Origin of the sequence: Leeuwenhoekiella sp. H156, from assembly GCF_052218455.1 — a bacterium.
In the GTDB taxonomy this organism is placed as follows: Bacteria; Bacteroidota; Bacteroidia; order Flavobacteriales; family Flavobacteriaceae; genus Leeuwenhoekiella; species Leeuwenhoekiella parthenopeia.
This window is the reverse complement of the sequence record NZ_CP197499.1, coordinates 1,368,530-1,599,215: the sequence shown is the minus strand read 5'-3', so window position 1 is coordinate 1,599,215 and position 230,686 is coordinate 1,368,530. Positions and strand designations below refer to the sequence as shown.

The following is a 230,686-nucleotide window of genomic DNA, read 5'->3' as shown; positions in this document are numbered from 1 at the left end:
ACAATCAGATTTTACTAGATGCAACTTTTGACAATGTGTTTTATGATTTTCCGTTTGAGGAAGCCAATTTGAATTTTGGAAATGTCACGGGCTCAGCCGGCTTAAACTGGCAGACTAATGAAACCCTGAATTTACGCCTTAATCTGGGTACCGCTTTTCGCGCACCCAATATTGACGATATCGGGAAAATCTTTGACAGCGAGCCCGGTTCAGTCGTTGTGCCTAACCCCGATTTAAAAGCGGAGTATGCCTATAATGCCGAGATTGGCGCCGGTTTACGTCTGGGCGAAAAATTGCGTTTAGACTTTGCAACCTATTACACCAAATTGAATAATGCGCTGGTACGTCGTGATTTTAATCTGAATGGCGAAACCACCATCGATTATCAGGGTGAGCCCAGCACCGTGCAAGCCATACAAAATGCGGCAAATACAGAAGTTTACGGTCTTGAAGCCGGTCTGGAATATCTGTTTACCAAAAATCTGAAGCTTACCTCACAAATAAATATTACCGATGGCAGTCAGGAGGAAGATGATGGCAGCGAGGCTCCTTTGCGTCACGCCGCGCCTACTTTTGGCAACACCCATCTCATTTACCGCATGAAGCGCTGGAAGTTTGATGCTTCTGCCGTTTACAACGGGCAGTTTGATTTTGATGAACTCGCCCCGTCTCAGGTAGGCAATGCTTATTTGTATGCCCTTGACGCCAATGGCAACCCCTATTCGCCACGTTGGTATACCTTAAATCTGTATAGCGAATACCAGATCGCCAAAAACTGGAAAGCCACTGCTGCTCTAGAAAATATTACCGACCAGCGTTACCGTCCCTATTCTTCAGGCATCTCAGCACCCGGAAGGAATTTTATCCTGGCGCTGAAGTATGGTTTTTAGTAAAAAGTAACCCTCATTTTATTTGAACCAGTTGAGCGCGCTTCAGCAGTCGTTTTCTAACCAAAATTCCCTAATTTTGCACACTTATTAGAAAACGCAGATCATGAGCACAAAGTTTCCTGAATATAAAGGACTTGACCTCCCTAAAGTAGCCGAAGAAATCCTGAGCTACTGGCAGGAGAACCACATCTTTGAAAAGAGTATCTCAACCCGCGAAGGTAATGAGCCGTATATCTTTTTTGAAGGTCCGCCTTCAGCAAACGGGATGCCCGGTATCCACCATGTGATGGCGCGTGCGATTAAAGATATTTTCTGTCGTTTTCAAACCCAAAAAGGAAAGCAGGTAAAACGTAAGGCAGGTTGGGATACCCACGGACTTCCGGTAGAGCTGGGTGTTGAAAAAGAATTGGGTATCACCAAAGAAGACATCGGTAAAAAAATAAGCGTTTCCGAATACAACGAAGCCTGTAAAAATGCGGTTATGCGCTACACCGATGTGTGGAACAACCTCACCGAGCAGATGGGCTATTGGGTAGATATGGAAGATCCCTACATCACCTACAAACCCAAGTATATGGAAACGGTGTGGTGGCTGCTTAAAAATATTTACGATAAAGGCCTTATTTATAAAGGCTACACTATACAACCCTATTCTCCTAAAGCCGGTACCGGCTTAAGTTCGCACGAACTCAACCAGCCCGGCACCTATCAGGATGTGACCGATACTACGGTAACCGCTCAGTTTAAAGTGGTTGAGGACGAGACATATAAAGCCTCTCCTTTAGCAGCCTTTGAAGGAACAAAATACCTGATGGCGTGGACGACCACTCCGTGGACCTTGCCTTCTAACACGGCTTTGACGGTTGGTAAGAAAATTGATTATGTTTTAGTCAATACCTTTAATCAGTATACTTTCGAGCCTATTCAGGTGGTGATTGCCAAAGCTTTGGTAAATAAACAGTTTGATAAGAAGTTTGCTAAAGTCGAATCTGATGAGGAATTCAAATGGTCAGGGATAAAATTTATTGCTGAACAAGAAATTGAAAAAATCAGGTGGAACAATTTATCTGAGGATAAAAAAGATAGAATTGAGAAAATATCCAAAGAGCCAATAGGCGAGTGGAATTTGATTAAAGATGGAAAATTCCAACACCCTGAACTTGATAAGTACGTTGGAATTATACCCGACAAAAAAATCCCCTATCAAATCCTTGCCGAATTTAAGGGAAGCGAACTGCTCGAATTGCGTTACGAGCCGGTAATTGATTATGTAAAACCGCACGACAATCCGCAGGATGCGTTTAGGGTGATTGCCGGAGACTTTGTAACTACCGAAGACGGTACCGGTATCGTACACACCTCACCTACCTTTGGTGCAGATGATGCGTTGGTTGCCAAGCAGGCTGAACCGCCCGTGCCTCCTATGTTGGTAAAAGATGAGAACGGCAATTTAGTACCGCTTGTTGATTTGCAGGGTCGTTTCCGTCCTGAGTTGAAGGAATTTGGTGGCAAATATGTTAAAAACGAGTATTACGATGAAGGCGAAGCTCCCGAAAAGAGCGTGGATGTCGAAATCGCGATCAAGCTCAAAGAAGAAAACAAAGCTTTTAAGGTGGAGAAGTACGTGCACAGTTATCCCAACTGCTGGCGTACCGATAAACCTATTTTGTACTATCCGTTAGATTCCTGGTTTATCAAAGTGACTGATGTGCGTGATCGTATGCACGAACTCAACCTGGGCATTAACTGGAAACCCAAAGCCACCGGAGAAGGGCGTTTTGGCAATTGGCTGGCTAATGCCAACGACTGGAACTTATCGCGCTCAAGGTATTGGGGGATTCCGTTGCCCATCTGGAGAACCGAGGATGGCAAAGAGGAAATTATCATTGGTTCGGTTGCCGAACTAAAAGAAAAAATCACCGAATCCGTAAAAGCTGGTGTGATGGACAGCGACCCGTTTGCAGATTTTGTGCCGGGCGATATGAGCGATGCCAATTATGATTTGATTGACCTGCATAAAAATGTGGTGGATGAAATCAAACTGGTTTCGCAAAGCGGAAAACCTATGCGTCGCGAGGCAGATTTGATTGACGTATGGTTTGACAGCGGAAGCATGCCATATGCACAATGGCATTATCCGTTTGAAAACAAAGAGAAGGTTGAAGAAACCTGGCGCAAGGCCGATTTTATCGCGGAAGGTGTTGACCAGACCCGCGGTTGGTTCTACACGCTCCATGCCATAGCCACGATGACTTTTGACGATGTGGCGTATAAAAATGTGGTTTCAAACGGACTGGTACTGGACAAAAACGGACAGAAAATGTCGAAGCGCTTGGGTAATGCGGTAGATCCGTTTACCACGCTTAATACCTTTGGTCCTGATGCAACCCGCTGGTATATGATCAGCAATGCAAACCCCTGGGATAACCTCAAGTTTGATTTAGACGGAATAACTGAGGTGCAGCGCAAATTCTTCGGTACGCTCTACAATACCTATTCGTTCTTTGCGCTTTATGCCAATCTGGATCAATTCAGCTTTGCTGAAAAAGAAATCGACTGGAACGAAAGACCGGAAATTGACCGCTGGATCCTTTCGGAACTCAATACGCTTATCGCTGAGGTTGACGCGTTTTATGCCGATTATGAGCCTACCAAAGCAACCCGTGCCATTTCAGACTTTGTACAGGAAAACCTGAGTAACTGGTTTGTGCGCCTAAGCCGTCGCCGTTATTGGAAAGGCGATTATGCTCACGATAAAATTTCGGCATATCAAACCTTATACAACTGCCTGATCACGGTTGCAAAACTGGGTGCTCCGGTAGCTCCGTTTTATATGGATCGTTTGTATAAAGACCTAAATGGTCTTACCGGGCGTGAAGCTTCAGAAAGTGTGCACCTGGCTGATTTTCCGGTGAGTGATGCGTCGCAAATAGACCGCAGTCTGGAGCGTAAAATGCAAAAAGCACAGACGATTTCGTCCTTGACGCTTTCGCTTCGCGCAAAAGAAAAAATAAAAGTAAGACAACCGCTGCAACGTATTATGATACCGGTGCTTGATGAAGGGCAGCGTGCAGAAATACTTTCGGTACAGGATTTGATTAAATCTGAGGTAAATGTGAAGCAAATTGAGCTGATTGACGATGCTTCAGGTATCCTGGTAAAGAATATTAAACCCAATTTTAAGGTTCTGGGACCTCGGTTTGGAAAAGACATGAAGCTGGTAGCAAATGCTATTACTGCAATGAGTGCCGCCGATATCTCAAAGCTTGAAAATGAGGGTAAAATCGAGGTGCAGATTAATGGAAAAAGTGTTACTTTGGCGCCCGAAGATGTGGAAATCACCTCTCAGGATATTGAAGGTTGGCTGGTTGCAAGCAGTGGTGGATTAACCGTTGCCCTTGATGTAACCCTAAACGAAGAATTGAAGAATGAGGGCATTGCCCGCGAACTGGTTAACCGTATTCAAAACCTGCGAAAAGACAGTGGTTTTGAGGTTACAGACAAGATTGAAGTACAATTACAGCGTGACGGAAAGGTCGAGAAAGCCGTTAACGAGAATTTAGACTATATAAAAATGGAAACGCTCACCGCAAAACTCGACGTTGCAGAGCAGGTTACTAACGGAATAGCCATTGCTTTTGATGATGTAGAAACAATATTGGCTATTAAAAAACAGTAAACAATTATGGCGGCAGACATTAAAGAACGTTACAGCGATGCCGAACTTGAAGAGTTCAGAGTGTTGATTCAACAAAAGATTGATAAGGCCCAAAAAGATCTTGACCTTATTAAGAGTGCTTATATGAATGACGGTAATAACGGTACAGATGATACCTCACCTACATTTAAAGCTTTTGAAGAAGGTAGCGAGACTATGAGTAAAGAAGCAAACTCTGCTTTGGCCATCCGTCAGGAGAAATTTATACGCGATCTTAAAAACGCACTGACGCGTATTCAAAACAAGACTTACGGAATTTGCCGCGTAACCGGTAAACTGATCAATAAAGAACGTCTAAAGTTAGTACCTCACGCTACCTTGAGTATCGAGGCCAAGAATATGCAGAAATAATACGCTGTACAGGCTTAAAACAAAACGCTTCAGATTGTTCTGGAGCGTTTTTTGTTAGATTAAAGCGCTATGCGATTTAAAGGGATTTTTTGGGTATTCATTTTTCTGCAAAGCCTTAGCGGTTTTGCCCAGAAACGTATGCTCAATACGCTCGATTCCCAGGCTGTTAAAGGTGTTTTTATAGATTCTGATCAGGTTTTTGAGGTGTTTGTCAGGGCTGTTGAGGGTTCCGGATTTAGCGTAAATGCCGAAGTTGAAGGTGAAACTTTTGAAACGCTTAAACTAGATACCACAGTAGAAAACGGATTATGGCATATTGAAACCGGCCGTACCTTTGGGTTTAAAAATATAGACGACAAGCTGGCGGCTCACAAAGTGCTTTCTGTGGTGTTGTATATTGAAATGCCGCAGGATAAGGAAGTCTGGGTAGATTCAGACCTGGCTTCGGTACAGTTGACGGGTGCTTTTGATCAAATCAATCTTAATTTATCCGGAGGAGGTTGCATGCTGAATAATTTTCGCGGAAGCGGAATTGTCAATACGCTGCGCGGAAGCATCACAGCAGCAGTGAGCGATACCCGTGTGCTGGCCGAAAGTCGCAACGGTATTGTAAATACTCAAGAAACCAGTGCCGGAAGCCATCTGCTTAGCCTGAAAACTATTGACGGCGATATAAGCGTAAGTCAATCTGAATAATTTGAGTATTTTTACCCGCCTTTACCACTTCAGCAACTTAGTTGAAACGCGGTCGGGGGTATTAAAAATTAAAGAGCCTGTGATCTCAAATCCGGTTCAGCTATTAAAAAAAGCACATGTCATTAAAAAAAGCTATAGGGATTATCGTCCTGATCCTGCTGGTAGACCAAATCAGTAAATTATATATCAAAACCCATTTTCAGCTTCAGGATGAAATAGTCGTTTTTGACTGGTTCCGTATTTTATTTGTAGAAAATGAGGGCATGGCCTGGGGAGCTAAAATCCCGGGTAATTATGGTAAAATCATCCTTACTCTTTTCAGAATAGGAATCCTGCCGCTTATAGGCTACTGGTTGTATGATAGTGTAAAGAAGGGAGCTTCCAGAATCTTAATCACCGGGATCGCGCTCATATTTGCAGGAGCTTTTGGTAATATTATAGACTCGGTATTTTACGGAGTAATCTTCGACAGCAGCGCAGGTCAGCTCGCAACTTTTATGCCCGAAGACGGTGGCTACGCACCCTTATTCTATGGAAGGGTGGTAGATATGTTGTATTTCCCGATGTGGGAAGGGTATTTGCCCGAGTGGTTACCCATCTGGGGTGGAAAGTACTTCACCTTTTTTAACGCGGTTTTTAATGTTGCCGATATGGCTATAAGTACCGGTGTTGGCTTGCTTTTAGTATTTAATAAGCGTGCTTTTGCTAAAGATAAGCACGAAGAGGAGGAGACTACAGCATAATGATAAACTTGGTGCCATAACCCGGCTTGCTGGTGACGTCAATTTTTCCGCCTAAGGCTTCAACTTCATTCTTCACAATAAACAATCCTACATTCTGACTGGTGTCTGAATTGCTGGTCTCGCTGGATGACATTTGAAAAATCTTATCTGTATTGCCTTGCAAATCATAACCTTTGCCGTTATCTTCTATAATTAAGGACAATTTCTTTTTATTTTCGAGGCAATAGGCCTTGATCTCGGGTTTGCGATCCGGACTTTTATTTACGATTCCGTTTTTAATAAGCGTACAGAATATATTATGCAAAAACTCAGGATTGTACCTGATAATCGGGGTCTCTGAGAAATCGGAATACAGGTAGGCTTCCTCCAGTTCTATAAGTGGTCTCAGTTCTTCCCGGGCTTTTTCAAAAGCTTCCTCCAGACTTACTGATACCAGCGGATCTGAAGCTTTATTTTGAATGGAAACTACTTCTTTAAGTCTTGAAACCGTTCGGTTAAGGCTGGCTGCGATCTCTTTATAATTAACAAATAATTCTTTCTGATCTTGCGGAAGCTTATTGGTATCAACTAACTGGCTGGTAAGTTCCAGATTGTTTACGTGCGATTTGATGTTGTGCGACACATAATTGGCAAAAGTAAACAGGCGCGAATTGTTGGCCTCTACAACCTCAATGGCTTTTTGAAGCATGAGTTCACGCTCTTTCTTCTCATTGATGTTAATCACAATCCCTTTAATCCCGATTACGCGACCTCTGGAGTTTACAATGGGTTTGGCAATACAATGCGCCCAGAAAGCTTTATTGGTATAAGTAACCATCTTTAAAACCCCGTCAAAGTCAGCCCCGCCTTCTCCCAGCTCCTGAAAGGTTTTGATCACGAGGCTGTGATACTCCATGTCAAAGAAGTGCAGCGCATGTCTTAAGGAAGGTCTGTAGTTTTCGGGCGTTTCCAGTATGGCCTGAAGTTCTTTATCGAAATAAGTTTTCTTTTCGGTAAAATTAATATTCCATCCCCCGGCCTGGGTAACTTTTGCTATCTGCTCGTAATAAAAGCTGTCTGCTTTTGCATCTGGAGATTGAATCGCAGACCTCGAGAAAATCGAAAGGAAACCGTTGTTAGACATGCTTTGGTTAGTTAAATAAGGTTGAAGATAACAAAAATAGCGTTGATCTGTTAAAATCGAAAGGTTTTAGAAGGCGTGATACAATGGCTTAGCTTTATATCGTCAGAGTTATGGGGAATTGCTTTTTCAGCATCAAAATAACTGAGGCCTATTTTTAAAATATCGGGACGGCAGTCAGCCAGAAAGCGATCGTAAAAGCCCTTGCCGTATCCCAGACGATTACCGCTTTCATCGTAAGCCAGAAGAGGTATAAAAACAACATCCAGTTGTTTGGGATCTACCTGTATTCCGTTTTGAGGCTCCGGTATTCCCCATTCATTGGGTTTTATGACCAGATTATCGGTTAGCAGGTAATGTGTCATCCTTAGTTCTTCAAAATCGCTTTTGGATAAGACTACATTTTTGTCTTTTCCGCTTAAGATGTTGAGAATATACTCGGTGTTGATTTCTCCCAGCTTCACGATAGGCAAAAAAATATGGTAAAATTCGTGCTGCCAGATATCCAGCGAAAGCAACCTGTTTGCGATTTGTAAACTGGCTTCCTCCCGTTCTTCAAGAGTAAGTTGTTTTCGCAATTCCTTATATTTTTTTCGGTATTCGGCCTTACTCGTCATCTTTTACCAATGCTGTTGATAGGTGAAAGATGGCATCACCCTGATAGACCAGGGAGGCTTCATTGGTATTGATGATATAGCCGTCGTTTGGCGCTTTGACCTTGTGCCTGAAACTTCCGTAAGGGTCTGTAATGGTTGCTATAACTTCGTTTTTTTCCACAAAATCCCCGCAGGTTATCTTGAGATGCAGCAGGCCGCTGTATTTGGCCCGCAGCCAGGTGCTGGATTTAATAGTTACCACCTTGCCGGAAATTTCGGGTGCGATGTGCTCTTTATCGAGCATTTTAAAGTGATTTAAAATGCGCATCACTCCATGCACTCCTGCCCGTGCAATGTCTTTATCGCTTATTTGAGACTTTCCGCCCTCAAAAAGAAGAATAGGGATATTCATCTTCTCACAGGTTGATCGGTACGATTTTGTTATATTTTTAGAATAGACCACAAACGGAGCACCAAAAATATCAGCATACCTGAGCAGCTCTTCTTTTTCGGGATCTACCCGAATCTGGGCTACATTAAAACGGCTCCCGCCCCCGGTATGAAAGTCGAGGCAGAAATCAGCGATGGGCAATATTTTATTTGTAAACTGGTAGGCAAAGCGGCTGGCCAGAGAACCGTTACGCGTTCCGGGAAATACCCGGTTGAGGTCCCGCCCATCGGGAAATGCCCGGTCCATATTGAGAAACCCAAAAACATTGATGACCGGAATGCACACGATAGTACCGCGTGCGGGTTTGTTTATTTTCTTCGAAATAACCTGGCGTACGATTTCTACTCCGTTGATTTCATCACCATGAATTCCGGCAGTAATCAGGATGCAGGGTCCCGGTTTTTTAGACCGCTGAATGATTATTGGTACCTCAACAGAGGTGGTTGTATAGAGTTTGGCCAGATTAAAATTGAGCGTACGTTTAGCGCCGGGCGGAATTTTTTCGCCCAAAATGTGCAACACGTTTTTCTCATCAAATCCCGTCATAGGCTATACTCCGCGTTCGATGTAACGAATGACACTTTTGGCAATATCCTTACCGGTGGCTTTTTCAATACCTTCAAGTCCGGGTGAAGAATTTACTTCCAGAATAAGGGGTCCGCGCGCACTTTGAAGCATATCAACTCCGGCAACACCCAGCCCCATAGCTTTGGCGGCCTTAATCGCTGCGTTTTCCTCGTCGTCTGTAAGCTGAATCACTTCTGCTGTACCCCCGCGGTGCAAATTAGAACGGAACTCGCCTTCTTTACCCTGGCGTTTCATTGCGCCCACAACCTGACCGTCAATAATAAATGCGCGTATATCTGCACCTCCGGCTTCCTTTATAAACTCCTGAACAATCACCCGGGCCTGTAAGCCGTTAAAAGCTTCGATAACAGACTCGGCTGCATTTTTAGTTTCGGCTAAAACCACACCCAGTCCCTGAGTACCTTCGAGCAATTTAATGATAAGCGGAGCACCACCTACATGGTCTATGATTTCGGCCACATCGCGGCTGTAGTTGGTGAATACGGTTTTGGGAAGACCCAATCGCGCACGGGAAAGAATTTGCAAACTGCGCAATTTATCGCGGCTGCGTACCAATGCCTGAGATTCGGTTGTGGTAAAACAACCCATCATTTCAAACTGGCGTACCACAGCAGTACCGTAATAGGTGATAGATGCACCTATACGGGGTACAATGGCGTCTGTTTCTGACAAATAACGTCCCTTATAATACACCGAAGGTTTTTTCTTCTCGATGATCAAATCGCATTTAAGCGGGTCTATTACCTCAACGTTATGTTTGCGCTTCTTTGCAGCCTCGACCAGTCGGGCTGTAGAATATAATCCAGAGTTTCTGGAAAGGATTTTTATGTTCATAGTTGTTTTTGTGAGTAGGAAACATCGGTAAGCTCGGTGTCTACTACAAATTTTTTGGTCAGAAATTTACGACCTATCAAAACCGGAAAACGCATGTCTTCACGGGAGCTCAGTGTGAGCGAGATCTTGTGGACTTTATTGAAAAGCCTGATGTTGCTTTGTACCACATACCGGTATTGAATCTCGCCGTTACTGCTTTTTACAGCCGTAATGTCATAGGCTTCAAAGCGCATTTCTTTCCCGTTATACTCCGGGTGCTTGGGATCCAGAAAGGTGCAGCACAAAATATTGTCTTCTTCACGTATGTGATTGCAGTGTATAGAAGAGGTATAGGCACCGGTATCTATTTTAATATCGATATCTGATAATCCCAGCGCGGGGAAATCTGCCTGATCGGTGCGACCTATAACCTTCTTTTCCATGGCTTGCAAAATACGAAAAGCATGTTTGATTTACATGAAACCTGATCTTAAAACAATTCAAAATTCTCAGAAGTGGTTTTAGGAAAGGTATCTCTAAAATTTGGTTTCCGGCTGGCCGGTATTTCTTTTTTTAGCGAGCAATAAGCCGTAATTTTGAGAGGTATGGAAACCCCCGAACTAGAAATACAACTCAGGACACTACCCTCAAGCCCGGGGGTGTATCAATATTACGATAAGAAAGGCAAGCTTTTATATGTTGGCAAAGCCAAAAACCTAAAGAAGCGTGTCTCATCGTACTTTTCTAAAAATCATGACAATGCGCGTACCCGTATGCTGGTGCGCAAGATTGTGCAGATCAAACATATTGTGGTAGAAAGCGAGACCGATGCCTTGCTGCTCGAAAACAATATGATCAAAAATTACCAGCCGCGCTACAACGTCATGCTTAAGGATGACAAAAGTTATCCGTGGATTTGCATAAAAAACGAGCGCTTCCCAAGGGTGTTTCCTACGAGACGGTTGATCAAAGACGGCAGTGAGTATTACGGCCCCTACACGAGTATGAAAACCGTACATACCCTGCTCGATCTCATCAAAGGGCTGTATCCCCTTCGCACCTGTAACTACGATCTTTCAAAAGAAAAAATAGAGTCGGGTAAATATAAAGTCTGCCTCGAGTATCACTTGGGCAATTGCCTGGGCCCTTGTGAGGATAAGATTTCTGCGGAAACCTATCACGATAATATTGAAGCCATTCGGGATATTGTTAAAGGGAATTTTAAAGACTCGCTGCACCGCTTTCGCTCTAAAATGAAAGAACACGCAGATGCGATGGAGTTTGAAGATGCCCAGCGCATCAAAGACAAAATCGATATTCTGGAAGGCTACCAGGCTAAGAGCACCGTGGTCAACCCCTCTATAAATAACGTAGATGTGTTTAGTATCGTGTCTGATGAAGGTTACGGTTATGTCAACTTTTTACAGCTTTCACACGGGGCGATCATACGCTCACACACGCTCGAACTCAAGAAAAAACTCGATGAATCTGATCAGGAGTTGCTCGAGATCGGTATCATTGAGATCAGGCAGCGCTTCAATTCGCAGTCTCCGGAGATTTACACACCTTTTGAGGTTGATTTGGGCGAAAAGTTTAAAGTTACCGTACCAAAATTGGGCGATAAGAAGCGTATTGTAGAACTCTCTGAGCGCAATGCCAAATACTTCAGGATGGAGCGCTTTAAGCAAACCAAAATAGTAGATCCTGATCGTCACGTTAACCGGCTGATGGCGCAGATGAAGGCAGATTTGAGGCTTTCTGCAGAACCGAGGCACATAGAGTGTTTTGATAACTCCAATATTCAGGGAACCAATCCGGTTGCGGCCTGCGTGGTTTTTAAAGATGGAAAACCCAGCAAGAAAGATTATCGTAAATTTAATATCAAGACTGTAACGGGACCTGATGATTTTGCGTCTATGGAAGAGGTGGTTTTTAGACGGTATCGCCGCCTGCTCAATGAAGATGAACCCCTGCCGCAGCTCATTATTGTCGATGGTGGTAAAGGGCAGCTTTCATCTGGGGTTAAGGCTTTAGAAAGCTTAGGCCTTCGCGGAAAGATCGCAATCATTGGTATTGCAAAACGTCTGGAAGAATTGTTTTATCCGGGAGATTCGATTCCGCTTTATCTGGATAAAAAGAGTGAAACCTTAAAAGTGATTCAGCAGTTGCGGAATGAAGCCCACCGTTTTGGGATTACCTTTCATAGAAACAAACGCAGCAGCAGTGCCTTAAATACCGAGCTGGAAACCATTAGCGGTATTGGTGAAAAAACCGTGGTTGAGTTGCTGAGGCACTTTAGATCGGTAAGTAAAGTCAAGGCCGCTTCAGAAAAAGCCCTTGCAGAAGTCATAGGCCCGGCAAAGGCCAAAATTATTTACGAGCATTATCAACAAACAGAATGAGAAAATACACTGCCTTACTCCTGCTTCTTTTAACACTGGCTTCCTACGCTCAGGACACGACAGGTGTGGATTTCAGTAATGTGCCGCAGGGAGAAAACTTAAAAGTTGGCCTGGTGCTTAGTGGAGGCGGTGCCAAAGGTCTCGCGCACATTGGCGTCCTTAAAGAACTGGAAGAAGCTGGTATCAAAATAGACTATATTGGTGGTACCAGTATGGGAGCCATCGTTGGCGGACTCTATGCTGCCGGGTACAACGCACATCAGCTCGATTCTATTTTTGCGGTCGTAAATTTTGAGAAACTCATTCAGGATGATATTCCGCGTGATGCCAAATCCTTTCAGGAGCGCAGCGATGCCGAAAAATTTGCATTAAGCCTTCCTTTTGATCATTTTAAAATTTCATTTCCCTCGGCGCTTTCCAAGGGTCAAAACATATACAACCTGTTTACACAGCTTACCCATCACGTAGAAGAAACCAGTGATTTTACGCAATTGAGTACACCGTTTTTCTGCGTCGCCACTAATGCTGAAAAAGGAGAAGCTATCATTCTCGATAAGGGCTGTCTTTCTGAAGCCATTACCGCCAGTGGAGCCTTGCCGTCGCTGTTTAGTCCGGTTATTTTAGACGGTCAGTTGCTTATTGACGGCGGGGTTGTAAACAATTATCCGGTAGAAGAGTTGCGTAAACGCGGAGCTAATTTTATCATAGGCGTAGACGTGCAGGATGATTTACGGGATAAGGATGAACTTAAAAGTGCGCCCGAAATGCTGATGCAGATCAACAACTACCGCACCATTGAGGCGATGAAGCAAAAGGCAGTGCTTACAGATATCTACATCAAACCCGATATTGAAGCCTACACCGTGATGGATTTTGAAAAAGGTGCCGAAATCATCGCGGGTGGAGAAGAGCGGGCCAAAGAATTTGCCGACGATTTTAAAAAGTTGGCCGAATTACAGGGAAAATTTTATCAAAAACCGCCTTTAAAGATTGAGCGGGAAGATACCTTAAGCATTCGCAGTGTGGCCATAAATGGCAATACCTATTATACCCGAAGCTATATACTGGGGAAGCTAAAAATAAAAATGCCGGCCGAGATTACCTATCAACAGCTTTTTGAAGGCATTAATAATCTGGCTGCAAGCAATAATTTTGAGCGCATAAACCACCGTTTGGAAAAATACGAAAGCGGGCAATATCATCTGGTGTTAAACCTTACCGAAAGCGAGTCAACCACTTACCTGAAAGCAGGATTGCATTATGACGATATTTATAAAAGTGCCGCACTCATTAACATCACCAAAAAGCGCGCACTTTTTAAAAACGATATCGCTTCCCTGAGTGTGGCGTTAGGCGATAACATTCGCTATAATTTTGATTACTACAGCGACAATGGTTTTTATCTGGGCTTTGGTCTTAATTCGTCCTACAACAGTTTTGAAACCCGCGTAGACGCTCGTTTTATAGAGCAATTGAGTGATCTGCCGCTTGAAAGTTTCAACAGCCTTACAGTTGATTATCTGGATATAACCAATCAAATCTACCTGCAAACCCTGTTTCAAAAGCAGTTTGCCTTACGAATAGGTCTGGAGCATAAATTTTTGGAAATAGATACCGAAAGCGTGCGCTTAGAAGAAAATCCCGATAGTAAAGTCTATTTTGATAACAGCCATTATTTTAGCGCATACGGCAATTTATTGCTCGACACCTTTGATGATAAATATTTCCCCACCAGCGGCTGGTATTTTAACGGAGACTTTAATTTATACCTGTTTTCATCAGATTATAACAACAATTTTGAAGAGTTTTCACTGGGTAGTGCGCAGCTTAAATACGCAGCAAGCCTGAGCTCGCGTTTTGCTATGGTGCTGGGCGTTGAAGGTGGTTTTAAGATTGGAGGTAGTAGTGTAAGTTCGCTGGACTTTGTGCTTGGGGGCTGGGGTAATGACTTTATTAATAATATCGTGAGTTTCTACGGGTATGATTACATCAGCCTTATTGGAGATGGTCTGGTAAAGTCTGAAGTTACCTTTGATTACAATTTTTATAGAAAACACCATCTTAATTTTGGGGCCAATATTGCCAATATAGAAAACGACCTCTTTACCACCGGTAACTGGCTGTCTGCTCCCAACAATACCGGTTATTTCCTGGGTTATGGTCTGGAGACTTTGGTAGGACCTCTGCAAACCAAGCTTTCCTATTCCCCCGAAGTAGATCGCGTGTTTTGGAACTTCAGTTTAGGTTTTTGGTTTTAAGAAAAAATTAGCCCAAAACGCTTTCGGTTTTACGATATTTGTAAATAACGATAACGTTTTCGAAGAAAAATATAAACTATGCCTTTTTATCATCAACTCGGTAAAATTCCGCATAAGCGGCATACCCAATTTAGAAAACCCGATGGCAGCCTGTATTACGAGCAGCTTTTTGGCACCATTGGTTTTGACGGGATGTACTGCAATATGTATCACGAGCAGCGCCCCACTCAGGTTAAGGAGATTAAGGGAAGCAAAAATGTAAAGCCTAAAATTGCTAAAGCAAATCACATACAATCCTATCGCTTCAGAGGTTTTGAGATCAAACCCGAAGCTGATTATCTGGATAGCCGTAAACCCGTTTTGACCAATAGCGACTGTACCATCATTCTGGCAGCTCCGCAAAATAAAACCCAGGACTATTTTTACAAAAACAGCGATGCAGACGAACTCCTGTTTGTGCATCGCGGCAGTGGAAAATTTCGCAGTCATCTGGGAAATCTCGATTTTAAATACGGGGATTATATCGTGGTACCGCGCGGCACGATTTACAAGATGGATTTTGATGACAGCGACAACCGCCTATTTATTGTAGAATCACGCCACCCCATTTATACCCCAAAACGCTACCGCAACTGGTTTGGTCAACTGCTCGAGCATTCTCCCTTTTGTGAGCGCGATCTGAGAAGGCCCTACGAATTGGAAACCAACAATGAGACCGGCGATTTTCTGATGAAAATCAAGAAACAGGACGATCTGTTTGAGATGATTTATGCCACGCATCCGTTTGATGTGGTGGGTTATGACGGCTATAATTATCCTTACGCATTCTCCATTCACGATTTTGAGCCCATTACCGGGCGCATTCACCAGCCGCCACCGGTACACCAGACTTTCGAGACCAGTGCTTTTGTGGTCTGTAGTTTCTGTCCGCGTAAATACGATTACCATCCGCAGAGTATTCCGGCGCCGTACAACCACAGCAATATTGACAGCGATGAGGTTTTGTATTATGTGGACGGCGATTTTATGAGCCGTAATGATATTGAGGCCGGGCATATTTCGCTGCATCCTGCGGGTATTCCGCACGGGCCGCACCCGGGAGCGACCGAGCGCAGCATTGGCAAGACCGAGACCGAAGAGTTGGCCGTCATGGTAGACACGTTTAAGCCTTTGCAGATTTGTGAAGACGCGATGCCTATAGCAGACGAAAGCTATTATAAATCCTGGCTTCCACACGCTCCCCAACCCCCAAAAGGGGAATTAGGCTAAGCCAGATTGAACGATTTTGAGGAGGAGCTGTTTCCTGCTTTCCGCTGTATCTTTTTCCCGGTGCTTCGATACAATTTTCCGCTGGCAAATAACTCAGCAACCGGTAAAAAGGATGCCGCTGCAATCAGGGCTAGTTTAATTAGTCAATTCGGGAATTAGCGAATTTGTTGAAATACCAGATGTTATGGAATATACATTTAGCGATAAATACAAAAACAACATCATTCTTGAAAAGACTTTCAAATTTTCAATGGATATCATTTTATACGCAGAGGAACTTGAAAAAGAACGAAAATTTGTTCTTGCAAATCAAATTCTTAAGTCAGGGACTTCAATTGGTGCCAATGTGAAAGAAGCTCAGAATGCCGAGAGCAATGCTGATTTCATTCACAAAATGAAAGTTGCTTTAAAAGAGGCTGATGAGACAGAATACCGGCTATTTCTCTGTAAGGCGATAAAGCACTATCCAGATACGGGTAACCTTCTTGGTGATTTAAATGAGATATTGAAAATTTTAAACAAAATTATAAGTTCAAGTAAGCGAAGGTAAGAGAACATGCTAATTCGCTACTTGATACATTAACTAATTAATATTATGGGTAAGGAACTAAAATCAGTAGACTACGGTCTCGAAAAAATATTTGAAGGAGCACAGGACTTTTTACCGCTTCTGGGCACCGACTATGTAGAATTTTATGTGGGTAATGCCAAGCAGGCTGCGCACTTTTACAAAACCGCTTTTGGTTTTCAGTCTTTTGCCTACAGCGGGTTAGAAACCGGCCAAAAAGATCGTGTGAGTTATGTATTGAAGCAGGATAAAATTCGTCTTGTGTTGACTTCGCCGCTTAACAGCGACTCGCCGATTAATGATCATATCGTAAAGCACGGTGACGGCGTAAAAGTAGTTGCACTTTGGGTGGAAGATGCGCGCAGCGCTTTCGAAGAAACCACAAAACGCGGAGCTAAACCCTTTATGGAACCCAAAGTAGAAACCGACGAACACGGCGAAGTCGTACGCTCGGGGATTTACACCTATGGAGAAACCGTGCACATGTTTGTAGAGCGTAAAAACTATAAGGGTCAGTTTATGCCCGGGTATAGAAAATGGGAATCCGCTTACAATCCTGAACCTACCGGTTTAAAATACATTGACCACATGGTAGGTAATGTAGGCTGGGGCGAGATGAACACCTGGGTTAAATGGTATGAAGACGTGATGGGCTTTGTTAACTTCCTAACCTTCGACGATAAGCAAATCACCACCGAATATTCGGCTTTAATGAGCAAGGTGATGAGCAACGGCAATGGCCGCATCAAATTTCCCATCAACGAACCTGCCGAGGGCATTAAAAAATCACAGATTGAAGAGTATTTGGATTTTTACGAAGGTCCCGGTGTACAGCATCTTGCCGTCGCAACAGATAATATTGTAAGTACCGTTTCGGCCTTAAGAGCCAGAGGGGTCGAGTTTCTGCCACCACCACCAGAAGCCTATTATGATGACATCCCGCGCAGACTCGGCGCGCATATGGATACGATGAAGGAAGATCTCTCTAAACTTCAGGAACTTTCCATTCTGGTAGATGCTGATGAAGAAGGTTATTTACTTCAGATATTCACCAAGCCGCTACAGGATCGCCCAACCTTATTTTTTGAAATCATACAGCGTATGGGCGCAAAAGGTTTTGGAGCCGGTAACTTTAAAGCCCTTTTTGAGTCTATTGAGCGCGAGCAGGCGCAACGCGGAACACTTTAAGCGTTTTAGATATACTATTGAAGCTAAATCCCTGTTGTACAAACGGGGATTTTTCATTTTAATGAAAGCATAACCTGGGAATAATACACTTTTGGCTACTTTTGGAACAACTCTTGTAAAAGCATAGGTATAGGCTTCAAATCAAAGACTATAAAAGCCCATTACGGGCATTTAATAATCAATTTCTACCCAAATAGCTATTGATTGTTTTTGGATAACAAAATTTTAAAAAATGAAAAGGATTTTGACACTTATTATACTGCTCGGTTTTGGCGTTTCTACCTATGCACAGGAGCCGGCATTTCAGGATGGGGAATGGTTTCAATTCCGTATCAGTTACAGCGGCTGGTGGAAGGCAGGAGAGGCAACACTTGCAGTCGTGAATGATACGTACAAAGGTAAGCCGGTCTATCACGTTAAGGGAAAAGGTGTTACCACCGGGATGACCAAATTATTTTTTAGCGTTGAAGATTACTACGAAACCTATATAGACAAGCAAAGTACCATGCCTTATCGTTTTATACGTAAAATTGATGAAGGTGGGCATACCAAAGATAAAATCATCGACTTTGACCAGCAGGCACGCGTGGCTACCGTAAACGATAAAAAGCACAACAGCATTACCACGTATAAAACAGAGCCTTCCATTCACGATATGGTGAGCAGTTTTTATTACCTGCGCAATTCAATTGACACTAAAACTTTGAAAGAAGGTGACGAGACCGTGATCAATATGTTTTTTGATCAGGAGAACTTTAAGTTTAAGCTCAAGTTTTTGGGGCGTGAGGTAATTAAAACCAAATTTGGCAAGGTAAACAGCCTAATTTTTAGACCCTATGTGCAGGCAGGACGTGTTTTTAAAGAGAAAGAAAGTCTTACGGTTTGGATAAGTGATGATCAAAATAAAATACCTTTGCAAATCAAAGCAGATTTAGCAGTAGGCTCTTTAAAAGCAGATATTGAAGCGTATAAAGGTCTAAAGCATCCATTCTACATTATACAAGATTAATGACGCATACAGGCAGTCCTGAAACTCAAGAACAATTAGAAGCGCTACAAAACAAGTTTGACGCGATGGGTCTGAATCTGGGGCATCAGCTTGAAGGTTTTGTTCACAGTAAGCCTATAAACTATTGGGATTACATTCAGGTTGATACGCTGCTTAGTTTGCAAAACCAGCGTACGCTTGTTCCTGATGAGATGGTATTTATTATGTACCATCAGATCAACGAACTGCTTTTTAAAATGATCCTGTGGGAAATGGAGCAGGTTGCCTATACTCAGGAATTAACCACCGCTTATTTCAGTGAAAAGCTTCAGCGCATTAGCCGGTATTTTGATATGCTTACGACTTCGTTTAACATTATGCGTGAAGGGATGCAGATGGAGCAGTATCTTAAATTCAGAAGAACGCTAAGTCCGGCAAGTGGCTTTCAGAGTGCCCAGTACCGCCTGATAGAATTTGCTTCCACAGAATTTATAAATCTTATCGATGCCCGCTTTCGCGAAAGCTTTAAAACCAAAGATGAGCAGGATCCCCTGTATTATGATGAGGTTGTAGAGCACCTGTACTGGCAGGCTGCCGGTAAAGATTACACTACCGGAGAGAAAACGTACACCTTAAAAGACTTCGAATTGAAATATAAGGAAGACTTTATACGTTTCTTAAAAGCTTACAAAAACTTAAATTTGTGGTCAAAGTTTAAAATGTTGCCCGCCGAAGATCAAAAGGATGCAACGCTGGTAGCTGCGATGCGTCATTATGACCATACGGTAAATATAAAATGGGTGATGTCTCATTATCATACTGCGGTGCATTATTTAAATCAGGGTAAAGAACCCCTGGAAGCCACAGGTGGTAGTGACTGGGTCAAATACATGCATCCCAAATATCAAAAACGTATATTTTTTCCTGATTTGTGGTCTGAACAAGAACGCGCAGATTGGGGTAAAGACAATTAATCGTAATCCTTAACTTATCAAAAGCCCAAAATTGAAAAAATTAAGTCTCATACTTATGGCTATGCTTACCCTAATAGGCTGCGCCGACGATGAAACAAAAGAAAAAAAACCTGTTGTAAAGGAGGTCAAAAAACCGAAGACTAAAAAGTTTGGTTATATACTTGACGATTATGAGGTTATTTCAGACACCATCCAACCCGGTGATAGTTTTGGGCAAATTCTCTTCGAAAACGGTATTGATTACGGGACTATTCAGCAGATTACAGATTCGGTCGCTTCGGTATTTGATACCCGTAAGATTGTTGCGGGTAAACCCTACACGCTGCTAAAAAGCAAAGATTCAACCGGCCAGGCACAGGTATTTATCTACGAAGAAAATAAAATTGACTATGTGGTGCTCGACTTTAAGGATGAGGTTGTGCAGGCTTTGGCCAAAAAGAGACCGGTTACCGTAAAAGAGCGTATCGCCTATGGGGTGATTGAAGATAATCTTTCAACAACCTTTGATGATTTAGGCCTTAATATTCTGGTTGCCTACGGGATGGCAGATATTTATGCCTGGACTATTGACTTCTTCAAGCTTCAGCCCGGTGATAAGTTTAAAGTCATTTATACCGAAAAATACATTAATGATACGATACCGGCAGGTTTTGGCAAGATAAAAGCCAGCTGGTTTGAACATAAAGGAAAACCCATTTATGCTTTTGCTTTCGTTAGTGACAGCATCAAGGGTAAACCCGATTATTACGACGAGAATGCAGAAAATTTAAGACGTGCTTTTTTAAAGAGTCCGCTTAAATTTGGTCGTATTTCTTCCCGCTATAACCTAAAGCGCAGAATCGCCTATTACGGTAACCGCATACGTCCACATAAAGGAACCGATTTTGCTGCGCCTGTAGGCACCCCGATTATGGCGACATCAGACGGTACCGTCATCGCTTCAGAATATCGCGGTGGTAATGGGAATTATGTGAAATTACGCCATAACGGCACTTACGACACCCAATATTTGCATATGAGCAAGCGCGCTGTAAGTCGCGGGGATTATGTGCGTCAGGGAGAAGTAATTGGTTATATTGGTATGACCGGAAACACTAGCGGACCTCACGTGTGCTACCGTTTTTGGAAAAATGGAAAGCAGGTAGATCCGTTTAACATTGATCTGCCTACTTCAGAACCTCTGGCTGAAGAACTGCAGCCCGAATATTACGAACTTATCGCTCCATTAAGAGCGCAACTAGATGAAATAACCTTCGATAAATCAACTTAGAAATGAAAAAAATCAATCCCACACAGACCAAAGCCTGGACGGCACTTCAAGCTCACTTTGAAAAAGTAAAAGATCTTCAAATGAAAGAATTATTTGAGGATACCGGCCGTGCGGAGGCGTTTACTTTAAAATGGGATGATTTTTTAGTTGACTACAGTAAAAACCGAATGACTGCAGAAACCAAATCTTTACTTCTTGATTTGGCCGAAGAAATGAATCTGGAGGAAGCACGCGCAGCGTATTTTGGCGGAGCCGAAATTAATGAGACCGAAGGCCGTGCGGTGATGCACACCGCTTTGCGTCAGCCAAAAGATGCGCACGTAAGTATTGATGGTGCAGATGTGATTCCTGAGGTTAATGAAGTAAAAGAAAAAATAAAAGGATTTTGCGATACAGTTATCAGCGGAAGCCATAAAGGCTATACCGGTAAGGCAATTACCGATGTGGTGAATATTGGGATTGGAGGTTCAGATCTGGGCCCCGTAATGGTTGCCGAAGCCTTGGCCTATTATCACAATCATCTCAATGTGCATTTTATCTCTAACGTAGATGGCGATCACGTGCACGAATCATTGAAATCTTTGAACCCGGAGACTACTCTTTTTGTAATCGTTTCAAAAACGTTTACCACGCAGGAAACCCTTTCAAACGCCAATACAGCGCGTAAATGGTTTTTAGCTAAGGTTGCGGGCGCAGCAAGTGAAGGGGAAGCGGTGGCTAAACATTTCGTTGCGGTTTCTACTAATGAGGAAGCTGTGAAAGATTTTGGCATAGATCCTAACAACGTGTTCACAATGTGGGACTGGGTTGGTGGTCGTTTTTCGCTTTGGAGTTCTGTTGGCCTTTCTATAGCACTGGCTGTAGGATACAGCAATTTTGAAAGTATGCTCGCAGGCGCTCACAAAGCCGATGAACATTTTAAAAATGCTGATTTGGGCGAAAACATTCCGGTAATGATGGCGCTTACGACGGTTTGGTACAACAACTTCTTTGGTGCCGAAAGTGAAGCGATCATTCCCTATACACAGTATTTGCATCGTTTTCCCGCTTATTTACAGCAAGCGATTATGGAAAGCAACGGGAAAAGCGTAGACCGTAACGGGAAACACGTAGATTATCAAACCGGTCAAATCGTTTGGGGCGAGCCGGGGACCAACTCACAACACGCCTTTTTCCAACTCATACACCAGGGGACCAAAATTATCCCGACCCATTTTATTGGGTATAAACATTCCCTTCACGGCGATACCGATCATCATAATAAATTGATGGCAAACTTTTTTGCACAGACCGAAGCGTTGATGAATGGTAAAACCGAAGCCGAGGCCCGCGAAGAACTTCAATCTTCGGGGATGGACTCAGGTGCGATTGACAAGCTGGTTCCGTTTAAAGTATTTGATGGAAACAAGCCTACAACCACACTTCTTATAGATAAGCTAACGCCTGAAAGTTTAGGGGCTTTAATCGCTTTATATGAACACAAAATCTTCACAGAAGGTATCCTTTGGAATATCTACAGTTATGATCAGTGGGGTGTGGAGCTTGGTAAACAGCTTGCCAAAAATGTATTGAACGATCTTAATTCAGACCAGATTGCGGTTCACGATGCTTCAACCACGCAGTTGATTAAAGCTTTTAAGAGTTAATTAACGAGTGTTGATAAGTTTTAGATTTAATTCAACGAACTGGCTTTTAGCGAGTTCTTTGTTGCGTTATTTTTAGCAGAAGTTAAAAAAGAGAAAATAATCCTTAACGTTCTCTTAATATTTAAATAAGTCTTTTATAAGACTTTTGCGCAAAATCTAAACTTAAACAAGCACAATGAAAAAAATTACAAGTTTACTTACACTTGTGTTTCTTTTGCTTACTGCTGCGGCACAGGCTCAAGGGACTATTCGTGGAACTGTAGTAGATGGTGAGAATGGCACACCCCTACCCGGAGTTAACGTAGTTGTTGAAGGTACTACCAATGGAGTTTCTACAGACTTTGATGGTATGTTTACCATTCAGGTCGTAGAAAACACGGGTTCGGTACGTGTTTCTTATGTGGGCTTCGCTCCTAAGGTTATTCCATTTGATCTCTCGGGTCAAAAAGTCATTGATTTAGGAACCATCAAGTTGGAAATGGATTCTGATGCTCTTGACGAGGTTATCGTTAAAGCGTATTCATTGGCAATAGACCGTAAAACTCCTGTTGCTGTTTCTACAATTAAGGCAGAGACTATTGAGAATGAATTGGGTTCTCAGGAATTTCCTGAAATTCTTAAAACAACCCCTGGTGTTTATGTAACCCGTGGTGGTGGTGGTTTTGGAGATGCTGAACTGCGTATACGTGGTTTTAACTCTCAAAACGTTGCGGTTATGATCAATGGTATTCCGGTTAACGACATGGAAAATGGTAACGTTTACTGGAGTAACTGGGCTGGACTTTCTGATGTAACCAGCTCGATGCAGGTTCAAAGAGGTCTGGGTGCTGCTATGATTGGTCTTCCTTCAATTGGTGGTACTGTAAACATTGTAACAAAATCTACTGATATTGCTAAAGGCGGTAATGTTATGATGGCAACCGGAAATGATGGATATACCAAATATGGGTTTACTCTTTCTACGGGAATGTTGGAAAATGACTGGGCAGCTACGATTAGTCTTTCAAGAACTACCGGTGAGCAATTTGTAGATGCTACGACTATCGATGCATATTCGTATTTTATAAATGTAGCTAAGAAGTTAGGTGAAAACCACGAATTATCATTCACCGCATTTGGTGCTCCCCAACGTCACGGGCAGCGTCAAAACAGATTGTTGATAGACGACTTTAGAAGAAGTCCACGAGGTATACGGACTAATACAGATTATGGTTATAAAAATGGTCAGTTAGTTAATTATGAAGATAACTTCTATCATAAGCCACAGATTTCTTTGAATCATTACTGGACTATAAATGAAATTTCCTCGCTTACCACTTCGGTATACGCTTCATTCGGTACCGGTGGCGGTGGTGGTATTGCTGGGGTTAATAAGTTTGGTAAATACAATACAGACTATAGAGACGAAGAATTTGCGCCTGTAAACTTTGATCAGATTGTTGCCGAGAATAAAGCTCTAGGTGCAGCCACAAGTGCAGAAACAGTTTTGAGAGCCTCACGTAATAATCACCAGTGGTACGGAGCTTTGTCAACTTACAATACCGAACTTTCTGAATATATCGATTTGACTGCAGGTGTAGATGTACGTATTTACAAAGGAGATCACTATACAGAACTTACAGATTTATTAGGTGGAGCCTTCTTCTTAGATAATAATGATGAAAACAATCCTAATAAGGTTGTTAGAGAAGGAGATAAGTATAATTACTATGATACAGGCTATACAAACTGGGCTGGTGTTTTTGCACAGGCTGAATATAATAAAGACGCACTTTCTGCAGTTGTTTCTGCTGCTGCAAATACAACATATTATAAACGAAAAGATTACTTCAACTATTTAGACTCAGACCCTGCTCGTGAGACAGATTGGATTGATTTTCCTGCTTTTAGTACTAAAGGGGGTGTGAATTATAGATTAGATGACGTAAATAACGTATTTGCTAATGTTGGTTATTTTGAAAGAGCTCCTTTCAATGACGCTGTATTCCTTAATTTCCAAAACGATGTAAACGCTGACGCTAAAAACCAAAAGATTTTTAGTGCAGAAGTAGGTTATGGTTTTAGAGGTGACAATTTTAGAGCTGATTTAAACGTGTACCGTACCAAATGGAGTGATAGAACATATACAATTGCTAGAACTGACCAAAATGGGAATCAGCAAATTGCTAATATTTTAGGTTTGAATCAGTTGCACCAGGGTATTGAACTGGAAATGTCATACCGCCCTATAGAAACACTTACTTTGACAGGTATGGCTTCTGTTGGGGACTGGAAGTTTGCAAATGACATTAATAATGTTCAGGTTTTTGATGATCAGCAAAATCCGATTGGAGATCCTATTGACGTATATTTAGATGGAGTTAAAGTTGGTAACTCTGCACAAACTACATTTGCATTAGGAGCAGACTATTTAGTTTTGGCTTCAACAACTGTAAGAGCTTCATTTAACTACGCGGCAGATTACTTTGCAAGTTATGATCCTACAGGTCGTTTACAGCCAAACCTTCCACAAACCTGGGAAATGCCGGCATTTGGGTTATTAGATTTAGGTTTAACACATCGTTTTGAGTTTGGTGGCTTTAATGCGCAAATCAATGCAAACGTGTTTAATGTATTGGATACAGAATATATTTCTGATGCTCAGGATGGTAATAATTCTGTTGCAGAGACAGCTTTGGTTTATTATGGAGCTGGCAGAACCTACACAGTAGGAGCTAAGATTAATTTTTAATAAAAATTGAAATGAAAAAATTACTTTATTTATTCACAGCAGCTGTTTTAGGCTATGCAGCTACGGGTTGTGATCCTGTAGAGGAGATCAATGCTGAGTTAGCAGCAAATGAAGAAGGAATAGTTGATGTATTTGATTATACATTGACTGAGGATGACTATCTTGATGTGTTAGGACTTGATTTCCCAAATTTTAACAATGTTGATGCAGCAAAAGAATTGGTGCCATTAGTATTAAAAGAAAACTTTCCGGTATTGGGTGCTAATTCATTGGCCACAGTTACATTTGATTTATATCAACCGGTTTCGACTGAGAGATCTTTAATTGTTTATACCGTTACGACTGCAGATTATGATGCATATCCTGATACTGAAGAGTTTAATAACTTTGATGATGAAGATCAGATTTATACATTTTTAGATGACAAATTTGGAGCAGTTGCTAATAGAACACTGGTTTCGTTAACATATAAATTCTACAATGGCTCTACAAATACCCTGAATAATGGTTTTTTAAGAGTTAATGGGACTTGGCAATTTGCACTTGGCCTTACAAATGCTGAATATACGGCTGTAGGTCAAGGTTTTAATAACTTTAATTCTGAAGATGAAGCGTTACGCAAACTTCCTATTTTCTTAAAAGAGAAATTCAAATATGACGATATCGAAGAGGGTACTGTTAAGTCTGCAATGTATAAATTGTATACTACAGATGTTGACGATGTTGACAATGATGGTAGTACTACAGATCGTACGACTTATAGTTATATAGCAAACTTTACATTTTTAGGTTCAGAGTGGGTTGAGTATAATAATGTGGTTTCGCAAACTTTACAGTTTGGAAATGATGGGTCAAATTGGATTCCAGATAACACTATTGCATATAGTCTTACATCTGCAGATTACACATATATAGCAGGTGAGTTAGATGAAAAATACCCAAGTCAAACCGCCAGCATGCTTCGATATGGAAATATGGATCGACGTACAGGTAATGATGCATTCTGGTCAGATGAGATGATTCTTGAAGCTTTCAATTTACTTTTAGATGATTTGGATCCTAATGCTGAAGAAGGTCAAAAGTATGCTGTTACATTTGATGTTTATAATGGGTCAAATACCACAGAAACTTTCTTGCTGATTAAAACAGATGGAAGTTGGGTAAAACAATAAATTACTGAAATCTAAGTTTAAACCTCCTGTTCTCCAGTAGACAGGAGGTTTTTAGTTTAAAATTTAAATGAGATAATGAAAAAGTGGTTAGTTAGTTTTTTAACAGTTGTACTTTTTTCCTGTAGTGGGTCTGATGACGGAACAGTTAACCCTGCGCCAGAACCAGAACCCGAGCTAGAAGCACCGGTTGCGAACGATGATGCTGTTTCAGGAACGGAAAATGAGGAATTGATTATTGAAAATCTCACAGCAAATGATGATACTTCCCAAGGCGCCCGTATAACATCCGTTACTTCTGCTACAACTCAAGGTGGTACGATTAGAGATAATCGCAATGGCACCTATACCTACGTAGCTCCTCAAAATTTCACTGGTCAAGACAGCTTCAATTATGAGCTTTGTTTAAATGCGGATACTAGTATCTGCTCGACTGGAACTGTGGTAATCACAGTGGCTGATGCTGGTACTCCACTAGCCAATGATGACGAAATAGGTACTGCAAAAAATCAAAGTATCACTGTTGATTACTTGGTTGATAATGATGTACTGCTGGATGGTGCTGTACTTACTGAAGTAAACGGTAGCTCATCTCAAGGTCAGGTAATTCTCAATTCAAATGGAACGGTAACTTATACTCCCGCAACAGATTTTGTAGGTGAAGATACTTTCACTTACAGCCTTTGTGATAACGATACTCCGGCAACTTGTGTAACGGCTACGGTTACAGTCACCGTGCTTAATCCGCTAAGTTTTAACATTCCTGCAGAACTTCAGGCATACTACGGGGGAACTAGTTTCTTTCAGAATTCTGATTTGACATTTGATGCGGTTTCAGATCTAACACAAGACAAGCACACTACTATTTTGACCTATTTTCAGCGTCACGATTACCTTTACGATGCAGACGAAGACCCGTCAAACTCTGCTAATGTAATCCTGATGTATACGGGTGAAAGTCGCGATCGCAGAGAGTGGACCTCAGGTAGTAATCCACATTCGCCACAGACCTTTAATACCGAACATATTTTCCCACAATCCCTGTTATCTACTGAAGATGCAGTGACTGATCTGCACCATTTACGTTCTACAGATGACGCGATAAATTCGTTGCGTCTTAATTATCCTTTTGTAGATGGAAGCGGTATTTACAAGTTGGTTAATGACAATTCCTGGTATCCCGGCGATGAGTGGAAGGGCGATGTAGCGCGTATGGTGCTCTACCTGAATATTCGTTATGGAGAAGACTATAAAAAAGTAGGAACTTTAGATCTATTCCTTAAATGGAACCGCGAAGATCCGGTGTCTGAATTCGAAAAGCAACGCAATAATGTAATTCAAGGTGCTCAGGGCAATCGTAACCCATTTATTGACAATCCGTATCTGATAACCTTGATATGGGGCGGCACACCTGCTGAGAATACCTGGCAGTAATTGATGTCTGAAAAGTTTAAAAACCCTTCCGTTTCAGGAAGGGTTTTTTAGTTTCCGCTGTTTTTAAAAGCATGGGTTTCACCTCAAAAAGTTATCTTTGAAAACCAAAAACTAAATCATGTATAACACCATACAATTTGTACACTCCTATTGGGCATATCTTGTACTCATCGTACTTACCATAACGACTATAAATGTGATCGTTTCCTATTTTGGAAATAAAGAATTTGGCGCCCGTGATTTTCGTCTTGCACTTTTTACACTGATAGTAACGCACATTCAGTTGCTGATAGGAATCGTGCTTTACTTCGTTTCACCATTAGGCGCTAAAGCCATCGCTTCTGAAGGGATGAGTGCTGCAATGAAAGATCCTAATCTGAGGTTGTACGTTGTGGAGCATCCGCTCGCGATGATTGTAACCGTAGTATTCATAACGATTGGCTACAGCAAACACAAAAAGAAACTGACATCAAAGCCCAAGTTTAAATTACTGGCTATTTTTTATACCCTTGCATTGATCGTAATGCTAACACGCATTCCGTGGGCTAATTGGTTTTAAATCCTAGCAAAAGGTCAAAAGTTTTGTAGAAAAAATAAAGCTCCGTGATCTAATTGATTGCGGAGCTTTTATAATTTTTGCGAACTGCGACTGCAAACTACGAACTGAACTTAACGATTCATCCAGTCTTCGATTTCTTCAACCTCAAGTGGTATGTTGCGCATCAGGTTAAATGGTTCGCCGCTTTCCTGAATCACTACATCATCTTCCAGACGAATACCAAAACCTTCATCGGGTATGTAAATACCGGGTTCTACGGTCCAAACATTATTAGATTGCATCGGTTCGTGCAGCAATCCATAATCGTGGGTGTCCAGACCAATATGGTGTGAAGTGCCGTGCATAAAATACTTTTTGTAAGCCGGCCAGTCTTTGTTTTCGTTTTGAACATCAGCTTTATCAAGAAGACCAAGACCTAGTAATTCCGAAGTCATGAGTTTACCTACTTCTTCGTGATAGGGCCCCCAAAGATTTCCGGGTACCAACATTTTGGTTGCTTCCTTTTTCACGCGCAGCACTGCGTTGTAAACTTCTTTTTGACGCTCTGTAAACCTTCCGCTTACCGGTATGGTTCGGGTCATATCGCTGCTGTAATTGGCATATTCTGCACCTATATCGAGCAATATCAAATCTCCCGCTTTGCATTCCGCATTATTAACTATATAATGCAACACATTTGCGTTGTTTCCGCTTGCGACAATAGGCGTATAGGCAAAACCTCTGGAGCGATTTCTAAGGAATTCGTGCATAAATTCGGCTTCAATCTCATACTCCATCACGCCGGGTTTTACAAACTGCAGCACGCGTTTAAATCCTTTTTCGGTGATGTTGCAGGCCTGCTGCATAATGTCGAGTTCGATAGGATCTTTAACCGAGCGTAAGCGCTGCAAAATAGGATTGCTTTTTGCCACGCGGTGAGCGGGATACTGTTCTTTTACGGCTTTGTTGAAACGCGCCTCGCGGGTTTCGGTTTCAACGTTAGCACGGTAGTGCTCGTTAGTGTTGATGTAAAGCGTTTCGGCCTGAGTCATCAGTTCGTAGAAGATTTTATCCCATTCCTTCAGCCAGTAAACTGTTTTTACACCGCTTACTTCATACGCGCGTTCTTTGGTAAGTTTTTCACCTTCCCAAACAGCGATATGATCATTGGTTTCCTTTAAAAACAGGATTTCACGGTGCTTTTCTTTTGGGCAATCAGGGAATAACACCAGTATGCTTTCCTCCTGATCTACTCCGCTTAAAAAGAACAAATCGCGGTTCTGCTGAAAAGGCATCGTGCTATCTGCACCTATGGGGTAAATATCGTTACTGTTAAACACCGCAAGACTATTTGGCTGCATAGCCTCCATAAAATTTTTACGGTTTTTGATAAATAAGTTACGGTCTATAGGGTCGTATTTCATGGTAGTAATTTGAATTTTTCCAAAGGTACAGGAAATTCGAGGAACATCCCCTCCAACCTCCCTCCCGATCCTTCGGGGCAAAGGGGAGACTTTAAGTTTTCGAGCCCTCCCTTTGAAGGGAGGGTTGGGAGGGATGTAAAAGCAATTTTCCTAAATTTAATTATGTCGAATAAAATCATCCCATACCGATCAGATTTAAAAGAGCTTGCCAGGGTTTTGAGGAAGAGTCAGACCGAAGCTGAAAAGCTACTGTGGGATGCGATTAGGCGAAAAAAGCTGGGGGTGGAATTTCACAGACAAATCCCTTTACTGGATTTTATTGTTGATTTCTATTGTCACGAGCTTGGGTTTGCAATTGAGGTAGACGGTTCTATTCACGACACTCAATTTTTGGAGGATGCTCATCGTGCTGGTCAGATAGAGCAGTATGGCATTAAAATTTTACGGTTTACAAATGATCAGGTCTTTAAGGATATAAATAGTGTGATAGCAGCCATCAAGTCGGAAATTGAAGAGCGTAGCTAACATCCCCTCCAACCTCCCCTTCGAAGGGGAGGCTTTCTATTACATTCCCTTCCTTTGAAGGGAGGGTTGGGAGGGATGTTTTAATTTAGGTCAATCCTCATAAAAAGGGTATTTTAGGGCTTCTTAATTTTACACACTTTAATATGCGTCCGTTTTTTCTTGTTCTCATTTTACTAACTTCCTTTATCGGCTTTGCTCAGGAATCTATCGTAAAAAATATTCCGTTAAAAAATGTAGGTCCTACGATTATGAGTGGCCGGGTGGTTGACATTGATGTCAATCCACAAAACAGCGCCGAGTTTTACGTAGGCTATGCCACCGGCGGAGTCTGGCACACCGTAAATAATGGAATTACGTTTGAGTCGGTTTTTGATGCAGCGCCCACCCAAAATGTGGGAGATATTGCCATAAACTGGGATGAAAACATCATTTGGGTAGGAACCGGTGAGACCATTTCTTCCCGCTCTTCCTATGCCGGGATCGGAATTTTAAAAAGTACCGATGATGGGAAAACCTGGGAACAAAAAGGACTTATCGATTCGCATCACATCAGCGATATTATTTTAGAGGAAAGCAATCCGGACGTGGTAGTCGTAGCGGCTTTGGGGCATTTGTATTCCCCTAACGAAGAGCGCGGCGTATTTAAAACCACCAATGGTGGCGAAACCTGGACCAAAACACTATTCGTAAGCGATCAGGCAGGGATTATCAGTCTCGTTGCTGCGCCCGATAACCCGAGTGTGATGTACGCGGCATCCTGGGATCGCGAGCGCGCTGCTTGGAATTTCAGAGGTGCCGGGGTTAATTCAGGCATTTATAAATCTACAGACGCCGGTGATACCTGGCAATTGGTAACCGCAGATACTGCATTTCCGCAGGGAGAAGGCACCGGGCGTATAGGTCTTGCTGTAGTGGATGCCAATACCGTTTATGCGGTTCACGATAACCAGAATTATAGGGATGCGGACGAAAAGAAAGAAGATAAGAAGAAAGACGAGTTGGAACCTGAGCAATTTCAGGAAATGACCAAAGCCGAATTTTTGGCAATTGAAGAAATAAAGCTGAAAGATTACCTGCAAACCAAACGTTTCCCCAGAGAATACGATGTACAGAAGGTTAAAGATCTGGTTAAAAGCGACGAACTCAAACCAATCGATTTCTTTAAATACACCTACGATCGCAATGCGACTGAAGAAGCCGGTGAGGTGATAGGGGCTGAAGTATTTAAAACTACAGACGGCGGTACAACCTGGAACCGAACCCATGAAGGCTATATTGATGACTTTTTCTTTTCGTACGGTTATGTTTTCGCAGAAATGACGGTAAACCCACAAAATCCTGATGAATTTTATATGGTGGGTGTGCCTATTGTAAAATCTACAGACGGCGGAAAAACATTCAGCTATATTGATGAGCCCAATCTACACGTAGATCATCATGTGGTGTGGATTGACCCTAAAATACCGAATCACCTCATTAACGGAAATGATGGAGGTCTCAATATGTCTTACGACGGCGGCAAAACCTGGTCTAAGCTGAATTCGATGCCCTTGGGTCAGTTTTATGCGATTAATGTAGATTATGAAAAACCTTACAATGTGTACGGCGGTCTTCAGGATAACGGTACCTGGAAAGGCCCCAGCACCTATGAAGCTTCAAAAGAATGGGAGGCAGAAGGTAAATATCCCTACGAGCGGGTTGGTGGTGGCGACGGCATGCAGGTGCAGATAGACCGTAGAAACAGCGATATCATTTACGTGGGTTCCCAGTTTGGCTACTACAACCGCATCAATCTGGAAACCGGCGACCGTGAGTTCATTCGACCCAGTCATACGGTGGGCGAAGAGCCCTATCGCTTCAATTGGGAGACGCCTATCTTGCTTTCCTCGCACAATCAGGATATTTTGTATATGGGCGGAAACAAACTGATGCGTTCTATGAATCAGGGGAAAGACTGGACGGCCATTTCGCCCGATCTGACCACGGGCGGTAAAAAAGGCAATGTGCCTTATGGAACACTAACCACCATAAGTGAATCTCCTTTTCAGTTTGGACTTTTGTACACCGGTAGTGATGACGGACTCATTCAGGTTACTCAGGATGGCGGTGGAAGCTGGGATGTCATCTCTGAAACGCTTCCGCAGGAATTGTGGATCAGTACGGTTTTGGCTTCCAAACATAAAAAGAGCCGCGTATATGCAAGCCTGAACGGTTACCGTTACGACGATTTTAAACCTTATGTTTATGTGAGTGAAGATTTTGGTGAAACCTGGAAAGACATTAGTGCTAACCTGCCTGATTCACCGGTAAATGTGATTATTGAAGATCCTGTAAAAGAGAATATCCTGTATTTAGGTACTGATGAAGCTTCCTATGTTTCGTTTGATAGCGGAAAATCATGGGCGTTATTTAAAGGAAGTATGCCTGCCGTGGCGGTACACGATATGGTGGTGCAGACCGAAGCCAACGATCTTGTGGTTGGGACACACGGCCGCTCAATTTTTATTTCCAGTTTAAATGATATTCAAAGTTTTGATCCCGCCAAGACCGAAGCTTTACAGCTTTTCAAAATAGAGGATGTAGATTTTTCGACCAATTGGGGCCGAAGCTGGAGCGCCTGGAGTGAGGCCTATACGCCTGAAATTCAAATCGGTTTTTATGCGCCGGTTACCGGAACTGCAATGCTAAACATTCAGTCTGAAGCAGGAAAAACACTTAAGTCCTGGGAAGCCAAGGTAGATAAAGGTTTTAATTATGTGCCTTACGATCTTAGTATTACCGAAAGTGGTAAAGACCAACTCGAGAAAGCAACTAAAGATCTAAAAATCAAGAAAGCTGATAACGGCTTGTATTACCTGCCCGCAGGGAAATACACCTTAGAGGTTAAGTTGGACGGAAATACAAAAACCACCAGTCTGGAAGTGAAAGAAGGCAACCGCCGCAGAGATGCTGCGCAGGCTGCCGCTAACAGTCCGGAAGAGGACTAATTTAAACACGATGGAATTAAATCTGAGCATCCCGGCTTTATTGTTTCCGGCCATTTCTTTAACGATGTTAGCCTACAATGCACGCTATCTGGCTATTGCAGCGCTTATTCGCGATTTGCATAAGCAGTATCAAAATCATTCTTCAAGTCCGGTAAAAAAGCAAATCAAGCAACTACGTAAACGTTTGGGAATTATTAAGGCGATGCAGGCTATGGCGATCATCAGCTTTATTTTGGCTGTAGTGACGATGTTTTTGATCTATATCCAAATGAAAATAGTAGCCAATCTGGTATTCGGGATAAGTCTGGTTGCTTTGATGATTTCATTAAGCCTTTCGTTTATAGAAGTTCAATTAAGCACTAAAGCTTTAGCGATACAATTAAACGACATGGAAGACTGATATTCGATGCGTGAAAATTTAGGGGTAGATTTTTCGGCTAAATGGATCTCAATAGGTTGAGCTTCAGCATTTATTTTTAGAATTTTTTAAGATTTTGTGTTTAACAAGAAGCCCATATTTCAAAGGTTTTCGGAAGAAATCTTAAACAATTTTCAGGTTATTTAAAACCATTCCAAAAGCGGGCTCAAAGTTTGTGAAAACAAGCGCTGAGCCGTATTTTTGCTTCACTAAATTAAAAACGCAAATAAATGGGAATCATTTCCTCTTCTATCGCCCGAAAAGTAGCTATGGCACTTTCAGGTTTGTTCCTGGTATTGTTTTTAGGTCAGCATTTTACGATTAATGTAACCTCGACTTTTAGTCCTGAAACATTTAACTCCTGGTCTCATTTTATGGGCACCAACTTTTTGGTACAGGCTATCTTACAGCCCGTACTGATTTTTGGAGTTATTTTCCACTTTGTGATGGGCTTTATTCTTGAAGCCCGCAACCGTTCGGCTCGCAGCATCAGCTATGTGAGTTACAAAGGCAATACAAACTCCAGCTGGGTAAGTCGCAATATGATTTATACCGGTCTTGTGGTGCTTGCATTTTTAGGATTACACTTCTATGATTTCTGGTTCCCGGAAATGGTTCACAAGTATGTAGAATCGAATCCGGAAGATGCTACCCGATATTATGGGGAGTTGGTAGAGAAATTCCACGATCCGCTTCGTACCGGTTTTTACGTGATTTCATTTGTGTTTCTGGCTTTGCACCTGTTTCACGGCTTTGCATCTTCGTTTCAATCCGTGGGCTTTAATAACAAATACGCGACCGGCTTAAAGAAGTTTGCCAAGGTTTATGCAATCGCCATTCCTGCAGGTTTTATTTTCATCGCGTTGTTTCACCATTTTAATCACTAGACCATGTCAGAATTAAAATCAAATATACCAGACGGACCACTTGCTCAAAAGTGGACTAAACATAAAAACGATATTAATCTCGTTAACCCGGCAAACAAGCGTAACATTGATGTTATCGTAGTTGGGACGGGTCTTGCGGGAGGTAGTGCTGCTGCTACACTGGCAGAATTGGGCTACAACGTTAAAACATTTTGCTATCAGGATTCTCCACGTCGTGCGCACTCTATTGCGGCACAGGGAGGTATCAATGCGGCAAAAAACTATCAGGGAGACGGGGATTCAAACTACCGTTTATTCTACGATACGATAAAAGGGGGTGACTACCGTTCGCGCGAAGCAAACGTGTATCGCCTTGCTGAAGTTTCTTCAAATATTATTGACCAGTGCGTGGCACAGGGTGTCCCTTTTGCCCGCGAATACGGTGGGTTGCTTGACAACCGTTCTTTTGGTGGGGTTTTGGTTTCCAGAACTTTTTATGCGAAAGGACAAACCGGTCAGCAGTTGCTTTTAGGAGCCTATTCTGCGATGAACCGTCAGATTAACCGGGGTAAGATTCAGCCGTTTAACCGTCACGAGATGTTAGATTTAGTGCTGGTAGATGGCAAGGCGCGTGGGATAATTGCCCGCGACCTGGTAACCGGTGCGATCGAAAGGCATTCGGCTCACGCCGTGGTTTTGGCCAGCGGTGGTTACGGTAACGTATTTTTCCTTTCTACCAATGCGATGGGAAGTAACGTGATGGCTGCGTGGAGAGCGCACCGTCGTGGTGCATACTTTGCAAACCCCTGCTATACGCAGATTCACCCTACCTGTATTCCGGTCTCGGGAGATCATCAGTCTAAACTGACCTTGATGTCTGAGTCGCTGCGTAACGATGGGCGTATCTGGGTTCCGGCTAAAAAAGAAGATGCCGAAGCAATACGTGCCGGTAAATTAAAACCTACCGAAATCAAGGAGGAAGACCGCGATTACTACCTGGAGCGTCGTTATCCTGCGTTTGGTAACCTGGTGCCTCGTGATGTGGCTTCCAGAGCTGCAAAAGAGCGTTGCGATGCCGGTTTTGGTGTAAATAAAACGGGAGAAGCTGTATATCTTGATTTCAAGAGTGCGATCATCCGCTACGGAAAAGAAGAAGCTTTAATCCACGGGAACCAAAATCCTACCGATCAGGAAATCTATAACTACGGTAAAGCTGTGGTTGAAAATAAATATGGAAACCTTTTCCAGATGTACGAGAAGATCGTTGATGAAGATCCGTACAAAACCCCAATGATGATTTACCCTGCGGTGCATTACACTATGGGAGGTCTTTGGGTAGATTATAACTTACAAACTACCATCCCCGGTTGTTATGCCGCCGGTGAGGCCAATTTCTCCGATCACGGAGCTAACCGTCTGGGAGCTTCGGCTTTGATGCAAGGTTTGGCTGATGGGTATTTCGTATTGCCATACACGATAGGAGATTACCTTTCAAAAGACATTCGTACCGGTAAAATCCCAACAGATTCTCCCGAGTTTGATCAGGCTGAGAAAGATGTGCGTGATCGTATGACGAAGTTGATGAGCGGTAAAGGCACCCATTCCGTTGATTATTACCACAAAAAATTGGGTAAAATCATGTGGAATAAATGTGGAATGTCTCGTAATGCCAAAGAATTACAGGAGGCGATGGATGAGATTGCAGAGTTGCGCAAGGATTTCTGGGAAAATGTAAAAGTACCCGGAACGATGGATTCTAAAAATGCGGAGCTTGAGAAAGCCGGAAGAGTGGCAGACTTCCTTGAATTAGGAGAATTGTTTGCTAAAGACGCATTAACGCGTAACGAGTCTTGCGGAGGTCACTTTAGAGAAGAATATCAAACTCCGGAAGGGGAAGCATTGCGTGATGATGAGAATTTCAGTTTTGTTTCTGCCTGGGAGTACAATGAAAACCCTAGAGAAGCTAAACTTCATAAGGAGGAATTGGTTTTTGAAAACATTGAAGTTAAGACTCGTTCGTACAAATAAATTATTGAGTTATAAGGTTATTTGAAATCAAGTTATTTTGAGTAATTACAAGTCATTTGAAGAGTTGGCTTGCTGGCAGGAAGCGCGCAAATTAAGAAATCACGTTAGCAAGAATGTGATAATAAAGTTTCCTGTTTCTGAAAAATACAACTTGAGGGATCAGATACTGAGATCTTCGAGATCTATTGGAGGAAATATAGCTGAAGGCTTTGGGAGATTTCATTATCAAGAGAATATCCAGTTTTGTAGAATAGCAAGAGGCTCGCTCTATGAAACCTTAGACCATATGATTGTTGCTATAGACGAGAATTATATTAAGGAAAATGATTTGCAGGATTTTAAAGAGCGTTTTAATAAGTGCCTGTTAATTTTAAACGGATACATAAAGTATTTAAAGGATAAAAAAGGCTCAAATAACTGAATAATTAATAACTATATAACCTTGATTTCGTAAGGTTTGATACTTGAAAATAAAGAATTAAATAGCTAAAAATATGAAGCTAACACTCAAAATATGGCGTCAGGAAAGCGCTAAGGCAAAAGGAGCGATGAAAACCTATCAGATTGATGGGATTGACGGAGATATGTCTTTTCTTGAAATGCTTGATGTGCTTAATGAAGATTTGATTAATAAAGGTGAAGTGCCGGTTGAATTTGATCACGATTGCCGTGAGGGAATTTGTGGTAGCTGTTCGCTGCAAATCAACGGGGAGCCACACGGTCCGGATCGTTTGGTTACGACCTGCCAGTTGCATATGCGCAAGTTTAATGATGGAGACACCATTACTATCGAGCCTTTTAGAGCAACGGCATTTCCGGTGATCCAGGATTTGATTGTAGATCGTTCTGCTTTTGACCGTATACAGCAGGCGGGTGGTTATATTTCTGTAAATACTTCAGGAAACACCGTTGATGCAAACGCAATACCCATCGAAAAACAAAATGCAGACGACTCGTTCTATGCTGCAACCTGTATAGGTTGTGGAGCTTGTGTGGCGGCTTGTAAGAATGCTTCGGCTATGTTGTTTACATCGGCTAAGGTATCTCAGTTTGCCTTATTACCACAAGGAGAAGTTGAGGCAACCGAGCGTGTACAAAATATGGTACGTCAGATGGATTTGGAAGGTTTTGGTAACTGTACTAACACCGGGGCCTGCGAGGTGGAATGTCCTAAAGGGATTTCTTTAGAAAACATCGCCCGTATGAACCGCGAGTACTTAAGCGCAGTAAGCAAAGGATAATTTTTTTTCGCAAAGCGGAAATTATAGAATTAGACCTCACAGGTTTTTAAAACCTGTGAGGTCTTTTGTTTTACTTAAACTTACCCAAACAACCACTCCACCACATCATTCATCTTCGCGACTTTCACGATGTTGATGCCGTAGTTGTTTTTCGGGATTTTGCAGTATTTAGAAATCATAATCGTACCGAAGCCTAATTTTTCAGCTTCCAGAATACGTTGCTCTACGCGGGTGACGGGTCTTATTTCTCCGGCAAGTCCGATTTCTGCCGCAAAACAGATGTCTTTTGCAACAGCAATATCTTCATTGCTAGAGAGAATTGCAGCCACTACTGCCAGATCAATAGCGGTATCGTCAACCGATATTCCACCGGTGATATTTAAAAAGACATCTTTCGCCCCAAGTCTGAATCCCGCACGTTTTTCAAGCACCGCAAGGATCATATTGAGCCGCTTGGCATTATAACCCGTTGCGCTGCGCTGCGGCGTGCCGTAGACCGCGGTACTCACCAAAGCCTGTATCTCAATCATCAGCGGGCGCATGCCCTCTAAGGTGGCAGCTATGGCCGTCCCGCTTAATTCCTCATCATTTTTGGAGATTAAAATCTCAGATGGATTGGAGACTTCCCGTAAGCCGCTGCCCTGCATCTCATAAATACCCAATTCATTGGTTGACCCAAAACGGTTTTTATGCGCTCTTAAAATGCGGTACACGTGATTGCGGTCGCCTTCAAACTGCAGTACGGTATCCACCATATGCTCCAGGATTTTGGGTCCGGCGATGTTTCCGTCTTTGGTAATATGACCGATTAAAATAACCGGAGTAGCGGTTTCTTTGGCAAATTTGATGAGTTCGGTAGTGGTTTCGCGTATTTGCGAAATGCTTCCGGCACCGCTCTCAATATAATCGCTGTGCAGGGTTTGAATGGAATCGATAATGACAATATCAGGCTCTACGGCTTCGATCTGTTTAAAGATATTCTGGGTTTTGGTTTCCGTAAGGATAAAACAATTTTCGGCTTCAGCATTGATGCGTTCGGCTCGCATTTTAATCTGCTGGGCACTTTCTTCCCCTGAAACATAAAGCGTTTTATAGGGCAGCATCAACGCAATCTGAAGCATCAGCGTGCTTTTACCAATGCCCGGTTCTCCGCCCAGCAAGGTTAGCGAACCCGGCACGAGGCCGCCGCCGAGTACCCGGTTGAGCTCATTGTTTTTAGTATTGAGCCTGGCGTCCCGTGTGGTGTCAATCTCCTGAATACGCTGGGGTTTGGCTACGCGTTTCGCTGTAGGTGTTTCGGCTTTCCAGCCTGTTTTTTCTGCTTTTTGAACGACTTCTTCTGCTATGGTGTTCCATTCCTTACAGGAGTTGCACTGCCCCTGCCATTTGGCATATTGGGCACCGCAGTTTTGACAGAAAAAGGTAGTTTTTACTTTAGCCATTAATATCCAAAATCATCTTTTATGCGCTGGGCACGCATCATGAGTAAATCTTTATTAATATTCCCCACCTCTTTAAGCACCAGGGCACTCTCATAGGTACGCATCGCTTTTTTGGGTTCGCCCTGACCTTCAAGTGCTCTTCCCAGATAATACGCGCCCAAAATGGTTTCGGGGTATTCCTTACGGGCCAGTTTGCCCAGGTTTTCAAAGCCTTCCCAGTCTGCATTTTTCTCCAGAGCGGCCGCAATAGCGATAAAGTCATTTACCCGAATCTGATCATTGAGACCAAAGAGATTTTGTACGGTCTCATATTTTTTTATCAGGTATTCATAAGGCGACTCGGTCTTTAAGATTACTTCATTAAACTCCTTTTTGCTTATGGGGCGGTAAACCGAAAACACCTTTTCCAGAGCATTGGGTATGGCTCGTCCTGCGAGCGAATAATGCGAGGCGTTTTCAAAATTGTCAAAATAATAATGAAATTTATCATTCTGTACAGCTTTTAATTCCTGATCAAAGGCCAAAATACGCTCCCGTAAATCTTCGATATCCTCACTGCCGGTGGCCTGGTAATAAAAGAGCTGACTTTCGGTATTCTGAAAAACAGGCAAAAGGCGGTTAGTCATTTCGGGTGTAAAATCGGGGCTTAATGAAATGTAGGCGTTAAACAGCGGCGGACTTTTCATTAAATAGTAATTGCTGAATGCTGCCGTCACGTCATGGCCCACGACCACATTAAAAGGAGCCAGGCGGTATTTTTTACTCAGCCACGGAAAAAGATCCATTCCTAGAAATTCAAAAAAAGCGGCTCCGGTCTCTGCGGGCAAAAAGTTTTCGTCGCTGTAATAGGTGTCGGCCATACGGTCGGGCTGCATCACGCCCACCACAATGGCCTGAGGCATATCTTCCCAGTAACCGTAATAATCTGCACTGCCGGCAACGGGCTCAAATAGATAGTCGCCGTCAAGTACCAGAATTACGGGATAACTTTTGTCTTTGTTTTGCTCATAATTACGCGGAAGCTGAATTTTTACATTTCGCGGTTCCCGAAGGGAAGAAGAAGGCACGCTTTCATAAAGCACCTGTGCCTGACTGCTGAATGCCAGAAACAGCAGGAAGTAGGTAATAGTTTTCATTTGAGGTAGATTTTAGGTAGCGTGAATTTAGCGATAAAAACCGAAGCTACCTCTAAAGTTTTGTGGCCGCAGAATTAGCGGTTGCGATTGAGCAAAGGCAAAAGTAAAAAGGACAGGGCGCCAAGAACCACAACCAGCAGGGTCTGAGATCCCCAGATGATCCAGCCAAAGGCCTCTCCGCCTTCTTTGCTGAAACCAAAAAATACAAACAGGGCACCTATGGCAATAGGGTAAACCCCAATCCCGCCGTTGGTCACCGAAATGGAAAACGAACCGATGATAAATGCCGCGAGGATCACGCTAAAAGGTGCCGCTGCGATCTCGGGGATGGTAAATTTAATGATCCAGAACATGGCGACATACATCACCCAGATAAATAGCGTATGCGCTATAAAAGCCCATTTCTGCTTCATTTTTAAAATACTCAGCATGCCTTCAACCAGACCGGCAGCAATGTTTTTTATCCTGAGCAGGATTCCGCTTTTTGCACGTTTGATAAGTCTGAAACCAATGAAAATCATAGCCACGAGAGCGACCAGAACAATTAAGGTGTAGAGTGGGTTTATATTCCGCTCTGCGAAATACTGAAGAAGCAGATCGGTTTGAGATATCAAGGCAATGGCGACTAACGAAAGCAACATAATAAAGTCTGCCAGACGCTCTGAAATGATGGTGCCAAATGCCTTTTCAAAAGGAACTTCTTCGTAAGTGGTCATCAAAGCGCCTCTTAAAAACTCCCCACTACGTGGAATACCCAGATTTGCAAGGTAGGCGGACATCACGGCCATAAATCTATTGGCAAGTCCTGTCTGGTATCCCATAGGTTCGAGCAGGTATTTCCAGCGGTAGGCGCGTGATAAATGGCTCAAAACCCCAAAAAACAGAGAGAGCAAAACATACCAGGGATTGGCCAGTTTAATATTTTCCCAGAGCGTAGCCCGTTCCTGAGGAGTGGCAGAACTTAAGGAGTAGTAAATAAGAAAAATCCCAATCCCAAGCGGGAGTATGATTTTTAAAAGTTTAATCAGGGATTTTTTACTCAATTTTAAAAGGAAGTCAGGTTATTTAAGCAGGTTTGTTTCTTCGTCAGGAAAAACCAGAGAAGGTTTAAATGCTTTGGCTTCTTCAAGTTCCATGAAAGCGTAAACTATAAGAATAAGCGTGTCCCCTTTTGCTACTTTGCGGGCTGCAGCCCCATTGAGGGTAACCTCGCCGCTTTTACGGGGTCCAGGGATGGCGTAGGTTTCCAGACGCTCGCCGTTGGTGACATTTACGATTTGAACGCGTTCCCCTTCAATAATACCGGCAGCATCCATTAAATCTTCGTCAATGGTAATGCTTCCTATATAATGGAGTTCAGCGCCGGTTACTTTGACGCGGTGAATTTTTGACTTTACAACGTTAACTAACATGATGTAAAAATAGGGTTTTTAATTTAGGGCGATATTATCAATAAGGCGTACCTCATCTGCAAAGGCAGCTATAAAAGCGCGGTATTGCTCATCTGCTTTCTTTTCGCTCGCGTGAGCCAGGCTATTGGCATTGGCGATCTCAAAATATTCCAGATTTAAAAGTGCGTGTCCCTTAAATTCATTTTCAACAAAAGCTTCTACTTCGGTCGTGCTTTTGTCGTTAAAAAGGGATTTAGCTTGCATCAGGGTTTTATAGATGAAAGGGGCGGCTTCCCGATGCTGTTTTGAGAGTCTTTGGTTGCGTGAACTTTCGGCCAGGCCGTCATCATGCCTGCTTATGGGACAACCTATGATTTCTACCGGAATTTGTTCCAGCTCCACAAGCTTTTTAATGATTTGTAATTGCTGATAATCTTTTTCGCCAAAAAAAGCCATATCGGGATTTACAATCTCAAAAAGGTATTTCAGGACGGTTGCCACGCCTTCAAAATGACCGGGTCTAAAAGCACCTTCCATAACCGCGTCAAGACCGTCAAAATCAAAATCCAATGCACTCACATTTTCGCCGTATATCGTTGTAGTGCTCGGCGCAAAAACAAGAATGTTGGGATTTATACCTTCTAAAAACGCTAAATCAGCCTGTAAATCGCGCGGATAAGTTTCTAAATCTTTCGGATTATTAAATTGTGTGGGGTTTACAAAGATGCTTACCACGACAAGATCACAGTTTTTCTGGGCGAAATCAAAAAGGCTCGCATGTCCCCGGTGCAGGGCTCCCATGGTAGGTACAAAACCTACTTTGGCTCCTTTTTTTTTGTGATTTGCAACAGCCGCAGAAATTTGCGGTCTATGAGTGTATACGTGCATCCGGACTAATTTAACAGGCGGCAAAATTACTATATTACTGGCAATCTGCATAAATTTTCGTAATTTTGCGTGTTTTTTAGCCGTAACAGAAACTTAGAAGCACATTTATGAAAGATAAGAGGATATTGTACGTATCATCTGAAGTTATACCGTATTTACCAGAGACTGAAATCGCATCCATGTCTTTCGAAGTACCTCAAATGGTAAATAGCAAAGGAGGTCAAATCAGGATTTTTATGCCCAGATACGGCAATATCAATGAGAGACGTCACCAACTTCACGAAGTGATACGTTTATCTGGAATGAATCTTGTCATAAATGACTTTGACATGCCGCTTATCATTAAAGTCGCCTCAATACCTAAAGAGCGTATTCAGGTTTATTTTATTGATAATGAGGAGTATTTTAAGCGAAAGGCTACGTTTACAGATGAGGATGGAAATTTATTTCCTGATAATGATGAGCGGGCGATATTTTTTGCAAAAGGAGTGGTCGAAACGGTGAAAAAACTAAACTGGGCTCCAGATATCATTCATGTTCACGGCTGGCTGGCATCTTTGCTTCCGTTATACCTGAAGCAGTACTATGCAAGTGAGCCCCTCTTTAAACAAAGCAAGATTGTAACATCGGTTTACAATACAGGTTTTGATGACACGTTAAATGAGCAGCTTATAGATAAGATTGCTTTTGATGGGATCGACAAAGGCGATATTTCAGAATTAGAAAAACCTACCTACGTTAATTTGATGAAAGTAGCGGTTAAAAATTCGGATGCTGCGATTATTGGTTCGGCAAATCTTGATGAGGAGTTGGCCAAGTATTTAAATGTGACAAAAATCCCTGTGCTACCCTTCAAGAAAAAAGAGGAATTTGCCCAGGCTTATGAAGAATTCTACACGACTAAAGTGCTAGATTAAAACAAAAAACGAATGAAATTGAATACCGTGCTGTCGAGAACATTGGGTTCTCTAATGTTTCTTTTTATACTGGTATCTTGTCAGGATGATTTTCAGGAAGTGGGTAATGGCCTTGTAAATGCCTCCAATTTTACCTCCGAAAGTTCAGAATTAGATGTAGTCGCCTATAACCGTCCTTTCTTTAACGGAAGCGGTGTTCAGACTAACGGACTTTCTGCCGGAGCTCTTGGTTTTTATCAGGACACCATTTATGGTAATACCACGGCATCTTATCTTACGCAGGTAGGTTTAACCAGCTATAACCCCAGTTTTGGTGAAAATCCCGTTATAGATACGGTATTAATAGATATAACGTATTACAGTACCTCAAGCATAAATGCAGAAAACGAAACTGAGTATAGCTTAGATTCGGTTTATGGCAACAACCCGATTAAGCTTACGGCTTATCGTTCTAAGTATTTTTTAAGCGAAACAGCTCCGCCGGACTTTACAGAAAGTGCGGTCTATTATTCGAATGACTTACAGCAATTTTCAGGCATTGAAGACAGAATCCTTTTTGAAGTTAATAGTTTAGTTCCTTCTGATGAGGCTGTACCTAATGTTGCTGAAGGATCAACGGGTACTGTAGACACCACTTTGGTGAGTCCGCGCTTGCGCCTCAAATTAACCGATCAGAATACAAAGGATTTTTGGAAACAGGCAATTTTTGATCAGGAGGGAAGTGATGCGCTTTTTAATTCAAACAGTTTCCGAAATTACTTTAGAGGAATTTATCTGAAAGCGGAATCTATAGGAGGTACCGGAAACTACTTTTTGTTTGACCGCGCTAATTCGGGCATTACCATAAAGTATAAATCGGGACCTGATACCGATCGCGAGGAATCTTCAGTTCGAATAAATTTTGAAGGGAATTCGGTTATCGGTTATCAAAATGATTTTAAAGCAGAAGTTGAAGCAGAGGTTGGCACCATTAATACAACCGAAGGCGATGACAACCTCTTGCTAAAAGGAGGTCAGGGCAGTATGGCGGTGATTGAATTGTTTGGGGGTCCTGATTCTGATGACGACGGGATTTCAGACGTATTGGAAACCGAGCGTTCAAAACAGCGCATTATCAGGGAGGCCAATCTCGAATTCTTTGTGAATGACGATTTGATAAACGCGTTTACAAATAATGTCGCAGTACAAATTGCTCCCCGTATTTATATCTATAATCTGGAGACCAATCAGCCATTGGCAGACTATAACGCTGATGCTTCTGTAAGCTCACAGGGAGTAGTTGCGGCAGTAGGCACTTCACATTTGGGCCCCTTGAGAGAACGCGATAATGGCGATAGAAGTTACAGAATACGTATTACCGAACACGTTAAGGGATTACTCAATCCTGATAACGAAAATCCGGCAACCAAACTGGGAATTGTAGTAAGTCAAAATCTGATTTTTACAGGAACCGGAATGATTGAGAATACTACTGATGAAGACCGGCCTAACCGCTTGCCTTTTACTTCAATCATCTCTCAGCAAGGTACAGTGTTGTACGGTACGGGAGCTAATGTGCCTGAGTCACAAAAGCTCAAGCTTAGAATTTTTTATGCTGAAGTTTCAAATCAATAGTTTATGTGTGGTATTGTAGGTTACATAGGTCACAGACAGGCGTATCCCATTGTTCTCAAAGGCTTACAGCGTTTAGAGTACCGGGGTTATGATAGTGCAGGTATTGCGATTTATGATGGAGAGCAGATTTCGCTTTGCAAAACCAAAGGTAAAGTTGAAGATCTTAGGAAAAAAGCGGAGCAGGCAGGCATTACCAAAGGGACTTTAGGAATAGGTCACACACGCTGGGCAACTCACGGTGTGCCTAACGACATAAATTCACATCCCCATTATTCAAATTCCGGTGATCTGGTGATTATTCACAACGGAATCATTGAGAATTATGATGCGATTAAAAAAGAACTTACCAAGCGCGGTTACACCTTTACATCAGAAACGGATACCGAAGTTTTAGTAAACCTTATTGAAGACGTTCAGATCAAACAAAACGTAAAGCTGGGCAAGGCGGTACAAATCGCATTAAATGAAACCGTAGGAGCTTACGCCATCGCTGTTTTTGATAAGAAAAAGCCTAACGAAATTGTGGTCGCCCGTTTAGGGAGTCCGCTTGCTATTGGCATTGGCGAAGACGAGTTTTTCATCGCCTCAGATGCCTCTCCTTTCATTGAATATACCCAAAATGCGCTGTATCTTGAAGATGGCGAGATGGCTGTTGTGCGCCGGGGTCGTGAGGTTAAGGTATTTAATATTCAGGATGATGCGTTGGTGAGCCAGCCGTATATTCAGGAGCTAAAACTCAATCTGGAGCAGATAGAAAAAGGCGGTTATCCGCATTTCATGCTCAAGGAAATTTACGAGCAGCCGCAGGCCATACGCGATACCTTTAGAGGGCGTATGCGCGAGCACAAAGGCATTATCAAAATGGCCGGTGTTGACGATCATATCGATAAATTTTTAAATGCAAAACGTCTGGTTATTCTGGCTTGTGGTACATCCTGGCATGCCGGTCTGGTTGCAGAATACATTATTGAAGAGCTGGTGCGTGTTCCGGTTGAGGTAGAATATGCTTCAGAGTTTAGATACCGCAATCCGGTAATTGAAAAAGACGATGTGGTCATAGCAATCTCTCAGAGCGGAGAAACTGCAGACACCATGGCAGCAATGAAACTGGCCAAAGAACATGGGGCTTTTGTGTTTGGAGTGTGTAATGTTGTGGGATCTTCGATTTCCAGAGAAGCACACGCGGGCGCTTATACCCACGCAGGGCCTGAAATTGGTGTGGCTTCGACCAAAGCTTTCACCACTCAGATTACAGTTTTAACCCTTTTGGGACTGAAAATCGCTAAAGCAAAAGGCAAGATTTCTACTTCCGACTTTCATATGCATCTCGAAGAATTGCGTTTGATTCCTGAAAAGGTAGAAGAAGCGCTGAAGAATAACGAGCACGTCAGGAAGATAGCCGAGGTTTACAAAGATGCCTCCAACTGCCTGTATCTGGGACGTGGATTTAATTTCCCGGTGGCACTGGAAGGAGCGTTGAAGCTTAAAGAAATTTCCTATATACACGCAGAAGGTTACCCGGCTGCCGAAATGAAGCACGGTCCTATTGCGCTTATTGACGAACAGATGCCGGTTGTGGTGATTGCAACCCGTCGCGGGCATTACGATAAGATTGTAAGTAACATTCAGGAGATCAAAAGCCGAAAAGGTAAAATTATCGCGATTGTGACCAAGGGAGACGTGACGGTAAAGGAACTGGCAGATCATGTGATCGAAGTTCCCGAAGTGATGGACTCGATGTCACCGCTGCTTACCACAATACCATTGCAGTTACTGTCTTATCACATTGCAGTAATGCTGGGCAAAAATGTTGACCAGCCACGTAACCTGGCCAAGTCGGTCACGGTTGAGTAAAAGGCCTCATTTAGAATACGGAAGACCATCAATGATGGTCTTTTTTTAGTTTGGGAGGCAGGTTTTGAGGGTAAACATTTTTGGCTTATAAATTCACTAAAAGTCTTTTAGGTTTTTAAAGATTAAAAACTATCTTTGCACGACGAAAAAAAGCAGATTAATTTTTATGAATTTCATTTTTTTCGGCTACATATTTCGCTAAACATTAAATAGTTAAGAATGTCAAAAGTTACAGGTAAAGTTGCCCAAATTATAGGCCCTGTTGTAGATGTAGAGTTTGCAAATAATGCAGATCTCCCTAAAATTTATGATTCGCTTGAAATTACTAAAGCAGACGGAAGCCTTTTGGTTCTTGAAGTACAGTCTCACGTGGGTGAAAGCACAGTAAGAACCATCGCGATGGATTCTGCTGATGGTTTGAGCAGAGGTACAGAGGTTGTTTCTACCGGATCGCCTATTCAAATGCCTATTGGTGATGAGGTTTACGGTCGTCTATTTAATGTAATTGGTGATGCTATTGACGGTATAGGTAACCTTCCTAAAACAGGAAAAAATGGTCTTCCTATTCACCGCGAGGCTCCAAAATTTGAAGATTTATCGACTTCTACAGAAGTTTTATTTACAGGTATCAAAGTAATCGACCTGATTGAGCCTTACGCAAAAGGGGGTAAAATTGGTCTGTTTGGTGGTGCTGGTGTTGGTAAAACCGTATTGATCCAGGAGTTAATTAACAATATTGCAAAAGGTCACGGAGGTCTTTCTGTATTTGCCGGTGTAGGTGAGCGTACCCGTGAGGGTAACGACCTGCTTCGTGAGATGCTAGAGTCTGGTATTATCAAATACGGTAAAGACTTTATGCATTCTATGGAAGAAGGCGGATGGGATCTTTCTAAAGTAGATAAAGCGGTTATGAAAGAGTCTAAGGCTACTTTCGTATTCGGTCAGATGAACGAACCACCCGGAGCACGTGCTCGTGTGGCGCTTTCCGGTCTTACTATTGCTGAGTACTTCCGTGATGGGGCAGGAGATGCTCAAGGTAAAGACGTACTGTTCTTCGTAGATAACATTTTCCGTTTTACTCAGGCAGGTTCTGAGGTATCGGCACTTCTAGGTCGTATGCCTTCTGCTGTAGGTTATCAGCCTACACTTGCAACCGAAATGGGTGCGATGCAGGAACGTATTACATCAACTAAAAAAGGTTCTATTACATCGGTACAGGCAGTTTATGTACCTGCGGATGACCTTACTGACCCGGCACCGGCTACAACCTTTGCCCACCTTGATGCGACTACCGTACTTTCACGTAAGATTGCTGAGCTTGGTATTTATCCTGCGGTAGATCCGCTGGATTCTACTTCACGTATTCTTACAGCAGATATTTTAGGTAAAGAACATTACGATTGTGCTCAGCGCGTAAAAGAGCTGTTACAGCGTTATAAAGAATTACAGGATATCATCGCGATTCTTGGTATGGAAGAACTTTCTGAGGAAGATAAGCTTGCGGTAAGCCGTGCACGTCGTGTACAACGTTTCTTATCTCAGCCGTTCCACGTAGCAGAGCAGTTTACCGGTATCCCCGGAGTTTTGGTTGATATTAAAGAAACCATCAAAGGTTTTAATATGATTATGGATGGTGAGCTTGATCATCTTCCTGAAGCTGCCTTCAACCTCAAAGGTACCATTGAAGAAGCTATCGAAGCCGGAGAGAAAATGCTTGCGGAAGCGTAAATCGAACTATTGTTTTCATTTCCGCGAAGGCGGAAATCTCATCAGTTATTTTGAATAGTTTTCCGCCTGCGCGGAAAAGAAAAAGAAGGATAATTTTATGCATTTAGAAATAGTAAGTCCCGAAGCAACTTTGTACAGTGGTGAGGCTACTTCAGTAACCGTTCCCGGTACTGACGGAGCGTTTCAACTCCTCGACAATCACGCAGCCATCGTATCGCTTTTAGAAGAAGGTATTGTGAGAGTAAAAGGAGCCAAGCTTTCTGATAAGGCGAGAAAACACTTTTCTGCCGGAAAGGAAGCCGATGAAATCACCTTAGCGATCAAATCGGGTACTGTAGAAATGAAAGATAATAAAGTAATTGTTTTGGCAGATTAAGCTGAAATAATCTAAAAATAGAAAAGCGCTTAGTTCATTTGAATTAAGCGCTTTTTTTTAGGCTATTTTTGAAACATATAATTTGCTAACTTGAAAGAATAAAGTAGTTGGAAGATTTTCCAATGTAGCATTATGGTTAGTTAAAAGTGATTCATAAAATGACAAGTACAGAAAAGAATAAAAAGTTAGCAACCTTTAAGAATGAAAGAGAGTTTAGAGAATTTCTAATAGACTTTCTAAAAAAAATAGGATTTCAAGAAGTGATGCATACTCACAGATATGGCAATCCTGAACAAGGTAAAGATATTATCGGTAAAATTCATCATCCAATTACAGGTAGTGACTGGTTTGCATTTGTAGTTAAAAAGGGGCGAATTTCCGGTGGAACCAACGAGATTGAAACAATTAAGAATCAAATCCTACAATCTTTCGAATATCCATACAATGGGATAAATGGAGTGTCAATTAATATTAATAAGGTAGTAGTCGTAACAAATGAAAACTTTACAAATGGTGCCCAAAGCCAGATTAGTGAAAGTCCCAAATTGAAACTTTATAATAATTTTTCTTTCTGGTGGAACGAAACTTTGGTGCCCTTGATTGATGACAAATATTCTGATTTTTGGCTCCCTGGAGATGCTTTTGCTAAGGAATTCTCCAAAAATTTCACCCATTTGTTGCAAGAGGAAATAAGTATAAGAGATTTAAGTATTAGAAAGGTTGATGACAAAAAAATTCAAAAATTACTTGATATTTTTATTGAGCCGGTGATTACTACAGAAGTTGTTGAAGAAAACAAAGTAACACATATAAAGAAGAAGAAAACTTTAAAAATAAGTTTAAATAATATCGATAAAATTGAAGAGAATATCCTAATAGCCGGAGATCAAGGGTCTGGTAAGACGAAAGTCCTAAATACCTTAGCCAAAAAACTTTCTTCGGCAGAATTGATATTCAAGAATAAAGAGTTACCAGTAAAATTAAAAGCCACAGATCTAAGAGATTCAAATTTTGATCTTGACATTTCTATTAAGGAATTTATTAAAAAGTTTTCAGATCAATTCTTTAAAGAGGATTCACTGAGGGAATATAAAATATTACTTTTTATAGACGATTTTGATTTATTAAATAAAACTGATAAAGATAAATTGCTTGATATTTTGCAAGCATATTGTACTGAGAATGATACTCACTTTGTAATTACTTACCAGAAAAGCGATATTAATTACGATGAATCTATTACCACGTATCGCATACATAATTTTAATTCAAAGCAAATAGAATCTTTTATTGATAAATTTTTTGAAGGTTCTGATAGAGCTGAGAAGTTTATCCGAATTTTGAGGGATAGTGATATTTTATCAAAGTTGCCAACAACTCCACTAACTATTTCTCTTTTGTCACTTTTATACGATGAGAATAATTTTGAAATACCTGCGACTTTAAGCGATATATATGAGGATTTTACAAATGCCCTATTGGGCAAACTCGAGATATACAATAGGACGGAACTACTTATTTATAATATTAAAAAAAGGATTTTCACGTCTTTAGCATTAAAGATGATGGATGAAAGGGAGTTTGAAATTGGATTAGAGAACTTTATAGAGTTTGTAAACGAATTTTTGTTGGCAAGAGGATATCAAAAACAAACTCAAGATGAAATTCAAGAGATCATCGAAAAATCTGGCTTATTATATATTACTGATAAAAAGGAAATAGGATTTAAACAACAAGCGTTTGTTGAGTTTTTAAGTTCCATCGAAATATACCATCATAAAAGAGAAACTCATTATCGAAAATTAATAGAAAATTTTAATGATGTTGCTTGGCAGAATACAGCCATATTCTATGCTGGTCATTCTAAAGAATTGGAGGGCATGATTGATGATGTTGTACAAAATTCTCCCAATAGTACTCTAAGAGATTGGTTTATCAATACTAGTGGAATGGGTTACTTAGCTCAAGCTTTATATCAAGCAAAACCTGTAGAAAGACAAAAGCTTGTAATTAAAGCTCTTAATAACTTAATGTTAGCATATTATAAGATGCAAGAATTAACTGCTGATGAAAAGACAGTGTTTTATAATATGCCGCTACCAATGTTGGCTGGTTCAATAAATTATTGGTTCAATGAAAATTTTAAATCAATAACATTGAAGCAAACTTTAGAAATTAGTTTCGATGATATCCTTATTGATAACAATGACTTTGAAAACAATTTTAAACTGCTTATGATCGCAACAACTCTTCACACTCCTTACATAAATGACGAGTTAAAACTGACTAGACTTTTGGAAAGAGAAGAATTTATGAATCATCCGATTTTACCACTTGTCGCAGATTTAGCAATAGAAATTGGGATGATTCAGAAAAAAGATGTAAAACCAGAACTTAAGGAAAAGATAGAAAAGCAAATCAAGAAAAAGCGAGATTATATTAAGGCAGTATTAAAAGAGCCTGCTTATAGGTTTAATGATTCATTTGCTCTTATTTCTAGAAAATAATATTTACAACTAAATTTCTAATCGTAGAGTACTGCCACAGCTCTCACAGGAGACCCGGTACCGCCTCGTATTTTCAAAGGAAATGCAATAAACTGAAACCTTCCACGATCAATCAGTTGGTATAGGTTGATCATATTTTCATAATGGGTAAAACCCAGTTCGCCACAAATTTTATGAACTTCAGTATTTGAAATTTTTGGAACTCCGGGCGACATCGTCTCTACACCAAAAGCAGCAATTTTTAAGTTTCCTAAATATCTGGCTGCTTCGGCGGTGAGTCCGGGGCCTTTGGGCCAGTTTTCGGTATTAAAATGTTTCCGGTAGTGGTCTGTATAAATCAGTACAGTATCATTCTCTTTGATGCTAACATTATCCTTTTCACAAGCTTGTATGAGTTCTTCGGTTGTAATCAATTCCTGCAAGCCTTTATGCGAAAAATCCAGACAGATTCCTTCGGTATAAAACATGGATAAAGGCATCGTGTCGATAGACTCTCCAGCGTTCTTTCGATCCATATGGTTGAGGGCATCTACGTGCGTGCCGGTATGCTCACTCATTGTGATTTGATGCACACTTGGGGTTTGCGTTGTTGGGTTCTCATCGCCATCCCATTCTTCGTGGGTAGCATAAACGCGCATGGAAACCGGTGACAGACTTTTATACACCGGCATCCCGTCATAGATTTCCTGACTAAGGTCTATTATTTCTTTGCCAGCCACGCTTCGCGAGATTTTGCAGCTTCTTTGCTGGCTTTTTCATCTAGACTTATAGAATAGGTAGGGTCAGCGCTGAGTCGTACGGTGGTCTTAAATTCCTCACCAAAACGCATAAAGGTAACTTCTAGCATTTCATCAATCTTTTTGGTGCTTAAAAGTGAGTCAAAGACTTCTTTAGAGGTAGTTGCAATACCATCAACAGCAGTAATCACATCGCCTTTATCGAGCTCCGCTTCATAAGCCGGACTGCCCTTAAAGGTGTTTCTTGCGATCTCGAGGCCATTAGAAGTTTCAGCAAATGTAGCGCCGAAATAGGGCTTCTCTGTTGCTCTAGAAAGTTTAAGCCCTACAGAAGCAAGCAGGTTTTCATAATCGGGCATCTTGCTGTTGTAGATGTAGTTGCTGAAAAAGTTTTGGGCGAAAGTGTTTCCGGCATAATCAGCCAGGGTATTCTCGATATCTTCAACCGTATAGGCTACTTCGGTTTTACCGAAACGCTTCCACATCAATTGCATAAAGTCATCCAGGTTCAGATCATTTTCGCGTAAGCTTAGATCTAAAGCCAGGCCTAAAACACTTCCGTAGGAATAATACGAGATAAACATATTCTCCCGGTTAACCGGATCTACCGAGGTTGCCGCATCTACAAACGGCGCCTGATTGCTCATTTCAATAGGATTGAAGTATTGAAGCGCAGGCGAATTCCACACGTAATTAAAGGTGCCGTTAAGGCTTTTCACGTAGTCTTCGGCACTGATGATTCCGGCACGCTCCAAAATCAAATTGGTATAATAACTTGTAAAACCTTCAGCAAACCAAAGACTGTTGCTCATATTGGCCTTATCAAAATGAAAAGGCTCTAAGTCTGCGGGGCGAATGCGCTCCACATTCCAGCTGTGGAAATATTCGTGCGAAACGGTACCGATATTTCCGGTCATCCCTCCATTAGCAAGAGTTTCGGTGTCGGTTAGAATGGTGCTGTTGCGATGCTCCATCCCGTCACCGGAAACATTCGGCATATAGCAGGCGAGAAATGTATAAATCCCATAATCGTAGTTAGGCAATTCGCCAAAAACGGCTTCTTCCTGCAACACAATTTTCTGAACCTTATCCCAGTACTCATCAAACTCGGCTTCAGTACCCGGGTCGTGCAATACGAATTTTACCGTTTGGCCGTCCACCTCAAATTCCCGCTCTTTAAAGTTGCTTATTTCGGTGGGGCTGTCCATAAAATAATACAGATTGGGCGCGTAAAACGTAGTGCCTTCCTCGTGTTTAAGCTGGGTGGCCACCTTCCAGTCCAGATCCTCGCGGGCGTTGAATGTGATTTTGATGGGACGTTCCTGTAAATCTTCGGCATACATAAAAGTTGCCGGCATATTCAGGTGGGCGTGGGTACCGTCTACCTGTGAATAGGTGCCGCCGCCGCGGTTTGCAAACAGCGTATATTCCACATTGATAGTTCCGTCCGTATTATTGATGATCCAGCTGTAGGGATTGTCGCGTTTGACTTCAAGCGGTTCTCCGGTTCCGTTTGTGGCTTTTAGACCGTAAACATTTTTGGCGAACTCGTGAATCGCATAGCGCCCCGGAGAAGACCGGCTCATCCTCACGCGCAGGGTTTTGGACTTGATGTGCGGAAATGTGGCTTTTACCACCGCCTCGTGATGCACGGCGTTGTCAAAAGAGATTTCGTAAAAATTGGTTTGGGCCTGAAGAGCAAGGCTTAAAAACAGGAAGGCAATCCAGAGTTTCATAAAAATGTATTTGCGCTAAAAATACTCAAACAAATGCAAATCGCTGCTGAAACCCGGGCTGTTTCTATTCCCCTTCTTCGGAGGAATTAGGGGAGGAAAAAGCCAAAATATCTCCCGGCTGACAGTCTAAAGCTTCACAAATCGCTTCCAGCGTTGAAAATCGTACCGCTTTGGCTTTGCCCGATTTTAGGATCGAAAGATTGGCTTCGGTGATGCCTACAATTTCCGCCAGCTCTTTGCTTTTCATATTTCGGTCAGCCAATACCTGATCTAAATTGATGATGATGGGCATAGCTAAACGGTTAAATCATTTTCTTCCTTTAAAACTTCGGCCTTCGCAGATATTGTACTCAAAATAAGAATCACTTTTCCAAGCAGAAAAAACACAAGGGCATAAGGAAGGGTTTTATAAAAAGAGGTCAAATCACTGAAAAAGAAAGCTCCGAAAATAAGATGGGTGGCATACCACAAGAAACTATAATAATCAAAGCCTTTACCTACTTTTTCTAAATCTTTTGATTGTCCAAGAGTCAATAATTTACCTACCTGATACCTTCTTACAATTCGGGAAGCTAAACGCAGCCTGAAAATCAGAAATATATTAAGCACAATTATCAGAAGTAGAAATACAGCTGCCATCCAAACGGAAGGGGTGTCGTTGCTTTTTGAAAAGAAATCGCTTTTAAGAATATCTATTAAGACATTATCACCCGAATAGAGGCCTGATATTGCTAAGATCAGAAGGCTTACTGTTTTAAAGATAAAATAGAGTTGTGCAAGGCTCAGAACAATTGAGATAGATCGTAAATGGGGACGAATATTTTTCATACTAAACAGTTAAATCATTTTCTTCCTTCAGCTTTAAAGCTCTTGCAAAAGCATCGCTCAGCAGCAAAAACAATACGCCTACAATGAGTAAGAACAGGAGTAAACTAAAATTCGACGTTCCAAAAGTCACGCTGATTTTACCCTCATAGGAAAATAGCGCATTCAGACCTAGAAAAATTAAAGAGCCCAGAGCGCAGGCCGTAAAGAAGGTTCCGGTTTTGTGGGTGCGTTTGACCACTTCCTGTGAAAACAACTTGTTTTTAAGCAACAAACCGGCAAACTTGCGCAGTTGATAAAGTCCGGCAAAAAATAACAGGAACAGGGCGAAGAATCCCATACTAAACAACAAGGCCTTACCGCTAAATCCATTTTCGGCGTAGGGTATGTTTAGGTTAATTATCGTCTGTTCCGGGAACATCAACACATACAGGATGGTTCCCGGAAAGAATACCACAATCGGTACCATCAGGTAAAATACCAGATCGATAAGGCGCTTAAAGAAGGTGTTTAGGTTCATAGTTTTAATAATGGGTTACACCAATGCTGATTTCATCTGCAATAAAAGCCATCGCTCCCAAAATAATCACTAGCGAAACAGCGAGAACAAGTAATAGTTTTTTCGTTTTCATAATTTAAATATTATCGTTTTGCGATAACAAATATAAACTAATTATTGAAAAACAATAATTTTTTATAAAAAATTCGTGGGGTTTTGAACATCCCCTCCAAAAGAGCCCGACTAAAAAAGCAATATCCAAGATGTCAAACTGCCCCGAAGTTTCGGGGTCGAAGTTTTAAAATACCGGTAACTAAATAGTCTTCGACAGGCTCAGACTGACAATGAATAACTAATCAGCTTTTTCAACAACTTCATATAGACCTCACAGGTTTCAAAAACCTGTGAGGTCTATAGTGAGGTCTACAAAAGAGCTGTCGAGCGCATTTTCTCCCCTCCTTTGGAGGGGCCGGGGGAGGAATGTATCTTTGTGCGATGCTACCCAAAAAACTACAGGATAAACTCAAGCTGCGAAGTGAAGCGAATGCTTTACGCAGTTTAAGCTCCCCTCCATTGGAGGGGTTGGGGGAGGCCATAGATTTTTCTTCAAACGACTATCTGGGCTTCGCTAAAAACGAAGCGATTTTCGCACGCGCCGGCGAAATTCTTAACGAACATAACCTGGAGTACAACGGGGCAACCGGATCGCGTTTGCTTTCGGGGAATCATAAACTCTACGAACTGACCGAAAACTGTATTGCTCAAACGCATCAGGTTGAGGCGGCTTTGATTTTTAATTCGGGGTACGATGCCAATGTGGGTTTTTTCAGCAGCGTGCCCCAGCGGGGTGATGTGATTTTTTATGACGAATTTATTCACGCCAGCATCCGCGACGGTATTCAAATGAGTCACGCAAAAGCTTATAAATTCAGACACAACGATCTCGCGGATTTGGAGTCAAAACTGTCCCTTCGAGTGTGTCACACTGAGCCTGTCGAAGTGCAGTCGAGAAGTCGAGTGTGTGACACTGAGCCGCTCGAAGTGGAGTCTGTATTGCAATCAGGTCAGCATAACGCGGAAACTATCTACATCGTCACCGAATCGGTTTTTTCTATGGATGGGGATAGTCCCGATCTTAAAGGAATGAACGATCTATGCGAAAAATACGGAGCTTATTTTGTAGTTGATGAAGCTCACGCCCTCGGCGTGTTTGGAATGGGATTGGTTGATCATTTGGCACTCGGGCACCGAGTTGCGAGGCTGGTAACCTTTGGAAAAGCGATGGGTTGCCACGGGGCGGCGATTTTGGGCTCTGCTCAACTCAAATCCTACCTGGTCAATTTCGCCCGAAGTCTGATTTACACTACAGGCCTTCCGCCACATTCGGTTGCGACTATTTTAGCAGCTTACCAACACGCGGCGTATGAGGCAGAAAAATCGAATTCCGCTTTAAAAAACCTGCGTAAAAACATCGAATACTTCCGGGAGGAGATCAAAAAGCAGCACCTTCAGGCCTATTTTATCACTAGTGATTCGGCTATTCAGTCGGCAATTATTGCAGGGAATAATCGGGTTAAGGCCATTTCGCGAAAGCTTAAAGAAGAAGGTTTTGATGTGAAAGCCATTCTTTCGCCCACAGTTCCTTTAGGGCAGGAGCGCTTGCGTTTTTGCCTGCATAGCTACAATTCGCAAAGCGAAATACAAACCGTGCTTGAGCTTCTGGCAAATTTCCTTAAAAACTTACCTGCTGCCGATGCCGATTGAAGTCGTTGCATTGTACTTTTTGATTTATAATAACCAAGGCTAGAATTTAGTAAATGTCATTCCTAGATAAAATAAAACTCTCGAAAAAATTAGAAAGGAACATCGAATCTGACTTGGAGGAGTTTTACATTGCTTTTTCAGAAAAAGTAAGTAATAGGACTATGTTTTTCAAATTTGAGCAAGCTGATATTATATTCAACTCAGACAAAGATTTGATAGGATTTGTTGAAAAAGACAGTTTTATGGTAAGATTAAATCATAAGAATAGGTGGTTTAAAATAAGTGGTTTTCCAACTATAGCAAAAGGAAGTATTGAGCAGAAAGGAAATGGGATTAATCTTGTGTGTAAGATCTCACCGATAAATTTTCATTTCAAACTATATTATGCGATTTTGATTCTATTCTTACTATTTACATTTCTAGGACTTTTGACAAGTGAAGGAACTATTAAAGAAATATTGATTGGAGTAGGAATTATTTTATTTTTTGTAGTTTTTGGATTATTTATTCCATTTTTTACGATGCAAAAGGATGTTGAAAATCTTTATGAATATATGAATACGAGGCTGTAGTTATGTTTAGAGAGGTAAGTTCAATTAAAAATAAATTCTTGAATTTGCTGTCAAGGCCATTCTTTCACCCACAGTTCCTTTAGGGCAGGAGCGCCTGCGTTTTTGTTTACACAGCTACAATTCGCAAAGCGAAATACAAACCGTGCTCGAGCTTCTGGCAAATTTCCTTAAAAACTTACCGGCTGCCGATGCCGATTGAAGCCGTTGCATTGTACTTTTGCAACTATGAAATCGGAACTCAAAGTAATCGCGCAGTTTACCTATTCTACCGAAGCGCAAATCATCAAAGGCAGATTAGAGGCAGACGGGATCGAAGCTTTTTTACAGGATGAGTACACCATTGATACCGACCCTTTGATCAGCAATGCGATAGGCGGGGTTAAACTGGCCGTCTGGACCGAAGATGTGATGCGGGCCAAAACCATTTTAGAAAGCGTTGCCGAATATTCTGTTGATGATGAAGGTAAAGCCCTGCATTGCCCGGAGTGTAACAGTACGCAGGTGAAGTATTACACCACGGTCAACAGTTTTAAGGCTTTTGCCTCGTTTTTAGTGACTTTGCTTTTTTCGGTTTTACCATTTTATACCAAACACGAATACCGTTGTGAAAACTGTAAAAATCAATTCAATTTAAATGGCTAAACACACGTATTTTATCACCGGAATTTCGACCGAAGTAGGCAAAACAGTAGCCTCGGCCATTGTAACTGAAGCTTTGGAAGCTGATTACTGGAAACCCATTCAGGCAGGTGATCTGGAGCATTCAGATACGCATAAGGTTAAAGATTTCGTTTCTAACACAAAGACGCAGTTCCATCCGAATGCCTTTAGTTTGAACACGCCTATGAGTCCGCACGCTGCGGCCGAAATTGACGAAGTGCACATCAAAGCCGCGGAAATCAAAAGGCCAAAAACCAAAAATCATCTGGTAATAGAAGGAGCAGGCGGTTTGTTGGTTCCCATAAACGATACAGAAACCATTCTCGATTTAATCGATGCCGAAGACCGCGTGATTGTGGTTTCGCGGCATTATTTGGGCAGTATTAACCATACCCTGCTCACGATTGATAAGCTGAAACAGGCCGGGAAAACAGTATTTGGAATCCTTTTTAGCGGAGCTGAACATCCCACCACCGAGGCAGTCATCAAAAAGATGAGCGGCGTTCCGGTTCTGGGTCGCATTGATGAAGAGCCTTATTTTGACCGGATGGTGGTTAAAGAATATGCTGATTCTTTGAAAGACAGTTTGCAGTAGGCAATAGCCGTGTGCAGGCTTGTACAAATTTTTAAATTTTAAACTTTGAGTTTTGAATCTAACTAAACGCGACCAAAAACACATTTGGCACCCGCTTACCCAGCATAAATTGCACCCGGAAGCTAAGCCTATTGTACGTGCAGAAGGTGCTTTATTGTACGATGAGGAGGGGAAAGATTATGTAGATGCGATTTCTTCCTGGTACACGGCGATGTACGGGCACTGCAATGATTTTATCATTGCGCGCGCACACAAGCAAATGCAGCAGCTCGACCAGATTATTTTTAGCGGATTTACGCACGAGCCGGCGGTTGAACTGTCTGAAAAACTGATGGCCATTTTGCCGGTAAATCAGCAAAAGCTGATGTTTAACGACAACGGCTCTACGGCTACCGAGATCGGGATTAAAATGGCTTTGCAATACCATCACAACAAGGGGCAGAATCGCAAAACGCTTTTAGCATTTGAAGAAGGTTTTCACGGCGATACACTGGGTGCGATGTCTGTGAGCGGACTCTCGGTTTATAATGGTCCGTTTGAGGAGTTTTTTATTGACGTAAAGCGCATTCCATTGCCTGACGGCGAAAACATTCCGCAAATTTTGAAAGCTATTGAAGACTTTCATGAGGAAAGTCCGCTGGCGGGATTTATCTATGAGCCTTTGGTACAGGGAGCCGCCGGAATGAAAATGTATCAGGCTCGACATCTGGAGCTTATACTTGAAAAATGTAAAGAGCTTGGCATCATTACGATTGCCGATGAGGTGATGACCGGCTTTGGGAAAACCGGAAGCTTTTTTGCGTCAGATCATATCTCTACTAAACCTGATGTGATGTGTCTTTCCAAAGCGCTTACTGCCGGACTTGTTCCTATGGGAATTACTACCTGCACGCAGGAGATTTACGATGCGTTTTATGATGATGATTTGGGTAAAGGCTTGTTTCATGCGCATACCTATTCGGCAAATCCCATCGCCTGCGCAACGGCCATTGCGGGTATCGAATTGTTACAATCAGACGAAATACAGAAAAATATCAAGGCGATAGCCGGTTGGCATCAGGAATTTGCCCGTGAACTCGAAGTTCATCCCAAAGTGCGGGTTACGCGTCAGCAGGGTATCATTTTCGCTTTAGAATTAAATGTGGAAATGGAGCGGTATGGCAATCTGCGCTACCAGATTTATGAGTTTTGTATGGCCGAAGGTGTGTATTTACGCCCTTTGGGTGCGACCATTTATATTTTGGCACCTTATGTCACCACCCGAGAGCAGATGGATCGGGTTTATGCTGCGATTAGGAAGGTGTTGGATAGGTTTTAAACCTATGCACAAATTTCCAGGATTTTTGTGTATAGCCTTTAACCTATGCACAAATTTCTTGATTTTTTGTGCATAGATTGCTGTCTATGCACAAATTTTTGATTATTTTGTGCATAGATATAAACTAATTATGGAATCTGAAAACCTAAATTTTCTACCACCTGCTACAAATTGTGAGACCAAAGCGATTTTAAAAGTTTCTATTAAAGCGAGCAGAGCTTTAGCAGAATTAAAAGGGGAAGTAAAGAAGATTCCTAATTCACAAATCCTTTTGGATACAATTTCCTTACAAGAAGCAAAAGACAGTAATGAGATCGAAAACATCGTTACGACTGATGATGAATTATATCAGGCTTCTGTTGATGTCAGTCCTACTTCTCAAGCGGCGAAGGAAGCCACAAAATATGCGGAAGCGCTAAAATTAGGATTGAGTTTGGTTAGAGAAAAGGGTATAATCACAACAAATGACATTCAAAAAATTCAGGAAATTGTTTCTGAAAACCATCCCATTCGTAAAATTCCGGGGACGGTATTAAAAAACCCCGCTACCGGTGAAATTATTTATACGCCACCACAGGAGTACAACACTATAGTTAAGCTCCTGCAAAACTTGGAAGCTTATATGAATATCGATGAATTGCACGACATAGATGCATTGATTAAAATGCCCATCATCCATTACCAGTTTGAAAGCATTCACCCTTTTTATGATGGCAATGGCAGAACGGGACGTATAATTAATATTCTCTATTTAATACAGCAAAATCTACTTGATATTCCAGTGCTTTATTTGAGTAGTTATATAATCAAGAATAAGACAGACTATTATAACCTTTTACAAAAAGTGCGCACCGAAGCAGTCTGGGAAGAATGGATATTATGGATGCTGCGCGGTGTTGAACAAACTGCCCGTGAAACGATTATCGTAGTCAACAAAATCAAAGTCCTAATGGATAAAATTAAAAAGGACATCAAGGCGAATTTCAGTTTCTACAGCCACGATTTAATCAATATCCTTTTTAAACATCCTTACAGCCGGATCGACTTTCTATCCCGCGAATTGGATATTCACCGAAATACGGCAAGTTCCTATTTAAATGCTTTAGTAGATTTTGGTATTCTTGAAAAAGTACGTGTTGGTAATAGTAATTATTATCTTAACACCGAATTAATGCGGATTCTAAAAACAAGATAGTACTTATCTATTCAAGACTATCTTTCAAATCAATAAGCTCCCCGGTTTCTTCAATATAAATTTCAAAAACTTCATAAACGCGATTATAATCAGATCCCGAACTTTTGACTTTTAAAGTTGCTTCACTCTTAGGCCCTTTTATGGGTAAGCTTACTTCGCTGGTTTTTTCGCCGTTATTGATTTTAATCGAGTAATTTCCGAAGCCATCTTTTTCTATAGGCTCTCCCAGAAGTTCAATAACTCTAGGATTATTCTGTGCCATAATCAATATCTCATCAGCGCCTGTACTGGATTTTACAGAGCTGAAAAACCCAAAAATAGCGGTGCCTAAAAGTAGTATTCCCAATACAATTATCGTAAAACAACCGCCCACTGGCACCACCCATTTCCAGTTTTTAGACCACCAGCTGCGGGGTTCATTTTCAAGTTCGTTCATGATTTTTTGATTTTTTATTGGCGCCGCCAATGGGTTTAATATTCTGAGGCTTGCCTTGAAAGTGAAAATTTGTTTTCAACGAACTCCTGGTCGCCTTACCCCAGATCATCATTGATACTGCTAAACTAATGGTTTTAATTGAAAAGTACATTTTCAATGCGCTCCGATGTGTAAATACTATTTTTGCACTCTAAATTTTGTCGTGATGCAACCTATTGCAATTACCGGTAGCGCTTCTGTTTCCGCCTTTGGCGAAAACAATTCAGAGGTATTCAATCAAAAACATGCGTTGTCTTTTGATCAGGATCTCCATGCCTGGGTGGGTCGCCTTCCGGAAAGCTTAAAAACTAAAATCGAATCCTTACGTAACGAAAACCGAAATTTTCAGGCATTAGACGCCTCAGTTCTCTATGCGATTTACGTTTCGCGATTAGCAGCCCGCCAGGCCGGATGGGAAAAAGGTGATGCTTTCGGGATCAATATCGGTTCGTCTCGCGGTGCCACCCAACTTTTTGAGCAGTATTACGATGCTTTTGTTAAAACCGGTAAAGCCGAAACTTTAGCATCGCCTTCTACGACTTTAGGCAATATTGCATCCTGGGTTGCCCAGGATTTACAAAATGAGGGACCTGAAATTTCCCATTCCATTACCTGCTCAACCGCCTTACATGCCTTGCTAAATGGTGTCGCCTGGTTGCAGGCCGGGATGTGCGATAAATTTTTGGTAGGCGGCAGCGAGGCGGCCTTAACGCCTTTTACGATTGCACAAATGCAAGCGCTCAAAACCTACAGCCGTGCCGGAGAGGATGCTGATTTTCCGTGTCTGTCTTTTGATTTGGAAAAGACCGAAAACACTATGGTTTTAGGGGAAGGAGCGGCTTCTATTTGTATGGAAAAAGGAACCCACGAGAATGCTCTGGCTTATATAACCGGCGTGGGTTATGCTACCGAAGCTTTGCAACATGCGGTTTCGGTTTCTGCCGAAGCCACCTGCTTTCAAAAGTCCATGAGAATGGCGGTTGAAAGCGCGTTTGGGCGAGCTGAGAATGATGGGATTTCCGCCTTCGCGGAAATGAAAAAAAATAGTCAGATTTCGACCTTCGCGGAAATGACTAAGAATATAGATGCGGTTGTGATGCACGCGCCGGGGACCATTCTTGGCGATCAATCGGAATATAAAGCGATTCAAAAACTATTTGGTGACAAGCTTCCGTTATTAACAACTAATAAATGGAAAATAGGGCACACTTTCGGCGCAAGTGGGCTACTCAGTTTAGACACTGCAATTCAGATGCTTCAGACCCAAAAATGGGAGGAAGCACCGTTTTTTTCGCCGCAGGCTAAACCCAAAGAATTGAAAAACATACTCGTGAATGCCGTAGGATTTGGCGGCAATGCCGTGAGTATTTTGATAACGAGGGCTTAGTTTTTCAACTTTATAAACAACAGATTTAGTATTTTTGAGCCATCTCCTACTGCCCGAAAAATTACCAGGACTTTTTAAGGCATTAAAGATTTAAAAACAGACCCATGAAACACGATTGGACCCGAGAGGAAATCCTCGATATTTACAACAAACCTTTGATGGAGCTGCTTTATGAAGCGGCAACGGTACACCGTCAACATCATGACCCCAACACCGTTCAGGTTTCTACTCTGCTCTCTATAAAAACAGGGGGTTGTCCCGAGGATTGTGGGTATTGCCCGCAGGCTGCCCGTTACCACACTAATATTGAAGGCAATGATTTGATGGGTGTGCAGCAGGTAAAAGCTCAGGCTTTGCGCGCAAAAGCTGCCGGCAGTTCACGCGTATGTATGGGTGCGGCCTGGCGTAATGTAAAAGATGGGGAGGAGTTTGATCAGGTCTTGGAAATGGTGCGTACCATTAATAAGCTCGATATGGAAGTGTGCTGTACACTGGGTATGATTACCGAAAATCAGGCGCAGCGTCTTGCTGAGGCCGGTTTGTATGCCTATAACCACAACCTCGATACTTCTGAAGATTACTATAAAGATGTGATTTCTACCCGTGCGTTTCAGGATCGTCTCGACACGATAGGCAATGTGCGTAAGACCAACGTTACCGTGTGTAGCGGCGGGATTATTGGTATGGGCGAAAAGGTTGAAGATCGCGCAGGTATGCTCGTTGCTTTGGCAACTTTAGATCCTCAGCCTGAGAGTGTGCCCATTAATGCCCTGGTTGCGGTTGAAGGTACACCTATGGAAGATATTGAACCCATCTCAATCTGGGAGATGGTGCGTATGGTGGCTACCACACGTATTGTAATGCCACAGACACAGGTACGACTAAGTGCCGGTCGTACACAAATGAGCAGAGAAGGACAGGCGATGTGTTTCTTTGCCGGGGCAAATTCCATTTTTGCCGGGGATAAATTGTTAACCACACCTAATCCCGATGTGAACGAGGATATGGAAATGTTTAAACTGCTGGGGCTTAATCCACAGGCGCCTTTTGTAAAGAAAGCAAAGCCTGAGACCGTTGAAGCAGCAGATTCTAAGCATTTGCCAAAAGGCGAAAAACCAAAATGGTCAAGACCCGGGCATACCATTCCACGAAATGAAGAGGCTAAGGCAAAAGCCAAGGCTTAATTTAATTTATTTTTATACTTGAAGCTTAAACAGATACATAGGGTAAAAACCATCACCAAAGCCGAATTCGTGCGGGACTACTTGAAGCCGCAAAAACCGGTGGTTATTGAGAATCTTATTGAAGATTGGCCGGCCTATGATAAATGGCATCTGGATTATATTAAGGAGGTTGCCGGTGACCGTGAAGTGCCTTTGTATGATGATCGCCCGGTGACTCACGAAGACGGTTTTAATCAGGCGCATGCCAAAATGAAAATGGCAGATTATATTGATCTGCTTAAGCGCGAGCCTACCAATTACCGCATCTTTCTGTATAATATTATGAAGGAAGTTCCTTCGTTAAAGAAGGATTTTAAGTTTCCGAAAATAGGTTTGCGTTTGTTGAAGCAAATCCCGATGGTGTTCTTTGGGGGTGAAAACTCTAAAGTATTTATGCACCATGACATCGACTGGGCAAATATTTTGCACTTTCATTTCCACGGAAAAAAGCAGTGTATCCTTTTTGCTCCGGACCAGACCGAAAATCTCTATAAAGTACCGCATTCGCTAATTACCCGTGAGGATATTGACTTTGATCATCCCGATTACGAGAAATTCCCGATACTGAAAAAAGCCGAAGGTTTTATCTGTGAACTCAACCACGGTGAGACACTTTATATGCCCGAAGGGTATTGGCATTATATGAAGTATGTAACGCCCGGTTTTAGTATGAGCCTGCGTGCATTACCGCGTAAGCCTAAACATCTCTTACAGGCCGTATATAACGTTTTTGTGATGCGTCATTTTGATAACCTGATGCGTCGCCGTAAAGGTCAGGCGTGGATTGACGAGAAAAATGAGCGGGCCATCGCAGAGACTCATAAAAAACATGGATTGGCGGTTTAAGGGATCAACTCCTTCGCTTTCTCATAAATCCAGTCTCCGGGCCAGCCTCTGTATGCCAAATAATCGGCTAGTTTTTTGCGCTTTTTGTATTTATCCTTTTCGCCGGTGAGTTGATCAAAACGTTTTTGAGCCAGTTCATCAAAGGTGTTGATGTAATCGCTTTCGGGAATTTCGGTAAAGGCTTTTTTGATGAGGTAATCGCCTATTTCGCGTTGTTTCAGTTCCTGCTTTATTCGGTTTTTGCCCCATTTTTTATGACGAAATTTTCCCCGTGCAAAACTGCGGGCAAAGCGCTCTTCATCCAGAAACTTGTGTTGCAGTAGGTGATAGAGTACGGCATCAACCGCTTCCGGAATCATGCGCATTTCTACCAGTTTGTCGCGCACTTCTTTGTGACAACGATCCTGATAGGCGCAGTACTTTTCCAGCTTTCGCTTAGCTTCTTCTACAGTGTAGGTTTTTACGGAGTGTTGATTCAAAATTTAGAAATGTGGGCTGTAATTGTAAAATTAGTGATTTCTGAAGAATCCCTCTCTGCCTTCGGCATCTCTCCCCGAGGGAGAGAAAGTTGGAAATACTATTCCAAATCTGTTATTCCCCCTTTGGGGGCTAGGGGGCTAGGGGGCTGCCAATAAAAAACCCCCACCGTTTGCACGATGGGGGTTGTTTCAGTTTATCTAATTTCTTTCCCGTCTTTATCAGTAAAGCGGTACTCGAGATACGTGTAAGCATCTCTGGGCATTATTTTAACCCATTTTTTGTGTTCTATAAACCATTTAGAACGTGCTGAAGGGAAGCCTTTTGTCAGGAAGGCCGCTATAAAGGGATGCGTGTGTAACGTGATCTTTTTATAGTCTTTTTTGAATAGTTTGATCAAATCTGCCTGTATGCGATTGACAACACTTATAGGAGCCTCAATCTCACCATCGCCATTAGGATCTTTCTCCCGGGTTTTGATATTCATCTCAGGGCGCACGCGCTGGCGTGTGATCTGGATGAGACCAAATTTACTTGGAGGTAAGATTTTATGTTTGGCGCGGTCGTCGCTCATCTCATCACGCAGGTGATTGAAGAGCTTTTTACGATTTTCGGCTTTACCCATATCGATAAAGTCTATCACAATGATACCACCCATATCCCGCAGACGCAATTGTCTGGCGATCTCGGTGGCGGCGATTAAATTGACCTCAAGGGCCGTTTCTTCCTGGCTTTTGGCCTTGTTAGACCTGTTACCACTGTTTACATCGATGACGTGTAGTGCTTCGGTGTGTTCAATCACCAGATAAGCACCGCGGCTCATCGAAACAGTCTTGCCAAATGAAGTCTTAATTTGACGCTCAATCCCATGTTTTTCATAGATGGGAACCGAATTTTGATAGAGTTTTACGATATTTTCTTTATTAGGTGCAATCTCTTGCAGGTATTCTTTGATTTGGTAATACAATGTCTCATCGTCCACACAAATATTGGTGTACGAGTCATTAAACAGGTCTCTTAACATAGAAGAGGCGCGGTTCATCTCGCCCAGTACTTTGCTGGGTAAATGAGCATTGTGTAATTTTTTACACATGGCGGTCCAACGGTCCACCAGGTTTTGTAGATCTTTGTCTAGTTCTGCAACCAGTTTTCCTTCAGCTACAGTGCGTACGATTACCCCAAAACCTTTGGGACGTATGCTCTGCATAAGGCGTTTAAGCCTGGCTTTTTCTTCGCGCGATTCGATTTTTTGTGAGATCGAGATTCGGTCTGAAAAAGGAACAAGAACCACATACCTTCCGGCAATAGAAAGCTCACTGCTTATTCTGGGGCCTTTGGTAGAAATAGGTTCTTTTACTACTTGCACAAGGAGCGATTGATTGGATTTTAAAGCATCTGCTATCTTTCCATTCTTATCGATATCCTTTTCTGCAGGAAATTTTTGTAAGGAGTAATCCTTGAGTTTACCTGTGCTTACACGTTTTACAAATTTCAAAAGGGTAGGAAGTTGTGGTCCGAGATCGTGATAGTGTAAAAACCCATCTTTCTCATAACCTACGTTGACAAACGCAGCGTTGAGACCTGAAACCGTCTTGCGTATTTTGGCAATAAAAATATCACCTACGCTAAACTGGTTATCTTCTTCATCCTTATGTAATTCTATTAGTTTACCATCTTTTAAAAGGGCAAAATCAACTGAAGTGGAACTGGATCGAATTATTAATTCATTATTCACGCTTCATTAAATTATATCCGCCCCGTAGGTACGGGACAAAAGATTAAACATTATTATTTTTCACAGGATTTTGTGTACCGGCAGGAGTTTACGGCTGATGCATAACTGCCCAGCTCAATAATAATCTCCAGATGTCAATGAACGTAATGTTATACCTTAAAACAGGTATATTAAAAGAAAAAGTAGTGCTAGACTACTTTTTCTTTTTGTGACGGTTAGCGCGACGACGTTTTTTACGTTTGTGCGTGGCTACCTTGTGTCTTTTTCTTTTCTTACCACTTGGCATAAGAGCTCAGTTTAAAATTAATAGTTAGTTTTCGTCTACAGATACATTAGACTTAACACCTTCTACAAAAACCTTGGCAGGCTTAAATGCAGGAATGTTATGCGCAGGTATCTTAATTGTAGTGTTTTTTGAGATGTTGCGACCGGTTTTCTCAGCGCGTGTTTTAATAATAAAGCTACCAAAACCTCTCAGATATACATTATCACCACCTTCAAGCGAGTTCTTAACTTCATCCATAAAAGTCTCTACAGTAGCCTGTACATCATTTTTCTCAATTCCTAATTTCTCAGAAATTTTCGCAACAATATCTGCTTTTGTCATTACGTATTATTTTAGGGGGTTAAAATTTAAGGGTGCAAATATACACATTAAAAAATCAATATTTCAAACGTAAAAGATTAAAATATAACTAGATAAACGGTTAATTTGAAGAAAAGGTATTTTTTGTGTTCAATTTTTCTAAAAAACTCATAGACTGGTATTTACAAAACAAGCGTGAACTCCCATGGCGCAAGACACAAGACCCGTATCGCATCTGGTTGTCTGAAATTATCCTGCAACAAACCCGTGTTGAGCAGGGGATGCCCTACTATTTTAACTTTGTGGAAGCCTATCCTGACATCAAGGCCCTTGCCAATGCCCCTGAAGATGCTATTTTGAAATTATGGCAGGGATTGGGCTATTATTCGCGTGCGCGAAATCTACACGCAACAGCAAAAAAGGTGGCTCTTGACTTCAACGGCGAGTTCCCTAATACCTATACCGAAATCAAAAAACTGAAAGGAATAGGTGACTATACGGCCAGTGCCATTGCATCTATTTGTTTTGATGAGGCCGAAGCTGTAGTTGATGGTAATGTCTACCGGGTGCTTTCCCGGGTTTTTGGGATTGATACTCCTATAGATAGTACTTCCGGCAAAAAGGAGTTTAAGGCCCTTGCCCAGCAATTGATAGATACTAAAGATCCTGCTACATTTAATCAGGCGGTGATGGAGTTTGGTGCCACGCAATGCAAGCCCAAAAATCCCTATTGCCTGCATTGCCCGTTTCAGCAGGACTGTGCGGCTTATGCCAGCGGCAAAATAAATGAACTGCCGGTAAAGCAGGGTAAAACCAAAGTGCGGGACAGGTATTTTAATTATGTGATTGTTTTGGGTCCTTCGGACGAAACGGTATTAACCCAACGCGACAAAAAAGGAATCTGGCGCGGCCTTTTTGAATTTCCGCTTTTGGAAACCGAAAAACCTTTAAATGAGTTACGCTTTCGCGAAAGCGTAAAAAAGCTCAAATTACCGGGTGTTTCGTCAGCGGTTTTGATCGAAGAATTAGATGTAGAAAGTCTGGTTGCGTTAACCACTGAAGCCATTATTCACAAACTCTCCCACCAAAAGCTTCACGTGCACTTTTGGTTACTAAAACTGCAGGATGTTTCCGGTTTGCAGACCATTCCTTTTGCAGCCTTTGAAAGTTATGCGGTGCCCCGTGTTATAGACCGTTTTATGGAAGACTTTGATTATAAGCGCTATTTGTAATGCGCCCGGCTGTTCTGCGCTTTTCAAAACGCTAAAGTATAGTTGAGCGACTGCTTAATTTTAGTTACTTTTGAGCTTTAAAATTACAGATTATGTCAGGTACGTTAAATAAAGTTATGCTTATAGGCCACACGGGAGATGATGTGAAGATGCACTATTTTGAAGGAGGCGGTGCAATAGGCCGTTTTCCGCTGGCGACTAACGAAACCTATACCAATCGCACCACCGGAGAACGCGTTAACAATACCGAGTGGCATAATATTGTAGTGCGTAATAAAGGTGCTGAGATTTGTGAAAAGTACCTAAAAAAAGGCGACAAGGTTTACATAGAAGGTCGTATCAAGACCCGTAAATGGCAGGACGAGACCGGTAATGAGCGGTATAGTACCGAAATACAGTGTACCGATTTTACATTTCTAACGCCTAAAGATGCCAGTGGTATGCCGCAACAAGGCAGCAGCCAGCCTCAGGCCGCACAAACACGGTCTGCCGCGCCTTCCGCACCGGCAGTTTCACCGGGATATGAAGATGATGATGAAGATGATTTGCCATTCTAATCCAGTTTTGGAAATTAGAGTTCACGAGATAAAACAGTTAAGCATTGGATCCTGACCCCCCAAGTTTATTTTTAGTTCAAAATAGTTTTTCGGCTACAACTGTTGTTGAGATCGTTGCCGTGCTGATCCTTCTGGTATGCTCGGCGTTGATTAGCGGTACCGAAGTGGCTTTCTTCTCCCTCACGGCTGCAGATCTGGAGCTCGACCCCGAGAAACAAACCCGAAAAGATCAGATTGTTGTTCGCCTGCTCGAAAAACCTAAAAAACTGCTGGCTACCATACTTGTGGCCAACAACTTTATCAATATCGCCATCGTGCTCATTTTTGCCAATCTGGGAGAGACGCTCTTTACAGGGCTGGAGTCGGTGCAAATTGGGTTTATTAACCTTCGGTTTTTTGTAGAAGTTGTAGCGATTACCTTTCTTATTTTGATGTTTGGTGAAATCCTGCCTAAGGTTTACGCCAGTCGTAATAAAGTGGCATTTTCGGGTCAAATGGCTTACCCAATGGTGGTTTTAGATTTTATCATTTCGCCACTTAGTACTCCTATGCGGGCTATGACTTTGTTTTTGCAGGATCGTTTTGGTAAACAAAAAGGAAACATCAGCATTGACCAGTTGGGGCAGGCGTTAGAGCTTACCAGTGAAGAAGATACCTCGCTTGAGGAGCAAAAGATTTTACGCGGAATCGTAAGCTTCGGTAATACCGATACCAAACAGGTGATGAAACCCCGTATGGATATTTTCGCATTGAATATGGAGTGGTCGTATGCTGAAATCATTCCGTTAGTGATTGAAAATGGATATTCGCGTATTCCTGTTTTTGATGAAAACATAGACAACATCACCGGTATTTTATACGTCAAAGATCTGTTGCCTCATATTGATGAAGAAGATTTTGACTGGATCAGCCTGTTGCGTGATCCCTATTTTGTGCCCGAAAATAAAAAACTCGATGATTTGCTTAACGAGTTTAAAGACAAGCGCAATCACCTTGCTATTGTAGTTGATGAATATGGCGGCACCAGCGGATTGATTTCGCTGGAAGATATTATTGAAGAGATTGTAGGCGATATTAGCGATGAGTTTGATGATGAGGATATTGTGTTCTCTAAGCTGGATGACAACAACTATATTTTTGAAGGAAAGACTTCGCTTAAAGATTTTTACAAAGTCCTCCGCTTAGAAGATCCGCAGTCTTTTGAAGATAATAAGGGAGAAGCCGAAACTTTAGCAGGCTTTATTCTGGAGATATCTAAAGGCTTCCCGCGTAAGAATGAAATACTAAACTTTGAGCACTACGCGTTTACCATTGAAGTTATCGATCAAAAACGCATCAAGCAGGTTAAGCTTACCATCCGAGATCTTGATTAAATCAAATTCCCTTCAGTTGAAAAAGTATAGCTTCTTCATTTTAGCATTAAGCATCCTGTGCTGGTCTTGCAAGGAAGAGGTGCTGCCCAAACCCAACGGATTTTTAGCCCTGGATTATGAGTCTCCTGAGTATGTAAATTACAGCGGAGATGATTGCCCGTACGGCTTTATGAAAAACACAGAGGCTAAGGTAAAATATAAGGAAGATTGCTCGGCCGTTTTAGAATATCCCGGCCTCGATGGTGCCTTGTACCTTACCTATCGCAAAGTAGATGGAAACATCAGACAATTGCTTACCGATGCTCAGAAACTTACCTACGAGCACGTGGTCAAGGCAGACAATATCATTGAAGAAAAATACATCAATCCCGAGTACCGGGTTTATGGGATGTTTTACGATGTAACGGGTAATGCGGCTTCACAATCTCAATTCTACGTTACTGACAGCACTTCGCACTTCATCACCGGTTCTATCTACTTCAACGTAACGCCTAATTACGACAGTATCCTCCCGGCAGCCGCTTATCTCAAGACAGACATCAGGCATTTGATGGAAAGCTTACGCTGGAAAGACGAGGAGTAAAATTATACTCCAAACCGATGCAGCCGGTTTAAAAAAGCTAGTTTTGCGCAATGCAAAGCGATCAAAAAAAGTGGCTGTATCTCATTATTCTTTCACTGGTTTGGGGAAGCTCGTATATTCTGATTAAAAAATCGCTGGGAGGCTTTAGTCCGTTTCAACTTGGTGCCATCCGCATTATTTTTTCAACTGCTTTTCTTTTTGCCATCGGTTTTAAATCGTTAAAAACCATAACCCGTAACCAATGGCCCTGGGTTGCTTTAAGTGCTTTATGCGGTACTTTTTTGCCTGTATTTCTGTTTTCTTTTGCCGAAACTCAAATCGACAGCAGTATTGTTTCGGTGCTCAACTCGCTGGTGCCACTTTTCACTATTTTGATAGGCTATTTCGCCTTTAAACTGCGTTTTACGGGGCTTCAATTTGCGGGAGTTCTGGTTGGACTGGCGGGAGCTGCGCTACTTATTTTTAATGGAGCATCGGTTAATCCTGACCAGAATTACTGGTTTGCCGGGCTGGTCGTTTTTGCAGCCTTGTGCTATGGTGCCAATGCCAATATTATAAAGGCTAAACTTCAGGAAGTGTCTTCAAAAGCTATCGCCGTGGGAAATTTTGCCGTGATGATCGTGCCGGCGCTGATTGTAGGCTTTTTTGCCGGCTTGCCGGAAAAGGACTTTTCAGATGACAGGGTTTTTGAAGCCCTGCTCTATGTGTCTTTGCTTTCGGTTGTGGGAACCGGGATTGCAAAAATCCTGTTTAACCGACTCATCCAGATCTCCTCGCCGGTTTTTTCAACTTCGGTCACCTATTTGATTCCGGTGGTTGGTATTTTTTGGGGTATACTCGATGGGGAGCAATTTACCTGGATGCATGGGATAGGAGCCCTGGTAATTTTGGCCGGAGTGTATCTTGTGAATTCAGGGCGTAAACAAAAAAAGACCGACGCTTAGGTCGGTCTTTCTAGCTTTAAAGCAGTTGCTTTTATTGGAAATCTGCGTCGCTGACGCCTTCATTTACTTTAATTTCTGAAAAGGTAAATTCAATATTCTGCGGGCCCATTGATTGCCCCAGTTTATGAGGAAACATGATACCCTTCACCGGCTTGTAATCGCCATAGGTAACGGTTTGTACAAAACTTTGACCCTGCATTTCTCTGGTGGTTTCTTCCTTCAGTTTTAAACCGCTTTCTACAGCATAAAATGCTTTTTTAGAATCACTCAGGTTTAGCACATAGGCATTTTGACCATCTACATTTTCAATTTTACTTAATGTGATAGTCTCGTCGTTGATCATATCGAGCTCAGGTATAATCGCAGCTCCTTTTTTGAGCTCAGCGATTTGCTCTTCATTGGGAGTCATGGTCTGTCCCTGCGCAGAAATTGAAGCTTTATCGCCGTTTAAAACCTGCTTTGACATCACATTGTCCATCACCGAAATTTCCTGTAAGAACTGCCCTTTGTCGGTTTTCTTGATAGTGAGTTTTAAGGGAGTGCCCTGTACGCTGCCTTCACCCAGCATTGCGATAGCATTTGCATTTGCAATCGCTTCTTTGCCACCAATAGCTTTGATGTAGTTCTCAAGAACCATGGTTGCTGTTACTCCTTCGGGAACTGCGATTTCAAATGTTGGTTTTTCAACCGCATTGGCTTCCTTATCATAATATTTAACCGGAATGGTTTTACCCTTAAATTGTACCTTTTCAAGGTTTTCAATAACCTCGCTGCCTTTTCCGGCTATGATAATTCGGGCGTTGTCTGCAAGAAAATATTTTTTAGCTACACGCTGCACATCTTCAAGCGTTACTGCATTGATTTTACTGAGGTAGTTCTGATAAAAATCTTTCGGTAGATTTTCGGTTTCAATGTTTAAAGCGAAACGGGCAACTGTTGCAGGTTGTTCTAACGAGCGAACAAAACTTCCCACATACTTTGCCTTGGCATTTTTCAGGTCTTTTTCTGAAACCGGTTCCTGGCGTATTCTGTCTATCTCTTCAAGAAAAGCAACTACAGAACTGTCTGTTACCATATTGCGCACGCTAGCTGAAGCACTGAATGCGGTCTTGCCATATTTATCATTTCCAATGCCTGAATACGCACCGTAGGTATAGCCTTTATCTTCTCTTAAGTTCAGGAAAAGTCGACCTTCGCCGCCGCCGCCTAATATTTGGTTAGCCATAAGTACAGGGAAGTAATCGGGATCGCTCATTTTGAGATCAACAAGATTTTCTACAATTACCTGAGACTGAACAGCATTGGGCATATCTACAAAATTGATTTCTGTTGTGGCGACATTTTCAGGAGTTTTATACTCATTAGAAAGAGCAGAGCCCGGTTTCCAGTCTTCAAAGTTTTTAGTGATTTCTTTTTTGATGTCTTTAAAATCTACATCGCCCACTACAACCAGATACGCATTGTTGGGGATAAATGCCTTGTCGTAAAAAGCTTTAGCGTCTGCAAGGGTAACTTTTTCAACACCTTCGGGTGTTTCAAACTCTCCTTTAGGATGGTCTTTGCCGTAAAGTAAGGCGCGGCTTACGGTTGAGGCAGCTGCTTCAACGCTCTTTTCGTTTGTCTTCAGACCTTCAATTAAGAGTTTCTGTTCTTTTGCAAACTCTTCCTGAGTAAAATTAGGATTGATCGCCGCGTCTGCGAGTAGTTCTAAAATGCGGTTTGCATACTGGGAAAGTCCGCTGGCAGAGGCATATTGCGAGCCAAAGTTTACACGAGCTCCCATATAATCTACCTCTTCATTATAGTCATCTTTACTGATGCTGGTTGAACCTTTGCCCAAAAGTGCGCCCGAAAGGGTAGCTGCTCCGGTTTTTTCTCCTTCAGCGATAGGCGGGTTATCTAAGGTAAGTGTGTAGGATACCCGTGGTAATTTATGGTTCTCTACCACGATGACCTGCAGTCCATTTTTAAGTTTGAAGGTTTGTGGTTCGGTTAGATTTATTTCGGGAGCAGGGCCGGCTTTGGGCTGGGTGCTTCGGTCAACCTGAGCTACAGCACCAAGACTGCAGGTAAGGAGAAGGCTTAATATTAATTTTTTCATCTAAATGTTTTTTATGGAATGACTCATTAAAGGCTTGAAACTATCCTTCAGTCTATTGTTCGTCTTTTTTAGGCAGGTATTCTACTTCAACACGTTGATTTGGCTTCAAATATTTGTTAGCCACCTCTTTGATTTCTTCGCGGGTAATGGAGCGGTAAATATCAATTTCAGTATTGATGAGGTTGGTGTCGTCGTAAAGCATATAGTTTGTCGCAAGTGTGCTGGCGATACCTTCTACACTTGAGTTGGAATTCACAAAATTGGTCTCGGCTTTATTCTGAAGCTTTTCGTAGTCACTTTCAGAAATAAGGTTATTGCGCAGTTTTGTAATTTCTTCTTCCATCCCTTCAAGCAGGGTTTCTAAACTGGTTTCGCCAAGCGGAAGCCCGTAAATAATATACATCCCGTAATCTTCCTGCTCCAGGTTGATGGCGCCTATTTGTAAAGCTTTCTTTTCTTCATCAACCATCTTTTTGTAAAGCTTAGAGCTTTTACCATCACTTAGATACGAAGAAATCATATTAAGCACATAAGCGTCACGGCTTCCGTAGCCCGGTGTACGGTATGCAGTAAGTATTGCGGGAACCTGAATGTTTTGATCGTAAAAGGTACTCCTTTTGGTTTCGGTAATAGGATCTTCCTGTGGATAGGAACGTTCTAAAGCCGGACCGCTGGGGATAGGACCAAAATAGTCCTGAATCATTTTCTTGGTTTTTGCGATATCAATATCACCTGCAACGACCAGTGCGGCATTGCTGGGCTTATAATATTTATCAAAATAAGTCTGAAACTCTTCAAGTGAAGCAGCATCCAGATCTTCCATATACCCTACGTTGGGATCTTTGTAGGGGTGCTTTTCAAACAGTTGCTCGCTGATGGCAAATAAAAACTGACCGTAAGGTGAATTGTCATAACGTAAGCGACGCTCTTCTTTGACTACTTCATTCTGGGTGTCAACACCTTCTTGTTTGATTATAGGATGAAGCATACGTTCCGATTCCATCCATAATCCCAACTCCAAATTGTTTGAAGGAAAAACTTCATAGTAATACGTACGATCCTGAGACGTGTTTGCATTGTTGGTTCCTCCGTTGGAACTTACGATCTCAAACCATTTGCCTTTCTCTATATTTTCGGTGCCTTCAAAAAGAAGATGTTCAAAAAAATGTGCAAAACCTGTGCGACCATCTTCCCGGTCTTTACCACCCACGTGATACATAACTGCTGTAGTCACCACAGGAGCATTATTATCCTGATGTAGAATAACGTGCAGGCCGTTATCTAAATCGTATTCTTCAAAAGCTACTTCCTGAGCGCAAAGCGAAAAGCCAAGCGCAGTAATAGAAGCAATTGATAAAAACGTCTTTTTCATAAATAAAATTTTAAAATTTATCCTATAAGTAGCGCCTGCAGCCTATATGTTACAAGGACCGGTGTTGATTTTTAATAGTTATCAATAATGCGCTCACTACTTGTGGTAATGGAGCATTGAATAATTAAATTTTTAACAGCTTTTTAGCTGATTTTGAAATTGAAATCCTGAAATTTAGAATTAATCCTAAAAATCAAAAAATAGCATGCTTAAAGTAGCTTTACCCATACGTTTCGGAATTGCAATTACCGCCGGATTAATTGCTTATTTTTTAGTGCTGGCCTTATTTGGCCTCCATACCAATCCTATTTACAGTTTGTTTAATGGAGTCATAACCGGCTTCGGGATTTACGAGGCTATTAAGTATTATAAACTAAGCAAGGGAAAGGACTTTGAGTATGGTGACGGCTTTGCAGTGGGCATTGTTACCGGCTTTGTATCTACGATATTATTCACTGCGTTTTTCGCCCTGTATGCAGCCAATCTAAACCCGGATTTTTTAAGTGTGATGATTTCTAAATGGGAAACCACTTACAACACCAGTTTGGGCAGCGTGGTTTTTGTAGTGGCTATTATGGGCTTTGCAACGAGTGCAGTACTCACCCTCAGCTTTATGCAGTTGTTTAAGCAAAGCTGGAATCCCAAAAAGAAGTCTTCAAAAAACATCTCCTGATTTTCTATTTATAGGTTTGTATAATAAGTAAATAGCCGTATATTTGCGCCCTCTTAAGCCGGAAGGTTTAAGTTTTAACTTATTTTATAAACATAACGCTATGTACGCAATTGTAGAGATAGCAGGGCAGCAATTTAAAGTTGCGAAAGATCAGAAGGTATTTGTAAACCGTCTGTCAGGAGAAGAAGGAGACGAGGTTTCTTTCGATAAAGTTCTTCTTGCAGGAGATGGTGACGACATCACTTTAGGCGCCCCGGCTATAGAAGGAGCTCTTGTTGGAGCAAAGATTTCACGTCACTTAAAAGGAGACAAAGTAATTGTTTTCAAAAAGAAAAGACGTAAAGGCTATCAAAAGAAAAATGGTCACCGTCAATCTCTAACCGAGATTGTAATTGGTGATATTTCTCTTAAAGGTGGTAAAAAAGCTGCTCCAAAGGCAGAGAAAAAAGAAGAGGCAAAAGCTGAAGCCCCAAAGGCAGAAAAGAAAGCTAAAGCTTCATCAAAAGGAGATGATCTTAAAAAGATCGAAGGTGCAGGCCCTAAGGCTGCAGAAGCATTAGTAGCAGCAGGTATTGATACCTTTGCTAAAGTTGCAGCTTCAACTCCAGAGAAATTGAGCGAAATCCTTACGGAAGCCAGCTCAAGATTAAGCCACATCGTTACAGACACATGGCCAAAGCAAGCTGCTTTAGCTGCTGAAGGTAAGTGGGATGAGCTTAAAGAATTACAAGAGAAATTAGACGGCGGGATCGAAAAATAATCCTGTTAAAGTATAACCTTAAAACTAGAATAAGATGGCTCACAAAAAAGGAGTAGGTAGTTCTAAGAACGGTAGAGAATCAGAATCTAAACGTCTAGGTGTTAAGATATTTGGTGGTCAGGCTGCTGTTGCCGGTAACATCATCGTTAGACAACGTGGAAACACACATCACCCAGGTGAGAATGTTTACGGTGGTAAAGATCATACCCTTCACGCTAAAGTGGACGGTATCGTTAAGTTTACCAAAAAGAAAGACAACAAATCTTACGTTTCTATAGTGCCTAGCGCAGAAGCTTAATTAAGACTTTGTTTATCATTAAAAAGCGTCTATCTCATTTGAGGTAGACGCTTTTTTTTATTTACAGCTTTTTAAACCTGAGATAATCCCTGATTAATATGGGCGGGCTATATTGTAGATTTTATGTGTAGCCTTTGAACCCACTACGATTTTTTGCATATTCTGTTGTGAGTATCTGTTTAGTACTGACCCGGCCGGTGTTTGCCCAGGCTAGTGCAGATTCTTACACGTTTCAGGCATTTAATGATTCTTTATTTTATTCCTATAAAACACAGCTGGACCGTGCTCTGCAGGACGGAAATGCAGATAGTATCTATGCTAAACAGTATCAGCTGGCAGAGTTTTATAAAAACGCCCAAATTTACACGCAGGCTGTGGAGCATTACAAGCTTGCTTCCGAAGAAAAAACTCAACATAATGAGTTGTATTCGGCAACTATCAATATCAGTTTGGGCGAAATCTACATCGCGCTGTATAACTATTCTAAAGCCCGGTATTATCTCAACCGAAGTTTAGATTTTTCGGTAAAAACCAAAAACTTAAGAATTAAAGCCAAAAGTTTACAACTCATAGGGGCCTGCTGGGAAAAGCAGGAGAATCCCCAAAAAGCCTTGGTGTTTCAGCGCCAAAGTCTTGCGGTTTATGAAACTTTAAAGGATGCTGTGGGCGAGGCATCGGTAAATGAAAGTATAGGCAGTGTTTACGAAGATTTGGGGGATTTTAAAAAGGCCTATCTGTATTTTGAAAAAGCCTATGTGTATTTTAAAGCAGTCGGAGATGAGCGACAGGTTAATGCCCTAAACAACCTGTCTGATATTTACCGGAAAACAGGAGATTATGCTACGGCACTAACTAAAACCTACCAGGCTCTGAACCTGGCACAGAACTATGCCAATACACATCAAATCACCAGTGCATATAAGGATTTATCAAAAACCTATGCTTTAATCGGGGATTTTGAAAATGCCCACCGGTTTTTACTTAAGTATGAGAAGCTTAAGGAAGATCAGTTTTACTCTCAGAATTTCAGCCAGCTCAATGCCTTACAAACTATTTTTGATACCCGCGAGAATGAGGCTCAAATAGCCTTACTGCAAGAGCAAAACAAAACTTCTAAAGCCCGGTTATTGGCCTTGTCTTTATTGGTTTTTACACTTATAGCTTCGGGTATCATAGTGTTCTATTTAAAGAAAAAGAAGCGTCAGGCTGCTTTAGATCTTCAGCTTTATAAACAACGGGCTTTGGAGGCCGAACTCGAGACCCGCGCAGAGAAAGCACGCAATCTGGAAAGTGAGATTCAGCTTAAGACCGCAACCTTATCAAAATACAGTTTAACCATCGCTCAAAAGAATAAGGTGATCGAAGACGTATCGGGTACCTTGCAAAAGTTGAGTTCGCGTAAGCGCATGGACCTCCCTGCTAAAATCAATGAAATCGCACAGGATCTGGAAGTGCATTTGAAAGAGGATAACGAGTGGGATCAGTTTATGCTGCTTTTTGAAGAGATACATCCCGGGTTTGTCACCAATTTAAATGAGAAATCCCTTCAAAAACTCACCGCAACAGAGCTGCGCTTATGTCTGCTTTTACGTTTGAATCTTTCTTCAAAAGAGATCGCCTCTATCCTAAGAATTACTCCAGACAGCGTGCGGGTCGCCCGGTATCGTTTACGCAAAAAACTTCCTATTGAAACACAGGAAGAGCTCGCCGGTTTTATGTTGAATTTATAAAAGAGGCCTGTTCTTTTCACAAAGGTTAAGGCTGTGTAAAATTTAGGTAATTGTTGCCTTGATGTAGCCCTCTAAAATCCTGAATCTTTACAATTTGTTAGACTTTAATTTAGCCCGTCTTTAAAGGGCTCCGGTAAATTTGGTGCAAACAAAACATCAAAAAAATGAAACTAATTACCAGTTTAAAGTTGCTTATTGTAACGCTGCTTTTTACCTTAAATTATTCCGGATTATCTGCACAGGAGGGCATTATTCAGGGTGTAATAACAGATGAATACGGCATCAACGTTCCCGGTGCCGCAATCTTGATAAAGAACCTTAATAAAGGTGCTGTTTCTAATCAGGACGGAAAATTCACCTTTGTGGAAATACCGGAAGGCAACCATACCCTTACGATTAAGTATCTTGGTTTTTCAGATACCAATAAAGAAATAACCGTTACAGCAGGAAAGACTACCTCAGTTTCTATTTTATTGGCTTCGGAAGAAACAGAACTTGACGACGTACAACTTGTAGGGTTTAGTGCAGGTGGTCAGGCCAGAGCATTAAATACGCAGAAAAACAATGTAAACATCACCAATGTTGTTTCTACAGATCAAATTGGGAAATTTCCCGATGCTAATATTGGTGATGCGACTAAGCGTATTCCCGGGATCACGATGCAGGTTGATCAGGGCGAAGCCCGTAACATTATCGTTAGAGGTCTTGCTCCACAATTAAACTCGGTCACTCTAAACGGAAGCCGTATCCCTTCAGCAGAAGGAGATAACCGTAATGTGCAGATGGACCTTATTCCTTCTGATATGATCCAGACCATTGAGGTGAATAAGGCCGTAACCCCTGATATGGATGCCGATGCCTTAGGGGGTTCGGTAAATCTGGTGACGCGCTCTACTCCGCAAAATTTCAGACTTTCGGCCACAGGTGGCTCGGGAATCAATTTTATCACCGATAAACGTATTTGGAGCGGATCGTTTTTAGTAGGTGAGCGCACCAGGGATAAAAAATTTGGCTGGATGGTTTCAGCATCTATAAATGATAATGATTTTGGCAGTGATAATGTAGAGGCTGAGTGGTCTGATACTTTTTCATACACCAATGCAGATGGCGAGGAAGTGGAAGAAGCTGTAAATCCCTATGCCAGTGTTTATGAAAACCGCAAGTATTTGGTGCAACGTGTAAGACGCAGTTTTTCCGCCAATTTTGATTACAATTTTGATGAAAACAACGAGGTTTACCTGAAAACCATGTACAACTGGCGTGATGATCGCGAGAATAGATTTCGCTTTGAAACTGAGGTGTTAGATGCTGAAGACATTCTGGAAGGCGATTTTGATATGGTAAACAATACACCTTCCCGTTTTCCGGTAGAAGTAAAGCGGGAGACTAAAGGAGGTATCCCCGGTGGTCGAACTCAGAACAGACGCCTTGAAGATCAACGGATGCAGAATTACAGTTTAGGTGGGAATCACCTTTTTGGAAACCTGAAATTCACCTGGATGGGTTCTTATGCCAAGGCGTCAGAAGAGCGGCCTAACGAGCGTTATTTGGTGTATGCTACAGAATATGAAATTAATAACGAAATCAACGATACACGTAAGCCTATTCATACACCCGTAGCTGCAGAAGATTTTTCAGAATTTGAATTAGATGAATTGACCGAAGAATATCAGTTTACCGAAGAAAAGGATGTGAATTTCTTTGCAAATTTTGAGCTTCCTGCAGATTTCTTTACCCAGGGTGATGGTACGGTAAAGTTTGGGGTGCGTGGCCGTTTTAAAAATAAAAACAGAGCCAATAATTTCTTCGAATATACACCGCTTAACGCTGCGTTAGACAACCTGGCAATGGTAGATCAGCGTAGTTATAACGACAATGATTTTTTGGCGGGAGCTAAGTATAAGCCGGGAGTTTTTGCGTCACCAGAGTTTCTGGGCAGCCTTAACCTGAATGATAATGCGGCATTTGAAGGCGAAGCAGTACCCGATGAGTACCTGGGTGACAATTTTGACGTAACCGAAAATGTCTATGCAGGTTATGTGATGACCAATCAAAAACTGTCAGATAAACTGAGTGTTATTGCAGGGCTTCGTGTCGAAAATACGCGTATTGAAAGTACCGGTAACAGCTTTGATGTTGATGAGCCCGAAGCATTTACGCAGATCAATGATGAGAGTACGTATACCAATGTTTTACCCGGTGTACATTTTAAGTATAATGCTTCAGAAAATACGGTATTGCGTTTTGCCTGGACTAACACATTGGCAAGGCCTAATTACATCGACCTGGTGCCGTACAGGCAGCGTGAAGATGATGAGGTTTCTGTTGGTAACCCGCAGTTAAATCCTACCACATCGATGAATTTTGATTTTATGGCTGAGAGATACTTCAGTTCTGTTGGGATTCTTTCGGGAGGGGTGTTTTACAAAGATTTGAATGATTTTATTTACACCAGTGTTTCAGAAGAAGAAACCACGGGTTATGAATTATATAAGCCGCTAAATGGGGATAAAGCACGCATCTTTGGCGCAGAATTAGCCTTTCAGCGTCAGCTTGATTTCCTTCCCGGCTTCCTTAAAAACTTCGGTATTTATGCTAACTACACCTATCTAAATTCTGAAGCTAAAGGTATTGCTAACGAAGACGGCGATATGCGCGGTGACCTGGAACTGCCTGGTTCTTCACCTAATATGTTTAACGCATCACTTTCGTATGCAGATAACGTGTTTAGTGCTCGTCTTTCGGCAAACTATTCTGATGCCTATATAGATGAATTAGGCGGTAATGCCTTTGAAGATCGTTTTTATGACGAGCAGTTTTTCCTGGATTTTAACGCTACCGTTTTCATATCCAGAAACCTTCAGGTTTATGCCAATTTAAATAACATTACAAACCAGCCACTGCGTTATTATCAGGGAGTGAAAAACCGTACCATGCAAATGGAATACTACAGCACACGTTTGACCTTTGGTGTAAAATATGATTTATTCTAGATGAAAAAATTTAAGTATATCGCTGCATGCAGCACAGTAATTATTTTAGTTTCCTGCGGAAGTAAAAAGTCGCAACTGACCGAAATTAAACCGGATATTATTACCGAACACGTAAAGTATGATACCGATGATCCTGCGATCTGGATTAATGCACAAGATGCTTCAGCCAGCATTGTTTTTGGTACAGATAAGGATACAGACGGGGGAGTTTTCGCCTTTGATTTGGAAGGAAAGATCATTCCGGAAAAATCGATTACAAATATTGAGCGTCCCAATAATGTCGATTTGCGATATGGTTTCCCTTTAAACGATTCAACCGAAACAGACATCATTGCCTTTACCGAGCGGGAACGGAAAATGCTACGCATCTACTCAGTGCCCGATATGAAAGCATTGGACGGCGGGGGCTTTCCGGTTTTTGACGATGATAGCAATGAAGCATTTCAATACCCAATGGGGGTGAGCCTTTATAAATCTCCAATTGATGGAGCGTTTTATGCAATAGTGGGGCGCAAAACAGGTCCTTTGGAGAATTACCTCTACCAATACAAAATTACTTCAAAAGCAGACAGCCTTGTAGGATTTGACCTTGTGCGTAAGTTTGGAAGCTTTAGTGGTAAGAAAGAAATAGAGGCTATTGCTGTTGATGATGCTCTGGGCTATGTTTACTATTCTGACGAAGGGGATAGCGTGAAAAAATATTATGCAGAACCTTCTAAAGGGAATGAGCAACTGGCAGCTTTTGGTCAGGAGGATTTTTTAGAAGACATTGAAGGGATTGCGATTGCATCTTACCCCGATGGTAGTGGGATGATTATCGTTTCAGACCAGCAGCGTGGGCAGTTTAATCTTTACGATCGTAAGACTAACGCATTTATTAAGGCATTAAACCTTACAACTACCGAAACAGATGGTTGTGAGGTGGTTACTGTTCCTTTAAATGGAACGTTTAAAAACGGTTTGTTTGTCGCGATGAATGATGACGGGACCTTTTATTATTACGATTTGGGTAAACTGAAATAAACATTTCTCAAAATTAGTGACCAATAAAAAAACCCGCCAGGACTCTGGCGGGTTTTATAATTTAAAAAGGCTTTAGACTATAGTCCGGGATAGCTTCCGGTAATGATGTCGATAAGGTCAACAATTGCCCAGATACCTAAACCTCCAAAAGTGAGGATAAATAAAATGTTCCATCCTATTGGACTTTTAAGATACCAGCGGTGAGCAGCAAAAGGCCATAAGAAAACCCATAGTAAAAGGGCTGTCATTTGGCTATCTAATGCATAAGCAGCAGGGCTTACCAGTTCGTCAGCAGCTTCATCTTCGTTTGCAACAAGAGTAGTTGTTTCTGCTGCTGCACGGCGCTCTACAGGGAATCCTGCAAATGCCGGAATGCTTACCATAAGTAGTAAAGCAAAAAGAAAAGTAATTCTTAAGTTCATAGTTAATGTATTAAATTAGTTTCCTAAAAGTACGAGTAAAAAGTATGACTCTTAAAAATAAATTTCCCTTTTTCTTAATTTTTCTCTTTTCATCGATTAGCCTGTTTGCTCAAAGCTATGACTACCTGGGGGTTATAAAACTAAATGATTCGTCCTTCATCAGTTACCGGCTTACCTTTGAAAAGGTAAACGATTCCATCAAAGGATATTCATTAACCGACTACACCGGTAAACACGAGACAAAATCGAATGTTAAAGGTTATTACGACGAAAAAAATAGTCGCCTAACATTTTCAGAATACGATATTGTTTACACCAAGTCTCCGGTGGTGCAAAAGGATTTTTGCTTTGTTCATTTTGAAGGAAAGGTGCGCAATTTAGACCGTACCGGTGCTTTTAGCGGTGCATTTAAAGGAAAGTATGCCGATGGGACTAAATGTCTGAATGGCGAAATTTTACTCAACGATCAGGGTAAAATCGCTGAACGTCTGGCTAAAATAGATCGCAAGATTCAGCGTAACGGCCGAATCGCAGACTCCGTAAAACAGAAAGTGAGCGTGGGCCGAGTGCTTGATACCATAAGCCGAAACATAATCGCCAAAAACGAAAACCTGAATATTTACACGCGGGATCAAAAGATCAAGCTCGTGATTTACGATGCCGGAAAGGAAGACGGGGATCAGGTTAATTTATTTATTGATGATAAACCCGTTTTAGAAAACTATACGGTTTTACACGACAAAAGAATACTGGAAGTTCGTCTGGCAAAACCTCAGACCGTTATTCGCGTTGAGGCGGTGAGTGAAGGCACTTCTGCACCTAATACGGTGCGTCTTGAAGTAGAAGATACACGCAACTTCGTTCGTACCATAACAAACCTTAAAAAGGGCGAAAAAGCGCAGATGACCCTGGTGAAAAAATAAACCCCCGCATCACTGCGAGGGTTTTATCTAATATCTAAAGTCTCAGATCTTAAACTAGTATCTGTAGTATTCCGGCTTATATGGCCCTTCAACTTCAACGCCAATATAATCGGCTTGCTCTTCATTAAGTTTGGTCAATTCTACACCTATTTTCTCTAAGTGTAAAGCAGCAACTTTTTCATCTAAATGCTTAGGCAGCATATAAACTTCGTTTTGATAATTGTCGCTGTTTTTCCACAACTCAATCTGTGCTAAAGTCTGGTTTGTAAAGGAGTTACTCATTACAAAACTGGGGTGACCGGTTGCGCAACCTAAGTTTACCAAACGTCCTTCCGCCAATAAAATAATGTCTTTACCGTCAATAGTATATTTATCTACCTGAGGTTTGATCTCATCTTTGGTGTCACCATAATTTTCGTTTAACCAGGCAACCTGAATCTCGTTATCAAAGTGGCCGATGTTACATACTATGGTTTTGTCTTTCATAGCTTTAAAGTGCTCCCCGCGTACGATATCTTTATTACCGGTTGTGGTAATCACGATATCTGCATTGGCAACAACGGTTTCCAGTCTTTTAACTTCAAAACCGTCCATGGCAGCCTGTAGGGCACAAATAGGATCAATTTCGGTAACGGTGACTATAGAACCAGCACCTTTAAAAGAAGCAGCGGTACCTTTACCTACATCCCCGTAACCGCATACTACTACGCGCTTGCCGGCAAGCATCACATCTGTTGCACGACGCACGGCATCAACAGCACTCTCGCGACAACCAAATTTATTGTCAAATTTAGACTTGGTTACACTGTCATTAACGTTGATGGCAGGCATAGGAAGTGTGCCTTTTTTCATACGCTCGTACAGACGGTGAACTCCGGTTGTGGTTTCTTCAGAAAGGCCTTTTATACCGGGGCCTAATTCCGGATATTGATCAAGTACCATATTGGTTAAATCCCCTCCGTCGTCAAGAATCATATTCAGCGGCTTGCGGTCTTCTCCAAAAAACAGGGTTTGTTCAATACACCAGTTAAATTCTTCTTCGTTCATTCCTTTCCAGGCATAAACCGGGATGCCTGCTGCTGCGATCGCAGCTGCGGCATGATCCTGTGTAGAAAAAATATTACAGGAGCTCCAGGTAACGTCAGCTCCTAAAGCAACCAAGGTTTCAATCAAAACTGCGGTTTGAATGGTCATATGCAAACAACCGGCAATACGAGCTCCTTTCAGAGGCTGCTCTGCTCCGTATTCTTCACGTAAAGCCATAAGGCCCGGCATCTCTGCTTCGGCCAATTCAATTTCTTTTCTTCCCCAGGCGGCCAAAGAAATATCTCTGACTTTATAAGGAACGTACTGCACTGTTTTCGTTGACATAGTCTTATATTTACAATTCTTATTTTTTGCAAAAATACGTAATATCCGCTACTTAACGTGCCACTTTTCAAAACAATAACGCCAAATCCCACTACCACGATTTACATCTGGAAGGTAGAAGAGCCTCTTGAAGATTTGGAACAAAATGTAAATCTGACTTCGCATTGCAGAGCTCGTTTAGAGAGTATGAAATCGGAGTTGCACCGAAGGGGATTCCTTAGCATCAGACACCTGTTGCACGAGGCGGGCTATACCGATCAGGATTTGTACTACACCGATAACGGGAAACCCCATCTTCGGGACGGCAAATACATCTCGATCACCCATTCCTATAATTTTACGGCGATAATCGTCAGCGACGATACCGAAGTGGGTATTGATATCGAAATGCAGCGCGATAAAATTCTGCGTATCGCCTCACGCTTTACGCCGCTTAAGGAATACCACACGTTGGCCAATGAGGATGCTTTGATACGAAAGCTTACGATTGTTTGGGGTGCCAAAGAATCGCTGTATAAAATTTATGGGGTTAAGGGTATCAGTTTTCTGAAGCATATCTATGTGGAAGATTTCGATTTTGAGGATTCAAAAACCACGGCAAGTATTAGTTACGAAGGCAATAAAAGCAATTATGCGATCGATTTCCTGGAGTTTGAAGGTTTTACCTGCGTTTACGCCCTGGCGCTATGATCAGCAATTTTACGCATAGCGGAAGTGTTATCTACTCACAATTGGAGCGGGCAGCAGCACTCGGGCAGCCTTGCTTTGCGATTCTTTTTGACCCTGAAGAACTAAGGCTTCAGGATCTGGAAAAGCAGATTGAAGCGCTTCCTGATCACACGACACACCTTTTTGTAGGCGGAAGCACGGCAACCGCAGCACAAACGCAGCTTGCGGTACGGGAGCTTAAAAAACATTCCGGTTTGCCTGTGGTTCTTTTTCCGGGGGATCACAATCAGATAACCGCTGAAGCAGATGCGCTTCTTTTTTTGAGTTTGATTTCGGGTGAAAACCCCGAGTATCTCATTCGCCAGCAGATCAAATCGGTCGATAAGCTGAAAAATTCAGCCTTAGAAATCATTCCCACCGGCTATATCCTGATTGATGGCGGCACTGAGACCGCAGTGCAGCGGGTGAGCAAAACGCAACCGCTCGTACAGGATGATCCTGACCATATTGTAGCCGTTGCGCTTGCAGGGCAGTATTCCGGTAAAAAATTAATCTATCTCGAAGCCGGAAGTGGAGCGAAAACTCCCGTTTCTGCCGAAATTATAAAAGCAGTGAAGCAAGCGATCCATATTCCCCTTATTGTAGGCGGTGGGATTAGAACCCGGGAACAGCTGGAACGCGCATATTCTGCTGGGGCAGACCTTGTTGTCGTGGGCACCGCTTTTGAAAACGGAAATTTCAGAATTTAAGCTATGGCTGAAACACTCGATTTCCTGTTTGGGCAGTACTCCGATTATGAGACGTCTTCCATTGTCCTGGAACTAATAGGTGTTATTTTCGGTTTGCTTTCAGTATGGTTTTCAAAGCAAAATAATATTTGGGTGTATCCTACTGGGATGATCAGCACCGCTATTTTCGTGTATTTACTGGCTAAATGGGGTTTACTGGGTGATATGATGATCAACGCCTATTATTTTTCGATGAGTGTTTACGGCTGGTACATCTGGACGCGCAAGGTAGATGCAGAGCACGTTACGCCCATTACTTCGACTACTGCCAAAGAGCATCAGATTTCAGCAATAATATTTATCGCCACTATTGTTTTTGTCTTTATCGTGTATACGGCTTTTGATAAGTGGAATGACTGGACGGCTTATGTAGATACGCTTACCACAGCAATTTTCTTTGTGGGAATGTGGCTTATGGCACGCCGCAAGCTTGAGAACTGGATCTATTGGATACTTGGAGATGTAATTTCGGTACCGCTGTATTTTTACAAAGGTTTCACATTTACCAGTTTACAATATCTTATTTTTACTGGGCTTGCTATTTACGGCTATATCTCTTGGAAAAAATACCTCAACAAAAACCCGGTAATTGCTTAAAAGTCGTACTCTTCGGTCCGGAGAGTACCGGCAAGACTACGCTTTCCCAAAAACTTTCAGAACACTACAACGGCACCTGGGTACCAGAATTTGCACGGGAGTACCTTCAGCAAAAATGGGATGAGCAGCAAAAAATTTGCGAGCCTCAAGATATTTTCCCCATTGCTGCAGGACAAATGAAATTGGAAAACACTGCTGTTAATTCTGAAGAAAAAATAGTATTTTGTGATACAGACCTCTTGGAAACAATGGTTTACAGTGAGGCCTATTTTGACGGTTGGTGTGATGAGCGTGTGCGGGAGGCCGCTTTGACTTCCAGATATGATCTGTATATTCTTACTTATATAGATGTGCCCTGGCAGGCAGATGATCTAAGAGATCGACCCGGCCAGCGTGAAGAGATGTTCAGGCTTTTTGAACAGGCGTTAATTCAACACAACCGGCCCTATATGCTCGTTAAAGGCAATCTGGAGGAGCGCATCAAACAAATTACCAACCAACTAAACACCAGACTAAATTGAACTTTACAGACCAGGAAATCAACGAAATTAAAAATCATGGGTTGACGCTCGATCAGGTCAAATCACAGATTGAACTATTTGTAAACGGAGTGCCCAACGTTAAGCTTGTCGCGCCCGCAACCGTTTCTGATGGTATTTTTAAACTTTCAAACGATGAGGAGTTACAATACCTTGACGCTTATGAACGTAAAAAGCAGGAACTCGATTTATTGAAATTCACTCCGGCATCTGGCGCAGCCAGCCGTATGTTTAAAAAAATCTATCAGTTTCTCGAAGAATACAATCCCGAAAAAGAATCTATTGATGCATTTTTAGAGAGCACAGGTGATAAACATATGCAGGCTTTTTTTGATGGCTACGAAAACTTTCCGTTTTACCATCATATTATGGATAAGCTTGATAAATCTGCTTTGGAGGATGAGAGTGCCAAAAAATATGCTTTTATCAAAACCATGATGGCAGCAGATGGTGAAGATTACGGCAGTTTGCCTAAAGGTTTAATACCCTTTCACTATTACGGTTGTTATAAGGCAACTGCTTTTGAAGAGCACCTGCACGAGGCAGCGGCCTATGCGGCTAAAAACGATCACGCATCCCTGCATTTTACGGTTTCTCCGGAGCACGAAGAAGCTTTCCGGAAGGAATACGATACCATTCATGCTTCGGTAAGCAATACCACGGGGGTGAATTTTGACGTAAGTTATTCGTTTCAGAAACCGGAAACCGATACCGTTGCGGTTACGATGGATAATAAATTGTACCGTCAGGAAAACGGTAAATTGTTATTTAGACCGGGCGGTCACGGGGCGCTTATTGAAAATCTCAACGATGTGGATGCCGATTTGATTTTTATCAAAAACATTGATAATGTTCTGGTACAGGATCAGATTCACGCTTTGGCACGCTCCAAGCGTATTTTGGCCGGTTTACTGCTTAAAAAGCAGGAGCAGGTTTTTAAATATGCAGCACTTTTAGACGAAGACAGCATCACCGATGCCCAGCTTGACGAATTGGTCGCATTTTTAAAAGAAGATTTTAGTACGCGTATTGATGATGCCTATTCGAGTTTTTCGCAGAGCGAAAAGAAAAACTATTTGGCCGAATTGCTTGATCGTCCTATTCGCGTTTGCGGAATGGTTAAAAATGAAGGTGAGCCCGGCGGCGGACCGTTTTGGGTGGAAGATGAAAGCGGAAAAGTAGCCCTTCAAATTATTGAAAGCGCACAGGTAAATGAAAAGGATGCAGATCAGCAGGAAATTTTCAAACAGTCTACCCATTTCAATCCGGTTGATATTGTTGCCGGGGTGCGTAATTATAAGGGCGAAAAATACAACCTGCTCGACTACGTAAATCCCGATCTGGCTTTCATCGCTTATAAAACCGATGGTAGTAACGAGATTAAAGCTCTCGAACTTCCGGGATTGTGGAATGGCGCGATGGCCCGCTGGAATACGTTGTTTGTTGAAGTACCTCTGGAAACCTTCAACCCGGTTAAAACGGTAAATGACCTATTAAAACCGGCTCATCAGGCGCAGTCTTAATGAATAAGAAAATCCTGCAATCTGAATGTGAGTTTAAAGCGGTGCGTAGTAGCGGTCCCGGAGGCCAGCACGTGAATAAGACATCTACAAAGGTCATGCTACACTGGGATCTTGAAGCTTCGGCTGTTTTTACAGAGGAGCAAAAAGAGCGATTAGGTCAACGTTTGGCTTCCAAACTCACTACAGAGAACCAGTTGGTGCTATCTTACGATCAAAGCCGAAGTCAGCATAAAAACAAGGAAGAAGTTTTTAAGAATTTGGTCCAGCTGCTGGAGAAAGCTTTGGTAATACCCAAAAAACGAAAAAAGACCCGGCCTACTTTGGCTTCGAAAAAGCGTAGGCTCGAATCTAAAAAGCAAAACGCCCAGAAAAAGGCAAACCGTAAACCGCCTGATTTTTAGTTTTCAAATAAATGTTTTCAAAAAGTGTGGATTTTTTCCACATTTTTTTTGTGGAATATATGCTGTTCCACAGTTTCTGATTCTTCGCAGTATTTTTTAGTTAGCTGGTATTCAAAACTTTATAGGATCAATAGGTCTGCTTCAGGTTTTGGTACAATCTTGTTATTATATCTCCCGAGTTTGCGAATGAAACTCTTGAATAAAACAAATTACAATTCTATAAAATCTAAAAATTATGAAAAGTTTAGTTATGACCGCAGCTGCAGCAGCAACAATGCTATTTGCAACACAAAATATAAATGCTCAAACCTCTTCAGAAGATGTAGCGATGACCAAAACCGAAGTTCAGGCACCAGCACAACAGGATGGGTTTGAAAAGGTAGAAACTTCAGCTTTACCTGAAAAAGTAACTGCTGCAGTAGCGGCAGATAAGGCCGGGGCAACTGTTGATCAGGCGTTCTACAATGAGAAACTCAAAGTCTACAAACTCATGTTGCAGGCTGAAGGCGCTGAGATGGAAACAGCTTACATCAATGAAGAAGGTAAGTGGGTGAAAATTCAGAAAAAATAAATTTTAATCAAATTCAATAATCCGCACAACTCGTGCACAAAATACTTTAATTATGAAAAATCTGGTAATGACCGTAGCCGCAGCAGCAACTTTGCTTTTCGCTACACAGAATATAAATGCTCAGGAACAAACCGGTGGTGAGATGGCCGTAGCTAAAACACAGGTAGAAGCACCCATTCAAAAATACACGCCTATTGAAGTTTCTGAACTGCCTGTTACAGTAACAGATGCGGTAAAAGAAGATAAGGCTGGTGCAACTGTGACTGAAGCCTGGGCAGATGCCGAAAAGAAAACTTTTAAACTCACGCTTGAAAAAGAAGGAGCTGAAGCCGAAACAGCATACATCAATGCTGCCGGTGAATGGATTGAGCCCAAAGAGTAGGTTAAGTTTCCCATTTTTGAATTCTTAATTGTAGAATGGTTAATGATTCAAAAGGTAAGCCCCGATGCAAGTCGGGGCTTTTTTGCGTATACCATATACCTGTCTGGAACGTTCTCTTAAAAATGGGTTTGTTTAACCTTTTTTAGGATACGGAACTCTAGCAAAATTAAAGGTGTTTGTACTTTTAAATAAAATTTATCGGTTTGGCCAAAATATTACTAATAGAAGATGATGTGGCATTTTGTAAAATGCTGGAAACCTTTTTAGAAAAGAACGGTTTTCAGGTGACTGCTGCCTTCACAGCATCTCAGGCTAGGAATAAGTTGAAAGAAGAGCAATTTGATCTGATCATTACCGACGTGCGATTGCCTGACGACGATGGGCTGAGTATATTGAAATGGGTAAATGACAGCAGTAAGGTGTGTCCGGTTATTCTGATGACCGGCTATGCTGAAGTGAATAAAGCTGTCGAAGCGATGAAGCGGGGTGCTGTTGATTATATTTCAAAACCGGTACGTCCCGATGAACTTCTCAGCATCATTAAAAAAAATCTTGAAGTAAAGCCCCAGGAAGGTGCAGACCAACAAAATACGAAATCAACCGGAGCTGTATCAGGGAGTACTTCGGGCGCGAAATCAGACTTTATAGTAGGTGTGAGCGATGCAGCATTAAAGCTGAATAATTATGTAGATCTCGTTGCCCCAACAAACATGTCTATTTTAATCATAGGTGACAGCGGTACGGGGAAGGAATATGTAGCCAAAAGTATTCACGATAAGAGTAAGCGAAAGGAAGCTGCTTTCATAGCTGTTGATTGTGGTGCAATACCAAAAGAACTGGCCGGGAGTGAGTTTTTTGGTCACGTAAAGGGTTCGTTTACCGGAGCTGTCTCTGACAAAGTGGGGCATTTTGAAGCAGCAAATGGAGGAACCTTATTTCTTGACGAAATAGGTAATTTGTCTTACGAGTTGCAGGTACAACTCCTGAGGGCATTACAGGAACGCAAAGTAAAGCCCGTGGGTAGTAATACTGAAATTTCAGTAGACATACGGGTTATAGCAGCAACCAACGAAGATTTGGAAAAAGCCATTGAAGCCGGTGAGTTTAGGGAGGATCTTTATCACAGGTTGAATGAATTTTCGATCAGGATGCCCAGTCTTAAGGAGCGTCGGGAAGATTTGATGCTTTTTGTTTATGTTTTTCTGGATCAGGCAAACGCAGAGTTGGAAAAACAGGTAACCGGGTTTTCAGACGAGGCTGTCGAAGCGATAAAGAATTATGAGTGGCCGGGCAATCTGAGACAATTAAAAAATGTAGTTAAACGTTCGGTTTTGCTGAGTACCGATGAGATTATTCCCCTTTCAATTTTACCACAAGAATTGCTGGTGAAGCGCGATACAACGCATAATCCCTTTTCGCTTTATAATGCCGAAAATGAGCAGGAGCGCATACTGGATGCTCTGGAACAGGCGGGAGGAAATAAAAGTAAAGCCGCACGCCTGCTGGATATCGACCGAAAAACGCTTTACAATAAATTAAAACACTACGGGATTAAGCTTTAAGATACTGCCCGATTTCTTCGAGCAAAATCTGACTTTGCTCCCGTACTTCCGCAAGAATTTCTGACAGATTACTTTTTGGCTGCTCTTTAGACTTTAAGCCTTCCAGCTTTTCCAGAAGGGCGATTAAGGTGTGCGCTTCAAGTTGCCGAATCATAGGCAACATTTTATGAGCAATCTCTTTAATACTGTCAGTATCGCGCTTGTTTTGCTCTAATGCTAACAGATTTTCAGCTGTACTGGTGCTAAAAATATGCAGTATGCTGGCTAGCGCCTGTTGATCATTTCCGGTAAAAGCCCGTAGTTGATTTAGTGAGAAATGCGTTTTTGTTGATTCTATGTGATTCCCTTCTGCAATTGAAGCTTTGGTTTTCAGCATCCCGATAGTCTCAACAGTCTGTATAAGATCAGCGGGTTTAAAGGGTTTTTCTAAATGCGTGGCAAACCCGAAAAACCGGTAATCTGATTTTTTTAAGGTAGCATTACCACTAAGCGCAATAACCGGAATTGTTTTTAACTGTTTGCTTTTTTTCAATTCTTTTATCAATGAAATTCCATCCATCACCGGCATTTGAATGTCTGTAAGAATAAGATCAGGTCTATTTTTATTGAGGAGTTCTAAAGCTTCCGCTCCGTTAAAGGCAGTAGTTACCTGCAAATCATAATTTGCAAATAATGCCCGGGCAAGTTGCAATTGTGCCGGTTCATCATCTACCAGCAAAACGTGCTGAATAAGAATTTTTTCTGTGGCTGCCGGGCTTTGATTTTTTGAAGGACTTTCTGCAAGCTTTCCTGACTTTTCAACCGGTATGATTAGGGTAAACGTACTCCCTTTATGAGGTGTGCTTTCTAATTTCAGGTCACCTTTGAGCAATGTGGTAAGTCGCCGGGAAATAGAAAGTCCCAGGCCAAAGCCACCAAATTTACGCTGGGTGGTTTCTTCGGCCTGTGCAAACTCTTTAAAAATATGCTCTTGTTGCTCTTTAGGAATACCGCATCCGGTGTCTATAACTTTAAAAATTAACTCACCCGATTGGTAATTTGCTGTGATTGTAATGCTTCCGCTCTGGGTAAATTTATAAGCGTTGGTTACGAGATTACTTAAAATTTGCTTTATGCGAAAGGGATCACTTATAAATAGCTGATTGACTTCTTCGCCTATATGTGTAGTTATCTCAATCCCTTCCTTAAGCGGTTTGGGTAAACTCACGACAAGCACATCATTTACGAGTTTTTCAGGATTAAACGGAATGTTTTCAATCTTGATTTTACCGGCTTCAAGTTTTGAAAAATCGAGCAGGTCGTTGACCAGATTCAGAATATAATCTCCAGATTTTTCTACAGTTTCCAGATAGCGCTGTTGCTTGGGTTCTAAGGGTGTTTTTTTGAGCAAATCGGTAAAACCTATGACCGTATTTAATGGCGAACGCATATCGTGCGTGATGGTAGCCATCAATTGTTCGCGGCTTTTTAAAAGCGATTGAGTCACCTCGTTGCTTTTCTGCAAGTCTTTATTGTACTGCTGGCTGCGTGAGGCGTCTTTGAAAATAAGTATGATAAACCCGATTGCCAGGACGATACTGATAAGGCCTATGATTTGAAGTGTTTTAGTAATAGCAGCAATGCGGTTATTGAGTTCTGCCTCGCGCTCTCTTGCCGTAAGAGAACTTTCGCGTTCAAGAGCGTTTAAGAGATTGCGAATTTTCAGGTTGAGGTTACGATCATTACCCAGTAAATTGTTTTCCCTGTTGATGATATTTAATTCCAGTTCTTTCTTGCGAGCTTCGATCCTGGCAAGGGTTTCCCGGACGGTTTGGGCCATTGCCGTCATGTTTTGATCCTTATCGGCGTTGTCTTTTCTAATGTATTCCATCAAATCAACCACTACTTTTTTTGAATAGGGGTCCAAAGAATCGAGCCGCGGATCATTGGCATAATCTTCAAAATAGATGTCTTCTTTGATCAATTCAGATAAAGCTTCGTCATAATAATTACGTGAATATTGCTCCTGGCGCAGGCGCACCATGGTTTTGATATTCTTGGTTTTTTCACCCAGCAATAGTTGAATGCTGTCGAGCTGCGTTTTTTGATTTTTTCTTGCAGTAATTAACTGTAGTGAGTCTATTGCCTGATCAATACTGTCTGCCACCTGGGTATAGGTATTAAACTGATCTAGAGAACCCGTGGCCATAGCGGTTCTGCCTATAGTTTCAGCCTTGTATAAATAACTAAGCGCGTTGCTGATGTACGTGAGTTTTTTATTGGCCGTCTGCTCTTGTTGAGGGGGGTAGATAACTTTTTTTAATTCGGGGTAAATAAGCCAAATAGCCAAAAATACGAGCAATCCGATCATTATATAACCGGTAAGTACTTTGAGCGTTATGGATCTTTTGGTGTTTTTCATTGAAAATTAAAATTAAGTCTGAAGCAGGGAAAACTCCTTAAATCTTTTATAAAAACAGTTTTATTGCCTTACATTTGCCGCCTAATCTCAAAGGGGTGCTTAAACTTCCGGGTGACCGGAAAGCGAGCTGAGATCATACCCAATGAACCTGGGCGGATAATGCTGCCAAGGGAAACGCTTAAAATGCCGGTGACGATCGGTTGAATTTTAAGCAACATTGCATTTATTAACTAATAGTAACACGGAATAATTGCCCCTTTTATTCGTAAAAATCATTTTACGGATGAAAACTCTTTTATTCGCCTGTGCTGCCAGCCTAACAACTTTTGGCGCACTCGCACAACAAAAACCGGTCATAGACACGACCGAAGTCAACAAACTGGACGAAGTTCTGGTGCAATCCATCAGGGTTGATGCCGACTCTCCCATCACCTACAGCAATCTTTCTAAACAGGAAATCGAGGAGCGCAATCTGGGGCAGGATTTGCCTATTTTGCTCAACTACCTGCCCAGTGTGGTCACCACCTCAGACGCCGGTGCCGGCATTGGTTACACAGGATTCCGGGTACGGGGTACGGGAAATCAGGGAATCAATGTGACCATTAACGGGATTCCCTACAACGACGCAGAGAGTCTGGGAACTTTTTTTGTGAACCTTCAGGACTTTAGCAGTTCTATTCAGAGCGTGCAATTGCAGCGCGGGGTGGGGACTTCTACAAACGGTGCGGGAGCTTTTGGAGCCAGCTTAAACATCCTGACCGATGCGGCAGACGATAAAGCGTATGCCGAAGTAAATGCTTCGGGCGGATCGTTTAACACCAGCCGGGCTAATGTAAAATTCGGTACCGGCCTCATTAGTGATCATTTTAGTTTTTCCGGAAGGCTTTCGGCCATTAAATCAGACGGCTATGTAGATCGCGCCAGTTCTGATTTGAAATCTTATTTTCTTCAGGGTTCTTACCGGGATGAAAACACTTTGCTTAAAGCTATTGTCTTTGGCGGTCATGAGATTACCTACCAGTCCTGGAACGGCATTGATGCCGAAACCCTGGCAACAGATCGCAGGTTTAATCCCATAGGATTTCAGTATGATGATGAAGGCAATTTTGAAGGCTTTTACAATAATCAGGTTGATAATTACAAGCAGGATCATGTGCAGCTATTGTGGAACCAGAAATACGATGGCGGCTGGTCTACAAACCTGGCGTTGAACTATACCATGGGTCGCGGATTTTATGAGGAATATGTGGATTCCTGGTATTATGAAAATATAATGTACACCAATGACGCAACATTTGAAGCTTTAGGCTGGGAGCCTTACGAGGTAGATGGCGAGCTGCAAACCGATACCGATTTAATACGCCGTCGCTGGTTAGATAACCGCTATTATGTGGCGAATTTGACCACCAATTATTCTGACGAAAACATCGATTTTGATGCGGGGATTTTTGGTAGTTTGTATAGTGGAGATCATTATGGGGAAATTGTCTGGGCCCGCTATTTTTCGCAGACTGAAGAAGCCGGATACCGCTACTATTTTGGTACTGCAGATAAGAACGAGTTTACCACATTTGCCAAAGCAACCTGGAGAATTGACGATATATGGAGTGTCTTTGGAGATGTACAGGGCCGTTTTATAAGTTATGAGACAGACGGGATAGATAACGACCGCGAAGATTTTATAATCGACGAGAACTATTCGTTTTTTAATCCCAAAGCCGGTGTGACTATCACCTTAGATGAATCAAATCGTATCTATGCGTCATACGCACGGGCCAATCGCGAACCCAACCGTACCGATTTTGAAAACGGAAATCCCGTTCCTGAAAGTCTTAATGATTTTGAATTGGGCTACCGATATACTACAGCTCGCGCCCGGGTTTATGCTAATGCCTATTATATGGATTACCGCAATCAACTCGTGCTTACCGGTGCTATTGATGATGTGGGAGCGCCCATTCGTCAAAACAGCGGGTCAAGTTATAGACTGGGTCTGGAGATCGAGGCAGGCCTGGAGATCATACCGGGTATGCTGGCTACGACACCTAACATTGCGTTGAGTACCAATAAAAACAGGGATTTTTTCTTTGAGCGGGATGGTGAATTGCAGAATTTAGGAAATACCAATATTTCCTATTCACCAAATGTCGTGACAGCAAACCGTATTGATTATTTTCCAACGAAAGGATTGCGGCTGTCATTATTGTCCAAATATGTTGGCGAGCAGTATTTAGGTAACATTGATGCAGAAAGCTCGAAGCTGGATGCCTATTTTGTAAATGACTTCAATGCACAGTATGATTTGGGAGCATTGGGCTTTGCCAAATCGGTTACACTTACGTTGCTAGTAAACAATTTCCTAAGTGAAGAATACGTCTCCAACGGATATTTTTTCACGTATGATGATGATTTTACAAATCCCGGAACGGTGACAACTATTGAAGGGACAGGTTATTATCCGCAGGCAAAAATCAACTTTTTAGTGGGTGCCAGCGTTCGATTTTAAAACTTTATGATTGAGTAATTGAAAGCTGTCCGGGGTTAATCTTCGGGCAGTTTTTTTTGGTTTAAATTGAAGGGCTGAAGAATCAAGTTAAAACTTATTTATCCCTTATGGGATATCATCCATTTTTTCAGGAGACTGTCTGGTGTCAAAAACATTTGCAATCTCAATACGTTTAAATTCGTAGTTTATCCAGTAAATGATTTTATAATTTTTGAAAACCAGATACCTGAATTCCTGATCCCTGTGTTCTAAAATAGTTTCTATTTGACCTATTTCAGGATTTTTGTCGAGACCTATTGTTTTATCTACTATTCCGCTTACTAGTTTTCTGGCTATTCTTTTCCCTGCTTTCAGGGAATAATAACCGTATATGTCTTCGAGTTTACTTTCGCCCAATTGCAACCAGTAAACCTCTAGCTCCATTTCTTAATTTTCGATTGTAATTCATCAGCTTTAATCATTCGGCCGTTTTTTGAGTCTTCCATTGCCTGATCAATCTCAGCATTATATTCCTCAATTGACAAGGGTTTGAGATTTTTCTCGAGCAATTCTGCTTTTTTTCTACGCATCAAATTTTCAAGACCAGTTACGATTTCCTCATTTTGTAATCGTAAAAATTCCTGAACAAATGATATTTTTCGAGTTTCTAAATCCATAATGCGATTTTATTTATTCTTAAATATACAAACAACAAAAACACCAAAAAGCCAAAGAGTTGTAAACCTAATTCGAAATAATAATCAGACTTCCTTCCTGAGCAACCCGATACGGAAGCAGGGTATAAGGCTGGCTCTGAGCTTTATCCTGACCGGTGTACAAATTATAGGTGTTGTCTTCACAGGAGCAGGTTACTTCGACCCCATTTAAAACCATTGCCGAACATTGATTAGGCACGTGATTGGGATCTGCAGCCTCCCATGCGCGTATTCCCGTGCCGGTGTTGATTACAAAAACACCCTGTATTCCAACATTACCTACATAAACTGCATTACCGGGGAATTGCAAATTGCTATATTCCGGTAAATTGGTATTTAGGCTTACGTTAAAAGCAATGGGCGTGAGATTGGGATTGTTAATACGGGCATCATCAGAACTGCAGGAGCTCATTACGAGTACTAAAACCAGAATACAGCTAATTTTTTTAAGGTAAACCGAAGAAAACGACATTGTCAATTTGTGAGATTTTAGAACTAAGAATTAATAATTTCGTATATTAGCACTACAAATCCCGTTTATAATGGGATTTTTTGTGTTTATACCTCTGGCCTTTTCCATTTTGGAGTAAACACACCCTGAAAACGAAAATACACCACACACATTGTGCATAAAGAAACGAAGTTATGAGTAAAGTATCATACTATACTGCGGAAGGATTAAAAAAATTAAAGGATGAGCTCAATCAGCTTAAAGATGTTGAGCGTCCTAAAGCGTCACAGGCCATAGCCGATGCACGCGATAAAGGCGATTTGAGTGAAAATGCCGAATACGATGCGGCTAAGGAAGCTCAGGGAATGCTGGAGATGCGTATTTCTAAAATGGAGGAGATCGTGGCCAATGCGCGTATAATCGATGAGTCGCAATTAGACACCTCAAAAGTTTTGGTGCATTCTACCGTAAAAATCAAGAACCAGACTAATGGAGCCGTGATGACCTATAAGCTGGTTGCACAAAGTGAAGCCGACCTGAAAAGCGGAAAGATTTCGGTAGATTCTCCTATAGGTAAAGGACTTTTAGGCAAGAAGGAAGGGGAGGTCGCCGAGGTTAGCGTTCCTAATGGCACCATGAAGTTTGATATTCTGGAAATCAGCAGAGACTGATTGGAAAGTAGAAATACGAAATACGAAATATCTTTTTTAAATAACCCAATAACCCTCGCCAGATGCCTTCAATCTTTACCAAAATAATCAATCGGGAAATCCCGGGTCACATCGTTGCAGAAGACGATAAGCATATCGCCATTCTGGATATCAACCCGAATGCTAAAGGCCACACTTTGTGTATCCCCAAAAAGGAAGTAAACAAGCTATTTGACCTTTCGGAAACCGATTATATGGAGCTTATGGCTTTCAGCCGAAAGGTTGCTTTGGGATTGGAAAAAGTAGTGGATTGCAAGCGTATTGGCGTCTCTGTTATAGGGCTTGAAGTTCCGCACGTTCACGTACACTTAATTCCGCTTACTACAATGGAAGATGCGCGTTTCCTGAATAAAACAGCCATGTCTTCTGAAGAATTGGCGGCTTTGGCTCAGGAAATCAACGCGGCTATTTAGTCTTTAAATAATAAATACCAAAGGCTGCCGCAGCACCTGCAAGAACAACTCCTGCCAAAATATAAATAGCAAGTGGCTTAAAGCGTTGATAGGTTTCAGGTTTGCCTACGCGTTTCAGGTTATAGAGATAGATTCGGTCTATTTCATCGGTCCATAAAGCAGGATAAATCTGAGATTCGCAGTGGCTACAATTAAGCTCTCCTTTTACCTGTTTCGTCGCACGGGTATAGAGTTTAGTATCTTCAATTTTATTGTAAAAACTAAACTTCAATCCGTCTTGAGCATAGCATTTAGGACAGTTATTGCGCAGTTTTGATTCCCCAAATTTCACGTAGTTTTCGGCCATAAATCAAGCTTAGGTTGGTACTGCGAAAATAAATTATTTGAGCAGATCTCCCAGATTTATTTGGGCATATTGTAAAAGCATGATTGTTTTTGCGTCTTTAATTTCGCCTGTTTTAATCAGTCTCAGCGCTTCCTGAAAATCGTATTCAAGCACCTCAATATTTTCGGTTTCATCCTCAGAGCCACCACCTTTAGAAACCTTTTGGCCTTTAGAATAGGTAGCTATAAAAAAATATAGAATTTCGGTCACAGAGCCGGGAGACATATAGGATTCAAAAACTTTTTCAACCTCGGTAATGCGGTAGCCAGTTTCTTCTTCAATCTCTTTGATAATGGCCGTCTTGGGGTCATTTTCATCAAGAAGACCGGCACAGGCTTCAATCATCATCCCGTCGGGATTTTTGTTGAGGTAGGTGGGCATTCTAAACTGCCGGGTAAGAATCACGCTTTTTTTATCGGGATTGTAAAGCAATACCACGGCTCCATTCCCGCGATCGTAGGCCTCTCGTGATTGCTTTTCCCAGACATTTTGATTGTTTAAATATTCAAAATCTACTTTCTTGAGGGTATACCAGTTGTCTGAAAGTATACTCACGTTCATATTTCGAAGGCGGTCGTTCATTAATTGATAAGTTTAAGGGCAATTTGAAAGGTTGTTCCTTTATTGATCTCACTGTGAAGTACTCTAACCTGTCCATCGTGATATTCTTCGATGATACGCTTGGTGAGTGAAAGTCCCAATCCCCAGCCTCTGGTTTTTGTTGTGTAACCGGGTTCAAAGATGGTTGAGAAATTCATTTTTGGGATGCCTTTGCCGGTATCTTTAATGAGAATTTTAGCATAGCGCGTATCTCTTTTGATGATTAAGGTAAGCGTGCCTTTTCCTTTCATCGCATCGATGGCGTTTTTAACCAGATTTTCTATACTCCAGGCAAAGAGCTCTTCGTTAAGCATCACAAAAAGTTGTCCCTGGGGTACATCAATTTGAAAATCGATAAGCTTAGAACTGCGTTTAGACAGGTACTCAAATGCTTCCTGAGTTACGGTAATGATGTTTTTGGCTTCCAGTTTCGGGACGCTTCCTATTTTTGAAAATCGTCCGGTTATAATCTCGAGTCGCGCAATATCTTTATTGATTTCCTCGATGTATTCCGGGTTGACATTTTCGGTTTTTAAAATTTCGGTCCAGCCTACGAGAGAAGACAAGGGTGTGCCTATTTGATGCGCGGTTTCTTTGGCCATACCGGCCCAGAGCAGGTTTTGTTCTGAAGCTTTTGACGTGGCGTAAAAGAAATAAATAACCGCAATAAAGAGAATGACAATGATGACCAGCACCACGGGAAAATACTTAAGCTGGTTGATTACCGGTGAATGCCCGTAATAGGCATACCAAAGATCGCCCCCCAAAATGTCTATGCGTATGGGCTCATTTTCTGCCGCCATTTCCCGAAGCATTTCCTGAGAGCGCTGCGGGCTATCGAGAACTCCCTTTGGGATATTGATGCTGTTAACAATACTGTCTTTATAATCGGTAATAATGATGGGGATGTACTGGTTGCGGCTATTGATTTTTTGGCTTAGCGCATAATACTGGTTGATGTCTTCGGTATTTAAAGCTTCCATTGACGAAGCCCAGATTTCCATACGATCCCGCTCGGCCTGTTTCAGCTGATCAAAAAACAGCGAGACATTCCATAAAATCAGTGCCGTGATGACAACTGCTGCAAAAATGATAAACCAGCGTACAAAGCGCTGATCTCGGTTAAACTTCATAAACTGAGGTCTTTAATAGCTATTTTGGGAATCGATTATTCTAGCTTCGCCGAAAGCCAAATCTTCTGACTTTTGTTGTTAAAGTTCACTTGCTATTTGGGCCAATGTTAATGTAACTGCATTTTCAAGGAACGTTCTAATATTTTTTTCTTTTGATTCAATATCCTTTGAAATTGAAATAACATGGGGTTTTATTTCCAATGGTAAGGTTGAGTCTATTCTTTCGCTTAGGTCATCAGATTGAAAAAATTCAAGAAATGCACCCAAGGCTAGAGTTTTGTCGTCATAGCCGTAATGGTGTAATGTAATACCTAATTGATATCTCTTTGTTTCAGACAAATCAATGCGGAATGTTATCCAACCTTTCGGGAGGGTTCGATTAAAGTAATAGTCGTGCTTTTTAGCATATTTTATGATTTGTCCCTGATAAAAATACTGTCTTCCATCCTCCTCTGGAGAGCAAAATTCAATAGTTATTTGTGAGCCACCGTTTAATCGCTTTTCAAGATTATTTTTTGTTTCGTTTAAATATTTTAAACAAAAATCAAAAACCTGATTTCTTGAATTATTAAGTAGGTTAATTCGATTTTCTTGTTCAGATTTTTGCCATTTCTCGACTTTTCCTGTAAATATATTAGCAATTTCTTCGAAAGATGAACTAGAAACTTCTTTTAAATTAAGAGCCTTTTCTATATGTCGCTTTTGTACCTCTGCAAAATAGTTTACTAACATCTGTGGCTCGCCCAGATCCGCTTTTTCAAGTGCCGTAATGTACTTGACCTTGGCTTCTTCTCTTAAAACAGTAAAGGGGAATAAGCCGTTCTTAATTAAAATTAAGCTAGCTAGCAATCTTGCTACCCGCCCATTTCCATCTTGAAAAGGATGTATGATTGTAAAAGCATGATGAAACCAGGTTGCGCAAATTAACGGATGAATATTTTCCCTGTCAGCATCATTATAAATTTTCACAAGATTGTCCATTTCGGATTCAACGTGTTCAGGAGGGCAATATTCTATTTTTATTCCATCTTCTCTGGATGGGTTGTTAGGATGTACTTTAAATTTTCCCTTAATAAGAGGAATATTGGTTTTGTTTCCAAATTGGTCTCTTCCTTCAGTAATTTCTTGATTTCGGGTGACTAGTGCGTGAAGTTCTTTTATAAATCCAATAGTAAGCTCCCTATTCTCTTTAACGACATCAAAAACAAAATCCACAGCATTTAAATGGTCTGATAAGTGGGAGAGTAGTTTAGGTATTGGAACATTTGTGTCTGTATGGCTGATGTAAGATGCATAAAATCCCTCTTTAATAAAAGTTTCCGTAATTCCTTTCTCAAGATCATACATTTTTTCAACAATACCTGTTTCAATTGCGTGTTCTCTTTTTAATTCAGTTATAAATTCCTGATATTCTTTTGAATTACTCTGTAATACCTCACGGCGTTCATACCATGAGGGTGAGATGTCGTCAAGTGCTGATGTATCGCAATCAAGCCAATTTGGAGTTAATTCTACATAATCCCATAATCTTTTGTGTTTATTTTCTTCCACCCTTATAATTTTTAGAAGTGCTCCGATAGTTTAAATATAAAGCATTTCTCAAAGAATTATTGTCTGTAAAACGGTTTTAAGTGTACCTGCGTATGCCTACCTTTGCGGGATGCAATTTAAGACTCAAACACTTGATCCGGCCGCCAGCGATAATGCGACGGTTTACGGTATTCTTGCGGGGGCTGTGAGTCCGCGGCCTATTGCTTTTGCCAGCACTCTGGATGCTGAGGGCAGGCCTAATCTTGCACCGTACAGCTTTTTTAACGTGTTTAGTTCTAATCCGCCTATCGTGGTGTTTTCGCCCGTGCGTCGCGGCAGAGACAATACTACCAAGCATACCTTAGACAATATTTTGGAGACCAAAGAGGTCGTGATTAATATTGTAAATTATGCGATGGTACAGCAAATGTCATTGGCCAGTACCGAGTATGATGCGGGTGTTGACGAGTTTGTGAAAGCCGGTTTTACCAAGTTGGAATCTGAAGCGGTTAAACCTTTTCGGGTAAAAGAATCGCCGGTACAGCTCGAATGTAAAGTGAAAGAGGTAGTCGCCATGGGTGACCAGGGCGGCGCCGGAAACCTGGTGATTTGCGAGGTGGTGCGTATGCATTTGCACGAAAACATTCTCACCGAAGCGGGTACTATTGACGATCATAAAATTGATCTGGTAGCCCGAATGGGAGGCAACTGGTACACCCGTGCGATTGACGGAATGTTTGAAGTGCCAAAACCTTTGCGTAACTTAGGGGTTGGTGTTGATCAGATTCCCGAAGCCTTTAGAACCAGCAGCATCCTCACCGGAAACGATTTGGGACGTCTGGGCAATGTTGATGTATTGCCGCAAGCGGAAGAAATTCAGGCTTTTTTAGAAACGGAAGCCGAACTTAAAGATTTGGCAGCAGCTAAAAACAGCCCTGCCCTGCATGGTAAAATACAGGAATTGATCAGCAACAATAAGATACAGGAAGCCTGGAAATTGATTTTGGCTTAAGACATTAAAATTTAAAGAAGAACAGAAGAAAATGGAAGTACAAGGAAAAGTAAAACTTATAGGAGACGTTCAAACCTTTGGTAGCGGCTTCAAAAAGCGGGAAATAGTTGTAATTACCGAAGAACAATATCCACAAACCATCATGGTCGAGTTTGTACAGGATAAAACCGATTTGCTCAACAACTTTAAACCGGGACAAAACGTAAAAATCAGCATCAATCTTAGAGGTCGCGAGTGGGTAAGCCCACAGGGTGAAACCAAATATTTCAACAGTCTTAACGGCTGGCGTATAGAAAATGCAGATCAATCTGCACCGGCAGGAAGCGTGCCTCCGGTACCACCGGCAGATCAGTTTGAGCCGGCATCAGACTTTGATGATGACGATCACGACGATTTACCGTTCTAAAATCGCGTTAAAACAAACCGAAACCCCCGATACTTTCACTAAGTTTCGGGGGTTTCCGGTTTATACCCTCTAAAATCCAGCATTATCGTCTATATCACCTCAGATCAACCATTCCCAGATTACCGCCATGCAGATGAAGACGGTCTGCTTGCAGTAGGCGCAGATTTGTCGTTAAGCCGTCTCAAGGATGCCTATGCCAAAGGGATTTTCCCGTGGTATAATGACGGTCAGCCGGTGTTGTGGTGGTCTCCAGACCCGCGCATGGTTCTTTTCCCTGAAGAAGTTCATGTTTCAAAATCTATGCGGAATGTATTTAACCAGGGGCATTTCACAGTTACTTACAACACCTGCTTTACCGATGTGATTTTGAATTGCAAGCGTATAAAACGAGGCGGGCAACACGGCACCTGGATTACAAACCAGATGGTTGAAGCCTACATCAAGCTACACGAGGAAGGTCTTGCAGAATCGGTTGAGGTGTGGCAGGATGCTAAGCTGGTGGGCGGTTTGTATGGGATCAACCTGGCCGATAAAAAGGTGTTTTGTGGTGAAAGTATGTTTAGCCACGCAAGCAATGCCAGTAAATTTGCTTTGATTACGCTGGCGCGAAAACTTCAAAAGCTCGATTACAAACTCATAGACTGCCAGGTGTATAACGAGCATTTGGATCGCATGGGCGCACGCGAAATTCCACGGGAAACGTTTCTGGAATTCCTGAAGTAAGAATTCTTTTCAGTTTAAAGCTTAATCTTTGCCGCAGTATAGAAAAACACGCGATTTTCCTGATCTAGTGTTAAATCTTCCTTTCGATACTCAGCAGCGATTTGCAGTTTCAGGGTGCCGCTGATCTGATTTCCGAGAGTTAAGGTAAATCGCTGATTGAGTTCAGGCTTTTCCAACGCCGAAATGCTGTACAGGGTCTCGAGACCTATTGCGGTGTAAAATTCCCCATCATCAAGCCGTAATCCCTGCAACGGAAAGTCCAGATTGAGACGATAACGTGCACGGTGAACGGTTTCAGTATCATAGAAGCGCTGCTCGATTCTAAAACGATGTCCCAGCCGGTATTGGTTGTAATTACGGGCATAATTATACTGTTGCGTAAGTCGCACCTCGTTACTGCGGCCGGGCTCAAACCAGTCCCGGTTGCGATAGCGTAATCCCAAACTCAAACTGCCGTAGAATCCACTCTCATAAGTCGTAAAGTGCGAAAACTCCAGATGCTGCACCGCATAGGGCTTGTCTTCTTCGGGAAAGGTGTTGCGATTGGTGATTTCAAAATTATAGCCCCAGCGAGATGGCGGACTGTAATTAAAGGCAATCTCGTGCTGGCTCAGATAGCGTGTGTCCTGAGCAAATAGGCCAAAAGGCAGCAGTATTAGTACAAATACTTTAGAAAAGGAGAAATTCATAAGACTGGCGTACCACTTTACGGGATTTTAAAAAGTTACCATCAGCGTCAAAAGTCATCTCAAAACGCTCCAGTTTGTTTTCTGTGTTTTTTGTAGCTACAATAAGTTCCCAGGCATCGGGTATTCCGGGATTGGCTGTGTCAAAAGCAGCTTTTGGTTCATAATGCGCCTGTATTTTTTCAATACGATGCCGCTCAAAATTGGTCTCCAGATAGTTATTTACAGCTGTCAGGCTGGTCCCCATTTCTTTTTGATTTCGTATGATTTCAATGTCTTCCAGCATTCCGTCCCGGTCAAACTCTGCACTGTATTTTGATCTGCCAATCTTAAACTTGGCTTCAAAACTCTGCCGATCACCGTCCTGCTCGCGGTAATACTGAAGCCGCTTTTTAGTTCCTTCCAGGCTTTGTAAATACCGGATCGCCGCTTGAGGCATCTCATCGGCCTCTATGCCCTGTTCAAACTCCTGCTTGACGTTTTGTGCGTAGGTAAGGCTGGAGAGTACAATCAGTAAAGCTAAAATAGGGTGTTTCATAAACTCATTGCTTTTACTTCTTCGTATCGAAAACAATTTATTTCGTGATCATTCACCATTCCGGTGGCCTGCATATGCGCATAAACTACGGTTGAACCGGTAAATTTAAAACCTCGCTTCTTTAGGTCTTTAGATAAGGCATCACTAATTGCCGTAGTAGCCGGAGCTTCTTTATAATATTCAACCTGGTTTTGAATGGGCTTGTGATCTACAAAACTCCAGATGTATTTGGAAAACGAACCGAACTCCTCCTGAATTTTCATAAAGGCTTTGGCATTGCTCACGGTCGCGTAAACCTTCAGTTTATTGCGAATGATTCCGGGGTTGTTGAGCAGTTCTTCTAATTTTTCTTCCCCGTAATTGGCAATCTTCTTGTAGTCAAAATCATCCAGCGCTTCGCGAAAGTTTTCGCGCTTGCGCAAAATCGTGATCCAGCTGAGTCCCGCCTGAAAGGTTTCCAAAATTAAAAATTCAAAAATAGTGTTGTCGTCATAAATGGGCACGCCCCATTCGGTATCGTGATAGGCTTCGTACAGCGCATCACCTGCACACCAGCCACACCTGTGCTTATTCATAGTCCTGCGTTTAGACCTTAAAGATATTGAATCTAATGGCTGAAAGCCTGTGTGGGACTGTAAGTTTGTTAAAAAATGCCCGACTTCTGGTCTATGCAAATAACTACTTTAGAACGCCAGGATTTGGTCACCCAATCTTTTAAAGCTGGAATGACCTACGCAGATTACCGGTTGCTGGTGGGCTCGCATGCCCAATCGTTTACCAGCACCGGCCATACCCAAACCGAAGCTTTATCAAATTACACCCTGCTCAACGACCGCCGTATGAAACGCTGGGATAAAACCTTTAAGCTCACTGAAGCTGAGCAGGAACTCATCAGTGGTTTTGACCGGCCGCTGAACTGGCTGTTGCTCACCGAAAGCTGGTGTGGTGACGCGCCCCCGGCAACTGCCGTGATGCAAAAAATAGCTGAAATCCTACCCAATATTGACTTCAGAGTGGTATTGCGGGACGATCATCCCCAATTAATGGACGCCTTTTTATCAAACGGAGCTAAGGCAATTCCAAAATTGGTCATTCAGGATCCGCATACCAAAGAAGTTTTAGCTTCCTGGGGTTCGCGCTCTTCGGCTGCAAAAAAGCTGGTTGAAGATTTTAAAGCAGAACACGGTGAGATCACTTCAGAATTTAGAGAGTCGCTGCAGCTTTGGTACAATAAAGATAAAGGGGAATCGATTTTGGGCGAATTGATCGAGATTTTGCGTGTGCTTAACCTTGAAACTCGAATGTAATCGAACCTAGCTGTGTGGCACGGTCGCTTTTATTGAAAATGGCATTCTCAGCATACTCCAATGCCTGATCTACCAAACAGCCATTAGACGTGCTCGAAGCACTTTTGTTAAAATAAGCTTTAATAATCCCGCCACTGCCGTTAACCTCAATATTGATTACCACTTTTCCGGTGGCATCACAGGTGTACACAGGATTGGGAATTTGCACGGCATTACGGTCTTTAAGCTGATACGTCACCGTACTGCGGCGGTAGCTCGAGGTGTTTACTTTTGAAATTTTTTCGGCCGTTTTTGAATCTCCGGCAGATTGTTCTTCCCTCCGTTTTTGGCGTAAGAGTGCAATACGCTCCCGGTAATCGGGAAAGTTTTCATCTTCACCCTCTGTGTCTTCTGAAGGTTCCAGCGTTTCAGAATCGGTTTTTAATGCGTCGTTAACCTGATTTTGCTGGCTAAAATACCGGTTGGCCTCCCGAACTTCCCGGTTGCTGCTCTGTGCCTGATTGGTAATTTGCTGAGACTGCAATTGCTTTTGTTCTTCGACTTCTTGAGGCGTTGGTTCTTCTTTAGGCTCATCTTGAATGATAGGGATAGGAATAAATTCTTCTACCTGCGAAGTGTCGTAAGGTTTTACGGTAAGAAACAGAAATACCACAAAAAGAAAAGCCGCACCGCTAAAGGTGATCAACATGGCTTTATCCTGAGAGGTCATTTTCATGGCTGTAAAAATACAAAAAGCGGCGGTGGTATGCTGTTAAACAAAACGCAAGAGCCGCGAAGCAAGCCTTTGTTCCGGCTAACGGGTTGCTAGACCGTATAATCTTGCTTAGAGAAAAGTGAATCCAACTCTACGATTCAATCCTTGTTCAAAAATTCGGATTAAGGTTGAAAGTTGAATATTCGCTTTTCCGTTCTCAATTTTTGAGATGTAGCTTTTTTTAGTTCCGGCTTTTTCTGCAAGCTGTTTCTGGGTCATTTTTGCCTCTTTTCGGGCTGCTTTAAGCATTTCACTAATGATAAATAGTTGTGCACTTTCTTCATAGCTGTTGCGGCTTTCCGTTCCAATTGCTCCGTGTTCTAACTCGATCAGTTCGTCAAATGTCTTTATATCTTTATACTTTTCCATAAGCTTTATTTTATCTTAAAATAGGCATTCATTAAACGCTCTGCTGTGTCGATTTCTTTTTGTGGAGTTTTTTGCGTCTTTTTTTGAAACGCATTAAAAAGGACTACGAGTTTACCGTCATCAAAACAACAAAAAATCCAATAGCTATTTGATTGGTATGCTACTCGTATTTCATAAAGCCCGTTTGTTCCTGTCAAATGTTTCAGGAATTTTCAGGAACCCGGTCAACCTGCTTAATCAACTCGAAAACATATTTAATTTTTTGCTTTACCTTTTCATCCTGTCCAAGGTAAAACTTCATAAAATGGTCTTCGTAGAAAATTATTTCCCGGATCATCTTATAAAGTTATCTCGAAAGATAACATTCGCCAAATTTTAGATTAGGTTATTTGAGGCTTCAAAAGGTTTTGTAAAGAAATATTTTAGCAAATTAAACCTTGCGACCTGTTAAACAAAACGCAAGAGCCGTGCCCGGAATTGTCTTTACAAAACAGAAGCGTCCAGAGTAGCTTCAAAAGCTTCGAGACCGGTGGCGGTATTCACTTCAAAATCACCAATTTTTGTTCTTCGCAAAGCGGAAAGATGCCCGCCGGAATTTAAAGCTTTACCAAAATCATGTGCAAGGGAGCGGATGTACGTCCCTTTACTGCAGCTGATGCGAAAATCAACTTCCGGAAGTGCGATACGTGTGATTTCAAAAGCCGAAACCTGCACTTCCCGGCTGGGAATGTCAACTTCTTTACCTTCACGTGCAAACTCGTACAGGCGTTTTCCATCTTTTTTTAATGCCGAAAAAACCGGTGGTTGTTGCATAATGCTTCCGGTAAATTGGGCTGTTGCCGCGTGAATGGCTTCCTCGCTGAGGTGAGCCGTGGGAAATACAGCGTCAATTTCGGTTTCCAGGTCGTAGGAAGGAGTGGTGGCGCCCAGTACAATGGTGCCGGTATATTCTTTTTCCTGACCCATAAATTCTTCAATACGCTTGGTGAATTTTCCGGTGCAGATGATGAGCAAACCGGTTGCAAGCGGGTCTAGTGTGCCGGCGTGACCCACTTTAATCTTTTTGATCTTGTAGGTTTTACGTATGAGCCAGCGCACTTTGTTCACCAGCTGAAACGAAGTCCAGTTGAGCGGTTTGTCAAAAAGTAAAATCTGACCTTCTTTAAAGTCTGCTTCCGAAAATTGCATAAATGATGTGTGTGATCTTGTTCTTTGGGATTACAGGTTGTAATAGCCAAAGCCTACCGCAATGACGCCTACAATAAGGCAATAGATGGCAAACCAGGATAATTTACTCTTTTTAACCAGTTTAATCATCCAGGTACAGGCTATCAATCCGCTTATAAATGCTGCAACAAAACCAACAGAAAGCGCAGTAAAATTGCCCGATTCGGTGGTGATGTCTCCGCTTAAAAGGTCTTTGGCAATCTTTCCAAAAATCAGGGGAACCACCATCAGGAACGAAAAACGGGCTGCTCTGGCCTTGTCATTTCCCAATAAAACCGAAGTGGAAATCGTCGCGCCGCTTCGGGAAATCCCGGGAAGCATTGCGATGGCCTGTGCCACACCTATGGTAAAGGCGTTTTGAAAACTTACGGGTTTCTGGGTGTCCTTGGCTTTATCGGCAAGCCAAAGCAATAAGGCGGTGATGATAAGCATCATACCAACAAGCAGAATGTTTCCGCCAAAAAGCGATTCTAGTTGTTCTTCAAAAAACAACCCGATGATAACCGCCGGAATCATCGAAAGCACAATTTTGACTGCAAATTGAGTTTCTTCATTCCATTTAAACTGAAAAAGCCCTTTTACAATGTCAAAAATGTCTTTTCTAAATACAACCAGCGTGCTTAGCGCGGTTGCAAAGTGTAAGACTACAGTAAACAATAGGCTTTCTTCGGGCACGGTACTGTCGCCTAAAATGGCTTTCCCAAGCTCCAGATGACCGCTTGAAGATACCGGTAAAAACTCGGTGAGACCTTGTATAATACCCAGTATTATCGCGTCGATTATATCCATTTACTTGGTGCCTTTATCTTTTGGAAATGTTTCAGAAGATTCTTTTTTAGCATCGGGATTCAGCAAAATCGCATAGACTTCGATCCCAAAACCTATCAATACCAAAGCCGGAGCCAGGCGTATGCGTCTCCAGTGGTAGATCTCCGGGTTAAACACATTAGGATCGTCACTGCCACCGCCAGACATCAGGATAAAACCCAGGGCAATCACGCCCAGGCCTATAAGCATCACCTGATAATTTTTCTTTTTAAAGATGAAACTGCTGCGGTGCAGTTCGTTTTGTTTTTTCCGCTTTTGTTCTCCCATTTTGAAGGGGTTAAAAGTTAATGGTTTAAGAGTTTTTGTCTAAAATCTCTTGTTTGATATCTTAAGTCTAATAATAGAGTTCGTCTGTTCTCAAATTCAGAAAGCGTTGTGTGGCTAAAAAAGTACTGAACCAGGTAATCACAATGCTTGCTGCAAACACGCTCACAAATAAAATGGCTAAAATCACCGGATCTGCCAGCAATTCCAACTCCGGGAAAGTCTGGTTGAGGTAATACAATACGGCGGCCATCCCTGCAAGAGCGATTACCGCGCCTACCATACCCAGTTTCATACTTAGCCAGATAAACGGGCGACGTATAAAACCTTTGGTAGCTCCTACCATTTGCATGGTTTTAATGGTAAACCGTTTAGAATATACCGAAAGCCGGATCGCGCTGTTGATCAGCAAAACTGCAATCAGGGTAAAGACCCCGCTAATGATGACAATCCACAGACTTATTTTTTTGATGTTATCGTTAAGCAAAGAGATAAGCGGCTGGTCGTAGTTGACCTCGTCTACAAAATCCTTAGCGGTGAGTTCATCTGCAATTTCCTTCACCCGGTTGGCATCCACAAAATCTGCTTTCAGGTACACGTCAATGGAGTTTTGCAGGGGATTGTAGCCCAGAAAATCCATAAAATTCTCGCCAATTTCTTTGCTGTGCTCTTCAGCAGCTTCTTCTTTTGATACAAATCGCGTTGATTTGGTGTACTCGGCGAGTGCCAGGCTCTTTTCAAGCTGTTTGATTTCAACGTCTTTCGCCTCGTCTTTCAGGTAAATGGTAAGGGCAATCTGTTCTTTAAAGTGGTCTGCTACTTTTTTAGAATTGAGCACCAAAAGACCCAGCACACCCAATAAAAACAGCACCAGCGCGATACTCAATACCACCGAAAAATAGGAGGAAATTAATCTGCGACGCTGAAATTTTTCAAAAGATGAGGCCATATTATTCGTTACTGTTTTAGAACACTAAGGGGCAAAAATACTAAAGTTCGTGCTTCTTAAACGTAAGCTTAAGCTTTTTTGTATGAAGAGCTTTGAGAAACTGAAAGCGCCTGGTGAATCTCCGCTCGTGCTTTCCCAAAGCCAAAACGATAAATCCCTTTAAAATCGTAAATTTGCCGCTTCTTAAAAGACCTCACAGGTTTTAAAAACCTGTGAGGTCTGGAAAACCAATTCATGATGAACTACGATTTTAACGCGATAGAGAAAAAATGGCAACAGTTTTGGAAAGAACACAAAACTTTTGAAGCCGAAAACAACAGCGATAAGCCCAAATATTATGTACTGGATATGTTTCCCTATCCTTCAGGGGCAGGTCTGCATGTGGGGCACCCGCTGGGGTATATTGCCAGCGATATTTATGCGCGTTACAAGCGTCATCAGGGTTTTAATGTCTTGCATCCGCAGGGGTATGACTCGTTTGGACTTCCGGCTGAGCAATATGCGATTCAAACCGGGCAGCACCCCGCAATCACTACCGAAACCAATATTGCGCGTTACCGCGAGCAACTCGATAAAATAGGCTTTTCGTTTGACTGGAGCCGTGAGGTACGCACCTCAAACCCGGAATACTATAAGTGGACGCAGTGGATTTTTATTCAGCTTTTTGAAAGCTGGTACAACAACGACACCAACAAAGCCGAACACATCGATACGCTGATCGCCAGATTTGAAGCCGAAGGGAATGCTTCGGTTAATGCAGTTTGTGATGATGACGTTGAGGTGTTTAGCGCTGACGATTGGAATACCGCTTCCGCGAAAGCGAAACAGGAAATCTTATTAAAATACCGCCTTACCTACCTTGCTGAGACCGAAGTAAACTGGTGCCCGGCATTGGGGACGGTTTTGGCAAACGACGAGATCGTTAACGGCGTTTCCGAACGTGGCGGGCATCCCGTGGTACGTAAGAAAATGACGCAGTGGAGTATGCGCATCAGCGCCTACGCCCAGCGTTTACTAGACGGTTTGCAGGATATCGACTGGCCGCAGCCGCTTAAAGATTCACAAACTAACTGGATCGGCCGTTCAAAAGGAGCTTCTGTAGAATTCAGAATTCAGAATTCAGAATTCAAAATTGGTGTTTTCACCACCCGCCCCGATACGATTTTTGGGGTGACCTTTATGACGCTGGCACCTGAGTTGGATCTTGTAAAGGAAATCACCACGCCAGAGCAAAAGGCTGAAATAGATGCCTATATCGAGGCGACAGCCAAGCGCAGCGAGCGCGAGCGTATGGCCGATGTAAAAACCATTTCAGGTGCTTTTACCGGGGCGTATGCTGAGCATCCGTTTACTAAAGAGCCTATCCCGATCTGGATTGGCGACTATGTTTTGGCCGGTTACGGTACAGGTGCGGTTATGGCGGTTCCTTGCGGCGATCAGCGCGACTGGGATTTTGCCAAGCATTTCAACATTCCGATTAAGAATATATTTGAAGGCGTTGATATCAGTGAGCAGGCTTACGCCGAAAAGGACACAACTCCGCTTAAAGATTCTGACTTTTTAAACGGGCTTTCTTATAAAGAAGCCCTGCCCAAAGCGATTGAGGAGCTTGAAAAACTAGGTGCCGGTAAAGGCAAAGTCAATTACCGCCTGCGCGATGCGGTGTTTAGCCGCCAGCGCTACTGGGGCGAACCTTTCCCGGTCTATTATGTAGACGGAATGCCTCAAACTATAGATCCCAAATATCTGCCTCTGGAATTACCCGAGGTAGAGAAATACCTGCCCACCGAAGAAGGCGAACCGCCATTAGGTCGTGCCACGAAGTGGCATTGGGACACAAATAAAAACGAAGTTGTAAGCCCCCCAACCCCCAAAGGGGGAGCTGATGCTGATAATTTGCCTTCTGGGGTTTATGGGCTGGAACTAAACACCATGCCCGGTTGGGCAGGGTCAAGCTGGTATTTCTTCAGATATATGGAGAAAGCCCTGCGCGACGAGGCTTTTGCCTCAAAAGAAGCGATGGACTATTGGCAGGATGTGGACTTGTATATTGGCGGTAGCGAGCATGCCACCGGGCATTTATTGTACAGCCGTTTTTGGGTGAAATTCCTTAAAGACCGCGGTTTTGCACCGGTTGAAGAACCCTTTAAAAAGCTGATCAATCAGGGAATGATTTTGGGGGAGAGTGCGTTTGTTCATAGGGTTTCAGGCTATCAATCTATTAATGGTACTGAAAAGACAATACCAACATTTAATCCCATTTTTCTAGATTATAATGCTGTCGTCAAACTCGAAGGTCAATCAAACGAAAATTTAGATTTAAGAAAGAAAGTATGTGATTTTATTCTTGAAAATACAACTGAAGCTATAAAAGGGATTGAGGTTAATTTACTATTTACACCACTTCACGTTAATGTAGAATTTGTAAATAGTAAAGATTTTGTCAATATTTCGAAATTTCGGGAGTGGAGCTCAGCTCATCACAACGCATTGATACTTAATGAAGAAGGTGAGCAAACAAATAATAGCCTATTTGATGAAGTAGGTATAAAGGTATCTCGCGAAGTCGAAAAAATGTCCAAATCCAAATACAACGTGGTTAATCCCGATGATATTTGTGAGGAATACGGCGCCGATACTTTGCGTATGTACGAGATGTTTTTAGGTCCGTTAGAGCAGGCAAAACCCTGGAATACTGCCGGGATCACCGGGGTGCACAACTTCCTTAAAAAATTATGGAAGCTGTACCACAAAACTGAACCCAATGGAAACCTGGGTGAGTTTTATGTAGATGATACTCCCCCTTCGGGGGCCGGGGGGCAGGAGGCCATGAAAACCCTGCACAAAACCATCAAGAAAGTACAGGAAGATATTGAGAACTTCAGTTTCAATACTTCGGTATCAACCTTTATGATTGCGGTTAATGAACTTTCAGCTTTAAAATGCAACAACCGCGAGGTGCTGGAGCCATTGGCTGTGTTGATTTCGCCCTACGCGCCACACATCGCAGAGCACTTGTGGGCTATGCTTAAGTTTGGAGGGAATGTGAATATTGATAATTTGCCCGAAGAGTACAAGGGTATAAGTAATGAGCCATTCCCAAAATTTGATCCAAAGCATTTGGTAGAAAGCAGTAAGGAATATCCCATTTCCTTTAACGGAAAGATGCGATTTACGATGGAGCTTCCGCTGGATCTTTCGAAAGAAGAAATCGAAAAAGCCGTGCGTGCACACGAGAAAACGCAGGAGTATTTGGATGGCCGCGAACCTAAAAAGGTTATCGTTGTGCCCGGTAAGATTGTGAACTTTGTGGGCTAAGTCCCTAGCCCCCAAAGGAGGAATTGGAAATAAGAAGCACAAACTTAAAAATACAAAATGCTACGCTGTGATTTTTTCAAGTCGGTAGCATTGAATTTTCAACTTTAGATTTTGAATTCTTTGCCAAAACGGCAGAAATGATTTTCGGTGTATTTATTGCTGAATATTCTTTAGTTTTAATACACTAAATTTTAAAAAAGATGATAACAGGAGGATATATGGGTTACTACATTCTGGTGGGACTTATCGCATTGGTAAGTTGGGCTGTAAGTAGCAAATTGAAAAGCAAGTTTAAGGAGTATTCACAAATACACTTGCAAAATGGGATGAGCGGTGCCGAGATTGCCCGCAAAATGCTTAGTGATAATGGGATTAATGACGTCAAGGTGATTTCAGTACAGGGTCAGTTGACAGACCATTACAACCCGGCAAATAAAACCGTAAACCTTAGTGAGCCGGTGTATAATGAGCGTAATGCCGCTGCCGCAGCAGTTGCCGCCCACGAATGTGGTCACGCCGTGCAACACGCAAAAGCCTACAGTTGGTTGACGATGCGTTCTAAGCTCGTGCCTGTGGTAAGTGTGGCTTCACGTATGTCTATGTTTGTGATTTTTGGAGGTGTGGTGCTGATGTCCATTATAGGTAGTGGTCTGGGAATGACTGTTGCACTCATTGGACTTGGATTGTTTGCTATGGGTACGATCTTCGCATTTATCACCCTGCCGGTTGAATACGACGCCAGTAACCGTGCCCTGGCCTGGTTAGAATCGGCGAATATGTTAACGCGACAGGAACACGACGGCGCTAAAGATGCGCTTAAATGGGCTGCCCGTACCTATGTGGTTGCAGCGATTGGTTCGCTGGCAACCTTATTGTACTTTGCGCTTCAGATTTTGGGAAGCCGACGCTAATACTTAAAAGTATTGTAAAGCTCAAACCCATTCGACAGCTTCTGTTGAATGGGTTTTTTGTTTAACTTTCTTTAAAATTTAAGATATGCTTTCGAAGACAGAATTGAAAAAGGAGCTTGAGAATTTTCCGGAAGAATTTTCGATTGACGAATTAATTGAAAGACTCTTAGAATTGGATGACGAAGGAATAATCCTGCCGAAGATTGATTTATCTGATGAGGTATTAAAAACCCGAGTTCAGGAGTCTGAAGCGCGTTACGAGAAAGGTGATTTTAAAACTCAAGATGATTTGGAGCAATCATCAAAGAATTGGTGAGTCCTTATGGAACTGGTTTGGTCTGGTTTTGCAATCCAAAGCTTGAAGGAGGTTTTTGATGTAAGGCGTAATCCTTCTAAAATGCTCAGACGTAAAAATATATGAAATAAAAAACCCTCAATCAGTTATGATGGAGGGTTTCCTATTTATCACCTTTTAAAGGTTTAATCCAGCACCCGGATCACAAAGTAATTTTTCTTTCCGCGCTGTAACAATACAAAGCGGTTGTTGATCAAATCTTCAGTAGTAATGGTATAACCGTCTTCTACCTTGTCCTGATTTACTGAAATGGAGTTCTGTTTCAGGGCGCGTCTGGCTTCCCCGTTCGATTGCAGAAAACCGGTTTTTTCGGCCAACGCGGCTACGATATCCAGACCGGCTTCAATCTCACCGCGGCTTACTTCCGCTTGCGGAACCCCTTCAAAAACATCTAAAAAGGTCTTTTCATTAAGCGCCTTAAGGTTTGCAGCTGTAGATTTTCCGAAGAGAATCTCTGAAGCTTTAACCGCATTCTCGTAGTTTTCTATACCGTGTGTGCTTATGGTCACCTCTTCGGCCAGGCGTTTTTGCAGGGCACGCTGGTGTGGGGCTTCCTGATGCTCGGCGATCAGATTTTCGATTTCCTCTTTTCCTAAAAAGGTAAAGATCTTGATGTATTTGGCAGCATCTTCATCGCTGGTGTTCAGCCAGTACTGGTAAAATTTATAAGGCGAGGTGCGCTCGGCATCTAACCAGATATTGCCACCTGCAGTCTTTCCAAATTTGGTCCCGTCTGCTTTGGTAATTAGCGGGCAGGTCATGGCATAGGCCTTGCCGCCGGCAATTCTGCGTACCAATTCGGTCCCGGTAGTGATGTTCCCCCACTGGTCGCTTCCGCCCATTTGCAGCGTTAAATCTTTCTCGCGGTAGAGGTGTAAAAAGTCATAACCCTGCACAAGCTGATAGGTAAACTCGGTAAAACTCATTCCTTCGGCAGACTCAGCAGACAAGCGTTTTTTAACCGAATCTTTAGCCATCATATAGTTTACGGTGATGTGTTTGCCCACATCGCGTATAAAGCTCAGGAAACTAAAGTCTTTCATCCAGTCGTAATTGTTTACGAGCTGAGCTGCATTTTCTTCATCAGATTCAAAGTCCAAAAAGCGAGAAAGTTGCTCTTTAATGGCTTGTTGATTGTGGCGCAGGGTCTCTTCATCAAGCAGATTGCGTTCATCAGATTTGCCCGAAGGATCACCTATCATCCCGGTCGCACCACCTACCAGTGCTATGGGGCGATGACCACATTGCTGAAAATGTTTAAGCATCATCACACCTACCAAGTGCCCAATATGAAGGGAGTCTGCCGTAGGGTCTATACCCACATAAGCAGAGCGCATTTGTTCCATAAGGTGTTCTTCGGTACCGGGCATCACATCGTGAATCATCCCACGCCATTGCAGTTCTTCAACAAAATTGGTAATCATAATTGCTAGTTTTCGCGATACACGCGATTTAAAAGTTTGTTCTTAATGCTGCCTGATTCTTATCGATGTAAAAAAAACATCTCTTTAAAACAGCTGCAGCCAGTCGTCTCGTGAATATTTTAAGGCTGCAAAGATAAATATAATGCCCAAAGCATCACGGCAAGAACGCAAGAATATCGTTAACTTAGCCGCTATGATTTTAGTCACGGGAGGTACCGGTTTGGTGGGTTCGCATCTGTTGTATGCATTGATCGCGCAAGGCGAAAAAAACCTGCGTGCCACCTACAGAACCCGTAAAAGTATTGATTCGGTAGCCGATTTGTTTCGGTGGAAAAATGAGCAGGCTCAGGCAACTCCTGCTGCTTTTGAAACCATCGAGTGGGTTGAAGCAGATGTGACTGATATTCCCGCGCTGACTGAAGCTTTCCTAGGCGTGGACTATGTGTATCACTGTGCCGCACTCATATCGTTTAACTCCAAGCGCTTTAACCGGCTTCAGAAAATCAATGTGGAAGGTACCGCAAACATGGTCAATCTGAGTCTGGAGTTTGGCGTAAAAAAATTCGGTTACGTGAGTTCGGTGGCGGCACTGGGCGAGTCAAAAAAGAAAATTACCGAAGAAACACATTGGGAAGCCAATAAAGACAACAGCGTTTACAGCATTTCTAAATTTGCCTCAGAACTTGAGGTATGGCGTGGTACTCAGGAAGGACTCGATGCGGTGATGGTAAATCCCGGGGTTATTCTGGGAGAAGGTTTTTACAGTTCGGGCAGCGGTGCGTTTTTCAGACAGGTTAAAAATGGATTGCGTTATAATGTTCCCGGAGCTTCCGGTTTTGTAGATGTGCAGGATGTGGTAAGCGCCTTGCTGCGCCTTATGCAAAGCGAAATCAAAAATGAGCGCTATATTTTAGTAGGCTATAACCTGAAATTTCAAGATCTCTTTCAAAAAATCGCCGAAGCCCTTGGGGTGCAAACCCCTTCAAAAATGCTCAAAAAATGGCAACTCGAACTGGCCTGGCGTTTAGACTGGCTCGCGGGTTTATTTGGTAAAAAGCGAAAACTCTTCAGAAGTACTGCACGATCTGCATATTCAGCGAGTGTATACAGTTCAGCAAAGCTGAAAGAGGAATTGAGTTTTGAATACACACCGCTTTCTGAAACTTTAAAGCGGGTAGCCCGTCATCTTAACCGCTAACCGACTCCACGAGCGAGTCATTCATCTGAAGTCCTTTAGTCATTTCGCTTTGCGGAATTTTTCGATTTTTTAAAGAATCAGGAATTGGTTTTGACTTAACACGTTGTATACTATCACCTTTTGCAATTTCTGCTTCGACTTCTTCCTGTTTGGCAGCCAGACGTGCGCGCACTTTTTCCCAAAGTTCAGCATATTCATTAAAGTCAACTGCGTAATAACTGATGTTTTCGGCAAGCTGAATGCTGTCTATATCATACTTGTCATAGATATAACTTTCGGGTTTTATGTCGAGCATTCGCATCTCGTTGATGTTGTAAGTTTTCAACGACTTAATTACGCTGATGTCGTAAAGGATATCGATCATTTTTTCCTCCTCAATAAAAGCGTCGGGCTTTTCGGGCCGTTCCACATTTTGACAGGCAAAAAGGGATAAGAAAACCAGTATGAGGAGGCTTAGGTTACGCATTATCGGTCAAAGGTTAATCGCTGCCCATGGCGTTCATCGTACACTTTAAAGTTTTTGTAAGCGAGTTTTCCGTTTACAAAGGTGTGCGAAATACGCGATTTAAAGGTGCTTCCTTCAAAAGGTGACCATTTGCATTTGTACAAAATGTTTTCTTTAGTCACCGTCCACGGATTGTTGAGGTCAACCAGAACTAAATCTGCGTGATAACCGGGTCTTATAAAACCTCGTTTTTCCACATCAAAAAGAATGGCCGGGTTGTGACACATTTTTTCGACGATTTTTTCCAGGCTTATTTTTTCCTCGTGATACATCTCTAACATCGCCGGAAGCGCGTGCTGAACCAGTGGCCCGCCACTGGGCGCTTTGGTGTACACATTTTGCTTTTCTTTAAGCGTATGTGGGGCGTGATCTGTCGCAATCACATCGAGGCGATCATCTAGTAAAGCTTCCCAAAGGGCATCCTGATCGCTTTGCGTTTTAACCGCGGGATTCCATTTAATTAAAGTTCCTTTCTCATCATAATCAGCATCAGAAAACCACAGATGGTGAATGCAAACTTCAGCCGTGATTTTTTTGTCCTTCAGCGGAATCTTATTGGTAAACAGCTCCATTTCTTTCGCTGTAGAAAGATGAAATACATGTAAACGAGCACCGGTTTCTTTAGCTAGAGCAATGGCTTTTGAAGAAGACAGGTAACAGGCTTCTTCACTGCGAATGATAGGATGCAGGTTGATAGGAATGTCATCACCATAACGGCCGGTGTATATTTCCATATTCTTGCGTATGGTTTCTTCATCTTCACAATGCACCGAGATAACGAGGTCTGTGCTTTTAAAAATTTCGCGAAGCACGTTTTCATCATCAACCAGCATATTACCGGTAGAGCTTCCTAAAAATAATTTCAGACCGGCACAGGCTTTCTTATCGAGCTTTTTAATTTCTTCGAGGTTGTCATTAGTGCCACCAAACATAAACGAATAGTTGGCATAAGAGCTCTCTGCCGCGATGGCAAACTTTTCCTCAAGCTTTTCTATAGTGGTGGTCTGCGGGTTGGTATTGGGCATTTCTATAAAAGAGGTAATGCCACCGGCAACTGCCGCTGCAGATTCTGATCCTATATCGGCTTTATGCGTAAGCCCCGGCTCTCTAAAATGCACCTGATCATCAATGACCCCGGGAAGCAAATGCCGCCCTTCGGCATCAAAAATGTGCACATCAGGAGATTTTACACTGATGCTGCTGTTGATTTCCTTGATGATGCCATCTTCAATATATACATCGCCGTGAATGATACTTCCTTCATTTACGATATGTGCATCCTTGATTAAAACTTTTTCCATTTAGATATCGTAACGTTTAAAAAGACTTTTCATTTTCATAGTAATTACCCCAAAAACCGCTTCACTAAATATGCTGCTGCTCATTTTGCTGGTGCCTTTGGTACGGTCAACAAAAATAACAGGAACTTCGGTAATCTTAAAGCCCAGAAGATAGGCTTTAAATTTCATTTCAATCTGAAAGGCATAACCTACAAATTTGATTTTGTCGAGATTAATTTTTTCTAAAACCCTGCGTTTATAGCATATAAATCCTGCTGTGGTATCGGCCACATCCATCCCTGTTATAAACCGCACATATTTAGACGCGATATAGGACATTAATACCCGTCCCATAGGCCAGTTTACGACATTAACCCCGGTGATATAGCGAGAGCCTATTGCAAGATCTGCTCCGCCACGGGCGCAGGCATTATAGAGTCTTACCAAATCATTTGGTGCGTGGGAGAAGTCTGCATCCATCTCAAAAATATATGAGTATTTGCCTTGCAGCGCCCACTTAAAGCCTGCTATGTAAGCAGTGCCCAGACCGTTTTTACCGGGTCGTTCTAAAATGTGTAACCGGTCTATAAACTCCTGCTGTAAACTTTTTACCAGGGTAGCTGTGCCGTCTGGTGAGTTATCGTCAACTACAAGCACCTCAAACGCCCGTTGTTGCGCAAAAATATTGCGTAACAACTTCTCTATGTTTTCTGCTTCGTTATAGGTGGGGATTATGACGAGCGAACTTGCCATCTACAGTAGTTTAAGGACAAATGTACTTATTTTGAATATTAATAAGAGCGGCATTTCGCTAAACTCTGCGTTTTATAGTAATTTTAACCTCTCCAAAAACGGTAAAGTGCAGGCAATAGAGCGAAACCTGATAAGTAATGACTGGATCACCCTGGTGCTGGTGGGCTGCCTGGTGCTCATTGCTGCTGCGCGGGTGGCTTACGAATCAAAATTTGTAGATTTTGGTGAGCTGCCGTTAAATGAAAAATACCTGCTCAAGTCGAGTAAAGATATTCAGTTTGAACATCCGTTTAATCTGCTGCTGTTTACGGTACAGTTTTTATCAATCTCTTTGTTTGTCTTTCTGGTGGCTCAGAAATACGAACTGTTTAAAACCATAAGTCCGTTTGTGGGTTATGTGCGTATTACGCTGGTCTACGTGGTTTTTGTGTCGCTCAAATTTTTTACCGAGCGCACCCTGGGAGTGCTTTTTAAGGGCGAAGATCATCTGGATACCTATCAGTTTTATAAACTGAGTTACCGCAGTTATTTTGCTTTAATCCTGATTCCGGTAAACGCCTTTTTTGTCTATGCGGCAGAGCCATCGCTACTTGTATTGCAAATAGTAATAGGTATCTTTTTAATCCTTAACCTAATCAGTCTTTTCAACACGTTTCGCAGGTATGAAAAGTTAATTTTCAACAACCTATTTTATTTTATTTTGTACCTTTGCGCTCTTGAAATCGCACCCTACTTCATTTTATATAAGCTATTTAGTGAAGTGTTGCGCTAAAATTTAGAAGAATGTCTATGAAAGTGAAAACTATTTTGGTTTCACAACCAGAACCAAAGGTTGAAAATTCCCCATACTTTGAGTTACAAGAAAAGAAAAAAGTAAAAGTTGATTTCATTCCTTTCATTCATGTAGAAGGGGTTTCAGGCAAGGAAGTTAGACATCAAAAAATTGACCTGAATAAATACACTGCCATCATTCTTACCAGCCGTAATGCGGTTGATAATTTTTTCAGAATAGCTGATGAGATGCGCTATAAAGTGCCCGATACGCTGAAGTATTTTTGCCAAAGTGAAGCGGTAGCCTATTATCTGCAGAAATATGTGGTGTATCGCAAGCGAAAAATCTACGTGGGTAAACGCACCTTTACAGAGCTTGGACCTACTTTGAAAAAATACAAGAATGAGAAGTTTTTGCTTCCATCGTCAGACATATTAAAACCCGAAGTTCCTAAAGTTCTTGAAGAACTCAACCTGAATTGGGATCGAGGTATTTTTTACCGAACCGTTACCAGTGATTTGTCGCACCTTAAAGATGTGACTTATGATATTTTGGTATTCTTCAGTCCCAGCGGAATCAAATCCTTATTTGAGAATTTCCCTGACTTTAAGCAAAACGAGACGCGTATTGCAGTTTTTGGTAACTCAACCGTACGTGCCGTTGAAGAGGCCGGTCTTAAAGTAAACATTATGGCGCCTACACCGGAAACGCCTTCCATGACTATGGCTTTAGAAAAGTATATAGACGAGGTGAACAATAAGAAGTAGAAAACCTAACTTTCTAAAATATAAAAAGACCGTTCAGAATTTCTGAACGGTCTTTTTCATTTAGTACGCTCTATTTTACGTGGATTTTGTCTCGTGTCAAAGACATCTTGTATATCAATCCTATTCTGTTCTTCAAGAATCAGGTAGATAATCTTATAATTTTTATAAATCAAATACCGGAATTCTTTGTTTCGATGCTTCAGGAGTGGTTCAACTTGTCCGAGTCGAGGTTGCGAAATAAGCTTTAAACTCTCGTTTAAAATTCCCTCAACAATCTTTTGAGCAATTCTTAAACCGGCCTGCTCTCTGTAATACCTGTAGATCTTTTTAAGTTCGGATTGAGAAAAATCAGTCCAAAATAGCTTCAGTTCCACTTCTTAATTTGCTCTAGCAATGTATGAGCCTCGGTCAACTTCAGGTTTTTAGAATCTTCCAAAGACTTATCAATACGAAAGTTGAATTCTTCTTCCGTAAATGGCAGAAAATCAAATTGTTCCTCTAGGTGCTCTTTTTTTAAAGCTTTTTCAAGTCTCGATAGGACTTCTTCACTTTGGATTTTTAGGAATTCCTTAATGAATTCTAGTTTTCTGGTTTGCAAGTCCATGGTTCAATTCTTTTTTATAAAAATAAGAAAATACCAATTTATAAGACGAATCGAATCATACTTAATACTCCTTTAAATTATCCCAATGGTGGCTGCCCCGCCATAATCTCCTCACTGGCGTAAGCTTCAAATTTTTTAAAGTTATTCTTAAATGCAGCAGCGAGTTTATGGGCTGTTTTATAATAACCCTCGTCGTTGTTCCAGGTTTGTCGGGGGCTTAAAACGCTATCGGGTACACCCGGACAGATGCGGGGCTGTGCGACTCCAAAAACGGAATGCATGTGATAATTCTCGTGATTGACTTCGCCCAAAGCTCCGCTCAAAGCGGCATTGATCATCGCCCGGGTATATTTTAAAGCCATACGCTTGCCTATTCCGTAAGGTCCGCCGGTCCATCCGGTATTGATGAGCCAAACATTTACACCGGCTTCTTTCATCTTATCACTGAGCATTTCGGCATAGACAGTAGGATGAAGCGGCATAAACGGTGCGCCAAAACAAGCTGAAAAAGAAGGCATGGGTTCGTTGACTCCCGCTTCGGTACCTGCTACTTTTGCGGTGTAACCGCTTATAAAATGGTAAGCGGCCTGTCCCGGAGTCAATTTAGAAATAGGAGGCAGGACTCCAAAGGCATCGGCAGTTAGGAAAAAGATATTCTTTGGGTTTTTACCGATCGATGGAGTCTGAATGTTGCTAATGTGGTGAATGGGATAACTCACCCGTGTATTCTGCGTTATTGACGTATCGCTAAAATCTACTTCGCCATCGGTATCTAAAACGACATTTTCAAGCAGGGCACCGGCTGTAATTGCATTAAAGATGTCTGGTTCCTGCTCTTCAGAAAGGTTAATTACTTTGGCATAACAACCGCCTTCAAAATTAAAGATGGTATTATCAGGCGTCCAGCCGTGTTCGTCATCGCCTATAAGCTTGCGATTAGGATCTGCGCTTAGTGTGGTTTTTCCGGTGCCCGAAAGTCCGAAAAAGACCGCGGTTTCCCCATTTTCGCCCACATTTGCAGAGCAGTGCATGGGTAGGGTTTCCTGCGTTACCGGTAACAGGAAGTTAAGCACCGAAAAGATACTTTTTTTGATTTCGCCCGTATAGCCGGTTCCGCCTATCAAAACGGTTTTTTCTTCAAAACTGATGATGGCAAAATTTTCCTGACGGGTACCGTCAAGCTCAGGATTTGCCTTAAATCCGGGAGCATTAAGGATGAGCCAGTCTTCTTTGAAGTTATCGAGTTCTGCTTCGGTAGGACGCAGAAACATATTATAAGCAAATAAATTAGACCAGGCATTTTCGTTAATTACACGAATACCTATGCGGTAACGGGTATCAGCACAGGCAAAGGCGTCACGCACAAAAAGTTTTCGGTCTGAAAGGTACGTGAGCATGCGCCTGCGCAGGCGCTCAAATTTGGTCTTATCAAAAGGGATGTTGATTTCTCCCCACCAAACCTGGTCCCGGGTATGCTCATCTATTACGATAAACCGGTCTTTTGGAGACCTTCCGGTAAAGGTGCCGGTATTGATCGCAAGTGCACCGGTTGAGGTGGTCTTTCCTTCACCTTTTTCTACACAAATAGTGTGCAGCTCTTCGGGATCCAGTTGATAAGCGATTGTTGCATTTTTGATTCCGTATTGCGATAACGAAATCGTTTTCGTAGATAGGGCAGATAAAGCCATAAAATTGAATTTTTAATAAATACGCGACAAAACTACGGTAATAATAAATTCAATTTTCTAATTTTAACTAATTATTTTGTGAATTTGATAAAGTTAAGCACGAGCAATGCCCAACCCGCAATCAGCAAGGCTCCGCCGATGGGAGTCACCCAGGCTACAGCACTTATATCGATGCCGGTGAGTGATTTTGTGGTGAGTAAATAGATAGAACCGCTGAAGAGCAAAATACCACTCAGCAACAGGTAAAAAAGTGCTTTTAAAGCTTTCTCCGGTAGTGAAAAGCTCGCAGCCGCAAGAAGCATGAGTAGGGCGTGATACATCTGGTAGCGCACACCGGTTTCAAACGAGTTTAGAGCTTCGGGAGTCAGGCTTTCTTTTAGTCCGTGGGCGCCAAATGCACCAAGAATGACAGCAAGAAGGCCTAAAATGGCACCGGTGATGAGCATGTTCTTTTTCATGTTGCGCAAAACGTTAATGCAATTGCAGTTATATGATGCTCAAATGATCTCTTCAAAAACCTCATAGAATGCTTTTAAAACAGCTTTTTTGTGCAGTGCAATTGTGTAAATTAAACTTTGGCAAAAATACTACATTCCTATGCGAAAAATCTTAATAATCGGTGCCGGAAAGTCAACCGCCCAACTCATAAAATACCTTTCCAGTAAATCTCAGGAGGAGCAATTGCAGTTGCTAGTAGCCGATCTCGATTTGAATCAGGCTCGCAAAGCTTGTGCGTCACACCCCAACACCAAAGCGGTAGAGCTTAATATCGACGATGCTGCAGTACGGCAACAGTTTATTGAGGAAGCGCATCTGGTCATAAGTATGTTGCCCGCGGCCCTGCATATTGAGGTTGCCCGCGATTGCCTGAAATTTGCTAAAAACATGGTTACTGCTTCCTATATAAGTGATGCGATGCTGGCTTTGGATGCCGAGGTAAAAGCCAAAGGCCTTGTTTTTATGAATGAGATTGGCCTTGACCCCGGTATTGACCATATGAGCGCGATGCAGGTGATAGACCGCATACGCGATGCCGGAGGCAGGATGTTGCTTTTTGAATCGTTTTGTGGTGGTCTGGTTGCTCCCCAAAGCGATACCAACCTGTGGAATTATAAATTTACCTGGAACCCGCGAAACGTAGTGCTTGCGGGGCAGGGTGGCGCTGCGGAATTTATTCAGGAAGGAACCTACAAATACATCCCTTATCATCGCCTGTTTAGACGCACCGAATTTCTGGATGTGGAAGGCTATGGAAGGTTTGAAGCCTACGCAAACCGCAATTCCCTCAAGTACCGAAGCATTTATGGGCTGGATGCTATTTTGACCTTATACCGCGGCACCATTCGCCGGGTAGGCTTCTCACGTGCCTGGAACCTGTTTGTTCAACTGGGGATGACCGATGACAGCTACAGGCTTCAGGATACCGAAACCATGTCGTATCGGGAGTTTACCAATCTTTTTCTGCCGTATTCGCCTACCGATTCGGTTGAGCTGAAACTAAGACATGGCCTGAAGATAGATCAGGACGATTTGTTGTGGGATAAATTACTCGAACTCGATCTGTTTAACGATCACAAACAGCTGGGATTGAAAAATGCGAGCCCCGCGCAATGCCTGCAGCGCATTCTCGAGGATCAGTGGACGCTCGCTCCCGAGGATAAAGATATGATCGTGATGTACCACAAGTTTGGGTACGAACTCAACGGAGAGAAAAAGCAGATAGATGCCACAATGGTTTTGGAGGGTGAAAATCAAACCTATACCGCTATGGCTAAAACAGTGGGTTTACCGGTGGGGATCGCGGCGCTTAAAATTTTAAATGGCAAAATCACCAAACCCGGTGTGCAACTCCCTATTGACCGCGAAGTTTACGAACCCATTCTTGACGAACTCACCCAATACGGGATTCAGTTTAAAGAATATGAGGTTCCGTATTTAGGTTACAATCCACATCATCAGTAAGTTTCTGGCTTGATGACTGAAGTGTTTTTAAGACTTAAGATGTTATTTAGTTGGTTTATTGTCTATTTTAGTTTCAAATTTCAATTTAAAATCATCAGATGAAAGTTGTAAACGAAGAAATCGCGATAGACGGTATTGACAAAATCATTTTGAGAGAGCTAATGACCGATGCCCGTAAGCCCATTCTGGAAATTGCCCGTAAAGTGGGTATCTCCGGAGCGGCTATTCATCAACGCCTGCGCAAGCTCGAAAAAGCCAGGCTCATCACCGGTTCGCGTTTTATTATTGATCCCAAAATATTAGGCTACAACACCATGGCGTTTATCGGCATTTATCTGGACCGCGCGGTGAGCAACCCCAAAGCGGTAAAGCAACTCGAAGAAATTCCGGAAGTTATAGAATGCCACTACACCACCGGGAACTGGTCTATTTTTATCAAGATTCTGTGTAAAAACAACGAGCATTTGATGCACCTGCTCAACAAAAAAATTCAGGCGATTGACGGCGTTTCCCGAACAGAAACTTTTATTTCACTGAATCAGCAGATCGAAAGACAGATACAGGTGTAATTTCGAAAATAAAAACACTAAAAAACCCGGCGCTTCCTAACCAAAAACATCCGGGTTTTCCAACTTAACTAACCAACCAATTATGAACACTCATTAAGTCGGTTATATGCTTTTTTACTTACACGATTTTTCAAAATTTTTTACAGCACCATCAGATTGCAGCCGCGCACGTCTGAAGCGTCAAAACGACCCAGAATTTCGAAGTGATTGTCGTCTAATTTTTTGCCTAAATCCTGCGTGGCGATAAAGGGGCAGGAGTAGTGATTGGCAAGGTCGATCACGTTTATACCGCCGGTTTTTCCCGGTTCAACCAGTTGCAGCGCATCTTCGGTATCCCGCATATAAATCTGCATCCAGGGCGGCAGGGTAAAAATCCCGTTTCCGGCAGAGTAGCCCTGAGAAAGCAATTCGGTCATCCCATACTCACTGTGTATGGCATCTACGCCAAAACCTTCCTTCAAAATAGCGTGCAATTCTTCGCGTATGAGTTCTTTCCGGCGACCTTTCATCCCTCCGGTTTCCATAATAATGCTATGCTTCAGCTTAAAATCATATTGCTCCACCAGATCAAGCAGGGCAAAAGAGACGCCGATAAGCAGCACTTTTTCGCCGGAGGCGTCCAAAACGCTTAGCTTTTCGCTTAAAGCTTCATAATTATTGAGGTAAAATCCGCTATTGGGCTTGTTACTGTCCTGAATAAGCCGGTCAACCATATAAATAAGCGAAGAACCGGTGCGCTCCAGGTATGCAGGCAGCAGGGCAAGAATGGTGTATTGGGTCACATCGCCGTAATGGAGTTTAAAGCTTTCGCGAAAGCTTTGCTCGTAAAGTTTGAGATCAACCACATGATGCTTACTGGTGATGCTGCCGGTGGTACCGCTGCTGGTAAAAATAGTTTGTACCGGGTTTGGCGAAGCCGTAATGGTAAATTCTTTAAAAAATTGAATGGGCAAAAACGGAATGTCTTCAGGCCGCGTAACCGCCTCCGGTTTGATGTTGAGGTGCTCGCAAAACTGACGGTAAACCGGGTTGTGCTCCCATTGATACCGGAAGGATTGAAGCGCAGCCAGATTAAATTGCGCAGGGGTTTTTATGTCAAAAATGCGTTGGGGCAGCATAGGCTAAAATAGGACTGCAAAGGTATTTAAATTGAAAACCATTCGAACATTTATTATTTTTAAACAAACTGTTATTTTATTTTAATGTTACCAAATTTTACAAGCCGCGTGCAGCCCGATTTAAAACTTATCTTTACGGCTACATTAAATCTTTGAGACTTATGAAGAAAAAAGAGATAAAGATTTTGCTTGTTGACGATGAACCGGATATCCTGGAGATCATAGGTTACAATTTGAGCAACGAGGGTTACCAGGTGCTTACCGCTTCAAACGGCAAAGAAGGTGTTAAAATGACCAAGAAGCACAATCCGCATCTGATCATACTTGACGTGATGATGCCCGAGATGGATGGGATTGAAGCATGCGAACAAATACGCAAGCTCCCAGGCCAGGAGGAAACCATCATTACCTTTTTAACGGCCCGTGGTGAAGATTACTCGCAGGTAGCCGGTTACGATGCCGGGGCAGATGATTACATCACCAAGCCTATTAAGCCTAAAGTTTTAGTGAGTAAAGTAAAAGCTTTGCTGCGCAGACTTAAGGAAGAAGAAGAGACCGATGCTTCCTTAAAAATTGGAGATCTCATCATCAACCGCGAAGAATATAAAATCATCAAAGACAAGAAAGAGATGATCCTGCCCCGTAAGGAGTTTGAATTGCTTTCGCTGCTGGCTTCAAAACCCGGTAAGGTGTTTAAGCGTGAGGATATTCTGGACAAGGTTTGGGGTAACGAAGTTGTGGTAGGCGGCAGAACCATTGACGTTCACATACGTAAGCTGCGCGAAAAAATAGGCAACAAAAAGTTTAAAACCATTAAAGGAGTAGGCTATAAATTTGTAGTGTAAATGGCAGCCAGTTTTAAAAAATCATACCGTTTTGCGATCTTTTCATCGATGTACATAACGGTTTGTCTAACGCTCTTTGTGAGCGTTTTTTTCTATATAAAAGATGCATTTGACTGGGTTTTTCTGCTGTGCTTTATCCCCGTATGTTTTGTGCTGTCTGTTTTTCTGATTCAGGTGCGGGTTGAGCGTTTTATTTACAAACGCGTCAAAAAAATCTATGATGACGTCTCCCTGCTTGATGTGACCACGCTTAAACGCGGACAAATCACTACAGATATGTCTACACTGACTAAAGAAGTAGAGCGATTTGCAGCCAGTAAAAAGCTGGAAATAGAATCCTTAAAAATACGTGAGGAGTACCGGAAGGAATTTATGGGTAACGTGGCTCACGAACTCAAAACGCCGCTTTTTACCACTCAGGGTTATATTCTCACCCTGCTTGACGGGGCGATGAAAGATAAAACCATTCTTAAAAAATACCTCAAGCGTGCCGCAGCTGCCGTAGAGCGTCTGGTTTATCTGGTAAGCGATTTGGATATGATTGCGAAACTTGAAGTAGGTGATCTTAATCTGCGCTATGAGTATTTTGATATGGTAGAGCTTGTGCAGCACACCTTTGAGTTGCTCGAGATGAAAGCCTCAAAAAAGAATATCACGCTTACTTTTGAGCGGGCAGACAACAAGCCGGTAATGGTAAATGCAGATCGTGAGCGCATTCAGCAGTTGCTTACCAACCTCATTGTAAACTCCATCAAATACGGAAAACAGGACGGTACCACCGAAGTAACGATTGAAAACCTGATTCAGAATAAGGTTATCGTGCGGGTTACAGACAATGGTGAAGGTATCGCTTCCGAACACATTCCGCGTTTGTTTGAACGGTTTTACCGGGTTGATAAGAGTGGTTCGCGACGCGAGGGTGGCTCAGGACTCGGTCTTTCTATCGTCAAACATATTATTGAGGCCCATGACGAAAAGATTTATGTTGAAAGCGACTTTGGAGTGGGCTCTGAGTTTTCGTTCACTCTTGAAAAGGCCGAAGAGCTCCCTAAGAAGCCCGTTGTCGACGTGGTAGGCGGAAACTAGGTTGTCAAATCCCTTGTATAATTTCGCCTTGCTTAAATCTTTAAGCCGGAAGCGCTCCTGCTCTGCAAACGGAATAATCCCTTTGCCCTCAAGCCGGCGTGCCAGATATTCCTGCTCGGTCTGCCCGGGTGTAGGAATAAAAAAGGCTTTTTTGCCCAGTTTGAGCAAATCCATAATGGTTGTGTATCCCGAGCGGCTTATAACCAGATCGCTGGCGCAGATTGCCGCCTGTAAATCTTGACTCTCCATAAAATTTACAATCTTGACCTGGCCCTTTCGGGTAATTTGTTGTTCCGCTTCAACCACCCCGCGAACAAAAAGTACCTGCCCGTTGTAATGCTTCAGTTCGTGGAATAAAATTTCCTCGAGTTCGGTACGTTGGGGTTCGGGCCCGCTTAACAGCACCATAATGTCGTAATAGGTTTCGGTCTCCACTTTTTCAAGACGGGAAAGCGGCCCGATGTAGTTTACAGGAATATCAAAATTCTTAGGATGCCCCAGTTTGCCTGTTAGATTGAGTTCGCCGCCAAAATCAGGCACCCAACATTCATTAAATTTCCGAATGTAATTGCGGTGTAATGCCGAGGTAAGACGGGTGGTTTTTCCGCTTAATACCTGAAGCTGATGCGTCATAAAAACCGTGGGGATGTCAGCATGATACAGTCCCAGACGATTGTCTGACAGGACGCCGTCTACCTCGCCATTTTTGACCAGCAATTTGAGTTGCTCGCGTTCCTTGCGCACCGCTTTTAAAACTTTCGGACTTCGCAAAAGCATTTTCCATTTAAAGCTTTTCCCGTTTTTGGCGTACTTGATATCGTAAGAAGGTAAAACGATGCTTTTAAGCTGTGGAAATTCTTTCTGAAGCAACTGTAACGCCGAGCCATCGCTGCCCAAAATTACAGTAAAACCATCCTCCAGCAAGGCATAGATAAGCGGGATACAGCGCGTGGCGTGACCCAGTCCCCAGTTAAGCGGTGCAACGAGTATGTTTTTTTGAGTATTCACAGCTACAAAAATGGAACTTCACTGATACTTAAATGTTTCCGCTAGATTATCAAACTATTAAAATATAGAGCGTTTTTAACCGAATTATCACTTTCGCTTAATCTGAGAGCTGTATAATCGAAAATATTTCAGTCTAAAAAAAGCTGCAAATTGAATATCCCGGAGAATAGCTTTAGCTAGATAACGGCATTTGCAGGAGTACCCGTATATTTGAGGCCGTTTTTAATTTTAATACTAAGGCTTTGGGAAGCAAAAATAAACTGAAGCGTTTCAGGGAAAATGAGACGTTTAGCAACGTGGTTCAGCCCACCCGTGAGGAAATCACCGATGGGAACTTCAAACTTAAGGGTAACTGGAACCGCGATTTTTTTAAAAGCGATAAACCCCTGGTTCTCGAGCTGGGTTGCGGCAAAGGAGAGTACACGGTGGGCCTGGCGCAGCGTTTTCCCGATAAAAACTTTTTAGGCATTGACATCAAAGGTGCCCGTTTCTGGCGCGGGGCCAAAACCGCTTTGGAAGAGCATATTGATAATGCCGGTTTTCTACGTACTCAGATTGAATTGGTAGATCAGGCTTTTGCAGCAAACGAGGTTTCTGAGATCTGGATTACCTTTCCCGATCCTCAAATCAAATACAAGCGCACCAAGCACCGAATGACCAACTTCGAATTTCTGGAGCGCTACAAAACTATTCTTAAGCCAGACGGACTCATGCATCTCAAAACCGACTCTGAGTTTATGCATGGCTACACGCTGGGATTGCTCCACGGTTTGGGTCACGAGGTGCTTTATGCGCATCATGACATCTACAGCAATCATATGGCACCAAAAGAAGTGGTTGACATTCAGACTTTTTACGAAAAACAGTATCTTGAACAGGATAAAGCGATTACCTATATCAAGTTTAAGATCAATTAACCGCCTTTGGAAATAACCAAGCTTTTCTTTATCACCTATTTTGCCGCCTTGCTGGGTGTATTGCCACCGGGGCTGGTCAATATGTCTGTGGCTAAAACCTGCGTGCACCGGGGTATGCGCAATGGCGTATTGGTGGCAATTGGCGCTTCGGTAGTGGTGATGCTTCAGGCTTTTTTTGCAGTACTGTTGGCCCGTTATATTTTTAGTAATGAGGCCGTGCGCAATACACTGTTTCGAACCGGAATCGTGATTTTTGGTATTCTTGCGGTCTATTTCTTTATCAAGGCCAAAAAGAATAAAGTGAAAGACGTAAAAATTCCGAAACACAGCGGAAGACGCAGTTTCTGGAAGGGCGTTTTCGTGGCAACCATAAATGTATTGCCGCTACCGTATTTTTGTGCCATCAGCGCAGCGTTGAATATAACCAGCAAGGGTCAGGCCGGTATTCTCGAAGTAGGCCTGTTTGTATTGGCCGCAGCGGCGGGCACTTTTACCTCCCTCTATGTCTACGTTGTGGGTTTTAATCGTATTCAGCACGAGCCTCGCAACTTCGCTAAATATTCCAATTATTTTATGGCGGGGCTTATGATTATCCTGGTGCTCATCACCTTATTCAGAATGTAATATGCCAAAGCCCGAAACACTTAACTTTTTTAACCGGGTTTATGAGGTGGCAAAGCGTATTCCGTATGGCAGGGTGACTTCTTACGGAGCGATTGCCCGGTATCTGGGTGCTGCAGGCAGTGCCCGAATGGTGGGTTATGCGCTAAATGGTTCGGTAAACCGTGAAGATGTGCCTGCGCACCGGGTGCTTAACCGCAATGGCCTGCTTACCGGCAAGCATCATTTTCCGGGGACCAATCTGATGCAGCAGTTGCTCGAGAGTGAAGGCCACGAGGTTGAAGGGGATAAACTGCAAAACTTTGACGAGAAGTTTTGGGACCCAGTGACCGAACTGGGATTTTCCTAGAATTTCACACATTTCCGGCCTTATTTTATCCCTTCAGTAAAGACCAGGAAGTCTTTTAGTTTCTGAAGTTTTCGGCCTATATTTGCATTTTAGAATTAATCTAATTAAGAAGTTGTGAAATTAGAAAAACAAGCCCTTTTAGAAGCTTTAAAAACCATTAGCGTACCCGGTGAAGGTGAGGATATGGTGAGCAGTGGTGCAGTGACTAATGTGGTTACTTTTGGCGATGAGGTTATCGTAGATGTAACCATAAAAAACCCAAGTCTGCAGGCCAAGAAGAAAACCGAAGTGGAGATTATGAAAGCCATTCACGGCGAAGTGCATCAGAAGGCTAAAGTAAAGGTAAACGTACGGGTTGACGCTCCTGAAAAGCAGCAGAAAAACGAAATCAAAGGGAAACCCATTCCCGGTATACAAAATATTATTGCAGTAGCTTCCGGTAAAGGTGGGGTTGGTAAATCTACCATCACCGCAAACCTGGCTGTAAGCCTGCAAAAAATGGGCTTTAAAGTAGGTATCCTTGATGCTGATATCTACGGGCCATCTATCCCGATGATGTTTGATGTGCAGGAAGAGAAACCCCTTTCTGTAAAAGTAGACGGGAAACAAAAGATGAAACCTGTGGAGAGTTACGGCGTAAAAGTGCTTTCAATAGGCTTTTTTACCCGTCCTGATCAGGCGGTGGTATGGCGCGGGCCGATGGCTTCAAAAGCTTTAAATCAAATGATTTTTGACGCAGCCTGGGGTGAACTTGATTTTCTTCTGGTTGACCTGCCTCCGGGTACCGGCGACATTCACCTGAGTATTGTACAGGCGATGCCTATTACCGGTGCTGTTGTGGTGAGTACGCCGCAAAATGTAGCTTTGGCAGATGCCAAAAAAGGTGTTGCGATGTTTCAGCAGGAAAGTATAAACGTTCCGGTTCTTGGAATTGTAGAAAATATGGCCTGGTTTACTCCCGAAGAATTACCGGATAACAAGTATTACATCTTCGGAAAGGAAGGTGCCCGTAATTTGGCCGAAGACTTAAACGTGCCGCTTCTGGCGCAGATTCCTTTGGTACAAAGCATTCGCGAAGCCGGTGATGTGGGAAGACCTGCTGCATTGCAGGAAAATACTATATTAGCCAAAGCTTTTGAAGAAATGACTCGCAACAGCGTAGAGCAGCTTGTTAAACGCAATACCGATTTGCCACCTACCGAGGCGGTTAAAATCACGACAATGGCGGGTTGTGCCGCAGTTAAAAAATAGTGCTATGACAGATTTAGAATTAAAAGGTAAGGTAGAGGCAGCTCTCGAAGAAATACGTCCTTTTTTACAAAGTGACGGCGGGGATATCGCTTTGCTGGCCATCGAAGACGGGCGCACCGTTAAAGTACAGCTTGAAGGAGCCTGCGTAGGATGCAGCGTTAATCAAATGACTTTAAAAAGCGGCGTTGAAATGACCATTAAGAAACACGCGCCACAAATTGAAGAGGTGATCAATATTACCGCTTAAGACGCATATTTAATAATCTATACAACTGTCCGGTATTTTTCCGGGCAGTTTTTTTATGCCTTATATTAAGCGTAATTTGAACATTTAATATATATTTAGATCTTTAAAATTAGGATTATGGGTCACTCTAACGGAAGGCGTACTGCCTTAAAAAATATCGCATTGGCAACATCAGGGGCAAGCCTTGGGCTTACCGCACTTAGCTGTAAGACCGAAACTAAAGAAGAGTCACAGGAACTTGTGAGCGAGGAGGCAACAGCATTGAAAGGCAACATCAATCACGCGGCCTGCTACTGGTGCTATGGCAGTATGCCCCTTGACAGTTTTGCACAGGGAGCGGCAGCGATCGGGCTTAAAGGCATCGACTTGCTCAAACCCGAAGAGTGGGATACCGTTGAGCAGTATGGACTCAAATGCTCGGTAGCTACAGATACCTTTGCGAATATTGAAAATGGATTTAACGATCCCGGCAACCACGCAGATCTTCAGGCTAAATATGCAGAGCTTATTGATAAGGCAGCAGCCAAAGGAATTAAAAACGTTATTGTTTTTTCAGGAAACCGAAGGGAGTTGTCTGACGAAGAAGGTATCGCCAATTGTGCTGAAGGTCTTCAGCCCCTTGTAAAGCAAGCCGAAGAAAAAGGCGTCATTTTGATAATGGAATTGCTTAACAGCAAGGTTGATCATAAAGATTACCAATGCGATCATACCGCCTGGGGAGCCCAATTGTGCGAACGCATCGGTTCAGAGCATTTTAAATTGCTTTATGATATTTACCATATGCAAATTATGGAAGGGGATGTGATACGTACTATACAGGATTACAACCAGTATATTGCACATTATCATACCGGAGGTGTACCCGGCAGAAACGAGATCAATGACAGCCAGGAATTGAATTACCCCGCTATTATGAAGGCCATTCTGGAAACCGGCTATACCGGTTATGTGGCTCAGGAATTTATACCTACATACGACGATAAGCTCGCCGCTTTACGAGAAGGTGTGCGTATTTGTGATGTATAGTACTAATCCTATTAAATCACTAGACTTTAGAAGGGCTTAATCCGTAGTTTTTCTTAATTTTGCGCTCTGAAATGGCTTACCTTATCGGGGAGTCTCTTAATCGCCTAAGGGCATAATCGTATTTGTCATGCAAGACATCACAATCACCGTAATTGACCGGGAAGGAGTTGCTCACGCGCTTGAAGCTCCAACAGATATGAATTTAAACCTTATGGAAGTGTGCAAGATGTACGAACTTCCGGTTGAAGGTACCTGTGGTGGTATGGCGATGTGCGCTTCCTGCCAGTGCTATGTACTTTCAGATCATAAGCTGAATGAAATGGGTTACGATGAGGAAGCTATGCTTTCGGAAGCTTTTCACGTAGAAGACAACAGCCGCCTCGGCTGCCAGATTCCCATTACTCCAGATCTTAACGGACTCGAAGTAAAGCTGGCGCCCGAGAGTTAAGCCGAAACTTTAAGGGTATCGGTCTAATTCGTTTTAAGAATTTCCAGCGCTATAGGAAGTAAGCGTTCTACAAATTGTGCATAGGCCTTTTCGGAAGGATGCAGGGCATCTAGCGCTACCAGTTCGGGATCTTCAATGCCTTTTCGGGTGATATCTGTGATATTGAGAAAGCTTACATCAGACGAAGTTGCGATGTTTTCGGCAGCTTCGTTAAATGCGTTGATTTCGGCTGTTATTTCTTCCGGGTTTGTAGTGCTTTGGCCGAAAGGCGTAAACGCATAATCGGGAATGGAAAGTACCACCACCCGATCCCGGTCACCTTTGGCCAGTTTTACTGCGGTTTCCAGCAATTCTTTAAACTGAATTTTATAGGTTTCCAAGCTTCCGCCCTGATATTGATTATTTACTCCGATAAGCAGGGTTACCAAATCCTGATTTTTTGCCGGGTTTTCCCCTTTAATGGCCTGTATGAGACTTTCGGTACGCCAGCCCGTTCGGGCAATGATTTTGACAGACAAATCAGCTTGTGTTTCATTTTTAAAAGCGGTTTTGAGCTGCATCGGGTAATTACAGGTCTCGCATACGCTTTCACCTATGGTATAGCTATCTCCCAGAGCCAGATAGTTATACGTTCCGCTTAGCTCTGTATCAGGATTTGGAGACGGCGGCGTTTCGGCAGGGGTTTCGGTTTGAGGTTCAAAGCCCGAAACATCATCGCCTGCGGCACAGCCCACACATAAAAATGCTGCAAACAGTATTTGTACCCAAGTTTTCATACTTCAATTTACGGGATTCGGGCCGGTTCGGTTTTATAATCGATGAGTTTTTGTGGACCTTCCAGCAACACGCGAACAATCTTAAGAACCCCGTCGTCTGTAGTGGCTATTTGCCATTTGATGAGTGAAATAAAGCCGTTTTCAATCTCCAGACCTGTGATGCTTCGGGGGTGCACGCAGCTTCCGTCATTAAAATAGGCGATATCGCCCGGTTCGGGAAAACGGGGCCGGTGCGTATGACCGGTTATGGTAAACTGATTGTTGCGCTCTAAAATCCACTTTTTGGTGCGGCGTTCTACCTTTATGAGTTCCAGATAGTTTTTAGCGGGACTCGTGGGGTCAGATATTCCGGCGCCTTGCAAGGGTCGCCACAACACCCGAACCATAAACCGGTTAAAACGCCAGCCTATGTAATTCATCCAGTCGGCCTGATGCCCGTGGCATAAAAAGAGCTCCTGGCCGGTTTGCTCGTGCTTCAGTATTAAGGCTTCGTGTACTTCAGTCCCCGGGAAAAGCGGTCGTTCCTCACCTGTTCTTCGGTCAAAATGCGAATGCAGATTTTTTTTGACCTGCGACGGGTTTTTGTAAATCATATCGTGGTTGCCCCAAACCAGATGCAATCTGTTTTCCAGATAAAATTTACGCATCAGTTCGTAGACATTTTGATGGGACTCGTAAAGGGTAGAAAAGTGCAGGTTTTCCCAAAGCTCATCGCCATCTCCCAGTTCACAATAGGTAAACCCGTTTTTATAATACTGCTGGAGGGCGTGAAAGTAGGTGTTGCGGTTGTTTGCAAAATCATCTGCACCACTGTTGTCCCCGCGATGGCAATCGCTAAAAAGTATAAACTTATCCGTATCGTTAAACGGAATTACCCTTGCATCTTTAAATGCCCGGTCAAAACGGCTTCTTGAAGACATCTGCTATCGTATACAATACCTTAAATATACGATATGTGTGTTTATGCGGTTACTTTCGGGTTGATTTCCTTCTCAATACCATTCCATAAAATGATACGCTTTTTAAGTGCGGTAACAGCGGTTTGACGGGCTTCTTCCCATTTCATCAAATCTGTACCACAAAGCTCTTCAATCATTTTAAGAGCCATAGGACCGTGCTCGTCACCATCAAGTTCTATATGACGGTCAAAGTAGTATTTAAACAGGGTAAGATCTTCCTGAGGGAAGTTTTTGATGATATTCCCAATGATTTGGGTGAACATATCGGGGATGAGGTCTTCCCGGCCGAAGGTAAAAGCGGCAGCGATTTTATGCGATTTTCCTTCTGAAATGGTTTCAAAGGTAAAGCGTAAAAATTCCTTAACACTTTCGGGAATGTCGCTTACGGCAATAACCAGAAATATGTCGGTACCGTGCGTGATGTGGTTTAGGAAGGTGTTGATCTGATCTAAAGACGCTTCCGATTTTTTCATAGCATCCAGATACATCTCAAAGTGGCTTTGGCGTTTTCCATCCTTATTGATGTCTGTCTCTTCTGCCAGAACAATCTCGTTGATTAGGTAGCGCACCTCAGGATTTCCAAGGGGGTACCAGGGCGTTGAAACTTTAGTCAGGTCGTATTGCAATGCTTTAAGCAGTGACATAAAATCCCACACAGCAAAAACATGATGCTGCATAAACGTTTTTAGATCCTCAGGAGTTTTCAGCTTTTTGTAGAGACTGTGATTGAGAAGCTCTTCCTGAAAAGGTGCAATCGCTTTTTCTATATCCTGTATCATCGCAATTAATTTTTGGCAAAATTAATAAACGTTAGCAATACACCTGTACATTTTGGTTAGATAATATCTATCATGCGATTACTTAAAAGCATTTAGGCCGGTAATGTCAAGCCCTGTGATAAGCAGGTGGATGTCGTGTGTGCCTTCATAGGTTACCACGCTTTCCAGATTCATCATATGGCGCATAATGCTGTACTCGCCGGTAATACCCATTCCACCAAGGATTTGACGGGCATCGCGTGCGACTTTTAAGGCCATATCTACATTGTTGCGTTTGGCCATTGAAATTTGCGCTGAAGTAGCTTTGCCTTCATTGCGTAAAGTTCCCAGACGCCAGGCAAGGAGCTGGGCTTTGGTGATTTCGGTAATCATTTCGGCCAATTTTTTCTGCTGAAGCTGAAAGGCACCAATGGGTTTGCCAAATTGCTGGCGTTCTTTCGCGTAGCGCAAAGCGGTATCGTAGCAGTCCATAGCAGCACCTATCGCACCCCAGGCTATACCGAAGCGGGCCGAATCTAAACACAATAAAGGAGCTCCGAGTCCCGATTTATTGGGCAACAGGTTTTCTTTGGGAACCTTTACATTGTCGAAAATGAGTTCGCCGGTGGCGCTTGCCCGCAACGACCATTTGTTATGCGTTTCGGGGGTTGAGAACCCTTCCATACCACGCTCGACGATGAGCCCATGAATGCGGCCTTCTTCACTTTTTGCCCAGACCACAGCGATATCGGCAAACGGCGAATTGGAAATCCACATTTTTGCACCGTTCAGGATATAATGGTCACCGGCATCTTTAAAGTTGGTCACCATCCCGCCGGGATTGGAGCCGTGATCGGGTTCGGTGAGGCCAAAACATCCCATAAACTCCCCGCTGGCGAGTTTGGGTAAGTATTTTTTACGCTGCTCTTCAGAACCAAATTTGTAAATGGGATACATCACCAGCGACGATTGTACCGAAGCTGTAGAGCGTACGCCACTGTCTCCGCGTTCAATCTCCTGCATAATGAGGCCATACGCGATCTGGTCCAGGCCGGCACCACCGTATTCTTCAGGAATATACGGCCCAAAAGCGCCTATTTCAGCCAGGCCACCTATGATTTGTTTGGGGAATTCTGCTTTTTGAGCCGCTTCTTCAATAATAGGCGAAACTTCCCGCTTGACCCAGTCGCGTGCTGCGCTGCGCACCAGTTTGTGTTCGTCGGTTAGCAGGTCGTCAATGTTGTAGTAATCGGGTGATTCAAAAAGATCAGGTTTCATAGGCGCTGTTGTTAAACTCTAAAGTTTTATAAGCTTTCACTAAAGATGATGTAATGAATGCTATTGTATTTCTGCTAAATTTAGAAAAATGCTAAAACCTATGCTACTCCAAATGGAAATTTAAGCAGGATAACGGGCTACATTTTAAGGTAAAAATCCCTGACCAGATTTTGGTAGGCCTCGGTGTACTGATGCCGTGCAGTTTCGATAATCAGATTATCTTCCTGTAATGAGGCTTTAGCATTGCTTGAAAAGGCGAGAAGCGTACGCTTTGCAGGCACCTCAGGATTTCCCTGAACGCGGGTGATCTTAAAAGGATACAGATTTGCTTTCGCCGCCAGGCTTATGAACTCCTCTTCCCGCATTTGCGGAATAATCACGCAAAAAACACCTGTTTCCTCCAGAAGCTGGTTTACCGAAGCAACCAAAAGTTCAAAAGGCATCGCGTCTTCAAAACGGGCCTGCTCCCGGGCAGAGCCCTGCTGCTCTTCAAGCTGGGTACTACCCTCAAAATAGGGCGGATTGCATACTATAAGATCGTAGGTGTCTTCAATTTCGATAGCAAATTCATAGAGATGGGCGTGATAACAAAAGAGGCGATCACCCCATGATGAGGCTTCAAAATTGTCAACCGCCTGCTCGTAGGCGTCTTCATCCAGTTCGAGGGCGTCAATCACTTCGGCATCTGAGCGTTGCGCAAGCATCAGTGCGATGACTCCTGTGCCGGTACCGATATCGAGTATCGAAAAAGGATTTTGATGTACAGGCGCCCAGGCTCCAAGCAATACCCCGTCTGTGCCAATCTTCATCGCGCAGCGGTCCTGATTAACCGTAAATTGTTTGAATTTGAAGGGTTTTGACAGAACTATATTTTTGTGGTTAATGGATCTTGACGATTGGAGAAAAAGGATAAAATCGTGATATGATCACCATCAATTTGATAATACAGGTTATTGAATTTTGCGACAACCGCTTTTCGAACAGAAGATCTTAAGGTAGACTGAGGAAAAAGTTCAGGATTTCTAGAAATTAAATTCAAGGTATGTTCTAATTGATTGGACAGGTAATTTAATTCCCGGTGCGTAAAGTTTTCTTCTAAATAATTAATAGTTGACTTTAGTTCGGTTAGCGCGTGTGCTGTCCAAAAAATGCTATAGCCATTTTTCATAGATGGCCTTAACTTCTGCGTGACTTTTCAACCGGTTTGCATTTGCGTCGGTAATACCTTTCTCAATTGAATGACGCTCAGCTTCAGAAATGGTAGACCACCAGTCGGTTTTATCAGCATCGCGTAATTGCATCAGTATTTCGATGGTGCCGGCATCTTCAAGGGTAGATAACCATTGAATAAGTTTAATTTTTTGATCCTGAATAGTACCTTCCATAACTCTAAAGTACAAATAATTTGTAAATCTTATCTGTCTGGATTTGTTGAAGCTGTTCTTTAAAGATAAATAGCAATCAATCCTTCGGGCGTATCGAGCGTAATGGTTTTGGTACTGCGGTCTACTTTTTTGATAAAGTCGTCGTTGACGGGGATAAGGACTTCTTTGCCGTTGTGATCAATTTCAAATAAAGCCTGTGCGGTATTGTCGTTGATCCCGGTGATAGTACCTACTTCCCCATAGTACACATCTTTTACGGTAAAACCGATAACCTCGTGATAGTAAAATTTAGTACCGTCCAGTTGGGGTAACATAGAAAGCGGCAGGTAGAGTTCTGCATTGACCAGGTCATCTGCATCTTCTTCGGTATTTACGTCTTCAAAATCGATGCGGAGCAGTGTAGATTTGTGCAGTTGTGCACTACGAATAAAAAAAGGAACCAGATTGCCGTTAAAATCGACAAAAACTGATTCCAATTCTTCGTAAACCTCGGGTTCGTCTGTATCTAGCTTAGCCAGTAACTCACCCTTAAAGCTGAATTTTCGCACGATTTTGCCCAGATAGAAACATTCTTCTTTGCGCATCGTGAACGAGTATTACTTAGCTTCTTCTTCGTTGTTCTCTTCAGAAGCAGGAGCTTCTTCAGTAGCAGCTTCAGGAGCTTCTACAGCTTCTTCCTCTTGAGGTTGAGCAGCGGCGATACGAGCTTCATTAGCAGCTTTTTCAGCAGCTAAAGCCTCTTTGCGTGCCTTTTGCTGTTCTTTAGAAAGGTTTTCTTTTTTTGCATCAATTTTAGATGCTTTTTCTTCAACCCAGGCGTTGAACTTTTCTTCAGCCTGCTCTTCGGTTAATGCGCCTTTACGCACACCACCGGCAAGGTGATTTTTAAGCAATACCCCAGTGTAAGAAAGTAAACGTTTTGCAGTTTCGGTAGGCTGAGCCCCGTTTTGCAACCATTTTACAGATGAATCTACGTCCAGGTCAATAGTCGCAGGATTGGTGTTTGGATTGTAAGTTCCTAGTTTTTCTAAGAATTTACCATCACGTTTAGCACGCGTGTCTGCGGCTACTACCCAGTAAAAAGGTTTTCCTTTTTTACCGTGTCTTTGTAATCTGATTTTTACTGGCATAAAAATTAATTTTTGGGGTACCCGACCCCGGTTATAATTTAAAAATAAGCGCTCTGCCTAACGTTAAGCAGATTGCTCTCTTTATTGAGGGTGCAAATATACTACAATTTTCTGTTTGTCAATGCGTTTAAAGCTCGTAAAATTAGTAATTTGCAGTCCCTTAATTACATTGTTAATGATCAGGCCTTTTCTTTTTGCTATTTTGAGTCTGTTGTTGGTATCCTGTGCAGATGACGTCACCTTCAATACCCCTGCATTTCAAGGTATTAAAGACACCCTTTTTTTTAAGGCTGCAGGTACCCGCGCTCAACTAACCGATGCAAATGAGGTAATCATCTCAGGAAGTCTCAACGGCGAGCGTGTAGATCTTAAGTTGCCGGCTTACGGGACCGGAGTATTTGATCTTAGTGCAGGCTCTGCCGCCATAGCCGATTTTTACGAGGCAGAAGGCAAGCAATACAGTACCCGTTTTGACGGCGAAGGTGAGGTTGTGGTTGAGCGCGTTGATGATAGTTTGTATACCGGTTCGTTTCGGTTTAGGGCTGTAGCACCTGCAGATGATACTGAAGTCTATTTTACACGGGGTTATTTTTACGAGGTACCGTTTTTTAAAGAACCACCACCACCCGTGATCATTCCGGTTGTGGAGAGCGCTTTTGGCTGTAAAATTCAGGGGAATCCCTTTACGCCTGAAGTGAGTTATTCTTCTGAATCTAACGGGATCATCATCGGGGTGGGTAGCACAAACTCGGTGATCGTTCGTTTGCGCTTTCCGCGAAATATAGAGCCCGGGATTTATGACCTAACCGATTTTAATGTGAACAGCCCCTATCAGGCTTCTTACATTTCGGGAGCATTCAATCCTCAGGTGCAGTCGGGCACGGTTACTATAATTTCTAACAACATTGCTCAAAAATCTGTTGGCGGAACCTTTCAGTTTACAGCTCAGGGTGCGGCTACCGTTCAGATTACCGATGGTTTTTTTGGATTTAATTACTAAAACCGGCTTATTGAGGTTTTTCAATTTTCCTTTTCCTAAATAACACTTCTTTATCAATCTTTTAGGTTAGGGTTGAGTAGTTTAGCTTTTTAATCGCATCACACCCAACGACCGCTTGAATACGAAATTTCTATTTTTTGCCCGTGCAGGTCTTTTTGCAAAGGCTGTGCTTTTTTTGGCTATTGGTGTTTTTACTTCAATGGCTGCATTCAATCTGGGTGGGTTTAAGGCCGGAAGTTTTACGCTGATGAATTTCTTAGCCGGGAACACTTTAGGCAGAGCCCTGCTTATTTTATGGGCTATAGCCTTATCGGGTTATGTGTTTTGGCGTGTTTTTGAAAGTATCGCAGATCGCCGTGAGTTCGGAAATGATTTAACCGGAATCGCAGAACGAATAGGTTTTGGTTTTGGCGGACTGGTTTACGCTTTTCTGGCTGTGAGTGCCCTGTTTGTTGCTTTAAATCCGCAAACATCGTCCTGGCTGAAGGAGACCGATATGCAACAACTTATTCAATCTGATTTGGGTAAATACACGATCATGGCTATCGCAGTAGGTATGCTCGGCGCTACATTAAATGAGTTTTACATCGCCATTTCCCGAAAGTTTGCCAAAACCATAAGGATTGAAAACCTAAATCCGCTTTACAAAAACCTCATTTTAATCTGCGGAATGACAGGCTACGCTTCCCGTGGCATTACCCTGGGTATCGCTTCGTTTTTATTGTGGGACTCGGCATTTACCAATCGGGATCTGGATGATACCAATAAAGAAGCTGCCTTCTCGGTAATGGAATATTTATTTGGCAACTGGACACTTGGTGTAATTGCCCTGGGTTTTATTATCTATGCTTGCTACGTTTTTGTTGAAGTACGCTATCGAAATCTCCAGACCTTTAGAAAAAACCCCAGACACTAGCCCGGGGTTGTAGATTGTTATTTTATACCTAAAAGACTCTCATTAAAAAGCTTCAGAATACGCTTGTACTCATCGGTCCAGCTGATGGGTTCTACAAAACTGTGATCCTCTACCGGGTAAACTGCCAGCTCCCAGTTGTCTTTTCCTAACTCGATCAGGCGTTGAGTAAGTCTTACCACATCCTGAAAATGCACGTTGGTATCCACCATTCCGTGCTCTATGAGTAAATCACCTTTTAAGCCTTCGGCGAAATAAATAGGCGAGGAGCGTTTGTACGCGATGGGGTCCTGAGTGGGTTCGTTAAGAATATTTGCCGTATAGCCGTGGTTGTAATGTGCCCAGTCTGTCACCGAACGCAAAGCAGCACCGGCCTTAAACGTATCAGCTTCGGTGAATAAGGCCATAAGGGTAATAAAACCGCCGTAGCTTCCGCCGTAAATCCCTACTTTATCAGGATCAATATCGTATTTTTCGATAAGGTATTTCACCCCATCAACCTGATCAGACAAATCTTTTCCGCCCATATGACGGTAAATACCGGTCCTCCAGTCACGGCCATAACCTGAGCTGGCGCGGTAATCAATATCAATTACGGTGTATCCCAGATCGGTGAGCATATTGTTGAACATATATTCTCTAAAATAGCTGGACCACCATTTATGCGCGTTTTGGAGATAGCCGGCTCCGTGTACAAATACTATAGCAGCGTTGTTTTTTACCGAAGCATCCGGAACATACAGTCTTGCCGGAACCATCGCTCCGTCTTCAGCTTTAAATCTGATGTTTTGCGGTACGCGCCAGGTGTAGCTTTTAAAAGCTTCAGACTGGCCTGAAGTAAGCTGTTGGGCTTCGGCTTTTGAACCGGTTTTCTTCAGGTATAATTCCCAGGGCTTGTTGCTATACGAATGACGAATCGCCATATACTTTTCGTCAGGTGACAGGCTTACTTCGTTATTGCCGGGCATCGATGTGAGTTTTTCCATTTTTCCGCCCATAACCGGCATGGTGTAGAAATGGCGCTCGCCGGGATCTACTTCTGAAGTGGTCAAAAACCAGGATTTTTTATCCTTAGACAAAAACGGATCAAAAACCTCGTATTCCCCTTCGGTCAGGGCTTTTTTGGTTCCGGTAGTAACGTCAAGCAGGTAGAGGTGTGAATAGCCGCTGGCCTCAGACTGAAAGTAAATATGTTTATTATCCGGTAACCAGCCCAGAGTTCCGCCGCCAAAAGACCAGCCGATTCCGGGCCCGGCAATCCAGGCTTCGTCACGCTGGCGATCCAGGGTTTCTAGGCTTCCGTCTTCGAGGTTGAGCAAAGCAATCCACCGGTCTTTGTTGTCTTTAGATCGAATGTTCACAATAGCCTTGCTGCCGTCGTCTGAAAATACAGCCTGTGAGATGATGACATCGCGTTCTTTTTCTTCCCACTCGCGGTCGGGATAATCACTTGTATAATCGGGAAGGTCTGTGATTCCGGGGAGTTTTGAGGTATCTACCTTATAAACCGTGTCTTTTTTAACGTTGTAAATGGCGAGGGAATTTTCGGTATTATCCTCACCTACTTTGCTGCGCGCCCGCAAATCCTGCGTATAGCCGCTGGCATCTACATAATTGGGTACGTTGGTGCTTTCGCCCCGATCACGCTGCATCAGCATTATCGTTACAAAATCGGCTTTCGGACTCACCTGCAATCCGCTAACCGACTCATCCCCGGCGTAAAAGGTATAGGGATCAGGATCTGCCGTCATTTCGCGGTAGGCTTTAGAGATCGAATCCTGCTCTTCCCGTTCGCGTACAATTTGAAGCAGGCTTAAATTCTCATCCTTGAGCCACTGGTCTTTTTCCGATAGTTTTTTGGCTCTGTCTTCAGGAGCCTTGCCTTCCCTGATGTTGGTGATTTTGCTTAGCGTTCCCGTTTTGGTATCTAAAACATAGGCATTGTTATCGTATTCAAAAGCAATTTGACTTTCGTCTGCCAGAAACGTGTAATTGCCAATGCGACCTCCCAGATCAATAAGTTCTTTGGAGCGGTCGTTCTTAAGATCGTAAACCCAAAGCGCGCCATCTTCGGTATACAATTTTTTGGTGTGAGCGGTATTCCAGGTACCGTATCGGCCCGGCATCGCCTTGCGCTCCGCCAGATTTACTTTTTCAATCTTATCCGGATTACTGATACTGATCTTATAAAGACTGTCTGCAGGATTTCCTTCGGGATTGTAGTCAAAATAGATGGTTTTGCTTTGGGTGTCCCAGTTTACATTTTCGGGAAACGTACCCATCCACCTGGGGTCCTGCATTATTTTTTCTACGGAAAGGCTTGAGGTTTGCGCAGAAAGGATTGTATACATACCCATAAATGCAACTAAGAAAATCTGAAAGCGGCGTGATCGAATCATAGGAAACTAAACGTAAATTTTAAATTTTGGAAGTTACCAAATATTCAAAATTTGGAATCAAAATACCCCGTGAAGATTTAAATTAAATTAGAACCGTGCTGAAATGTTTATTTTTAGTCATTAAATCCAATTGATCTGATACCTATGAACACCGTTAAAAAATATACTGCGGCAGAAGAGCGCTACGAAACCATGCAATACCGTCGCTGTGGAGTAAGTGGAATCAAACTCCCTATGATTTCACTGGGGCTGTGGCATAACTTCGGGGATACAGCAGATTTAACTAACGGAAGATTACTACTTAGAACTGCATTTGATAAAGGCATAACCCATTTTGATCTGGCTAATAATTATGGGCCTCCTTATGGTGCGGCAGAAACCAATTTTGGACGTTTATATCGGGAAGATTTTAAGCCCTATCGCGATGAGTTGATTATTTCTTCAAAAGCGGGTTACGACATGTGGCCCGGACCCTATGGAAATTGGGGCTCCCGGAAATATTTGATTTCGAGCTGTGACCAGTCTTTAAAGCGAATGGGGCTTGACTATGTAGATATTTTTTACCATCATCGTCCCGATCCTGAAACACCTTTAGAAGAAACCATGAGTGCGCTGGATCAGCTTGTACGGTCTGGCAAGGCACTTTATGTAGGGGTTTCTAATTATGACGCAGCGCGTACCCGCAAAGCTGCAACCTTATTAAAGCAAATGGGTACTCCGTTTCTGGTGCATCAACCACGTTACAATATGTTTGATCGCTGGGTAGAAGATGGTTTGCTTGATGCCTTAGAAGATACCGGTCTGGGTAGTGTGGTTTTTTCACCTTTGCAACAGGGTCTGCTTACCGATAAGTATCTCAACGGAATTCCAAAAGATTCGCGCGCGGCAAATTCGGTATACCTTTCTGAAGATCGCATTACACCAGAGCTCTTGGATAAAGTTGAAAAACTGAATAGCATTGCCCGGGATCGCGGTCAAAGTCTTGCTCAAATGGCGATTAGCTGGCTGCTAAAAGACACGCGTGTAACCTCAGTCTTGGTAGGAGTGAGTAAAGTAGAACAATTACATAATAATCTGAATGCCCTGAATAACCTGGCATTTTCAGAAGGCGAATTGAAACAAATAGAAGAAATTTTAGGTTCCTGAAACAAAAAAGCCTCTCCGCCTAAGGTGGAAAAGCTTCTCAAAGGTTTCACTACAAAACCAGTCTTCCGTTGCCGGAAGACAACACAACTTCTTTATAAGGACCGGCAGTGCCGGATTGTTTTCTGAATAAAGAACAAAAATAGCATTACTTTTTTAATTTTTATGCTGTAATCTCCATTTTTAGGGCTGAATTTCTACTAAAGTATAAACCGGCAAATGGTCTGAAGCGTAGTGCAGATTTTTAGAATCGCTTAGTGTGGCGTGTTTCAATACTTTAACCGGACTCGTTTTACCCACAAAAATATAGTCGATGCGGCGGGTTACGGGTTGGTCAAAATCAAAGCCGTTAAAAGTGCCTTCGGGTCCAAAAGAACCGCTTAAGCTCGCTTTAAAGGTGTCTTTTAATTGTGTTTCTAAAACAGCAACAGGTTCAGAATCGGGTTCCAGATTAAAGTCGCCGGTGACAAAAACCGGATAATTCAGGTTGTTGATTTCGCGTATCTGGTCAAGTATTAATTGGGCGCTGTATTTACGGGCTTCAACTCCTACGTGATCAAAATGCGTATTGAAGACATAAAAGCGGGCAGCGGTTTCTTTGATTTCAAACAAGGCGTAGGTGCAAATTCGGGGTAGTGCGGCGTCCCAGCCGGTAGAGATTTCTTCCGGCGTAGTTGAGAGCCAAAAGGTATCACCTGCAATGAGTTCCAGTTTTTCCGCATTGTAAAAAATCGCGGAAAATTCGCCTTTGTTTTCGCCTTCACGACCAACTCCCACGTGTTTGTAGCCGGTAAGGTTTTCACCCAAATAGGCCATTTGTTCCGGTAAAGCTTCCTGAACGCCCATCACATCGGGAGCATAAAAAAGTACCTGAGCGGTCAGAAATTCCTTGCGCTTACTCCAGGCGTTGTCCCCGTCAGATTCTGTAGCCATCCTGATGTTGTAGGTCATTAGACTGAGTTCCTGAGCCGGTAAAAGATTTATACCAAAAAATGCAAAAAGAAGGAGAGCGGTAAACTTCATATTTAAGTGTTTTTAAAATCGAAAATTAAGTCAAAGCAGTAAAATAGTATTACGACCTGAGGTTAAGCCAGTATTAAGCTATTGCATTGGGGGTGATTTACACGCAACAGGGATCAATTGCGCAATGTCGATTAGTTGTTTTCAACAGATTCCTCGTGCTGAATAAGCTGTTGTTCGTTAATTACTGCATTTAGAAATGTAGCAATTTGAGTGGTGTAGGTATAGCCTAAGCCGGCCCAGTCGTGATTGCCTCCAGGTGCGGTGAGCAAGGTGTAGGATGCTTTGAGTTCTTTCAGTTTTGCTGCGATAAACTCATCACCATCTAAAGGCAAAAAGCCGGGACTTTCATAAGGACAAAAATGATGCGGAGCGCTGGAATATGGAACCAAATTATCTGCATCGCCATGAATAAAGAAACCCGGAACTGCATTTTCTGACGTTAGGTAGCGGGCATCTACCACAGCTCCTGCAAAAGATACCACGGCAGCGATTTTCGGGTAATTGCCCAAATCCTTAAAATCGGGATGCTGCGCCATATACGCGGTGTTTAAAATACCTTCAGCACCGGCGCTGCTCCCGGCAAGAATTATTTTTTCAGGATCAAAACTAAAATCCGGATTTGATTTAAGATAACCTAGCGCATCCAGAATATCGGTTGTGGTTTGTTTAAAGGTTTCCAGTTTTTCGGAAGCCGGGCAATCGCAACCAAAGCCCGTCGCTTTGCCCTTGCGGGTTAGGTGATAGCTTATAGAAGCTACTGCGTATCCCTTAGCGGCCATAGTTTGTGAAAATTCGGTTTCCTGAGCATTATCGCGTTTCCCTCCCGAAAAACCACCACCATGAACCAGCACGATTAGCGGGCGTGAGTTGTCGTTTTTATTTTGATTTGCTGTATAAAAATCAAGCTTTAAGGTGTCGGCATAGGTGTGTGTAGATTTTACCAAATCTGCATAGACCTGACCCACGTATTTTTGTTGGGCTCCCAGAGTAAAGACTGAAAAAAGAAGTGTCGCGAATATGCAAATTTGGCGTATCATCCCGGCTAATTTTAGTTAAGCGTAAAGGTTTCTTTTAGGGAAGCATTGCTGTTTCCACCCACAAAGATTTCAAATTCTCCCGGCTCAGCTACAAACTCAAGTGCTCCGTTGTAAAATTTGAGATCGTCGGGTTCTAAAGTTAGTGTAACCGTTTTGGTTTCTCCCTTCTTTAAAAACACTTTTTCAAAGCCTTTAAGTGTGCGTACCGGTGGCGTAATGCTGCGTATTACGTCGTGCAGGTATAATTGCACCACTTCTTCACCGTCGTGGTCTCCGGTATTGGTCACATCAACCTGTACCTCCAGAGATTCACCGGGATTGATTTCTTTTTTAGCTAACGAAAGTTTTCCATATTCAAAAGAAGTATAGCTCAAACCATAACCAAAGGGAAGCAAAGGTGCATTGGGCGAATCTAAATATTGCGATTTAAACTTCTCAAATTCAGCAGATGGTGCAGGACGACCTGTGTTTTTCATACTGTGATATACAGGGATTTGTCCTACGTTACGCGGCCAGCTTGCTGTAAGTTTTCCGGAAGGATTGTAATCTCCAAAAACCACATCTGCAACGGCATTACCGGCTTCAATACCGGGATGCCAAACCTGTAAAATACTTACGGGAAGGTCCATTTCTTCGGTGATGACCAGCGGGCGGCCACTCATCAAAACAAGCACTACCGGTTTTCCGGTTTTTACGAGTTCGCGTATTAATTGCTTCTGACTGTCAGGGATGCTGATGTCTGTACGGCTTCCGGCTTCGCCGCTCATTTCGGTGGCTTCACCTACCACAGCTACAACCACATCAGCATTTTTTGCAGCAAGAAGTGTTTCTGCTAAAAGACTTTCCGGACTTTCCTCTGAGATTTCAATTCGCGGACCAAAGACGTTTACTTTTTTCGCGAATGCGGAATCATTAGAGATGTTGGTACCTTTAGCATAGGTAACCTCCGCCTGTGGCGCTACATTTTTGAATCCGGTTAAGATAGATACTGAAAGTTGAGGGTTGCCGGTAGGTGCCCAGGTACCCAGCATATTGTTTTTACTGTCTGCCAGCGGACCAACAAGCGCGATTTTAGCATTTTTAGCCAGCGGAAGCGTATTGTTTTCATTCTTAAGTAAAACGAAAGACTTACGTGCTGCCTCGCGGGCAATTGTCTTGTTTGCATCGGTAAGAATATCGCGTTGCGGTCTTTTAGAATCGGAATATTTATAGGGATCTTCAAACAGACCCAGTCGGTATTTAGCCTCCAGAATGCGACGACAGGCCTGAGTAATGGTTTCTTCGGTAACCTTACCTTCTTCAACAGACTTTTTAAGGGTGGTTAAGAAACCTTCGCCCACCATATCCATATCAAGCCCCGCATTTATGGAAAGCGCAGATACGGCCTGTAAATCGCCCATACCATGCGCGATCATTTCGTTCACCGAAGTATAATCTGAAACTACAAAACCGTCAAAGCCCCAGCGGTCGCGAAGTAGGGTTGTGAGTAACCATTTGTTTCCACTTGCGGGCACACCATCAACGTCATTAAACGAACTCATGACACTCTCGGCACCTGCTTCAATAGCGGCTTTGTAAGGAGGCAGGTATTCGTTAAACATTTTAACCCGGCTCATATCGGTGGTGTTGTAATCACGGCCACCTTCTGAAGCGCCATAGAGTGCAAAGTGTTTTACGGTGGCGATCATTGTATTTTCGGCGGTAAGATCTTCCTGTTGGTAACCTTGCACCATTGCTTTTGCGATTTGAGAACCCAGATATGGGTCTTCCCCGGCACCTTCGGCAATACGGCCCCAGCGCGGGTCACGCGCTATGTCAACCATAGGTGAAAAGTTCCAGTTGATGCCGTCTGCAGTGGCTTCCTGAGCAGCAATCTGAGCTGTTTTCTTTATCAGCTCCATATCCCAGCTGCTTGACAGTCCCAACGGAATAGGAAATGTGGTTTTATACCCGTGAATGACATCAGAACCTATAAGCAGCGGAATGCCCAGACGTGTATTTTTTACCGCCAGTTCCTGCGCCTGTCTGATTTTTTCAGGTCCTGCAACCCCAAACAAACCGCCCACGTTGCCGGACTTTATTTTATCTTCTACATTTTTACTCACCACCGAGCCTGTTGCGACACCACCACCGGGAGTGAGTAAGTTAAGCTGACCTATTTTTTCTTCAAGGGTCATTTTTTTTAAAAGGGCTTCTACTTCAGGAATAGCCTGTCTTTTTTGGGCAAATACAGTAGTGGCAAGACAAAGCAGACCGATAATTAGAAATCTGGAACGAATACTTTTCATATTTAGAATTTTGTTACCCACCGAAAATCTGTGTTTTAGTAGTTTCGTGGGTTTTGACTTAATTGCCCGTTAAGGGCTTTTAACTTCAGTTTTTATTTGGTGTGACTAAAAAGCCACAACAGAAAATCGGGTTCGGCAAAAGCCGGATCCCAACTGTTGTGATTGGCGTCTTCATACACAGTAACCCGGGGTTTGGCTCCCGCTTCGAGCATGGCCTGTGCCATCTCTAGCGAATGAATGGGGTTTACCACATTATCTTCAGCACCGTGAATAACCCAAAAAGGGGTATTTAGCGCATAGTTTTGTACTTCGCTGGTGCTTCCGGCGCCGCAAATCGCAATGGCTGCAGCGAATGTTTCGGGGTTGCGTTGCACCATTTCGTAAGTGCCCATTCCGCCCATAGAGAGCCCTGCGATATACACTCGTGAAGGATCTGCTTTTCCGTCTTTAATAAAAGAATCGACCAAATCTGCGGCCATTTGCAAATGAGGCGTAGGCTTTTGATCCGGATGAAAGGTAATCCCGATGGGATACGTGCTTCGGTCTACATCAACATTGGCCCAGTACGAATCTTTAGGACACTGCGGAAAAATCACAATTGCCGGGAATGCATTGCGGTTGCCGGTATCTGCAAATACTTTAGAGCCGTGTACCAACTGGCTTTCATTATCTGAACCGCGCTCACCTGCACCGTGTAGAAACAATACTAAAGGATACTTTTTTCCGGCCTCGTAATTGACCGGATATTGTATACGGTACTGCAAACTGTCATCAGCTTTGTGGTAAACAGCGCGCTCAAAACTTTCCTGTGCCAGCATTGCAGCTGAGGTAAAAAGTATGAGGGCAAATAGTGATAAACGCATATTCATTGTTACTTAGGAATAGTGTAGTTAAAATTAAGTTTGTCAAGACCGGCCTGTACGCGCTCATTTTGCATAAACAGTTTCCAGAGCAGACCGCTTCGGTAATTTTCAATCATAACGAGAATGGGACCCTGATCAATCGCCAGATAGGCTTCGGCCACTTCATAATTTTGAACCGGGCTGAAGGCATCATAAAAGCCTACCGGGCCCATTAAAATATTCTTGAGTTCATAGAATCGGCGCAAAGCAGCCATTGATTTTTCAGGGGTGTAGGGAAATGAACTCAATGCTGCTGTTGGCGTAATAACACCGGTATCATTACCCGGACTGTGGGCGGTATATCCCAGACTTCCATCTGCATTAATGGTATAACTGGCAGTCAGACCCCATAGATTGGAAGCATAACCCGGCCAGTTTTTGGGGTTATCCACACAGTACGCATAATTGCTCAACGCATGATTAACGGTTGCGGTCTCGTAATTTACATAGGCATCAGATAAGCCAAATGGATTAAGGCCTAAATAGGAATAATGCGCCCAAAAAAGCGGTCCCCCGGTTTGCTCTTCGCCCGAGTGTCGCACTTCAAGCGGGTAAGCGTAGGCCACTGCCGAAGATTTAATACCGCCATTTTGCGCCCAACCCTGATTGTAAACTTCCGTATCAATAGAAAAGTCTTTGGACGCTGCTGCCATCACATAAGTGATTAAGGTCTCATTGTACCCCTGCAGTCTCAAATTGATCGCAAATTCATTCTCCGGGCTCCAATGCCAGTACAGTACCTTTTCACCTTTGGTAAACCAGTTCCATTCAATCCCGTCAACCAGGTCAAAGGCTTTTTGAGCAAGAGCCTGTTCTTCGGTAGAGCCGTTTTTAAAATATTCGCCTACGGTGATAAGCCCCTGAGCTACAAAGGAAGTTTCCACCAGGTCTGCGCCATCATCAAGCGCACTGAAAGGGATAACATCTCCGGTAGCACCATTGATCCAATGTGGCCAGGCGCCGTGAAAGCGGTCTGCTGTTTCGAGGAAATTGATAATTTTTGAAAGCCGGTTAAAGCCTTCTGTTCTTGAAACAAAATTGCGTTCAATCCCCACAAGAATTCCCATCAATCCAAAACCGGTACCCCCAGAAGCAACTACTTGCTGATCCCGGGTAGGATTTGCAGGAATGTAGCGTTCTTTTGCGGCCCCAGATTCTGCATTGGCATAATCCCAAAAGTATTTAAAGGTTTCGCTTTGCGTAAGATCTAGTAATTCGGCATCACTAAGTTGGGCCTCCGGCTCGGGATTACCACCACCATTGCCTCCATCGGGATTTTCCTCCGGCGGTTCAGCTACAGGATCGGGGCTGTCACTGGAGCAACTCCAAATAGGTATAATGCTTAGTATTAGAAATACGTATTTAATCATTTTGAGATTTTAGATACGGACTTTCAAATCCGAGCTTTCTGAGTCCGTTTAAGACATCTTCATTTTTCATAAACAACTCCCAGAGCAGGCCGCTTCGGTAATTTTCAATCATTACCGGAATGGGTCCCTGATCAATCGCCAGGTAGCGTGGTAAATACCAGTCGTCCTGTAAGCTGAATGCATCATAAGGACCGTACTCCCCAATGTATTGCGGAAGATCGGTATAGAGATGACGCAAAAATGCCTGACTTTCTTTAGGGGTGTAAGGCATCGAGGATAAAGCGGCGGTCGGGGAAATAACACCCAGGTCTTCGCCGGGGCGGTGACCTGCATAACCATTTATAGAATAACTGGAAGTCAGACCCCATAAATCAGGACCATAGCCTTTGTAGTTTTCGGGGTTTTCGACAGCATATTCATATTGAATTTTAGCGTGATTTACGTTCAATTTCCAATAATCTCCGTACTGATCAGACAATCCTTTTGGATTTAATCCCAAATAGGAATAATGCGCCCAAAACAATGGGCCTACAATAGCCTCATCATTGTGTTCAAAGTGATTGAGAACCGTACGCATACCATAAGCGGTTGTATCCTGTGCGATTTTGCCATTTAATGCCCAGCCCTTTTCGTAAACATCTTTAGAAACGGGATGCGTGGGCGATGCGGCTGCAAGTACATACATAATTAAAGCCTCGTTGTAACCCCCAACAGGGAAGTTCATCTTCCAGCCTACGTTAGGAGACCAGTGCCAGTACAATACATCTTTGCCCTGCGTGTACCAATCCCATTCAACTTCCTGCCATAGTGTATCAATCTGGTTTGCTAAAGCCTGTTCGGCCTCATTACCGTCACGATAGTATTCAGCTACAGCTAACATTCCCTGTACCAAAAAAGCGGTTTCTACCAGGTCACCTCCGTCATCGTTTTTGCTGAAAGGTTTAACCTTTCCTGTAGTGCCATCAAGCCAATGTGGCCAGGCGCCGTGAAACCGATCTGCCTGTTCCAGAAAGTTGACCATTTTTTGAAAGCGTACTAGTGCCGAATCTTTTGGAATAAAACCCCGCTCGACTCCTGCCAGTATAGCCATAAAACCAAAACCGGTACCACCTATGGTCACCACGTTTTTGTCATTTGAAGGGTAAATGCCATCCATATGAATACGCTCAGGAGCAAGACCAGAGTCTGGGTTGGCACCATCCCAAAAGTAATTGATGGTTTGTTTTTGTACCGAATCTAAAAGGGCTTCGTCAGAAATCGAATCGGAAGTCGCCTTAGCGACCTCCTGATTCTGATTCTCTGTTTGCGATTCTTTACATCCTGGCAGGGATAGAAGAATCAATCCAACTAAAAATAAACGCATGTGCTTTTTCATCATTACCATCCCGGGTTTTGTCTCATTGATGGTGTTTGAACGAGTTGATCGTTAGGTATGGGGAACACTTCGTGCTTACCTTCTATAAAAGTTTTTCCGTCAGCAGCCATGGCTTCTTTGGCTTGTCCTGTGCGAATAAGATCAAACCAGCGGTCGTGCTCCATAGCGAGTTCCAGACGACGCTCTTTCCAGATGGCGCGTCTAAGCTGAGCCTGATCTGTGGTAGTTACCGCAGGTAAATTTACACGGCTGCGTACCCGGTTTAAAGGAGTAAGAGCAGCAGCAGACTGTCCCAACTCGTTTAAGGCTTCAGCGCGTATTAATAGAATTTCGGCAAAACGTAAAACGCGAATGTTCTTATCTCCATCACCTTGCCCTGCGTTTGCAGAAGAATAGGCTTTTTCGCTATAACGCGGATTTTCAACACTGGTACTTACTACTCTGCCATCCCAAAGTGTTTCGCCTGCAAAAATAATGGTAGCATCACGACGTATAACATCTCCTTCGGCATTGAAGGCATCCTCCAGATTTTTTGAAGGTGAGTTGAAACCCCATCCCCATCCGCTGGGTCCGCGAGCTCCCTGAGTTTGAGAATACTGTTGAACCCCGTGTTGCGGGATTTCACCACGAGCCTGAATTTCAAAAACCGACTCAGGACCATTTTCGGTAGATTCTCTCCAGATGGTAGCATAATCTGGCTCCAGATCGTATTGATTGGATGTGATTAAGTTATTTGCCATATCTGCTGCCTGTTGCCATTTTTCCTGATAGAGGTAAACCTTAGCTAATAAACCCTGAGCAGAACCTTTTGTTGCACGACCTATATCTGAAGATGCATAGTCATTTTTTAAAGGCAGGTCGGCAATTGCTTCAGTAAGATCCTGCTCAATATAGGCATATACCTCTTCAACCGAAGCGCGCTCTACCAGATCTATGCTTTGAATAGGTACGTCACCAAACGAACGTACCAGCCAAAAGTAATTGAGTGCACGCAAAAATTTAGCTTCGGCAATGATGCGCTCTTTAGGAGCACTTGTGGGACCCTCATAAAGTTCGGTAAGCTCGATTGCCTGTCGTGCACGCCCAATAGTTTTGTACCATTGGGTCCACATTGCCCGTACAGAAACAGATGAGGTTGTATGATTGAGGTTATCCAGTTCCCGTTTGTCTGTTCCCGTGTCTGTAGGAGAACTCCCTTTATCTGAATTGTCGGAAATCATTTCGGTAATTCCTAAATACGAAAAGGCATAGGAAAAGTCAGTATGCATTCCATAAACACCTGTAAGGAAATTTACAGGTTCAAAATCTTCACTGTCATCAGCTACGGGATCAACAACCTCTACTTCTTCTACAAAATTGTCGCAGTTAACAAGCAGCATGCCTGCAAAAAGCGTGAGTATTATATGTTTAAATGTTTTATTCATCGCTTTATTTTTTAGAGTTTGAAATTGGCGCCCAGTATAAATGAGCGTGTATTGGGGTATGCAGAAAGCTCAATACCGGTTGTCCCGTTAGGAACTCCACTTTGATTTAATTCTGGAGTAAAACCGGAATACTTTGTAAACATAAACGGGTTTTGCAAGGTCACATAAACTCTGGCGCTATTGATAAAATTGCTCAATTCGGGCAGAGTATATCCCAGTGTTATGTTATTGATTCGGAAATACGAACCGTCTTCCAGGTAGTAGGAAGAAGCCTCGACATCCCGTTCTGCACCGGGATTTACATTTGTTGAGCCGGGACCTGTCCATCTATTATTGAATTGCTCGGCAGAGATGTTTTCACCACCTATACGCGTGTTGTAAAGTCCGTTATATACTTTGTTACCACCTACACCAAAACCGGAAACACTCAGGTCAAAGCTTTTGTAGTTTGCGCCAATATTAACCCCGTAATTGTAGGTTGGGATATACGAACCGAAGTATTTTTTATCGCGGTCGTCAATAACACCGTCTTCATTTTGGTCAACATAACGCAGGTGTCCGGGTCTGGCATTTCCTATCGACGTATTGTTGTCAATCTCTTCCTGAGTTTGCCATACGCCGTCTGCCTCATACATCCACCAGGCAAAAATGGGCTGACCGTCTGCAAGGCGTTTGGTTATACGACCATTTCCTAAACTTCCACCTGTAGCGCCATCATAAGCAGGCTTAACATTTTGAACGCGGTTTTCGTTTGTAGAAAAATTCAGACCAATATTGTATGAAAAATCAGAACCTATCTGGTCTCTCCAGTTTACTAAAAATTCAAAACCGGAGTTGGAGATTTCTGCCGCTTCATCAAAGAAATTAGAACTGAATTCTGAATTGAGAATAGGTCTAACATTAAGAATTGCATTTGTGTTTACTCTGTTGTAGTAGTCGATAGTACCACTAAGACGTCTGTTAAGCATCGCAAAATCAAAACCTACTTCAAATTCTTCAGTCACCTCCCATGATAGTGGAATAGCAGGTGTTCCCAATGCAGCACCAATGATTAAGCTTTGAGCAGGACCAAAAACGTAATTGGTGTTTCGGCTTCCATCACCCGAATTGATAGACTGTACGTTGAAAGGAATCGCCTGATTACCCAGTTTACCCCAACCTGCAAATAGTTTAAAATTATCCAGAACCCCGTTATCTTCCATAAAGGATTCATTAGTAAGCGTCCAACCTAAACTGAAGGCCGGAAAGTAGCCAAAGAAGTTATTATCACCGGTGACAAAATCACTGGTTCCATCTCTTCTCAATACGGCACGAAGGTAATAGCGGGAATCGTAGTTGTATTCTACACGGCCAAAATACGATTGCAAATTGGTGCTTTGATAGGTGTCACCACCTACGCTGTCGTCAAATAAGCGATCTGTTCGTAAGTCGAAATTGCGCAGGTTGCGCTCAGGTCTTACATCGTAGCCCTGTGAGGAGGTAAACTCACCTCCCTGATAGTTTTCACGGCTCAATCCAACAGTAGCGCTGATGTTATGCTTGTCAATTTCTTTGGTGTAGGTCAAAAAGCCTTCCACATTCCATCGGTATGATTCGGTACGGCTTACGCTGTACGAGTTGTTTGCAAATTCGGTTGAAACAATGCCATCACCATTTGGGTCACCTCTTTCCGTATCAAAAGTGGCTTCAGATCTTCTTGGGTCTGCGTTAAGCCATTGTGCTCTGATGTCTGAAAAGCTGTGGTTTGTAGAGTAGAATTTTGTTGCTGCAAAACGGGTGGTCAGCATCAAATCATCTGTAATATCTAATTCTGTTGCTATTTGACCCTGAAGACTGGTAGTATTGATATACGTGTCTTCAAAAAATACCTGAGATACCGGGTTAGCGTGTGTGTTTAATCGTCCTACGCGCTGACCGGGTTCACTTTCAAAAGTTACTATTCCCGTATCCTCGTTAACAAAAGACTGTCCAAATAAGCCGTTATCATATCGTACAGGTACGAGAGGAGATTGTCTGTAAGCACTACTGAATGCTCCGAAAGGTTTAGGAGTTTCATTAGTATAGGCAATATTCAGGTTTTGAATAATCCTGAAGTTGTCATTAAACAAATGGTAGGTGTTGTTATTTCTGATAGTACCACGTCTAAACTTCTGACCGTCCAGAATACCTTTTTCTTCAAAAAGGTTGTAGCTCAAGAAATAGTCGATATTGTCTGAAGCTCCTGAAACGGAAAAGCTGTTGTTGTTGATTAAGCCGGTTTGTAGCAATTCGTCGTACCAGTCTGTGTCATAACGCTGATTTTCCTGAAGCAAAAAGCCGTCATTTGCAGCGCTTTCCTCATTAAAGTATTGAATATACTGGTCTGCATTTGCCATTTTAACCTGATTTAAAATGGTTTTTGCACCGTAGTAAGATTCAAACGAGAATACGGGCTTACCACTTTTACCTCGTTTGGTAGTAATTAAAATAACCCCGTTTGCAGCTCGTATACCGTAGATGTTTGCATATGAAGCACCTTTAAGGAAGTCGATAGATTCAATATCGTTTGGGTTTATGCTGCGAATATCGCTTAGTGGCTGACCGTCTACTATATAAAGTGGAGAACGCCCACCTTCGGCAGTACCCAGACCACGCATTAAAACAGTGGGTGTAGAACCCGGCGCATCGTTTGCAATAATGTTTACACCGGCAACTTTACCCTGTACTGATTGAATCGCAGTAGTAGCGGGTTGTTTGGTGATTTCTTCGCTGTCGATAGAAACAATTGCACCGGTTATATCAGATCGTTTTTGATTACCATAACCTACTACAACGACTTCGTCAAGTTCACTGGTTTGATCCTGCAACGCGAGGTTATACACATCGTCATTAGTTACAGAAAACGTTTGCGATTGGAAACCTAAATAAGTAATACGTATTTGGTCACCTACGCTGGCTTCTAATGAAAAGTTACCGTCAAAGTCGGTTACGGTGTAGGTGTCTTTGTCAACTACCTTTAATTCGGCGCCCGGTAAAGGCACATCCCGGGTGTCTGTAATAGTACCCGTAATGGTCTTGGTTTCCTGAGCTGAAAGGGAGAATGAAAACAGACTCAGGACAAGCAAAAAGCTAATTTTACATTTCATATACTTTACTTTTTGAATTGGTTTTTTAAAATTCTGGTGTGAATATAGGAGACTAAAAATCCAAACGAACTACATAAAAAATACATCAAACTGTTAATTGATGTTAATAACCATAAAATAAGGCGTTTATATATTTAAAACTAAAATTTACAACGTTTGCGAAATGCGTTTGATGTAGTTTTGAGAAAGTCGAAAATGTAATTTTGAGCTATTGATGTATGAGAATCTAGTAATTTTTGATAAGAAATTTTGAAAGATTCTTACCGTTTTTTAAGCCCAACTTTTTACGCAGACGATAGCGATGAATTTCTACCCCTCTCACCGAAATTGCCATTAAAGGGGCGATCTCTTTTGTAGCCAAATTCATTTTTAAATAGGCACAAAGTTTCAAATCTTTCGAACTCAAACCGGGATGGTCTTCCAGTAGTTTTTGAAAGAACTCGTCGTTGATTTCTTTAAATGTGGTTTCAAAAACCTTCCAGTTATCCTTGGCATCAATGATGTGATTGATCTTATTTTGAATATTGGATACCTTTTTGGGATTGCCGCCTTTTTCTTTTACTTCTTCGAGTTCGTTTTTTATATCGATGAGGCTGCTGTTACGTTTTGCAGCCAGGTAGGTGGTATTCGCAAGTTCTTTCCGCTTTGCGTTAATTTCCTGCAACAGTTTATTACGCTCTGCGATTTGATTTTTACGATCTTGCTCTTTTATGAGCCTAAGCTCTAACTCCCTGCGGTGTTTGTTGAGTTTTTGTCTGTTTATATACGCGATGAGAACAACCACGCCCAGGAGCAACATCACATAGACACAGAGCATCAGGTTTGACAAATACCAGGGTCGTAATACGGTAAAACTTAAGGTAAGAGGTTGGTCACTTTTTGCTCCCTTATTAAACGACCAGATGTTGAGGGTGTAATCTCCTGCAGTAAGGTTCTGAAAAGAAAGAGCTTTGCTAAACTGGCCTTTCATACCGTTAGACAGATCATAAACAAAAGTAGGGTCGTGCAGGGAAGGCGCAGCGATAAATACGGTGAGGTTTGCGGCCTCCTTGTATGGGATTTCAAATGTTTTTGATGTGATTTTCCGAGTTTCATCTGCGGTTTGAAGGCCGGTAAGCAGTGGGGCCTGCACGCTGCTCTGATCGTGATCTGCCTTTAGACTCGCAAGATTGATGCGGCCAAAGCCTTCATTTAGGGTGATGTAAAAAATACTGTCGTTGTGTTGAATAATTGTCTCATAGTTTTTTACAATACGGCTTTCCAGTAAGGGCTCTACAATATACAGGCTGTCCTGTTTAAAATCGGTATAAATCAGGCCATTGCCTTTTCGGTTTTTGAACCAGTAGAAGCTATCTCGGTCATTGATCAAAGCATAGGAATGGTAGTTTTTGAGTTCTTTAAAGTTCTCAAGTGTATCGTTTATACGGTTATAACGATACCACTCTCCTGCGTTGTAAAAGGCGATTTGACCTTCTATCTGATGAATATGTGTTTTATAGGCCGAAAGTCCCCCCAGATCGTCGTAAGATTCTACATTTGATATTTTTTGCCTGGGTAAATCAAGCTCTGCCCTGTAAAAACCCTTATAGGGATGTGCTGCCCAAAGGTTTTGATTGTTTTCAAATAATACTTTTTCTACCGGTCCCGGTTTGCTTTCATCCAGAGGAAGCATTTTAAACTCATTTTGCTCAAAATGAAACCGTCGCAGACCGTTATAGGTATAATTAAGGAATTGACCGGATTGCGGGATTTGTACAAGGCCGTAACTTCCGGAGCTACCCGTAACCAGATCAAGCTTGTCATTTTTAAGTTCAAATAAGCCCAGGTTGTGATTGATAAAAAGCCTGTTGTTTATAGTCGTAAACTTCCACACCTGACCCTGAGAGCCGGGTATGAAACTGATGCCTGAATCGGTAATTTTATGAACGCCCGTATTTGTACCGGCATAGGTAGCCCCATTAAAGAAAACCAGATCGTAAACAGCACCCAGCTCACCCGTATTATCAAGAAAGTACTGCACTGCAGTATCGGGGAGAACCAGGTCTATACCATTGTCAAGGCCTATCCAGATCTTAGAACCGGCTTTGTGTAACGAGAGCACCGTATTGTTCTGCAGTCCATTTTGTCTGAAATGATTCTTTAGATTTCCGGTTCGGGTGTTGTAATAGGCGATTCCTCCCTTTACAGTGCCTAAGATCAAAAGCTCATCATTTACCGGTTGTATTTTATTGAGCTCGTTGATCTCCAGAAACTGCGTGAGCGCAGCATTTCCCCAGGGCTTCAAGCCATTGTTTTCAAAAACGAAAATTCCGGTTCTACGGGTACCGGCAAGGATTTTTCCATCAAAATTGCTGAGTTCTATAATCGCACTTTGGTTAACCCTTGCTGTGGTTAAGGTGTCTATTTTGTTATTTCTGAAGCGGTATAACTTACCCCCATTAGAACCCAAATACAAGTCATTATCGTGCTGCTCCATTGCGGTAATGACAAAACCGGGCTCGTGTGCTTCAATTTTTTCGCCGTTAAAAACATAGAATTTTCCAAAAGACCTGAAGTAGACCGTATCGCCAATTGAGCCTATTTGCCAGAATTCTTCATTTTGAAATGTCGCGTTTATAAGATGAGTAAGTGACGTATAGTGTAAATCGCCGGTTTCTGTGGTGGTCCAATACCCAAACTCTTCATAAGAACCGGTATAGATGCGATCGCCATGGCAAAAAACAGAGCGTATGGTGGTGTGGTTAGGTAGCGTAAAGACTTCCCAACGCTGACCGTCAAAACGCAGTAAACCTTCATTGTTAGCGACAAACAACACACCATCTTCATTAGTGCTGAGGCCCCAGTTTTGACTTGCGGCATTATAATCGCGGGTACTGTAATTGGTTACCGGTGGAAAGAAATTCTGACCATAACCCATTGTGGTTAAGGCCAAAAAAAAGCAGCATACCCAATATATTTTATGTTTTAACAGCATATGGAAAGGTAATTAATGCTTTTGCACGTTTCAACCGTAAAATTACAGGAAAGCAAGTTGGTCTAGTAGATTTAGGTTCTTAAATGCTGTTAAAGAACTAATCTGAATCTTTTACAGCTGTAGATGAAATCTGCCCCAACCGCTGCGCATTTAAGGTTGCCAGTACCACAACGCCAAAAAGAACCAGAATCAGATACGTGAAGGCCACACCCTGATCGATGAGATAGCCTATAAGCAAAGGTGCCAAAGCGGTGCTCAGGATCATAGACATCGAGAACAGGCTGTTCACGGCGCCCAGTTTTTCGGTGCCGTAGACTTCGGCGAGTACGGCAGATTTCACCGTTCCGGCGAGGCCGGTAGTCACTCCGTTGAGAATGAGAAAAATAAGTGCGCCGGCAATGCCGTCCATAAAAGCAAAGGGCAGAAGCCCCAGCGCCTGAGGGATCAGAAAATACCGATACAGGCGTTTGGCGGTAAACCGGTCGACCCAGATTCCACCTACGATAGACATCAAAAACCGGGTTGCGGCATAACCTGTAAAAAATGCCGCGTAGAGTGAAACAGACCAGCCATTTTCTTCGACGAAAACGTATTGATAAAAGAAAATCGCTGTTGAGGTAAATGCCAGGGCAAAGGTAGAAGGCATCAGGACCATAAAGCGTTTGTCTTTAAGAATTCCGCCAAAATCTTTAGCCAATACTTTAAAAGAAGGTCGTTTGGATACCTGTTCTTTTCGGTCAAAATAACTGAGGTCTTTAAACCACAGGAATCCCAGATAAATCAATAACATCCCGGCGCTGGCCTGGGCCGCAACCTCAAAGCCGTAGGCAAGGATTATTGAAGTAATAATTATGGGAAAAATAGCCTCACCCATAGGGAAGCCCAGAGCCGCAATACTCAGGGCTTTACCCCGGTTTTCACCAAAATACCGCGACATCACGGTCTGGCTGATGTGACTCATCATCCCCTGTCCGGTAAGCCGTAACCCGATCATCGCCAAAATCAGCAGGCTGATGTGGTAAGGAGAAAAACTGAGCAGCAGGCACGAAAGTATAAGTCCCAAAATGTTGAAAAACACCACTTTTTTAACCGGTTTATGATCTATGGTGTGGCCTACGGTTAACAGAATTACTGAGGCAATAACGGTTCCCAAAGCGTAAATACTGCCAAAAGTACCTTCAGAAATACGGAAGGTTTTGAGCACTTCGGGCACGTAAAGCGAGATTAAAAACGTCTGCCCAAAACTGGATAAAAAAGTAAGGACCCAGCCAAAACTCGCAGATTTAAAATGGTTTTTGAGAAAGAGAAGGAGGTTCTTCAAAACGGACTTTTTCTGGAGCGTAAAAGTACTAAACCCGAACCGGTTTGAGTCACTTTGGCGCGGAGTATTAACCATGTTGGGGCCTTAGAGATGCGGTGTGATTCTACGAATAACGGCTTTAGGGCTTTATTTTAAAGAAACTTTAGAGGTTTAGTGCTTCATAGGGCATAGGTTTTGCTCCTTTTATCACCCGTTTATAACGGGATTTCCGGTAAAAGATTCGGACCAAAATAATAAGCTATGAAACGAATACAAGACATTTCAATCTTCATGATACTAATCCTCGCGGGTATCATGCTGTCATTTAAACCTGTAGCCGAAAAGCCGAAGCCCTATGCTATTGTCAAAATCTGGGATTTGCCGGGAGTTTTGGATGAAGTATCCGGTCTAAGCTGGGCGGGAAATGACCAGATTCTGATGGTTGAAGATGAGCACGCGACGCTTTACCTCTATGATTTGGAAGCTGAAAAACTGGAAAAAGAGATTTCTTTTGGCGAAAACGGCGATTTTGAAGGCGTTGCTTTGGACGGAAGCACCGCTTTTGCGATGCGCAGTGACGGCATGCTGTTTGAAATTCAGCAGTATTTAGCCAAAAACCCGAAAGTAAAAAACTACCGGTCTGCACTTTCGCACAAAAACAATGTGGAAACCCTTGCGATAGATAAACAAAATCACCAACTGCTCTTTGCTCCCAAAGACGAAGATCCCAACGATGACCAGGTCAAAGGTATTTACAGTTTTGATCTCGATACCCATAAAATGCAGCCTGAGCAGCTTTTTAAAATTGATATGCTCGACCGCGCGCTCAAAGACTATAAAGAAAAGAAGACCGAACGCACGTTTAGACCTTCAGATTTAGCGGTGCATCCGCAAACCGGAGCTTTTTATGTTTTGGAAGGCGTGCATCCCAAACTGCTTATTTTAAGCACAACAGGTGACATTAAGCGGGTTATTGATCTGGACGAAAAACACTTTCCCCAACCTGAAGGTATAACCTTTAGCCCTGATGGCAGGTTGTTTATTTCTAACGAAGGCCATGGGCAACCGGCAACCGTAGTCGAAATCAGGCTTTCTGAATAAACTTTTAGTGCTTTGTGTTCCTTACAAAACCTTTTCTTAACCAAAACATAAACCCGGAATAAGGCAGGAATAGAGGCTATTTGGTTTATTTGCGAAGTACGTGAGTAAACAAATATCCCTATGAATTATTCAGATCAGGAATTATTGGCGCTTTTAGATAAGCATCAAAAGCTGGGCTTTGATCTGATTTTTGAGCGTTACTGGAAGCGACTCTACCGTTATGCCAATACTATTTATGCTGAGGACCGTATTTGCGAAGACATTGTTCAGGAAGTTTTTATCAGTCTCTGGGAAAAATCAAAAACGCAGAAAATCTTCAACCTCGAGGCCTATTTACTAAGGGCTGTAAAATTTAAAGTTATCAATCACTTGCGGGACTTAAAATTTACCCGTGAGCATCAGGAGGTTTTAAATGAGCTTTGTGTTCCTGCAAAGGCAGATCAGTTTCTGGTTTGCGATGATGTAGAAGCTTTAATTCATTATGAGATTGATAAACTTCCGCCTAAATGCAAAAGGGTGTTTGTTTTGAGCCGCTTTGAGGATGTGCCCAATGCAGAAATTGCACAGCAACTCAATATTTCTATACGCACGGTTGAGAAACACATTAGCGATGCCTTAAAACACCTTAGAACTTCGCTCCCGGTAGGTGAATTGTCCCTGATTATTACCTTATTGTTTCAATAATGTAAACACTATTTGCCGTATTTAAACAAATCATTAAATGCGCAAAATGCGCTACGTGTAAACCCGGCTTTCTGTGACTTACCTGTAAAAGGGTTCAATTTTGACACAGAAAGAATTTCAGAAATTACTGGAAAAACAACGGCAGGGATCACTCAACAAAGCCGAAGAAAACCTGCTTGAAGAATTTGTAAACAGACTTCAGCAAAACCAGAAGCACAGACGTATTGATCCGGGCGATGATCACAAAAAGCGTATTCGTAAAAAAATTGATCAGGCTATTGATGCGCATACGCCTCAACGGCGTCTGGTGAATAGCAAGGTGCTTGCCTATGTTTCGGGTTTAGCCGCTGTGCTTTGTATAAGCTTTTTTGCCTTCCGGTATTTTTCAGTTGAATATATAAGTGTTGCCACAGGCAAGGGCGAACAGCGCAGTCTGGTTATGAGTGACGGTTCAAAAATTTGGTTAAATGCCAATTCCAGCCTTACCTATCCTGAAAATTTTAATGAAAACCGAAACCTTCAATTAACCGGTGAAGCCTTTTTTGAAGTCTTCCGTGACGAGCAGCACCCCTTTACTATTAAAACCGGAGCGGTGCGAACCACCGTATTGGGAACCAGCTTTAACATCAACTCTTATGACCCGGCCAGTCCCGTGGTCAGCGTCCGCAGTGGAAAGGTTAAGGTAGAGCATACAAACACCGGCGAGAAAGTGTATCTGGTTAAAAATCAGGAGCTGGTTTTTGAAAATGCAAATAGTCCGGTGACAACTACCGGAAATCTTCAGGATACCATGCTGTGGATGCAAAAAACGATTGTTTTAAACAATACAAGTCTGCTCAAAACAGCCACTGTTTTAGAAAACTGGTATGACGTAACGATTGATTTTGCCGATCCTTCAATAAAGGAGCTCCGCATAACAGGGAAATTTCACGATGAACCTTTAGAAACGGTCCTTCAAAGTATAGCGCTTATAAATCACTTGAAAATAGATACCCTCTCTCAAAACCACTTTATGATTCGAAAAAACGCCCCTTAAAACAAAAGAGACCCACTTCTGCTGCAACACAAGTGGGCCGGAATAAATAAGACTACAACTGAAATTATAGCCATTATCAACATGAAAACTAAACTACAAATTTTACAAACGTTTACCCTTTGGAAATTGAGGTATTTGATGCTCGTCCTTATTTCCATAGTGACTTTACAGGCTTCGGCCAACCCTAATCAAAATCTGAAATCTGTATATGTAACCACAAGTTTTAAGGATACGCAACTGGCCGATGTTTTTGCCAATCTTGAAAAGCAAACCAAATTCACCTTTGTTTTTGACAGCAAACTTCTAGCGACTACCAAAGCGGTAAATCTTAATGTACGTAACGAAAGCCTTGACCTTGTTCTCAACAAGATCGCTGCACAGACCCGTCTTTCTTTCACCCAGATTAATAACACCATTACGGTAGTACGTAACGAAATCCAGCAGCAAATTAAAGGGCGGGTTTTTGATAAGGATGGTCTTCCGCTACCCGGTGCTACGGTAAAAATTCAGGGTTCATCAACCGGAGTGACCACAGATTTTGATGGGGTATTTACCATCAATGCGGGCAGTGCGGTAGTTCTGGAAGTTTCTTATCTGGGCTTTACCACAAAAACTGTAAATGCATCACCGGGAGAAGACCTCAGCATTACACTGGAAGAAAATGTGAATGCCTTAAACGAGGTGGTAGTGACCGCTCTGGGGATTAAGCGGGAAGAGAAAAAACTGGGTTACGCCCAGCAGACCGTATCTTCCGAAGAGCTTTTAAATGCCCGTCCCAATAACTGGTCTGAAGCCTTACGCGGTAAAGTACCGGGGCTTACCATTAATGGCTTGGGAGGTCCCATTGGTTCCCAGCAAATAATACTGAGAGGTAACAGCTCACTTGATCCCGGTAATAACGGGGCACTTATCGTTATTGACGGCATCCCTGTTCAAAATGAATTTCCGGGTTCAGGTGCATCTAATGCCTATATGGGAGGTGCTTCCAGTACAGACACGCCGGTAGATTTTGGTAATGCCATAGCCAATTTAAATCCAGAGGATATTGAGAGTATTTCAGTATTAAAAGGTCCTGCGGCATCTGCACTTTATGGATATCAGGCAGCTAACGGTGCTATTTTGATTACGACCAAAAAAGGCCAAAAGCAGACCGGTCTGGGGGTTACGATTACTTCAAACGCTAAGATGGATGTCATTACCCGCTGGCCAGACTGGCAATACGAGTACGGTCAGGGTAGTGGCAGGGGCAGTTACTTAAAGCCTGCCACAGATTCTGAAGGCAACCCGGTAGCTTACGAAGACCGGTTGTATTATACCTATGGCGCTTCAGAAGACGGTAGGAGCACTGCCGGAAGCAGCAGCGCCTTCGGACCTCGTTTTAACGGGCAGTTTTATTTTCAGTACGATCCGGAGCTTGAAGGACAATCGGCAGAACGCCAGCCTTGGAGACCTTATAAAGACAATCGCAAAGGTTTTTGGCGTAAAGGACTTACGCTCACAAACAACATCGCTCTTCAGGGTGGAAGCGAAAAAGGATCGATGCGTGCTTCGGTTACTCACACCAAGAATGAGTGGATTATGCCAAACACCGGTTTTGAGCAAATGTCCCTTTCTGTTAATGCCAAACATCAGATATCTAAAAGAATAAACCTGTCGTCTATCGTAAACTATTCCAAAAGAATGAGTGATAACCTGCCGGGTCAGGGTTACAACAACCACTCCATCGCTTATTTTATGATTTTTCAAAACCCCAATGTGGACCTCGACTGGTACCGTCCTATCTGGAAAGAGGGGCAGGAACAGATAGATATGATACGCCCGTATAGCAGTTTTATTGACAATCCCTATGCGATGGCTTACGAAATTGAGAACAGCCTCAATCAACATGCGATAACCGGTAATTTTCAGATAGATATCGAGTTGCATACCAACCTGAGCCTGATGCTTCGCGGGGCGCTGAATATGTACAACAAAAATATGGATCAGCGCAGACCCTATGACATCAACCGGTATGCACGGGGTTATTACCGCAAGACCAATGTGTTTAAAAATGAAATCAATACCGATTTCCTGTTAACCTACACCAATAAATTCGGGGATCTCGACCTTACTGCAAATGTGGGCGGAAACAGTCTGGATTACGAATATTTAAGACAGGATTCCTGGACTGAAGGTCTCGAGATTCCCGGGGTGTATAACCTGGTAAACGGCTCTCAGCTTTTTACCAGCAAGTTTGAAGGCTATAATAAGGTAAACAGTCTGTACAGTCTGGTTTCTCTGGGACTTAAAGATTTCTTATTTGTAGACTTAACCGGGCGTAACGACTGGAACAGTATGCTTCCTAAACAGAATATGTCTTACTTCTTTCCTTCAGCAAGTGCGTCGTTTGTGGTAAGCGAACTTGCAGATTTGCCTAAATCTATAGATTTTCTCAAGCTTAGAGGTTCTGTGGCGCAGGTAGGAGGTGCAGGACAGTATGATAACCGCTATAGTACCAGCAAGTACTTTAGCCGTAGTGACTTCCCCGGTTCGGCGGTTTCACCACATTCGCTTTACAATACCGATTTTAAACCGGAAATCACAACCAGTACCGAACTGGGATTTGATTTACGCATGTTTAAAAGCAGGTTGAAACTGGATGCCGCTGTTTATCAAACCACCTCAAAAAATCAGATTTTCAGCTCGCCGTTACCCAACTCTTCAGGGTACAGCAGCGCTTTAATCAACGCCGGTTCTGTGCGTAACCGCGGGATTGAGCTGTTACTTAATGCTAAAGTGATAAACACACCGTCTTTCAGCTGGAATAGCACACTCAACTGGTCTAAAAATGAAGGGAAGGTATTGTCGCTTCACGAAAATGCCGAAGAAGGCAGGTTTGAGATGTTGAGTTCATCTGGGGCACGTCTGGTGGCTGTTGAAGGAGGTTCACCTGCAGCGCTTTTTGGCAGAGGATATGAAAGAAATCCACAGGGCGAAATCATTTTTGATGCGGATGGATTCCCGCTTATGACTGATGATATCATTTTTATAGGCGACACCCAACCCAAGTGGGTAGCGGGCTTTATCAACTCGTTTCAGTATAAAAATTTACGGTTAAATGTAGTTGTTGATGGTAAGTATGGCGGGGTGATTTACTCGCATACGCATCACAAACTTACCCAGCAGGGTAAATTGAAGCATACCCTCATCGGTCGTGAAGAAGGGGTACGTGTGGGTGAAGGTGTGGTTCTAAATGAAGATGGCACGTATAGTCCCAATACCATAGCAATCCCAATTGCAGATTATTATAATGAGATGTATCCCCTGGACAATACCGAAGCCAATTCATTTGATGCTTCGTTTGTAAAACTGCGCGAGGTTACTCTGGAGTATAACTTCAGTAAAAAATTGCTGGCCGGTACTTTTTTAAGTGAAGCGGCAGTGTCGCTGTATGGTAGAAACCTGGCAGTGATTTCAGAATTCCCCATCTATGATCCTGAAGTGGCGGGGCTTGCCGGTGGCACCAATTTTCATCCCGGTGCTGAAGTAGGGCAGATGCCATCGCCTTCAGAATTTGGTATTAATGTTAAAGTAGGCTTTTAAATAAATACAGATATGAAAACTTTAAAATTCTTAATAACCGGATTTTTAGTGTGTGTGCTTTCTTCCTGTTCAACCAACTTTGAAGAGATAAACACAGACCCTAACAATCTCGAAGAAATAACCGCAGGAAGTGCCCTCAACCCCATCCTGTATGAGTTGACTACACATAACGCGCTGCAACATCGCAATATAGGTGCGCAGCTTATGCAGATGTTTATCCCAAATGAGGATAATACCAACGCGGTTTTTTACTACGATTTTGTACAGAATATTGGAGGATCTACCTGGAATACCTACTATTCTGAGCTCACGAATATCAAAGAGATGGAGAAGGCAGCTGTGCGTGATGAGCTGCCTAATTACGAGGCAATTGCGCTTACACTAAAGGCCTATGCTTTTTCGATACTTACAGATTGTTTTGGAGATGTACCTATGCTTGAAGCCGGTAGTGCCGAAGAGGGAGTCTGGTTTCCCGAATTTACAGAGCAGGAAACGATTTATACCCAAATCCTGGAAGATCTGGAACGTGCAAACAGTTTATACGATACCGATCAGGCAATGCCCTATGTGAGTGATATTCTGTTTCAGAATGATGTGGCCAAATGGCAAAAGTTTACCAACTCACTGCATATGCGTTTGCTTTTGCGTACTGCAAATCGCAATGCATCAGCTTATACTGAGTTGGCTGCTATAGCAAATAACCCGGCGACCTACCCTGTTTTTACCAGCAATGACGATCACGCAGTTTTAAAAATTTCCGGGGAAGCCCCCTTGCTTTCACCATGGAGCAGACCTCAGGATTTCAATACGTTTAGGGTGTATAACGCCTTTTTTATTGACCACCTTAAAGAATTTGAAGATCCCAGACTTCCGGTTTTTGCAACCGAAGCGATGGGACTCAACAATGAGCGCTATGGGTATATTGGTTTGCCTATAGATTATAGAAATGATCCGGTCGCAGATTCAATTGCTACGGTTTCAGGACCCAGGCAACAGCTGGCAATCGCACCGCTTAGTGTACCCTTAATGAGCTACGCGGAAGTAGAATTTATAAAAGCAGAGCTTGCGCAGCGCGGACTTATCACCGACGCGCAGGAACACTATGAAAAAGGGGTGGAAGCAGCCTTAACAATGTGGAGTGTTTCCGTACCTGCCAACTACTTTGATAATACCGCTACTGCTTATGATGGGACACTTGAGCGTATCATGCTTCAGAAATACTTCGCCTTATTTTTTACCGATTATCAGGCGTGGTTTGAACATCGCAGAACAGGATTGCCTCAATTGCCTGTATCTTCAGATATGAAAAACAATCAGGAGATGCCTTCGCGCTTGTACTATCCTATTGATGAAGCAGACCGCAACAATCAAAATTATAAAGCGGCTGTTGAACGTATGGGAGGAGATGAGATTAACATCAAAGTCTGGTGGGATAAATAAGCCAATCACTTTTGTAAAACCGAATTAAAACAACATTATGAAAACAATAAAATGGGCAGTCCTGAGCTGTATGCTTTCGCTGGCCGTAAACGCACAGCAAAAAGCAACCGGTTATGTCTTTGAAGATGAAAACAGAAACGGAAAGAAAGACCGTAACGAGAAAGGTATTGCCGGGGTGTCGGTTACTAATGGGGAAGATGTAATCGCCACCGATGCCAAAGGTGGCTACGAGCTTTCTTTAAAAGAAGGGCAATCGCTTGCGGTCATAAAGCCTGCGGGTTACAGTCTGCCGGTTAATGCGCAAAACCTGCCTCAGTTTTACTACAGTTACCGGCCTGAAGGTTCCCCGAAGTCTGACTTTAAAGGCATCGCACCTACCGGGAAATTACCAAAATCGGTAGACTTTGCGCTGTTGCCTGCTCAGGAAGAAGACCGCTTTACCGCGTTGATCTTTGGCGATCCTCAGCCGTATACCGAGCAGGAAGTAGCGTATTTTGCCAAAGGCATTGTGGCCGAGGTTGAAGGAATACAAGATGTAGTCTTTGGGCTAAGTCTGGGCGATCTGGTGGGTAATGACCTTGATCTGTTTAGCCCTTATATCACAGCTGTACAGCGCGTAGGAATCCCCTGGTTTAACCTGATGGGCAATCACGATATGAATTTTGACGCACCCAGCGATGACCTTTCCGATGAAACGTATGAGTCTTATTTTGGCCCTGCCAACTATGCTTTTAACTACGGTAAGGTGCATTTTCTGGTTCTTGATGATATTTTGTATCCCGATCCCAGGGAAGGTAAAGGCTATTGGGGAGGTTTCCGTGAAGATCAGTTACGGTTTATAGAAAACGACCTGGCTCTGGTACCTAAAGATCATTTAGTTGTGGTAGCTTTTCATATTCCGCTTAGCGAACCCGAAGGAGACCCGTTTAGGGATGCAGATCGCGAGCGTTTGTTTAAAGCGCTTCAGCCTTTTGAAAATACCCTTTCGCTTTCAGCCCACACCCACATTCAACGCCAGGATTATTTTACGGAAGCACAGGGCTGGCAGGGTAAAAAACCGCATCACGAGTATAATGTAGGCACCACTTCGGGCGACTGGTATTCGGGTACATTTAATGAGCAGGGTGTACCTGTTTCGACCATGCGTGATGGTACGCCCAAGGGATATGCGTTTATTCATTTCGACGGAAATACCTATAAAACCGATTATAAAGTAGCAGGTAAACCGGCAGCCTATCAAATGGAAATTTTTGCACCTAAGGTCCTGGCGCAGGGTAAGGGTACTAAAGCGGGTATCTATACCAACTTTTTTATGGGAGCTGAAGGCGATACGGTTGAGTACCGCGTTGATGCGGGCGAATGGAAACCGATGGATTATATCAATGAGCAGGATCCTTCGTACGAAGCCACCATTTATGAGTGGGATACCGCTGAGGTTTTGATGGCCGGGAAGCGCGGCAGCAACCCCGTTAAAAGCACGCACCTCTGGTGGGGTAAGATTCCCACAAAGCTAGATTTGGGCACGCATACTATTGAAGTAAAAGCAACAGACCGGTATGGCAAAATCCATCTGGGTACGGCCTCCTATCGTCTGGAAGAACCTGTTAAGTAAATGCTTGTTTGTCAAGCCTGCTTTTTCTGAGGATTCAGATGGGCAGGCTTTTTTTATTTTTACAAAACCAATAATAAGAATATGAAGACTAAATTTATACAGGCAATTCTGCTAATAAGTGTTTTGGCAGGATGCAAATCGAATACCGAAGAGTCTCAGGAACCCACTATGAATACAAAATCTGAAATACAGGTACAGGGCCATCGCGGCGAGCGGGGCAACCTGCCCGAAAACTCCATTCCCGCATTTATAAGTGCACTCAAAAAGGGCGTTGACGTGCTGGAGCTCGATGTGGTGATTTCAAAAGACAGTCAGGTCGTGGTAAGTCACGAGCCCTGGATGCTGGCCTTGTATATGACCGCACCAAACGGTGACTCGATTCCGCAGGATAAAGAAAAAGAATACAATCTGTACCAAATGGATTACGCCGAAATCAAACAATATGACGGTGGTTCAAAAGGGAATGTACGCTTTCCGCAGCAGCAAAAGCTAAAAACCTACAAACCCCTGCTCAGCGAAGTTATTGATACGGTTGAAGCAACGATCAAAGCGGAAGGTTTAAAGCCTGTGAAGTATAATATCGAAATCAAATCGGTGCCTGAGGAATACGACGTTTTTCAACCGCAACCCGAAGCTTTTGTAGATTTGGTTATGGGAGTCATTCAGGAAAAGCAGATGGAAAACCGTGTAAACCTTCAATCTTTTGACCCGGCGATTCTGGAGGCAGTACATACCAAGTATCCGGAAATTGAGCTGGCCTTTTTAGTAGGCGAAAACACCTATGAGGAGAACAAAAACATCCTGAGTTTTAAGCCTGAAATTTACAGTCCGCACTACAAACTGCTTGATTCAACCGAAGTTTCGGCAATCAGAAAAGACGGCTTAAAAATAATTCCCTGGACGGTCAACGAACCCGAAGCGATCAAAGAAGTCATTGCGCTCAAGGTAGACGGCATTATCACCGATTATCCGGAGCGGGTTATTGAAGCCCTGAAAAAAGAGTAGCTTTACCTAAACTTTTGGCTAGTGAAGATTCGGAGACTGAAAATCTATACGGCTCGACCAGCGGAACAGCGTCAGTTTTATGAAGAAACCTTAGGTCTCCAGGTTTCTGAGAAAGACGCAAAAAGCTTCTCGGTTAAACTGGGTAAATCGATACTGACTTTGGAGGAACGCCAGACCGCCACACCTTATCATTTTGCGATCACAATCCCGGCAGGGAAAGAACAGGAAGCGCTTAGCTGGTTGAAGCAAAGGGTTGAGGTTTTAAGGAATGGCGAAAAGGGAATTCAATATTTTGAGAACTGGGATGCACGGGCCATCTACTTTTACGACGCAGATCACAATATTGTGGAGTTTATCGCCCGAAATACCCTGAATAACCAAACTTCAGACGCCTTTAGCAAAGCACAACTGCTTGAAATTTCAGAAATAGGTTTGCCTACTGATGCTATTGAACAACGCTTTATTACGCTTAACAAGACGCTGGGACTTGAAGTCTACGATGGCAGCTTTGAACGTTTTTGTGCCGTGGGTGATGCAAACGGATTGATTATTCTTATCGACAAAAATTCCAGAAAATGGTTTCCTACCAATGACACGGCTTATCCTTCAGATTTTGAATTGGATACGGTTGTTGAAGGCGTTGAATTCCGTATTATCTTTAGAAATGAACTTTTAAAAATTGAGCACCTGTAATTCGGTTTCTATGCATATCAAATCCATCCGCCCGTTTTTAGGGGCTAAAGATTTCAATACTTCCTGTGCTTTTTACCGGGATCTGGGTTTTGAAGAAGTAGTGCTTCCGCCCAAAATGGCCTTGTTTAAAATGGGAGATTTCGGTTTTTACCTGCAGGACGCCTACGTCAAAGATTGGGTAGATAACACCATGGTTTTTTTGGAAGTGGAAAACGTGCAGCAGCATTTAGATCACATCAAAAGCCTTCAGCTTCCCGAAAAATACGCCGGAGTTCGCGTTTCAGAACTGGTGCATCAGCAGTGGGGAAGCGAGTTTTTTGTACACGATCCTTCCGGAATCCTTTGGCACATAGGCTCCTTTAAAAAATAGCCCAAAACAGTCACCTATTTCAGTCAGCCGCTGTAGTTTTGCGAAATCTAAGCAAAGACCTATGGGGCTTACTCGGTTTAAATCAATATTAGCAGCGGCCGGTGCGGCTTGGCTTTCCTTGATTTATATCCTGGCTCCGGTGCAACAGCATGTTTTAGAATGGGCGCACCAGTGGGAACACGAGTTCTACCACATCACCTCTAGCTCCCACGAGCACGGTTTTTTATCGGCAGATCAACTCCTAGCCGAAGCCGGTCATGACCACCGCACTTTAGAATACATCAAGCAGGTTTTGGAACCTTTTGAAGACGACCTTCAAAAGGAGCAGGATAAAAAGACCGTCTCGTTTAAGCTGGACAAACACCTGCAAGCTGAAAAAGCCCATCCGGCTTTTGCTCCACAAATAATCATTTCCAAAGCGAAATATTCTTTTTTCCTTCATGAACAAAAGTTACTCGCATTGCGTATTCCGGTTCCCCCGCCTCAGGTATAAGTTTGTTTTAATGGCCCCGCCAAAGGGTAAACTACCCCAAGGTAGTTTACTCACGAGCTTGTCTAAAAAGTTGTTCTGTATTGGATTGTCAGTCTGAGCCTGTCGAAGACTATTTGGTTATCAGTATTTTAAAAACTTCGATCCGAGAAACATCGGGGCAGTTCAACAACTCAGGATTATTTTTTAGACAGCCTCATCTATCCTGCTGTGCCGGCTTCATGCAAAACGTCCAGACGTTTTCGCGTGCCCGCGCCAGTACATTCTTTTATTATTCTTAAACACACTTATGAAATATCATATAATCGTGTTTCTGTTGGTTTGCGCGCAATTAAGTGCCCAAAACCTTACAGGAACTGTGACCAACGAGGCCGGAAAACCTCTTGAAAATATCAATATTTACAACCTTACCAGCGGGAAGCATACCCACACCAATGCAAAAGGAGTCTTTAATCTGCCGGGCGTAAAGCTTCGGGATTCGATTGCTTTTTCGCGACTGGGTTTTAGTACGCTTACCCGCAGCGTTGACGCATCTTGGCTTAATGCACCCATACAAATCGCCCTGATTGAAAGCAGTACCTCTTTAGACCAGGTGGTGCTTTCTTCAGAAGTCAATAGCCTGAGTCAGGTGGTAGCCGTAGACCTGCGGCTGAATCCTGTAAAATCTTCGCAGGAAATCCTGCGTAAAGTCCCCGGACTTTTTATCGGTCAGCATGCCGGGGGAGGTAAAGCCGAACAGATTTTTCTAAGGGGCTTTGATGTAGATCACGGTACCGATGTGGCCATCAGCGTCGATGGCATGCCCGTAAATATGGTGTCTCACGCCCACGGGCAGGGCTACGCCGATTTACACTTTGTGATTCCAGAAACTATTGAAAACATCGATTTTGGCAAAGGAGCCTATTATGCCGATAAAGGAAATTTCAACACCGCCGGTTACGTAGACCTGCGTTTAAAAGAAAGCCTGGATGCCAGCAGCATTTCGCTGGAAGCAGGTCAGTTCAACACCTCGCGGCTTACAGGTATGTTTAACCTGACAGATGACGACAGGCATTCCGCTTATGTGGCCTCTGAAATGTATCTAACCGATGGTCCTTTTGACAGTCCGCAGAATTTCAACCGTTTTAACGTATTGGGAAGGTATACCTACACCAATCTAAATGCCGATAAAATCACGCTGACGGCTTCGCATTTTCAAAGCAAGTGGGATGCTTCCGGTCAAATTCCACAGCGCGCCGTAGATCAGGGATTAATAGGGCGCTTCGGGGCAATTGACGATACCGAGGGCGGACAGACCAGCCGCACCAATCTCAGCCTTCAGCACCTTAAAAATTTGGAACACGATGCCGTGCTAAAAACCAATGCCTATGTGGCCCACTACGATTTTGAACTGTATTCCAATTTCACCTTCTTTTTGGAAGATCCCGTAAATGGCGATCAGATCAAACAGCAGGAAGATCGCTTTTTGGCCGGTTTGCAAAGCGTGTATTCGCGTCATTATCTGCCGTTGGGAGAAGGTACTTTTAACTACGATTCCGGTGTGGGTTTTAGATACGACAATGTAGATGAGGTGAGTTTATCGCGAACGCTTAACCGACAGACCATTCTGGAGCGTCTTGCTCTGGGCGATGTAGACGAGCTCAATGCTTTTGGTTTTATCAATACCGAATTCAAAACAGGTAAGTTCAGCTTCAAGCCTGCCGTGCGTCTGGATTATTTCAAGTTTGATTACTACAATAAGCTTACTGAAACCTATGACAATCAAAGCGAATCTAAAATAGCTTTCAGCCCCAAGTTCAACACTTTTTTTTCGGCTTCTAAGAACTGGCAGCTGTTTCTGAAGACAGGAATTGGTTTTCATTCTAATGACAGTCGCGTGGTAATAGCCAATAACGGGGAAGAAATTCTTCCGGCGGCTTACAATCTGGACCTGGGAACGCTGGTAAAGCCTATAGACAGGTTAGCATTAAATGCCACGTTATGGACGCTTTTTCTGGATCAGGAATTTGTATATGTAGGCGATGCCGGAATTGTAGAGCCCAGCGGAAAGACCCGCAGAATGGGCCTTGAAGTGGGTGCGCGCTATCAGGTGCTCGACTGGTTGTACCTCTACAGCGATGCCAATTATACCTACGCCCGAAGCACCGAAGAGCCGGATGGGGAAGATTATATTCCGCTGGCGCCAAAGTTTACCTCAGCCGGTGGATTGAGTGTTGATAATCTTTCTGGGTTTTCGGGGTCTTTGGGCTACCGATGGCTGGGCGATCGCGCTGCTAACGAGGACAATTCCATCGTAGCCGAAGGCTATTTTGTGACCGACTTCAACCTGAATTATTCCATTAAAAACTGGACGCTAGGAATCATTGTAGAAAACCTGTTTGACGTAGACTGGAATGAAACCCAATTTGCCACCGAAAGCCGACTCTTTAACGAACCCGCCCCGGTAGAGGAAATTCATTTTACGCCGGGAACTCCGTTTTACCTCAGAGGGAAGCTTACTTATACGTTTTAAGCTGAACGATCAGGCGATTTTAGTTTAGGAATCCGGCAACAGCGATTAAGTTGTTGCCGGATTTTTTTAAGCCTTTTAAACCGTTTTTAGCCACAAGATTTTTGACAATTGTCAATTTAAGAGCTTTATCAAATGTGTACCTTTAACCTTACGGGCGAAAAGCCTCTTCATATTTAAAAATAAATTTACTTACAATGAAAAACTATATCGTTCTCGTATTCGCGCTTAGCTTCGGGATTTTATCAGCACAGGAATCCCTGTTCAATGGGCAACAGGTGAGTTCGCCCGAAATTCACCCTGACAAATCCGTTACTTTTCGCCTCAATGCTCCACAGGCAGATTCGGTTTACGTAACCGGCGATTTTCTGCCCAGCGTAAAAGTTCAAAGTCCGTATGGCGAAATGGACGGCCCCGGTAAAGCTTTATTAACCAAAGATGAAAAAGGAGTATGGACCTATACCACAGAAGCCCTGGCTCCCGAATTGTACAATTACGCCTTTATCATAGACGGTTTTAAAACCACCGATCCGGCCAATCCGTTTTTGATTCGGGATGTGGCTTCGGTGATGAATATTTTTATCGTTCCCGGAGAGCAGGCCGATTTGTACCGCGTGCAGGATGTGCCGCACGGTACCGTTGCCAGCCGCTGGTATGATTCAGAAGGTTTGGGGATGGATCGTAAAATAAGCATTTACACCCCGCCGGGATATGAGCAGGAAACCAAAAAATACCCTGTGCTGTACCTTTTACACGGCGCGGGTGGTGATGAAGAAGCCTGGTTGACTTTGGGACGTACTTCACAAATTATGGACAACCTGATCGCGCAGGGCAAAGCCCAACCTATGCTTGTAGTGATGCCTAATGGAAATGTGATTCAGGATGCCGCACCGGGAGCAGGTAGCGCCGGGTATTACACGCCAAATTTTATGGTGCCCAAAACGATGAACGGGATGTATGAAGCCAATTTTGACGAAATTATCCGTTTTGTTGAAGACAACTACCGCATGAAGGCCAATAAGGAAAACCGGGCAATCGCCGGACTCTCGATGGGAGGCTATCACGCTTTGCACATTTCGCGCTACTACCCCGATACCTTTGATTACGTAGGTTTGTTTTCGGCGGCGATTATGGCAAGAGGCGATGAAAGCGGGGAAGGTGTGTATTCTAACTTCGAGGAAACCTTAAAAAACCAGATGGATAATGGCTACGAACTCTATTGGATCGGAATCGGCAAAACCGATTTTCTTTACGAAGCCAACAAAGAATACCGTGCCATGCTGGACGAGATGGGAATGCCCTACGAATATGTAGAAACCGAAGGCGGCCATATCTGGAGAAACTGGCGTATTTATCTTTCAGACTTCGTACCGCTGTTGTTTCAGGAATAAGATTTAAAGTTTAAGGTTCAAAATTCAAGGTTGGGTTTTGAACCTTAATTTTTTGAAGCGTAAATACTTTTTCAGCTCAAGAATTGAGCTTGAATAGTTGGACCTGGATCTTTTGTTAAGTGAGATTTAAGCTCCTTCCCTTTGAAGGGAAGGCCGGGATGGGATGTTGTCAACAAACCCTGTTAATCACATCCGGTGAAAACCAGACAGGGAAATCGTTTTTGATAAGTGTACTTTAAACATTTTAACGTAACTTATTGAGCTCAATTCCTTTTACTCTTATGAAACGATTTACAGCTTCTTTTTTATCGGTTTTGGTACTGATGCTTTTAAGCGCTAGCGTATTTGCGCAGTACGATAACGTGCAGCCCGTTGAAATGACGGTTAATTTAACTCACGAAGACGGTCAGTTACAGCCCATCTGGGCCTGGTGGGGCTATGATGAGCCCAACTATACCTACATGAAAGACGGTAAAAAGTTAATCAGGGAAATCTCTGAACTGAGTCCGGTACCTGTGTTTTTTAGGGCACACAGCCTGCTGGTTACCGGTGACGGCGAAGCAGCGCTTAAATGGGGTTCAACCAATGCCTATACCGAAGATGAAAACGGAAACCCCATCTACGACTGGACTATAATCGATAAAATTTTTGATACGTATATCGATTTAGGAATGAAACCGCTGGCGCAAATTGGTTTTATGCCCGAAGCTTTATCGTCTAAACCCCAACCTTACCGGCACTATTGGAAACCCGGTGCTCAATACGATGAAATTTTTACAGGTTGGGCATACCCGCCTAAGGATTACGACAAGTGGGCAGAACTGGTTTATCAGTGGGTTAAACATTCGGTTGATCGCTACGGAAAAGAGGAGGTCGAAAGCTGGTACTGGGAACTGTGGAATGAACCCAACATCGGCTACTGGCGCGGTACGACTGAAGAATACATCAAACTGTACGACTATACGGCTGATGCGGTGAAGCGTGCGTTGCCTACAGCGAAAATAGGCGGCCCCGAAACAACCGGGCCGGGCTGGGACAAAGCCGAAGCCTTTCTGCGTACCTTTTTAGATCACGTGGTTTCCGGAAAAAACTATGCGACCGGTGAAACCGGTGCTCCGCTTGATTTTATTACGTTTCACGCCAAGGGAAGCCCCAAACTGGTTGACGGAACGGTCGTGATGAATATGGGCGCACAGCTTAACGACATCCGTAAGGGTTTTGAAGTGGTAGCTTCCTATCCCGATTTGCGGTATTTGCCGGTGATTATTGGCGAGTCTGATCCCGAAGGTTGTGCCGCCTGCTCTGAGGACGATTATCCCGAAAATGCCTATCGCAACGGCACCATGTACAGCAGTTATACCGCTGCTTCTTTTGCCCGAAAGTACGATTTGGCCAAAGCCTACGATATCAATCTGGCCGGTGCGGTGACCTGGGGTTTTGAGTTTGAAAATCAGCCATGGTATGCCGGATTTCGGGATATGGCCACAAACGGAGTCGATAAACCGGTGCTTAATGTATTCCGCATGTTTGGGATGATGGAGTTTAACCGCCTTAAGGTGGAAGGCGATTTGGATTACGATTATAAAAAAATAAGCGACGCCAGCGTGCGCGATAATCCCGATGTGAATGCTTTAGCTTCTCACGGGGAGGATGCCGTCACCGTCATGATTTTTAATTATCATGACCGGAATGATATTCAGGTAAAACCTACACCTGTAACCTTGAATCTGGAGGCTTTACCTTCCAATAAAGTTTTGGTTTCCCAGTATCGGGTTGATGAGCAGTTCAGCAATTCGTACACAGCATACAAAGCTATGGGATCTCCGCAGAACCCAACTCCCGAACAAATAGACCAACTGGAGCAGGCCGGTCAGTTACAGCTTTTCACTTCTCCACAGTATATGGATGTGAAAGGGGGGAAACTGACCCTAAATCTGGATCTACCCAGACAGGGTGTGGCTTTATTTAAAGTGGAGTTTGAGAATTAACTTATTTTGTTCACTTCTCGAAAGAAAACCAAAGCTAAAGAACAGGTTTATAGCCTTGAATTGTTTTTTAGATTTTAGAAAACGGCGTATAGAAAAGGACTCGTAAAATTTGAAATGAGATCTTCGTAAAATTTCCTTCTGTTTGACCCGCAGGGGAGTTAAGGAAATTTAGAAGTCGAATGATAAATTTAGAGTCGTTTTCTTAAGCCTAGACTTTTTTGATTCTTTTTTGGGCGATGCAAAAAAGAATAGGATTTTATTTAAAATAGAAATTAAAATAATCCTGTTAGGAGATTAACAAGTACAGTTGTTTTTGACCTGGAAACTTTAATTTGCTAATCATGAAACCAATATCAATACATCTCGACTGCGCTCAGTGTGGCACGCTCGATGTGACAAGATTGATTTTAGAGTACTAAATCTTCAAACAAACATTTTAAAGTCACTTCCAGATTTTCACTAAATCCCGGATGGGTTTTAGAAGTCTGAATCACTGAACTCCGTGTCGCGGTTAACCAGCGAAAGCGCTCTGCAGGCTCGAGCCTGGCGATAGGGCCGCCGTGTTTTTCACCGTAGCAAATGGCTTTAAAGGCGTTGAGGTTTTTTTCTACCTGTTCCACATCGAGTTCGGGGCAGAAGGCTTCCAGCTTTTTTGCATCCAGCTTAAATTCCATCCCAATAAAACGCGGGCGTTTACAGTAAAGTACCACCCCTACATTGAAGAATTCTTCGCGCTCCACTTGAGGAACGATGCGGATTACCGCATACTCATACAAGTGCCTGTCGTGCATCGTTTGCGGTTTTGGTGAATACATCAGAATGGGTCAGTCGGGTTTTTAAAAACTGAAAGTAGATGTCGCGCAGGTCATCGGGACTTTCCTCAGTGCCTTCCCAATGCAGCCATTCATCCGGGATGAGGTTTACCACGTTTTGAAGCACCTGTTCGGTGAGCAGGGATTTCAGTTTGGTATTGGCTTCCTCCAATTGAGAGGCTTGCGGTAGCAACACATGATCTTTGATCAAAGCAAAAGGCGTGGCCGCGCTTTTTTCCCAGTTGGTAAAACTGTGGTGGAAATACAACGTCGCGCCGTGGTCAATAAGCCAGAGCTCGCGATGCCACATCAGCATATTGGTATTGCGAAACGTACGGTCAATATTGGTCATAAAGGCGTCAAACCAGACGATTTCTGAAGCCAGTTGCGCATCAACCGCAGTCACCACCGGGTCAAAATTGATGGCTCCCGATAAAAAGTGCAAACCGATATTCAGTCCCTGCGAAAACTTCAGCAAATCCTGAATTTCCTCATCGGCTTCTGTACGACCAAAAGCTTCATCCAGATGTGCAAAAACCACTTCAGGCACTTTAAATCCCAAAATACGGCCAATCTCACAACCTAGTAATTCGGCAATAAGCGCCTTGGGACCGTGACCCGCCCCTCTGAATTTTACCACATATTTAAAGCCGTCATCAGCATCGGCAACCGCGGGCAACGAACCGCCTTCCCGCAAGGGTGTGATGTAACGGGTGACGTTGACATGGCGTATTTCAGGAGGTGTTTGCATAGCCTTTTAAAAAGTGGTGTAAAAATACATTATTAAGGCTATCCTTAAACAAATCAACGTTGCGCTTAAATTAGCCTAAAGCTATTAAAGTTTTTTATCTTCTTAATTCGAATTAAATCCTAGAATAGATTTCCCAATTGTCCTAATAAACTAGTTTCGTAGAAACTCAAAATACCCACTGATGATACGTTACCTGATTTTGCTTGCGGTTCTGATACTTTCCTGTAAACCTTCCACCGAAAAAAAGATCGCGGCAGAAGAACCTCAAACTACAGCCCCCGATACGCTTAGTAGTCAAAGCGAACCCGTTTTTGAAACCAGTGAAGATGCAACTTTGGCGCAATTGCAGGGAGTCTGGGTAAGTACGGAAGATTCCAAATCGTATTTAAAAGTGACCGATGAGCAGCTGCTTATGGGATATGAAGGTATAGAAGACGCATCAAATACCTATACCTTGCGCATTGCAGACCAGTTGCCCGATGGACAGCCGTCAAATCCCGACACCCAATATCTGATTTTGACTCAGGAAGGCGATACGATGAATTATGCGATTGATAAGCTTACCGAAGATTCCTTAACACTCCTGTATTTACCGCGGGGTAATTTTTTGAGTTATACCAAAAGGAAGAGCTAAATAATTTTTTACTGATTGTGCTCGTAATCAGCCACAATCGGTATTCTAATGTCAGGTCGAGCGTGTCACACTGCGCTTGTCGAAGTGCAGTCGAGACCTCATACTAAGCAGATCAGGTTTAAAACCCATTTCCAAAGAAATCGATATAGTAAAATTGACTATATTGTAAGGGTTAATTTTAAACCTTTACACTATGAGTACGCTTCCCAGACGCAAATTTTTACAGCAAACCACTTTGGCTACCGCAGGCTTAAGCCTTTCGGGGTCGCTATTGGCAAATCCGGTTTCTATTTTTGGAGCCAATGACCGTATGAACTTTGCGGTAATAGGCTGTAACGGGATGGGATGGTCAAATATGCAGGCGCATTTAAAACTGCCTAATGTGACCTGCGTCGCTCTGGCCGACGTAGATCAGCGGGTGCTCGACCGCCGTAGTGCTGAAGTCAAAGAACTTACCGGCAAAGCCCCAAAAGTCTATACCGATTACCGCAAGATGCTCGAAAATAAAGACATCGATGCCGTCATCATCGGTACACCAGACCATTGGCACTGCCTCAATATGGTAGATGCCCTTCAGGCGGGTAAGCACGTGTATGTAGAGAAACCTTTGGCCAACAGTATTGAAGAATGCAACCTGATGCTCAAAGCCGCCAACGCGTCAGACAAGCTGGTGCAGGTAGGGCAGTGGCAACGCAGCGGGCAGCAGTATGATGAGGCGATTAAATACGTACAATCGGGTAAACTGGGACAAATACGCCTCGTAAAATGCTGGGCGTATCAGGGCTGGATGAATCCCGTACCCGAAAAACCCAATACGACTCCGCCTCCCGGAGTAGATTATGCGATGTGGCTGGGTCCTGCGCCCGAGCGTCCCTTTAACGAAAACCGCTTTCACTTTAACTTTCGCTGGTTTTGGGATTATGCGGGCGGTCTGATGACCGACTGGGGTGTGCACGAACTCGACATTGCCCTTTTTGCGATGGGTGCCAAAGCGCCAAAATCGATTCTCGCCTCCGGCGGAAAGCTAGCCTACCCTGATGATGCTTCCGAAACTCCCGATACGCTTCAGACCGTTTATGAGTTTGATAATTATAACCTGTTGTGGGAACATGCTACCGGTATTGACGGTGGGCCTTACGGTCGTACCGAAGGGATCGCGTTTATAGGCAATAACGGCACGCTGGTGGTAAACCGCGGCGGCTGGGAAGTCATTCCGGAAGGTCAACGCGTAGACGGGGAGTGGAAAACCAAAATTGACCGCATAGACCTTATCAGACCTGAAGGCAATGCGCTGGATAAGCATGCTAAAAACTTCGTAGACGCCGTACGCAACAACGATAAAAGCGCGCTGGCCTGCGGAGTTGAGACCGGCAGCGTTGCCGCCATCACCGCACATATGGGCAATATTGCCTATAAAACCGGTAAAAAGATCTACTGGGATGCTGCGAGCGGTTCGTTTAACGACGCCGAGGCAGACGCCCTTGTGGGTGCCCGTTACAACAACGGCTGGGAACTGCCTAAGGTGTAATTCCTGAAGGTTTCCGGTTTTCTGAAATTAGCGCTGTGCACCTTGTACATTCATCTCCAGCAGGTAAACCGCCTGCTGGGCGGTGATAAAAAGGCTTTTGCGGTCTGTTCCGCCAAAGGTGACGTTGGCCGTCCAGTCTTTAGGAATGGGAATGTGTTCCACCTGAGTTCCTTTAGGATCATAAATGGTCACGCCCTTACCCGTAAGGTATACATTGCCTTTGCTATCCAGCGTCATCCCGTCTGAACCCTGGTCTGTAAACAGCCTTTTATTAGTGAGATCACCGTTTTCGGCAATGGTATACACATAGGTTTTGTTTGCGCCAATATCGGCGATGTAAAGGGTTTTTCCATTCGGAGTGCCCATGATTCCGTTGGGTTTTACAAAATCGGTCGCGGCGATACGCAGGTCACCTGTCGGGGTTAAAAGATATACCTGTTCGGCCTCGATTTCCTTTTCGCTATGCTCCCAATACGGTCTTTTGTAAAACGGATCGGTAAAATAGAGGTTGCCGTTTGGGGCAATCCAGATATCGTTTGGTCCGTTGAGGCGTTTGTTTTCAAAGTTTTTGACCAAAACGCTTACTTCTTTTTGGGGCGAAATGCTCCAGAGTTCAGACTGGTTATCGGCAGCCGCCAACAGATTTCCGGAAGCATCAAAATAGAGTCCGTTAGCGCGGCCCGCTCCTTCCATAAATACCGAAAGGCTGTCGGTTGTCGCATCCCATTTGTAAATACGGTCGTTAGGCTGATCGGTAAAATACACGTTGCCGGAAGCATCTGCCGCAGGGCCTTCGGTAAAGCTGAATTGGTCTGAGAGCAGTCTTGGTGTGCTTCCGTTTTTAATCAGCGGTTTTTGACCGGCACAGGCGGAAAGCAGGATGGCGATGGTTAATGCAAGAATGGATTTAAGCATACTGGGTTGTTTTTCGAATTCTAAAGATAGGGAAATGCGGGGGAGTGAGAGGTGAGTGGGTGAAAGGTGAGAGGTAAATGGTGGAAAGTGCGAAAGACGAAAGATGAAAGACGAAAGATGAAAGACGAAAGACAAAAGACATTTGGTCTTAAATACCCCATACTTTTTAGTACCTCTCTTATTTTTTAAAACCGGGAATGAAGTATTTGGGATTGGAAATAGCTGCGTATAAATAACACAACTCTTGATACTTTAAAAATAAAGGAATTAAGTATTGACTATCATCGTAAAACCTTTGTAGCTACTTTAGACTCTTTAGAACTGGCAGGACTTTATGAATACCTGCAAATCACTAACTGAATCAGGCTTTAGCCAGGTATTCTTTAGGAGTGAGTACCGGTAGTTTTGAATTTTTAAAATCCTTTTTGTTTCGGGTGATAATGACGTCAATTTGGTTCTCAAGGGCAGAATAGTATTGCAAACCATCTTCAAAATCGATAAAACGTTCATCACTTAAAGCCAGTTCGGTGATTTTATCATCAAGACTTAAAACTTCAACCAAAACCTTAAATTTTCTGAGGATTACACGGGATTCTTTGGCTGATGTTAACCTGGTAAGAATATAATTGGTGTTGGCAAGGGTTAGTGAAGATATCGTGAGCTGAAGTTGATTTCGATCTCCCAGGGAGAATAAAACGGCTGCATCTTCATAAAAGCCATCTCTTTTGGAGAGTACATCAATGACAATATTAGTGTCGATTAGAAGGCGTTTCATTTGTACTTTTCTAATAAATAATCGGTGTACGCATCTTTTTCATCAAAACCTTCATCCAGGTTGATGATCCCGCTGAGACTCTTAACCAATGGTGTGATTTCAACCTCTTGTTTATCGTTTCGGGTTAGTGAACCCAAATAAGACTCTATCAGTTTTGAAAGGCTGGTATTGTTTGATTTTGCATAACGCTTTGCAGCGTTGATAACGCTCTCATTCAGGCTTAAAGTGAGTTTTTTGTCCACAGCTCATTATTTTACGTGTAAAAATAATTAATTATTACGTAAGATTTGCTATTTTCTGAATTTTGATTGTAACAATCTATAAGAAATCGCAGGCCTTACTTTTAAGGAATTCCTCAACAGGCTATCAGAAATTTTTACTAATTTCCAAATCACAAATCATTAGGTTTTTGATAAAACCCTTTTAGCGGCCGGTACTACCGGTCGTTTTTTGTTATACCAAGTTCCGAAGGGCGAAACCTCATTTGAGGGGTTTAGCCAAAGGTTATACTACGTTGAGGTAGTTTACTTCTAATCGGTAAGGTCAGGTTAGAGTTCAGATCCGGATGCCGTCTTTGCGCCTGTTTTGAGTCGCCTTTAATGTTAATAAAATGTGAAATTTTGAGTTTTGAACTCTCATTTTCATACTCTCTGATGCTCTATCCTAGGCTTTGAGTAGCCTTTGCCTGGGGGATGCTCTACTTTTGGCTCGAAACTGACGGTTTTCGGAGCTGATAAAAAGATATCTTTGCTCCCGCTATCTTCGGGTAGCAGTCACCCTTGTTTTACGCTAATTCCTTGCCAGTACTATGCCTGCCGCTTTCAAATTTGGTTTGTTATTTTGTTTTTTATCGCTGTTTGGTTTTCAACAGGCCTATGCCTCAGATCCCATAATCATCTATCAATCTGAGCGGCTTGTCATCACCCGCCTTTCCGAAAACACGTTTCAGCATACCTCCTTTTTACAAACCCGGGATTTTGGCAATGTGGCATGTAACGGTCTTATAGTTCGTGATGGAAACGAGACGATTGTCTACGACACGCCTACTGACGATGCGGGTTCGTACGAACTCATCACCTGGATTGAAGATAGTTTACATGCCAAAGTGAAGGCGGTGATCCCCACGCATTTTCACGCCGATTGCCTGGGTGGATTGCAGGCCTTTCACGCGCATAAGATTCCGTCTTATGCGCACCGCAAAACCATAGCTCTGGCTCAGGAAAAGGGCTATGTGGTGCCGCAACATGCATTTGATGATCTGCTTGTTTTGGAAGTGGGAGATCAAAAAGCCACCGCCCGGTTTTTTGGAGAAGGCCATACCACCGATGATGTAGTGGGCTATTTTGCCCGTGAACACGTACTTTTTGGCGGTTGTCTCATCAAAGCTGTAGGTGCCTCTAAAGGCAATCTGGAAGATGCCAACCAGGACACCTGGTCAGACACGGTGCGCAAGGTAAAAGCCGCCTATCCCGATGTGCAAATCGTAGTGCCCGGGCATGGAGATCCCGGTGATAGCGGGTTGCTTGATTATACGATTGGGCTTTTTGAAAAAAAGTAAAACAGGTTTACGTAAAACCATAACATTCTTATGGCATTTTTCAGATTATGTCTCTATATTTAAAATTCTAATAGACTTGTAAGAAGTTAATTCTGAATTAAAAGCATTCCCTACTGTTTTTTGCTGCAAGTTTTGAAACTAGTAATTAAGCAAAAAATCAAATTATGAGATTGTTTATCTGGATTGCAGTAGTTCTTCCTTTTTTAGTTCATGCTCAAACCACTACCAAAATTCAACTGCATATTGATAATGCAAATGTTGACAAAGTTTATTTCCTGAAAAACGATTACGCCAAACCATCCGTTTTGTTTGGTGAACGTCTGGTTTATATTCCTCTAGAGGACGGGGAATTAACCTGGCAGGACCAGATATCTAAACCCCTCTTTATTAATGCGGGATATCGGGACAGTAGCACTAATGAATCGTTTACCTATTCATTTTACGTTTCTCCCGGAGATAGTCTGGAGGTTTCGTTTGATGCAGAAAATCCGGATTCTACGATAGTGGTTCAGGGCAAAGGTTATCGCAATAATCAGCCCTTACTTCAAAAAGTCCTGAGCAACAGGGAATCGTACGAAACCTATCAAAAGGATTCTTTGCCCTATAATGTGCTTGAAGCAATCAAGCTTACGAATGCCGGGAATAAAAAACTAGTAAAGGAGTATAACGAAAAGTACAATCCTGATCAATCCCTTGTTGAGGTAACAGATTTATATGTTGAGTACTTTCCGTTATGGACGTATCTGACATTTAGCGGAGCACAAAAATTCTATGCGGGAGAAGCTTTTAAAAGAAATGAAAGCAAGTGGCATGCGATTACAGACTCCCTTACGCGTAAATTACCCATGAACAATGCCGCGCTTTTTGACATCCCCAATTATGTTTATTTTCTTCCTTTACATTTAATACGTCTTAAAGAATACGTGTGGAGCCATAATGACCTGCTTCCCTATTATTACGATACAGCTACTCAGGAAGAAGCTCTTAAGTTGTATAATAACGACCGGGAGAACGTATTGAGGGAAAAAATTATCAATAAGCATTTTGAAGGAAGGACCGCTGAGTTTCTATACGCCACGCTATTTAAAAGTGCTATTGATGATAAGGAAGACAGCCTGACGGAGATTTATTCAAGGTTTGTTAAAAAATACCCCAACAGCGCGTACATTCCGTACATAGAGCCTGCAATAAAAGAGATCGAAGCAAAAAGGGCGCGTAAACTTACCGATAAGATGCAGATTATAGAAAATGCAGATGCTTATACAACTTTTGATGAGGTATTGGAGTTGGCAAAAGGTAAAACCGTACTGCTTGATATGTGGGGAACCTGGTGCGGGCCGTGCCGTAAGGAGTTTTCATTAAATTCGGAAGCGATTAAGAAACACTTTAAAGACCGGGATTTGGAGTACCTGTATATTGCTAATTTAGATATTGAAAATGAAAAGAAATGGAAAAAACTGATAGCCTATTATAAGCTCGAAGGAACGCACATCCTCGCTTCAGCCGAACTTACTGAAAATATAATGGAAATACTTGATAGAACCAGCTATCCTACCTACGCTATCCTTAAAAAAGACGGAACTTTCGAATTGTCTAAAGCAGGTTATCCTATGAATAGGGAAGTTCTCTTTGATCAGATTGAAAAAGCTTTAAAGTAGCAGTCTAAAAATCCTATTTCCATTTGTTGTCTTGACACAAACAAACCATTTTTCGCGCGCGACACCTCTCATTGTTCGCGCGCGATTGTATCGCGTGCAGGCATTATTTAATTTTTTTCCTCATCCCCCCGCCCTTCTCCCAAGGAGAAGGGTGCCAGTCACTAACCTGATAGTTACTTTTAGTTTAAAGAATACCATTCTTAAGCCCTCCCTCGATTCAGAATAGCCTTAGGAAGCTCCGAGATTCAGGAGCGATAGCGACGTGGAGCTGACAAGGCGGTTTTCGGCCGTTAAACGGCTTTATAAAGCGAGTGCCCTATACCAAAGGACTAAATCCAGGATTCAAAACCGGTTCAAAAAGTTTTGATTTCGATCATCGAGCGAAAAATTCCTAAGTGAGGGGCTCCTTTCTTTTGGTTCGCCTGCCCTGAGCGCTAGTCGAAGGGTTTCTTTGGACAGGCAAACCGAGGTACGAGGTTCACGAGCTCCAAAACCAATAAGCAACAGCGAGCTAAAGAAAATGAACAGAACACGCTATAGAAACTCGAATATACAAACCGACATCAGGAGGTTTAGAAGAACTTAAAACAAACCTAGAACTTCAATTAGCGTTTCTGTTCTTTTGTCTTGATACAAAAGAACCAAAAGATCAAGGCTTACAGAAGGTTCTCTAAATTTTTTGTTCACTGCGCTGCATGCGCTTAACTCGGCCGCTGGCCTCAAACAGAACCGCCTGCCACGCTACGTTCACCGCAAATTTAACGAGAACCTTCTGATAGGCCGGTGCTGACGTATTAATTGGCTTTTTAATAAAAAGCTAAATTCCCTTTATCTGTCGCTACCTTTAAACTAGTATTTTATTCAAGACTAAGAATTCAATTCTTTAGCCTTCTTTTTCTTCAGTATAGCAAGGAGTCCCCGTTAAAAATTTTCGAAGCCTTGGAGAAAATTTAGGGGACTTGTTGCGGTTTTGCCCCTTAGGGCAAAAATACCTAAGAAATTTGCCTGAGAATAATGACAATTGAAAACTCAAATTATCATCTGCACATTATATCTGACCAAAACCAATAGGAGATACAGATAAAAAAGGCTCCTTTCTTTTGGTTCGCCTGCCCTGAGCGCTAGTCGAAGGGTTTCTTTGGACAGGCAAACCGAGGTGCGAGGTTCACGAGCTCCAAAACCAATAAGCAACAGCGAGCTAAAGAAAAGTAAGGAACAAACTATAGAACCTATAAACAAACAAACCGACATCAGGAGGTTTAGAAGCACTTAAAACAAAACCACCACTTCAACCACCACCCCCATTCTTATATCAAAAAAAGAACCCCGGGCTTTATAAGCCTCTGCAACCCTAATGCAGAGCATTATTCAGGAAAGTAGGCCTGAAGGTGAAATTTTATGGGTTTCCGTAAAAATTATACGGAAATACCCCGTATATTTAATACGTAGTGCCGTTAGATAGCGCTTGCTGCCCTTCACCCAATTTAAAATTGCAAGCGCAACAGATCTAATACCCCTTTCTTGTGTACACAAGGGCACAAAACCAAAAACAGGGAAGCCCTGGCGGGCTTCTGGTTTTTGAGTTTATGCCTTAAATTAGGCAACCTAATGAACAGGATACCAAAGAAAAATTACCTAAAAGGCAAAACCGTATTTGTAGTTTCGATACTGGTAATACTGGCTACGTTTCTAACAGTTTGGTTAACCGGAATCAATTATAATCGCGCAGTTACTGCCAATCTTTATCTTTCACTTTCCATAATTGGCTTGATTCTGTTTTTATTTATGGCTTATTGCCTGTATAAAGGTGTTGGTCTCCAGGATGATTTTCCCAAATACAAGAGCTATAAAGCTGGTGATCTTTTTGCTCACGATATCAACGGAACTTTTAAAACCCCGGACGCTGATGTAGGAGCGGGTATAGGTGGACTCCTGCTATCTATTGTTTTATGGATTGTTATGACCCTGGCTTTAATTGTATTGATGCTGCTCCTGGAGGCCTTGTTTTGGTTTTCGTTGTTTATCATCATCCTGATGCTGTATTGGGTATTCTTTAGAGCCTTAAAACTGGTATTTACCAAATCGAATAAAACGGTCGGAAATCTGCTCCTGTCAATTTCGCATTCATTTACGTATACCCTGCTTTATTTGGGTTGGATTTTTGGAATCGTATACCTGAGCACGTTGGTTTAGAAAGCGGAGTATTTTTTCATGGATATCAGAAGCTGAATAAAACGAAATCTAAACGGTAAAACAGTTTAAGCAAACCCTTATTTTGCAGAACCAATAACCTAAGTGACATTGAAAGACTTCAGAATTAAATTAAAGGAAATCTACCTCCCCTTTGTAGTAGTCTCCATCTGTACCATACTTTTTTATAACCTCTTCAGATGGGTTTTTGATATCAGGCTTGGTGTGATTCCATTAAAAGAAGAACTGCTCGACATCTGGATCCCTTTTATAGTTCCGGTGTTGCCCGTATTGATTTGGCTTAGGCACCCAATCAGAATTTTAAAACTTAAAGATACAGACAGGGGACGTTCAGGTATTCGTGCTCTAATGATTTTTGCTATAGTTGCTCCTATTGTTATAAGCCAGCATTATATTAAAAAAGCTGCATTTGACCTGGTCACCCTTGAAAATGCAAGCGAGATTAAAAGTCACGGGGCTGAAAAATATTTTAAAATCAACAATTTTCGGGTAAACAAAGATGCACGTGTAGATTATGCCACTGCACGAACATCGGGAAAACGAAATGACCGGCTCAATTTCTTTTTGTATTTGGCCTGCCCTTTTAAAAATGCCGAAAATGTATGGTATGGAGTTGAATACAACGAGAGTACCGGCAATACGGGTACAACTACGCAGCAGAATGCCTGGTTTAGCAATTTCCTAAACTATTCGGAAAGGAATTTTGCCAGCTATTATTTTCAGGATGTATCCTATTTTGAAAAAGTAGGATATTCAGACGATTGGGATGGCTATATGCAAGCGATTAAAAATACAAACCCCAATGCAGCCGAAACCCAACAAATTATTCTGATTCCTAAAACAGATGAGTTTGAAGAACGATTTGGTGACACCTTACTCTGGGTGTTTGGCTCCTTTGGTATAGGTCTTCTCGTAATACTGCTGCTGATACTGTATTCCAAAATTGATGAAAAGGCCCTGCGTGATTTTAAAGCGAATAAACCCCTGAAAGATGATGATCTTAGAGCTGTTCTAAATTTTTTAAACCCGTTAGGATCCTATGGAGGAGCGGCCATTTTAATCTTTGTAAACATTGGAGTTTTTGTAGTGATGATTTTTTCTGGTATAAGTTTCGTCTCGCCTACAGGAACCGAACTTTTAGATCTGGGAGGGCTTAGAAAAACGGAAGTAGTACAGGGGGAATACTGGAGGCTTTTTACATCTATTTTTATTCACTTCGGTTTTATACATCTCTTTATGAATATGTTGGGACTGGTATTTGGTGCTATTTTACTGGAAAGTATATTAGGAAGAATCAAACTGATTCTAAGCTTTATAGCTTGTGGGGTGCTTGCAGGTTTGGCAAGTATAGTAGTGCACGAGCATACCATAAGTGTAGGTGCCTCGGGTGCCATTTTTGGGCTTTATGGGTTGATTTTAGCTTTTACCGTATTTAGGATTTATACAATAAGAACACGGGCATTAACCTGGGGCTTGCTGGTTCTCTATGCCGGGGTAAGTTTGGTTACGGGATTCCGGTCAGACGGTGTTGATAACGCCGCACACGTTGGCGGACTCCTTAGCGGCTTTGCCCTGGGTGTACTATTGATTGCTTTTGATAAAGAAAACCTGATAAAAAAAGCAGGATAGTCTGTTTTGTACGTTAAACCTGATTTACCGATGGAGCTTCCTAAAGTCTGAATACGGGTGTTTTTCCCCTAAATCACATTTAAAAACAGGGATTTACAGATTTCCTTACTTTTTAGTTGAGGGTATGTGGTAGATTTATAGCAGATGAAATATTCATCGTCACTTATATGTAAATCGTAAATTAATAAGTGGCACAATAAGTAATAACAAAAATAGACAATGAAAAATACTGAACTAACGGAAAAACAAATTTACGAAGAGCAAAAAATTGTAGACTTTGACACAAGAGAATTCACAATAGAATACATAACAGATAAATATTTAAAAGGGGTAGATGAAGATGATAATGAAATCTACGTTCCTGAATATCAACGTGAGTTCGTATGGGATGAACAGAGGCAGTCTAAACTTATTGAATCAATTATCTTAGGACTTCCGATACCTCTTTTATTCCTAGCAGAAAATAGAGAAAAAGATAACAGGTTAGAAATTGTAGATGGTTCTCAAAGAATAAGAACATTAGCGGCCTTTATCAATAATGAATTGACTCTAGTTGGTTTAGAAAAACTGGATAAATTAAACGGGTTTGATTTTAAGGACCTAACAACAAGCAGACAGCGCAAATTTAAAAACACACCATTAAGAATGATAGTGCTTTCAGATAAAGCAACTGAAGATGTAAGGAATGAAATATTTGAAAGAATAAACAGGGGGAGTGATTTACTTTTAGCAATGGAAAAGCGTAAAGGTATTTATAGAGGTACATTCAGAGATTTCATTTATGATATATGTGGAAAGAATAAAACATTTAACAGAATAACAAAAGTTGATTCCAGACAAGGTAAGCGACAGGAAAAAGAAGAATTAATTCTTAGATTTTTCGCACTGTCAGATAATTACAAAAAGTATCCTCAAAAGCAAGGCGTTGCTAAATATTTAGACGACTATTTAGAGTCCAAAAATAAACAGTTTGCAAACTTAAAATATAAGGATACTACTGAATTAAAACACCTGATTGAAAATAATGAAGAATTGAAAGCATACTATTTAAGATTCTATAATATGGTGCATTTTGTAGAATCAAACTTTAAATATGGCTTCTCAAAAAATCACTTGCCTCAAGTTTCAAGAATTTATTTTGAAGCCATATCGGTAGGAACAGCACTAGCTCTAGAGCAAAAGCCAGAGTTGAAAGAATCTAAGATACCAACTGAAAAATGGATCAAATCACAAGAATTTACAAATGTAATTTCGGGTAAATATCATACTCATACCCCTAAAAGGATTAAAGAAAGAGTAGAATATGTAAGGGATAAAATTTTGGGAAATGATTAGTGTTTGGACTGACTATAATAATCGCGTAAGAGAGATTAATCTTTACTTTGAGTTTTTAAATAACTATAGTAATGATTCAGATGATCTATTTAAGATTCTAAAAGCTAATGGCTTTTTGTTGATTTACAATCTTATAGAATCAACTGTAAGAAATGGCTTAGAAGAAATCCATAGTTCTTTTAGTAACGATGTATTGTCTTATGCCGAGGTAATTGACGAAATTCAATCGATCTGGATTGATTATAATTTCAAAAAATTTCAAAATTTAAGTGCAACAAGTATTGCAAAAGAAATTAATCAGATTGGAAGTGCTATTATTAATGTCGGTTATTCCCAATATATAGAGCAAGTTAGAAGTGGCGATATTTCCGGTAATCTAGATAAACGTAAAATCGAAAAACTTGCTGAGAGGTACAGGTTTAAAAAGAACACGAAAATTGGTGGAACAGATTTATTTAAAGTGAAAGATAATAGAAATAGACTAGCGCACGGAGAAATATCATTTAAGGATTTAGGTAAGACTTATGATAAAAATGAACTCAATAGAATTAAGAGAGTTTGCGAGTTGTATCTTAAAGAGATGCTCTTGAAAATCGATAGATATATCCAAGATAAAGACTACCAAAAATAGAAGTTGCTATAAGGGTGTATTGTAATTTTTTACTGCTTAATTGACTATTTTAAACTATTTATTTTTTACGAAGTTGAAATAAAAATATTATGAAAGAACGGAGATCTCCTTTTTTAGCATATAGATATCTTGTAACACCAATTAGTCCTCAAATTACATTCAATCAACTTCTAAATAAGGATAAGGAGACCTTAATTTCAGAAATAATTGAAAATCTTGCGAGCTCTTCAAAGACTGAATGGAACATTAAAAGTAAAAGATATTTGCTATATGGTTCTCAATCCAGAAACGATATACACGTTATCAAATTTGCTAGAGAGACAAATGAAAAATTATACTTGGAGGGAGAAGAGGATATTGAGATTCAAGGTATAAAAGAGGCTAAATATGTATACTTAATTATAGATACAGTTAATCAAATAATTTTATTAGAAAGAAACGTTTCGATTTTTAGCTCAATTGATAACGCAGTAAAAGTCCTATCAAGTTTTTTTCGAGAAAAAATGAAAGAGTTTGATTATGTCGTCAACATTTATCCATTGGCCACTAAAAGAAAGTTTTGGAATTATGTAGAAACGGCTGACGAGATTTTCGAATTAACATTGATTATGAATGCACCTAATATGGCATTTTTTGGTCACGAAGACACAAGGGACGTTCTAAAGCAAATTAAAGAAGCAACAAATAATGAGGAATTCGATTTGTCTTTCAAGAATAAAGAGGGTAATTTAAAAATAGCTAAAGAAACAATTGGAAAATGGGTTGATTATGTTCGTGAAGTAGGGGGTAAATATATTTTAAAGTTTTCTTATAATGGCCAAAAAGAGGTTAAAACTAGTAAGAATGATACCGTCAAAACTTATATAGAAAGAAAAAAAACTGAGAAGTATTCAGATTATGAAATGGATAATATTAAATCTAAATTAGACGCTATTAATAAACTTGAGAACAGAGATGACAAGTAAAAAACCAATTAGATATTTCCTGTCTATATTGATTATTTTGATAATTGGTTTACTCTCTAATTATACTGTTATAAATACAGATGTTTCCGATTTTCCCATCTTCAGCTTGATTAGTTTATTTACTTATTTTGGAGTTTTAATTGGATTTTCAATTACTATTTACACTTTCGGACTTTCTATGTGTAATGATATTAAAAAGAATATTCAAGAAATTGAATCATTATCTCAAAGCACAAAAGAAATTCTTTTTAAAAAATTGATTAGAGGTTTTAAAGAAATCAAGCAAGATATTTGGCTGATTTTTTTCGCAATTATAATGATTGTAATTGTTGCAATATTATCAGAAATTGAAAACCCTTTTGGTTGGGAAATAGAAAAATTTAGATTACCAGAAACTGTTAATTTAAGCTTGTTTATAATTTCAACGATTGCAATGTTCGACATTATGAAAACACTATTTAATTTATCAGAAATTAATTTAGAGCTTTTAAAAATCAAAAAAAATCATGAGTAAAATAGCGTATTTTCAGCCTAAAACAATAAAGTAAACTACTGGAAATTTTAGATAACCAATTTTAACCATTAACCCCTAAACTCCCAATCCTTCCCAATTAAAAAGCCCTCTCCAAACAGAAAGGGCTTTGTGTTTTTTACAAGCTCTACCTTAGTAGCTGTTGGCTTTAAACCGTTTGCCTCAGCTTAGTCCCCTTAACCTGCTCCACAGCAGAACGCTTCCTCCGGTCCTGCTTTTTAAAATAGCGTAGCGCATACCCAGAGCTCTCCCGCAGGTTTTGTAGTCCTCCGGAGGAATGAATGTATTTACTACATTTTTTTCTGGTTTGATAATCAGTCTTTTAGTATTTTTAAACTTTATCAATCAAAAAATCAACAATGAAATCTTTAAAAACCTTCCTGTTCCTTGTAGTTGCCGCTTTGCTGAGCAGCGGTTGTGGTTATGAAGTAAGCTATCATTCTTCGGTACAGACCACTACAACTACCCACACCGCACCGGATACGGTCAGCACAGACCCCGATCCTGAAGTACGTAAACTTCAGGTCCGTAAAATGAGTTCGCAAGCTGCTCTGGGCGCTATCGCGCAGCAGGACGAGGATCCGGAGGTGCGTAAGCAGGCGGTACGTATGCTTAACTTTCAGCCTACACTAGGCGCAATTGCGCAGCAGGATAAAGATCCTGAGGTTCGTAAACTGGCAGTGAGTAAGCTCACGTTTCAGCCCACACTGGGTGCAGTTGCGCAGCAGGATAAAGATCCTGAAGTGCGTAAACTGGCAGTGAGTAAGCTCACGTTTCAGCCTACATTAGGCGCAGTTGCGCAGCAGGATAAAGACCCGGAGGTACGTAAGCTGGCGGTAAGCAAGCTCACGTTTCAGCCTACACTGGGCGCAGTCGCGGAGCAGGATAAAGACCCCGAGGTGCGTAAGGCAGCGGTGCGTAAACTTACCTTTACACCTACCTTAAATGGTATCGCCCTCAATGATAAAGACCCTGAGGTACGTCTTTTAGCCCTGAAAATCCTGAATACGCTTTAATTTAAATCCTTGCGATTATGAGCATTAGAATCTGCAAAGGAGGGATAGCCCTTTTCATTATACTGTTTACACTTCAGTCCTGCTTAGAAGTAAACCTCAAGGATAAGTCTGTAACCTTAACACAGGATGATTCCATGTATTTTTCAGAGGAAGACTTTAAGGGTGCCTGGGCAGTGCCGGACGAGGATGATTCGGTCACCGGCATTACCCGCGTGGAACTCTTAGCCGATAAAAAAGCCCGATTGTATGTACAGGATGCCGGGAAATCGCAGGAAGTAGCCGGTACCTGGGATACCTATGGTTCTATGCAGGTAGGGCCTCTGGAAATGGAGTATAATTTGAAAATCGCGTACAAATCCCCATCAGGAACGGTCAAGGCATATCTGGGTTTTGTAGGTCTTGACGACGATCAGCTGGTTTTTTCGGCTAATGAACTCCAATTGCACAAAAGGCAGTAAACACGTTCAATTTTATAATCGATTGATAGATATTCTTCGAATAAGCTTAAGTATAGTAGTTGTACTTCTATTTAGCGTCTTTACATTAATACCTACAATAGATATTTTTGAAGCGATACTTATCGTAGTGCTGTTGCTCTTTGATCTTTTGGGTTATAGTAGAAGGCTTAGTTCAAAAAGCGTTATTATATATTACGTATCCTGGATGCTTATTGCTGTCGGGGTAGTCTATGAAGGACAGATTGGCCTCTATTTTTGGTCACCACTTGTCATTATTTTTACGCTTAAAGCAGGCGTATTGGCACTATCTTACCTCAAATTCAAAAGGCTTTACGTAACTAAGACTGTATTGGGATACATTTGGCTTACAAGTTTTGTGCTGTACCTAATTGAGCTTATCATTAATTCTACACATGGCTTAGGATCGTTATGTGTCAACCTGGCCTTCTTTTCGGTTGTAGAACATGTGCTGCTTATTTTAGTGCAGAGAAAGCAACGTGTATTTGTGCCGAGCGTTTTGAGTTTAGCTTGGAAGAAGTCTAAAAACGACTAATAGAAATTTAATCGACTCAATAGAATTCAACTTTGTTGTAAACCTACCCACTGCACTCAAGTGTGACAGGCTCAGTGTGACAGAAGAAATCGGAAATTAGAAAGTGGAATACGGAAAACAGTAAAAAGTTAGCAGAAAACAGCAAACCACTTACCTTGAATTTTAGACTTTGAACTTTGAATAGCATCTCTCCCGATAGTTATGCGCTCGTTATGACATCAGAAACCGGAAATCAGAAACCGGAAATCAGAAACCGGAAATCGGCAAACCATAAACCTAAAACTTCTCACCTAATACGTACACCCATTACCCATTACCTTTTAACTTAAAAGAACGCTTCCTCAAATCCTGCTTTTTAAAATAGCGTAGCGAAAAGAAGACCACCATACCCAGCGGGATGGCGATCATCAAATAGCGTAGCGCCATATCAAAGGTATCGGTAATGTCTCCCGAGTGCGAAATCGCAAAACTGCCCATCGAGGTGATGATGTAGAGCAGACCGCCCATGAGTCCGCCTGCGATCCCTGCATTTCCTGGGAAGAAGACCATGTTTTGCGTAAAGTAGTTGGTAAACAAAAAGCCCGAGCAGATGTGAATGATAAAGGCAAAACCTACGAGCAATACCAGATTGTCCACGATTCCGCCCAGCGCGATAAAAATGCCTATGAGTACCAACTGTATAAGCGTTACCGTACGTATTTTTTGAATAAAATTAGTCGCGGTATAGCGTTTGCTCAAAATACCGCCTATCATCCAGGCAAAGCCTAGCACGAGCGTACAATAGCCGATGATCACGGCGGTGTAGTTAAAGTGTTGCTCTACCACAAAAGGCCCTGCGATGTTAAACACCATCACGACCGAGTAGGCGCAGCCCAATACCCAAACCCCCAGGATAAAGCCGGGATTTTTCAACATAGCCAGGTAGAGCAGGCCGGTTTTCTTCAGGCGCAGTTTCTTAAAGTTGCGAATGGTTTCGCCGCTAAAAACGAGTTCGCCCGCAAACAGGATCGCCGCGTAGATGGTGAGGAAGTAAAAGTTGGCCTGCCAGCCCAGGTGTTCTTCCAGAAAGCCACCCAGAAAGGGCGCGATGATGGGGCCACAGCTCCAGACGATGGTAAAGTAACTCAGGTAGTGTTTCCGCTCCCGGTCGTCGTACAGGTCTACAAAATACGCACGTTTAGCAACCACAATAAAAGCGGTGGCGATTCCCTGTACAATGCGCAGCAGGTTGATGATGAGCACTTGGTCGGTAAAGGTGACCGCGAGACTGCTCAGCAGGAGGATGATTAGTGAAAGGAGTACGGGCTTGCGACGCCCCACCTGGTCGATAACCGGCCCCACCAGCAATTGCGAAAAACCGTAGCTCAGGAAAAAGCAGGTAAGGGTAAGTTGTATGCTTTGTTCCGAAACGTTGAGGTTGCGCGCCATCGCCGGAAACGAGGGTAAATAGATATCGGTCATAAACCCTGATAAGGGAATAGACAGAAAGGTGAGTATCGTTGCGATCTTTTTGCGTTGGGGGGAAGCGTCGCGTAAGTGCATAAGCTTTTAATTAAGGTCTTAAACGGAAGGGACTACAGGAAGGGTTTACCGCACTATTTGGATTTGCAACCTGCGCCCGTTCTTTTTTGAAATAAAAAGCCCCTTCATTGCTGAAAGGGATTTTTATCTTATTCATAGCCATTAGTTTAGTGGCTGTTGGCTTTTAGAAGCTCGGGAAACTTCGCTTTAAAGCGGTTTAAGCGGGGGATCGATACGTTTTGGATGTATGGGTTTTCCGGGTGCTGTACCTCGTAGTTTTGATGGTAAGCTTCGGCCTCCCAGAATACGTCAAAAGGTTCTACCTCTGCAGCTACCGGCTCGCCCAGTTGTTCGGCCAAAGCGGCTTTCTTTTGGTCTATAATTTTCTTTTCGGCCTCGTTCTGGTAAAAAATAATCGAGCGGTATTGCGAACCGCGATCGGGTCCCTGCCCGTTTACCTGCGTAGGATCTTGCGAACCAAAATACACATCTACCAGTTGGCTAAAACTCACTTTTGCGGGATCGTAAATCACCTTTACCGCTTCGGCGTGACCGGTGCGGCCGGTGTTGCTTTCCTCATAAGTAGGGTTTTTGGTATGGCCGCCGGCATACCCGGAAACGGCTTCTTCCACACCATTTATGCTTTCGTATATCGCTTCCACACACCAAAAACAGCCGCTGGCAAAATAAGCGGTGGCCTGTTCCTGACCCGGCTTGTCTGTAAGGGCATCGGCCTGCACAGAACCGGGAGCTGTCGCTGTAAGCTGGGCTTTGTCGCGGTTTTGGTTGGCATTGGCGCACCCGTTAAAAAGGAGGCTCAAAGCCAGCGTACCCGCAATTAAGGCTGCTATAATGATTCTGTTTTTCATAAAAATCGGGGCTTGGTAATCCAATCTGTAATTCACGTCTTTCGTTTTACAAAGTTCGATTACTGGGACACAAAAGTAAGACCAAACTTTCACAAGATGCTGCTAATTTTTGACCGTATTTCTTAAAAATTTTAAATCGCTCAGCGCCCGTAGATTCGGGTTTTGACCTCCGTTCGTGCGCGATAGTATTGCGTATCTTGACATTTCAATTTCCCATAGATATTTATAGTTTGAAGTATGTTCTTTTCTTTTTTAGCTCGTGTCATTTGTATTATATGGGAACTCGTGAACCTCGTGCCTCGGTTTGCATCGCCCAAAAAGGAAACTGACTTTAGGAGGTTCTTCACCTTCGAATCACGATCAATCAAAACTTTAGTAATACTGACAACTAATAAGCTTTCCTTTCTTTTGTCTTGATACAAAAGAAACAACCCGTCTATTCAGCCGGGCAGGAAGATCAAGGCTTACAAGACGGTATCTAAATTTATCGTTCTCCTCATCCCCAGCCCTTCTCCCGCCGGAGAAGGGAGCCAAATTCTAACTTTTTTAAGAAATTTAAAATCTATAGTATTCAAATCCGAAGGGTTAAGCCTCCGTTCGTGCGCGATAGTATTGCGTATCTTGACATTTCAATTTCCCATAGATATTTATAGTTTGAAGTATGTTCTTTTCTTTTTTAGCTCGTGTCATTTGTATTATATGGGAACTCGTGAACCTCGTGCCTCGGTTTGCATTGCCCAAAAAGGAAACTGACTTTAGGAGGTTCTTCACCTTCGAATCACGATCAATCAAAACTTTAGTAATACTGACAACTAATAAGCTTTCCTTTCTTTTGTCTTGATACAAAAGAAACAACCCGTCTATTCAGCCGGGCAGGAAGATCAAGGCTTACCTGAGGTTCTCTAAATTTATCGTTCTCCTCATCCCCAGCCCTTCTCCAAAGGAAAAGGGAGTCAGATTTTAACTCAGAAAGCTTTGATATAATCAAACCCGAAGGGTTAAACGAGTTTCTCTCCCTCGGTTCAGAATAGCCGCAGGCAGCTCCGAAGGACAGGAGCGCTAGCGACGCGGAGCTGACAAGGCGGTTTTCGCCCTGAGGCGAAAAATTCCTAAGCGAGGGGCTCTTTTCTTTTGGTTCGTTTTCTTTGGAGAAGCAAAGAAAATGAACAGAACATGCTAGTAATATTGCCTGCACAAATCGACGTTAGGAGATTTACCAGTACTTAAAACAAAACTATACCTTCAATTAGCATTTCTGTTCTTTTGTCTTGATACAAAAGAACCAAAAGATCAAGGTTTACAAGACGATATCTAAATTTATCGTTTGCTGCGCTGCATGCGCTTAACTCGACCGCTACCGCGGCCTCAAACAGAACCGCCTGCTACGCTCCGCTCACTTCAAATTTTACGATATCTTCTTGTAGGCCGTATCTTAAATGATAACTAAGAACAGTATTCTTAGGTTTCTTTTTCTTCAGTATAGCAATAAGTTCCCGTTAAAAATTTTCGAAGCCTTGGAGAAAATTTAGGGAACTTGTTGTGGTTTTGCCCCTTAGGGCAAAAATACCTAAGAAATGTGCCTGAGAATAATGACAATTGAAAACTCAAATTATCATAGGCACATTATATCTGACCAAAACCAATAGGAGATACAGATAAAAAAGTGTCTTTTCTTTTGTTTCTTTTCTTTGGACAGGCAAAGAAAAGAAAGGAATGAGCTGAAGGACCGCTGATTACACAAATCGATGAAAGAAGATTAATGAACTGTAGGACCTATAATTACACAAATCGACTTTAGGAGATTTACTAAAACTTCAGATGAAATCAGAACTTTAATAAACATTTCTGTTCTTTTATCTTGATACAAAACCAACCCATCTGTTCGGCAGGGCAAAAAGATCAAGGTTTATTTCAAACTTTCTAGATAAGTTCTAAAATCGTCAGTGTCATAATCGGCCATACCCAAATGCCTCAGCGCGAGGCGGCCATGGGCATCAATAACGATGGTGGTAGGCAGGCTGCCGGTGTTGTACATTTCGGGCAAATCATACGCCACGCGGTAGATGGGGAAGTCGTAGCCTTTTTTGGCTTTAAAGGCTTTGGCCTTTTCAAAATCGGTATCAAACGAAACCAGTACAAAGTTGACGCTGTCTTTTTTATCGGCGTAGAGCTCAGCAATTCCAGGCATTTCGGCTATGCAGGGCGGGCACCATGTCGCCCAGAAGTTGATGAAATACGGCTGTTGCGGCATATCGTTCAGGTTTACGAGAGCTCCGGCTTCGTCAAAAAATTGCACATCCAGATCAGCAGTGTCACCGGGGGCGAAATCGGGTGTGTTGGAGCCTTTGACCACCACTTTGTTGGTTTTTTCGGGCACTTCGTTCAGGCTGGGATTGAACAGGCCGGTCTTGAGTATACCGCGTTGTACGGTAGCCACAACGGGTTTGTGCCAACCGTTGATGTAAATCACGAATAGTGCGGCAAAGAGCAGCAGGTATTTGAGACTTCGTTTTTGATGGGGTTTCATAGGTTTTAGTTTAGGTCTGCTGCGGCCGGTTTTTGGAAAAACGCATCGGGTTTTGAAGCCGCATCGAGGCTCGCATTTTCAAAATTCACCGTCCTGCGCGGGGTCGTGGGCTTTCCGTTTTCACTGGCATACCAGGTGATGCTGCGGGGCAACACGATTTCGCCCACCGTTTGCCAGTCGTTGTAGGCAATATAAGTTATTTGATCGCTTTTTTCTTCGGCGCCAAAGGTAGCGGTATAGCCCAGCCAGCGCATTTGGTAGGTTTCGGTGTCGTAATACAGGTAATACTCATCGTTTGCAGAAACCCCGGTTTGCGGCTCAAAACTTATTTGGAGTCCGGCATAGCTGGTGTCGTTTACCACAAGGGCTTCGGTTTCCTCATAGATAATTCCGGGATCGGCAAGTACAAAAGGCATTGCGTAGAAATAGAACATGAGGTTGTGGTAAAATTCAGGGTTGCCTGTATAGCTGTTTTTAGGGTCGTATAGCCATACGCGTTCCCCGTCAAAACCCAAAGAAACGCTGTCGCGATCTACGCGGTCTTTCCGCGAATGCAAATCTATCGTATGCGTCTCAGAAACCGGCTCCCCGGGAATGGTAAATGAAAGGGTTTTATACCCGTCCCAGGTGTCGAGTGTGCCGTGGGCGTTGAGGATGTTTTCAAGGTTTTGGGGATATGCTGTTTCGGTCTGCGGAGATACGGGATCTTCTGTTTTGGTATTGGGTTTACAGGCAGCAAAAGCGATCAAAAGCAGGAAAGTATATTTCATCATAGGTTTGGTGTCGTTATGGGGTTAATAGTCTGCTTTTTTTGAGATGCATTACAGAATTAGCATTTCTGTTCTTTTGTCTTGATACAAAAGAACCAACCCGTCTATTCAGCCGGGCAGGAAGATCAAGGCTCACAAGACGATATCTAAATTTATCGTTCTCCTCATCCCCAGCCCTTCTCCTCCCGAAGGTTCGGGAGAGAAGGGAGCCTAATTCTAACTTTTTTCAGAAATTTAGAATCTATAGTATTCAAATCCGAAGGGTTAAGCCTCCGTTCGTGCGCGATTGTATCGCGTACCTTGACATTTCAATTTCCCATAGATATTTATAGTTTGAAGTATGTTCTTTTCTTTTTTAGCTCGTGTCATTTGTATTATATGGGAACTCGTAAACCTCGTGCCTCGGTTTGCATTGCCCAAAAAGGAAACTGACTTTAGGAGGTTCTTCACCTCCGAATCACGATCAATCAAAACTTTAGTAATACTGACTACTAATAAGCTTTCTTTTCTTTTGTCTTGATACAAAAGAAACAACCCGTCTATTCAGCCGGGCAGGAAGATCACGGCTTACCTGAGGTTCTCTAAATTTATCGTTCTCCTCATCCCCAGCACTTCTCCTCCCGAAGGTTCGGGAGAGAAGGGAGCCTAATCGTAACTGTTTTCAGAAATTTAAAATCTATAGTATTCAAATCCGAAGGGTTAAATGACTTACAATTTTCCAATAACTGGCAAATAATCTAATGTTTTAGAGTTATTGTTCTTTAGCCTTCTTTTTCTTCAGTATAGCAATGAGTCCCCGTTAAAAATTTTCGAAGCCTTGGAGAAAATTTAGGGGACTTATTGCGGTTTTGCCCCTAAGGGCAAAAATACCTAAGAAAAAGTGTCTTTTCTTTTGTTTCTTTTCGTTGGACAGGCAAAGAAACGAAAGGGACAAACTGTAGGACCTCTTATTACGTAAATCGACGTTAGGAGATTTACCAGTACTTAAAACAAAACTATAACTTCAATTAGCATTTCTGTTCTTTTGTCTTGATACAAAAGAACCAAAAGATCAAGGCTCACAAGACGATATCTAAATTTATCGTTCACTGCGCTGCATGCGCTTAACTCGTCCGCTATCGCGTCCTCAAACAGAACCGCCTGCGACGCTGCGCTCACTTCAAATTTTACGATATCTTCTTGTAGGCCGTCTTTGAAATTAGAACTAAGAGTTTTATTCTTTAGCCCTCTTTTCTTCAGTATAGCAATAAGTCCCCGTTGTCCTCATCCCCAGCCCTTCTCCCGCCGGAGAAGGGAGCCTAATTTTAACTGTTTTTAGAAATTTAAAATCTATAGTATTCAAATCCGAAGGGTTAAATGACTTACAATTTTCCAATAACTGGCAAATAATCTAATGTTTTAGAGTTATTCTTCTTTAGCTCTCTTTTTCTTCAGTATAGCAATAAGTTTCCGTTAAAAATTTTCGAAGCCTTGGAGAAAATTTAGGGGACTTATTGCGGTTTTGCCCCTGAGGGCAAAAATACCTAAGAAAAAGTGTCTTTTCTTTTGTTTCTTTTCTTTGGACAGGCAAAGAAAAGAAAGGAAGAACCAATAGAACCTCTAATTACGCAAATCGACGTTAGGAGATCAACGAACTCTAAAAATAATACCTAAAGAAAAAAACCGTAACCTGACAAAAGTCATAAAATACCCTGAAGCATCCCGGTACTTTTACCGGGTAATTTGATAGTAATTAAAATTTTTCAGGTATGACCACTTTTTCAAAACTTCAGGACGATTTTACCCATAACATCATCGGCTATTCCGCTATCGGGATCATTTTAAGTACCTGTTTAGGTTCTGCCGCGGTGATGACCACCTTAATGCACGGGCACGGTTTGGTACAGATGTTTTTTGTAATGCTCAGCGTGGTGGCTTGCAGTATGCATAACGCATCCATCCTTACCGTACAAAAACCGGAGCTGATCTTTAAACTTTTGGTTTTCAGCACTGTGCTGAATGTACTTATAATCATTGGCGGACTCCTTATCTAGCCGAAACAACCCCCGCTTTAATTGACCTTTTTCAAGTCTAATTATACGAGGTTGTCGAAAAAGTTATTCGGTATTGGACTGTCGTTCTGAGCCTGTCGAAGACTATTTGATTATCAGCAGTCTATAACTTAGACCCCCGGAAATATCAGGGCAGATTGACAGCTTAAGCTTACTTTTTAGATAGCCTCGTTTTTACATTACAAATTATGATTGATACGGCTTTGGTTACCAAATACAACGTCCCCGGACCGCGCTATACCAGTTATCCCACGGTGCCTTATTGGGATCGGGAGCAATTCAGCCTGGCTTTGTGGAAAGAGACGCTGAAGCACAGTTTTAAAGCGAGTAACAGGACCGAAGGCATAAGTCTGTACATTCACCTGCCCTTTTGCGAGTCGATGTGCACCTTTTGCGGTTGTACCAAACGCATTACCAAAAATCACAGCGTAGAGACTCCGTATATCAACGCGCTGCTAAAAGAACTTGCTCTGTACCGTTCGTTTTTAGGGGAGCGACCGGTCATTCAGCAGGTGCACTTAGGTGGGGGCACCCCCACCTTTTTTACCGAACACAACCTTAAGATGCTTATCGATGGGATTTTTAAGGTTGCAGACCGCGCGCCGGGTTGTGAGATGAGCTTCGAGGGTCATCCCAACAATACCACGCTGGGACACCTCGAAACCCTGGCGGCTTTGGGTTTTAAACGCGTTTGCTACGGCGTACAGGATTATAACGAAACCGTACAAAAGGCTATCAACCGCATTCAGCCGTTTGAGCATGTGGAGCAGGCAACCGGGCAGGCTCGCCGGGCGGGCTATACTTCGGTGGGGCACGACATCATTTTTGGACTGCCCTTTCAAACGCTTGATCACGTAAAGCACACCATTGAGAAAACCATTCAGTTGTTTCCGGACCGTATCGCCTTTTACAGCTATGCGCACGTGCCATGGATTAAAGGGAATGGCCAGCGGGGCTACGATGAGGCCAACCTGCCCACGCCCGAAGCTAAGCGGGAGCAGTATGAGACCGGCAAGCGTTTACTACTCGAAGCCGGTTATGTCGAAATCGGCATGGATCATTTTGCCTTACCTACGGACGATTTGTATTACGCCCAGCAGGAAGGGCGTCTGCACCGCAATTTTATGGGGTATAATGCTTCTAAAACCAAAGTGATGCTGGGGCTGGGCGTGTCGGCCATCAGCGACAGCTGGTACAGTTTCGCCCAAAACGTCAAAGGGCTAAGCGAATACTATCACCTCCTCGAAAATAATATTCTGCCGGTTTACCGTGGGCATATTTTAACCGAAGAAGATCTGGTGATCCGAAAGCATATTCTCAACCTGATGTGTCGTTTTGAAACCCGCTGGGATGCACCCGAACTCTGCTTCGATGGTCTGGCCGAAACCCTCATTCGTCTTAGCGAACTTGAAGCAGACGGCCTGCTCGAATTTAGACTGAATGGTTTGCGCGTCACCGAAAAAGGAAAAGCCTTTGTACGCAACATCTGTCTGGCTTTTGACCTGCGCCTGCAACGCAACAAACCCGAAACCAAACTTTTTTCTATGACTGTTTAAGGGTCCCTAGACTCAATTTAGTTGGTAACCCGCCTGAATGCTGATTTATCAGCTTTTTGGCGGGTTTTTTTGGCACCGCCAAAGGGATTAAAAGCCGCAGTTTGCTTCAAAAAAAATTCTTCGACTGCGCTCAGGACAAGCTTACCTAAAGAAAAGAGCCTTTTACTGCAATACTGAAGAAAAACAGGACTAACAAATCAGATTTAGTATTCTGAACAAAATATTCGTTTAGGATTGTGATATGGAAAAGTAATTTAGGTTTTGAGTATAAAGGTCAATTAAAACGCCAGTACCGGCCTACAAAGATTTATCGCAAAATTTGAAAAGAGGGAGCGTTAAAAATTTTAGACTGTTTGAGTCAAACGTATTTTGATCTTTAAGGAGAATAATCAAGCGAGTTTCTAAAATTTAGCGAGCGAATGATAAATTTAGATAAAGCTTTGTCAGCCTAGATTTTTTTGGTTCCTTTTTTCATCGATGGAAAAAAGGGACAGAACATGGCTTGAAGTGAAAAACTTAAATTTTTGTGAGACCAAGCTTCTAAAGGTTATATCGAGAACCCCGGTTAGTAATAAAAATGATAAACTAAGCAGACTTCTCGATACGCCTGAAGCTCCACTAGCGCTATGCCTCAGCCACTCGAAGTGACATCTAAGCGAAGGATGAGTGAAAGACTTACACGTGATCCAATCGTTCGCGAACAGTGAAGATTAGAATAACCAAAAAAACCGTAACTTGGTGGTGTAAAAACGTGCAGATACGCACCAAAAGAAAAGTTTATGGACACGATTCGAAAATCAATAACCTTTACAGAAAAGCAGGATCGCTGGATAAAGATGAAAGTTGAAAATGGTGAATTTACTAATGACAGTGAGTATATACGGGACTTGGTACGAAAGGATCAGGAAGAAACGGAAGAACTTTTGGAGCTTAAAAGGGCAATTCAAGACGGCTTAAAAAGTGGGGTGAGTCCCCTTAAAATAAAAGATATCATAGCCAAAGTAGATAATGGTGAGCTATAAGCTTTCTGCCAAAGCCGAAGAAGATTTAGTTGAAATCTATAAATATGGTGTATCTCATTTTGGTTCTTTACCTGCGCGAAACTATTTACTCGAACTCGAAGAAACCTTTCTGATGCTTGCGACCAGACCAGAACTTCTTAGAAAAGCATCATTTATAGCAGAGCGCATATTTTTTTATCAGTTTAAAGGGCATACCATTTTTTATTTAGTCGAAGACCAAAATGAGATTTTTGTGGTTCGGGTACTGGGTAAGCGAATGGATTTTAAATTACACCTTTAATTTTCGACAGGTCTTGAATAAAAAATTAATTCAGTTTTTAAGAGAAAAGCTAATTAAAACGCCAGTACCGGCCTACAAAGATTTATCGTAAAATTTGAAAAGAGGGAGCGTTAAAAATTTTAGACTGTTTGAGTTAAACGTATTTTGATCTTTAAGGAGAATAATCAAGCGAGTTTCTAAAATTTAGCGAGCGAATGAAAAATTTAGATAAAGCTTTGTCAGCCTAGATTTTTTTGGTTCCTTTTTTCATCGATGGAAAAAAGGGACAAAACACTCATTGAAAAACGAGTATTCTCTTTAGCTCGCTGTTACTTATTGATTTTGGAGTTCGAATCTTTTTTATTAGTAAAATGTCACTTCGAGCGTGTCACACTGAGCGCAGTCGAAGTGCAGTCGAGAAGTGTCATTTAAACGAAAAATGAGGAAAAAACGAAGTGCTAAATGCACGCGATGCAATCGCGCACGAACAGTGTATCGAGAAGCCCTGTAAACTAAAAACATTCTAACTAAGCAGACTTCTCGATACACCTGAAGCTCCGCTAACGCTATGCTTCAGCCACTCGAAGTGACATCTAATCGAAGGATGAGTGAAAGACTTACACGTGATCCAATCGTTCGCGAACAGTGAATCTCCTATCTTCTATTTGTATGTTCGAGTTTCTTTAGAATGTTCTGTTCATTTTCTTTAGCTCGCTGTCGCTTATTGGTTATGGACCTCGTGAACCTTGTACCTCGGTTTGCTTCTCCAAAGAAACCCATCGACTCCGCTCAGGGCAGGCCTAGCCAAAAGAAAAGAGCCTTTTTTATCTGTATCTCCTATTGGTTTTGGTCAGATATAATGTGCCTATGATAATTTGAGTTTTCAATTGTAATTATTCTCAGGCACATTTCTTAGGTATTTTTGCCCTTAGGGGCAAAACCGCAATAAGTCCCCTAAATTTTCTCCAAGGCTTCGAAAATTTTTAACGGGGACTCATTGCTATACTGAAGAAAAAGAGGACTAAGAAGACTGTTTCCTAGTCTTAAAGCAAAAATCTAGTTAGGATTGGCTCCCTTCTCCGGCGGGAGAAGGGCTGGGGATGAGGTGATCTCTCAATGACAACTCTGCCTCGCCTCTACCTGTGCCACAGCAACCTTTTCCGAAGGCGAAACGTAGGGAATACCTAAGCCCAAACCACGCAGGATAAACAAAAAACCCATCAGGATCACCAGAATAGGAATGACCTTGACAATTTGTTTTTTGGCTTTGCCTTTTATAAAATTTCCCAGATACAGGGCTGAAGTCATCAGGGGTACGGTGCCTAATCCAAAGAGGAGCATATACAGGCTGCCGTGGAGTGCGCCGCCGGTGCCCAAAGCTCCAAACACCGCCATATAGACGAGTCCGCAGGGCAACAGTCCATTTAACAAGCCCAGGGTGAAAAAGGTGCTTTTGCGTTTGCTTTTAAGCTGCTGACCCAACGCCGATTTGATACGCCCCACCAGTTTATACGCAGGTTTTGACAGGTTATAACGGTTAAAAATACGGGAGGGGATAACCACTGCGGTGATCATCAGGGCACCTACAGCGATAGAAAGTTGCTGCTGTAAGCCAAAGAGGTTTAAACGCTCTCCCACGGCTCCAAACAGAAAGCCAATAAGCGCATAGGTAAGCAGCCGCCCGCTGTGGTAGCTGAGTATTTGAAAGAACTTTTTCAGCGGATTCCGGTGATCTACCGGCATCAAAAACGCGATAGGCCCACACATGCCCACGCAGTGCAAACTGCCCAAAAGTCCGAAAAGAAGCGCCGTTGCGATCATAATCAATAGGTTATTTCATCCTCAAAGCGGTAGTTTTTACCCTCGTATTCCCAGGTGATGGTAATGTTCCAGCGACCGCCAACCAGGCGTTTGTCAGGTATGAGCAAATTAGAAGATGACAGGCGTATAGGCATGTCAAAATCAAGTTGCCTGGCAGACGGTCTATACAGGAACACTGAGCCGGTGATGGCTTTAGGATCTAAATTTTTAGGAAATGCAATGAGGTAACCCGCTTCGGTTTTGGTACCGGTTACCGGTGTTTCGAGCTGATTGCTGTTTGCGGTGGCGTCTATGGCGCCCTGCAGGTTCATCTCGTGTTTGTAATAATCTTCAATAACCAGATCGTAGCTGTATTTCTGGTCTGTAGACATGGTGATCACAAAGTACAGGATAAAGCTCATAAAGCTTAGCATACCGATGACGAGCCCGGTTCCCCAATTGAATTTCATAGTGATGTGTTTTAATTTTTTAAATGAAAACCTTCCCCGCCGGGGTTAATTATATTTTTGAGCCAGTTCCTCCTGACTCAGGGCTTTTTTCTGTTTTTGCTCTTCTTGGAGCAGGCGTACCCTGCAATGCTGGTTCTGACCGGGTTTTCCGTTTTGACAGCCCAGGCAGCAGTTGTGTTTTTTTGTAGTTTCCATGATCGTATCAGTTATAGCTTCGGGGCCCCAGAAAGATGGTGCGGGTGGTCTCTATGAGCCGCTCACCGCTGTAAACCCCTATTTTTAATTGTTCTTTTTCGCCTTCCAGATCAGCGCTTTTCACTTCTATAAAAAGCGTGCCTTCCGCAAGTCCCTGTGCCGGTACTTCAAGTGTTTCCTGCGACACCACTTTAATACTTCCGCTATGCGAAATCAGCTCAAAGTGCACGTCTTCAATTGTTCGCGTGGTTTTATTGATGAGCTTAAAGGTGTACACATTGCTGATGATATCTTCGGCCTTGTGCTCATAGAGCTGACCCGGCAGGCGCAGCACGTTTGCTTCCACATCATTGCGTAAAAAGAGCATCCCACTTAATACGCCAATTAGAATGATCAGTACGGCGGTATAGCCCTTAAGACGCGGAGTAAACTGAAATTTGGTTTTCTTCTCGATGTTTTCTTCACTGGCATAGCGAATCAAATCCTGGGGCAGGTTTACCGCCTCCATCATCTGGTTGCAGGCGTCAATACAGGCGGTGCAGTTTACACATTCCAGCTGGGTGCCGTTGCGGATGTCAATTCCCGTGGGGCACACATTTACGCACTGAAAGCAGTCGATGCAATCCCCCTTGCCTGTTGTTTCGCGGTCTTCAGTCTTTTTAAATTTGGCTCTGCCGGCTTCTTTCTCACCGCGTTTGTAATCGTAAGCCACCACGATAGATTTGGTATCGAGCAAAACACCCTGCAACCTGCCGTAGGGGCACACGATGATACACACCTGCTCGCGAAACCAGGCGAAAACAAAGTAAAACACGCCGGTGAAAATGAGCAGCGAGATGAGGGTGCTTACGTGGTTTGCCGGGCCATCGGTGATGTACTGCAGCAGGCGCTCGCTGCCTATGAGATAGGCCAGAAACACATTGGCAATGAGAAACGAGATCACAAAAAAGACCGACCATTTCAGCAGACGTTTCCGTATTTTTTCGGCATTCCAGGGCATGTTGTTTAGGCGTATTTGTTTCCCGCGGTCACCATCAATCCAGTATTCAATCCTGCGGAAGACCATTTCCATAAAAATGGTTTGGGGGCAAATCCACCCGCAAAAGATTCGGCCAAAAGCAACCGTAAACAGCACTACAAAGACCACCCCGATGATCATCATCATCACAAAGAGGTGAAAATCCTGCGGCCAGAACGGAAAGCCGAAAATATTAAACCTACGCTCCAGCACATTGAACATCAGAAACTGGTTGCCGTTGATGTGTACAAACGGCGCACCGAATAAAAAGAGCAGCAGGACATAACTTACCAGTTTGCGGTACTCGTAGAGTTTGCCCACCGGTTTTTTAGGATACACCCACGCGCGTTTGCCTGCATCGTTGATGGTGCCTATGCTGTCCCTAAAATGTTCCTGATCCTGAGAAGCCATGGGTTGTTTCTAATTTTCGTTGGTGATGACGTCATCGGTCACCGGTTCCTGTTCTAAAATCACCTCAATGCCGGTAGAATCCTGTTGTACCTGTACAGCTTCTACAGGGCCGTTTTCATCAATCCAGATTTCCCCTTCCGGTTCTTTGGCATCTGCCGGGTTGGTGCCGTGCAGGCTCAATACGTAGCTGGCGACCTGTGCAATTTCGCCGGGTTTCAGGTCGGTTTTCCAGGAGATCATCCCTTTTCCGGCGCGTCCTCCTTCGGCTATGGTGTGAAAGACATTTTTAATACCGCCACCCAGAATCCAGTAGTCATCGGTGAGGTTGGGGCCAATGCCTCCCGCGCCGCCTGCTTTGTGACAGGCGATGCAGTTTCCGCTAAAAATGGCTTCTCCCGCTTTGATATCGCTTGCATCGGTAAGCAGTTCTACGGTATTTTCGTCTACTAAATCCTTAGCGGTTTTTTTGTATTCCTCCAGATCCAGTTTAGCCTGCGCGACGGCTTCTTCATACTCGTCGATCTGGGTGTAGTCATTCAGCACTTCAAAGCGTATTAAATACACGGCGGCAAACAGAATAGTAGCGTAAAAACCATACACCCACCACGGCGGCAGACGGTTGTCGAGTTCTTTGATGCCATCATAATTGTGATCCAGCAAGATTTCTTCTTCCTGCTCCACAGGCTTCGCTTTCCAGAGTTTGGCGTACAGGCCTTTAAACCAAAAAAGGCGCTGTTCTTTTTTAGCTTCGACTTCAGCCCGGTACTGTTCCCGGGCTTCCGGCTTCAGGGTTTTAAAGAGGACGGCGTGTAAGCTTTCAATACAAATCTCAAAAGCGATGTACATAAAGACGAGCACGGCATAGACGACCCAGAGCCAGTTTTGGGTGGTAAATACCGAAGCTTCATTTTCGGGTGTACCCACATAATTTAGAAAGAGGTAGGCAAAGCCCGCAAAAGCTAAAATGCGTAGTATAGATGCGATACTTCTCATGGCTGGTCTGGTGTTAAAAGGTCTTCTTCAAGCGGAAGCGCACTCACTTCCTGTAAATAATGCTTCTTTGCGGTGATCACCCAGGCAAACAGGGCGACAAAAAACACAAAGAAAATGAGCAGGGAGATGATGGGGTAGATGGCTACCCCGTCTATGTTTTCCAGATTTTGTTTGACAAATTTGAGCATGGTTATTCGGTTTTTGCGGTTGAATTTTCGGCACCGGTTTTAATCTTGATATCGGTTCCCAGGCGTTGCAGGTAGGCGATAAGCGCGACGATCTCGCGGTTGCGCATTTCGACAAAATCAGCTCCGTTTTGAGCAGCAGCTTTTTTATCGGCTTCATAGGTTTTGGCAAAATCGGGGTCGGCATACAGATTCTTTTCGATCTGTTCGCCCTGTTCGCTCATCCATTGCTGGGCGCGCTCGATGTCTTCAACCGTATAGGGAACACCCAGTTGCTTCATCGATTTCATCTTGTCTTCGGTCTGTGACTTGTCGAGTTCGCTGCGTATCAACCAACTGTAAGACGGCATAATTGAACCGGCTGAGGTGCTCTGCGGATCATACATATGGTTGAGGTGCCAGTTGTCTGAATATTTTCCGCCTACGCGAAATAAATCGGGCCCCGTGCGCTTGCTTCCCCAGAGGAAGGGATGATCGTAGACATACTCGCCCGACTTGGAGTACTCGCCGTAACGCTCTACTTCACTGCGGAAGGGTCTGATCATCTGCGAGTGGCAGCCCACACATCCTTCGCGGATGTAGAGGTCACGCCCTTCAAGCTCCAGTGGGGTGTAGGGTTTTACCGTAGAAATCACGGGTACATAATCATCTACAATCAGTGACGGAATGATTTGCACCATACCGCCAATCAAAATGGCGATGGTGGCGAAGATGGTGAGTTGAACCGGGCGGCGTTCCAGCCAGGTATGGTAGCCTTCTTTGGGGGTACGTTTGCGGGTCACGGGGCTAAGTGGTGCAGCTTCGGCGAGTTCGTCGGTCACTTTGCTTCCGCTTCTTATGGTCTTAATGATGTTGTAAAGCATCACAAAAGCACCGGAGATGTAAAGCGAACCACCTATGGCACGCATCCAGTACATCGGGATGATTTCGGTTAAAGTCTCCAGAAAGTTTCCGTAGGTAAGGGTTCCGTCAGGATTGAATTGTTTCCACATCGAAGCCTGTACAAAACCTGCCACATACATAGGCAGCGCGTACATAATGATTCCCAAAGTACCTACCCAGAAGTGTACGTTCGCGAGTTTGGTAGACCAGAGCTGCGTTTTGAATAATCGCGGCACCATCCAGTAGACCATCCCAAAGGTGAGGAAGCCGTTCCACGCCAGGGCGCCTACGTGCACGTGAGCTATGATCCAGTCGCTGAAGTGCGCAATGGCATTTACATTTTTAAGCGAAAGCATCGGCCCTTCAAAGGTGGCCATCCCATAACCGGTAATGGCAACCACCATAAATTTCAAAACCGGATCGGTACGTACCTTATCCCAGGCGCCACGCAGGGTAAGCAGGCCGTTGATCATACCACCCCAGGAGGGCGCGATCAGCATCACCGAAAAGGCAACTCCCAGGTTTTGCGCCCAGCCGGGCAGTGCGGTGTACAGCAAGTGGTGCGGCCCTGCCCAGATGTAAATGAAAATCAGCGACCAAAAGTGTACAATCGAGAGTCGGTAGGAATAGATAGGCCGGTTGGCGGCTTTGGGTACAAAGTAGTACATCAGACCCAGAAACGGAGTGGTCAGGAAAAATGCCACCGCGTTGTGCCCGTACCACCATTGTACCAGCGCATCCTGCACCCCGGCGTAATACGAATAACTTTTAAGCGCGCTTATGGGCAGCTCGATACTGTTTACAATATGCAGCACGGCCACGGTTACAAAAGTGCCCAGGTAAAACCAAATGGCCACATAGAGATGGCGCTGTCTGCGTTTGAGGATGGTACCGATGAGGTTGGCCCCAAAAGCCACCCAAACCAGCGCGATCATAATGTCTATAGGCCACTCGAGCTCTGCATATTCTTTAGAAGTGGTGTAGCCCAGCGGCAGTGTGATGGCTGCGGCGACAATAATCGCCTGCCAGCCCCAAAAATTGAAGTTGCTCAGCCAGTCTTTCCACATACGGGCTTTAAGCAGGCGCTGTGACGAGTAATACACCCCGGCATAAATGGCGTTCCCCACAAAAGCAAAAATCACCGCATTGGTGTGTAGCGGGCGCAGGCGGCCAAAACTCAGCCAGGAGATGCCGTCTGTGATATTGGGAAATAAAAACATAAAGGCCAGCAGCAAGCCCACGCTCATCCCGATGAGCCCCCAAAACAGGGTGGCGATGATAAACTTTCTTACGATTTTGTTGTCGTAATAAAACTGTTCTGTTTGCATAATTACTTCGATTTGCGATCTGAATGATTGGTAATGGATTGTTGGTTTTTGTCTGCGGAAGACCCTGTGTTTTTCACGAGTTCGTCTTCAAACAGCATACGTACCGAAGGGGTATAGGTGTCATCGTACTGTCCCTTGCCCACCGAGAAAATAAAGGCCGCAAAGAAGACTAAAGCCACAACCACGCTTATCGCGAGAAGCATATAAATGATACTCATACCTACCTGAATTTGGTTGTAAAATTAGAGGGCCGTCTTTGCTTAAAAGATGACATAAATCAGCTTTTGAAAATCTATTTGTCTTCTTCGGGATTTTTTAAACTGCTGCCGAAATAATAGGTGCATAATGTGGTAAACGCCACGATGCTGATGGAGCTTAAGGGCATTAAAATCGCGGCGTAGACGGGTTTTAAGTTTCCACTTACGGCCAGCGCGAGGCCCACCACATTGTAAAGCAGCGAGAGCACAAAACTCCATTTGATGATGCGTTTACCATTCCGGGCGAGTTTTATAAAGGCAGGCAATTGCTCAAAACGCGAAGCATCCAAAATCCCGTCGCAGGCGGGTGAAAAGACATTCACATTTTCAGAAATGGCGATGCCCACATCGCTTTGTGCCAAAGCCCCGCTGTCGTTGAGTCCGTCACCCACCATCATCACTTTTTTACCCTGTTGCTGCAGGCTTTTGATAAACTTCAGCTTGTCTTCCGGTTTTTGATTGAAATGCATCGCGACGGGGACATCTAGCAGTCTGTTCAGCCTGCTTTGCTCGCTGTCGTTATCGCCCGAAAGAATAACGAGTTCGGCATTTTTGCTCAGTTCCCGAAACACCGATTTTAAAGCGCTGCGGTAGGTGGTTTGAAAAGTGTAGCAGCCTTTATAACCGGTTTGCGTGGCGATGTGTACGCTGGTATGACTGTCTGCAAGCTGTTGTTTTTCGGGCGGAAGCGCATTAACAAAGGCATACGAACCCACACGAATTTCCTGTTTTTTTAGCGTGCCGGTGATTCCCATTCCCGGTTCTTCTTCAAAATCATCAAGAACCTTGATTTTATAATCCTGAAACATGCTGTACAAACTGCGGCTCAGCGGATGGTTTGAAGCTCGAAGTGTGCTAGTAAGCAGCGATTCTTCTTGTTCGGTAAGGCTTTCACCGTTATAGCGTATGGCTTCTTTGGAAGCTGAGGTCAGCGTGCCCGTTTTGTCAAAAACCACCGTATCAATAGCCGCCAGTTGTTCTAAAACGCCGGCATCCTTTAAATAGAATTTGTGCTTCCCCGTGATGCGCAGCAGATTGCCCAGCGTAAAAGGTGCCGACAAGGCCAGCGCGCAGGGGCAGGCGACAATGAGCACTGCAGTAAAGACATGGAGTATTTTTGAGGGGTCAACAAACCACCAAAACAGGGACGCAGCCAGAGCAATGCCCAGCACGCCCAGGGTAAAGTGTTTGCTTATTTTGGTCGTAAGAGAGTCGAGTTCGTTTTGCCGTTCTTTTTGAAAGATTTCGTTGCTCCACAATTGGGTGAGGTAACTTTGTTCGACGGCTTTGGTCACGCTGAGTTCCAGAATGCCGCCCTGTTGTTTTCCACCCGCAAAGACCGTATCACCTGTTTTTTTAGATACGGGTTCGGCCTCGCCGGTGACGAAACTGTAGTCGATGAGCGCATCTCCTTTGATCAGGATTCCGTCTACCGGGATGAGTTCGCCATTGCGTATGAGTATGCGATCTTTTGGTTTGATCTCATAAACCGGAATCTGGCTTTCCCGTTGGGTTCCTTCGGTTTCCAGGCGGGTTACCGCGATGGGAAAATAGGATTTGTAGTCGCGCTCAAAGCTGAGGTAAGCGTAGGTTTTCTGCTGAAAAAACTTTCCGAGTAAAAGAAAGAAAACCAATCCCGCCAGACTATCAAAAAAGCCGGTTCCGGTGTTGGTAATCACCTCGTAGCACGAACGCAGAAAGAGTACCAGAATGCCCAAAGCAATGGGCACGTCTATATTTAGCATACGCGAGCGCAGCGATTTAAAGGCGGAAGTAAAATAATCACGGGCTGAGTACAGCACCACCGGAATCGAAAACACCAGCATCAAAGCCCTGAAAACGGGTTTATACCGGTCTAGCCAAAACTCTTCAACCTCAAAATATTCGGGGAAGGAGAGAAACATGATATTTCCAAAGGCAAAGCCTGCGATGCCCAGTTTGTAAATGAGGGAGCGGTCTTTTTTGCGCTCTTTTTTGTTGAAATCCTGTAGCGAAATCACCGGTTCGTAACCCAACATACACAGCAGTTCAACCACTTCTTTAAGACTGATCTCGGCCGAATTGAAGGTGATGCGAATGGTTTTTTCAGGGAAGTTCACCTGAGTGCTTTTGATAGCCGGGCGCAGTTTGCTCAGGTTTTCCAGTACCCAGATGCAGGAGCTGCAATGTATGGCGGGTATGGTAAACGATGCGATCTGCGTGGCCTGCTCGTCAAAGTCGAGCAGTTTGGCCTTGATTTCCGGGTTGTCCAGATAATCAAACCGACCTTTGAAATCTTTTGGTGTGGTACCCGGACTTTTGTCCAGATCATAGTAGTACGACAGGTTGTTTTCATACAGGATGTCGTAAACCGTTTTGCAGCCACTGCAGCAAAAGAACTTGCTGTGATGCGCCAGGACGTGCTCCCCGCAGGAGTCGCCACAGTGATAACATAATTCCATTTTATTCTAATTTGCTAAATACCTGATGCAAAGGACTTAAACGCGATGCCCGAAAAAGATGACTTTTGTCAGTTGCTTTCATTTTTTTTGAAAGTTTTTGATTTCAGCCTCCCAAAACCTTTTTTTTGGCTGTGCTCTTCGCTAATTTTGAACTATGAACCCACACGAAGAGTCCCGCTGCGAGAACTGTATCATCAGAGAACTGAATGCGCTCAGATCCCTCAAAAAAGAGGAGTTGAAAGCCATTTCAGATGCTAAGGTGACCCGTACGGTTAAAAAGGGGGAATCTATTTTTAAGGAGGGCGAAAAGCTAAACGGTGTTTTTTGCGTGCGCGACGGGGTATCCAAGCTGTCTAAGCTTAGCGAAAACGGGAAAGATCAGATTGTAAAGATCGCTTTTAAAGGAGAGGTGATGGGGCAGCGATCGCTTATTGCCGAGGAAGCCGCAAACCTCAGTGCAATTGCGTTAAACGATATGCAGCTGTGTTTTATTCCGAAAGAAAACTTCACCGAAAGCATTTCGAAGAATCCGGAGTTTATTCAGGCGCTGCTGAAGAATATGGCGCACGAACTCAAACTGGCCGATGATGTCATCGTCAATATGGCGCAGAAAACCGTAAACCAGCGCGTCGCCGGAATTTTACTGTACCTCGACAGACATTTTGGTTCCGATGCAGACGGCTATCTAAGCCTGGTGCTGTCGCGAAATGATATCGCAGACGTGGTGGGCACAGCCACCGAATTGTGCATACGTACACTCACCAAATTTAAAAAGGAAGGCCTTATCGAAACCGAAGGCAAGCGTATCAAAATACGTGATCGCAAGGGCTTAGACCAATTGTGGGATGGGGTTTAAGAGATTCCCTGACTTTTCTGATAATTCTTGATTCTTTTTAGACTTATTCCGTTGAATATATAGTTCTGTTTTCAAGTCAATCAGTCTTGTATAATCTAAATACCAAATCTGGTATAATCTTATTTGTTTATAGGGTCCTTATATGAAAACTATCCAATTCAGTAACCTCATTTTTCAACTCATTAACGAAAAAATAAGCGTATAAAAAACAGTTAAGTGATGGCTTGTTGAGCTTTGACTTACAGATGTATACGCAAATTAATAGAGCTTCGTCGTAGCTGCGAGACCAGAAGTAGCGAGGGATATCACGGACTTACTTATTCTATTTTTATTTGGATTTAATCTAAATAAACATAAATTTGTCCACTCATAACCTAACGATGAAGCAACAACTAACCTGTTTTTTTCTACTTTTTTGCTTTGCGGCAAGTGCGCAATTTAACCTTAGCGGTGTGGTAAAAGATGCCAACGGCTATCTGGTGCCTCAGGCGCAGATTAAGCTCAGCGGTTCGGGGATTTCAAAGGAAACCCAAACCAATGGTGCAGCTGTTTACAGCTTCCGGGATTTACCATCGGGCACCTACAATCTTGAGATTCTAAGCGGGGATTTTATAGGTTTTGATCAGGTTGTTATTAAAAATGCTAACCTGCGCCACGATATTCAGCTTGATAATGCTGGAGATTATGAGCTTGATGCGGTTGCTATTCGCGCGGAATCGATAAAGACCAAAATGGAAAAGCAGGGCTTTGCGGTAAACGTGGTAAGTACCGAAGAAGCCGCCAAGCGCAACATTCAGACAAACGAACTTTTAAATACCACGGTTGGTGTAAAAATCAGGCAGAATGGCGGCCTGGGCTCTAACGTAGAATACAGCCTTAACGGATTATCGGGTAGTGCGGTGCGCATTTTTATAGATGGGATTCCCATTTCCACTTTTGGTTCTGCATTCAATCTCAACAGCATTCCGCCTTCTATGATTCAGCAAATTGAGGTGTATAAAGGGGTAGTGCCGGGGTATTTATCAGACGATGCGTTGGGTGGTGCCATCAACATTGTTTTAGATAAATCTGCCGCGACAAACCTGAATGCTTCGGTGTCTTATGGTTCGTTCAACACGTTTCAGGCCAGTGTAAACGGACTCTACCGTTTCGATAAATCGGGTTTTACCGTCAAGGCTTCGGGCTTTCATAATTACTCAGATAACGATTATGAAGTAAGCGGCAGAAGTATAGTGGTTACCGGGTTGGGAGGTGTACAAACCCCCATTACCGCGAGACGTTTTAATGATGCCTACCGTTCTACGGGCGGGATTGTACAAATAGGCTATACCGATGTGAGCTGGGCAGACCAGTTTTATGTAGGCTTTACCGGGTCTGATGACTACAAGGAAGTACAACACGGAGCCTTTATGACCATTATGCCTTATAAAGGAAGGTTTTATGAGTCTGATGTCGCGCTTGCAAACCTGAGCTACCAAAAAAGCGATTTGTTTGCTGAAGGTCTTGACGTCACTGTTAACGGATATTACGGAAGCCGAAACCGTCAACTCAATGATACCGTGGCCGCGGCCTACAGCTGGAACGGTGAACGCGCCATTGATTTTAGAGGTGATGAATACGAATATACCTGGGGTTCGCAGCAGGAAGGTGGTCCCACGCTTTTAAAGATAAGCCGTAACGTAGCATCGGTGCGGTCAGGGATTTCGTATGCCTTTAATGATGCTCATAAAGTTCTGTTTAATCACGTGTACAGCAGTATCGACCGGGAAGATAGCGATGCCTTGCGACCCCTTCTAGAAAATACCTTTGTGGGCACACGGGATTTGCACAAGAACATCCTGTCTTTAACCTATGAAGTAAATGCCTTTAATGACCGGCTTAAAGCCAGCTTGTTTGGAAAATACTATCAGCAAAAAACGATAAGCAAAGATCCTGAGCTTGTCACCAATGATGCCGGAAACCGCATTATCGTTGATGAGGTGGTAAGCAGCAATAAAAAATTTGAAGGCTATGGTTTTGCCGCATCTTATGGGATTAACCCTAAGGTCTTTTTGCTGGCTTCGGCCGAAAAAGCCATTCGCCTTCCTAATGAGACTGAAATTTTTGGTAATGACGGCGATAATGTAGTGGCTAATTCCGGCATTAATCCCGAGCAGAGCAACAACTACAATCTGGGTTTCCGTCTGGGGGCATTCGATTTTAACCGGCATCAACTCACGTTGTCTGCCAATTTTTTCACCCGAAACATCAAAGATCGCATAGGATTGCCAATCGAGACCTCACTCAATGTAAACGATGAGTTGATCGTATATGTCAATCAGGGCAGCGGGACTTCAAAAGGCTTTGATGCGCAGTTGAATTACAACTTCAACGACAAGCTCTCGGCCAACTTTAATATTTCAAAATTCGATTTAAAGATTGAAAACCGGGGTACCGAAGTAGCCGTGCCGAACACCCCCTTCTTAACGATGAATGGCAATCTGCGCTACTCCCTTAAAAACCTGCTTCAAAAGCAATCGCGGCTTGACTTATTCTATACTCTCTATTACACCGATGAATTCTCTTACCTGGTTCCGCAGGGATCTAACACCGTGGGAGACGAATTTTTTAAAGTTCCTGAACAATTGGCGCAGGACCTGGGGCTGAGCTATTTCTTTCCCGATAAATGCTTTGTACTCAGTTTTGATGTCAAAAACATTTTTGACAGGCCGGTTTACGATAACCTGTCTGTGCAAAAACCGGGAAGAGCCTTTTACTTAAAACTCAACTATTCAATCAATTCTTTTTAAACTTTAAATACCAAACAAATCATGAAACGAACATTTTTAAACATTAAAACCCTTGCTTTTGCCGCAATAGGTTCCCTATTTATGGCATCCTGCAATACCGATGACGACAATGGGTCAACTGTAATCACAGACCCTGAAGATACCAGCCGCTGGATTACTGTCGCTGCTGCCCGAATGGGCGATAATCCCGGGGATGGTAACGGAGGAACGTTGATCTATGCGTTAAGTAGTGAGGATGCTAAAGATCCTACCGTATCTATAGAGCCTTTTGACAACGGCTTTATTGTGCCTTCAAACCGTACTGCACGATTGCAGGCTTCTGAAGATGGGTCTACCATTTTCAACATCAGCTATGCCGGTGATACGGGAGGAAATTATACCAAATATGAGGTTCTGGGCGGTCAGGATTTTGAGCAAACAGGTTCGGCAATCAGTATAGCGCCCTATGTAGGTTCTGCTCCACGCTGGATTAAGCTATTTGATGGCGATAAAACCGGAGCTGCGGTTTATGTTTCTACCGAAAATCAATTCAATGATAACAACACGCCTGAAGATGAAACCGATGATTTTTACGAGCGTACCGAAGCCACAATGGGAATCGTGACTCTGGATCTGGTAAATTCTCAAATCGTCAATTTTGAAGAGCACAGTGTGCCGCTCAGTGCCGAAGAGGAAGCTAAAGGCTATTACATCTCACGTATTGATATGCCCACGCTAAATGCGGCCGGCGATAAATTATACATCGGTGCCCGTTTAAGCAAAGTAAACCCTGAAACGGGAGAAACAGACCGGGACGGAGAAATTCTGGCTTCAAAATCAATAGTTTTGGATTATCCATCCTTAACCAATCCTAAAGTGATTACTTCCGGAGTAGGAATTGGGAATACAAACGGCTACCGAAGCATTAATGCATTTGAATATAATGGGGCTGTTTATCAGGCCAATCAGGGAGATCCTCAGGGTTCGCATATCCTGAAAATTGGGGCAAATAATGAGTACGATGACTCGTATGTATTCAGTCTCGATGCGGCTCTGGGTGTTGAAGATGCCTACATTTTGGCCTGGAGACCGGCAGCAAATGGTAAAGCGGTTCTGGCTTACCGTCATGCAGGCTCAGCAGAAGGCGTAGCGGGAGCCCAGGGCTTTTTCGCTTTGGTTGACCTCAATGCCAAAACAGCTCAGAAAATTACCGGTATCCCTTACGATCCTGATTTTTATCTATTCCAGTATCAGGGATTTGCCGTAGATGGAACTGACATCTATGTAACTCAGGCACCCGTTGGTAAAAATGGAAACATCTACGTGATTGATACCGAAACCGGCGAAGTCACTAAAGGAGCAGAATTAGTCAATACAACAGGAAGCCATTTTATTGGTGCTTTCTAAGGCTTCAGATGGTTTTATTAAGCGAGAAAGCTCCCGGTTTGACGGGAGCTTTTTTTAGTTATAGATATGCTTAGGCAGAAGTATCAATCGGGAATGGAAACCCCTTCGGTAGTCATGTGTACCCGCTTGATTGTTCCGTCTTCATTATATTCCAGTTTATCGATGCAAACCGATCTGCTGTAGCTTCCGCCATCGGGCTGAATGCTGCCGTTGTGATAGATAAAATACCAGTTGTCTTTGTACGAAACAACGCCCTGATGATTGGTATTGCTGTTTCCGGCTACTTCGTTTAAAATGCCTTTATATTCATAAGGTCCGTCAACCCGGTCTGCCATGGCATAGGCGATTTTCTCGGGGAAACCGGTGGCGTAGGTCAAATAATACTTGCCGTTACGCTCGTGTACCCAGGGCGCTTCGGTAAATTCAAATCCTTCAAAATCTATTTTTTTGATTTCGCCATCGATCTCGATCATGTTGTCTTTCAGCTTTGCGTAATAGCAAACCCCATTACCCCAAAAAATCCAGGGCTGATCGTCTTGGTCTATTAAAATCGCAGGATCGATGCAGGTCCAGACGTGGGTTGAGGCGAAACAATCTTCATTGGTAAGAAGCGGTTTGCCCAGCGCATCTGTATAAGGCCCCTGTGGTTTATCGGCCACGGCGACACCGATTCCATTCCAGTTGGTGCTGATGTACCAGTAGTATTTTCCGTTTCGTTTAGCCACGTGACCGGCATAGGCATCGCCGCTGGTCGCCCACGGGAAATCGGTGATCTGCATAGGAACGGGATGCTCAGTCCAGTTTTGCATATCGGTGGTTGAAAACACCAGCCAGTCTTTCATTTTATAGCCTTTTTGACCGCCCTCGTAATCGTGACCTGTAAACAGCCACAAGGTGTCATTCTCCACCAGCGCCGCCGGATCTGCCGTAAACTTATGCGTGATGATGGGATTGCCGTTGGATGTGAATTTATAGGTGCCGTCGGCTTCGGTTAACAGGGAAGTGGGTACGCCAACCCACTTCTGCTCCAGACGTTTGGCTTCGGCTTTGGTGATGCTGATAACGCTTCCATGACGCGGAAAAAAATCTTTGGTAAAGGATTCGGTTTCCTTAGTGAATTGAAACAAATCGGTACTGCGTTGAAACTCATACCTGCCGTTTGAATACAGGTCGTACATCAGGATGTAGTCGTCTGTATCATTCAGCTTAAAGACCGAACTACCCTCAACCACTGTGGGATCGTCTGCATAGGCATCCAGGTATTCAAAAGATTCGGTATACGGGCCCAATAGCTTTTTGCTGGTAGCCTGTTTGATTCCGTTTTGGATTTCCTTTCCGTTTTCGTCTTTGGTATTTCCTTTATAAAACAAGTGATACAGACCGTCTTTATAAATGATATCGCCGTCAATCGCACCGTCTTTGGCACTGTAGAGCAGCTTTGGCGTCGATTCAAAACCGGTAAAATCTTTATTGGCATAAGCGGCATAAAAATCGAGCTTCAGGTTGTCGTAAGAGCTTACGGTAAAATACACGAGGTATTTGCGCTTTTTAGTGTCGTAAAAGGTTTGCGGTGCCCAGACCCATTTGGTGTTTTTAAAGGGTTTGGGATAGCTTTTTTCCAGATTGATGATCGAAGAGTCCCAGTTGATCAAATCGTCTGAATGCAGCAGTACAATACCCGGATTGGTCTCCCAGCCGTTTTTCTTTGTAAACATATCGGTCGCGACCATATAAAAACCGTCGTTTTTGCCCCCGCGTAAAATATGCGGATCGCGCACCCCGCCGGTAGCCGAGATTTCAGCAGAAGACAGGACGGGCTTGTTGTTGTTCAGCGCTTTCCAGTTTACCGCGTCGTCGCTTACGGCAAAACGTATTTGCTCCTGTTTATCGCCGGGTCCCTTGCCTTCAAAGTAGGCAAAAAGATAGCCTTCCCTGGTTTCCTGAGCGCTCAGGATAGCGGTTTGGGCGAAAAGCAGAGCGGTAAGAATGTATTTTAAAGACTTCATCGTA

At 42.9% G+C, this 230,686-nt stretch carries 211 protein-coding genes and 1 pseudogene (1 of these 212 only partly in view); 120 read left to right on the top strand and 92 right to left on the bottom strand.

What is annotated here, in order from left to right; translation table 11 throughout:
• The 5 genes from ACSSS3_RS06795 to ACSSS3_RS06775 form a co-directional block, all read left to right on the top strand.
• On the top strand, nt 1-890 hold the end of the coding sequence (locus ACSSS3_RS06795; protein WP_442846944.1) for a TonB-dependent receptor. Its footprint begins 1,516 nt before the window's first position; 890 of the gene's 2,406 nt are visible here — the last part of the coding sequence; the start codon falls outside the window, past its left edge; the stop codon is at nt 888-890.
• Between the two features lie 103 nt (nt 891-993).
• Entirely contained in the window at nt 994-4,569 is a 3,576-nt protein-coding gene (ileS, locus tag ACSSS3_RS06790) for an isoleucine--tRNA ligase (RefSeq protein ID WP_442846943.1), read from the top strand.
• Nucleotides 4,570-4,575: 6 nt separating this feature from the next.
• Entirely contained in the window at nt 4,576-4,959 is a 384-nt protein-coding gene (locus ACSSS3_RS06785) for a TraR/DksA family transcriptional regulator (protein WP_099645546.1), read from the top strand.
• Nucleotides 4,960-5,028: 69 nt separating this feature from the next.
• Nucleotides 5,029-5,655 carry a hypothetical protein gene (locus ACSSS3_RS06780; protein ID WP_442846942.1) on the top strand — a complete coding sequence of 209 codons (627 nt, stop codon included), beginning with the start codon at nt 5,029-5,031 and terminating at the stop codon, nt 5,653-5,655.
• A gap of 116 nt (nt 5,656-5,771) precedes the next feature.
• On the top strand, nt 5,772-6,398 hold the full coding sequence (locus tag ACSSS3_RS06775; RefSeq protein WP_442846941.1) for a lipoprotein signal peptidase: 627 nt from the start codon (nt 5,772-5,774) through the stop codon (nt 6,396-6,398).
• Here ACSSS3_RS06775 and ACSSS3_RS06770 read toward each other — a convergent pair.
• From ACSSS3_RS06770 to ACSSS3_RS06750, 5 genes are read right to left on the bottom strand one after another with little or no spacing between them, the layout of a single operon-like run.
• Complete coding sequence (locus tag ACSSS3_RS06770) at nt 6,388-7,521, bottom strand: ATP-binding protein (RefSeq protein WP_442846940.1); 1,134 nt, start codon at nt 7,519-7,521, stop codon at nt 6,388-6,390. The two genes, ACSSS3_RS06775 and ACSSS3_RS06770, sit on opposite strands and share 11 nt — an antisense overlap.
• Nucleotides 7,522-7,571: 50 nt before the next feature.
• Nucleotides 7,572-8,135, bottom strand: a complete 564-nt coding sequence (locus tag ACSSS3_RS06765) for a 5-formyltetrahydrofolate cyclo-ligase (RefSeq protein WP_442846939.1) — start codon at nt 8,133-8,135, stop codon at nt 7,572-7,574.
• On the bottom strand, nt 8,125-9,111 hold the full coding sequence (locus ACSSS3_RS06760; protein ID WP_442846938.1) for a succinylglutamate desuccinylase/aspartoacylase family protein: 987 nt from the start codon (nt 9,109-9,111) through the stop codon (nt 8,125-8,127). The genes ACSSS3_RS06765 and ACSSS3_RS06760 overlap by 11 nt, the downstream gene beginning before the upstream one ends.
• 3 nt (nt 9,112-9,114) lie before the next feature.
• The gene (gene rimK / locus ACSSS3_RS06755; protein ID WP_228228887.1) at nt 9,115-9,987 is read right to left on the bottom strand and encodes a 30S ribosomal protein S6--L-glutamate ligase; all 873 of its coding nucleotides are present in this window, start codon (nt 9,985-9,987) and stop codon (nt 9,115-9,117) included.
• Nucleotides 9,984-10,409: an ATP-dependent zinc protease family protein gene (locus ACSSS3_RS06750; RefSeq protein ID WP_442846937.1), complete on the bottom strand. Its 426-nt coding sequence runs from the start codon at nt 10,407-10,409 to the stop codon at nt 9,984-9,986. The genes rimK and ACSSS3_RS06750 overlap by 4 nt, the downstream gene beginning before the upstream one ends.
• Before the next feature lie 162 nt (nt 10,410-10,571).
• Here ACSSS3_RS06750 and uvrC point away from each other — a divergent pair, with 162 nt between their 5' ends.
• From uvrC to ACSSS3_RS06685, 13 genes are all read left to right on the top strand, one after another.
• Nucleotides 10,572-12,368 (top strand): excinuclease ABC subunit UvrC, encoded by a 1,797-nt coding sequence (gene uvrC / locus ACSSS3_RS06745; RefSeq protein WP_228228885.1) that lies wholly within the window; start codon nt 10,572-10,574, stop codon nt 12,366-12,368.
• Entirely contained in the window at nt 12,365-14,626 is a 2,262-nt protein-coding gene (locus ACSSS3_RS06740) for a patatin-like phospholipase family protein (protein WP_442846936.1), read from the top strand. The genes uvrC and ACSSS3_RS06740 overlap by 4 nt, the downstream gene beginning before the upstream one ends.
• A gap of 78 nt (nt 14,627-14,704) precedes the next feature.
• Nucleotides 14,705-15,895, top strand: a complete 1,191-nt coding sequence (locus ACSSS3_RS06735; protein ID WP_442846935.1) for a homogentisate 1,2-dioxygenase — start codon at nt 14,705-14,707, stop codon at nt 15,893-15,895.
• Nucleotides 15,896-16,079: 184 nt separating this feature from the next.
• Nucleotides 16,080-16,445 carry a four helix bundle protein gene (locus ACSSS3_RS06730; RefSeq protein ID WP_442846934.1) on the top strand — a complete coding sequence of 122 codons (366 nt, stop codon included), beginning with the start codon at nt 16,080-16,082 and terminating at the stop codon, nt 16,443-16,445.
• 45 nt (nt 16,446-16,490) lie between these two features.
• Nucleotides 16,491-17,651 carry a 4-hydroxyphenylpyruvate dioxygenase gene (hppD, locus tag ACSSS3_RS06725; RefSeq protein WP_442846933.1) on the top strand — a complete coding sequence of 387 codons (1,161 nt, stop codon included), beginning with the start codon at nt 16,491-16,493 and terminating at the stop codon, nt 17,649-17,651.
• Nucleotides 17,652-17,883: 232 nt separating this feature from the next.
• Nucleotides 17,884-18,660, top strand: coding sequence for a DUF3108 domain-containing protein (locus tag ACSSS3_RS06720; protein WP_228228880.1), 777 nt, complete (start codon nt 17,884-17,886; stop codon nt 18,658-18,660).
• Complete coding sequence (locus ACSSS3_RS06715; RefSeq protein WP_442846932.1) at nt 18,660-19,613, top strand: tryptophan 2,3-dioxygenase family protein; 954 nt, start codon at nt 18,660-18,662, stop codon at nt 19,611-19,613. The genes ACSSS3_RS06720 and ACSSS3_RS06715 overlap by 1 nt, the downstream gene beginning before the upstream one ends.
• Before the next feature lie 31 nt (nt 19,614-19,644).
• Entirely contained in the window at nt 19,645-20,883 is a 1,239-nt protein-coding gene (locus tag ACSSS3_RS06710) for a peptidoglycan DD-metalloendopeptidase family protein (RefSeq protein ID WP_442846931.1), read from the top strand.
• A 2-nt stretch (nt 20,884-20,885) separates the two neighbouring features.
• Nucleotides 20,886-22,529, top strand: a complete 1,644-nt coding sequence (gene pgi, locus ACSSS3_RS06705) for a glucose-6-phosphate isomerase (protein WP_442846930.1) — start codon at nt 20,886-20,888, stop codon at nt 22,527-22,529.
• Nucleotides 22,530-22,704: 175 nt separating this feature from the next.
• Complete coding sequence (locus ACSSS3_RS06700; protein WP_442846929.1) at nt 22,705-25,260, top strand: TonB-dependent receptor; 2,556 nt, start codon at nt 22,705-22,707, stop codon at nt 25,258-25,260.
• Nucleotides 25,261-25,271: 11 nt separating this feature from the next.
• Complete coding sequence (locus ACSSS3_RS06695) at nt 25,272-26,432, top strand: hypothetical protein (protein ID WP_442846928.1); 1,161 nt, start codon at nt 25,272-25,274, stop codon at nt 26,430-26,432.
• A 75-nt stretch (nt 26,433-26,507) separates the two neighbouring features.
• A complete protein-coding gene (locus tag ACSSS3_RS06690) occupies nt 26,508-27,863 on the top strand; it encodes an endonuclease (RefSeq protein WP_442846927.1) in 1,356 nt (451 codons plus the stop codon).
• Between the two features lie 118 nt (nt 27,864-27,981).
• A complete protein-coding gene (locus tag ACSSS3_RS06685; protein WP_228228873.1) occupies nt 27,982-28,422 on the top strand; it encodes a hypothetical protein in 441 nt (146 codons plus the stop codon).
• Between the two features lie 110 nt (nt 28,423-28,532).
• Here ACSSS3_RS06685 and ACSSS3_RS06680 read toward each other — a convergent pair whose 3' ends face one another.
• Complete coding sequence (locus tag ACSSS3_RS06680; protein WP_442846926.1) at nt 28,533-29,825, bottom strand: aminopeptidase P family protein; 1,293 nt, start codon at nt 29,823-29,825, stop codon at nt 28,533-28,535.
• 162 nt (nt 29,826-29,987) lie between these two features.
• Here ACSSS3_RS06680 and ACSSS3_RS06675 point away from each other — a divergent pair, with 162 nt between their 5' ends.
• The 7 genes from ACSSS3_RS06675 to ACSSS3_RS06645 all read left to right on the top strand — a co-directional run bounded on the left by ACSSS3_RS06675 (nt 29,988) and on the right by ACSSS3_RS06645 (nt 37,890).
• Nucleotides 29,988-30,350: an endonuclease domain-containing protein gene (locus ACSSS3_RS06675; RefSeq protein WP_442846925.1), complete on the top strand. Its 363-nt coding sequence runs from the start codon at nt 29,988-29,990 to the stop codon at nt 30,348-30,350.
• Nucleotides 30,351-30,493: 143 nt separating this feature from the next.
• Nucleotides 30,494-33,337, top strand: a complete 2,844-nt coding sequence (locus ACSSS3_RS06670; protein WP_442846924.1) for a WD40/YVTN/BNR-like repeat-containing protein — start codon at nt 30,494-30,496, stop codon at nt 33,335-33,337.
• 10 nt (nt 33,338-33,347) lie between these two features.
• Nucleotides 33,348-33,737, top strand: coding sequence for a DUF2721 domain-containing protein (locus ACSSS3_RS06665; RefSeq protein ID WP_442846923.1), 390 nt, complete (start codon nt 33,348-33,350; stop codon nt 33,735-33,737).
• 248 nt (nt 33,738-33,985) lie between these two features.
• Nucleotides 33,986-34,642 (top strand): succinate dehydrogenase cytochrome b subunit, encoded by a 657-nt coding sequence (locus ACSSS3_RS06660; protein ID WP_442846922.1) that lies wholly within the window; start codon nt 33,986-33,988, stop codon nt 34,640-34,642.
• A 3-nt stretch (nt 34,643-34,645) separates the two neighbouring features.
• Complete coding sequence (locus ACSSS3_RS06655) at nt 34,646-36,649, top strand: fumarate reductase/succinate dehydrogenase flavoprotein subunit (protein ID WP_442846921.1); 2,004 nt, start codon at nt 34,646-34,648, stop codon at nt 36,647-36,649.
• 37 nt (nt 36,650-36,686) lie between these two features.
• Nucleotides 36,687-37,070, top strand: coding sequence for a four helix bundle protein (locus ACSSS3_RS06650; RefSeq protein ID WP_442846920.1), 384 nt, complete (start codon nt 36,687-36,689; stop codon nt 37,068-37,070).
• Nucleotides 37,071-37,143: 73 nt separating this feature from the next.
• The gene (locus ACSSS3_RS06645) at nt 37,144-37,890 is read left to right on the top strand and encodes a succinate dehydrogenase/fumarate reductase iron-sulfur subunit (protein ID WP_442846919.1); all 747 of its coding nucleotides are present in this window, start codon (nt 37,144-37,146) and stop codon (nt 37,888-37,890) included.
• A gap of 80 nt (nt 37,891-37,970) precedes the next feature.
• Here ACSSS3_RS06645 and radA read toward each other — a convergent pair whose 3' ends face one another.
• From radA to panC, 5 genes are all read right to left on the bottom strand, one after another.
• A complete protein-coding gene (gene radA, locus ACSSS3_RS06640; protein WP_442846918.1) occupies nt 37,971-39,332 on the bottom strand; it encodes a DNA repair protein RadA in 1,362 nt (453 codons plus the stop codon).
• A complete protein-coding gene (locus ACSSS3_RS06635; RefSeq protein WP_442846917.1) occupies nt 39,332-40,468 on the bottom strand; it encodes an alpha/beta hydrolase in 1,137 nt (378 codons plus the stop codon). Before ACSSS3_RS06635 ends, radA begins: the two co-directional genes overlap by 1 nt.
• A 74-nt stretch (nt 40,469-40,542) precedes the next feature.
• The gene (locus ACSSS3_RS06630; RefSeq protein ID WP_442846916.1) at nt 40,543-41,511 is read right to left on the bottom strand and encodes a lysylphosphatidylglycerol synthase transmembrane domain-containing protein; all 969 of its coding nucleotides are present in this window, start codon (nt 41,509-41,511) and stop codon (nt 40,543-40,545) included.
• Nucleotides 41,512-41,529: 18 nt separating this feature from the next.
• Nucleotides 41,530-41,880: an aspartate 1-decarboxylase gene (panD, locus tag ACSSS3_RS06625; protein ID WP_228228864.1), complete on the bottom strand. Its 351-nt coding sequence runs from the start codon at nt 41,878-41,880 to the stop codon at nt 41,530-41,532.
• An 18-nt stretch (nt 41,881-41,898) separates the two neighbouring features.
• On the bottom strand, nt 41,899-42,747 hold the full coding sequence (panC, locus tag ACSSS3_RS06620) for a pantoate--beta-alanine ligase (RefSeq protein WP_442846915.1): 849 nt from the start codon (nt 42,745-42,747) through the stop codon (nt 41,899-41,901).
• 107 nt (nt 42,748-42,854) lie between these two features.
• Between panC and ACSSS3_RS06615 the strand changes: the two genes are divergently transcribed.
• The 6 genes from ACSSS3_RS06615 (at nt 42,855) to ACSSS3_RS06590 (ending at nt 51,743) form a co-directional block, all read left to right on the top strand.
• A complete protein-coding gene (locus tag ACSSS3_RS06615) occupies nt 42,855-43,664 on the top strand; it encodes a glycogen/starch synthase (protein WP_228228862.1) in 810 nt (269 codons plus the stop codon).
• Between the two features lie 12 nt (nt 43,665-43,676).
• On the top strand, nt 43,677-45,278 hold the full coding sequence (locus tag ACSSS3_RS06610) for a DUF4270 domain-containing protein (RefSeq protein ID WP_442846914.1): 1,602 nt from the start codon (nt 43,677-43,679) through the stop codon (nt 45,276-45,278).
• A 3-nt stretch (nt 45,279-45,281) separates the two neighbouring features.
• On the top strand, nt 45,282-47,132 hold the full coding sequence (gene glmS / locus ACSSS3_RS06605) for a glutamine--fructose-6-phosphate transaminase (isomerizing) (protein WP_228228860.1): 1,851 nt from the start codon (nt 45,282-45,284) through the stop codon (nt 47,130-47,132).
• A gap of 219 nt (nt 47,133-47,351) precedes the next feature.
• Nucleotides 47,352-48,860, top strand: a complete 1,509-nt coding sequence (gene atpD / locus ACSSS3_RS06600; protein WP_228228859.1) for a F0F1 ATP synthase subunit beta — start codon at nt 47,352-47,354, stop codon at nt 48,858-48,860.
• 97 nt (nt 48,861-48,957) lie between these two features.
• Nucleotides 48,958-49,236 carry a hypothetical protein gene (locus ACSSS3_RS06595; RefSeq protein ID WP_442846913.1) on the top strand — a complete coding sequence of 93 codons (279 nt, stop codon included), beginning with the start codon at nt 48,958-48,960 and terminating at the stop codon, nt 49,234-49,236.
• A gap of 158 nt (nt 49,237-49,394) precedes the next feature.
• On the top strand, nt 49,395-51,743 hold the full coding sequence (locus ACSSS3_RS06590) for an NACHT domain-containing protein (RefSeq protein ID WP_442846912.1): 2,349 nt from the start codon (nt 49,395-49,397) through the stop codon (nt 51,741-51,743).
• Nucleotides 51,744-51,760: 17 nt separating this feature from the next.
• On the opposite strand, the gene ACSSS3_RS06585 is transcribed toward ACSSS3_RS06590, so the two are convergent.
• The 5 genes from ACSSS3_RS06585 to ACSSS3_RS06565 form a co-directional block, all read right to left on the bottom strand.
• Nucleotides 51,761-52,462, bottom strand: coding sequence for a cyclase family protein (locus ACSSS3_RS06585; RefSeq protein WP_442846911.1), 702 nt, complete (start codon nt 52,460-52,462; stop codon nt 51,761-51,763).
• Nucleotides 52,444-54,216 (bottom strand): M61 family metallopeptidase, encoded by a 1,773-nt coding sequence (locus ACSSS3_RS06580; protein WP_442846910.1) that lies wholly within the window; start codon nt 54,214-54,216, stop codon nt 52,444-52,446. Before ACSSS3_RS06580 ends, ACSSS3_RS06585 begins: the two co-directional genes overlap by 19 nt.
• A 64-nt stretch (nt 54,217-54,280) precedes the next feature.
• Nucleotides 54,281-54,508, bottom strand: coding sequence for a helix-turn-helix domain-containing protein (locus ACSSS3_RS06575; RefSeq protein WP_442846909.1), 228 nt, complete (start codon nt 54,506-54,508; stop codon nt 54,281-54,283).
• 2 nt (nt 54,509-54,510) lie between these two features.
• Nucleotides 54,511-55,044, bottom strand: a complete 534-nt coding sequence (locus tag ACSSS3_RS06570) for a hypothetical protein (protein ID WP_442846908.1) — start codon at nt 55,042-55,044, stop codon at nt 54,511-54,513.
• Nucleotide 55,045: 1 nt separating this feature from the next.
• The gene (locus tag ACSSS3_RS06565) at nt 55,046-55,561 is read right to left on the bottom strand and encodes a DUF2975 domain-containing protein (protein ID WP_442846907.1); all 516 of its coding nucleotides are present in this window, start codon (nt 55,559-55,561) and stop codon (nt 55,046-55,048) included.
• A 474-nt stretch (nt 55,562-56,035) separates the two neighbouring features.
• Between ACSSS3_RS06565 and ACSSS3_RS06560 the strand changes: the two genes are divergently transcribed.
• The 6 genes from ACSSS3_RS06560 (at nt 56,036) to ACSSS3_RS06535 (ending at nt 61,644) form a co-directional block, all read left to right on the top strand.
• On the top strand, nt 56,036-57,304 hold the full coding sequence (locus ACSSS3_RS06560; protein WP_442846906.1) for an aminotransferase class I/II-fold pyridoxal phosphate-dependent enzyme: 1,269 nt from the start codon (nt 56,036-56,038) through the stop codon (nt 57,302-57,304).
• Between the two features lie 53 nt (nt 57,305-57,357).
• Nucleotides 57,358-57,876 carry a hypothetical protein gene (locus ACSSS3_RS06555; RefSeq protein WP_442846905.1) on the top strand — a complete coding sequence of 173 codons (519 nt, stop codon included), beginning with the start codon at nt 57,358-57,360 and terminating at the stop codon, nt 57,874-57,876.
• A gap of 225 nt (nt 57,877-58,101) precedes the next feature.
• On the top strand, nt 58,102-58,518 hold the full coding sequence (locus ACSSS3_RS06550) for a putative signal transducing protein (protein WP_442846904.1): 417 nt from the start codon (nt 58,102-58,104) through the stop codon (nt 58,516-58,518).
• Entirely contained in the window at nt 58,511-59,131 is a 621-nt protein-coding gene (gene bioD / locus ACSSS3_RS06545) for a dethiobiotin synthase (RefSeq protein WP_442846903.1), read from the top strand. The genes ACSSS3_RS06550 and bioD overlap by 8 nt, the downstream gene beginning before the upstream one ends.
• Nucleotides 59,132-59,183: 52 nt before the next feature.
• On the top strand, nt 59,184-60,449 hold the full coding sequence (gene bioA / locus ACSSS3_RS06540) for an adenosylmethionine--8-amino-7-oxononanoate transaminase (protein WP_442846902.1): 1,266 nt from the start codon (nt 59,184-59,186) through the stop codon (nt 60,447-60,449).
• Between the two features lie 130 nt (nt 60,450-60,579).
• Nucleotides 60,580-61,644 carry a Fic family protein gene (locus tag ACSSS3_RS06535; RefSeq protein ID WP_442846901.1) on the top strand — a complete coding sequence of 355 codons (1,065 nt, stop codon included), beginning with the start codon at nt 60,580-60,582 and terminating at the stop codon, nt 61,642-61,644.
• Between the two features lie 7 nt (nt 61,645-61,651).
• Here ACSSS3_RS06535 and ACSSS3_RS06530 read toward each other — a convergent pair whose 3' ends face one another.
• The gene (locus ACSSS3_RS06530; protein ID WP_442846900.1) at nt 61,652-62,080 is read right to left on the bottom strand and encodes a cytochrome c oxidase assembly factor Coa1 family protein; all 429 of its coding nucleotides are present in this window, start codon (nt 62,078-62,080) and stop codon (nt 61,652-61,654) included.
• Between the two features lie 205 nt (nt 62,081-62,285).
• Between ACSSS3_RS06530 and ACSSS3_RS06525 the strand changes: the two genes are divergently transcribed.
• From ACSSS3_RS06525 to ACSSS3_RS06515, 3 genes are all read left to right on the top strand, one after another.
• Complete coding sequence (locus ACSSS3_RS06525; RefSeq protein ID WP_442846899.1) at nt 62,286-63,506, top strand: beta-ketoacyl synthase N-terminal-like domain-containing protein; 1,221 nt, start codon at nt 62,286-62,288, stop codon at nt 63,504-63,506.
• A gap of 104 nt (nt 63,507-63,610) precedes the next feature.
• A complete protein-coding gene (gene bioB, locus ACSSS3_RS06520; protein ID WP_442846898.1) occupies nt 63,611-64,690 on the top strand; it encodes a biotin synthase BioB in 1,080 nt (359 codons plus the stop codon).
• A gap of 18 nt (nt 64,691-64,708) precedes the next feature.
• Nucleotides 64,709-65,575, top strand: a complete 867-nt coding sequence (locus ACSSS3_RS06515; RefSeq protein WP_442846897.1) for a cupin-like domain-containing protein — start codon at nt 64,709-64,711, stop codon at nt 65,573-65,575.
• On the opposite strand, the gene ACSSS3_RS06510 is transcribed toward ACSSS3_RS06515, so the two are convergent.
• The 3 genes from ACSSS3_RS06510 to ACSSS3_RS06500 all read right to left on the bottom strand — a co-directional run bounded on the left by ACSSS3_RS06510 (nt 65,572) and on the right by ACSSS3_RS06500 (nt 68,394).
• Complete coding sequence (locus tag ACSSS3_RS06510) at nt 65,572-66,054, bottom strand: regulatory protein RecX (RefSeq protein WP_442846896.1); 483 nt, start codon at nt 66,052-66,054, stop codon at nt 65,572-65,574. The genes ACSSS3_RS06515 and ACSSS3_RS06510 overlap by 4 nt on opposite strands.
• A 194-nt stretch (nt 66,055-66,248) precedes the next feature.
• Nucleotides 66,249-67,787 (bottom strand): Rne/Rng family ribonuclease, encoded by a 1,539-nt coding sequence (locus tag ACSSS3_RS06505; protein WP_228228842.1) that lies wholly within the window; start codon nt 67,785-67,787, stop codon nt 66,249-66,251.
• Between the two features lie 310 nt (nt 67,788-68,097).
• Nucleotides 68,098-68,394, bottom strand: coding sequence for an HU family DNA-binding protein (locus ACSSS3_RS06500; RefSeq protein WP_099645595.1), 297 nt, complete (start codon nt 68,392-68,394; stop codon nt 68,098-68,100).
• Nucleotides 68,395-68,519: 125 nt separating this feature from the next.
• Between ACSSS3_RS06500 and mutY the strand changes: the two genes are divergently transcribed.
• The 5 genes from mutY to ACSSS3_RS06475 all read left to right on the top strand — a co-directional run bounded on the left by mutY (nt 68,520) and on the right by ACSSS3_RS06475 (nt 73,062).
• Nucleotides 68,520-69,605: an A/G-specific adenine glycosylase gene (mutY, locus tag ACSSS3_RS06495; protein WP_442846895.1), complete on the top strand. Its 1,086-nt coding sequence runs from the start codon at nt 68,520-68,522 to the stop codon at nt 69,603-69,605.
• Between the two features lie 92 nt (nt 69,606-69,697).
• Nucleotides 69,698-70,162 carry a single-stranded DNA-binding protein gene (ssb, locus tag ACSSS3_RS06490; RefSeq protein ID WP_228228840.1) on the top strand — a complete coding sequence of 155 codons (465 nt, stop codon included), beginning with the start codon at nt 69,698-69,700 and terminating at the stop codon, nt 70,160-70,162.
• Between the two features lie 44 nt (nt 70,163-70,206).
• On the top strand, nt 70,207-71,535 hold the full coding sequence (locus ACSSS3_RS06485) for a gliding motility-associated protein GldE (RefSeq protein ID WP_442846894.1): 1,329 nt from the start codon (nt 70,207-70,209) through the stop codon (nt 71,533-71,535).
• A gap of 16 nt (nt 71,536-71,551) precedes the next feature.
• The gene (gldD, locus tag ACSSS3_RS06480; protein WP_442846893.1) at nt 71,552-72,118 is read left to right on the top strand and encodes a gliding motility lipoprotein GldD; all 567 of its coding nucleotides are present in this window, start codon (nt 71,552-71,554) and stop codon (nt 72,116-72,118) included.
• A 50-nt stretch (nt 72,119-72,168) separates the two neighbouring features.
• Nucleotides 72,169-73,062: a DMT family transporter gene (locus tag ACSSS3_RS06475; RefSeq protein WP_442846892.1), complete on the top strand. Its 894-nt coding sequence runs from the start codon at nt 72,169-72,171 to the stop codon at nt 73,060-73,062.
• A gap of 31 nt (nt 73,063-73,093) precedes the next feature.
• Here the strand turns inward: ACSSS3_RS06475 and ACSSS3_RS06470 are convergent, their stop codons facing one another.
• Together ACSSS3_RS06470 and ACSSS3_RS06465 are read right to left on the bottom strand one after the other, a co-directional pair.
• Nucleotides 73,094-75,163, bottom strand: a complete 2,070-nt coding sequence (locus ACSSS3_RS06470) for an insulinase family protein (RefSeq protein ID WP_442846891.1) — start codon at nt 75,161-75,163, stop codon at nt 73,094-73,096.
• Nucleotides 75,164-75,215: 52 nt separating this feature from the next.
• On the bottom strand, nt 75,216-76,535 hold the full coding sequence (locus ACSSS3_RS06465) for a M16 family metallopeptidase (RefSeq protein WP_442846890.1): 1,320 nt from the start codon (nt 76,533-76,535) through the stop codon (nt 75,216-75,218).
• 205 nt (nt 76,536-76,740) lie between these two features.
• Between ACSSS3_RS06465 and ACSSS3_RS06460 the strand changes: the two genes are divergently transcribed.
• The 6 genes from ACSSS3_RS06460 to ACSSS3_RS06435 all read left to right on the top strand — a co-directional run bounded on the left by ACSSS3_RS06460 (nt 76,741) and on the right by ACSSS3_RS06435 (nt 84,012).
• A complete protein-coding gene (locus tag ACSSS3_RS06460) occupies nt 76,741-77,208 on the top strand; it encodes a DUF4199 domain-containing protein (protein ID WP_228228834.1) in 468 nt (155 codons plus the stop codon).
• A gap of 100 nt (nt 77,209-77,308) precedes the next feature.
• Nucleotides 77,309-77,968, top strand: a complete 660-nt coding sequence (gene rplU / locus ACSSS3_RS06455) for a 50S ribosomal protein L21 (RefSeq protein ID WP_228228833.1) — start codon at nt 77,309-77,311, stop codon at nt 77,966-77,968.
• A 34-nt stretch (nt 77,969-78,002) separates the two neighbouring features.
• On the top strand, nt 78,003-78,266 hold the full coding sequence (gene rpmA, locus ACSSS3_RS06450; RefSeq protein ID WP_165145304.1) for a 50S ribosomal protein L27: 264 nt from the start codon (nt 78,003-78,005) through the stop codon (nt 78,264-78,266).
• 167 nt (nt 78,267-78,433) lie between these two features.
• Entirely contained in the window at nt 78,434-79,996 is a 1,563-nt protein-coding gene (locus tag ACSSS3_RS06445) for a tetratricopeptide repeat protein (protein ID WP_442846889.1), read from the top strand.
• 164 nt (nt 79,997-80,160) lie between these two features.
• Nucleotides 80,161-82,989: a TonB-dependent receptor gene (locus tag ACSSS3_RS06440; RefSeq protein ID WP_442846888.1), complete on the top strand. Its 2,829-nt coding sequence runs from the start codon at nt 80,161-80,163 to the stop codon at nt 82,987-82,989.
• Nucleotides 82,990-84,012, top strand: coding sequence for a phytase (locus ACSSS3_RS06435; protein ID WP_442846887.1), 1,023 nt, complete (start codon nt 82,990-82,992; stop codon nt 84,010-84,012).
• Between the two features lie 77 nt (nt 84,013-84,089).
• On the opposite strand, the gene ACSSS3_RS06430 is transcribed toward ACSSS3_RS06435, so the two are convergent.
• On the bottom strand, nt 84,090-84,434 hold the full coding sequence (locus ACSSS3_RS06430) for a TM2 domain-containing protein (RefSeq protein WP_228228829.1): 345 nt from the start codon (nt 84,432-84,434) through the stop codon (nt 84,090-84,092).
• A gap of 44 nt (nt 84,435-84,478) precedes the next feature.
• Between ACSSS3_RS06430 and ACSSS3_RS06425 the strand changes: the two genes are divergently transcribed.
• Nucleotides 84,479-85,357 carry a hypothetical protein gene (locus tag ACSSS3_RS06425; RefSeq protein ID WP_442846886.1) on the top strand — a complete coding sequence of 293 codons (879 nt, stop codon included), beginning with the start codon at nt 84,479-84,481 and terminating at the stop codon, nt 85,355-85,357.
• A 54-nt stretch (nt 85,358-85,411) separates the two neighbouring features.
• Here the strand turns inward: ACSSS3_RS06425 and ahcY are convergent, their stop codons facing one another.
• Nucleotides 85,412-86,728, bottom strand: coding sequence for an adenosylhomocysteinase (gene ahcY, locus ACSSS3_RS06420; RefSeq protein WP_228228827.1), 1,317 nt, complete (start codon nt 86,726-86,728; stop codon nt 85,412-85,414).
• A 57-nt stretch (nt 86,729-86,785) separates the two neighbouring features.
• Here ahcY and ACSSS3_RS06415 point away from each other — a divergent pair, with 57 nt between their 5' ends.
• The 9 genes from ACSSS3_RS06415 to ACSSS3_RS06375 all read left to right on the top strand — a co-directional run bounded on the left by ACSSS3_RS06415 (nt 86,786) and on the right by ACSSS3_RS06375 (nt 93,760).
• Nucleotides 86,786-87,418, top strand: coding sequence for a 4'-phosphopantetheinyl transferase family protein (locus ACSSS3_RS06415; RefSeq protein WP_442846885.1), 633 nt, complete (start codon nt 86,786-86,788; stop codon nt 87,416-87,418).
• Nucleotides 87,415-88,146, top strand: a complete 732-nt coding sequence (locus tag ACSSS3_RS06410) for a geranylgeranylglyceryl/heptaprenylglyceryl phosphate synthase (protein ID WP_442846884.1) — start codon at nt 87,415-87,417, stop codon at nt 88,144-88,146. Before ACSSS3_RS06415 ends, ACSSS3_RS06410 begins: the two co-directional genes overlap by 4 nt.
• A gap of 3 nt (nt 88,147-88,149) precedes the next feature.
• Nucleotides 88,150-88,782: a nicotinamide riboside transporter PnuC gene (gene pnuC, locus ACSSS3_RS06405; RefSeq protein WP_442846883.1), complete on the top strand. Its 633-nt coding sequence runs from the start codon at nt 88,150-88,152 to the stop codon at nt 88,780-88,782.
• Entirely contained in the window at nt 88,743-89,303 is a 561-nt protein-coding gene (locus ACSSS3_RS06400) for an AAA family ATPase (protein ID WP_442846882.1), read from the top strand. Before pnuC ends, ACSSS3_RS06400 begins: the two co-directional genes overlap by 40 nt.
• A complete protein-coding gene (locus ACSSS3_RS06395; protein ID WP_442846881.1) occupies nt 89,300-90,844 on the top strand; it encodes a DUF4301 family protein in 1,545 nt (514 codons plus the stop codon). Before ACSSS3_RS06400 ends, ACSSS3_RS06395 begins: the two co-directional genes overlap by 4 nt.
• Nucleotides 90,844-91,245 carry an alternative ribosome rescue aminoacyl-tRNA hydrolase ArfB gene (arfB, locus tag ACSSS3_RS06390; RefSeq protein WP_442846880.1) on the top strand — a complete coding sequence of 134 codons (402 nt, stop codon included), beginning with the start codon at nt 90,844-90,846 and terminating at the stop codon, nt 91,243-91,245. Before ACSSS3_RS06395 ends, arfB begins: the two co-directional genes overlap by 1 nt.
• A gap of 235 nt (nt 91,246-91,480) precedes the next feature.
• Nucleotides 91,481-91,816, top strand: a complete 336-nt coding sequence (locus ACSSS3_RS06385; RefSeq protein ID WP_442846879.1) for a hypothetical protein — start codon at nt 91,481-91,483, stop codon at nt 91,814-91,816.
• Between the two features lie 52 nt (nt 91,817-91,868).
• The gene (locus tag ACSSS3_RS06380) at nt 91,869-92,198 is read left to right on the top strand and encodes a hypothetical protein (protein ID WP_442846878.1); all 330 of its coding nucleotides are present in this window, start codon (nt 91,869-91,871) and stop codon (nt 92,196-92,198) included.
• 203 nt (nt 92,199-92,401) lie between these two features.
• Complete coding sequence (locus ACSSS3_RS06375; RefSeq protein ID WP_442846877.1) at nt 92,402-93,760, top strand: sigma-54-dependent transcriptional regulator; 1,359 nt, start codon at nt 92,402-92,404, stop codon at nt 93,758-93,760.
• Here the strand turns inward: ACSSS3_RS06375 and ACSSS3_RS06370 are convergent.
• Nucleotides 93,750-96,161, bottom strand: coding sequence for an ATP-binding protein (locus ACSSS3_RS06370; RefSeq protein ID WP_442846876.1), 2,412 nt, complete (start codon nt 96,159-96,161; stop codon nt 93,750-93,752). The genes ACSSS3_RS06375 and ACSSS3_RS06370 overlap by 11 nt on opposite strands.
• Nucleotides 96,162-96,444: 283 nt before the next feature.
• Here ACSSS3_RS06370 and ACSSS3_RS06365 point away from each other — a divergent pair, with 283 nt between their 5' ends.
• The gene (locus tag ACSSS3_RS06365) at nt 96,445-98,667 is read left to right on the top strand and encodes a TonB-dependent receptor (protein WP_442846875.1); all 2,223 of its coding nucleotides are present in this window, start codon (nt 96,445-96,447) and stop codon (nt 98,665-98,667) included.
• A 105-nt stretch (nt 98,668-98,772) separates the two neighbouring features.
• Here the strand turns inward: ACSSS3_RS06365 and ACSSS3_RS06360 are convergent, their stop codons facing one another.
• The 3 genes from ACSSS3_RS06360 to ACSSS3_RS06350 form a co-directional block, all read right to left on the bottom strand.
• Entirely contained in the window at nt 98,773-99,090 is a 318-nt protein-coding gene (locus ACSSS3_RS06360; protein WP_442846874.1) for a type II toxin-antitoxin system RelE/ParE family toxin, read from the bottom strand.
• Nucleotides 99,081-99,323 carry a hypothetical protein gene (locus ACSSS3_RS06355; RefSeq protein ID WP_442846873.1) on the bottom strand — a complete coding sequence of 81 codons (243 nt, stop codon included), beginning with the start codon at nt 99,321-99,323 and terminating at the stop codon, nt 99,081-99,083. The genes ACSSS3_RS06360 and ACSSS3_RS06355 overlap by 10 nt, the downstream gene beginning before the upstream one ends.
• Nucleotides 99,324-99,390: 67 nt before the next feature.
• Nucleotides 99,391-99,834: a hypothetical protein gene (locus ACSSS3_RS06350; protein ID WP_442846872.1), complete on the bottom strand. Its 444-nt coding sequence runs from the start codon at nt 99,832-99,834 to the stop codon at nt 99,391-99,393.
• Nucleotides 99,835-100,007: 173 nt separating this feature from the next.
• On the opposite strand from ACSSS3_RS06350, the gene greA reads away from it, so the two are divergent.
• Together greA and ACSSS3_RS06340 are read left to right on the top strand one after the other, a co-directional pair.
• Entirely contained in the window at nt 100,008-100,484 is a 477-nt protein-coding gene (greA, locus tag ACSSS3_RS06345) for a transcription elongation factor GreA (protein WP_099645613.1), read from the top strand.
• A 62-nt stretch (nt 100,485-100,546) separates the two neighbouring features.
• Nucleotides 100,547-100,936, top strand: coding sequence for an HIT family protein (locus ACSSS3_RS06340; protein WP_442846871.1), 390 nt, complete (start codon nt 100,547-100,549; stop codon nt 100,934-100,936).
• On the opposite strand, the gene ACSSS3_RS06335 is transcribed toward ACSSS3_RS06340, so the two are convergent.
• The 4 genes from ACSSS3_RS06335 to ACSSS3_RS06320 form a co-directional block, all read right to left on the bottom strand.
• Entirely contained in the window at nt 100,929-101,282 is a 354-nt protein-coding gene (locus ACSSS3_RS06335) for a hypothetical protein (protein WP_228228800.1), read from the bottom strand. The two genes, ACSSS3_RS06340 and ACSSS3_RS06335, sit on opposite strands and share 8 nt — an antisense overlap.
• A 33-nt stretch (nt 101,283-101,315) precedes the next feature.
• Entirely contained in the window at nt 101,316-101,903 is a 588-nt protein-coding gene (locus ACSSS3_RS06330) for an NUDIX domain-containing protein (RefSeq protein WP_442846870.1), read from the bottom strand.
• Nucleotides 101,903-103,054, bottom strand: a complete 1,152-nt coding sequence (locus ACSSS3_RS06325; protein ID WP_442846869.1) for a sensor histidine kinase — start codon at nt 103,052-103,054, stop codon at nt 101,903-101,905. Before ACSSS3_RS06325 ends, ACSSS3_RS06330 begins: the two co-directional genes overlap by 1 nt.
• A gap of 78 nt (nt 103,055-103,132) precedes the next feature.
• Nucleotides 103,133-104,605, bottom strand: coding sequence for a Fic family protein (locus ACSSS3_RS06320; protein WP_442846868.1), 1,473 nt, complete (start codon nt 104,603-104,605; stop codon nt 103,133-103,135).
• A gap of 109 nt (nt 104,606-104,714) precedes the next feature.
• On the opposite strand from ACSSS3_RS06320, the gene ACSSS3_RS06315 reads away from it, so the two are divergent.
• From ACSSS3_RS06315 to aat, 3 genes are all read left to right on the top strand, one after another.
• On the top strand, nt 104,715-105,596 hold the full coding sequence (locus ACSSS3_RS06315; RefSeq protein WP_442846867.1) for a flavin reductase family protein: 882 nt from the start codon (nt 104,715-104,717) through the stop codon (nt 105,594-105,596).
• A gap of 31 nt (nt 105,597-105,627) precedes the next feature.
• The gene (locus ACSSS3_RS06310) at nt 105,628-106,002 is read left to right on the top strand and encodes a DUF3127 domain-containing protein (RefSeq protein WP_228228796.1); all 375 of its coding nucleotides are present in this window, start codon (nt 105,628-105,630) and stop codon (nt 106,000-106,002) included.
• 84 nt (nt 106,003-106,086) lie between these two features.
• Nucleotides 106,087-106,725 carry a leucyl/phenylalanyl-tRNA--protein transferase gene (gene aat, locus ACSSS3_RS06305; protein ID WP_442847407.1) on the top strand — a complete coding sequence of 213 codons (639 nt, stop codon included), beginning with the start codon at nt 106,087-106,089 and terminating at the stop codon, nt 106,723-106,725.
• A 14-nt stretch (nt 106,726-106,739) separates the two neighbouring features.
• Here aat and ACSSS3_RS06300 read toward each other — a convergent pair whose 3' ends face one another.
• The 3 genes from ACSSS3_RS06300 to ACSSS3_RS06290 are packed head-to-tail and all read right to left on the bottom strand — an operon-like array spanning nt 106,740 to nt 108,524.
• Complete coding sequence (locus tag ACSSS3_RS06300; RefSeq protein WP_442846866.1) at nt 106,740-107,414, bottom strand: DUF2490 domain-containing protein; 675 nt, start codon at nt 107,412-107,414, stop codon at nt 106,740-106,742.
• Nucleotides 107,395-107,949 (bottom strand): hypothetical protein, encoded by a 555-nt coding sequence (locus ACSSS3_RS06295; RefSeq protein ID WP_442846865.1) that lies wholly within the window; start codon nt 107,947-107,949, stop codon nt 107,395-107,397. The genes ACSSS3_RS06300 and ACSSS3_RS06295 overlap by 20 nt, the downstream gene beginning before the upstream one ends.
• Nucleotides 107,946-108,524: a DNA-3-methyladenine glycosylase I gene (locus ACSSS3_RS06290; RefSeq protein WP_442846864.1), complete on the bottom strand. Its 579-nt coding sequence runs from the start codon at nt 108,522-108,524 to the stop codon at nt 107,946-107,948. The genes ACSSS3_RS06295 and ACSSS3_RS06290 overlap by 4 nt, the downstream gene beginning before the upstream one ends.
• A 75-nt stretch (nt 108,525-108,599) precedes the next feature.
• Here ACSSS3_RS06290 and ACSSS3_RS06285 point away from each other — a divergent pair, with 75 nt between their 5' ends.
• A complete protein-coding gene (locus tag ACSSS3_RS06285) occupies nt 108,600-109,256 on the top strand; it encodes a thioredoxin family protein (protein ID WP_442846863.1) in 657 nt (218 codons plus the stop codon).
• Here ACSSS3_RS06285 and ACSSS3_RS06280 read toward each other — a convergent pair.
• From ACSSS3_RS06280 to ACSSS3_RS06250, 7 genes are all read right to left on the bottom strand, one after another.
• Nucleotides 109,234-109,971 carry a hypothetical protein gene (locus ACSSS3_RS06280; protein ID WP_442846862.1) on the bottom strand — a complete coding sequence of 246 codons (738 nt, stop codon included), beginning with the start codon at nt 109,969-109,971 and terminating at the stop codon, nt 109,234-109,236. The genes ACSSS3_RS06285 and ACSSS3_RS06280 overlap by 23 nt on opposite strands.
• 108 nt (nt 109,972-110,079) lie before the next feature.
• Nucleotides 110,080-110,379: a helix-turn-helix domain-containing protein gene (locus tag ACSSS3_RS06275; protein WP_228228789.1), complete on the bottom strand. Its 300-nt coding sequence runs from the start codon at nt 110,377-110,379 to the stop codon at nt 110,080-110,082.
• Between the two features lie 5 nt (nt 110,380-110,384).
• Nucleotides 110,385-110,576, bottom strand: a complete 192-nt coding sequence (locus ACSSS3_RS06270; protein WP_442846861.1) for a type II toxin-antitoxin system RelE/ParE family toxin — start codon at nt 110,574-110,576, stop codon at nt 110,385-110,387.
• A gap of 286 nt (nt 110,577-110,862) precedes the next feature.
• The gene (truB, locus tag ACSSS3_RS06265) at nt 110,863-111,567 is read right to left on the bottom strand and encodes a tRNA pseudouridine(55) synthase TruB (RefSeq protein WP_228228787.1); all 705 of its coding nucleotides are present in this window, start codon (nt 111,565-111,567) and stop codon (nt 110,863-110,865) included.
• Nucleotides 111,568-111,597: 30 nt separating this feature from the next.
• The gene (gene uppP / locus ACSSS3_RS06260; RefSeq protein WP_228228786.1) at nt 111,598-112,395 is read right to left on the bottom strand and encodes an undecaprenyl-diphosphatase UppP; all 798 of its coding nucleotides are present in this window, start codon (nt 112,393-112,395) and stop codon (nt 111,598-111,600) included.
• The gene (locus tag ACSSS3_RS06255) at nt 112,396-112,701 is read right to left on the bottom strand and encodes a DUF3098 domain-containing protein (RefSeq protein ID WP_228228785.1); all 306 of its coding nucleotides are present in this window, start codon (nt 112,699-112,701) and stop codon (nt 112,396-112,398) included.
• Nucleotides 112,702-112,768: 67 nt separating this feature from the next.
• Nucleotides 112,769-113,647, bottom strand: a complete 879-nt coding sequence (locus ACSSS3_RS06250; protein WP_228228784.1) for a cell division protein FtsX — start codon at nt 113,645-113,647, stop codon at nt 112,769-112,771.
• 237 nt (nt 113,648-113,884) lie between these two features.
• On the opposite strand from ACSSS3_RS06250, the gene ACSSS3_RS06245 reads away from it, so the two are divergent.
• The 3 genes from ACSSS3_RS06245 (at nt 113,885) to ACSSS3_RS06235 (ending at nt 118,192) form a co-directional block, all read left to right on the top strand.
• Nucleotides 113,885-116,965: a leucine--tRNA ligase gene (locus tag ACSSS3_RS06245; RefSeq protein ID WP_442847406.1), complete on the top strand. Its 3,081-nt coding sequence runs from the start codon at nt 113,885-113,887 to the stop codon at nt 116,963-116,965.
• 200 nt (nt 116,966-117,165) lie between these two features.
• Complete coding sequence (locus ACSSS3_RS06240; protein WP_442846860.1) at nt 117,166-117,876, top strand: zinc metallopeptidase; 711 nt, start codon at nt 117,166-117,168, stop codon at nt 117,874-117,876.
• An 85-nt stretch (nt 117,877-117,961) separates the two neighbouring features.
• Entirely contained in the window at nt 117,962-118,192 is a 231-nt protein-coding gene (locus ACSSS3_RS06235) for a hypothetical protein (protein WP_442846859.1), read from the top strand.
• A 164-nt stretch (nt 118,193-118,356) separates the two neighbouring features.
• On the opposite strand, the gene tyrS is transcribed toward ACSSS3_RS06235, so the two are convergent.
• Nucleotides 118,357-119,655, bottom strand: coding sequence for a tyrosine--tRNA ligase (tyrS, locus tag ACSSS3_RS06230; RefSeq protein ID WP_228228780.1), 1,299 nt, complete (start codon nt 119,653-119,655; stop codon nt 118,357-118,359).
• A gap of 193 nt (nt 119,656-119,848) precedes the next feature.
• On the opposite strand from tyrS, the gene ACSSS3_RS06225 reads away from it, so the two are divergent.
• The gene (locus ACSSS3_RS06225; RefSeq protein ID WP_442846858.1) at nt 119,849-120,853 is read left to right on the top strand and encodes an NAD-dependent epimerase/dehydratase family protein; all 1,005 of its coding nucleotides are present in this window, start codon (nt 119,849-119,851) and stop codon (nt 120,851-120,853) included.
• Here the strand turns inward: ACSSS3_RS06225 and ACSSS3_RS06220 are convergent.
• Genes ACSSS3_RS06220 through ACSSS3_RS06210 form a run of 3 tightly spaced genes read right to left on the bottom strand, consistent with a single transcriptional unit; the run spans nt 120,843 to nt 123,391 of the window.
• Nucleotides 120,843-121,319 (bottom strand): DUF4296 domain-containing protein, encoded by a 477-nt coding sequence (locus ACSSS3_RS06220; RefSeq protein WP_442846857.1) that lies wholly within the window; start codon nt 121,317-121,319, stop codon nt 120,843-120,845. The two genes, ACSSS3_RS06225 and ACSSS3_RS06220, sit on opposite strands and share 11 nt — an antisense overlap.
• Nucleotides 121,319-122,659: a dihydroorotase gene (locus ACSSS3_RS06215; RefSeq protein WP_442846856.1), complete on the bottom strand. Its 1,341-nt coding sequence runs from the start codon at nt 122,657-122,659 to the stop codon at nt 121,319-121,321. Before ACSSS3_RS06215 ends, ACSSS3_RS06220 begins: the two co-directional genes overlap by 1 nt.
• Nucleotides 122,660-123,391, bottom strand: a complete 732-nt coding sequence (locus ACSSS3_RS06210) for a polyprenol monophosphomannose synthase (RefSeq protein WP_442846855.1) — start codon at nt 123,389-123,391, stop codon at nt 122,660-122,662. It abuts the gene before it with no gap.
• A 31-nt stretch (nt 123,392-123,422) separates the two neighbouring features.
• Here ACSSS3_RS06210 and ACSSS3_RS06205 point away from each other — a divergent pair, with 31 nt between their 5' ends.
• Nucleotides 123,423-124,163, top strand: a complete 741-nt coding sequence (locus tag ACSSS3_RS06205; RefSeq protein ID WP_228228775.1) for a DUF4271 domain-containing protein — start codon at nt 123,423-123,425, stop codon at nt 124,161-124,163.
• Between the two features lie 17 nt (nt 124,164-124,180).
• Complete coding sequence (locus tag ACSSS3_RS06200; protein WP_228228774.1) at nt 124,181-124,930, top strand: uroporphyrinogen-III synthase; 750 nt, start codon at nt 124,181-124,183, stop codon at nt 124,928-124,930.
• Nucleotides 124,931-124,986: 56 nt separating this feature from the next.
• Here the strand turns inward: ACSSS3_RS06200 and ACSSS3_RS06195 are convergent, their stop codons facing one another.
• From ACSSS3_RS06195 to ACSSS3_RS06180, 4 genes are all read right to left on the bottom strand, one after another.
• Nucleotides 124,987-125,304 carry a type II toxin-antitoxin system RelE/ParE family toxin gene (locus ACSSS3_RS06195; RefSeq protein WP_442846854.1) on the bottom strand — a complete coding sequence of 106 codons (318 nt, stop codon included), beginning with the start codon at nt 125,302-125,304 and terminating at the stop codon, nt 124,987-124,989.
• The gene (locus ACSSS3_RS06190; RefSeq protein WP_228228772.1) at nt 125,295-125,534 is read right to left on the bottom strand and encodes a hypothetical protein; all 240 of its coding nucleotides are present in this window, start codon (nt 125,532-125,534) and stop codon (nt 125,295-125,297) included. The genes ACSSS3_RS06195 and ACSSS3_RS06190 overlap by 10 nt, the downstream gene beginning before the upstream one ends.
• 77 nt (nt 125,535-125,611) lie before the next feature.
• Nucleotides 125,612-127,222 carry a phosphoenolpyruvate carboxykinase (ATP) gene (gene pckA / locus ACSSS3_RS06185; RefSeq protein WP_442846853.1) on the bottom strand — a complete coding sequence of 537 codons (1,611 nt, stop codon included), beginning with the start codon at nt 127,220-127,222 and terminating at the stop codon, nt 125,612-125,614.
• A 71-nt stretch (nt 127,223-127,293) separates the two neighbouring features.
• Complete coding sequence (locus ACSSS3_RS06180) at nt 127,294-127,680, bottom strand: DUF423 domain-containing protein (RefSeq protein ID WP_442846852.1); 387 nt, start codon at nt 127,678-127,680, stop codon at nt 127,294-127,296.
• A gap of 139 nt (nt 127,681-127,819) precedes the next feature.
• Between ACSSS3_RS06180 and ACSSS3_RS06175 the strand changes: the two genes are divergently transcribed.
• Nucleotides 127,820-129,184 carry a saccharopine dehydrogenase family protein gene (locus ACSSS3_RS06175; protein WP_442846851.1) on the top strand — a complete coding sequence of 455 codons (1,365 nt, stop codon included), beginning with the start codon at nt 127,820-127,822 and terminating at the stop codon, nt 129,182-129,184.
• Nucleotides 129,185-129,282: 98 nt separating this feature from the next.
• Nucleotides 129,283-129,753, top strand: a complete 471-nt coding sequence (locus tag ACSSS3_RS06170; RefSeq protein ID WP_442846850.1) for an Lrp/AsnC ligand binding domain-containing protein — start codon at nt 129,283-129,285, stop codon at nt 129,751-129,753.
• Between the two features lie 140 nt (nt 129,754-129,893).
• On the opposite strand, the gene ACSSS3_RS06165 is transcribed toward ACSSS3_RS06170, so the two are convergent.
• On the bottom strand, nt 129,894-130,871 hold the full coding sequence (locus ACSSS3_RS06165; protein ID WP_442846849.1) for a LuxE/PaaK family acyltransferase: 978 nt from the start codon (nt 130,869-130,871) through the stop codon (nt 129,894-129,896).
• A gap of 161 nt (nt 130,872-131,032) precedes the next feature.
• Between ACSSS3_RS06165 and ACSSS3_RS06160 the strand changes: the two genes are divergently transcribed.
• Together ACSSS3_RS06160 and ACSSS3_RS06155 are read left to right on the top strand one after the other, a co-directional pair.
• Nucleotides 131,033-131,716 (top strand): response regulator transcription factor, encoded by a 684-nt coding sequence (locus ACSSS3_RS06160; RefSeq protein ID WP_099645649.1) that lies wholly within the window; start codon nt 131,033-131,035, stop codon nt 131,714-131,716.
• A complete protein-coding gene (locus ACSSS3_RS06155; RefSeq protein ID WP_442846848.1) occupies nt 131,717-132,802 on the top strand; it encodes a sensor histidine kinase in 1,086 nt (361 codons plus the stop codon). It abuts the gene before it with no gap.
• Between the two features lie 87 nt (nt 132,803-132,889).
• Here the strand turns inward: ACSSS3_RS06155 and ACSSS3_RS06150 are convergent.
• Nucleotides 132,890-133,210 (bottom strand): annotated as a pseudogene (locus ACSSS3_RS06150) (glycosyltransferase); the annotation flags it as partial.
• 842 nt (nt 133,211-134,052) lie between these two features.
• Between ACSSS3_RS06150 and trmB the strand changes: the two are divergent.
• From trmB to ACSSS3_RS06115, 7 genes are all read left to right on the top strand, one after another.
• A complete protein-coding gene (gene trmB / locus ACSSS3_RS06145; RefSeq protein WP_228228766.1) occupies nt 134,053-134,727 on the top strand; it encodes a tRNA (guanosine(46)-N7)-methyltransferase TrmB in 675 nt (224 codons plus the stop codon).
• A gap of 6 nt (nt 134,728-134,733) precedes the next feature.
• Entirely contained in the window at nt 134,734-135,351 is a 618-nt protein-coding gene (locus ACSSS3_RS06140) for a LysE family translocator (RefSeq protein ID WP_228228765.1), read from the top strand.
• Nucleotide 135,352: 1 nt separating this feature from the next.
• Nucleotides 135,353-135,697 carry an MGMT family protein gene (locus tag ACSSS3_RS06135; RefSeq protein ID WP_228228764.1) on the top strand — a complete coding sequence of 115 codons (345 nt, stop codon included), beginning with the start codon at nt 135,353-135,355 and terminating at the stop codon, nt 135,695-135,697.
• A 114-nt stretch (nt 135,698-135,811) separates the two neighbouring features.
• Nucleotides 135,812-136,948, top strand: a complete 1,137-nt coding sequence (locus ACSSS3_RS06130; RefSeq protein WP_442846847.1) for a P-loop NTPase — start codon at nt 135,812-135,814, stop codon at nt 136,946-136,948.
• A 4-nt stretch (nt 136,949-136,952) separates the two neighbouring features.
• A complete protein-coding gene (locus ACSSS3_RS06125; protein ID WP_099645655.1) occupies nt 136,953-137,195 on the top strand; it encodes a NifU family protein in 243 nt (80 codons plus the stop codon).
• 117 nt (nt 137,196-137,312) lie between these two features.
• The gene (locus ACSSS3_RS06120) at nt 137,313-138,221 is read left to right on the top strand and encodes a hydroxypyruvate isomerase family protein (RefSeq protein ID WP_442846846.1); all 909 of its coding nucleotides are present in this window, start codon (nt 137,313-137,315) and stop codon (nt 138,219-138,221) included.
• Nucleotides 138,222-138,348: 127 nt separating this feature from the next.
• Nucleotides 138,349-138,669, top strand: a complete 321-nt coding sequence (locus ACSSS3_RS06115; RefSeq protein ID WP_099645657.1) for a 2Fe-2S iron-sulfur cluster-binding protein — start codon at nt 138,349-138,351, stop codon at nt 138,667-138,669.
• A gap of 23 nt (nt 138,670-138,692) precedes the next feature.
• Here the strand turns inward: ACSSS3_RS06115 and ACSSS3_RS06110 are convergent, their stop codons facing one another.
• From ACSSS3_RS06110 to ACSSS3_RS06070, 9 genes are all read right to left on the bottom strand, one after another.
• The gene (locus ACSSS3_RS06110) at nt 138,693-139,445 is read right to left on the bottom strand and encodes an SGNH/GDSL hydrolase family protein (protein WP_442846845.1); all 753 of its coding nucleotides are present in this window, start codon (nt 139,443-139,445) and stop codon (nt 138,693-138,695) included.
• An 8-nt stretch (nt 139,446-139,453) separates the two neighbouring features.
• Nucleotides 139,454-140,365 (bottom strand): metallophosphoesterase, encoded by a 912-nt coding sequence (locus tag ACSSS3_RS06105; RefSeq protein WP_442846844.1) that lies wholly within the window; start codon nt 140,363-140,365, stop codon nt 139,454-139,456.
• Between the two features lie 41 nt (nt 140,366-140,406).
• Entirely contained in the window at nt 140,407-141,183 is a 777-nt protein-coding gene (locus ACSSS3_RS06100) for a DUF3050 domain-containing protein (protein ID WP_228228759.1), read from the bottom strand.
• A 78-nt stretch (nt 141,184-141,261) separates the two neighbouring features.
• Nucleotides 141,262-142,440, bottom strand: coding sequence for an acyl-CoA dehydrogenase family protein (locus ACSSS3_RS06095; RefSeq protein WP_228228758.1), 1,179 nt, complete (start codon nt 142,438-142,440; stop codon nt 141,262-141,264).
• 137 nt (nt 142,441-142,577) lie between these two features.
• Complete coding sequence (locus ACSSS3_RS06090; protein WP_442846843.1) at nt 142,578-143,249, bottom strand: tRNA1(Val) (adenine(37)-N6)-methyltransferase; 672 nt, start codon at nt 143,247-143,249, stop codon at nt 142,578-142,580.
• A 56-nt stretch (nt 143,250-143,305) separates the two neighbouring features.
• The gene (locus ACSSS3_RS06085; RefSeq protein WP_442846842.1) at nt 143,306-143,608 is read right to left on the bottom strand and encodes a type II toxin-antitoxin system RelE/ParE family toxin; all 303 of its coding nucleotides are present in this window, start codon (nt 143,606-143,608) and stop codon (nt 143,306-143,308) included.
• Nucleotides 143,592-143,825, bottom strand: coding sequence for a hypothetical protein (locus tag ACSSS3_RS06080; protein ID WP_442846841.1), 234 nt, complete (start codon nt 143,823-143,825; stop codon nt 143,592-143,594). Before ACSSS3_RS06080 ends, ACSSS3_RS06085 begins: the two co-directional genes overlap by 17 nt.
• A 59-nt stretch (nt 143,826-143,884) precedes the next feature.
• Nucleotides 143,885-144,409: a ribosome maturation factor RimM gene (gene rimM, locus ACSSS3_RS06075; RefSeq protein WP_442846840.1), complete on the bottom strand. Its 525-nt coding sequence runs from the start codon at nt 144,407-144,409 to the stop codon at nt 143,885-143,887.
• Nucleotides 144,410-144,421: 12 nt separating this feature from the next.
• Nucleotides 144,422-144,955, bottom strand: coding sequence for a 30S ribosomal protein S16 (locus ACSSS3_RS06070; RefSeq protein ID WP_442846839.1), 534 nt, complete (start codon nt 144,953-144,955; stop codon nt 144,422-144,424).
• A gap of 175 nt (nt 144,956-145,130) precedes the next feature.
• Between ACSSS3_RS06070 and ACSSS3_RS06065 the strand changes: the two genes are divergently transcribed.
• Both ACSSS3_RS06065 and ACSSS3_RS06060 read left to right on the top strand, forming a co-directional pair.
• Entirely contained in the window at nt 145,131-145,955 is an 825-nt protein-coding gene (locus ACSSS3_RS06065) for a DUF6252 family protein (protein WP_442846838.1), read from the top strand.
• 115 nt (nt 145,956-146,070) lie between these two features.
• The gene (locus ACSSS3_RS06060) at nt 146,071-146,871 is read left to right on the top strand and encodes a DUF1206 domain-containing protein (RefSeq protein ID WP_442846837.1); all 801 of its coding nucleotides are present in this window, start codon (nt 146,071-146,073) and stop codon (nt 146,869-146,871) included.
• Nucleotides 146,872-146,888: 17 nt separating this feature from the next.
• Here the strand turns inward: ACSSS3_RS06060 and ACSSS3_RS06055 are convergent, their stop codons facing one another.
• A complete protein-coding gene (locus ACSSS3_RS06055) occupies nt 146,889-149,267 on the bottom strand; it encodes a prolyl oligopeptidase family serine peptidase (RefSeq protein WP_442846836.1) in 2,379 nt (792 codons plus the stop codon).
• 144 nt (nt 149,268-149,411) lie between these two features.
• On the opposite strand from ACSSS3_RS06055, the gene mgrA reads away from it, so the two are divergent.
• Nucleotides 149,412-150,413: an L-glyceraldehyde 3-phosphate reductase gene (gene mgrA, locus ACSSS3_RS06050; RefSeq protein WP_442846835.1), complete on the top strand. Its 1,002-nt coding sequence runs from the start codon at nt 149,412-149,414 to the stop codon at nt 150,411-150,413.
• Between the two features lie 180 nt (nt 150,414-150,593).
• On the opposite strand, the gene ACSSS3_RS06045 is transcribed toward mgrA, so the two are convergent.
• From ACSSS3_RS06045 to ACSSS3_RS06000, 10 genes are all read right to left on the bottom strand, one after another.
• Nucleotides 150,594-151,433 carry an endonuclease/exonuclease/phosphatase family protein gene (locus ACSSS3_RS06045; protein ID WP_442846834.1) on the bottom strand — a complete coding sequence of 280 codons (840 nt, stop codon included), beginning with the start codon at nt 151,431-151,433 and terminating at the stop codon, nt 150,594-150,596.
• A gap of 131 nt (nt 151,434-151,564) precedes the next feature.
• Entirely contained in the window at nt 151,565-152,470 is a 906-nt protein-coding gene (locus ACSSS3_RS06040) for an alpha/beta hydrolase (RefSeq protein WP_442846833.1), read from the bottom strand.
• Between the two features lie 11 nt (nt 152,471-152,481).
• The gene (gene bglX, locus ACSSS3_RS06035) at nt 152,482-154,758 is read right to left on the bottom strand and encodes a beta-glucosidase BglX (protein WP_442846832.1); all 2,277 of its coding nucleotides are present in this window, start codon (nt 154,756-154,758) and stop codon (nt 152,482-152,484) included.
• Nucleotides 154,759-154,850: 92 nt separating this feature from the next.
• Nucleotides 154,851-155,621, bottom strand: a complete 771-nt coding sequence (locus tag ACSSS3_RS06030) for a prolyl oligopeptidase family serine peptidase (RefSeq protein WP_442846831.1) — start codon at nt 155,619-155,621, stop codon at nt 154,851-154,853.
• A gap of 8 nt (nt 155,622-155,629) precedes the next feature.
• On the bottom strand, nt 155,630-157,030 hold the full coding sequence (locus tag ACSSS3_RS06025) for a glucoamylase family protein (protein ID WP_442846830.1): 1,401 nt from the start codon (nt 157,028-157,030) through the stop codon (nt 155,630-155,632).
• Nucleotides 157,023-158,393, bottom strand: a complete 1,371-nt coding sequence (locus tag ACSSS3_RS06020) for a glucoamylase family protein (protein WP_442847405.1) — start codon at nt 158,391-158,393, stop codon at nt 157,023-157,025. Before ACSSS3_RS06020 ends, ACSSS3_RS06025 begins: the two co-directional genes overlap by 8 nt.
• 14 nt (nt 158,394-158,407) lie before the next feature.
• A complete protein-coding gene (locus ACSSS3_RS06015) occupies nt 158,408-159,829 on the bottom strand; it encodes a RagB/SusD family nutrient uptake outer membrane protein (RefSeq protein WP_228228745.1) in 1,422 nt (473 codons plus the stop codon).
• An 11-nt stretch (nt 159,830-159,840) separates the two neighbouring features.
• Nucleotides 159,841-162,954 carry a SusC/RagA family TonB-linked outer membrane protein gene (locus tag ACSSS3_RS06010; protein ID WP_228228744.1) on the bottom strand — a complete coding sequence of 1,038 codons (3,114 nt, stop codon included), beginning with the start codon at nt 162,952-162,954 and terminating at the stop codon, nt 159,841-159,843.
• 226 nt (nt 162,955-163,180) lie between these two features.
• Nucleotides 163,181-165,886 (bottom strand): hypothetical protein, encoded by a 2,706-nt coding sequence (locus ACSSS3_RS06005; protein ID WP_442846829.1) that lies wholly within the window; start codon nt 165,884-165,886, stop codon nt 163,181-163,183.
• Nucleotides 165,887-166,025: 139 nt separating this feature from the next.
• The gene (locus tag ACSSS3_RS06000; protein WP_442846828.1) at nt 166,026-167,249 is read right to left on the bottom strand and encodes an MFS transporter; all 1,224 of its coding nucleotides are present in this window, start codon (nt 167,247-167,249) and stop codon (nt 166,026-166,028) included.
• A 240-nt stretch (nt 167,250-167,489) separates the two neighbouring features.
• On the opposite strand from ACSSS3_RS06000, the gene ACSSS3_RS05995 reads away from it, so the two are divergent.
• From ACSSS3_RS05995 to ACSSS3_RS05935, 13 genes are all read left to right on the top strand, one after another.
• Complete coding sequence (locus tag ACSSS3_RS05995) at nt 167,490-168,329, top strand: SdiA-regulated domain-containing protein (protein WP_442846827.1); 840 nt, start codon at nt 167,490-167,492, stop codon at nt 168,327-168,329.
• Between the two features lie 120 nt (nt 168,330-168,449).
• Nucleotides 168,450-169,013, top strand: a complete 564-nt coding sequence (locus ACSSS3_RS05990; RefSeq protein ID WP_442846826.1) for an RNA polymerase sigma-70 factor — start codon at nt 168,450-168,452, stop codon at nt 169,011-169,013.
• A gap of 100 nt (nt 169,014-169,113) precedes the next feature.
• Nucleotides 169,114-170,049 (top strand): FecR family protein, encoded by a 936-nt coding sequence (locus ACSSS3_RS05985; protein WP_442846825.1) that lies wholly within the window; start codon nt 169,114-169,116, stop codon nt 170,047-170,049.
• Nucleotides 170,050-170,130: 81 nt separating this feature from the next.
• Nucleotides 170,131-173,631: a SusC/RagA family TonB-linked outer membrane protein gene (locus tag ACSSS3_RS05980; RefSeq protein ID WP_442846824.1), complete on the top strand. Its 3,501-nt coding sequence runs from the start codon at nt 170,131-170,133 to the stop codon at nt 173,629-173,631.
• 12 nt (nt 173,632-173,643) lie between these two features.
• Nucleotides 173,644-175,071 carry a SusD/RagB family nutrient-binding outer membrane lipoprotein gene (locus ACSSS3_RS05975; RefSeq protein ID WP_442846823.1) on the top strand — a complete coding sequence of 476 codons (1,428 nt, stop codon included), beginning with the start codon at nt 173,644-173,646 and terminating at the stop codon, nt 175,069-175,071.
• A 37-nt stretch (nt 175,072-175,108) separates the two neighbouring features.
• A complete protein-coding gene (locus ACSSS3_RS05970) occupies nt 175,109-176,683 on the top strand; it encodes a calcineurin-like phosphoesterase C-terminal domain-containing protein (protein WP_442846822.1) in 1,575 nt (524 codons plus the stop codon).
• 81 nt (nt 176,684-176,764) lie between these two features.
• Nucleotides 176,765-177,688, top strand: a complete 924-nt coding sequence (locus tag ACSSS3_RS05965; RefSeq protein WP_442846821.1) for a glycerophosphodiester phosphodiesterase family protein — start codon at nt 176,765-176,767, stop codon at nt 177,686-177,688.
• Nucleotides 177,689-177,709: 21 nt separating this feature from the next.
• A complete protein-coding gene (locus ACSSS3_RS05960; RefSeq protein WP_442846820.1) occupies nt 177,710-178,381 on the top strand; it encodes a VOC family protein in 672 nt (223 codons plus the stop codon).
• 10 nt (nt 178,382-178,391) lie between these two features.
• On the top strand, nt 178,392-178,751 hold the full coding sequence (locus ACSSS3_RS05955) for a VOC family protein (protein ID WP_442846819.1): 360 nt from the start codon (nt 178,392-178,394) through the stop codon (nt 178,749-178,751).
• A gap of 61 nt (nt 178,752-178,812) precedes the next feature.
• Complete coding sequence (locus ACSSS3_RS05950) at nt 178,813-179,244, top strand: hypothetical protein (RefSeq protein ID WP_442846818.1); 432 nt, start codon at nt 178,813-178,815, stop codon at nt 179,242-179,244.
• Between the two features lie 286 nt (nt 179,245-179,530).
• Complete coding sequence (locus tag ACSSS3_RS05945) at nt 179,531-181,753, top strand: TonB-dependent receptor (RefSeq protein ID WP_442846817.1); 2,223 nt, start codon at nt 179,531-179,533, stop codon at nt 181,751-181,753.
• 194 nt (nt 181,754-181,947) lie between these two features.
• Entirely contained in the window at nt 181,948-183,141 is a 1,194-nt protein-coding gene (locus ACSSS3_RS05940; RefSeq protein WP_442846816.1) for an esterase, read from the top strand.
• A 281-nt stretch (nt 183,142-183,422) separates the two neighbouring features.
• Nucleotides 183,423-185,129 (top strand): GH39 family glycosyl hydrolase, encoded by a 1,707-nt coding sequence (locus ACSSS3_RS05935; protein WP_442846815.1) that lies wholly within the window; start codon nt 183,423-183,425, stop codon nt 185,127-185,129.
• Between the two features lie 407 nt (nt 185,130-185,536).
• Here ACSSS3_RS05935 and ACSSS3_RS05930 read toward each other — a convergent pair whose 3' ends face one another.
• Both ACSSS3_RS05930 and ACSSS3_RS05925 read right to left on the bottom strand, forming a co-directional pair.
• A complete protein-coding gene (locus ACSSS3_RS05930) occupies nt 185,537-185,920 on the bottom strand; it encodes a DUF3037 domain-containing protein (protein WP_442846814.1) in 384 nt (127 codons plus the stop codon).
• A complete protein-coding gene (locus ACSSS3_RS05925) occupies nt 185,898-186,692 on the bottom strand; it encodes a HipA family kinase (RefSeq protein ID WP_442846813.1) in 795 nt (264 codons plus the stop codon). Before ACSSS3_RS05925 ends, ACSSS3_RS05930 begins: the two co-directional genes overlap by 23 nt.
• A gap of 181 nt (nt 186,693-186,873) precedes the next feature.
• On the opposite strand from ACSSS3_RS05925, the gene ACSSS3_RS05920 reads away from it, so the two are divergent.
• Complete coding sequence (locus tag ACSSS3_RS05920) at nt 186,874-187,326, top strand: hypothetical protein (protein WP_442846812.1); 453 nt, start codon at nt 186,874-186,876, stop codon at nt 187,324-187,326.
• Between the two features lie 193 nt (nt 187,327-187,519).
• On the top strand, nt 187,520-188,854 hold the full coding sequence (locus ACSSS3_RS05915; protein ID WP_442846811.1) for a Gfo/Idh/MocA family protein: 1,335 nt from the start codon (nt 187,520-187,522) through the stop codon (nt 188,852-188,854).
• Between the two features lie 27 nt (nt 188,855-188,881).
• Here ACSSS3_RS05915 and ACSSS3_RS05910 read toward each other — a convergent pair whose 3' ends face one another.
• The 3 genes from ACSSS3_RS05910 to ACSSS3_RS05900 form a co-directional block, all read right to left on the bottom strand.
• Nucleotides 188,882-189,769 carry an SMP-30/gluconolactonase/LRE family protein gene (locus ACSSS3_RS05910; RefSeq protein WP_442846810.1) on the bottom strand — a complete coding sequence of 296 codons (888 nt, stop codon included), beginning with the start codon at nt 189,767-189,769 and terminating at the stop codon, nt 188,882-188,884.
• A 361-nt stretch (nt 189,770-190,130) separates the two neighbouring features.
• On the bottom strand, nt 190,131-190,544 hold the full coding sequence (locus ACSSS3_RS05905; protein WP_442846809.1) for a type II toxin-antitoxin system VapC family toxin: 414 nt from the start codon (nt 190,542-190,544) through the stop codon (nt 190,131-190,133).
• Nucleotides 190,541-190,786 (bottom strand): DUF6364 family protein, encoded by a 246-nt coding sequence (locus tag ACSSS3_RS05900; protein ID WP_228231787.1) that lies wholly within the window; start codon nt 190,784-190,786, stop codon nt 190,541-190,543. The genes ACSSS3_RS05905 and ACSSS3_RS05900 overlap by 4 nt, the downstream gene beginning before the upstream one ends.
• A gap of 566 nt (nt 190,787-191,352) precedes the next feature.
• On the opposite strand from ACSSS3_RS05900, the gene bla reads away from it, so the two are divergent.
• From bla to ACSSS3_RS05850, 10 genes are all read left to right on the top strand, one after another.
• Complete coding sequence (bla, locus tag ACSSS3_RS05895; RefSeq protein ID WP_442846808.1) at nt 191,353-192,102, top strand: subclass B1 metallo-beta-lactamase; 750 nt, start codon at nt 191,353-191,355, stop codon at nt 192,100-192,102.
• A gap of 164 nt (nt 192,103-192,266) precedes the next feature.
• A complete protein-coding gene (locus ACSSS3_RS05890) occupies nt 192,267-193,760 on the top strand; it encodes a thioredoxin-like domain-containing protein (RefSeq protein ID WP_442846807.1) in 1,494 nt (497 codons plus the stop codon).
• Between the two features lie 1,608 nt (nt 193,761-195,368).
• Nucleotides 195,369-195,953, top strand: coding sequence for a hypothetical protein (locus tag ACSSS3_RS05885; RefSeq protein ID WP_442846806.1), 585 nt, complete (start codon nt 195,369-195,371; stop codon nt 195,951-195,953).
• A gap of 108 nt (nt 195,954-196,061) precedes the next feature.
• Complete coding sequence (locus tag ACSSS3_RS05880; RefSeq protein ID WP_442846805.1) at nt 196,062-197,600, top strand: rhomboid family intramembrane serine protease; 1,539 nt, start codon at nt 196,062-196,064, stop codon at nt 197,598-197,600.
• Between the two features lie 219 nt (nt 197,601-197,819).
• Entirely contained in the window at nt 197,820-198,935 is a 1,116-nt protein-coding gene (locus ACSSS3_RS05875) for a DUF262 domain-containing protein (RefSeq protein ID WP_442846804.1), read from the top strand.
• Entirely contained in the window at nt 198,928-199,566 is a 639-nt protein-coding gene (locus ACSSS3_RS05870; protein WP_442846803.1) for an MAE_28990/MAE_18760 family HEPN-like nuclease, read from the top strand. The genes ACSSS3_RS05875 and ACSSS3_RS05870 overlap by 8 nt, the downstream gene beginning before the upstream one ends.
• An 89-nt stretch (nt 199,567-199,655) precedes the next feature.
• The gene (locus ACSSS3_RS05865) at nt 199,656-200,531 is read left to right on the top strand and encodes a hypothetical protein (RefSeq protein ID WP_442846802.1); all 876 of its coding nucleotides are present in this window, start codon (nt 199,656-199,658) and stop codon (nt 200,529-200,531) included.
• Nucleotides 200,521-201,045 (top strand): hypothetical protein, encoded by a 525-nt coding sequence (locus ACSSS3_RS05860; protein WP_442846801.1) that lies wholly within the window; start codon nt 200,521-200,523, stop codon nt 201,043-201,045. Before ACSSS3_RS05865 ends, ACSSS3_RS05860 begins: the two co-directional genes overlap by 11 nt.
• Nucleotides 201,046-201,422: 377 nt before the next feature.
• Nucleotides 201,423-202,079 carry a hypothetical protein gene (locus tag ACSSS3_RS05855; protein WP_442846800.1) on the top strand — a complete coding sequence of 219 codons (657 nt, stop codon included), beginning with the start codon at nt 201,423-201,425 and terminating at the stop codon, nt 202,077-202,079.
• Between the two features lie 17 nt (nt 202,080-202,096).
• Nucleotides 202,097-202,537 carry a hypothetical protein gene (locus ACSSS3_RS05850; protein WP_442846799.1) on the top strand — a complete coding sequence of 147 codons (441 nt, stop codon included), beginning with the start codon at nt 202,097-202,099 and terminating at the stop codon, nt 202,535-202,537.
• Nucleotides 202,538-203,396: 859 nt separating this feature from the next.
• Here ACSSS3_RS05850 and ACSSS3_RS05845 read toward each other — a convergent pair.
• From ACSSS3_RS05845 to ACSSS3_RS05825, 5 genes are all read right to left on the bottom strand, one after another.
• Nucleotides 203,397-204,632: an MFS transporter gene (locus ACSSS3_RS05845; protein ID WP_442846798.1), complete on the bottom strand. Its 1,236-nt coding sequence runs from the start codon at nt 204,630-204,632 to the stop codon at nt 203,397-203,399.
• A gap of 10 nt (nt 204,633-204,642) precedes the next feature.
• Nucleotides 204,643-204,768: a hypothetical protein gene (locus ACSSS3_RS05840; protein ID WP_442846797.1), complete on the bottom strand. Its 126-nt coding sequence runs from the start codon at nt 204,766-204,768 to the stop codon at nt 204,643-204,645.
• Between the two features lie 10 nt (nt 204,769-204,778).
• Nucleotides 204,779-205,480 carry a peptide-methionine (S)-S-oxide reductase MsrA gene (gene msrA, locus ACSSS3_RS05835; protein WP_442846796.1) on the bottom strand — a complete coding sequence of 234 codons (702 nt, stop codon included), beginning with the start codon at nt 205,478-205,480 and terminating at the stop codon, nt 204,779-204,781.
• A 1,906-nt stretch (nt 205,481-207,386) separates the two neighbouring features.
• On the bottom strand, nt 207,387-208,007 hold the full coding sequence (locus ACSSS3_RS05830) for a TlpA family protein disulfide reductase (RefSeq protein WP_442846795.1): 621 nt from the start codon (nt 208,005-208,007) through the stop codon (nt 207,387-207,389).
• Between the two features lie 5 nt (nt 208,008-208,012).
• Nucleotides 208,013-208,780 carry a DUF6503 family protein gene (locus ACSSS3_RS05825; RefSeq protein ID WP_442846794.1) on the bottom strand — a complete coding sequence of 256 codons (768 nt, stop codon included), beginning with the start codon at nt 208,778-208,780 and terminating at the stop codon, nt 208,013-208,015.
• A 1,745-nt stretch (nt 208,781-210,525) separates the two neighbouring features.
• Between ACSSS3_RS05825 and ACSSS3_RS05820 the strand changes: the two genes are divergently transcribed.
• The 4 genes from ACSSS3_RS05820 (at nt 210,526) to ACSSS3_RS05805 (ending at nt 213,686) form a co-directional block, all read left to right on the top strand.
• Entirely contained in the window at nt 210,526-210,810 is a 285-nt protein-coding gene (locus tag ACSSS3_RS05820) for a hypothetical protein (protein ID WP_442846793.1), read from the top strand.
• A gap of 206 nt (nt 210,811-211,016) precedes the next feature.
• Nucleotides 211,017-212,384: an oxygen-independent coproporphyrinogen III oxidase gene (gene hemN / locus ACSSS3_RS05815; protein ID WP_442846792.1), complete on the top strand. Its 1,368-nt coding sequence runs from the start codon at nt 211,017-211,019 to the stop codon at nt 212,382-212,384.
• Nucleotides 212,385-213,163: 779 nt separating this feature from the next.
• The gene (locus ACSSS3_RS05810) at nt 213,164-213,406 is read left to right on the top strand and encodes a type II toxin-antitoxin system ParD family antitoxin (protein WP_442846791.1); all 243 of its coding nucleotides are present in this window, start codon (nt 213,164-213,166) and stop codon (nt 213,404-213,406) included.
• Entirely contained in the window at nt 213,393-213,686 is a 294-nt protein-coding gene (locus tag ACSSS3_RS05805) for a type II toxin-antitoxin system RelE/ParE family toxin (protein WP_228229165.1), read from the top strand. Before ACSSS3_RS05810 ends, ACSSS3_RS05805 begins: the two co-directional genes overlap by 14 nt.
• Nucleotides 213,687-214,778: 1,092 nt before the next feature.
• Here ACSSS3_RS05805 and ACSSS3_RS05800 read toward each other — a convergent pair.
• From ACSSS3_RS05800 to ACSSS3_RS05760, 9 genes are all read right to left on the bottom strand, one after another.
• Entirely contained in the window at nt 214,779-215,486 is a 708-nt protein-coding gene (locus ACSSS3_RS05800; protein ID WP_442846790.1) for a sulfite exporter TauE/SafE family protein, read from the bottom strand.
• 2 nt (nt 215,487-215,488) lie between these two features.
• On the bottom strand, nt 215,489-215,935 hold the full coding sequence (locus tag ACSSS3_RS05795) for a FixH family protein (protein ID WP_442846789.1): 447 nt from the start codon (nt 215,933-215,935) through the stop codon (nt 215,489-215,491).
• A 45-nt stretch (nt 215,936-215,980) separates the two neighbouring features.
• Nucleotides 215,981-216,130 carry a hypothetical protein gene (locus tag ACSSS3_RS05790; RefSeq protein WP_442846788.1) on the bottom strand — a complete coding sequence of 50 codons (150 nt, stop codon included), beginning with the start codon at nt 216,128-216,130 and terminating at the stop codon, nt 215,981-215,983.
• Nucleotides 216,131-216,137: 7 nt separating this feature from the next.
• Nucleotides 216,138-217,559: a cytochrome c oxidase accessory protein CcoG gene (gene ccoG, locus ACSSS3_RS05785; RefSeq protein ID WP_442846787.1), complete on the bottom strand. Its 1,422-nt coding sequence runs from the start codon at nt 217,557-217,559 to the stop codon at nt 216,138-216,140.
• A 9-nt stretch (nt 217,560-217,568) separates the two neighbouring features.
• A complete protein-coding gene (locus ACSSS3_RS05780) occupies nt 217,569-218,552 on the bottom strand; it encodes a cbb3-type cytochrome c oxidase N-terminal domain-containing protein (RefSeq protein WP_442846786.1) in 984 nt (327 codons plus the stop codon).
• Entirely contained in the window at nt 218,549-218,740 is a 192-nt protein-coding gene (locus ACSSS3_RS05775; protein WP_228229159.1) for a CcoQ/FixQ family Cbb3-type cytochrome c oxidase assembly chaperone, read from the bottom strand. Before ACSSS3_RS05775 ends, ACSSS3_RS05780 begins: the two co-directional genes overlap by 4 nt.
• Before the next feature lie 2 nt (nt 218,741-218,742).
• Nucleotides 218,743-220,947 (bottom strand): cytochrome-c oxidase, cbb3-type subunit I, encoded by a 2,205-nt coding sequence (ccoN, locus tag ACSSS3_RS05770; RefSeq protein ID WP_442846785.1) that lies wholly within the window; start codon nt 220,945-220,947, stop codon nt 218,743-218,745.
• A 2-nt stretch (nt 220,948-220,949) separates the two neighbouring features.
• On the bottom strand, nt 220,950-221,165 hold the full coding sequence (ccoS, locus tag ACSSS3_RS05765; protein ID WP_442846784.1) for a cbb3-type cytochrome oxidase assembly protein CcoS: 216 nt from the start codon (nt 221,163-221,165) through the stop codon (nt 220,950-220,952).
• Nucleotides 221,166-221,239: 74 nt separating this feature from the next.
• A complete protein-coding gene (locus tag ACSSS3_RS05760; protein ID WP_442846783.1) occupies nt 221,240-223,645 on the bottom strand; it encodes a heavy metal translocating P-type ATPase in 2,406 nt (801 codons plus the stop codon).
• Between the two features lie 154 nt (nt 223,646-223,799).
• On the opposite strand from ACSSS3_RS05760, the gene ACSSS3_RS05755 reads away from it, so the two are divergent.
• The 3 genes from ACSSS3_RS05755 to ACSSS3_RS05745 all read left to right on the top strand — a co-directional run bounded on the left by ACSSS3_RS05755 (nt 223,800) and on the right by ACSSS3_RS05745 (nt 228,676).
• Complete coding sequence (locus ACSSS3_RS05755; RefSeq protein ID WP_442846782.1) at nt 223,800-224,501, top strand: Crp/Fnr family transcriptional regulator; 702 nt, start codon at nt 223,800-223,802, stop codon at nt 224,499-224,501.
• Nucleotides 224,502-224,881: 380 nt separating this feature from the next.
• The gene (locus ACSSS3_RS05750; protein WP_442846781.1) at nt 224,882-227,290 is read left to right on the top strand and encodes a TonB-dependent receptor; all 2,409 of its coding nucleotides are present in this window, start codon (nt 224,882-224,884) and stop codon (nt 227,288-227,290) included.
• A gap of 21 nt (nt 227,291-227,311) precedes the next feature.
• The gene (locus tag ACSSS3_RS05745; protein ID WP_442846780.1) at nt 227,312-228,676 is read left to right on the top strand and encodes a hypothetical protein; all 1,365 of its coding nucleotides are present in this window, start codon (nt 227,312-227,314) and stop codon (nt 228,674-228,676) included.
• An 83-nt stretch (nt 228,677-228,759) separates the two neighbouring features.
• On the opposite strand, the gene ACSSS3_RS05740 is transcribed toward ACSSS3_RS05745, so the two are convergent.
• Nucleotides 228,760-230,682, bottom strand: a complete 1,923-nt coding sequence (locus ACSSS3_RS05740; RefSeq protein ID WP_442846779.1) for a family 43 glycosylhydrolase — start codon at nt 230,680-230,682, stop codon at nt 228,760-228,762.
• Between the last annotated feature and the right edge of the window lie 4 nt (nt 230,683-230,686).

What these genes read in the sequence shown, in the direction of transcription:
- ileS (WP_442846943.1), top strand. Translation starts at nt 994, where the DNA reads ATGAGCACAAAGTTTCCTGAATATAAAGGACTTGACCTCCCTAAAGTA.
- ACSSS3_RS06785 (WP_099645546.1), top strand. Translation starts at nt 4,576, where the DNA reads ATGGCGGCAGACATTAAAGAACGTTACAGCGATGCCGAACTTGAAGAG.
- ACSSS3_RS06780 (WP_442846942.1), top strand. Translation starts at nt 5,029, where the DNA reads ATGCGATTTAAAGGGATTTTTTGGGTATTCATTTTTCTGCAAAGCCTT.
- ACSSS3_RS06775 (WP_442846941.1), top strand. Translation starts at nt 5,772, where the DNA reads ATGTCATTAAAAAAAGCTATAGGGATTATCGTCCTGATCCTGCTGGTA.
- ACSSS3_RS06770 (WP_442846940.1), bottom strand. Translation starts at nt 7,521, where the DNA reads ATGTCTAACAACGGTTTCCTTTCGATTTTCTCGAGGTCTGCGATTCAA.
- ACSSS3_RS06765 (WP_442846939.1), bottom strand. Translation starts at nt 8,135, where the DNA reads ATGACGAGTAAGGCCGAATACCGAAAAAAATATAAGGAATTGCGAAAA.
- ACSSS3_RS06760 (WP_442846938.1), bottom strand. Translation starts at nt 9,111, where the DNA reads ATGACGGGATTTGATGAGAAAAACGTGTTGCACATTTTGGGCGAAAAA.
- rimK (WP_228228887.1), bottom strand. Translation starts at nt 9,987, where the DNA reads ATGAACATAAAAATCCTTTCCAGAAACTCTGGATTATATTCTACAGCC.
- ACSSS3_RS06750 (WP_442846937.1), bottom strand. Translation starts at nt 10,409, where the DNA reads ATGGAAAAGAAGGTTATAGGTCGCACCGATCAGGCAGATTTCCCCGCG.
- uvrC (WP_228228885.1), top strand. Translation starts at nt 10,572, where the DNA reads ATGGAAACCCCCGAACTAGAAATACAACTCAGGACACTACCCTCAAGC.
- ACSSS3_RS06740 (WP_442846936.1), top strand. Translation starts at nt 12,365, where the DNA reads ATGAGAAAATACACTGCCTTACTCCTGCTTCTTTTAACACTGGCTTCC.
- ACSSS3_RS06735 (WP_442846935.1), top strand. Translation starts at nt 14,705, where the DNA reads ATGCCTTTTTATCATCAACTCGGTAAAATTCCGCATAAGCGGCATACC.
- ACSSS3_RS06730 (WP_442846934.1), top strand. Translation starts at nt 16,080, where the DNA reads ATGGAATATACATTTAGCGATAAATACAAAAACAACATCATTCTTGAA.
- hppD (WP_442846933.1), top strand. Translation starts at nt 16,491, where the DNA reads ATGGGTAAGGAACTAAAATCAGTAGACTACGGTCTCGAAAAAATATTT.
- ACSSS3_RS06720 (WP_228228880.1), top strand. Translation starts at nt 17,884, where the DNA reads ATGAAAAGGATTTTGACACTTATTATACTGCTCGGTTTTGGCGTTTCT.
- ACSSS3_RS06715 (WP_442846932.1), top strand. Translation starts at nt 18,660, where the DNA reads ATGACGCATACAGGCAGTCCTGAAACTCAAGAACAATTAGAAGCGCTA.
- pgi (WP_442846930.1), top strand. Translation starts at nt 20,886, where the DNA reads ATGAAAAAAATCAATCCCACACAGACCAAAGCCTGGACGGCACTTCAA.
- ACSSS3_RS06700 (WP_442846929.1), top strand. Translation starts at nt 22,705, where the DNA reads ATGAAAAAAATTACAAGTTTACTTACACTTGTGTTTCTTTTGCTTACT.
- ACSSS3_RS06695 (WP_442846928.1), top strand. Translation starts at nt 25,272, where the DNA reads ATGAAAAAATTACTTTATTTATTCACAGCAGCTGTTTTAGGCTATGCA.
- ACSSS3_RS06690 (WP_442846927.1), top strand. Translation starts at nt 26,508, where the DNA reads ATGAAAAAGTGGTTAGTTAGTTTTTTAACAGTTGTACTTTTTTCCTGT.
- ACSSS3_RS06685 (WP_228228873.1), top strand. Translation starts at nt 27,982, where the DNA reads ATGTATAACACCATACAATTTGTACACTCCTATTGGGCATATCTTGTA.
- ACSSS3_RS06680 (WP_442846926.1), bottom strand. Translation starts at nt 29,825, where the DNA reads ATGAAATACGACCCTATAGACCGTAACTTATTTATCAAAAACCGTAAA.
- ACSSS3_RS06675 (WP_442846925.1), top strand. Translation starts at nt 29,988, where the DNA reads ATGTCGAATAAAATCATCCCATACCGATCAGATTTAAAAGAGCTTGCC.
- ACSSS3_RS06670 (WP_442846924.1), top strand. Translation starts at nt 30,494, where the DNA reads ATGCGTCCGTTTTTTCTTGTTCTCATTTTACTAACTTCCTTTATCGGC.
- ACSSS3_RS06665 (WP_442846923.1), top strand. Translation starts at nt 33,348, where the DNA reads ATGGAATTAAATCTGAGCATCCCGGCTTTATTGTTTCCGGCCATTTCT.
- ACSSS3_RS06660 (WP_442846922.1), top strand. Translation starts at nt 33,986, where the DNA reads ATGGGAATCATTTCCTCTTCTATCGCCCGAAAAGTAGCTATGGCACTT.
- ACSSS3_RS06655 (WP_442846921.1), top strand. Translation starts at nt 34,646, where the DNA reads ATGTCAGAATTAAAATCAAATATACCAGACGGACCACTTGCTCAAAAG.
- ACSSS3_RS06645 (WP_442846919.1), top strand. Translation starts at nt 37,144, where the DNA reads ATGAAGCTAACACTCAAAATATGGCGTCAGGAAAGCGCTAAGGCAAAA.
- radA (WP_442846918.1), bottom strand. Translation starts at nt 39,332, where the DNA reads ATGGCTAAAGTAAAAACTACCTTTTTCTGTCAAAACTGCGGTGCCCAA.
- ACSSS3_RS06635 (WP_442846917.1), bottom strand. Translation starts at nt 40,468, where the DNA reads ATGAAAACTATTACCTACTTCCTGCTGTTTCTGGCATTCAGCAGTCAG.
- panD (WP_228228864.1), bottom strand. Translation starts at nt 41,880, where the DNA reads ATGTTAGTTAACGTTGTAAAGTCAAAAATTCACCGCGTCAAAGTAACC.
- panC (WP_442846915.1), bottom strand. Translation starts at nt 42,747, where the DNA reads ATGCACGTATACACTCATAGACCGCAAATTTCTGCGGCTGTTGCAAAT.
- ACSSS3_RS06615 (WP_228228862.1), top strand. Translation starts at nt 42,855, where the DNA reads ATGAAAGATAAGAGGATATTGTACGTATCATCTGAAGTTATACCGTAT.
- ACSSS3_RS06610 (WP_442846914.1), top strand. Translation starts at nt 43,677, where the DNA reads ATGAAATTGAATACCGTGCTGTCGAGAACATTGGGTTCTCTAATGTTT.
- glmS (WP_228228860.1), top strand. Translation starts at nt 45,282, where the DNA reads ATGTGTGGTATTGTAGGTTACATAGGTCACAGACAGGCGTATCCCATT.
- atpD (WP_228228859.1), top strand. Translation starts at nt 47,352, where the DNA reads ATGTCAAAAGTTACAGGTAAAGTTGCCCAAATTATAGGCCCTGTTGTA.
- ACSSS3_RS06595 (WP_442846913.1), top strand. Translation starts at nt 48,958, where the DNA reads ATGCATTTAGAAATAGTAAGTCCCGAAGCAACTTTGTACAGTGGTGAG.
- ACSSS3_RS06590 (WP_442846912.1), top strand. Translation starts at nt 49,395, where the DNA reads ATGACAAGTACAGAAAAGAATAAAAAGTTAGCAACCTTTAAGAATGAA.
- ACSSS3_RS06580 (WP_442846910.1), bottom strand. Translation starts at nt 54,216, where the DNA reads ATGAAACTCTGGATTGCCTTCCTGTTTTTAAGCCTTGCTCTTCAGGCC.
- ACSSS3_RS06575 (WP_442846909.1), bottom strand. Translation starts at nt 54,508, where the DNA reads ATGCCCATCATCATCAATTTAGATCAGGTATTGGCTGACCGAAATATG.
- ACSSS3_RS06570 (WP_442846908.1), bottom strand. Translation starts at nt 55,044, where the DNA reads ATGAAAAATATTCGTCCCCATTTACGATCTATCTCAATTGTTCTGAGC.
- ACSSS3_RS06565 (WP_442846907.1), bottom strand. Translation starts at nt 55,561, where the DNA reads ATGAACCTAAACACCTTCTTTAAGCGCCTTATCGATCTGGTATTTTAC.
- ACSSS3_RS06560 (WP_442846906.1), top strand. Translation starts at nt 56,036, where the DNA reads ATGCTACCCAAAAAACTACAGGATAAACTCAAGCTGCGAAGTGAAGCG.
- ACSSS3_RS06555 (WP_442846905.1), top strand. Translation starts at nt 57,358, where the DNA reads ATGTCATTCCTAGATAAAATAAAACTCTCGAAAAAATTAGAAAGGAAC.
- ACSSS3_RS06550 (WP_442846904.1), top strand. Translation starts at nt 58,102, where the DNA reads ATGAAATCGGAACTCAAAGTAATCGCGCAGTTTACCTATTCTACCGAA.
- bioD (WP_442846903.1), top strand. Translation starts at nt 58,511, where the DNA reads ATGGCTAAACACACGTATTTTATCACCGGAATTTCGACCGAAGTAGGC.
- ACSSS3_RS06535 (WP_442846901.1), top strand. Translation starts at nt 60,580, where the DNA reads ATGGAATCTGAAAACCTAAATTTTCTACCACCTGCTACAAATTGTGAG.
- ACSSS3_RS06530 (WP_442846900.1), bottom strand. Translation starts at nt 62,080, where the DNA reads ATGAACGAACTTGAAAATGAACCCCGCAGCTGGTGGTCTAAAAACTGG.
- ACSSS3_RS06525 (WP_442846899.1), top strand. Translation starts at nt 62,286, where the DNA reads ATGCAACCTATTGCAATTACCGGTAGCGCTTCTGTTTCCGCCTTTGGC.
- bioB (WP_442846898.1), top strand. Translation starts at nt 63,611, where the DNA reads ATGAAACACGATTGGACCCGAGAGGAAATCCTCGATATTTACAACAAA.
- ACSSS3_RS06500 (WP_099645595.1), bottom strand. Translation starts at nt 68,394, where the DNA reads ATGACAAAAGCAGATATTGTTGCGAAAATTTCTGAGAAATTAGGAATT.
- ssb (WP_228228840.1), top strand. Translation starts at nt 69,698, where the DNA reads ATGTCAGGTACGTTAAATAAAGTTATGCTTATAGGCCACACGGGAGAT.
- ACSSS3_RS06475 (WP_442846892.1), top strand. Translation starts at nt 72,169, where the DNA reads ATGCAAAGCGATCAAAAAAAGTGGCTGTATCTCATTATTCTTTCACTG.
- ACSSS3_RS06470 (WP_442846891.1), bottom strand. Translation starts at nt 75,163, where the DNA reads ATGAAAAAATTAATATTAAGCCTTCTCCTTACCTGCAGTCTTGGTGCT.
- ACSSS3_RS06465 (WP_442846890.1), bottom strand. Translation starts at nt 76,535, where the DNA reads ATGAAAAAGACGTTTTTATCAATTGCTTCTATTACTGCGCTTGGCTTT.
- ACSSS3_RS06460 (WP_228228834.1), top strand. Translation starts at nt 76,741, where the DNA reads ATGCTTAAAGTAGCTTTACCCATACGTTTCGGAATTGCAATTACCGCC.
- rplU (WP_228228833.1), top strand. Translation starts at nt 77,309, where the DNA reads ATGTACGCAATTGTAGAGATAGCAGGGCAGCAATTTAAAGTTGCGAAA.
- rpmA (WP_165145304.1), top strand. Translation starts at nt 78,003, where the DNA reads ATGGCTCACAAAAAAGGAGTAGGTAGTTCTAAGAACGGTAGAGAATCA.
- ACSSS3_RS06440 (WP_442846888.1), top strand. Translation starts at nt 80,161, where the DNA reads ATGAAACTAATTACCAGTTTAAAGTTGCTTATTGTAACGCTGCTTTTT.
- ACSSS3_RS06435 (WP_442846887.1), top strand. Translation starts at nt 82,990, where the DNA reads ATGAAAAAATTTAAGTATATCGCTGCATGCAGCACAGTAATTATTTTA.
- ACSSS3_RS06430 (WP_228228829.1), bottom strand. Translation starts at nt 84,434, where the DNA reads ATGAACTTAAGAATTACTTTTCTTTTTGCTTTACTACTTATGGTAAGC.
- ACSSS3_RS06425 (WP_442846886.1), top strand. Translation starts at nt 84,479, where the DNA reads ATGACTCTTAAAAATAAATTTCCCTTTTTCTTAATTTTTCTCTTTTCA.
- ahcY (WP_228228827.1), bottom strand. Translation starts at nt 86,728, where the DNA reads ATGTCAACGAAAACAGTGCAGTACGTTCCTTATAAAGTCAGAGATATT.
- ACSSS3_RS06410 (WP_442846884.1), top strand. Translation starts at nt 87,415, where the DNA reads ATGATCAGCAATTTTACGCATAGCGGAAGTGTTATCTACTCACAATTG.
- pnuC (WP_442846883.1), top strand. Translation starts at nt 88,150, where the DNA reads ATGGCTGAAACACTCGATTTCCTGTTTGGGCAGTACTCCGATTATGAG.
- arfB (WP_442846880.1), top strand. Translation starts at nt 90,844, where the DNA reads ATGAATAAGAAAATCCTGCAATCTGAATGTGAGTTTAAAGCGGTGCGT.
- ACSSS3_RS06385 (WP_442846879.1), top strand. Translation starts at nt 91,481, where the DNA reads ATGAAAAGTTTAGTTATGACCGCAGCTGCAGCAGCAACAATGCTATTT.
- ACSSS3_RS06380 (WP_442846878.1), top strand. Translation starts at nt 91,869, where the DNA reads ATGAAAAATCTGGTAATGACCGTAGCCGCAGCAGCAACTTTGCTTTTC.
- ACSSS3_RS06370 (WP_442846876.1), bottom strand. Translation starts at nt 96,161, where the DNA reads ATGAAAAACACCAAAAGATCCATAACGCTCAAAGTACTTACCGGTTAT.
- ACSSS3_RS06365 (WP_442846875.1), top strand. Translation starts at nt 96,445, where the DNA reads ATGAAAACTCTTTTATTCGCCTGTGCTGCCAGCCTAACAACTTTTGGC.
- ACSSS3_RS06360 (WP_442846874.1), bottom strand. Translation starts at nt 99,090, where the DNA reads ATGGAGCTAGAGGTTTACTGGTTGCAATTGGGCGAAAGTAAACTCGAA.
- ACSSS3_RS06355 (WP_442846873.1), bottom strand. Translation starts at nt 99,323, where the DNA reads ATGGATTTAGAAACTCGAAAAATATCATTTGTTCAGGAATTTTTACGA.
- ACSSS3_RS06350 (WP_442846872.1), bottom strand. Translation starts at nt 99,834, where the DNA reads ATGTCGTTTTCTTCGGTTTACCTTAAAAAAATTAGCTGTATTCTGGTT.
- greA (WP_099645613.1), top strand. Translation starts at nt 100,008, where the DNA reads ATGAGTAAAGTATCATACTATACTGCGGAAGGATTAAAAAAATTAAAG.
- ACSSS3_RS06340 (WP_442846871.1), top strand. Translation starts at nt 100,547, where the DNA reads ATGCCTTCAATCTTTACCAAAATAATCAATCGGGAAATCCCGGGTCAC.
- ACSSS3_RS06335 (WP_228228800.1), bottom strand. Translation starts at nt 101,282, where the DNA reads ATGGCCGAAAACTACGTGAAATTTGGGGAATCAAAACTGCGCAATAAC.
- ACSSS3_RS06330 (WP_442846870.1), bottom strand. Translation starts at nt 101,903, where the DNA reads ATGAACGACCGCCTTCGAAATATGAACGTGAGTATACTTTCAGACAAC.
- ACSSS3_RS06325 (WP_442846869.1), bottom strand. Translation starts at nt 103,054, where the DNA reads ATGAAGTTTAACCGAGATCAGCGCTTTGTACGCTGGTTTATCATTTTT.
- ACSSS3_RS06315 (WP_442846867.1), top strand. Translation starts at nt 104,715, where the DNA reads ATGCAATTTAAGACTCAAACACTTGATCCGGCCGCCAGCGATAATGCG.
- ACSSS3_RS06310 (WP_228228796.1), top strand. Translation starts at nt 105,628, where the DNA reads ATGGAAGTACAAGGAAAAGTAAAACTTATAGGAGACGTTCAAACCTTT.
- ACSSS3_RS06300 (WP_442846866.1), bottom strand. Translation starts at nt 107,414, where the DNA reads ATGAATTTCTCCTTTTCTAAAGTATTTGTACTAATACTGCTGCCTTTT.
- ACSSS3_RS06295 (WP_442846865.1), bottom strand. Translation starts at nt 107,949, where the DNA reads ATGAAACACCCTATTTTAGCTTTACTGATTGTACTCTCCAGCCTTACC.
- ACSSS3_RS06290 (WP_442846864.1), bottom strand. Translation starts at nt 108,524, where the DNA reads ATGAATAAGCACAGGTGTGGCTGGTGTGCAGGTGATGCGCTGTACGAA.
- ACSSS3_RS06285 (WP_442846863.1), top strand. Translation starts at nt 108,600, where the DNA reads ATGCCCGACTTCTGGTCTATGCAAATAACTACTTTAGAACGCCAGGAT.
- ACSSS3_RS06280 (WP_442846862.1), bottom strand. Translation starts at nt 109,971, where the DNA reads ATGAAAATGACCTCTCAGGATAAAGCCATGTTGATCACCTTTAGCGGT.
- ACSSS3_RS06275 (WP_228228789.1), bottom strand. Translation starts at nt 110,379, where the DNA reads ATGGAAAAGTATAAAGATATAAAGACATTTGACGAACTGATCGAGTTA.
- truB (WP_228228787.1), bottom strand. Translation starts at nt 111,567, where the DNA reads ATGCAATTTTCGGAAGCAGACTTTAAAGAAGGTCAGATTTTACTTTTT.
- uppP (WP_228228786.1), bottom strand. Translation starts at nt 112,395, where the DNA reads ATGGATATAATCGACGCGATAATACTGGGTATTATACAAGGTCTCACC.
- ACSSS3_RS06255 (WP_228228785.1), bottom strand. Translation starts at nt 112,701, where the DNA reads ATGGGAGAACAAAAGCGGAAAAAACAAAACGAACTGCACCGCAGCAGT.
- ACSSS3_RS06250 (WP_228228784.1), bottom strand. Translation starts at nt 113,647, where the DNA reads ATGGCCTCATCTTTTGAAAAATTTCAGCGTCGCAGATTAATTTCCTCC.
- ACSSS3_RS06245 (WP_442847406.1), top strand. Translation starts at nt 113,885, where the DNA reads ATGAACTACGATTTTAACGCGATAGAGAAAAAATGGCAACAGTTTTGG.
- ACSSS3_RS06240 (WP_442846860.1), top strand. Translation starts at nt 117,166, where the DNA reads ATGATAACAGGAGGATATATGGGTTACTACATTCTGGTGGGACTTATC.
- ACSSS3_RS06235 (WP_442846859.1), top strand. Translation starts at nt 117,962, where the DNA reads ATGCTTTCGAAGACAGAATTGAAAAAGGAGCTTGAGAATTTTCCGGAA.
- tyrS (WP_228228780.1), bottom strand. Translation starts at nt 119,655, where the DNA reads ATGATTACCAATTTTGTTGAAGAACTGCAATGGCGTGGGATGATTCAC.
- ACSSS3_RS06225 (WP_442846858.1), top strand. Translation starts at nt 119,849, where the DNA reads ATGATTTTAGTCACGGGAGGTACCGGTTTGGTGGGTTCGCATCTGTTG.
- ACSSS3_RS06220 (WP_442846857.1), bottom strand. Translation starts at nt 121,319, where the DNA reads ATGCGTAACCTAAGCCTCCTCATACTGGTTTTCTTATCCCTTTTTGCC.
- ACSSS3_RS06215 (WP_442846856.1), bottom strand. Translation starts at nt 122,659, where the DNA reads ATGGAAAAAGTTTTAATCAAGGATGCACATATCGTAAATGAAGGAAGT.
- ACSSS3_RS06210 (WP_442846855.1), bottom strand. Translation starts at nt 123,391, where the DNA reads ATGGCAAGTTCGCTCGTCATAATCCCCACCTATAACGAAGCAGAAAAC.
- ACSSS3_RS06200 (WP_228228774.1), top strand. Translation starts at nt 124,181, where the DNA reads ATGAAAGTGAAAACTATTTTGGTTTCACAACCAGAACCAAAGGTTGAA.
- ACSSS3_RS06190 (WP_228228772.1), bottom strand. Translation starts at nt 125,534, where the DNA reads ATGGACTTGCAAACCAGAAAACTAGAATTCATTAAGGAATTCCTAAAA.
- pckA (WP_442846853.1), bottom strand. Translation starts at nt 127,222, where the DNA reads ATGGCTTTATCTGCCCTATCTACGAAAACGATTTCGTTATCGCAATAC.
- ACSSS3_RS06180 (WP_442846852.1), bottom strand. Translation starts at nt 127,680, where the DNA reads ATGAAAAAGAACATGCTCATCACCGGTGCCATTTTAGGCCTTCTTGCT.
- ACSSS3_RS06175 (WP_442846851.1), top strand. Translation starts at nt 127,820, where the DNA reads ATGCGAAAAATCTTAATAATCGGTGCCGGAAAGTCAACCGCCCAACTC.
- ACSSS3_RS06170 (WP_442846850.1), top strand. Translation starts at nt 129,283, where the DNA reads ATGAAAGTTGTAAACGAAGAAATCGCGATAGACGGTATTGACAAAATC.
- ACSSS3_RS06165 (WP_442846849.1), bottom strand. Translation starts at nt 130,871, where the DNA reads ATGCTGCCCCAACGCATTTTTGACATAAAAACCCCTGCGCAATTTAAT.
- ACSSS3_RS06160 (WP_099645649.1), top strand. Translation starts at nt 131,033, where the DNA reads ATGAAGAAAAAAGAGATAAAGATTTTGCTTGTTGACGATGAACCGGAT.
- ACSSS3_RS06155 (WP_442846848.1), top strand. Translation starts at nt 131,717, where the DNA reads ATGGCAGCCAGTTTTAAAAAATCATACCGTTTTGCGATCTTTTCATCG.
- ACSSS3_RS06135 (WP_228228764.1), top strand. Translation starts at nt 135,353, where the DNA reads ATGCCAAAGCCCGAAACACTTAACTTTTTTAACCGGGTTTATGAGGTG.
- ACSSS3_RS06125 (WP_099645655.1), top strand. Translation starts at nt 136,953, where the DNA reads ATGACAGATTTAGAATTAAAAGGTAAGGTAGAGGCAGCTCTCGAAGAA.
- ACSSS3_RS06120 (WP_442846846.1), top strand. Translation starts at nt 137,313, where the DNA reads ATGGGTCACTCTAACGGAAGGCGTACTGCCTTAAAAAATATCGCATTG.
- ACSSS3_RS06115 (WP_099645657.1), top strand. Translation starts at nt 138,349, where the DNA reads ATGCAAGACATCACAATCACCGTAATTGACCGGGAAGGAGTTGCTCAC.
- ACSSS3_RS06110 (WP_442846845.1), bottom strand. Translation starts at nt 139,445, where the DNA reads ATGAAAACTTGGGTACAAATACTGTTTGCAGCATTTTTATGTGTGGGC.
- ACSSS3_RS06105 (WP_442846844.1), bottom strand. Translation starts at nt 140,365, where the DNA reads ATGTCTTCAAGAAGCCGTTTTGACCGGGCATTTAAAGATGCAAGGGTA.
- ACSSS3_RS06100 (WP_228228759.1), bottom strand. Translation starts at nt 141,183, where the DNA reads ATGATACAGGATATAGAAAAAGCGATTGCACCTTTTCAGGAAGAGCTT.
- ACSSS3_RS06095 (WP_228228758.1), bottom strand. Translation starts at nt 142,440, where the DNA reads ATGAAACCTGATCTTTTTGAATCACCCGATTACTACAACATTGACGAC.
- ACSSS3_RS06090 (WP_442846843.1), bottom strand. Translation starts at nt 143,249, where the DNA reads ATGAAGATTGGCACAGACGGGGTATTGCTTGGAGCCTGGGCGCCTGTA.
- ACSSS3_RS06085 (WP_442846842.1), bottom strand. Translation starts at nt 143,608, where the DNA reads ATGAAAAATGGCTATAGCATTTTTTGGACAGCACACGCGCTAACCGAA.
- ACSSS3_RS06080 (WP_442846841.1), bottom strand. Translation starts at nt 143,825, where the DNA reads ATGGAAGGTACTATTCAGGATCAAAAAATTAAACTTATTCAATGGTTA.
- rimM (WP_442846840.1), bottom strand. Translation starts at nt 144,409, where the DNA reads ATGCGCAAAGAAGAATGTTTCTATCTGGGCAAAATCGTGCGAAAATTC.
- ACSSS3_RS06070 (WP_442846839.1), bottom strand. Translation starts at nt 144,955, where the DNA reads ATGCCAGTAAAAATCAGATTACAAAGACACGGTAAAAAAGGAAAACCT.
- ACSSS3_RS06065 (WP_442846838.1), top strand. Translation starts at nt 145,131, where the DNA reads ATGATCAGGCCTTTTCTTTTTGCTATTTTGAGTCTGTTGTTGGTATCC.
- ACSSS3_RS06055 (WP_442846836.1), bottom strand. Translation starts at nt 149,267, where the DNA reads ATGATTCGATCACGCCGCTTTCAGATTTTCTTAGTTGCATTTATGGGT.
- mgrA (WP_442846835.1), top strand. Translation starts at nt 149,412, where the DNA reads ATGAACACCGTTAAAAAATATACTGCGGCAGAAGAGCGCTACGAAACC.
- ACSSS3_RS06045 (WP_442846834.1), bottom strand. Translation starts at nt 151,433, where the DNA reads ATGAAGTTTACCGCTCTCCTTCTTTTTGCATTTTTTGGTATAAATCTT.
- ACSSS3_RS06040 (WP_442846833.1), bottom strand. Translation starts at nt 152,470, where the DNA reads ATGATACGCCAAATTTGCATATTCGCGACACTTCTTTTTTCAGTCTTT.
- bglX (WP_442846832.1), bottom strand. Translation starts at nt 154,758, where the DNA reads ATGAAAAGTATTCGTTCCAGATTTCTAATTATCGGTCTGCTTTGTCTT.
- ACSSS3_RS06030 (WP_442846831.1), bottom strand. Translation starts at nt 155,621, where the DNA reads ATGCGTTTATCACTATTTGCCCTCATACTTTTTACCTCAGCTGCAATG.
- ACSSS3_RS06025 (WP_442846830.1), bottom strand. Translation starts at nt 157,030, where the DNA reads ATGATTAAATACGTATTTCTAATACTAAGCATTATACCTATTTGGAGT.
- ACSSS3_RS06020 (WP_442847405.1), bottom strand. Translation starts at nt 158,393, where the DNA reads ATGCGTTTATTTTTAGTTGGATTGATTCTTCTATCCCTGCCAGGATGT.
- ACSSS3_RS06015 (WP_228228745.1), bottom strand. Translation starts at nt 159,829, where the DNA reads ATGAATAAAACATTTAAACATATAATACTCACGCTTTTTGCAGGCATG.
- ACSSS3_RS06010 (WP_228228744.1), bottom strand. Translation starts at nt 162,954, where the DNA reads ATGAAATGTAAAATTAGCTTTTTGCTTGTCCTGAGTCTGTTTTCATTC.
- ACSSS3_RS05995 (WP_442846827.1), top strand. Translation starts at nt 167,490, where the DNA reads ATGAAACGAATACAAGACATTTCAATCTTCATGATACTAATCCTCGCG.
- ACSSS3_RS05990 (WP_442846826.1), top strand. Translation starts at nt 168,450, where the DNA reads ATGAATTATTCAGATCAGGAATTATTGGCGCTTTTAGATAAGCATCAA.
- ACSSS3_RS05980 (WP_442846824.1), top strand. Translation starts at nt 170,131, where the DNA reads ATGAAAACTAAACTACAAATTTTACAAACGTTTACCCTTTGGAAATTG.
- ACSSS3_RS05975 (WP_442846823.1), top strand. Translation starts at nt 173,644, where the DNA reads ATGAAAACTTTAAAATTCTTAATAACCGGATTTTTAGTGTGTGTGCTT.
- ACSSS3_RS05970 (WP_442846822.1), top strand. Translation starts at nt 175,109, where the DNA reads ATGAAAACAATAAAATGGGCAGTCCTGAGCTGTATGCTTTCGCTGGCC.
- ACSSS3_RS05965 (WP_442846821.1), top strand. Translation starts at nt 176,765, where the DNA reads ATGAAGACTAAATTTATACAGGCAATTCTGCTAATAAGTGTTTTGGCA.
- ACSSS3_RS05955 (WP_442846819.1), top strand. Translation starts at nt 178,392, where the DNA reads ATGCATATCAAATCCATCCGCCCGTTTTTAGGGGCTAAAGATTTCAAT.
- ACSSS3_RS05950 (WP_442846818.1), top strand. Translation starts at nt 178,813, where the DNA reads ATGGGGCTTACTCGGTTTAAATCAATATTAGCAGCGGCCGGTGCGGCT.
- ACSSS3_RS05945 (WP_442846817.1), top strand. Translation starts at nt 179,531, where the DNA reads ATGAAATATCATATAATCGTGTTTCTGTTGGTTTGCGCGCAATTAAGT.
- ACSSS3_RS05940 (WP_442846816.1), top strand. Translation starts at nt 181,948, where the DNA reads ATGAAAAACTATATCGTTCTCGTATTCGCGCTTAGCTTCGGGATTTTA.
- ACSSS3_RS05935 (WP_442846815.1), top strand. Translation starts at nt 183,423, where the DNA reads ATGAAACGATTTACAGCTTCTTTTTTATCGGTTTTGGTACTGATGCTT.
- ACSSS3_RS05930 (WP_442846814.1), bottom strand. Translation starts at nt 185,920, where the DNA reads ATGCACGACAGGCACTTGTATGAGTATGCGGTAATCCGCATCGTTCCT.
- ACSSS3_RS05925 (WP_442846813.1), bottom strand. Translation starts at nt 186,692, where the DNA reads ATGCAAACACCTCCTGAAATACGCCATGTCAACGTCACCCGTTACATC.
- ACSSS3_RS05920 (WP_442846812.1), top strand. Translation starts at nt 186,874, where the DNA reads ATGATACGTTACCTGATTTTGCTTGCGGTTCTGATACTTTCCTGTAAA.
- ACSSS3_RS05915 (WP_442846811.1), top strand. Translation starts at nt 187,520, where the DNA reads ATGAGTACGCTTCCCAGACGCAAATTTTTACAGCAAACCACTTTGGCT.
- ACSSS3_RS05910 (WP_442846810.1), bottom strand. Translation starts at nt 189,769, where the DNA reads ATGCTTAAATCCATTCTTGCATTAACCATCGCCATCCTGCTTTCCGCC.
- ACSSS3_RS05905 (WP_442846809.1), bottom strand. Translation starts at nt 190,544, where the DNA reads ATGAAACGCCTTCTAATCGACACTAATATTGTCATTGATGTACTCTCC.
- bla (WP_442846808.1), top strand. Translation starts at nt 191,353, where the DNA reads ATGCCTGCCGCTTTCAAATTTGGTTTGTTATTTTGTTTTTTATCGCTG.
- ACSSS3_RS05890 (WP_442846807.1), top strand. Translation starts at nt 192,267, where the DNA reads ATGAGATTGTTTATCTGGATTGCAGTAGTTCTTCCTTTTTTAGTTCAT.
- ACSSS3_RS05885 (WP_442846806.1), top strand. Translation starts at nt 195,369, where the DNA reads ATGAACAGGATACCAAAGAAAAATTACCTAAAAGGCAAAACCGTATTT.
- ACSSS3_RS05875 (WP_442846804.1), top strand. Translation starts at nt 197,820, where the DNA reads ATGAAAAATACTGAACTAACGGAAAAACAAATTTACGAAGAGCAAAAA.
- ACSSS3_RS05870 (WP_442846803.1), top strand. Translation starts at nt 198,928, where the DNA reads ATGATTAGTGTTTGGACTGACTATAATAATCGCGTAAGAGAGATTAAT.
- ACSSS3_RS05865 (WP_442846802.1), top strand. Translation starts at nt 199,656, where the DNA reads ATGAAAGAACGGAGATCTCCTTTTTTAGCATATAGATATCTTGTAACA.
- ACSSS3_RS05860 (WP_442846801.1), top strand. Translation starts at nt 200,521, where the DNA reads ATGACAAGTAAAAAACCAATTAGATATTTCCTGTCTATATTGATTATT.
- ACSSS3_RS05855 (WP_442846800.1), top strand. Translation starts at nt 201,423, where the DNA reads ATGAAATCTTTAAAAACCTTCCTGTTCCTTGTAGTTGCCGCTTTGCTG.
- ACSSS3_RS05850 (WP_442846799.1), top strand. Translation starts at nt 202,097, where the DNA reads ATGAGCATTAGAATCTGCAAAGGAGGGATAGCCCTTTTCATTATACTG.
- ACSSS3_RS05845 (WP_442846798.1), bottom strand. Translation starts at nt 204,632, where the DNA reads ATGCACTTACGCGACGCTTCCCCCCAACGCAAAAAGATCGCAACGATA.
- ACSSS3_RS05840 (WP_442846797.1), bottom strand. Translation starts at nt 204,768, where the DNA reads ATGAATAAGATAAAAATCCCTTTCAGCAATGAAGGGGCTTTTTATTTC.
- msrA (WP_442846796.1), bottom strand. Translation starts at nt 205,480, where the DNA reads ATGAAAAACAGAATCATTATAGCAGCCTTAATTGCGGGTACGCTGGCT.
- ACSSS3_RS05830 (WP_442846795.1), bottom strand. Translation starts at nt 208,007, where the DNA reads ATGAAACCCCATCAAAAACGAAGTCTCAAATACCTGCTGCTCTTTGCC.
- ACSSS3_RS05825 (WP_442846794.1), bottom strand. Translation starts at nt 208,780, where the DNA reads ATGATGAAATATACTTTCCTGCTTTTGATCGCTTTTGCTGCCTGTAAA.
- ACSSS3_RS05820 (WP_442846793.1), top strand. Translation starts at nt 210,526, where the DNA reads ATGACCACTTTTTCAAAACTTCAGGACGATTTTACCCATAACATCATC.
- hemN (WP_442846792.1), top strand. Translation starts at nt 211,017, where the DNA reads ATGATTGATACGGCTTTGGTTACCAAATACAACGTCCCCGGACCGCGC.
- ACSSS3_RS05810 (WP_442846791.1), top strand. Translation starts at nt 213,164, where the DNA reads ATGGACACGATTCGAAAATCAATAACCTTTACAGAAAAGCAGGATCGC.
- ACSSS3_RS05805 (WP_228229165.1), top strand. Translation starts at nt 213,393, where the DNA reads ATGGTGAGCTATAAGCTTTCTGCCAAAGCCGAAGAAGATTTAGTTGAA.
- ACSSS3_RS05800 (WP_442846790.1), bottom strand. Translation starts at nt 215,486, where the DNA reads ATGATCGCAACGGCGCTTCTTTTCGGACTTTTGGGCAGTTTGCACTGC.
- ACSSS3_RS05795 (WP_442846789.1), bottom strand. Translation starts at nt 215,935, where the DNA reads ATGAAATTCAATTGGGGAACCGGGCTCGTCATCGGTATGCTAAGCTTT.
- ACSSS3_RS05790 (WP_442846788.1), bottom strand. Translation starts at nt 216,130, where the DNA reads ATGGAAACTACAAAAAAACACAACTGCTGCCTGGGCTGTCAAAACGGA.
- ccoG (WP_442846787.1), bottom strand. Translation starts at nt 217,559, where the DNA reads ATGGCTTCTCAGGATCAGGAACATTTTAGGGACAGCATAGGCACCATC.
- ACSSS3_RS05780 (WP_442846786.1), bottom strand. Translation starts at nt 218,552, where the DNA reads ATGAGAAGTATCGCATCTATACTACGCATTTTAGCTTTTGCGGGCTTT.
- ACSSS3_RS05775 (WP_228229159.1), bottom strand. Translation starts at nt 218,740, where the DNA reads ATGCTCAAATTTGTCAAACAAAATCTGGAAAACATAGACGGGGTAGCC.
- ccoN (WP_442846785.1), bottom strand. Translation starts at nt 220,947, where the DNA reads ATGCAAACAGAACAGTTTTATTACGACAACAAAATCGTAAGAAAGTTT.
- ccoS (WP_442846784.1), bottom strand. Translation starts at nt 221,165, where the DNA reads ATGAGTATCATTTATATGCTTCTCGCGATAAGCGTGGTTGTGGCTTTA.
- ACSSS3_RS05760 (WP_442846783.1), bottom strand. Translation starts at nt 223,645, where the DNA reads ATGGAATTATGTTATCACTGTGGCGACTCCTGCGGGGAGCACGTCCTG.
- ACSSS3_RS05755 (WP_442846782.1), top strand. Translation starts at nt 223,800, where the DNA reads ATGAACCCACACGAAGAGTCCCGCTGCGAGAACTGTATCATCAGAGAA.
- ACSSS3_RS05750 (WP_442846781.1), top strand. Translation starts at nt 224,882, where the DNA reads ATGAAGCAACAACTAACCTGTTTTTTTCTACTTTTTTGCTTTGCGGCA.
- ACSSS3_RS05745 (WP_442846780.1), top strand. Translation starts at nt 227,312, where the DNA reads ATGAAACGAACATTTTTAAACATTAAAACCCTTGCTTTTGCCGCAATA.
- ACSSS3_RS05740 (WP_442846779.1), bottom strand. Translation starts at nt 230,682, where the DNA reads ATGAAGTCTTTAAAATACATTCTTACCGCTCTGCTTTTCGCCCAAACC.